Source organism: Leifsonia sp. 10L418, from assembly GCF_056395445.1.
Genome location: NZ_JBFTJN010000002.1, coordinates 801,824 through 965,870 on the forward strand (window position 1 = coordinate 801,824; position 164,047 = coordinate 965,870).

Annotated in this window: 149 protein-coding genes and 1 pseudogene; 96 read left to right on the plus strand and 54 right to left on the minus strand. The window is 64.8% G+C overall.

Annotated features, from left to right (window positions below; all coding sequences use genetic code 11):
• Positions 1 to 2 precede the first annotated feature (2 nt).
• Complete coding sequence (locus AC1DCF_RS07155) at positions 3 to 617, plus strand: phosphoribosylanthranilate isomerase (RefSeq protein ID WP_477210410.1); 615 nt, start codon at positions 3 to 5, stop codon at positions 615 to 617.
• Between the two features lie 213 nt (positions 618 to 830).
• Here AC1DCF_RS07155 and AC1DCF_RS07160 read toward each other — a convergent pair whose 3' ends face one another.
• On the minus strand, positions 831 to 1,751 hold the full coding sequence (locus AC1DCF_RS07160; RefSeq protein ID WP_441792539.1) for a pseudouridine-5'-phosphate glycosidase: 921 nt from the start codon (positions 1,749 to 1,751) through the stop codon (positions 831 to 833).
• Positions 1,752 to 1,845: 94 nt separating this feature from the next.
• Between AC1DCF_RS07160 and AC1DCF_RS07165 the strand changes: the two genes are divergently transcribed.
• Together AC1DCF_RS07165 and AC1DCF_RS07170 are read left to right on the plus strand one after the other, a co-directional pair.
• Positions 1,846 to 2,763, plus strand: coding sequence for a LysR family transcriptional regulator (locus tag AC1DCF_RS07165; protein WP_477210411.1), 918 nt, complete (start codon positions 1,846 to 1,848; stop codon positions 2,761 to 2,763).
• 204 nt (positions 2,764 to 2,967) lie between these two features.
• Positions 2,968 to 4,293, plus strand: coding sequence for an MFS transporter (locus AC1DCF_RS07170; protein ID WP_477210412.1), 1,326 nt, complete (start codon positions 2,968 to 2,970; stop codon positions 4,291 to 4,293).
• 11 nt (positions 4,294 to 4,304) lie between these two features.
• Here AC1DCF_RS07170 and AC1DCF_RS07175 read toward each other — a convergent pair whose 3' ends face one another.
• From AC1DCF_RS07175 to AC1DCF_RS07200, 6 genes are all read right to left on the minus strand, one after another.
• Positions 4,305 to 5,327: a Gfo/Idh/MocA family protein gene (locus tag AC1DCF_RS07175; protein WP_477210413.1), complete on the minus strand. Its 1,023-nt coding sequence runs from the start codon at positions 5,325 to 5,327 to the stop codon at positions 4,305 to 4,307.
• Positions 5,324 to 6,304 carry a LysR family transcriptional regulator gene (locus AC1DCF_RS07180; RefSeq protein WP_477210414.1) on the minus strand — a complete coding sequence of 327 codons (981 nt, stop codon included), beginning with the start codon at positions 6,302 to 6,304 and terminating at the stop codon, positions 5,324 to 5,326. The genes AC1DCF_RS07175 and AC1DCF_RS07180 overlap by 4 nt, the downstream gene beginning before the upstream one ends.
• A complete protein-coding gene (locus AC1DCF_RS07185) occupies positions 6,297 to 7,349 on the minus strand; it encodes a LacI family DNA-binding transcriptional regulator (RefSeq protein WP_477210415.1) in 1,053 nt (350 codons plus the stop codon). The genes AC1DCF_RS07180 and AC1DCF_RS07185 overlap by 8 nt, the downstream gene beginning before the upstream one ends.
• A gap of 30 nt (positions 7,350 to 7,379) precedes the next feature.
• Complete coding sequence (locus AC1DCF_RS07190) at positions 7,380 to 8,279, minus strand: carbohydrate kinase family protein (protein WP_477210416.1); 900 nt, start codon at positions 8,277 to 8,279, stop codon at positions 7,380 to 7,382.
• A gap of 319 nt (positions 8,280 to 8,598) precedes the next feature.
• Positions 8,599 to 9,972, minus strand: a complete 1,374-nt coding sequence (locus AC1DCF_RS07195) for an aminotransferase class III-fold pyridoxal phosphate-dependent enzyme (protein WP_477210417.1) — start codon at positions 9,970 to 9,972, stop codon at positions 8,599 to 8,601.
• A gap of 45 nt (positions 9,973 to 10,017) precedes the next feature.
• Positions 10,018 to 11,502 carry a CoA-acylating methylmalonate-semialdehyde dehydrogenase gene (locus AC1DCF_RS07200; RefSeq protein ID WP_477210418.1) on the minus strand — a complete coding sequence of 495 codons (1,485 nt, stop codon included), beginning with the start codon at positions 11,500 to 11,502 and terminating at the stop codon, positions 10,018 to 10,020.
• A 134-nt stretch (positions 11,503 to 11,636) separates the two neighbouring features.
• Between AC1DCF_RS07200 and AC1DCF_RS07205 the strand changes: the two genes are divergently transcribed.
• Entirely contained in the window at positions 11,637 to 13,370 is a 1,734-nt protein-coding gene (locus tag AC1DCF_RS07205; protein WP_477210419.1) for a PucR family transcriptional regulator, read from the plus strand.
• Between the two features lie 193 nt (positions 13,371 to 13,563).
• On the opposite strand, the gene AC1DCF_RS07210 is transcribed toward AC1DCF_RS07205, so the two are convergent.
• The 4 genes from AC1DCF_RS07210 to AC1DCF_RS07225 all read right to left on the minus strand — a co-directional run bounded on the left by AC1DCF_RS07210 (position 13,564) and on the right by AC1DCF_RS07225 (position 17,504).
• Complete coding sequence (locus tag AC1DCF_RS07210; RefSeq protein WP_477210420.1) at positions 13,564 to 14,712, minus strand: ABC transporter ATP-binding protein; 1,149 nt, start codon at positions 14,710 to 14,712, stop codon at positions 13,564 to 13,566.
• Positions 14,709 to 15,479: an ABC transporter permease gene (locus AC1DCF_RS07215; RefSeq protein WP_477210421.1), complete on the minus strand. Its 771-nt coding sequence runs from the start codon at positions 15,477 to 15,479 to the stop codon at positions 14,709 to 14,711. Before AC1DCF_RS07215 ends, AC1DCF_RS07210 begins: the two co-directional genes overlap by 4 nt.
• A complete protein-coding gene (locus tag AC1DCF_RS07220) occupies positions 15,472 to 16,296 on the minus strand; it encodes an ABC transporter permease (RefSeq protein WP_477210422.1) in 825 nt (274 codons plus the stop codon). Before AC1DCF_RS07220 ends, AC1DCF_RS07215 begins: the two co-directional genes overlap by 8 nt.
• Before the next feature lie 113 nt (positions 16,297 to 16,409).
• Positions 16,410 to 17,504 (minus strand): polyamine ABC transporter substrate-binding protein, encoded by a 1,095-nt coding sequence (locus tag AC1DCF_RS07225; RefSeq protein ID WP_477210423.1) that lies wholly within the window; start codon positions 17,502 to 17,504, stop codon positions 16,410 to 16,412.
• Between the two features lie 259 nt (positions 17,505 to 17,763).
• Between AC1DCF_RS07225 and AC1DCF_RS07230 the strand changes: the two genes are divergently transcribed.
• The 3 genes from AC1DCF_RS07230 (at position 17,764) to AC1DCF_RS07240 (ending at position 21,235) form a co-directional block, all read left to right on the plus strand.
• Positions 17,764 to 19,221: an aldehyde dehydrogenase family protein gene (locus AC1DCF_RS07230; RefSeq protein ID WP_477210424.1), complete on the plus strand. Its 1,458-nt coding sequence runs from the start codon at positions 17,764 to 17,766 to the stop codon at positions 19,219 to 19,221.
• Between the two features lie 72 nt (positions 19,222 to 19,293).
• Complete coding sequence (locus AC1DCF_RS07235; protein ID WP_477210425.1) at positions 19,294 to 20,688, plus strand: NAD(P)/FAD-dependent oxidoreductase; 1,395 nt, start codon at positions 19,294 to 19,296, stop codon at positions 20,686 to 20,688.
• Positions 20,689 to 20,716: 28 nt separating this feature from the next.
• Positions 20,717 to 21,235, plus strand: a complete 519-nt coding sequence (locus tag AC1DCF_RS07240) for an Lrp/AsnC family transcriptional regulator (RefSeq protein ID WP_477210426.1) — start codon at positions 20,717 to 20,719, stop codon at positions 21,233 to 21,235.
• Positions 21,236 to 21,279: 44 nt separating this feature from the next.
• On the opposite strand, the gene AC1DCF_RS07245 is transcribed toward AC1DCF_RS07240, so the two are convergent.
• The 7 genes from AC1DCF_RS07245 to AC1DCF_RS07275 form a co-directional block, all read right to left on the minus strand.
• Entirely contained in the window at positions 21,280 to 21,636 is a 357-nt protein-coding gene (locus tag AC1DCF_RS07245) for a cupin domain-containing protein (RefSeq protein ID WP_441792556.1), read from the minus strand.
• Positions 21,637 to 21,695: 59 nt separating this feature from the next.
• On the minus strand, positions 21,696 to 22,568 hold the full coding sequence (locus tag AC1DCF_RS07250) for an ABC transporter permease (protein WP_441792557.1): 873 nt from the start codon (positions 22,566 to 22,568) through the stop codon (positions 21,696 to 21,698).
• Positions 22,565 to 23,464, minus strand: a complete 900-nt coding sequence (locus AC1DCF_RS07255) for an ABC transporter permease (protein ID WP_477210427.1) — start codon at positions 23,462 to 23,464, stop codon at positions 22,565 to 22,567. Before AC1DCF_RS07255 ends, AC1DCF_RS07250 begins: the two co-directional genes overlap by 4 nt.
• Positions 23,464 to 24,627 carry a polyamine ABC transporter substrate-binding protein gene (locus AC1DCF_RS07260; protein WP_477210428.1) on the minus strand — a complete coding sequence of 388 codons (1,164 nt, stop codon included), beginning with the start codon at positions 24,625 to 24,627 and terminating at the stop codon, positions 23,464 to 23,466. The genes AC1DCF_RS07255 and AC1DCF_RS07260 overlap by 1 nt, the downstream gene beginning before the upstream one ends.
• Position 24,628: 1 nt before the next feature.
• The gene (locus tag AC1DCF_RS07265) at positions 24,629 to 25,753 is read right to left on the minus strand and encodes an ABC transporter ATP-binding protein (RefSeq protein ID WP_477210429.1); all 1,125 of its coding nucleotides are present in this window, start codon (positions 25,751 to 25,753) and stop codon (positions 24,629 to 24,631) included.
• Positions 25,754 to 25,869: 116 nt separating this feature from the next.
• Positions 25,870 to 27,318 carry an NAD(P)/FAD-dependent oxidoreductase gene (locus AC1DCF_RS07270; RefSeq protein ID WP_477210430.1) on the minus strand — a complete coding sequence of 483 codons (1,449 nt, stop codon included), beginning with the start codon at positions 27,316 to 27,318 and terminating at the stop codon, positions 25,870 to 25,872.
• Positions 27,319 to 27,642: 324 nt separating this feature from the next.
• On the minus strand, positions 27,643 to 29,172 hold the full coding sequence (locus AC1DCF_RS07275) for a helix-turn-helix domain-containing protein (protein WP_477210431.1): 1,530 nt from the start codon (positions 29,170 to 29,172) through the stop codon (positions 27,643 to 27,645).
• Between the two features lie 227 nt (positions 29,173 to 29,399).
• Here AC1DCF_RS07275 and aceA point away from each other — a divergent pair, with 227 nt between their 5' ends.
• From aceA to AC1DCF_RS07315, 8 genes and pseudogenes are all read left to right on the plus strand, one after another.
• The gene (aceA, locus tag AC1DCF_RS07280; protein WP_477210432.1) at positions 29,400 to 30,734 is read left to right on the plus strand and encodes an isocitrate lyase; all 1,335 of its coding nucleotides are present in this window, start codon (positions 29,400 to 29,402) and stop codon (positions 30,732 to 30,734) included.
• Between the two features lie 24 nt (positions 30,735 to 30,758).
• Positions 30,759 to 32,459: a malate synthase A gene (gene aceB / locus AC1DCF_RS07285; protein WP_477210433.1), complete on the plus strand. Its 1,701-nt coding sequence runs from the start codon at positions 30,759 to 30,761 to the stop codon at positions 32,457 to 32,459.
• A 176-nt stretch (positions 32,460 to 32,635) separates the two neighbouring features.
• Complete coding sequence (locus AC1DCF_RS07290) at positions 32,636 to 33,166, plus strand: N-acetyltransferase family protein (RefSeq protein ID WP_477210434.1); 531 nt, start codon at positions 32,636 to 32,638, stop codon at positions 33,164 to 33,166.
• A 503-nt stretch (positions 33,167 to 33,669) separates the two neighbouring features.
• Positions 33,670 to 34,254 (plus strand): alternate-type signal peptide domain-containing protein, encoded by a 585-nt coding sequence (locus tag AC1DCF_RS07295; RefSeq protein WP_441792566.1) that lies wholly within the window; start codon positions 33,670 to 33,672, stop codon positions 34,252 to 34,254.
• A gap of 99 nt (positions 34,255 to 34,353) precedes the next feature.
• Positions 34,354 to 34,947, plus strand: a complete 594-nt coding sequence (locus AC1DCF_RS07300) for a TasA family protein (RefSeq protein WP_441792567.1) — start codon at positions 34,354 to 34,356, stop codon at positions 34,945 to 34,947.
• A gap of 3 nt (positions 34,948 to 34,950) precedes the next feature.
• Positions 34,951 to 36,243 carry an RICIN domain-containing protein gene (locus AC1DCF_RS07305; RefSeq protein WP_477210435.1) on the plus strand — a complete coding sequence of 431 codons (1,293 nt, stop codon included), beginning with the start codon at positions 34,951 to 34,953 and terminating at the stop codon, positions 36,241 to 36,243.
• The gene (locus AC1DCF_RS07310; RefSeq protein WP_441792569.1) at positions 36,240 to 37,025 is read left to right on the plus strand and encodes an LPXTG cell wall anchor domain-containing protein; all 786 of its coding nucleotides are present in this window, start codon (positions 36,240 to 36,242) and stop codon (positions 37,023 to 37,025) included. Before AC1DCF_RS07305 ends, AC1DCF_RS07310 begins: the two co-directional genes overlap by 4 nt.
• A 10-nt stretch (positions 37,026 to 37,035) precedes the next feature.
• Positions 37,036 to 37,605 (plus strand): annotated as a pseudogene (locus AC1DCF_RS07315) (signal peptidase I); the annotation flags it as partial.
• Positions 37,606 to 37,758: 153 nt separating this feature from the next.
• On the opposite strand, the gene AC1DCF_RS07320 reads toward AC1DCF_RS07315, so the two are convergent.
• Positions 37,759 to 38,742, minus strand: a complete 984-nt coding sequence (locus tag AC1DCF_RS07320; RefSeq protein ID WP_477210436.1) for an NADP-dependent oxidoreductase — start codon at positions 38,740 to 38,742, stop codon at positions 37,759 to 37,761.
• A gap of 90 nt (positions 38,743 to 38,832) precedes the next feature.
• Here AC1DCF_RS07320 and AC1DCF_RS07325 point away from each other — a divergent pair, with 90 nt between their 5' ends.
• On the plus strand, positions 38,833 to 39,471 hold the full coding sequence (locus AC1DCF_RS07325) for a Pr6Pr family membrane protein (protein WP_477210437.1): 639 nt from the start codon (positions 38,833 to 38,835) through the stop codon (positions 39,469 to 39,471).
• Between the two features lie 7 nt (positions 39,472 to 39,478).
• Here the strand turns inward: AC1DCF_RS07325 and AC1DCF_RS07330 are convergent, their stop codons facing one another.
• Entirely contained in the window at positions 39,479 to 40,165 is a 687-nt protein-coding gene (locus tag AC1DCF_RS07330) for a YqaJ viral recombinase family protein (protein WP_477210438.1), read from the minus strand.
• A 104-nt stretch (positions 40,166 to 40,269) separates the two neighbouring features.
• Entirely contained in the window at positions 40,270 to 40,722 is a 453-nt protein-coding gene (locus AC1DCF_RS07335; protein WP_441792573.1) for an SRPBCC family protein, read from the minus strand.
• Positions 40,723 to 41,020: 298 nt separating this feature from the next.
• Between AC1DCF_RS07335 and AC1DCF_RS07340 the strand changes: the two genes are divergently transcribed.
• Together AC1DCF_RS07340 and AC1DCF_RS07345 are read left to right on the plus strand one after the other, a co-directional pair.
• Complete coding sequence (locus AC1DCF_RS07340; RefSeq protein WP_441792574.1) at positions 41,021 to 41,770, plus strand: response regulator transcription factor; 750 nt, start codon at positions 41,021 to 41,023, stop codon at positions 41,768 to 41,770.
• Positions 41,767 to 43,575, plus strand: coding sequence for a sensor histidine kinase (locus AC1DCF_RS07345; protein WP_477210439.1), 1,809 nt, complete (start codon positions 41,767 to 41,769; stop codon positions 43,573 to 43,575). The genes AC1DCF_RS07340 and AC1DCF_RS07345 overlap by 4 nt, the downstream gene beginning before the upstream one ends.
• 226 nt (positions 43,576 to 43,801) lie before the next feature.
• Here AC1DCF_RS07345 and AC1DCF_RS07350 read toward each other — a convergent pair whose 3' ends face one another.
• A complete protein-coding gene (locus tag AC1DCF_RS07350; RefSeq protein ID WP_477210440.1) occupies positions 43,802 to 44,368 on the minus strand; it encodes a MarR family winged helix-turn-helix transcriptional regulator in 567 nt (188 codons plus the stop codon).
• Positions 44,369 to 44,377: 9 nt separating this feature from the next.
• Positions 44,378 to 46,096: an MDR family MFS transporter gene (locus AC1DCF_RS07355; RefSeq protein WP_477210555.1), complete on the minus strand. Its 1,719-nt coding sequence runs from the start codon at positions 46,094 to 46,096 to the stop codon at positions 44,378 to 44,380.
• A 235-nt stretch (positions 46,097 to 46,331) separates the two neighbouring features.
• Here AC1DCF_RS07355 and AC1DCF_RS07360 point away from each other — a divergent pair, with 235 nt between their 5' ends.
• Positions 46,332 to 47,123 carry a GntR family transcriptional regulator gene (locus AC1DCF_RS07360; RefSeq protein ID WP_477210441.1) on the plus strand — a complete coding sequence of 264 codons (792 nt, stop codon included), beginning with the start codon at positions 46,332 to 46,334 and terminating at the stop codon, positions 47,121 to 47,123.
• Here AC1DCF_RS07360 and AC1DCF_RS07365 read toward each other — a convergent pair.
• Genes AC1DCF_RS07365 through AC1DCF_RS07380 form a run of 4 tightly spaced genes read right to left on the minus strand, consistent with a single transcriptional unit; the run spans position 47,120 to position 51,244 of the window.
• The gene (locus AC1DCF_RS07365; protein WP_477210442.1) at positions 47,120 to 48,358 is read right to left on the minus strand and encodes an MFS transporter; all 1,239 of its coding nucleotides are present in this window, start codon (positions 48,356 to 48,358) and stop codon (positions 47,120 to 47,122) included. The genes AC1DCF_RS07360 and AC1DCF_RS07365 overlap by 4 nt on opposite strands.
• Positions 48,359 to 48,389: 31 nt before the next feature.
• On the minus strand, positions 48,390 to 49,493 hold the full coding sequence (locus AC1DCF_RS07370; protein WP_477210443.1) for a BMP family lipoprotein: 1,104 nt from the start codon (positions 49,491 to 49,493) through the stop codon (positions 48,390 to 48,392).
• Between the two features lie 13 nt (positions 49,494 to 49,506).
• Complete coding sequence (gene add / locus AC1DCF_RS07375) at positions 49,507 to 50,469, minus strand: adenosine deaminase (RefSeq protein WP_477210444.1); 963 nt, start codon at positions 50,467 to 50,469, stop codon at positions 49,507 to 49,509.
• Between the two features lies 1 nt (position 50,470).
• The gene (locus AC1DCF_RS07380) at positions 50,471 to 51,244 is read right to left on the minus strand and encodes a nucleoside phosphorylase (RefSeq protein ID WP_477210445.1); all 774 of its coding nucleotides are present in this window, start codon (positions 51,242 to 51,244) and stop codon (positions 50,471 to 50,473) included.
• A 530-nt stretch (positions 51,245 to 51,774) separates the two neighbouring features.
• Here AC1DCF_RS07380 and rplJ point away from each other — a divergent pair.
• The 8 genes from rplJ (at position 51,775) to AC1DCF_RS07420 (ending at position 59,572) form a co-directional block, all read left to right on the plus strand.
• Positions 51,775 to 52,290: a 50S ribosomal protein L10 gene (gene rplJ, locus AC1DCF_RS07385; protein ID WP_345067047.1), complete on the plus strand. Its 516-nt coding sequence runs from the start codon at positions 51,775 to 51,777 to the stop codon at positions 52,288 to 52,290.
• Positions 52,291 to 52,341: 51 nt separating this feature from the next.
• Positions 52,342 to 52,725, plus strand: a complete 384-nt coding sequence (gene rplL, locus AC1DCF_RS07390) for a 50S ribosomal protein L7/L12 (RefSeq protein WP_345067050.1) — start codon at positions 52,342 to 52,344, stop codon at positions 52,723 to 52,725.
• 132 nt (positions 52,726 to 52,857) lie between these two features.
• Positions 52,858 to 53,988, plus strand: coding sequence for a hypothetical protein (locus tag AC1DCF_RS07395; protein ID WP_477210446.1), 1,131 nt, complete (start codon positions 52,858 to 52,860; stop codon positions 53,986 to 53,988).
• A 125-nt stretch (positions 53,989 to 54,113) separates the two neighbouring features.
• Positions 54,114 to 55,643 (plus strand): ABC transporter substrate-binding protein, encoded by a 1,530-nt coding sequence (locus tag AC1DCF_RS07400; RefSeq protein ID WP_477210447.1) that lies wholly within the window; start codon positions 54,114 to 54,116, stop codon positions 55,641 to 55,643.
• A gap of 78 nt (positions 55,644 to 55,721) precedes the next feature.
• Entirely contained in the window at positions 55,722 to 56,642 is a 921-nt protein-coding gene (locus AC1DCF_RS07405; protein ID WP_477210448.1) for an ABC transporter permease, read from the plus strand.
• On the plus strand, positions 56,639 to 57,541 hold the full coding sequence (locus tag AC1DCF_RS07410; protein ID WP_477210449.1) for an ABC transporter permease: 903 nt from the start codon (positions 56,639 to 56,641) through the stop codon (positions 57,539 to 57,541). Before AC1DCF_RS07405 ends, AC1DCF_RS07410 begins: the two co-directional genes overlap by 4 nt.
• A gap of 1 nt (position 57,542) precedes the next feature.
• Positions 57,543 to 58,601 (plus strand): ABC transporter ATP-binding protein, encoded by a 1,059-nt coding sequence (locus tag AC1DCF_RS07415; protein WP_477210450.1) that lies wholly within the window; start codon positions 57,543 to 57,545, stop codon positions 58,599 to 58,601.
• Positions 58,598 to 59,572 carry an ABC transporter ATP-binding protein gene (locus AC1DCF_RS07420; RefSeq protein WP_477210451.1) on the plus strand — a complete coding sequence of 325 codons (975 nt, stop codon included), beginning with the start codon at positions 58,598 to 58,600 and terminating at the stop codon, positions 59,570 to 59,572. Before AC1DCF_RS07415 ends, AC1DCF_RS07420 begins: the two co-directional genes overlap by 4 nt.
• A gap of 42 nt (positions 59,573 to 59,614) precedes the next feature.
• Here AC1DCF_RS07420 and AC1DCF_RS07425 read toward each other — a convergent pair whose 3' ends face one another.
• Positions 59,615 to 60,280, minus strand: a complete 666-nt coding sequence (locus AC1DCF_RS07425) for a GntR family transcriptional regulator (RefSeq protein WP_477210452.1) — start codon at positions 60,278 to 60,280, stop codon at positions 59,615 to 59,617.
• A gap of 129 nt (positions 60,281 to 60,409) precedes the next feature.
• Here AC1DCF_RS07425 and AC1DCF_RS07430 point away from each other — a divergent pair, with 129 nt between their 5' ends.
• From AC1DCF_RS07430 to AC1DCF_RS07475, 10 genes are all read left to right on the plus strand, one after another.
• The gene (locus AC1DCF_RS07430; protein WP_477210453.1) at positions 60,410 to 61,657 is read left to right on the plus strand and encodes an amidohydrolase family protein; all 1,248 of its coding nucleotides are present in this window, start codon (positions 60,410 to 60,412) and stop codon (positions 61,655 to 61,657) included.
• Positions 61,641 to 62,870 (plus strand): MFS transporter, encoded by a 1,230-nt coding sequence (locus AC1DCF_RS07435; RefSeq protein ID WP_477210454.1) that lies wholly within the window; start codon positions 61,641 to 61,643, stop codon positions 62,868 to 62,870. The genes AC1DCF_RS07430 and AC1DCF_RS07435 overlap by 17 nt, the downstream gene beginning before the upstream one ends.
• Before the next feature lie 68 nt (positions 62,871 to 62,938).
• Positions 62,939 to 63,430 (plus strand): MarR family winged helix-turn-helix transcriptional regulator, encoded by a 492-nt coding sequence (locus AC1DCF_RS07440; RefSeq protein ID WP_477210455.1) that lies wholly within the window; start codon positions 62,939 to 62,941, stop codon positions 63,428 to 63,430.
• On the plus strand, positions 63,427 to 64,680 hold the full coding sequence (locus AC1DCF_RS07445) for an MFS transporter (protein ID WP_477210456.1): 1,254 nt from the start codon (positions 63,427 to 63,429) through the stop codon (positions 64,678 to 64,680). Before AC1DCF_RS07440 ends, AC1DCF_RS07445 begins: the two co-directional genes overlap by 4 nt.
• Before the next feature lie 204 nt (positions 64,681 to 64,884).
• A complete protein-coding gene (locus AC1DCF_RS07450) occupies positions 64,885 to 66,204 on the plus strand; it encodes an ABC transporter substrate-binding protein (protein ID WP_477210457.1) in 1,320 nt (439 codons plus the stop codon).
• A gap of 24 nt (positions 66,205 to 66,228) precedes the next feature.
• Positions 66,229 to 67,593 (plus strand): ABC transporter permease, encoded by a 1,365-nt coding sequence (locus AC1DCF_RS07455; protein ID WP_477210458.1) that lies wholly within the window; start codon positions 66,229 to 66,231, stop codon positions 67,591 to 67,593.
• A complete protein-coding gene (locus tag AC1DCF_RS07460; RefSeq protein WP_477210459.1) occupies positions 67,590 to 68,510 on the plus strand; it encodes a carbohydrate ABC transporter permease in 921 nt (306 codons plus the stop codon). The genes AC1DCF_RS07455 and AC1DCF_RS07460 overlap by 4 nt, the downstream gene beginning before the upstream one ends.
• A 216-nt stretch (positions 68,511 to 68,726) precedes the next feature.
• Positions 68,727 to 70,046 (plus strand): ABC transporter substrate-binding protein, encoded by a 1,320-nt coding sequence (locus tag AC1DCF_RS07465; protein WP_477210460.1) that lies wholly within the window; start codon positions 68,727 to 68,729, stop codon positions 70,044 to 70,046.
• A gap of 144 nt (positions 70,047 to 70,190) precedes the next feature.
• Positions 70,191 to 71,324, plus strand: a complete 1,134-nt coding sequence (locus tag AC1DCF_RS07470; protein WP_477210461.1) for a carbohydrate ABC transporter permease — start codon at positions 70,191 to 70,193, stop codon at positions 71,322 to 71,324.
• Entirely contained in the window at positions 71,321 to 72,295 is a 975-nt protein-coding gene (locus AC1DCF_RS07475) for a carbohydrate ABC transporter permease (RefSeq protein WP_477210462.1), read from the plus strand. Before AC1DCF_RS07470 ends, AC1DCF_RS07475 begins: the two co-directional genes overlap by 4 nt.
• A 451-nt stretch (positions 72,296 to 72,746) precedes the next feature.
• Here AC1DCF_RS07475 and AC1DCF_RS07480 read toward each other — a convergent pair whose 3' ends face one another.
• Positions 72,747 to 73,628 carry a DUF559 domain-containing protein gene (locus AC1DCF_RS07480; RefSeq protein ID WP_477210463.1) on the minus strand — a complete coding sequence of 294 codons (882 nt, stop codon included), beginning with the start codon at positions 73,626 to 73,628 and terminating at the stop codon, positions 72,747 to 72,749.
• Positions 73,629 to 73,903: 275 nt separating this feature from the next.
• On the opposite strand from AC1DCF_RS07480, the gene AC1DCF_RS07485 reads away from it, so the two are divergent.
• Positions 73,904 to 75,820, plus strand: coding sequence for an ABC transporter ATP-binding protein (locus AC1DCF_RS07485; protein ID WP_477210464.1), 1,917 nt, complete (start codon positions 73,904 to 73,906; stop codon positions 75,818 to 75,820).
• A 195-nt stretch (positions 75,821 to 76,015) separates the two neighbouring features.
• On the opposite strand, the gene AC1DCF_RS07490 is transcribed toward AC1DCF_RS07485, so the two are convergent.
• The gene (locus AC1DCF_RS07490; RefSeq protein WP_477210465.1) at positions 76,016 to 76,762 is read right to left on the minus strand and encodes a DUF305 domain-containing protein; all 747 of its coding nucleotides are present in this window, start codon (positions 76,760 to 76,762) and stop codon (positions 76,016 to 76,018) included.
• 9 nt (positions 76,763 to 76,771) lie between these two features.
• Positions 76,772 to 77,464, minus strand: coding sequence for a DUF3105 domain-containing protein (locus tag AC1DCF_RS07495; protein WP_477210466.1), 693 nt, complete (start codon positions 77,462 to 77,464; stop codon positions 76,772 to 76,774).
• 299 nt (positions 77,465 to 77,763) lie between these two features.
• Here AC1DCF_RS07495 and AC1DCF_RS07500 point away from each other — a divergent pair, with 299 nt between their 5' ends.
• The 11 genes from AC1DCF_RS07500 to AC1DCF_RS07550 all read left to right on the plus strand — a co-directional run bounded on the left by AC1DCF_RS07500 (position 77,764) and on the right by AC1DCF_RS07550 (position 93,234).
• On the plus strand, positions 77,764 to 79,128 hold the full coding sequence (locus AC1DCF_RS07500; RefSeq protein ID WP_477210467.1) for a cystathionine beta-synthase: 1,365 nt from the start codon (positions 77,764 to 77,766) through the stop codon (positions 79,126 to 79,128).
• A gap of 75 nt (positions 79,129 to 79,203) precedes the next feature.
• Positions 79,204 to 80,358, plus strand: a complete 1,155-nt coding sequence (locus tag AC1DCF_RS07505) for a cystathionine gamma-synthase (protein ID WP_477210468.1) — start codon at positions 79,204 to 79,206, stop codon at positions 80,356 to 80,358.
• A gap of 216 nt (positions 80,359 to 80,574) precedes the next feature.
• The gene (locus AC1DCF_RS07510) at positions 80,575 to 81,945 is read left to right on the plus strand and encodes an APC family permease (protein WP_477210469.1); all 1,371 of its coding nucleotides are present in this window, start codon (positions 80,575 to 80,577) and stop codon (positions 81,943 to 81,945) included.
• A gap of 94 nt (positions 81,946 to 82,039) precedes the next feature.
• A complete protein-coding gene (locus AC1DCF_RS07515) occupies positions 82,040 to 83,059 on the plus strand; it encodes a LacI family DNA-binding transcriptional regulator (protein WP_477210556.1) in 1,020 nt (339 codons plus the stop codon).
• A gap of 393 nt (positions 83,060 to 83,452) precedes the next feature.
• Positions 83,453 to 85,291, plus strand: coding sequence for a ribulokinase (gene araB, locus AC1DCF_RS07520; RefSeq protein WP_477210470.1), 1,839 nt, complete (start codon positions 83,453 to 83,455; stop codon positions 85,289 to 85,291).
• A complete protein-coding gene (locus AC1DCF_RS07525; protein WP_477210471.1) occupies positions 85,288 to 86,001 on the plus strand; it encodes an L-ribulose-5-phosphate 4-epimerase in 714 nt (237 codons plus the stop codon). The genes araB and AC1DCF_RS07525 overlap by 4 nt, the downstream gene beginning before the upstream one ends.
• Positions 85,998 to 87,554: an L-arabinose isomerase gene (gene araA / locus AC1DCF_RS07530; RefSeq protein WP_441792084.1), complete on the plus strand. Its 1,557-nt coding sequence runs from the start codon at positions 85,998 to 86,000 to the stop codon at positions 87,552 to 87,554. The genes AC1DCF_RS07525 and araA overlap by 4 nt, the downstream gene beginning before the upstream one ends.
• Before the next feature lie 117 nt (positions 87,555 to 87,671).
• Positions 87,672 to 88,757 (plus strand): multiple monosaccharide ABC transporter substrate-binding protein, encoded by a 1,086-nt coding sequence (gene chvE / locus AC1DCF_RS07535; protein ID WP_477210557.1) that lies wholly within the window; start codon positions 87,672 to 87,674, stop codon positions 88,755 to 88,757.
• Positions 88,758 to 88,848: 91 nt separating this feature from the next.
• Positions 88,849 to 90,378, plus strand: a complete 1,530-nt coding sequence (mmsA, locus tag AC1DCF_RS07540; RefSeq protein WP_477210472.1) for a multiple monosaccharide ABC transporter ATP-binding protein — start codon at positions 88,849 to 88,851, stop codon at positions 90,376 to 90,378.
• 31 nt (positions 90,379 to 90,409) lie between these two features.
• On the plus strand, positions 90,410 to 91,651 hold the full coding sequence (gene mmsB / locus AC1DCF_RS07545; protein WP_477210473.1) for a multiple monosaccharide ABC transporter permease: 1,242 nt from the start codon (positions 90,410 to 90,412) through the stop codon (positions 91,649 to 91,651).
• Positions 91,652 to 92,217: 566 nt separating this feature from the next.
• A complete protein-coding gene (locus AC1DCF_RS07550; RefSeq protein ID WP_477210474.1) occupies positions 92,218 to 93,234 on the plus strand; it encodes a hypothetical protein in 1,017 nt (338 codons plus the stop codon).
• Between the two features lie 207 nt (positions 93,235 to 93,441).
• On the opposite strand, the gene soxR is transcribed toward AC1DCF_RS07550, so the two are convergent.
• On the minus strand, positions 93,442 to 93,897 hold the full coding sequence (gene soxR, locus AC1DCF_RS07555) for a redox-sensitive transcriptional activator SoxR (protein WP_477210475.1): 456 nt from the start codon (positions 93,895 to 93,897) through the stop codon (positions 93,442 to 93,444).
• Positions 93,898 to 94,050: 153 nt separating this feature from the next.
• Between soxR and AC1DCF_RS07560 the strand changes: the two genes are divergently transcribed.
• From AC1DCF_RS07560 to nrdF, 5 genes are all read left to right on the plus strand, one after another.
• A complete protein-coding gene (locus AC1DCF_RS07560; protein WP_477210476.1) occupies positions 94,051 to 95,655 on the plus strand; it encodes an MFS transporter in 1,605 nt (534 codons plus the stop codon).
• A 437-nt stretch (positions 95,656 to 96,092) separates the two neighbouring features.
• Positions 96,093 to 96,326 carry a glutaredoxin-like protein NrdH gene (nrdH, locus tag AC1DCF_RS07565; protein WP_345067121.1) on the plus strand — a complete coding sequence of 78 codons (234 nt, stop codon included), beginning with the start codon at positions 96,093 to 96,095 and terminating at the stop codon, positions 96,324 to 96,326.
• A gap of 128 nt (positions 96,327 to 96,454) precedes the next feature.
• A complete protein-coding gene (gene nrdI / locus AC1DCF_RS07570; protein WP_441792090.1) occupies positions 96,455 to 96,859 on the plus strand; it encodes a class Ib ribonucleoside-diphosphate reductase assembly flavoprotein NrdI in 405 nt (134 codons plus the stop codon).
• Positions 96,860 to 96,891: 32 nt separating this feature from the next.
• Entirely contained in the window at positions 96,892 to 98,997 is a 2,106-nt protein-coding gene (gene nrdE, locus AC1DCF_RS07575; protein ID WP_441792149.1) for a class 1b ribonucleoside-diphosphate reductase subunit alpha, read from the plus strand.
• A 107-nt stretch (positions 98,998 to 99,104) separates the two neighbouring features.
• A complete protein-coding gene (nrdF, locus tag AC1DCF_RS07580) occupies positions 99,105 to 100,079 on the plus strand; it encodes a class 1b ribonucleoside-diphosphate reductase subunit beta (protein ID WP_441792091.1) in 975 nt (324 codons plus the stop codon).
• 365 nt (positions 100,080 to 100,444) lie between these two features.
• Here the strand turns inward: nrdF and AC1DCF_RS07585 are convergent, their stop codons facing one another.
• Entirely contained in the window at positions 100,445 to 100,750 is a 306-nt protein-coding gene (locus AC1DCF_RS07585) for an NIPSNAP family protein (protein WP_477210477.1), read from the minus strand.
• Positions 100,751 to 100,900: 150 nt separating this feature from the next.
• Complete coding sequence (locus tag AC1DCF_RS07590) at positions 100,901 to 101,767, minus strand: NmrA family NAD(P)-binding protein (RefSeq protein WP_477210478.1); 867 nt, start codon at positions 101,765 to 101,767, stop codon at positions 100,901 to 100,903.
• A gap of 66 nt (positions 101,768 to 101,833) precedes the next feature.
• On the opposite strand from AC1DCF_RS07590, the gene AC1DCF_RS07595 reads away from it, so the two are divergent.
• The 7 genes from AC1DCF_RS07595 (at position 101,834) to mtnN (ending at position 105,530) form a co-directional block, all read left to right on the plus strand.
• Positions 101,834 to 102,169: a winged helix-turn-helix transcriptional regulator gene (locus AC1DCF_RS07595; RefSeq protein ID WP_477210479.1), complete on the plus strand. Its 336-nt coding sequence runs from the start codon at positions 101,834 to 101,836 to the stop codon at positions 102,167 to 102,169.
• 154 nt (positions 102,170 to 102,323) lie between these two features.
• Positions 102,324 to 102,752, plus strand: coding sequence for an ester cyclase (locus AC1DCF_RS07600; protein WP_477210480.1), 429 nt, complete (start codon positions 102,324 to 102,326; stop codon positions 102,750 to 102,752).
• Positions 102,753 to 102,888: 136 nt separating this feature from the next.
• Positions 102,889 to 103,410 (plus strand): bifunctional nuclease family protein, encoded by a 522-nt coding sequence (locus AC1DCF_RS07605; protein WP_477210481.1) that lies wholly within the window; start codon positions 102,889 to 102,891, stop codon positions 103,408 to 103,410.
• A gap of 71 nt (positions 103,411 to 103,481) precedes the next feature.
• Entirely contained in the window at positions 103,482 to 103,619 is a 138-nt protein-coding gene (locus AC1DCF_RS07610; RefSeq protein WP_477210482.1) for a hypothetical protein, read from the plus strand.
• Positions 103,620 to 103,632: 13 nt separating this feature from the next.
• Positions 103,633 to 104,088, plus strand: coding sequence for a nitroreductase/quinone reductase family protein (locus AC1DCF_RS07615; RefSeq protein WP_477210483.1), 456 nt, complete (start codon positions 103,633 to 103,635; stop codon positions 104,086 to 104,088).
• Positions 104,089 to 104,316: 228 nt separating this feature from the next.
• On the plus strand, positions 104,317 to 104,784 hold the full coding sequence (locus AC1DCF_RS07620) for an S-ribosylhomocysteine lyase (protein WP_477210484.1): 468 nt from the start codon (positions 104,317 to 104,319) through the stop codon (positions 104,782 to 104,784).
• Positions 104,781 to 105,530, plus strand: a complete 750-nt coding sequence (gene mtnN / locus AC1DCF_RS07625) for a 5'-methylthioadenosine/S-adenosylhomocysteine nucleosidase (protein WP_477210485.1) — start codon at positions 104,781 to 104,783, stop codon at positions 105,528 to 105,530. Before AC1DCF_RS07620 ends, mtnN begins: the two co-directional genes overlap by 4 nt.
• A 42-nt stretch (positions 105,531 to 105,572) precedes the next feature.
• On the opposite strand, the gene AC1DCF_RS07630 is transcribed toward mtnN, so the two are convergent.
• The 4 genes from AC1DCF_RS07630 to AC1DCF_RS07645 are packed head-to-tail and all read right to left on the minus strand — an operon-like array spanning position 105,573 to position 109,446.
• A complete protein-coding gene (locus tag AC1DCF_RS07630) occupies positions 105,573 to 106,772 on the minus strand; it encodes a M20 family metallopeptidase (protein WP_477210486.1) in 1,200 nt (399 codons plus the stop codon).
• Entirely contained in the window at positions 106,769 to 108,202 is a 1,434-nt protein-coding gene (locus AC1DCF_RS07635) for a serine hydrolase domain-containing protein (protein WP_477210487.1), read from the minus strand. Before AC1DCF_RS07635 ends, AC1DCF_RS07630 begins: the two co-directional genes overlap by 4 nt.
• 54 nt (positions 108,203 to 108,256) lie before the next feature.
• Positions 108,257 to 108,553, minus strand: coding sequence for a hypothetical protein (locus AC1DCF_RS07640; protein ID WP_441792111.1), 297 nt, complete (start codon positions 108,551 to 108,553; stop codon positions 108,257 to 108,259).
• Between the two features lie 47 nt (positions 108,554 to 108,600).
• Positions 108,601 to 109,446 carry a M55 family metallopeptidase gene (locus tag AC1DCF_RS07645; RefSeq protein WP_477210488.1) on the minus strand — a complete coding sequence of 282 codons (846 nt, stop codon included), beginning with the start codon at positions 109,444 to 109,446 and terminating at the stop codon, positions 108,601 to 108,603.
• A gap of 131 nt (positions 109,447 to 109,577) precedes the next feature.
• Here AC1DCF_RS07645 and AC1DCF_RS07650 point away from each other — a divergent pair, with 131 nt between their 5' ends.
• From AC1DCF_RS07650 to AC1DCF_RS07695, 10 genes are all read left to right on the plus strand, one after another.
• The gene (locus tag AC1DCF_RS07650) at positions 109,578 to 111,197 is read left to right on the plus strand and encodes a PucR family transcriptional regulator (protein WP_477210489.1); all 1,620 of its coding nucleotides are present in this window, start codon (positions 109,578 to 109,580) and stop codon (positions 111,195 to 111,197) included.
• A 55-nt stretch (positions 111,198 to 111,252) separates the two neighbouring features.
• A complete protein-coding gene (locus AC1DCF_RS07655; protein WP_477210490.1) occupies positions 111,253 to 112,950 on the plus strand; it encodes an ABC transporter substrate-binding protein in 1,698 nt (565 codons plus the stop codon).
• A 6-nt stretch (positions 112,951 to 112,956) separates the two neighbouring features.
• Positions 112,957 to 113,979 (plus strand): ABC transporter permease, encoded by a 1,023-nt coding sequence (locus AC1DCF_RS07660; RefSeq protein WP_477210491.1) that lies wholly within the window; start codon positions 112,957 to 112,959, stop codon positions 113,977 to 113,979.
• Positions 113,979 to 115,808, plus strand: a complete 1,830-nt coding sequence (locus tag AC1DCF_RS07665) for a dipeptide/oligopeptide/nickel ABC transporter permease/ATP-binding protein (RefSeq protein WP_477210492.1) — start codon at positions 113,979 to 113,981, stop codon at positions 115,806 to 115,808. Before AC1DCF_RS07660 ends, AC1DCF_RS07665 begins: the two co-directional genes overlap by 1 nt.
• Positions 115,805 to 116,632, plus strand: coding sequence for an ABC transporter ATP-binding protein (locus AC1DCF_RS07670; RefSeq protein WP_477210493.1), 828 nt, complete (start codon positions 115,805 to 115,807; stop codon positions 116,630 to 116,632). Before AC1DCF_RS07665 ends, AC1DCF_RS07670 begins: the two co-directional genes overlap by 4 nt.
• The gene (locus tag AC1DCF_RS07675) at positions 116,629 to 117,462 is read left to right on the plus strand and encodes a hypothetical protein (protein WP_477210494.1); all 834 of its coding nucleotides are present in this window, start codon (positions 116,629 to 116,631) and stop codon (positions 117,460 to 117,462) included. The genes AC1DCF_RS07670 and AC1DCF_RS07675 overlap by 4 nt, the downstream gene beginning before the upstream one ends.
• Positions 117,463 to 117,464: 2 nt before the next feature.
• Complete coding sequence (gene menC, locus AC1DCF_RS07680; protein ID WP_441792118.1) at positions 117,465 to 118,598, plus strand: o-succinylbenzoate synthase; 1,134 nt, start codon at positions 117,465 to 117,467, stop codon at positions 118,596 to 118,598.
• Positions 118,599 to 118,609: 11 nt separating this feature from the next.
• Positions 118,610 to 120,127: a leucyl aminopeptidase gene (locus AC1DCF_RS07685; protein ID WP_477210495.1), complete on the plus strand. Its 1,518-nt coding sequence runs from the start codon at positions 118,610 to 118,612 to the stop codon at positions 120,125 to 120,127.
• A gap of 252 nt (positions 120,128 to 120,379) precedes the next feature.
• Positions 120,380 to 121,552, plus strand: a complete 1,173-nt coding sequence (locus tag AC1DCF_RS07690; protein WP_477210558.1) for a type I glutamate--ammonia ligase — start codon at positions 120,380 to 120,382, stop codon at positions 121,550 to 121,552.
• 71 nt (positions 121,553 to 121,623) lie between these two features.
• On the plus strand, positions 121,624 to 122,754 hold the full coding sequence (locus AC1DCF_RS07695) for an amidohydrolase family protein (protein ID WP_477210496.1): 1,131 nt from the start codon (positions 121,624 to 121,626) through the stop codon (positions 122,752 to 122,754).
• A 43-nt stretch (positions 122,755 to 122,797) separates the two neighbouring features.
• On the opposite strand, the gene AC1DCF_RS07700 is transcribed toward AC1DCF_RS07695, so the two are convergent.
• The gene (locus AC1DCF_RS07700; protein ID WP_477210497.1) at positions 122,798 to 123,490 is read right to left on the minus strand and encodes a YdeI/OmpD-associated family protein; all 693 of its coding nucleotides are present in this window, start codon (positions 123,488 to 123,490) and stop codon (positions 122,798 to 122,800) included.
• A 72-nt stretch (positions 123,491 to 123,562) separates the two neighbouring features.
• Between AC1DCF_RS07700 and AC1DCF_RS07705 the strand changes: the two genes are divergently transcribed.
• The 3 genes from AC1DCF_RS07705 to AC1DCF_RS07715 all read left to right on the plus strand — a co-directional run bounded on the left by AC1DCF_RS07705 (position 123,563) and on the right by AC1DCF_RS07715 (position 127,270).
• A complete protein-coding gene (locus tag AC1DCF_RS07705; protein WP_477210498.1) occupies positions 123,563 to 124,981 on the plus strand; it encodes an FAD-binding oxidoreductase in 1,419 nt (472 codons plus the stop codon).
• Positions 124,978 to 126,339, plus strand: a complete 1,362-nt coding sequence (locus AC1DCF_RS07710; RefSeq protein ID WP_477210499.1) for a class I SAM-dependent methyltransferase — start codon at positions 124,978 to 124,980, stop codon at positions 126,337 to 126,339. Before AC1DCF_RS07705 ends, AC1DCF_RS07710 begins: the two co-directional genes overlap by 4 nt.
• Positions 126,340 to 126,577: 238 nt before the next feature.
• Positions 126,578 to 127,270 (plus strand): alpha/beta fold hydrolase, encoded by a 693-nt coding sequence (locus AC1DCF_RS07715; protein ID WP_477210500.1) that lies wholly within the window; start codon positions 126,578 to 126,580, stop codon positions 127,268 to 127,270.
• A gap of 32 nt (positions 127,271 to 127,302) precedes the next feature.
• On the opposite strand, the gene AC1DCF_RS07720 is transcribed toward AC1DCF_RS07715, so the two are convergent.
• Positions 127,303 to 129,591 carry an arylsulfatase gene (locus tag AC1DCF_RS07720; protein ID WP_477210501.1) on the minus strand — a complete coding sequence of 763 codons (2,289 nt, stop codon included), beginning with the start codon at positions 129,589 to 129,591 and terminating at the stop codon, positions 127,303 to 127,305.
• Positions 129,592 to 129,908: 317 nt separating this feature from the next.
• Between AC1DCF_RS07720 and AC1DCF_RS07725 the strand changes: the two genes are divergently transcribed.
• The 9 genes from AC1DCF_RS07725 to AC1DCF_RS07765 all read left to right on the plus strand — a co-directional run bounded on the left by AC1DCF_RS07725 (position 129,909) and on the right by AC1DCF_RS07765 (position 138,392).
• Positions 129,909 to 131,366 (plus strand): flavin monoamine oxidase family protein, encoded by a 1,458-nt coding sequence (locus AC1DCF_RS07725; protein WP_477210502.1) that lies wholly within the window; start codon positions 129,909 to 129,911, stop codon positions 131,364 to 131,366.
• Positions 131,367 to 131,612: 246 nt separating this feature from the next.
• Complete coding sequence (locus AC1DCF_RS07730; protein WP_477210503.1) at positions 131,613 to 132,389, plus strand: IclR family transcriptional regulator; 777 nt, start codon at positions 131,613 to 131,615, stop codon at positions 132,387 to 132,389.
• 123 nt (positions 132,390 to 132,512) lie between these two features.
• Positions 132,513 to 133,193 (plus strand): 4-carboxy-4-hydroxy-2-oxoadipate aldolase/oxaloacetate decarboxylase, encoded by a 681-nt coding sequence (locus AC1DCF_RS07735; protein WP_477210504.1) that lies wholly within the window; start codon positions 132,513 to 132,515, stop codon positions 133,191 to 133,193.
• Positions 133,190 to 134,290, plus strand: coding sequence for a 4-oxalomesaconate tautomerase (locus tag AC1DCF_RS07740; protein ID WP_477210505.1), 1,101 nt, complete (start codon positions 133,190 to 133,192; stop codon positions 134,288 to 134,290). Before AC1DCF_RS07735 ends, AC1DCF_RS07740 begins: the two co-directional genes overlap by 4 nt.
• Positions 134,287 to 135,306, plus strand: coding sequence for an amidohydrolase family protein (locus tag AC1DCF_RS07745; protein ID WP_477210506.1), 1,020 nt, complete (start codon positions 134,287 to 134,289; stop codon positions 135,304 to 135,306). The genes AC1DCF_RS07740 and AC1DCF_RS07745 overlap by 4 nt, the downstream gene beginning before the upstream one ends.
• The gene (locus AC1DCF_RS07750) at positions 135,303 to 136,196 is read left to right on the plus strand and encodes an amidohydrolase family protein (RefSeq protein ID WP_477210507.1); all 894 of its coding nucleotides are present in this window, start codon (positions 135,303 to 135,305) and stop codon (positions 136,194 to 136,196) included. Before AC1DCF_RS07745 ends, AC1DCF_RS07750 begins: the two co-directional genes overlap by 4 nt.
• Before the next feature lie 2 nt (positions 136,197 to 136,198).
• Entirely contained in the window at positions 136,199 to 136,597 is a 399-nt protein-coding gene (gene ligA, locus AC1DCF_RS07755) for a protocatechuate 4,5-dioxygenase subunit alpha (protein WP_477210508.1), read from the plus strand.
• Positions 136,597 to 137,445, plus strand: coding sequence for a class III extradiol dioxygenase subunit beta (locus AC1DCF_RS07760; protein WP_477210509.1), 849 nt, complete (start codon positions 136,597 to 136,599; stop codon positions 137,443 to 137,445). Before ligA ends, AC1DCF_RS07760 begins: the two co-directional genes overlap by 1 nt.
• A complete protein-coding gene (locus AC1DCF_RS07765) occupies positions 137,442 to 138,392 on the plus strand; it encodes a Gfo/Idh/MocA family oxidoreductase (RefSeq protein ID WP_477210510.1) in 951 nt (316 codons plus the stop codon). The genes AC1DCF_RS07760 and AC1DCF_RS07765 overlap by 4 nt, the downstream gene beginning before the upstream one ends.
• Positions 138,393 to 138,615: 223 nt before the next feature.
• Here AC1DCF_RS07765 and AC1DCF_RS07770 read toward each other — a convergent pair whose 3' ends face one another.
• Positions 138,616 to 139,428 (minus strand): NAD(P)-binding domain-containing protein, encoded by an 813-nt coding sequence (locus tag AC1DCF_RS07770; protein ID WP_477210511.1) that lies wholly within the window; start codon positions 139,426 to 139,428, stop codon positions 138,616 to 138,618.
• Between the two features lie 209 nt (positions 139,429 to 139,637).
• On the opposite strand from AC1DCF_RS07770, the gene AC1DCF_RS07775 reads away from it, so the two are divergent.
• Positions 139,638 to 141,017 carry a flavin-containing monooxygenase gene (locus tag AC1DCF_RS07775; RefSeq protein ID WP_477210512.1) on the plus strand — a complete coding sequence of 460 codons (1,380 nt, stop codon included), beginning with the start codon at positions 139,638 to 139,640 and terminating at the stop codon, positions 141,015 to 141,017.
• 266 nt (positions 141,018 to 141,283) lie between these two features.
• Here the strand turns inward: AC1DCF_RS07775 and AC1DCF_RS07780 are convergent, their stop codons facing one another.
• Together AC1DCF_RS07780 and AC1DCF_RS07785 are read right to left on the minus strand one after the other, a co-directional pair.
• A complete protein-coding gene (locus AC1DCF_RS07780) occupies positions 141,284 to 142,279 on the minus strand; it encodes an NAD(P)H-quinone oxidoreductase (protein ID WP_477210513.1) in 996 nt (331 codons plus the stop codon).
• A gap of 41 nt (positions 142,280 to 142,320) precedes the next feature.
• The gene (locus tag AC1DCF_RS07785; protein WP_477210514.1) at positions 142,321 to 142,899 is read right to left on the minus strand and encodes a hypothetical protein; all 579 of its coding nucleotides are present in this window, start codon (positions 142,897 to 142,899) and stop codon (positions 142,321 to 142,323) included.
• 135 nt (positions 142,900 to 143,034) lie between these two features.
• On the opposite strand from AC1DCF_RS07785, the gene AC1DCF_RS07790 reads away from it, so the two are divergent.
• Positions 143,035 to 143,640 carry an RNA polymerase sigma factor gene (locus AC1DCF_RS07790; protein WP_477210515.1) on the plus strand — a complete coding sequence of 202 codons (606 nt, stop codon included), beginning with the start codon at positions 143,035 to 143,037 and terminating at the stop codon, positions 143,638 to 143,640.
• Positions 143,637 to 144,137: a hypothetical protein gene (locus AC1DCF_RS07795; RefSeq protein WP_441792139.1), complete on the plus strand. Its 501-nt coding sequence runs from the start codon at positions 143,637 to 143,639 to the stop codon at positions 144,135 to 144,137. Before AC1DCF_RS07790 ends, AC1DCF_RS07795 begins: the two co-directional genes overlap by 4 nt.
• A gap of 246 nt (positions 144,138 to 144,383) precedes the next feature.
• Here the strand turns inward: AC1DCF_RS07795 and AC1DCF_RS07800 are convergent, their stop codons facing one another.
• The 3 genes from AC1DCF_RS07800 to AC1DCF_RS07810 all read right to left on the minus strand — a co-directional run bounded on the left by AC1DCF_RS07800 (position 144,384) and on the right by AC1DCF_RS07810 (position 146,511).
• The gene (locus AC1DCF_RS07800; RefSeq protein WP_477210516.1) at positions 144,384 to 145,652 is read right to left on the minus strand and encodes an RNA polymerase sigma factor; all 1,269 of its coding nucleotides are present in this window, start codon (positions 145,650 to 145,652) and stop codon (positions 144,384 to 144,386) included.
• Positions 145,653 to 145,704: 52 nt separating this feature from the next.
• Positions 145,705 to 146,124, minus strand: a complete 420-nt coding sequence (locus AC1DCF_RS07805; protein WP_477210517.1) for a YciI family protein — start codon at positions 146,122 to 146,124, stop codon at positions 145,705 to 145,707.
• 120 nt (positions 146,125 to 146,244) lie between these two features.
• Entirely contained in the window at positions 146,245 to 146,511 is a 267-nt protein-coding gene (locus AC1DCF_RS07810) for a DUF7218 family protein (protein WP_477210518.1), read from the minus strand.
• Positions 146,512 to 146,646: 135 nt separating this feature from the next.
• On the opposite strand from AC1DCF_RS07810, the gene AC1DCF_RS07815 reads away from it, so the two are divergent.
• On the plus strand, positions 146,647 to 146,889 hold the full coding sequence (locus tag AC1DCF_RS07815) for a hypothetical protein (protein ID WP_477210519.1): 243 nt from the start codon (positions 146,647 to 146,649) through the stop codon (positions 146,887 to 146,889).
• Positions 146,890 to 146,903: 14 nt separating this feature from the next.
• Here AC1DCF_RS07815 and AC1DCF_RS07820 read toward each other — a convergent pair whose 3' ends face one another.
• The 7 genes from AC1DCF_RS07820 to AC1DCF_RS07850 all read right to left on the minus strand — a co-directional run bounded on the left by AC1DCF_RS07820 (position 146,904) and on the right by AC1DCF_RS07850 (position 154,306).
• Positions 146,904 to 147,707, minus strand: coding sequence for a CPBP family intramembrane glutamic endopeptidase (locus tag AC1DCF_RS07820; protein ID WP_477210520.1), 804 nt, complete (start codon positions 147,705 to 147,707; stop codon positions 146,904 to 146,906).
• A 189-nt stretch (positions 147,708 to 147,896) separates the two neighbouring features.
• The gene (locus AC1DCF_RS07825) at positions 147,897 to 149,123 is read right to left on the minus strand and encodes a Dyp-type peroxidase (protein ID WP_477210521.1); all 1,227 of its coding nucleotides are present in this window, start codon (positions 149,121 to 149,123) and stop codon (positions 147,897 to 147,899) included.
• On the minus strand, positions 149,123 to 149,719 hold the full coding sequence (locus AC1DCF_RS07830; RefSeq protein WP_477210522.1) for a copper chaperone PCu(A)C: 597 nt from the start codon (positions 149,717 to 149,719) through the stop codon (positions 149,123 to 149,125). The genes AC1DCF_RS07825 and AC1DCF_RS07830 overlap by 1 nt, the downstream gene beginning before the upstream one ends.
• A gap of 45 nt (positions 149,720 to 149,764) precedes the next feature.
• Positions 149,765 to 150,406: a copper resistance CopC family protein gene (locus tag AC1DCF_RS07835; protein WP_477210523.1), complete on the minus strand. Its 642-nt coding sequence runs from the start codon at positions 150,404 to 150,406 to the stop codon at positions 149,765 to 149,767.
• A 148-nt stretch (positions 150,407 to 150,554) separates the two neighbouring features.
• Positions 150,555 to 151,181, minus strand: a complete 627-nt coding sequence (locus AC1DCF_RS07840) for a hypothetical protein (RefSeq protein WP_477210524.1) — start codon at positions 151,179 to 151,181, stop codon at positions 150,555 to 150,557.
• A 363-nt stretch (positions 151,182 to 151,544) separates the two neighbouring features.
• A complete protein-coding gene (locus AC1DCF_RS07845) occupies positions 151,545 to 153,269 on the minus strand; it encodes an amidase (RefSeq protein ID WP_477210525.1) in 1,725 nt (574 codons plus the stop codon).
• 2 nt (positions 153,270 to 153,271) lie between these two features.
• The gene (locus AC1DCF_RS07850; RefSeq protein WP_477210526.1) at positions 153,272 to 154,306 is read right to left on the minus strand and encodes an agmatine deiminase family protein; all 1,035 of its coding nucleotides are present in this window, start codon (positions 154,304 to 154,306) and stop codon (positions 153,272 to 153,274) included.
• A gap of 94 nt (positions 154,307 to 154,400) precedes the next feature.
• On the opposite strand from AC1DCF_RS07850, the gene AC1DCF_RS07855 reads away from it, so the two are divergent.
• On the plus strand, positions 154,401 to 155,081 hold the full coding sequence (locus AC1DCF_RS07855) for a TetR/AcrR family transcriptional regulator (RefSeq protein ID WP_477210527.1): 681 nt from the start codon (positions 154,401 to 154,403) through the stop codon (positions 155,079 to 155,081).
• Positions 155,082 to 155,114: 33 nt separating this feature from the next.
• Complete coding sequence (locus AC1DCF_RS07860) at positions 155,115 to 155,414, plus strand: DUF1905 domain-containing protein (protein WP_477210528.1); 300 nt, start codon at positions 155,115 to 155,117, stop codon at positions 155,412 to 155,414.
• Between the two features lie 265 nt (positions 155,415 to 155,679).
• On the opposite strand, the gene AC1DCF_RS07865 is transcribed toward AC1DCF_RS07860, so the two are convergent.
• A complete protein-coding gene (locus AC1DCF_RS07865) occupies positions 155,680 to 156,048 on the minus strand; it encodes a TFIIB-type zinc ribbon-containing protein (RefSeq protein WP_477210529.1) in 369 nt (122 codons plus the stop codon).
• 164 nt (positions 156,049 to 156,212) lie between these two features.
• Here AC1DCF_RS07865 and AC1DCF_RS07870 point away from each other — a divergent pair, with 164 nt between their 5' ends.
• From AC1DCF_RS07870 to rarD, 7 genes are all read left to right on the plus strand, one after another.
• Positions 156,213 to 158,144: an alkyl/aryl-sulfatase gene (locus tag AC1DCF_RS07870; RefSeq protein WP_477210530.1), complete on the plus strand. Its 1,932-nt coding sequence runs from the start codon at positions 156,213 to 156,215 to the stop codon at positions 158,142 to 158,144.
• 88 nt (positions 158,145 to 158,232) lie between these two features.
• A complete protein-coding gene (locus AC1DCF_RS07875) occupies positions 158,233 to 158,508 on the plus strand; it encodes a hypothetical protein (RefSeq protein WP_441790297.1) in 276 nt (91 codons plus the stop codon).
• A gap of 304 nt (positions 158,509 to 158,812) precedes the next feature.
• The gene (locus AC1DCF_RS07880; protein WP_477210531.1) at positions 158,813 to 160,099 is read left to right on the plus strand and encodes an ATP-binding protein; all 1,287 of its coding nucleotides are present in this window, start codon (positions 158,813 to 158,815) and stop codon (positions 160,097 to 160,099) included.
• 91 nt (positions 160,100 to 160,190) lie between these two features.
• Positions 160,191 to 161,678 (plus strand): SDR family oxidoreductase, encoded by a 1,488-nt coding sequence (locus AC1DCF_RS07885; RefSeq protein ID WP_477210532.1) that lies wholly within the window; start codon positions 160,191 to 160,193, stop codon positions 161,676 to 161,678.
• Between the two features lie 83 nt (positions 161,679 to 161,761).
• The gene (locus AC1DCF_RS07890; RefSeq protein ID WP_477210533.1) at positions 161,762 to 162,370 is read left to right on the plus strand and encodes a hypothetical protein; all 609 of its coding nucleotides are present in this window, start codon (positions 161,762 to 161,764) and stop codon (positions 162,368 to 162,370) included.
• Between the two features lie 82 nt (positions 162,371 to 162,452).
• On the plus strand, positions 162,453 to 162,854 hold the full coding sequence (locus AC1DCF_RS07895) for a DUF6855 family protein (RefSeq protein ID WP_441790293.1): 402 nt from the start codon (positions 162,453 to 162,455) through the stop codon (positions 162,852 to 162,854).
• Between the two features lie 52 nt (positions 162,855 to 162,906).
• Positions 162,907 to 163,845: an EamA family transporter RarD gene (rarD, locus tag AC1DCF_RS07900; RefSeq protein WP_477210534.1), complete on the plus strand. Its 939-nt coding sequence runs from the start codon at positions 162,907 to 162,909 to the stop codon at positions 163,843 to 163,845.
• Positions 163,846 to 164,047: the final 202 nt, after the last annotated feature.

Here is a 164,047-nt window from a genome sequence, read left to right on the forward strand (position 1 = left end):
CCGTGTTCGTGAAGATCTGCGGGCTGCGCGAGCCCGTCACCCTCGACGTCGCGCTCGAAGCCGGGGCGGACGCCGTCGGTTTCGTGTTCGCGCCGGGGAGCCCGCGCACGATCGAGCCATCCGTGGCGCGGCAGCTGGTGCTCGGCGTGCCCGGGTCGGTGCAGACTGTCGGCGTCTTTCGCAAACAGCCGATCGACGAGGTGCTGCGGATGGCGAGCGAGGCCGGTGTGAACACGGTGCAGCTGCATGGCGGCGAAACCCTGGCTGACTTCGAGCGGGTGCAGGAGGCCGGATTCGGCACGATCCGCGCGCTCTCGATTGACGAGTACTTGCGCGAGGTCGAACACGACCCGCTCGGCATCCGCGCTCATCGACTGCTGATCGACGCCCCGATGCCGGGTGCCGGCGAAGTATTCGACACGTCGCAGCTGCAGGCGAACCCGCCGCAGGGCGATTGGTTGCTGGCCGGCGGCCTGAATCCGGGCAACGTGGCGGAGCTGATTCGCGCCGCGCGTCCGGGCGGCGTCGACGTGTCGAGCGGCGTTGAATCGGTGCGCGGGCAGAAAGACGCGGCACTGATTCGCGAGTTCGTGGCTGCGGCGCGTTCCGCCCTCTGATCGGACTAGTGTTCAGCGCTGCCGGGCCGGCCGGCGTGCGTCGGCTGCCGCATTCGTCTGTTCGGGCGTCGATAAGGTTCAGCTGTGGGCACCCGCAGCCCTCCCCGAGCGATGGGTAACGCTAGGGCTGAACATTACCGACGAAACCTTCTGACCCGGCACGACGAAGGCCCCGACGCAGTACGCCGGGGCCTTCGAATGACGAGCTGAGAGTTATGCGCTCGCGCGGGCCGACAGGGCCTTGGCGATCTCGGCGCCGAGTTCCACGTTGCCGCGGTACACGTTGACGTTCACGTTCAGGCTCTCGCCCTTGGTCTCGCGCTGGATGAAGTCGAGCAAGAACGGCGTGGTGTCGTGCCCAATGATTCCGGCGTCAGCGGATGCGGCCCAGGCCTTCTCGAGAACGGCTTCGAGAACAGCGGGGTCGAGCTGCTTGTCCTTCGCAATGGGGTTGGCCACGAGCAGGGTCGAGCTGATCTCGAGTGCGTCGCGGGCCTCAACCATCGCGGCCACCTCGTCGGGGCTGTCGACGGAGTACTCGATGTCGTAGCCGGAGTCGGTGATGTAGAAACCCGGGAAGTCGGTGGTCTTGTAGCCGACGACGGCGAGGTTGAGGGTCTCGAAGCGCTCGAGGGTGAGGGGGATGTCGAGGATCGACTTCACGCCGGCGCTCACGACGACCAGAGGCAGGGTGGCGAGGATCGGCAGGTCGGCCGACTCGTCGAAGGTGGTCTCTGCGCCGCGGTGCACGCCGCCGAGGCCGCCGGTGGAGAAGACGCGGATGCCCGCACGGTGGGCGAGGTAGGCGGTGGCTGCGACGGTGGTTCCACCGTGCAGCTTCTTGCCCATGGCGACGGCGAGGTCGCGCACGGACACCTTGATGACGTGGTCGGCGTTCGAGAGAGTCTCGATCTCGGCGGCGCTGAGGCCGACAGTAGGAACGCCGTCGATGATGCCGATCGTGGCCGGCACGACGCCGAGCTCACGGAGGCGGGCTTCGGCTTCGAGGGCGACCTCGAGGTTGCGCGGACGCGGCAGTCCGTGGGTGAAGATCGTCGACTCGAGGGCGAGAACCGGCTTGCCCTCGGCGATTGCCTGGCGAACCTCGTCGGATACGCGGAATGACTGCGTCATGGAAATGCTCTCAATCTGTCTAGGTGTTTCCACTCTAGGTCGATGCTTTTCACACAACAATCGAAACATTCGCGCCAATTGATAAGATTCATTTATGAGTCTCACCCTGCGTCAAGTGCAGTTTTTCACCACCGTCGCGCGCACTCTGCACTTCGGGCGGGCCGCCGAGGAGCTCTTCGTCTCGCAGCCGGTCGTCAGCCAAGAGATCGCCCGGTTGGAGCGTGTGCTCGGCTTCGAGCTGTTCGACCGGTCAAAACGGCAGATCAGTCTGACCGCCGCCGGCGAAGCGCTGCGGGGGCCCGCGCTCGAACTCACGGATGCCGCGCTGCACTTCGAGCAGTTCGCCGTGCGTTTCTCGAAGGGCCGCGCCGCAACGCTGACGATGGTGGGCACCCCGAGCGCGATGGACTATTTCATTCCGCTCATTCTGCAGGGCGCCGAAGCGAGCATTCCGTGGCTGCAGATCGAAGACGTCGGCGTCGAGACCGGCGAGGTGGCGGCGAGTCTGGAATCCGGGGCCGCCGACCTCGGGCTGGGGCGCTACGTGTCGATCTCCGACCGGTTTCGCTCCGAGATCGTGTTTCGGGAACCCCTGATGGTGGCGCTGAGTGAGAGTCATCCGCTGGCCGGCTCCGAGTCGATCCACCTGGGCGACTTGGCCGATCTGCCCCTGCTGCTCTGGCCGCGGGAGCGCAACCGCGCCTATTACGACCGGCTGATGGACATCTGCTCGGCCGGCGGTCTCGACCCCCTCGTGGTGGTGAGTCGACCGCGGGTCATCGGCACGCGCTCGTACCTGATTGCCGACGGCCGGGCTTTCGGCCTCGTGCCGGCGTCGTCGGCGGCCCAGCTTCCCGCGGGAATCATTGCGCTTCCGCTGGATGCACCCGAAGAGCTCCCGCTGTCGCTCGTCTGGCGAGCGGATGACCAACGGCCGGCGGTCAGCGAACTCGTCGCGCTCATCCGTCAGCTCGGGGCGACGGCGTCGCGGGCGTCGCGACCGGGGTCGTGACAGGGTGCTGACTGCGCTGCCGGTGGTCGAGCTTGTCGAGACCGCGCGAGCCAGTCATGAACGTAGGTTGCGTCTGAGGGTCGGCGTGCGTGATTTCGACAGGCTCAATCAACGAACCGCATCCATTGATAGATCTGCCGGATTCATCTAAGAAAGTGCGGTAATCGCCCCACGGCGTGCTCGGCGATCTGCGTAGCGTCGAAGGTGAGCCTTCATCGGCTCCTTCAGGAGGCACCCATCAGAACCCAGCAGAGCCAAACGTCGCCCGCGACATCCGCCGCGACCTCACCCGCAGCATCCGCCACAGCCCTCAGCTCATTCATTGGCTTGGCTGGGCGGGCCTACTTCCCCATCGCCTTCTTTAGCCGCCTCCCCGCGGCGATGGCGATCGTCGGCGTGCTCATGCTCGTGATGAGCACCCGGGGCTCGATCGCCGAGGCCGGATTGGTCTCCGCTGTGGCTGGAATCGGCACGGCCCTCGCCGCTCCCTTCGTCGGACGCCTCGCCGACCGCCGCGGCCAGCGCTGGGTGCTCGTCGTCTGCGCCGCCGTCAACACGGCGGCCCTGGCCGGATTCGTCGTGCTCGCCTATGCCGACGTCCCGCTCGCCCCGCTGCTGATCGGCGGTCTCGTGATCGGCGCCAGCGCCCCGCAGGCCGCCCCGATGTCCCGCTCTCGTCTCGTGTCCCTGGCCGCAGCCAAGGCCGATCCCGGCCAGCGCACCACTCTCACGAAGATGATCATGAGCTATGAGTCGGTGGCCGACGAGTCGGCATTCGTGCTCGGGCCGGTGCTGGTCGGCGCCCTCGCCTCCACCCTCGGCGCTTGGGCGCCGCTCGTCGCGGCCGGCGCCATCACCCTGATCTTCGTCACCCTGTTCGCCTTCCACCCGACCGCGGTGCTTGCGGATGCGACGTGGGAAGACGAACTGCAGACCGAGCCTCCGGCATCCCCCTTCACCCCTCGCTTGTTCGTGCTCGTCGCCGGAATGTTCACGGTCGGCGCGTTCTTCGGAACCACGCTCACATCACTGACCACGTTCATGTCGGCGCAGGGCAACGAATCGCTCACCGGAATTCTCTATGGCGGGCTGAGCGTCGGCTCGGTGGTGTTCGCCGTGGTGATGGCGATTCTGCCCGCGCGGTTCAGCCTGCGCAGCAGATGGCTGGTGTTCGCCATCGTGGTTCTCGGTGCCGCACTCACCTTCCCGTTCATCACCGGGCTTCCGCTGATGGCCGTGATGCTCATCGTCGCCGGCTGTGGTGTGGGCGCCGTGCTCGTCTCGCTGTTCAGCCTGGCCGCCGCGGGGGCGCCGGCCGGTCGATCGACCACCGTCATGACGATGATGGTCGGCGGACTCGTCGTCGGTCAGGCCCTCTTCACCGCGATCGGCGGCGCCGTCGCCGAGGCCTCCGGTTCACAAGCGGGATTCTTCGTCACGGTGGCGGCCGGAGCGGCACTGCTGCTGCTGGCCCTCGGCAACCTGGCGTTTCGGCGCATGCCCAACGCTGTCGAGCCCGACGCCGTCTAGCCCGACGCCGTCTACTCGGCCAGGCTCGCCCGGGCGCCGGTAGCGAGCAGCTCCCAGAGCTGCATGGTGCGCACATTGTCGCGGGCGCTGCTCGACGGGGCCACTCGAGTGTCGACGGCATCGCGAAACGCCTGAAGTTCGCCGACGAATCCACGCAGATGCAGGTCGCGCTCGACCCCCGACATGGCGCTCTCCGCCGGAGCGCGGGTCGTCGTGACCTCGCTGAGCGCGCGCCAGGATGCAAGGTCGCCGGGTTTCTGCAGATGCGTCGTCAGGCGGGACACCTCGTTGACGACGGCCCAACCCCGATCGCCGGAGACCCGCAGTGTCTCGGTTTCGCTCGAGTACGAGGGCAGCCCGGAGAGCGCCAGGGTGCCGACGACCCCGGCCCTGGTGCGCACGGTGATCGCGAGCGACACATTCGGACCGCGTGAGCTGGACAAAACATGAGCCACTTCGACCTCGCCGAAGAGAAAGCGCACGAGGTCGGCGACGTGGATGGCCGCGAGCAACAGGTACTCGGCATCGTCGGCGCAGAACGGGGTGCTGTCGCAGCCGAAACTCAACTCGAACGAGCGGATCGTGCCCAGCTCGCCCTCGTCGAGCAGCGCCTTCAGCTCTCGGTAGGCCGGGGCATACCGTTTCATGAACCCGACCATCGCGATCACACCGTGGGAGTCGGCTTCCGTCGCAATCTGCTGTGCTTCGGCAACGGTGCAGCCGAGTGGCTTGTCGATGAAAACGTTCTTGCCGGCGCGAATCGCCGCCAGGGCCAGTTGCGTTTGGTCGGCGGGCTGGGCGACGATGACGACATCGCGCACGCCGGCGTCGGCCAGGAGCGCGGTCGCACTGTCGAACGGTCGACCGCTCGAGCCGAAGCGGCGGAGGGCCGCCGCCGAGCGGGCCGTGTCACGCGTCGCGAGCGCCAGAATCGGGATGCCGGCAAGCACGATCGCGGGAAGGATGTTCGACGTCGCGTGGAGCCCGGCCCCAATCATCCCGATGCCCGGCGAGGTGGTGGAGATCTCGGTCACTCGGGGTCCTTCAGATCGGGGATGGCGGATGCCGCACCAGCATGGTGGGCGAGAAGGCGGGCGGCCTGAAATCTGATCACGGCGATCAGCTCGCCGACGAACGGACGCGGATCTTCACTGCGGGAAAGCATCTCCATCGGAAGCAGTCCCGGAATGGAGAGCGGCACGGCACGCAGGTCGTCGGGCAGGTGCGCCCGGGCCGAGCCGGGCACCAACGTGAACGCCCGGTTCTCACCGATCAGATAGGAGCGGGATCCCACGATGCGAGCCGGAGCTTCGACCACTGCCGGGTCGAGTCCGCGGTCGCCGCAGAGGGCAAGGATTGCGTCGTAATAACGGGGGCTCCGTTCCCGCGGCCAGAGCAGGAGCGGCAGCCCGGCCAGGTCGGACAGGGTGAGGGTCGGGTCGGCGGCGTGGGGGTTGCCGCGGCTGAGCACGGCGAACACCTCCTCCTGCGCGAGGGTTTCGACCTGAAACCCGGGGAGCGGGTCGAGAAAGCGACCGAGTCCGATATCGGCGTCCTCGGCCGACAATACGGCGGTGACGGTTCCGGTGTCGGCGGAGATCTCATCGATCACCAGGTCCGGCAATGCCTTCTCGGCCTTGCCGATCACGGCCGGAAGTAAACGGTCGATCACGCTGGGCGACGCCACCACCTTGACGGTGCGGTCGGACATCCGGGCGAACAACCGGGCGGAGTCCTCGAAGGAGACCAGCCGCGCGTGAATCCGGTCGGCCTCAGCGAGGAGCGCCGATCCGGCCTCGCTCAGCAGGGTGGTGCGGGTGGATCGTTCGAAGAGCTCGACACCGAGCGCCTCCTCCAGCTTGCGAATCTCCAGGCTCACCGTCGGTTGTGACAGGTGCAGGGCCTTGGCGGCGTGGGCGAAGTGCAGTTCCCTCGCCATCACGATGAAGACCTCGAGCTGCCGAACGGTGACATGAACCTGACGCATCGCGGCATCGCCCGGCCTAGCCATGGTGGGTCGCACGCAGGGTGTCGGGGCCGGCAGCAGTGGCCGCGGCGTGCGGGGCGGCTGGGCCGGTGGATGCGCGCACAACAAGACGTGAACGCCAGATCACGCTGTCCGCCTTCCCGGTCGACACGCGCTCGCGCAGTGTGCGGCCGGCCGCCTCGCCCAGCGCGCGCGCATTGAAATCCACGGTGGTCAGGGGCGGGTTGGTGAGAGCCGAAAACTGAAGGTCGTTGAATCCGCTCACGCTCAGCTGTCCGGGAACGCTCACCCCGGCCGCGGCGGCACCGAGCAGCACCCCGTAGGCCACGAGGTCGTCGGCGCAGACGACGGCAGTGATGCCGTCGGCCAGCCAGCCGGCGGCGTGCGCCTCGGCGTAGTCGGTCGCGGTGGCGATATCGGCCACCCTGACCCGGTCAACGGTCATCGTTGCTCCGCCGGCGGTCAGCGCGGTGTTGACCACTGTGCGCCGCTGCTGGAATGTTGATTTGGCCCGATCCACGTCGAGGTAGGCCACCCGGCGGTGACCGAGCTTCAACAGGTGCTCGGCGAGCTCCGTCGCTGCGCCACTCACATCGGGATTCACCGTGGGGATTCCATCGAACCGGGCGAGTGAATCGATCAGCACCATCGGAACGGAGGGATGCAGCGAGTCGAGCACGCGCGCCGACGGGCTGGCCAGAATCAGTCCGCTGATCTTATTGGCCTGCACTTGACGCACGGCAGCGGGCCCATAGTCGAAATCCTCGGTGCCGACGACGATGTTGACGACGAAATCGGGCGCGAGCGCGTCGGTCAGGCCATGAAAGAGCTCACCGAAGAACGGATTGCGGATGTCGGGGCAGAGCAACGAGACCTGATTCGGGTGCGACGAGGCGAGCCCTTGAGCCTGCGCGTTCGGCGCATAGTTCAGCGCTTCAACGGCGTCGAGAATGCGCGTGCGCAGCTCCGGGCTGACCCGGCCGGCATCCCGCCCGTTCACGACGAGCGAGACCGCGGTGGTCGAGCAGCCCGCGCGGCGGGCGACATCCTGCGCTGTGGAGATGGCCATCAGATCAGAGTATCCGCACGGCGGATGCCGTCAGTCGGCTTTGACCGCGTGTGGGAGCAGGGTGGCGCCCGGGTTCTGCAGAACCTGGGCGGCGACGGTGGCCCCGGTCTCGACACAGGTGCGGGTGGAGGCGCCGAGGATCGCCTGCGAGAGGTAGCCGGCCGCGAAGCTGTCGCCGGCACCCGTGCTGTCTTTCACATCGGTCACGGGGGTCACCGCCACCTCGAAGTTCTCGACGTCGCTCTGCACGAGCACGGAGGAGGCACCGCGCTTCAGGATGAGCGTGCGCCCGGCCACATGCGGCCAGGAGCCCATCTCAAGGTGGGCGGCCTCGTCGGCGTTGGCGAAGATCACGGCGGGGTTGATCTCGGCGATCAATCGGGGAGCCTCCTCGGTTCCGAGGTGTTCGAGCAGCGACACGGAGGACACGTCGATGCTGACGCTGATCCCGCGCGCATGAGCTGCCGCGGTCAGCGCGAGCAATGCGCGACGGGTCTGGGCGGTTTCGAAGCCGTACATCGGCAGGTGCAGCCAGGTGACGCCGTCGAGCCAGGCCGGATCGATCGCATCCATCTCGGCCGCCGCGGCGCGGTCGGGGTACATGGTGCGCTCGCCGCTCGGATCGACGAGGATCACGACGGTGCCGGTGGAGCCGCCTCGCTGCAGGCGCACATCGACGCCCAGCTCGGTCAGGCCTGCACCGAGGCTGTCGCCCGACGCGTCGTTGCCGACCTTGCCGATGAAGCGCACCGGCATCAGGGCTGCAGCGATGGCCGCCACGTTGGCGGCGCTGCCGCCACGGGTGCGGAAGATGCGGGCGGGATTGTCGGTGGCGTGCTTCTGCACACCGTTGCCCCACACGATGACGTCTTCAAGCAGATCGCCGGCAACGGCCAAAACGGGGGAACTCGACACTGTGCGCCCTTTCACGTAGCCCTCCTCGGAGGGCGTTGAATCGCCGCTTCAACGTCGAGCGGCTTATCCATTGTGCGGAGCAGTGCGCGAGAAAGTCAAGCGCTTGATGTGTTGCAAATGCTGGGAGTTTGTCGTTTTGCTCAGGCTCGCCGGGGGTGGTGCGATTTTCCGTAATGAACTTCAGGGTCATATGAGCCTGAAGTTCATTACGGAAAATGGGCCACCCTCGGTCGACGGGCTGGCCGGGAGCGGCGGGGGTGAGGGAAAACGAAAACGCCGGCGGTGGGAGCGTGTAGCTCCCACCGCCGGCGTTCTGGTGCGGCAGGTGTCTGCGTTAGACGACGTAGCCGTCGGCCACGGTGAGCGCCTCGTCGATGATGGCGAGACCGCGCACCAGCTCCTCCTCGGTGATCACGAGCGGCGGAGCGATGTGCAGGCGGTTGAAGTGCACGAACGGCCAGAGACCGGCAGCCTTGCAGGCGGCGGCAACGGCGTTCATCGGGGCCGCGGCGGCACCCGACGCGTTGAACGGCACGAGCGGCTCGCGGGTCTCCGGGTTGCTCACGAGCTCGAGGGCCCAGAACAGTCCGGTACCGCGCACGTCGCCGAGCGACGGGTGCTTGTCGAGCCAGCCGCGCACGGTGGGCTCGATGATGCGGCTGCCGAGGTCCTTCACGCGCTCCAGGATGCCGTCACGTTCGAACACGTCGAAGGTCGCGACGCCCGGCGCACAGGCCAGCGGGTGCCCGCTGTAGGTGAGCCCACCCGGGAACGGCACGTCATCGAAGAACGACGAGATGGTGTCGGAGATGACGACGCCGCCGAGCGGAACATAACCCGAGTTGACGCCCTTGGCGAAGGTGATCAGGTCGGGCGTGACGTCGAACGCGTTGACCGCGAACCACTCGCCGATGCGGCCGAAGCCGACCATGACCTCGTCGGCGATGTAGACGATGCCGTACTTGTCGCAGAGCGCGCGCACGCCGGGCAGGTAGCCCGCCGGCGGCACCAGAACGCCGTTGGTGCCGACGATCGTCTCGATGATGATCGCGGCGATCGTCTGCGCGCCCTCGAGCACAATGACCTGCTCGAGGTGTTCGAGCGCACGGGCGGACTCTTCAGCCTCGGTGCTCGCGTGGAACGCGGAGCGGTAGAGGTAGGGGCCGAAGAAGTGAGCGACCGAACCGTCACTCGGCTCGTTGGCCCAGCGACGCGGGTCGCCGGTCAGCGAGATGGCGGTCGCCGTCGAGCCGTGGTAGCTGCGGTACATCGAGAGCACCTTGCGCTTGCCGGTGACCCGGCGAGCCATGCGCACGGCGTACTCGTTGGCATCCGTTCCGCCGTTGGTGAAGAACACCTTGTTGAGGTTGCCGGGGGCGACCTCGGTGATACGGCGGGCGAGTTCGCCGCGCACATCGTTGGCCATGGCCGGCTGGATGGTGGCCAGGCGGCCGGCCTGGTTCTGGATGGCCGCGACCAAGTCGGGGTGCTGGTGGCCGAGGTTCAGGTTCACCAGCTGCGAGCTGAAGTCCAGGTAGGAGTTGCCTTCGTAGTCCCAGAAGGTGGAACCCTGGCCGGAGGCCACGGGCAGCGGGTTGATCTGGGCCTGTGCGCTCCAGGAGTGGAACACGTGGCCGCGGTCATTGGCGCGAACTTCGGCCTCGGTGGCGAGGTCGTCGGCCTGGGTGGTGGTGACGTCGATGGTCATCAGCGCTCCTGAGGGGTTGTTATTTCGAAGGTCATCAGAGGGTCCTTAGTGGTTGCTCGGGAAGCCGAGGTTGATCTGCGACTCGGAGGGCTTCGGCCAGCGGGTGGTGATGACCTTGTTGCGGGTGTAGAACTTCACGCTGTCGGGGCCGTAGATGTGGGCGTCGCCGAACAGCGAGTCCTTCCAGCCACCGAACGAGTACACGCCGGCGGGAACGGGGATCGGCACATTGATGCCGACCATGCCGACCTCGATGTCGAACTCGAACTGGCGAGCGGTCGCACCGTCGCGGGTGAAGATGGCCACGCCGTTGCCGAACTGGTTCGAGTTGATCAGCTCGACGGCCTCGTCGTAGTTCTCGACGCGCACGACGGCCAGAACCGGTCCGAAGATCTCGTCCTGGTAGACCTTCATGTCGGTGGTGACGTTGTCGATCAGGCTGACGCCGACGAAGAAGCCGTCGTTGTCGAACTGCTGCTTGGTGCCGTCGACGACGACCGTGGCGCCCTCAGCGGGAGCGTTGATCACATAGGAGGCAACCTTGTCGCGGTGCTCGCGGGTGATCAGCGGGCCCATCTCGCTGGCGGAGTCGGTGCCGTCGCCGATGATGAGGCCGCCCATGCGTGAACGCACGGCTTCGACGAGCTCGTCGGCCACGTCGCCGACGGCGACGAGAACGCTCACGGCCATGCAACGCTCTCCGGCCGAGCCGTACGCGGCGGAGATTGCGGCGTCAGCGGCACCCGGGATGTCGGCATCCGGCATGACGACCATGTGGTTCTTGGCGCCACCGAGAGCCTGCACGCGCTTGCCGTTCTCGGCTGCACGCTTGTAGATCGACTTGGCGATCGGGGTGGAGCCGACGAAGCTGATGGCCGCGACATCGGGGGAGTCGAGGATCGTGTCGACGGCGAGCTTGTCACCGTGAACGACGTTGAGCACGCCGTCGGGCAGGCCGGCCTCCTGGAACAGCTTGGCGAGGAAGAGCGCGGCGGACGGGTCCTTCTCGCTGGGCTTCAGCACAACGGTGTTGCCACAGGCGATGGCCGACGCGATCATCCACAGCGGAACCATGACCGGGAAGTTGAACGGGGTGATGCAGGCGACGACGCCGACGGGCTGCTTGACCGAGTGCACGTCGACACCGGTGGAGACCTGCTCGGAGTGCTCGCCCTTCAGCAGGTGGGTGAGGCCGGACGCGAATTCCACGTTCTCGAGACCGCGCGAGATTTCGCCGGCGGCGTCGGAGAGAACCTTGCCGTGCTCGCTCGTGACGATGGCGGCGAGCTCAGGGGTGCGCTCCTTGAGCAGGTGACGCAGACGGAAGAAGACGTCGGAGCGCTTGACCAGGCTGGTGCGGCGCCACGCCGGCAGGGCTGCCTTGGCAGCGGCGATGGCGGACTCGACATCGGCGACCGAACCGAGCACCAGATCATGCTGGGCCTCGCCGGTTGCCGGGTTGTAAATGACGCCGGTGCGGGTCGGCTCGCCGACCTCCTGGCCGTTGATGAAATGGCGCACAAGTGCCATGGGGTCTCCTCTGATCTGGATTGCGTCTGCCCGCCGCATGAATTGCGCAAGGCGGAGCCGGCTGCCGGACACTCTGCCCGATTGGGCGCGTATCCTTATTCTGCAATGCTTGCAGACTGACTGAGGTGGAATCGATGCCAGACCGTCCCGTATTCGGCCGCGATCAAACAGATCGTCCGGACGCCTCGAACGCTCAGAGGGCCGGTCTGCCGACCGTGCGCGACATTCTTCGTCTGCCCGTGCTTTCCGCGGCCCTTCCTGAGGTTCTGGCCGGCGAGGAATCGCTCGGTGTGCGGGTGCGCTGGGTGCACGTCAGCGACAGTCTGGGAGTCGCCACACTGCTCGACGGTGGGGAGTTGCTGCTCTCGACGGGTGCCGGCTGGTCGGCTGACGACGCCCTGCTCACCCAGTACGTCGAGGACCTCGTTCAGGTCGGCGCCGCCGGTCTGGTGCTGGAGCTGACCCATGGGCTCGAGCGGGCTCCGCGTGCGGTGCAGGATGCCTGCACTCGGCTCGGCTTCCCGCTGATCGTGCTGCACAAGGTGATCAAATTCGTCGCCGTCACCGAGGCCGTGCACAGCCGCATCATCACCGACCAGACCGAGGCGCTGCGGGCGCGCGACGCCCTGCACGACCTGTTCATCGGGCTGAGCCTGCGCGGCAGTCCCGCCGACTACATCGTCTCCCAGCTCGGCCGGGTGCTGAATGCCCCGGTCGTGCTCGAAAACATCAATCACCAGGTTGTCGCCGTGGAGACCCTGGCGGCCGGCGATGAGCTGCTCGCCCAGTGGGAGCTGCGTTCCCGGGCCGCGCGGCGTGAGGTTGCGGCGCGCGCGGCGGGCCGCAGCGCGAGCAGTGAGCTGACCGCGGCTGAGCGATCGGGCCAGGTCGGTTCGTCGGGCGCCCGCACCTCGGCCGGCTGGGACATTGTTCCCGTCGAGGCGCGCGGGGTGCGCTGGGGCTACCTGGTCGCCCTACCGGGCGAGCCGCATCCGGCCGGTCGGCTGCAGGTGATGGAGCAGGCCGCCGTCGCCCTCGCGCTCGGCCGGTTGGCCGACCGTGACGCCGACGAATGGACCAGGCGCGGCCACGAACAGCTGCTCGTCGGCCTGCTCGGCGGACGTTACGTCTCCGAACTCGGTGTGACCCTCCGACTGGAGGCGGCCGGACTGCGCGTGCGCGATCGGATGCTGCTCGGCTTGGTCCTGGCCGTCACCCCCGACGGCGCCGCCGTGGCCGCAGCGCTCGCCGCGGCCGAGGCCAGTGGCGCCGACGCCATCGCCGCCGCGTACCCCAGTTCGAACCCGAACGGCAGGTCGGCCCAGCTGATGGTGGCGCTGTCACTTCCGGCCGAGGCACGGTTTCCGGATGCCGCCGCGTCGGCATTCGCCAAGGATGTCGCCCAGGCGCTGCGTCCGTCGGTCACCGACATCGCAATCGCGGTCGGTGGTGAGGCGCACGACGCGGCAAGTCTGCTCGCCTCACTCGAAGAGGCCGCGGAGCTGCTGCGGCGCAATTCCGCCCTGCCCCGCCGCGGAGTCGCGGTGCACCGGGTCGAGAATCGGCCGCTGCTCCGGCTCGTCACCGCGCTCGGCAGTGATCCGCGATTGCAAGCGCACAGTGAACAGATGCTGCGCCCGCTGATCGATCACGATCTTGAGTTCGGCAGTGGCCTGCTGGCCGTGCTGACCGCTTTCGCGGCGCATCCGGGCAACCGCACGAAGGCCGCGACGGCCAGCCACCTCTCCCGCTCGGTCTTCTACCAGCGCATCGCGCTGATCGAAGACCTGCTCGACGTGGACCTCGACGACGGTGAAACCGTGAGCGCCCTGCACACGGCGTTGCTCGCCAGGGGCTCGGTGCGCTAACTCGGTGGTCGAGCCGATCCGGTGGTCGAGCCGATCCGGTGGTCGAGCTTGTCGAGACCCCCGCCGGCCGTTCCTCAGACGTAACCAGCGTTCAGAGATTGGCTCGCGTGATCTCGACAGGCTCGATCACCGGTCCGGTGGTCGAGCTTGTCGAGACCTCGTTCGCCGTCCTTCGAACGCCCCGTGGCCGCAGCTAGACGAGCGCGGGCGACGCGGCCGACTCCGTCGAGCGCTCCGGTGCCGGTTCCGACGACGGGTTCGCCACCGCGACGGCGCGCGGCAGATCGAAGCTCACGCTGACCCGGTCGCCGCGGCTCGCGACAGTCGCGGCATGCACCGTGCAGCTGATCGGCCGGGTGACCCCGGGCACCTCGACCGAGACGGTCGAGGATCCGCCGAGAAAGAAGGTATCGACCACGGTTCCGACGAGCGCCGGCCCCGTCGGCCTGCCCGCTTCGCCGAGAGGCGCTAGACGCACATCTTCGGGGCGCACCACGAGGGTTGCGTTGCTGCGTGTCGGAAGTGAATGCGCGACCGGAAAGACTCCCAGGCCCGCAATCTCAACGGCATTCTCGAGCGCCACCCCATCGAAGAGGTTCGCCGTGCCGATGAAGCTGGCGACGAATCGACTTGACGGTCGTGAGTAGAGACCGACCGGGGTATCGAGTTGCTCGACGGCGCCGCGATTCAAGATCGCGACCCGGTCTGCCATCGACATGGCCTCCTCTTGGTCATGGGTCACGACGACGAAGGTCATTCCCACTTCGTGCTGCATCCGCTTGAGTTCCTGCTGCATCTCAGCACGCACCTTGCGGTCGAGCGCCGAGAGCGGTTCGTCGAGCAGCAGCAGCCGGGGGCGTTTGATGATGGCGCGCGCCAACGCCACGCGCTGCCGCTGGCCGCCTGAGAGCTTGGCAGGACGTCGCTTCGCGAACTCCTGCAGTCCCACGACGTCCAGCGTCTCGCCGACGCGTCGCCGGATCTCCACACGATCGACACCCTCGGCCTCGAGCCCGTAGGCCACGTTCTTCTCCACGCTCATGTGCGGAAAGAGCGCATACGACTGGAACATCATGTTCACCGGTCGTTTGTGCGCCGGCTGAGCGATCAGGTCTGTGCCATCGAGCAGGATGCTTCCCTCACTCGGCGTCTCGAACCCGGCGATCGAGCGCAACAGGGTGGTCTTTCCACACCCGGACGGCCCGAGCAGAGCGAAGAACTCATTGTCGGCGATCGCGAGATCCACGTTGTTCAGCGCGACGACATCCCCATAGGAATGACGCACTCCGCGGATGTCGAGCAGGGGAGCAGCGGAATCGGTTGTCACGTGTGCGGTGGTCATAGGGCGTCCGTTACTTTGGCGAAGCGTTGCGCGCCGATCACGGCGAACACGCTGACGAAAAGGAGCATGGTGGCGAGGGCGTTGATCTCGGGGGTGACCCCGAATCGCACCATCGAGTAGATCGCGATCGGCAGAGTCGGCGTGGTCGGCGCCGTCGTGAAGAACGCGATCACGAATTCATCGAGCGACAGGGTGAACGACAGGAGTGCGCCGGCAACCATCGCCGGTGCGAGCTGCGGGAGCGTGACACGCAGAAACGTGCGCACGGCGCTGGCACCGAGGTCGCGCGAGGCTTCCTCCAAACTCGGGTCGAGGTTGGCCAACCGGGCCAACACGATGGCCGTGACAAACGCCATCGCGAACGTCGTGTGGGCGATGATGACGGTGTGCAACCCCAGGGTGATCGACATCAGCGAGAACAGGCTGAGCAGCCCGATCGCGAGAAGCAGATCCGGGAGGAGTGCCGGCGCGATGGCGAAGGCCCGAACCAGCCCGCCACGGGTGTAGCGGTGGATGCCGACCGCCAGCAGCGTGCCCAGCACCGTCGCGAGCAGGGTCACTGACGTCGCAACGATGAGGGTATTGCGAAGCCCCACCATCACCGCCTCGTCGGCAAAGACCGCCGGATACCATTCGAGCGAGAATCCCCGCCAGACGAAGAGATTCTTCGACGAGTTGAACGACATGATCACGACCACGAGGATCGGCAGGTAGAGGAAGGCGTAGGTCAGCCACAACGGCAGCTTCATCAGTCGGGAGTTACGCACGGGTAGCCACCTTCTTTGTGCGGGATCCTTCGGTCAATCGCCGCGAGGCGCTCTGCTGGGCAACGAGCAAGGCGATGAGCAGGATCGTCAGCACCAGTGCGAGCGCCGCCCCGAACGGCCAGTCCCTGGCCTTCAAGAACTGGTCGCGAACCAGGTTGCCCACCAAGACGGTCTTGCCGCCGCCGAGCAACTCGGGAATCACGAAGTTGCTCATGGCCGGCACGAACACGAACACGCATCCGGTCAACGCGCCCGGAATCGACAGTGGCAGCGTCACGGTGCGAAACACCCTCCACGGGCCGGACCCGAGATTGGTGGCGGCCTCGGTCAGCTGCGCATCCTGGGAGGCGAGTGACGCGTAGAGCGGAAGGATCATCAAGGGGAGATACATGTAGAGCAGCCCGACAACCACCGCCGGCTGCGTGTAGAGCATCTTGATCGGCTCATCGATGAGTCCGATTGCTTCCAGGCCCTGATTGATCCAGCCTGCGTTGTTGAGCAACAGGATCCAGGCGTAGGTGCGGATCAAGAAGTTAGTCCAGAACGGCAGAAGCACTGCGACCAGCGCGATGGTGCGCCACTTGTCCGGAAGTCGCACGATCGCGAGTGCGGTCGGATAGCCGATCAGAAGGGCGAGAACGGTCACGACCGTGGCGATGCCGACGGATGTCGCGATCACGTTCAGGTAGAGCGGATCGGCGAGGCGAACGAAGTTGTCGAAGCTGAAGGTGAACACGACGCCGCCGAAGCGACCCCGCTTGAAGAACGAGTAGCCCAGGATCAGGAGGAGGGGAACGAGAACGAAGAGGACGAGCATGAGCGTTCCCGGGGCCAGGAACGGCAGCGCTGCCCACCCCCGGCGCGTTCTGCGAGGAACGACGCCGGGGGAGGTTGGAGTAGTCGAAGTCACGAGTCGAATGCCTGAATTCTCTAGCCGGCGGCCATGACTTCGGTGGCGAGCTTGGTGTACTCCGGGCTGAACTCGCCGAGGTCCACGATGACTTCCTGCTTGGTGAGCTCGGCCGGGGTCATCGCCAGGTTCGGGTAGGCCGCGATCACGGCGGGGTCGACCAGCTTCATCGCCGCTTCGTTCGGCACCTTGTAGAGGATGTTGCTGGCCACCCAGCCCTGCACCTCCGGCTCCATGATGTAGTTGATGAAGGCCATCGCCGCTTCTTTGTTCTTCGACGTCTTCAGCACGGTCATCGTGTCGGTCCAGAGGTCGCTGCCTTCAGACGGCACCACGAACTTGATGTTGGGGTCGTCGGTGATGCCGTAGTTGCACCAGCCGTCCCACGCCTCGGTCATTGCTGCTTCGCCGGAAACGAGCTTCGTGTAGAAGGTCGTGTCGTCGAAGGCGAGCAGGGTGTCTTTCGTCGTGAGCAGCTGCTTCTTGGCCTCGGCGAGATCGGCGGGGTCGGTGGAGTTAACCGACTTGCCGTTCGCCTTGAGCGCGGGAAGTGCCATCCACCGCTCCGTCGAGAGCATCGTGGTCTTGCCGACGAGATCGGGTGCCGGGTTGAGCAGATCGTTCCAGGATGTCGGTGCGGCCGGCACGAGGTCTGAGCGGTAGCAGAGGCCCGTGGTGCCCCAGGCGTACGGCTCTGAATACTTGTTGCCCTTGTCGTACGCGAGCTTGGTCGCCTCGGGGTAGAGGTTCTTCTCGTTCGGTACCAGCGTCTTGTCGATCGGTTCGAGCAGTCCCGCCTCGTTGAGGGCCTGGGCATACTGGCCGGAAACAAACGCGACATCGATGCCGGAATCCGCTCCGGTCGTGAGCTTGCCCATCACGTCTTCATTCGTGGCGTGGTTCACGATCGTGACGGGAACGCCGGTCGCCTTCTCGAAAGTCTCGGCCAAGTCTTCGGGGTAGTAGTCGGCCCAGATGCTGACGACAAGCTTCTGCTTGGTGATGTCAGCCTTCGGATCGAGGGTCTGCTCACTCGATGCGCCGCTCGCGCATGAGGTGAGGGCGAGAGTCGCAACAGCCAGAGTTGCAAGGAGCGGAACTGCTTTGTACCGCATGGTGCCTCCTGTGATTGGGGACGCAAAGTCCCTCAGTGGACGTGCCTGCTTGTGTGTGAGTAAGTATGGCCACGCCACGCCGACATATCAACAAGTTTTTCGACTTCTTTTGCGCATTGCGCAAATCTTTCATCATTTGATTGCGTATTCTTGTTGACATTGGGTGTGGAGTCATTAGTGTGAGAATCCGGCAGACGGCACAACAGCGTGTCGGCCGATCGCGAGGCAACGGAGCTTCGCTTTGACAGAGAGGTAGCTCGTGAATTCAACGCCCATTCCACCGAGGCAGCAGCTCTACATCGACGGCCAGTTCACCGATGGCACGTCTGGCACGTCAGTGGATGTGATCAGCCCCGTCACCGGAGAACGCATCGCCACACTTCCCGTGCCCAGCTCTGCCGATCTGGATCGCGCCGTCACGGCGGCCCGCACCGCACAACGCGAATGGCGTCAGGTCGGGGTCTGGCAGCGCGCCGCGGTGTGCCACCGCATCGGAGACGAGCTGCTGAAGCGCGTCGACGAACTTGCTCGCCTGCAGACTCTGGAGCAGGGCAAGCCCCTCGCCGAGTCAATCGCCGACATCAAGGAAGCCGCGCAGCTGTTCCACCTGCACGCCGAAGACGCCGTGCGTCTGCACGGTGAGACGTTCCCCTCGAACGACACCCACAAGCGCATGTTCAGCTTCTACAAGCCGGTTGGTACCTGGGCGATCATCACCCCCTGGAACTTTCCGCTGCTCATGATGGCCGAGTTCGTGGCGCCCGGCCTCGCCACCGGAAACGCTCACGTTCTGAAGCCCCCGACCCACACCTCGTTGACGGTGCTCGCCGCCCTCGAGGCGTTCGACGCGGCCGGCGTCCCGAAGGGGCTCGTCAACGTGCTCCCGGGCGAGGGCGACTTCGGTTCGAAGCTCGTGTCGCACCCCGGCATCGACGCCATCGGCTTCATCGGTTCGTCGGCAACCGGTGAGCGCATCAACGCGATCTCGGGCCTCAAGCGCTCGATCATGGAGCTGTCGGGCAACGGACCCGTCATCGTTCTCGAAGACGCCGACCTCAAGCGTGCCGCGCAGGCCGCCGCCGACGGTGCGTACTTCTGTGCCGGTCAGGTGTGCTGCGCGACCGAGCGTGTGCTCGTGCACGAGAACGTGCACGACGCCTTCATTGAGGAACTGCTGAAGACGGTCCCGGGCGTCACCCTCGGCAACCCGTTCGACCCGGCCGTCAACCTGGGCCCGCTCAACAACGAGGGCGTCGCGGCGAAGATGGACCGTCATATGGCGGACGCCCGCACTCGTGGCTTCGACATCCTTGCCGGTGGCGGCCGTCGTGCCGGTTTCCAGACGAACCTCTATTACGAGTTCACGATCGTCGACGGTGTCTCCGAAGACAGCCTGCTCAGCGTTGAAGAGTCGTTCGGCCCGGTTGTCCCGGTGATCACCGGGAAGTCAGACGACGACTTGCTGCGCATCGCCAACGCCGACGCGCTCGGCCTGCAGTCGGCCGTCTTCACGAACGACATCTCCAAGGCCTACCGCTTCATCGAGGAGATCGAGACCGGCCAGGTCGTCGTGAACGACAGCAACGGCTTCTGGGACGTCAACATGCCGTTCGGCGGTGCCGGCGGCAAGAACACCGGATGGGGTCGCATCGGCGGCAAGCACACTCTGATCGACATGAGCGATCTGCGCACCGGCGTCATCCACCTGAACAACTAGCTCCGAGCGGGGGTCCTCCGTGCGGTGCGCGTGGGGCCCCCGTTGTCTTCTCCCGCAAAAAGAAAGTGAACCATGGCTGCCACCTCCCTTGGCCTCGAACAGGCTCGACCGATCTCCGTGTGGATCGACCACACGCCGGCGCCGGCGCGCCAGCCGCGACTCAGCGGCGGGATCGAGGCCGATCTCCTCATCGTCGGAGGCGGGTACACCGGGCTCTGGACGGCGATCCTGGCCAAAGAAGAGAACCCCGACGCGCGCGTTGTGATCCTCGAAGCCGAGAGCCTCGGCCACGCGGCGAGCGGCCGCAACGGCGGATTCTGTTCGCCGAGCCTGACCCACGGGTTGTCGAACGGCCTCGAACGCTGGCCGAAAGAGATCGACACCCTGGTGCGCCTGGGCCTCGACAACCTGCGCGAGATCGAAGAGACGATAGCCAAGTACAACATCGACGCCGACTTTCGGCTCACCGGAAAGGTCGCCTTCGCCCGCACGGCGTGGGAGGCAGAGGGGCTGAAGCACGCCGCCGAGGCCGCCACCGTACACGGTGACCCGGCCACATTCATCCCGCAGTCCGAGATCGGCAAGTGGACCGCATCATCCGCCTATGTGGCAGGCATGCACTCCGTGAACTACGGTCTCGTCGACCCGTACAAGCTCGTTGTCGGTCTGCGCCGCGTCTGCCTCGAGCTGGGCGTGCAGATCTACGAAGACTCTGCGGTCACCGGCCTCGACACCACAGACAAGGTGAACGTCGTCGCGCGCACTGCGTCCGGGGCCGTTCGCGCTCCCCGCGTTGCCCTCGCGACCAACGCCTTTCAGCCGCTGCTGCGCCGACTCTCCCTGGTCACGATTCCGGTCTACGACTACGCCATCGTCACCGAACCGCTGACCGACGAGCAGTTCGAGAGCATCGGCTGGACCGCGGACTACGGTCTCACCGATGCCGGTAACCAGTTTCACTACTACCGCAAAACCGAGGATGGCCGCATTCTCTGGGGCGGGTACGACGCGATCTACCACTACGCCTCGGCGCGCGGCGAGGACCTCACCCAGCGCCCCGAAACCTTCGACAAGCTCGCCGCCCAGTTCTCCGAGACCTACCCGCAGCTGGCCGGCGTCACCTTCACGCACAAATGGGGAGGCATCGTCGACTCGTCGACGCGATTCTGCCTGACCACCGGCACCGCAGCCGGCGGTCGCATCGCCTATGCCCTCGGTTTCACCGGGCTCGGGGTGACCGCGACCCGCTTCGGTGGCCGGGTGATGCTCGACCTGCTGGCCGGACGGAGTACCGAGCGCACACGCCTCAGCATGATCCGGCGTCGTCCGGTGCCGTTCCCACCCGAGCCCGTTCGCTACATCGGCGTTCAGCTCACTCGGTGGGCGATGGCCAAGCAAGACGAGACCGGGCGTCGAAACCTGTGGCTGCGTCTGATGGACGCCCTGGGACTGGGCTTTGATTCATAAGCCCATCCACGGCGCTAACGTGGGAAGCATGAGCCCCGCACCGACCATGGATGACATCGACCGCCAGATCATCACTGCGTTGCAGTCGGATGGTCGACGGGCATTCACGCAGATCGCCGAGGACCTCGGCATCCCGGCCTCCTCGGTGCGCTACCGCACGAGGAGGCTCGAGGAACTCGGTATCCTGCAGGTCGTCGGCATTGCCAACCCGTTGGCGATCGGCTTCGACCGACTGGCGATGATCGGCATCCGCACGGCGCCGGGCAAGGCACGTGCGGTGTGCAGCGCGCTCGCTCTCCTGCCGGAGACGAGCTACGTGATCTTGACGACCGGCCAGTTCGACGTGATGGCCGAGGTGATCTGCCGCGACATCGAGCACTTCACGAACGTGGTCAACGACCGGATGCATGAGATCGACGGAGTGGTCTCGACCGAATCGTTCTTCGTTCTCGAGGCGCACAAGCTGGCCTACGGCTGGGGGGTCGGCAACGTGCCGGGCCCGGTCGAGGGCGAAAAACCGGTGGTCGAGCCTGTCGAGACCAAGTAACCAGGTCTCGACAAGCTCGACCACCGGTCGTGGTCGAGCAGCTCTCAGGCGAAGTAGACCTTGCGCAGCGTCTGCGTGACGGTCCAGACCGTGCGTTGGCCCTCGCGCAGGCGCATCACGTCGCCGGCCCCGAGCAACACGGTTTCGCCGGTCTCTTCGAATTCGACGGTTCCGGCGCCGAAGAGCACGATGAAGATCTCGTCGGCTTCGACGTCGCTCATGGCACCGGGGGTCATCTCCCAGACGCCGATCTCGCTGCCATTGAACTCGCCGAGTGTGGCGGAGCCGGTGTGCGGCTGGCCGGCCAAACGCTGCTCAGCCGACACGGCTTCGAGTTCGATGCCGAGTTCGGTCGCGGCAATTTTCAGGGTGTTGTCGAAGTTCGCGGTGGTGTCAAGCATGAGCATCCGTTTCTCGAAGGGCGACGAAGCAACGCTGCGGTTGCAGCGATGAGCAAAAACTAGGCGGCGGCCAGCGTCTTGGCGATCTCTTCGGGCGACTGGTCGCTGCGGCGCAGCACCATGGCAACCACGAAGAGCGCGAAGAGGGTCAGCAGGAACATCACCGTCGAGACGGCGGCGATCTCGGGCCGGAGCCCGACCCGCAGCGCGCTGAAGATATAGACCGGCCACGGGGTGGAGCCGGGCACCTGGATGAAGCTGGAGATGATCGTGTTGTCGAGGCTCAGCGTGAATGACATCAATGCACCGGCCCAGATCGCCGGGGCGGCGACGGGCAGCGTGATCTGAGTGAACCGGCGGTACGGCGTCGCATACAGGTCGGCTGCCGCCTCCTCGAGCGAGGCATCCAGGCCCTGCATGCGTGCTCGCACGATGAACGTGACAACCGCCACCGACAAGACGGCGTGGGCGATCACGAGACGCACCATGCCGTTGTTGAGCGGAGCGATGCCGGCGTCGGTGCCGAGGCTCACGAACCAGGGAAGCATCGACACGGCGTCAACGATTTCAGGCGTGAACAGGGTGATGCCGAGCAGACCGGTCGCCAGCAGCACGCTGAGCGAGCCGACGCGCGAGCGGGCCAGAGCGATGCCGCCGAGAGTGCCGAGAAACGTCGACACGATCGCCGCGCCGACCGCCGCGCCGATGGAGGTCATCACCGAGCCGCGAATGATCGGGTTGTCGATCGCCGACAGGTAGGAGTCGAAGCCGAAGCCTTCCCACGACGCGAGCAGGCGGCCCGTGTTGAAGGAGTAGGCGATCATCACGATGATCGGCAGGAACAGGAAGATGAAGACGAGCACGCCCCACACCGCGAGTGCGATGTGCACCGGGTCGCGGCGTTTGCGGTGCTGGGTTACTGCCTGACTCATGCTGCACCTCCTGAGAACACGACGCGGCGTGAGCGCCGCACGAAGTGACCGATGACGAATGCCACGAGGGCGCAGACGCCCACCGCTGCACCGATGAAGAGCATCAACAGCACGGCCATGGCCGAGCCGAGTGCCCAGTTTTGCGCGGTGTTGAACTGGCTTGCCACGAGCTGACCGATCATGTTGCCCTGCGCCCCACCGAGCACCGAGGCGGTGATGTAGTCGCCCATCAGCGGGATGAAGACGAGCAGGCTGCCGGCGGCGATGCCGGGGGCAGCCAGCGGCAGCGTGACCTGAAAGAGCGTGCGAATGCGGTTGGCGCCGAGGTCGGCGCTTGCTTCGCGCAGCGGCCGGCCCGCCCGGTCGATTGCCACGTAGAGCGGCAGAATCATCAGCGGCAGGTAGTTGTAGACGACACCGAGTTGCACGGCCGTCTGCGTGTAGAGGATGTCGAGGCGACCGTCGATGAGACCGACGTTCTGCAGGAAATCCGACAGGAACCCGCGCGGCGACAGGATGATCTGCCAGCCCAGGGTGCGCACGAGAAAGTTGGTCCAGAACGGCACGAGCACGAGCGCGAGCGCGAGCGGGCGCCACTTCGGGTTCAGCTTGACGGCCAGCCAATAGGCGAACGGAATCGCGATGATCAGACAGAGCGCGGTTCCGATGAAACCGATCTTGAGCGTGTTCCAGAACGTGCCGATGAATGTGGCGTCGAGCGCTTCGGCATAGCGATCGAACGACAGGATGTCGTTCGCATGTGCGGTGAACAGGTCAGGCTTGTAGCCGAAGCTGTACCAGAGCACAAGCAGCAGCGGCATGACGAAGAAGAACAGCACGAAGGCCCAGGTGGGAAATCCGAGCATCGAGGCTCGATCGAATTTCTTGCGTCTCATCACGAACCTGCCTTTGCCATCATCCGGTTCATAATCGCGACGAGGCGTTCGGATGCCTCGTTGACGACGGCGGGCGTGAGTCGCCGCACGACCTCCGCCGGGGGGAAGACCAGATCAGGACGCTCGAACTCACGCTCCTTCGCCATCTTCTCGACGCCCGTGACTCCGGTGTTGTAGCCGATGTAGTCGAGTTCGCGGAAGGATACCTCCGGCTCGAGCATGAAATCGATGAACGCATAGGCGGCATCCATATTCTGGGAGCCCATCGCAATCGCCCAGGTGTCCATCCAGATGTTCGCAGTCGGCGTCGGATAGACGAACTTCCACGCTTCGGGAACGTCACTGACGAGAAGACCCTGCCGCACGTCTCCGTTGAATGCCTGCATCAGCACGAAGGTCTCTTCCGGCATGCCGCTTTGCACGGCCGACGAGTTGAAGGCCTTGATGTGCGGCGCAAGCTTGTTCACGAGAAATTCTTCAGCGGCATCGAGGTCGGCCTTCTTCGTGGTGTTCGGGTCGATGCCGTTGGCCGCGAAGTACATGCTCGTCACCTCCCACGGGTCTTCGAGCACCGACAGATTCTTGCTGGCCTCGTTCTGGGCGACCTCCAAGAAGTCGGCCCAGGATGTCAACTCGCGGGTGATCACGCGGCTGTCGTAGACATACCCCGTGGTTCCCCAGTTCTTGCACACCGAATACTTGTTTCCCGGGTCCCAGGACTGGTCGCGGTAGAGCGGGTCGATGTTCTCGAAGTTCGTGAGGTAGGAGTGGTCGAGCTCCTGCAGCAGGCCGTTGGCCGACATCATCGGAATGTAGTTTCCGGTCGGAACCACCACGTCGTAGCCACTGGTGCCGCGGGTGGCGCCGAGTTTGGCGATCAACTCTTCGTTCGAGCCGAAACTGTCGAGCTGCACCGTTGTTCCGGACTTCTGGAACTTCGCGATGTTCGCCGGGTCGCTGTAGTCGCCCCAGCTGTAGACGTTGAGGTGGTCTTCGACTGCGCCGTCTGGCAGCACCGAGGAGGCGAACGCGGTGCTGCGGCTGCACGACGCCAGAGCGCCGGTGGCGCCGAGCACCACGAAGCCGGAGAGCACGGCACGCCGGCTGATTCGGCCGACACTGGCGGCGGGAACGAGGGCGCGCAGCCCTTCGGGGCCGGCCAACTCAGGCCACCGGTTCGGGTTCGAAGACCCGCAGGTCGGCGAGATCCCAGGCGCACCACACCGGCGCGCCGGTGCTGAGCGGCTCGGACTGGGCCGGCGCCGTGCGGGCGATGATCTCCTGGCCCGATGGGGTGATCACGACGTACTGCATCACATCGCCGAGGAACGAGATTCCGGCGAGCGTGCCCACCAGGGCGGGGATGCCGGAGGCCGGCTGCCCACTGGTCACGCGCACTGCTTCGGCGCGCACCGCGGCGCGCACTGCGGTGCCGGGGGCAAGCCCGTCGGGCATCCGGCTGGTGATCAATTCTGCGTCGGCGCTCTGCAGCACACCCGGGCTGACGACGACGGCGTCGATGAAGTTCTGCTTGCCGATGAAGCCGGCGACGAAGGCGTTGGCCGGCTCCGAGTAGACCTGCTCGGTGCTTCCGAGCTGCTGGATGGCCCCGCCCTGCATCACGACGATGCGGTCGCTCATCGAGAGCGCTTCCTGCTGGTCGTGCGTGACGAAGATAAAGGTGATGCCGAGCTGGCGCTGCAACAGCTTCAACTCGATCTGCATCTCTTCGCGCAGCTTGCGGTCGAGTGCGCTCATCGGCTCGTCGAGAAGCAGCACCTTGGGGCGGTTCACGAGTGCGCGGGCGAGGGCGACGCGCTGCTGCTGACCACCGGAGAGCTTCTGCGGGGTGCGGTCGGCGAAAGTCTCCATGCGGGACAGCGAGAGCGACTCGTAAACGCGCTCGGCGATCTCCGCCTTCGGAACCCGCTTCTGGCGCAGGCCGTATGCCACGTTCTCGGCCACGGTCATGTGCGGAAACAGAGCGTAGGACTGGAACACGGTGTTGACCGGGCGCTTGTGCGGCGGGACATCAAGCATTGACTTGCCGGCGACGACGATGTCGCCCGCGTCGGGGTGCTCGAACCCGGCGATCATACGCAGCAGGGTGGTCTTGCCGCAGCCAGAGGGTCCGAGCAGCGAGATGAATTCACCGGACTGAACGTCAAGATCAACCCCCGCGACAGCCGGGGCGTTCCCGTAGCTCTTGGTGACGGAGCGCAATTGCACCGACCCGGTGTCATCGTTCACGACGCTGTTCACGATGGGTTTGACTGACGTGTCACTCACTAGATATCACTCCTTGGGAGTTCGCCGAAGCGGGGTGGGGGCACCGGCCGGAAGGCCGGTGCCCACTGTGTGGATGGAGGTTCTGACGAAGACGCGCGAAGCGCCGGGATCGCCGGTTAGGAATCGAAGCCGAGGCCGAGGGCATCCAGGGTTTTCAGGATGACGTTGCGCTTGCCCTTGTTGTGGTCGGCACGGTTGAGCGACCAGCGGGTCACCTGCACGCCCATGGATGCGATGGGCTCGGGCGGGAAGGGAAGCGGGGTCTCGCGCACCATCGCCAGGCGGGTGCGTTCGGTCTCTTTACCTTCGAGCTTGTCGAGCATCACATCGGCGGCGAAGTGCGTAGCCGCGACGCCGAGACCGGTGAAGCCGGTTGCGTAGGCGATGCGTCCGCCGCGAGCCGTGCCGAAGAAGGCGCAGAACCGGGTGGACGTGTCGATGGCGCCGGCCCAGCGGTGGCTGAACTTCAGGCCTTCGAGCTGCGGGAACGTGGTGAAGAAGTGGTGGCCGAGGGTCTCATAGGTGGCCGGACGGTCTTCATACTCTTCGCGCACACGGCGACCGTAGTGGTAGATCGCGTCGTAGCCGCCGAACAGAATGCGGTTGTCGGCACTCATCCGGTAGTAGTGGAACTGGTTGGCCATATCGCCGAGGCCCTGACGGTTCTTCCAGCCGATGTCGGCGAGCTGAGTCGCATCCAGGGGCTCGGTCATCAGGGCGTAGTCGTAGACCGGCACCGTCGAGAGACGGTTGCGCTTCAGCAGCGACGGAAAGACGTTGGTCGCCAGGGCGGTCTTCTTCGCCAGCACGCGAGCCTTGCTCGTGCGCACCGCGGTGCCCTGCGCGGGGGTCAGCCCGGAGGTGTCCAGGTCGGTGACGGGGGAGTTCTCAAAGATTTCGACACCGAGCTCGGTAGCTGCACGCGCCAGTTCTGAGGCGAACTTGGCGGGATGCACCAGCGCCGACGAGCGCTTGCTCCAGACGGCGGCGAGGTAGGTGGGGGAGTTGACTTCCTTGCGCACCGCGTCGGCGTCGAGGTAGACCTCGTCGGTGTTGCCGTGCTGGGCGGCCTCGGCAGCCATCTCCTTCAACCAGTCGACCTGGTGCTCTTCGACGGCCAGGGAGAGAGCGCCGTTGCGTTCGAAGTCACAGTTGAGACCGAGGTCGGCCACGGCCTGCTCGATCGCGTCGAGGTTCTCCAGGCCCATCTCGTTCAGGCGGTCGATTTCCTTCGGCCAACGAGTCTGGCCGTTCTCCTCACCGTGGGTGAGGCTGGCTTCGACGAATCCGCCGTTGCGACCGGATGCGGCCCAGCCGACGGTCTTCGCTTCGAGCAGCACCACTCGGGAGGAGGGGTTGCGCTGCTTGGCCTTGATGGCCGTCCACAGACCGCAGTAGCCACCGCCGACGACGGCGAGATCGCAGTCGATGTCGGCCGTGAGCGTGGGGTAACGCTGAGCGGGAGCGATGTCGTCAAGCCAGAAGGGTGAGAGCTTGGAGCCGCTCAGGGCGTGATCGACGACGGAGGTCTTCGGGCGAGACCTCTCGAAAACTGTGCTTTCCACGGGGGAATCTCGCTCTCTCTGTCTCAGCTTTGAGACCGTTGGTGGAGCCCGATTTCCGGGCTTCTGCCCATTGTGCCAACACCGGAGAGCCTGTGTCGGCGCAAAACGTCGGGAAACGTTGTGCAATCCGCGCAATCCGTGCGAATCCGTGGCGGGCGTACCGGGAAAGTATCGGAATCGTAACTTCGCTGACACAATCCTGCTCGGTGGTCGAGCCTGTCGAGACCCGGTGCGCGATCTCTGCTCGTGTGTCGCGTCTGGAGGTCGGCCGGCGACGGTCTCGACAAGCTCGACCACCGGTCGGTTCGGCCGCAGGTGTCACTCTCAGCGTGGCGCGTGTGCCTCCAGAAATTGGTAGACCTCGGTGGGGTCGACGCCGGGGAACGTTCCGGTCGGCAGGGCGGCGAGCAGGCTCGTCGGGGTGCGGGCGGCCGGCCACGATTCCCCGGCCCAGCGCTCGGCGAGTTCGTCGGGGGCACGCCGGCAGCACGAGTCGTCGGGGCAACGCGACACCGCCCGGTTCGTGGTCTCGCGGCCGCGGAACCACTTCACGTGCGCGAACGGCACGCCGACGCTCACCGAGTATTCGCCTTCCTTCGCCTTCTCGATGCGGGAGGTGCACCAGAAGGTTCCGGCCGGGGTGTCCGTGTACTGGTACCAGGGGCTGAACCGGTCGGCCACATCGAACACGGTGCGGGCCGTCCAGCTGCGGCACACCGTCGTGCCCTCGACCGCGCCGAGCGCATCGCTCGGGAATCGCACGGCGTCGTTCTCGTAGGCCTTGATGATGGTGCCCGACTCGTGCACCTTCATGAAATGCACCGGGATGCCGAGCCGGGCCGTCGCCAAGTTCGTGAACCGGTGGGCGGCCGTCTCGTAGGAGACCGCGAACGCGTCGCGCAAGTCTTCCATCGAGATGCGCCGCAGGTTCTTCGCCTCGGTGAGCAGCTTCACCGCCGGCTTTTCCGGCAACAGGATGGCGGCGGTCAGGTAGTTGGTCTCGACCCGCTGGCGCAGAAATTCGGCATAATTTCTCGGTTCCTCATGACCGCAGAGATGGCTGGAGAATGCCTGCAGAATCGGCGAACGCGAATCGCGGGACGCGGACTGTTCGGTGGGGAGATAGATGCGATGGTTACGTTTGTCGGTGACCGACCGGGTGGAGTGCGGCAGGTCGCTCACGTAGTGCATCGAGTAGCCCAAGTGGGAGGCCATGTCGGCGACGACCTGGTGCGAGACCGGGCCGCCCGTGTGGCCGACTGCGCTGAGGAGTTCGGCGGCGAGCTGCTCGAGTTCAGGAAAGAAGTTGTCGTGGTCACGCATCTCGGTGCGCAGCGCCGAGTTCGCCCGTCTGGCTTCTTCGGGAGTGGCCGCCCGCTCGCGATTCAGTCGATCGATCTCGTTGTGCAGGGTGAGGATCGTCTGCAGAACGTCGTCGTTCTGGCTTTTGCCGACCCGGATGCGCGGCAGGCCGAGCGCGGTGAAGACCGGTCCGCGTTGCGCTTTCTCGACGGCGATTTCAAGGGCGGCCCGCTCCGACGGCGCATCCGTCTGTAGCAGATCGTCGACGGTTGTGCCGAGCGCCAACGCGATCAGACGCAGCATCGACAGGCGCGGCTCGCGGTTGCCGTTCTCAATCATCGACACCTGTGACGGCGCACGGTCGACGGCCGTCGCGAGCTGCTCGAGGGTCATCCCCCGCTGCGTGCGCAGTTCGCGGATGCGCCGCCCGAGAGTGAGCGCATCGAGCTCGGTCTCGTCGGCCTCACCGTGGGCGTCACTCTCCGGGGCGAGCGCCCGGGCGCGTGAAGGTGCAGAGCGAGTGGCGGAGATGGCTGGATCGGCGGCGACCATGATTCATGCTCACATGGCGGCTCAGGTCGCGCAAACAGAAATTGTGCGATCTTTCTGTCTCGTCCTGACAGAACGCCCGCCGGGCAGCACGATTTCTGCGCGGGAGAAGAATGGCCCTATTTCTGCCCGGCAATCTTCACCAGGCTCTGGCCGGGCGGCGCAGAGTTACCTCACAGACGAAGAAGGCCGGGTCAGGAAGACCCGCCTCGCACATCCTGGAGGCACTGATGAGCACGACCCCGAACCCGAACAACGCCGCATCGACTCGACCGGGACAGCAGACCCAGACCGCGGAAGAGCTCACACTCGAGTGGGCCGCCGACCCGCGTTGGGAAGGCATCCGTCGCGACTACACGGCAGACGACGTGATCGCGCTGCGCGGCACGGTGCGCGAGGAGCGCACGCTGGCCCGCCGTGGTGCGGAGAAGCTGTGGGAGCTCGTCAACCAGAACGGCACCCCCGAGAACCCCGAATGGGTTTCTGCGCTCGGTGCGCTCACCGGCAACCAGGCCGTGCAGCAGGTGCGGGCCGGACTGAAGGCCATCTACCTGTCGGGCTGGCAGGTCGCCGCCGACGCCAACCTGTCGGGACAGACCTACCCTGACCAGTCCCTTTACCCGGCCAACTCGGTGCCGGCCGTCGTGCGCCGCATCAACAACGCGCTGCTGCGCGCCGACCAGATTGAGGCATCGGAGGGCGACACGTCGCGCGACTGGCTGGCTCCGATCGTGGCGGATGCCGAGGCCGGGTTCGGCGGTGCGCTGAACGCCTACGAGCTGATGCAGTCGATGATCGAGGCCGGCGCCGCCGGTGTGCACTGGGAAGACCAGCTCGCCAGCGAGAAGAAGTGCGGCCACATGGGCGGCAAGGTTCTCATCCCCACCGGTCAGCACATCCGCACCCTCAACGCGGCACGCCTCGCCGCGGATGTCGCGGGCGTGCCCTCGATCGTCATCGCCCGCACCGATGCGCTCGCCGCGACGCTGCTCACGAGCGACATCGACCCGCGCGACGCCCCGTTCCTGACCGGCGAACGCACCGCCGAAGGCTTCTACGAGGTGACGAACGGCATCGACACCGTGATCGCGCGCGGACTCGCCTACGCTCCGTACGCCGACCTGATCTGGGTCGAAAGCTCCGAGCCCGACCTCGAACTGGCGCAGCGCTTCGCCGCTCGCATTCACCAAGACTTTCCAGGCAAGAAACTCGCCTACAACTGCTCGCCGTCGTTCAACTGGAAATCCCACCTCAACGACGAGCAGATCGCCGCGTTCCAACGGGAACTCGCGGCCTGTGGCTACACCTTCCAGTTCATCACGCTGGCCGGTTTCCACTCGCTCAACCACTCGATGTTCACGCTTGCCGCCGACTACGCGGAGCGCCAGATGAGTGCATATGTCGACCTGCAGGAAGCCGAGTTCGCATCAGAGAGCGCCGGCTACACCGCAACCCGCCACCAGCGGGAGGTCGGCACCGGCTACTTCGACCGGATTGCCACCGCACTGAACCCGAACAGCGCAACTCTCGCCCTCGTCGGTTCGACCGAGGCCGAGCAGTTTTAGCCCTACTTTCGAAGGAATGACGACATGAATACTGCAACGACCGCGACCCTGGACCGGGCTGCGACAGGCACGACCACCGCGACAGGATCGGCTCGCGGGGTCTCGACAGGCTCGACCACCGGGGGAGCCCACCTGGAGGTGATCGGCGAGTTCGGGGAGCGTTACGCCGAGATCCTCACTCCCTCGGCGCTCGACTTTCTGGCCGAATTGCACGACCGGTTCGCCGGCACCCGGCACGACCTGCTGGCCGCCCGGCTTCAGACGGGAGTGGACGCCGCGAACGGCCGCGACCCTCATTTTCTGAGCGAAACCGAGCACATCCGTGTCGACCGCACCTGGCGGGTGGCCGGCGCCGGGCCCGGCCTCGAAGACCGCCGTGTCGAGATCACCGGACCGACCGACCGCAAGATGGCGATCAACGCGTTGAACTCCGACGCGAAGGTCTGGCTGGCCGACCAGGAAGACGCGACCAGTCCGACCTGGGTGAATGTGATCGAGGGGCAGATCACCCTCTTCGACGCCGTGCGCGGGCAGCTGAGCTTTGACAGCCCGGAGGGCAAAAGCTACCGGGTCACCGGTGGCGCGACGGGTGCGACCCCGACCATCGTGATGCGCCCCCGTGGCTGGCACCTGGCCGAGAAGCACATCATGTTCGTTGATCGGTCGAAGAGACGGATGGCCGCATCCGGCAGTCTCATCGACTTCGGACTGTATTTCTTTCACAACGCACAGGCGCTGATCGACTCCGGCAAGGGGCCGTATTTCTACCTGCCGAAGCTCGAGAGCCACCGCGAAGCCCGACTCTGGAACGAGATCTTCACCTTCGCCGAGGAGCGCGTCGGAATCGCCCACGGCACGATTCGGGCGACGGTGCTGATCGAGACAATCCAGGCCGCCTTCCAGATGCAGGAGATTCTCTACGAGCTGCGCGAGCACTGCGCCGGCTTGAACGCGGGCCGCTGGGACTACATCTTCAGCATCATCAAGACGTTCCGTGCCCGCGGTCGGCGATTCGTTTTTCCCGACCGCAAGCAGATCACCATGGCCGTGCCGTTCATGAGGGACTACACCGAGCTGCTCGTCGCCACCTGCCACCAGCGCGGGGCCTATGCCATTGGCGGCATGAGTGCGTTCATCCCGAACCGGCGTGACCCCGCGGTCACCGAACGCGCCCTCGAGCAGGTCGCTGCCGACAAGCGCCGGGAGGCGATCGACGGCTTCGACGGCACCTGGGTGGCCCACCCCGACCTGATTCCGACCGCGCAGGCCGAGTTCGACCGGGTGCTCGGCGAGCGGCCGAACCAGCTCGAGCGCACTCGCGACTGGGTGCGGGTCACCGCGGAACAGCTGCTGGACGTCGCGGGCATCGGCGGCGAGATCACCGAAACGGGTGTGCGCGACAACGTCGTGATTGCCCTGCGGTACATCGAATCGTGGCTCCGAGGGATCGGCGCGGCGGCGATCGACAATCTGATGGAGGACGCGGCCACCGCCGAGATCTCCCGCTCCCAGATCTGGCAGTGGATTCACGACAACTCGGTCACCGCCGAGGGGCGTCGGATCGACGAAGCCTGGATCGAGACTCTGGTCGCCGAGGTCTTCGCGGGCCTGTCGCGCACGCCGGGGGACCGCTTCGACGACGCGCTCGAGGTGTTTCGGGCATCCGCTCTGGAGCCGGAGTTCCCCGCGTTTCTGACGGTGGGTGCGTACGCCCGGTTCCTGTAGCCGCACCCTCGCCGCACCATCCGCTCGCCCTGTGCCGAAATTAGGAGTGGAGGTGTGTCGCGCGGCAGTCGGCCCCGGAACTTCCCGGGCCGGTCGGGCCGACACGCACTCCACTCCTGATTTTGGTACCCCGCCCGGCTGACGTGAATGCCGACGAATTTAGCTATGCTGGCGCGATGACGGCGATCATCCGGGCCGCCGAACCGGCCGATGTTGCAGAGCTAGCCGAGGTTGCCGCTGCAACCTTCGTGCTGGCCTGCCCGCCGGGAACGCCACCGGCGGCGATCTCCGCGTTCATCGCCGAGCACCTCTCACCGGCCCGCTTCGCCTCCTATCTCACCGACCCTGCCCGCGACATCCGCGTGGCTGTGCGGGGCGGCGACATTGTCGGCTACACCATGCTGGTTTTCGGCGAACCGGGCATCCCCGCCGTGGCCGCCTCGCTCAGGTTTCGGCCGACGGTTGAGCTGAGCAAGGTCTATCTGCTCGGCGACCACCACGGGGCCGGGTTGGCCGCCACTTTGATGAACGCGACTCTGGATGCCGCTCGCGAGCGAGGCGCTTCGGGCGTCTGGCTCGGCGTCAACAATCAGAACATTCGGGCCATCCGTTTCTATGAGAAGAGTGGGTTCGCCATCGTCGGCGCCAAGACGTTTCAGGTCGGCGATCAGACCTACAACGATCACGTGATGGAGCGTTCGCTCTAGCGACGCTTGCGTCTCCCGGCACGTCTCTCCGGCCTGCTTCTTGGGCAAGGCTCTGTCGCTCGCCGTCGGTTCGCCGCCATGCGCTTCGACGTCGTTCCATCGCGCCCGCCGGAAACCCTTCTAGGGGCTCACCACCGGCCCCCGAGGGCCGACCGCGCCACTCTTCAACGTTCTTCGCTTCGCCTGCCTCAGTTGGCGGGTAGAACGTTCCGTCTGTGAAAACGTGCGCGAGCGCAATGAGGGGGCAAAATCTGTGCTTTTCGTCGTGATGCTACGTAGAAACGCGCGAAATCGTGAGATCTCGCTCTCACGATGCCTGAAATCTGAGCCCCGCACTGGGGGTATTGGCGGGACAGACAAATCGGTCTGTCCGCCAATAGAGTCTGAAGGCCGGATCGGAAACTTTCTCACTTTTGCCTCGCATCCGGCTCTCACGCATTTGTCCCTCTGCCCGAACAGCAGGCCACAATCGGCATCTTTTGCGATGCTTCGAAAGGATTCTCATGAACAAGCTCCTCAAAGGTTCAATCGCGGGCGCGGCCGGCATCGCACTCCTCATGGGCGGCGCCGGTACCTTCGCCCTCTGGAACGACACGGCGGCTCTCTCGGGTGGCACCGTATCGGCCGGCACCTTGACGGCCGTTCCGGCAGCGACCGGTTCCTGGTCGGTGACGCACGGCTCATCGACATCCGCCACGACGATTGCCGACATCAACACCTTCAAGATCGTTCCGGGCGACAAGCTGACCTACACGCAGAACGTCGCGATCACCGCAACCGGCGCGAACCTGACGGCCGCCGTGTCCCTTGCTCCCGGATCGATCACTGCCGCAACGGCGCCCGTTGGCACGCCGCAGTTGGCCGCGAATACAGCTCTCGCCGGGTTCCTCAACACCACGGGTGCGCAGGTCAGCGCAGTCATCCAGGGCACGGCCACGCCGCTCCCGACAGCGGTTCCCCAGGGGACGACGAACGCGACAGTCACGGCCGTTCTGACCTTCCCGAGCGGCGCAGTCGGCGCTGAAAACGCGTCAAAGACCGGCATCGTCAACTTGTCCGGACTGGGCCTGACCGTCACCCAGAACTAGTCAGTGACTCGGCGTGCCCGTCGTCTTCGGCGGGCGCGCCGCCGCCCCGTTTTCTCGTTCTGAATAATCCCCCTCTTCTCGCGAAAGGCGGTGTCCCTCATGCTCGGTTCACGTGAAGCTCCCCAGAAGGCCGGCAGTGCACGCACAACTGCTGCGAGACTCACCGCCGCATTCTCCATCCGCTCGATGAGCATCACCGCTCTCTCACTTCTCGCCGCCGTCGGCCTGGCGACTGCCGCCGCGGGTGGCAGCTATGCCTACCTCAATGCAGCTGCGCCGCTCTCCGGAGGCACCGTCATTGCCGGAACAGCCTCACTCACGATCGCCTCGCCCGTTCAGATATCGACGAACAAGCTGTACCCGGGACAATCGGTCTACGGCTCAGTGACTGTGACAAACACCGGCAACGTAGCCCTGGCTCTCGATGCGAAGGTGACGGGAAGCACCCCCCTGTCCCAGGAGCTCACGATCGCGCTGCGGGTGGTTTCATCAGCGTCGGACTGCGCTGCTACTCCGGTCACTCCCGCCTGGTCGGTGGGAACCATCCCGGCGCCGGGATTGCCAGCCATGGGCACGCTCCCCGCTGGCAGTTCGGCATTCCTCTGCGTGTCGGCAGCCCTGCCGCTCGTCACCAACGCAGGGCAGGGGCAGACGACCTCATTCAATGTTCAGCTTGACGGGACACAGGTTTAGACGATGACACAGGCACCGAGCACCAAGCCGCGCACGCGTTTCACGAGGTTCAACGTCTCGGTCGCAGCGGTCGTCTTTCTGACCCTTGCCGGAACCAGCGCGGCCACCGCATCCTGGACCGCGCCAGCAGCGATCACGTCTGCCACGGTGACGACAGGAACTCTCACCGTCTCGCAGGCAACGACACCGTCACTCAACAAGGACTTCAACTCCACCGGAACAGCGACGCAGTTAAGGACTGTCGCCGTCACTGTGACGAATAGCGGTTCAATCCCCGCCCCGTTCACCCTGACTCTCGGTGGTACATCAGCAAACGGACTCGCCGCGGCAATCACCGTGAACTCGTGGCCGGCCACATCCGCCTCACAATGCACCGACGCGGCAACGCTCGGCGGCGCTGCGAAGAATTGGACGACTGCGGCGTCACAGACGGGCACTCTCGCCGCCGGGGTGTCGGCATTCTTCTGCGTTCGCACGGCGTTGACCCCGAGCCAGATCTCGGAAACCGTCATCGGAACGGTGGCAGCCACAGTGACTGTTGCGTCGAATATCGGCAGCTGGACATCGGGCAACTCGACAGCGGTCGTTCAGAAGGCACTCGACACGACAGCCCCGACAGTGCCGGGCAAACCGGTGGCCTCGGCCACCACGGGCTCACAAACGACTCTCACCTGGGCTGCGTCGACCGACAACGTCAAGGTCGTCGCATATGACATTTATCGAAACAACGTCTTGGTCGGGAGTTCGACGACGAACTCGTACACCGACGCGGGGCTCACGGCTTTGACGGCGTACAGCTACACAGTGAAGGCGCGCGATGACGCACCGCTCTCTTCGGCGGCATCCGCAGCGACGAGCGTGACCACGGGGCCCCCGGTGTACACGGTGACGAGCCCGGCCAGCGGCTTCTGCCTCGACGCCGAAGGGGCAGGCACCACTTCGGGCACTCGGGTGATCGCCTTCCCCTGCCATGGCGGGTCCAACCAGAGCTGGACATTCGCTGCCAGCGGCAAAATCTCTGCGCTATACGATCCGTCGTTGTTCATCCGACCCGATTCGAATTCAACCAGTGCGTCAATCGAGGTTGTCGATACTGGCACGACACGGACCGCATGGACGCTTGTTCCCGTCAGCGGCGCAGCAGGCCAATACCAGATCAAAAACAATTCCACTGGTTACTGCCTCGACATGGGGGCGAACCCAACCCAGACCCCGATCACCCCGGTGACGCAAAAGAATTGCACCGGCGCTCCGTCCTCACAACGCTTCACACTGACGGTGGTGAACTCGTCATGATCGGGTCACGAATCATCAACAAGGTCGCAGCGGTGGCTCTCGCCGCTGGAGTTACCTCGGCTCTCGCGGTGGCGGGAGTCGCGGCTCCCGCCTCGGCGGCATCCGATCAGATTCTGGTCAGTGCCGATGGGGTGAGCTGGTCGACGTCGCTGAACGCCGATCTGTTCGCTGGGGCCGGGCTGCTCATTCCGGAGGGGTCCCAGAGCGCATCGCTCTGGGTCAAGAACCCCACTGACCGGCCGGTCGAAGTGCGATTGAGCGCACGCAACGTCAGTTTCTCGTCACCTGACTTTTCGGCGAATCTGTCGCTCGCCTCCTGGAACTCGGTTGACGACGAGACGCTGACAACGCAGGGTGACGCTGTCACGAAATGCGAAATCTTGGTCAATTCGCAGTCTCTGGCCGCAGGCGGCGTGCTCAAAGCCATTGTCACGTTGACGATGGCCGATGTCTTCGATCTAGTCGCTCAGGATGCCGATGCGAACGTCAACGTGATGGTTTCGATGCGCGACGCCGCGGCGGGGGCATTCCCTGCTTCTGCCTGCGACGATGATGGAGTCATCGTGGGTCCAACGACGCCAACGGCCCCGACGCCCGGGCCCACGACGGCGCCTTCCACGCCGACTGGAACGATCACCGGGAGCGGAGCCGTCACCACGAAGCCTTTGGCACAGACGGGTGCGGATGCCGCGACTCCCGCGCTCGTCGTGGCCGGGCTACTGGGCGGAGGCCTCGTGTTCTTCCTGATTGGGCGCCGACGTCGCAAGACCGACGCCTCGTAGCTGAGATGTCATGAACGGTGCAACGAAAGTGAACGAAACCGGCGACGCATTCCACGTCGCGATCGCAGCCGAGGCTGCCCCCTCGGCCTCGGCTGCGATCGCGACGGGAGCGAAGGCAGTGCCGGAGAAGAGTCTGTGGAGTTACATCGGGCTCTCCGTGAGCGCAGTTCTTCTCATTCTCGTTGTTGCACTTGGGGCCGTCGCCATCGTCATCCCGAAGCTCACCGGGGCAGTGCCGATGACCGTCCTGACCAGCTCGATGGAGCCCGGACTGCCGCCGGGCACCCTCATCATTGTGAAGCCAGTGAACCCGGACGACTTGGCCATCGGCGATGTCGCGACCTATCAGATGGAGTCGGGCAAGCCAGGAGTGATCACCCACCGCATTATCGCGATCAACCTGATCGCCTCCGGAGAGCGCACCTTCGAATTCATGGGCGACAACAACGGTGTCGCGGATGCTGAGGCTGTGCGGGAAATTCAGATTCAGGGCAAGCTCTGGTACTCGATTCCGTTGATCGGTTGGGTCAACAACCTCGTCAACGGTGCAAACAAAGTCTGGATCGTGCCGGTCATCGCCGGACTTCTCTTTGCATACGCCGGGTACATGCTCCTCAGCAGCGTGGCCGCGGCCAGCCGTACACGTCGCAAACGTCAGTACAGCGCGAAGGCTGAACGTGCACGCACCGCACCAACGGCTGGTGTCCCGAGGGCTGAGCCGACGCCGGACCCGCTAGGCGGCAGCGACCCGCAGCACGATCTTTCCGCGCGTGTGCCCCTGCTCCAGAACCCGGTGAGCCTCGGCTCCGTCAGCGAGTTCGAACACCTGCCCGACATGCGGACGCACGACTCCTGAGTCGATCAGTGCGGTGATCGTGTCGAGCACCCGCGCGTCGGCCGGCACTTTGTAGCCGGTGGCACGGATGCCTGCAGCCTCAGCTTCGGCCCTCATCGTCGGCCAGCTGCCGGTCGGGGCATTGACCAGGATGCCGCCGGGCCGCAGCACGCCGAGCGACCGGCTTCCGGTGTTGTCGTGAACGTTGCCGATCAGATCGATCACGGCGTCGACATCCGTCACGACGTCGTCGAACCGGGTGGCCGAATAGTCGATGACCTCGTCGGCGCCGAGCTGGCGCAGAAAGTCGAGATTGCGGGCGGAGCCGGTGGCGATGACATGCGCGCCGAGGTGGCGCGCGAACTGCACGGCGAAATGGCCGACGCCGCCGCTGCCGGCGTGGATCAGAACGCGCGTTCCTGGCCCGATTTCGGCCAGTTCGATCATGCCCCAGGCGGTCAGGGCGGCAACCGGAACCGCTGCTGCCTCTTCGTGGCTGAGCGTGGCCGGCTTGCGGGTGACGCTCATGCTGGTCACCGCGACGAACTCGGCGTAGCTGCCGCTCGTGCGCGGAACGCGGCCCATGCCGTAGACGGCATCGCCGGGTCGCAGCCCGAACGCCTCATAGGGGGAGCTGACGACAACGCCGCTGAAATCGAGGCCGAGCACGGCGGGAAAGCCAGTGATTGCGCCGGACGAGCCGCCACCGGCGCGGGTCTTCGCATCGATGGGGTTGATCCCCGCAGCGATCACCCGCACGAGTAGTTCGTCGCCGACGGCAACCGGGATGGGCACCTGCGCCAGGTGCAGTTCGTCCGTCGCTCCCGGGCGGTCGATCACGAGGGCGCGCATGGTTGTCGGCACGTCGTTGGCAGTTTCCATGTGCATCATTCTCCGGCATGGCTAGGCTTCAGATGACACCCGCGGGGTGGGCAGATCGCTGCCAGGCAGTGAAGAGACGGGAGAGCCACCGTGAGAAGAACCTACGGCGCAATTCGGATCGTGGCGGCAGCGGGAATCATCCTGGCGGTGATCGGCCAGCTGGCCTACAGCCTCGGGTTCAACCCGCCCGACGTGTCGAACTTTCTCTGGAACTTTTTCAGCTTCTTCACGATCCTCTCCAATTGCCTGGCCGCGATCGTGCTGCTGATCGGCGCCTGGTACTGCTTCAGGGTCGAGATCGATCCGCCCTGGTTCAACCTGGCCCACACCTCCGTCGCCACCTACATGGTGACCACCGGGATTGTGTACAACCTGCTCCTGCGCGACATCTCGCTCGACCAGGGCACGACGCTCGGCTGGTCGAATGAAATCTTGCATGTCTGGGCACCGCTCTACTTGCTGCTCGACTGGCTGTTCGCCGCCGGGCGCACGCCGTTGCCGTGGAAGCGGCTCTGGGTGGTGGTCGTCTTTCCCGTCGTCTGGCTGATGTACACGATGATCCGCGGCGCACTGCTCGACTGGTACCCGTACCCGTTCTTGAATCCTGACCAGCCGAGCGGATATCGTGGCGTGGTCTTCTACGAGATCCTGATCGCGGTGGTGATCCTGGCGGTGGCCGCCGGGTTCTTCGCGCTCAGCCGAGTACGCAAGTTGCAGCCGCCGGCCTGACCGGCGGCTAGCGCCGTTGGTTCGCCCGCGCCTGGTGGTCGAGAAGATCGATCAGTTGATTGGCGAAACCGACGAGGATGGCGATCTGGTCTTCGTCGCGGTCGATCCACTGGCACTCTGGCACATCACTGATCGGCACGAAGTTGTCGTGTTGCTCCCAGACCAGCAGGGTGCGCTCGGCGCCCAGCACGTATTGCTGCCACCACACCTGACGCAGGTATGAGCGCGGGATGCTGCGCCACGGTTTGCTTGTCGTCTTGATTTCGGCGAGCTCGAGGTCACCGTTCGGGGCGAGCACGACGCCGTCCGGCGTGGCCAGATGACGCGGGTGGCCGGCAGCACGAAACAGGGCGGTGCTCGGTTCGATTCCGTAGTTGCTGCGCACCCACGCCGCGATCTCAGGCTCGCGCGCCCGGCCGTGATCGGTGTAGCTGTTGCCGCTGAAACTCGTGCCGTGCATCTTGTCGTATGCCGCGTTCTGCACCGATTTCACGGTCGCGAGCTTGGCCACATCCGTTGCCGTGATTCCTTGATTGCGCGCGCGCAGCCAGGCCACGCGATCGGTCGAATCGGCGACAATGCGCTGCAGGTGAGAAGCCGGACGCGCTGGCGGAGCGGCATGGGGCACCGCGCTGGGCAGCGATTCCGACGGATGCTTCGCCTCGTCGAAGAGAGGGAGCATGAAGTCGGTCACCCCTCCATTCTCCCTCGCTCGACGCAGGTTGCGTGACGGCTGGCGCGGGTTGGCGCCAGATCGGCAGTGACGGTGCGACGAACCGGTGGCCGTTCTCCGCCTGGTCAACTCTCCGCTTGATCGGCCAGCAACTCGGCCAGGGTCTCCAGATTCGCACGCACGGTGCGTGCTTGCGCGCGGGCGACAAACGGGTCGGCGAGGCGGCCGAACACGCCGCCCAATCCCGATGCGGCGTCGATCCGGTAGGTCAAGTTTGTGCCGCCATCGGTCGGCTCGAGCACGTTGGTCACCGTGAACTCCATGCTCCCGCCGACCGTATGACTGCTGTAGCGCCGGGGCGGGTCGAAGTCGGCGACGGTGACAGACCAGTCAAAGTGCCGGCCCATGATCTTGCTGGTGCCATTCGCCCGCGTGCCGACGCCGATCGGTTCGTCTCCGACCTGGGAAGCAGAGATGATCGACGAATCCCAGACCGGCAGATTTTCCGGCTTGACGACAAAATCGAAAACCTCTTCCGGCGGGCAGGCGATAAATACACTTTCTTCAATGACTGGCATGGCGTCCTCCTCGGGGCTCAGTTTTTCCCAGCCTCGACCCGCCCTCTGCGACTGTCAACGGGCGGAGCGGCAGGCGATTTGGGTCGGCGCTTCGCGGTCCCGGCACCGGTCATCCATCGTGGTGATTCTCGTCAGTCGGCGCACGCTGTTCACTCCCTTATATAGAGGGCGGCGATTGTCGTGTCGAAATCGCGTGCTCGTGCCGTCATTGCACGGGGTTCCGTGGCCTCCAACTCGCCTCAGGAAGCACCCAATCAACTCATAGACTTCTCATAGCTTCGCCAGTGATACTTGCACGATGAGCACACGAGCGTCTGATCGACCGGCCCAGGGTCCGCGGCTGAGTAAAGCCGACGGCAGCGCTATCCGGGTGCTCGTCGTCGACGACGAACCGACCCTCGCTGATCTGCTCGCGATGGCACTCCGCTACGAGGGTTGGGATGTGCGCACCGCCGGCGATGGGCAGAAGGCCCTCACTATCGCGCGCGAGTTTCGCCCCGACGCCATCGTGCTCGACATCATGCTTCCCGACATCGACGGCCTCCAGGTTCTGCAGCGGGTGCGGGCGAGCGGATCGGAAACCCCGGTGCTCTTTCTCACCGCCAAGGATTCCCTCGACGACCGCATCGCCGGCCTGACCGCGGGCGGCGACGACTACGTCACCAAGCCCTTCAGCCTGGAGGAAGTCGTCGCGCGCTTGCGTGGGCTCATCCGTCGGTCGACCCTGTCGGTCGCCGAGGCGAACGACCCCCTGATCAGGATCGGCGACCTCACGCTCGACGAAGACAGCTACGAGGTGTTTCGCGGGGGAGACCAGATCGAGCTGACCGCGACCGAGTTCGAACTGTTGCGCTTTCTGATGCGCAATCCGCGACGGGTGCTGAGCAAGGCACAGATTCTCGATCGGGTCTGGAGCTACGACTTCGGCGGACGTTCCTCAGTCGTGGAGATCTACATCTCCTACCTTCGCAAGAAGATCGATGCCGGGCGCACGCCGATGATCCACACCGTGCGCGGTGCCGGGTACATGCTGAAAACCGCGCAATGACCCAGCCCGATTCTGAGGCGACTGACCCGACTGACGCTCCTGTGTCCACAGAGCCGACTGCTTCGACCGACCCAACGCCTTCGTCGACGCCGGATCCCTCACGTACTGATCCTTCACGTCAACCTGATCCTTCACGTCAAGGAGGAGATCCGGCGACACGCCGCGATGAAGAGGCAGCTGACCTCGGCGAGTCGCAGAATCTCCTCCCGGACGGTGAACCGGACGGTGAACCGAACGGTGAGCCGAACGCCGAGCCGACCGGTGAGCCGGATGCCGCCTCCGACGCGGGGGATGCGCCGCCCGCAAGCACCCCAGACACTCACGCCTCACAGACGCGCGCTCCGTGGACTCTGCGCCGCCGGCTCGTGCTCTCCGTCGTGGGACTGTTGGCGCTCGTCAGCATCATCATCGGACTCGTCAGCGTCACGATTCTACGTGCCTCCCTCGAGGCCCAGCTCGACCAACAGCTGAATTCGGCCGTCGAGCGCTCGCGTTCGGTACTCGAGGGTGGCCCCGACCGCCCCGGAATCCTTGCCTTCACCACGCCGTCGGTCACGGACATCCTGAACGGGCGCGCCCAGCCGCCCGGAACCCTGGCACTCGTCTTCGACGGGGCCACCATCACCGCGGGGTACACCGACGACGTCGGCGACATCCATCAGCTGACGACCCCACAGGTGCAGCAGCTGGTTGACGGGGCCACTCAAACGGCGCCAGTCACCATCGACCTGGGCGGTGAGGTCGGCAGTTACCGCGTTGTCACGGCCACGACCCGCACCGGAATCGCCTACATGATCGGTCTGCCGCTCGCGAGCGTCAACAGCACTGCTGCCACCCTGGGGCTGACGATTGCGCTCGTCTCTCTGGCCGGTGTGCTCGGCGTTGCCGCGCTCGCTGCGTGGATCGTGCAGCTGGCGCTCCGCCCATTGCGGCGAGTCACCGAGACGGCGATGCGTGTCTCAGAGCTTCCACTCGACCATGGAGAAGTCGCGCTGGTCGAACGGGTCCCCGAGAGCGACACCGACCCGCGCACCGAAGTCGGACGCGTCGGCTCGGCCGTCAACCGAATGCTCGACCATGTCGATCTCGCCCTGGAGACCCGCCAGGCCAGTGAGGCCAAGGTGCGCCAGTTCGTCGCGGATGCCAGCCACGAGTTGCGCACGCCCCTCGCGTCGATCCGGGGCTACTCCGAACTCACCCGCCGAAGCGGGCAGGCTCTGCCGCCCGACACCGTGCATGCGCTCTCTCGCATCGAGTCGGAATCGGTGCGGATGACCGCACTCGTCGAGGACCTGCTGCTGCTCGCCCGCCTCGATGAGGGGCGTGAGCTCGATCGCGGGACGGTCGACCTGACCATGCTGCTCGTCGACGCGGTCAGCGACGCCCACGCGGCAGGCGCAGACCACCACTGGGAGCTTGACCTGCCCGACGAGCCGGTCGAGGGTGTTGGCGACGCCCACCGGCTGCACCAGGTCATCGCAAATCTGCTCACCAACGCTCGCGTGCACACCCCGGCCGGAACGATGGTCACCGCGGCGCTCGCCACCGAGGGGGAGAACGCCGTCATCACGGTGACGGATGACGGCCCCGGCATCCCGGAAAGCCTGCAGCCCAAGCTGTTCGAGCGTTTCGCTCGCGGCGACAGCTCACGGTTCCGGGGAACCGGCAGCACCGGCCTCGGCCTGGCGATCGCCCGCGCGGTGGTCACGGCTCATCGCGGCGAGATCACCGTCGACAGCCGTCCCGGGTTCACGCGCTTCACGGTCACGTTGCCGTTGTCGCTAGATCCTGCAGCGACAGCCTAGCCAGCCAGCCAGCCCGTGCTGTTTCGGCGCGGTGTATCCCGCTGGGCGCTCTCTCTACCCCGCGCCCACCGGGATACACCGCGCCGGGACTGTCCACGATGTCTGAGACATCGCACTCGCTCTCGTTGCCCGAGCCGCGACATCCGTTCACTGATGCTCATGAGTTGTCAGAGATGGCCCCTTCAATTCGATTGAAGGGGCCATCTCTGACAACTCGCGGCGCGCGCTACGGCGTCGTCAGCCGCTTGAGGTAGCCGGCGAAGGTCAGCAGGTCTTCCTCCGGCCAGGAGTTCATGTGAGTGAAGATCACCAGTTTGTCGCTCTCGCGCGTGGCGGTCAGCCGGGTGATCGCTTCGTCGGTGGCGGCCACATAGCGGGCGCGACCGTCTTCCGGGTCGGGGCGCGTTTCGGCCAAGCCCAGTTCCTGCAGCTGTTTGACCTGGCGGCTGATGATGCTGCGGTCCACGAACATCCGGTCGGCGAGAACGCTGGAGTGCAGCGGCCCCATTTTCACGAGGATGCGCAGCACCTTGAGCCCGAACGGCTGCAGTGCGGGATCGACCGCGAGGGCCGCCGCCCGCACATTCGCCTGAATGAATCCGAAGAGCACGCTCATCTGCTCTTCGACCTCGGCAATGGCCGCGGCGTTGTCCATCCGCCCGGCACTCGGAGCAGCAGTCGATGCACTCAGCCCGGCACTGGGTGAAGCGCTCAGCCCAGCAGCCGCTGCTGCGTCCGCCGCAGCCGAGGGAATCTCCTCGGCCGCGGCATCCGCCTTGGTGTTGTCAGTCATGGTCACAGGTTATCGACTCGAACCGGGTGTGCTCTCTGAAGCCAGCTCGATGACCTCGATCGACCCGGTCGGGTGGGATTCACCGACGGGCGGCAAGGCAACGGATGCCGCGCTCACCTCGATCAGAGCGTCTTCGGCATTCTCGAGCTCACGCTTCCGCTCGGCGGCCGCGCCCTCTGCCGTCTTGATGGAACCGGTCTTGCGGGCGACCGCATCCTTGAGCTGGATGGCAGTCTTGGTGCCGAGCGACGCGTTGGGCATGAAGATCACCGCGATCAGTGTGACCAGCGCCAGGGGAGCGCTGACCAGGAACACCGTTCCGACACCAGACCCATACGCACTCTCCACGAGTGAGCGGATGGCGTCGGGAAGCAACGACACGTGGGGGATCGTTCCGGTGCCCAGGGTCTTGACCGCGGTCATCTGGTCAGCAGGGCTCAGGTGCGGGATGCCGTCCTTGATCTGCTGGGCGACGATGGTGCCGAGCACCGAACCGAGCACCGAGACGCCGATCGTTCCACCGAGGCTGCGGAAGAAGGTCACCGCGCTGGTTGCGACACCGAGGTTCTTGACCTCGATCGAGTTCTGCACGACGAGCACGAGGTTCTGCATGACCATACCGACGCCGGCGCCGAGAATGAACATGTAGATGCCGACGAGTACGAGGTCGGTGTCGTACTTGAGGGTTCCGAGAAGCACAGAGCCGGCGACGACGAGCACGCTGCCGGAGACCATGATGGCCTTCCACTTGCCGCGACGGCTGACCAGGCTTCCGAAGAAGGTCGACGAGATGAGCAGACCACCCATCATCGGGATGGTGAGCAGGCCCGACTGGGTCGGGGTCGCGCCGCGGGCAAGCTGCATGTACTGGCTGAGGAACACCGAGGTGCCGAACATGGCGACACCCACCGAGATGCTCGCGATCACCGCGAGGGTGAACGTGCGGTTCTTGAACATCGTGAGCGGGATGATCGGCTCGGGCACCTTGAACTCGACGATGACGGCGGCGATCAGCAGCACAGCGGCGCCGCCGACCATGGCAAACGAGGTTCCGGAGGCCCAGTCGAACTCGTGTCCGGCCATGGTCACCCAGATGAGCAGGAGCGAAACGCCACCGGCGATCAGCACGGCGCCCAGGTAGTCGATGTGCACCTTGCGCTTCGGGTGCTTCGGCAGGTGCAGGGTGAGCTGCAGCATGATGATGGCCAGGATGGCGACGGGCAGGGCGATGAAGAAGTTCCAGCGCCAGCCGAAGGCGTCGGTCACGACGCCGCCGAGCAGCGGGCCGCCGACGGTTCCGAGGGCCATCACGCCACCGAACAGGCCGGCGTACTTTCCGCGGTCACGCGGGCTGATGATGTCGGCCATGATGATCTGGCTGAGCGCGGCCAGGCCACCGGCGCCGAGGCCTTGCAGCACACGGAACATGATCAGGGTGCCGGTGTCCTGCGAGAATCCGGCGAGGGCCGAGCCGAGCACGAAGATCACCAGGGCGAGCTGGATGAGCAGCTTGCGGTTGAATAGGTCGGCGAACTTGCCCCAGAGCGGGGTGCTGACGGTGGTCGCGAGCAGCGTCGCGGTGATCACCCAGGTGTAGGCGGACTGGTCGCCCTTGAGGTCGGAGATGATGAGCGGCATCGAGGTGCTGACCACGGTGCCGGCCAGGATCGAGACGAACATGCCGAGAAGGAGTCCGGACAGGGACTCGAGAACCTGGCGCTTCGACATGTTTGCGTCGATGGGGCGGCCGGCGGGTGGAGAGGTGGGGGATGAATCGGTGGTGCTCTGCGTGCGTGACATCGGACTCCTGCTACTAATTGACAACAGTCAACTATATAAATCTAGTGGACCGATGTCAACTACTTATCGCCGGGTACGGAGCGCTTCGGCGGTAACGCGGACCGAAGAACTAAGCTCGGCACATGACATCCGCTCGACACCGTTCTGTAGTTCGGCGGGTTTCGTGACCACGACAGACGCCACGCGCTACCTGGAGCAGCCGCTGCTCACGTCGCCCGGCCAGCCGCTGCGGGTTGCCGTCTACGAACGCATCTCCCAGGGCATCCGCTCTGGCCTCCTCGTCGCCGGTGCGCTGCTACCCCGCGAGACCGAGCTCGGCCTCGCGCTCGGCGTGAGCCGCACGGTGGTCCGGGAAGCGCTGATGCTTCTCGAGGAAGACGGCCTGATCATCACCAAGCGCGGCGTCGGCAGGTTCGTCGCTGATTCGATTCCGCACGAGGGTCCCGATGAGTTTCAGCCGCTTGAGCAACTACTCGCCGAGGCGGGCACCCTGATCGACGTGCGGGTGATCGAGTTCAGCCTGCAGAAAGTCACGGATTTCGTCGTTGAGCATCTGCATCTGGATGCCGGCGCCGAGTTCTGGTTCCGCGAGTGCGTCGTGAGCCGAGACGGCCAGCCGGTCGCGCTCGTGCAGGAATACCTTCCCGATAATGCGCGGCTGGCCACGTTCAACAGCGCAGTTGCGGCGCAGCTGCAGGATGCCGCGGCCGACCCGGCGACGATCCTCCAGGCGCTCACCGATCGGGTTGGTCCGGTCTTTTCTGCCGGGGCCTGCCGGATCGCGGCGACAATTGCGGGGCCGACCCGAGCGAGCCTGCTCGGAATCAAGGCTCCTGACCCGCTGCTCGTGCTGACCCAATCGGCAGAGCTCGACGGTGCACCCGCCTACGTGGCGAAGTACGCGCTGCCGCCCGCCTTCGGGCACCTCGCGGTGCCGCAGTGGAAGCGGGCCTAAGCCTCCTGCGGCAGGGCGATTCGGGCGAATCGCCAGTGATACAGCGCCGCCAGTGCCACCAGCCCGACGGCGAGGCCGGCGGTGATCCCGTAGCCGGCCGTGGCGCCGAACGTCTGCGCGACGAACCCACCGACCGCGGTAGCCAGGGCCTGTCCGACGACGAGGGTGCTCTGCAGCGTCGTGAGCACGGTGGTCGAACGTCCGGCCGGCGCCGCCTCTGTTCCGAGACTGAACAGCACGACGAGCACCGCGCCGATCCCGCATCCGCTGAGAAACAGGGCAACGAGCGTGGCGAGCAGAGTGTCGGCCAGCAGCAGTGCGAACGCCCCGATCAGGCCGAGCGCGGCGAAGGTGAGCCATCGCGCCGGGAGTGAGAACCGCGGGGGCAGGGCGGCGACAGAGACGGCGACCACGATCGCTCCGGCACTCATCGCGCCGTAGGCGATGCCGGTCTGCTCGCCGAGGCCCCGGGCGGTCATGAATGCGGTCAACGCGGTCAGGATGGAGCCGAAGACGCCGCCGACGAGCAACATGCCCGCCGCCAGGGTGAGGATGCGCGGGGAGAACACCGACCCTGCGGCGGTCTTCTCGCTCACGGGGCCCGGGTCACTCGTTCGACCGGAGTGATGCAGCGCGAAGGCGACAACGATGGTGGCGGTGAGGATGGCACCGATGACGAGCGGCGCCCACGGCGCGATGAAGGTGGTCAGAACGCCGACCAGCACCGGGCCGAGAACGAACGACGCCTCGTCCATCACCGATTCGTAGCTCATCACCATCGAGACGGCGCGCCCGCGCTTCACCGTGGATCGCGCCGTCCCGGCGAAGACGACGAGGCGTGAGCGAGAGAACGGTGCGACCTGGGGGGTCGCGCCCCCGGTCACGAAGGCGAGGGCGAGAATCGCGAGGAGCGGGGCTCCGAAGCCGACGAGAACGAGGAACAGCGTGGTGGCGAGGATGCTCACCGTGCTGCAGACGAGCAGCACGGCGCGCTGGCTCACCCGGTCGGCGAGCGAGCCGACCAGCGGCCCGCAGACCGCCGTTCCGATTCCGGCGCAGGCCGCGGCAAGACCCGCCTCCGCGACCGATCCGCGCACCGTGGTGACGAAGGTCAAGATGCCGACGATCATCATCGCGAACGGCAACCGGCCGATGAACGCGATCGGAAAATACTCCCAGCCGGTCAGGCGGGCGAAGGTGGCGATGTCGGTCCGCAGAGGAGCCTGATCGTTCATGGTGTGCTCCCCTGCGGCCGGGTTCTGTCGGTTACTTCGGTGATGACGGCGACGTCACCACGAAGGCGCCGGAAATAATGTCTGCCTGAAGCTGCTTCACTTCATCGAGCAGCTTCGGGTCGAGCTGAGACTCCCAGTCGTGGGTCGGGGCAATGCCGACTCCATCATTCTCCAGAGTGCCGATGTAGGGCGCGTTGTCGAAGTTGCCGCCGGCCGCTGCCGTCGTCACTTCTTCCGCCGCCTTGGTCAGGTTCTTGAGAACCGAAGTCAGGTAGTACTTCTGAAACTCGGGGGTGGGGGTGCTCACGAATGCGTCGGAGTTGACGCCGATGACCGCGCCGGCGGTGCCGCGGTCGATCATCTCTTGAATGGATGCGGTGAAGAGCGTTCCGGCGACGGGCATGATGATGTCGACGCCCTGGTCGAGCAGGCCGGCGGTGAGGGTCTTGGCCTTCACCTGGTCGTCGAAGCTGCCGACGAACTGGCCGTTCTGCGCTGCCTTGTCCCAACCGAGGAGTTTCACCGTTGTGCCGTGCACCGCGTTATAGCGGTCGATGCCGTCGGCGAAGCCGTCCATGAACACGGTGACGGAGGGGAACGGCATGCCGCCGTAGGTTCCGACCGTGCCGGTCTTCGTGGCGCCGGCGGCGAGGTAACCGGCCAGGGCTGCGGCCTGAGCGGTGTCGAAGAGCACCGGCTTCACGTTGTCGAGCACGAGCGGGCTGAAGTCGTCGTTGGCGACGGTGCTGTCGATGAGTGCGAAGTTGACGTCGGTGTTCGCCTTCGCTGCTTCGCGGGTCGCGGCGGCGAGGGCGAAACCGACGGTCACGACGAGGTTGCAGCCCTGGCTGACAAGGGCGTCGATGTTTCCGGCGTACTGGTCTTCCGACGTCGACTCCGACGACTTCGGCGTCACTCCGATTTTCTTTGCGGCGGCCTTCACTCCGTCGAGCGTGAGTTCGTTGAAGTCGTTGTCGTTGAACCCGGTCAGATCAGAAACCGCGCAGGGCAGAAAGTCGCTCGTGGCGGCATCCGTCGAGGTGGGTGTGGCGGGGGCTGACGCACATCCGCTCAGCACGAGAGCGGCGAGCGCTCCCATCGAGAGCAAGGAGGTGACTGTTCTGCTTCGTTGCATTGTTGTCTCCGTTTCAGGTGGCGCTGCGAGGGTGGTGCGTGGAAAAGTCGGTGAATGCGGCGTCGACGCTGTTCTCGTCGATCGCCGCAAGATCGTCGGCGGTGAAGCTGAGGGCCGTGACGAGGATGTCCCGCTCGTCGCGCAGGTCAGTCCCGGTTTGCATCGGGTTGTCGTCGCCCAGCACCAGGCGCACTCCTGCATCCCGAAAGCGGGCAGCAGGGTGATCGGCAACTGAGGCTATCGCCCCGGTGAACCAATTGGAGGTCGGGCAGATCTCGACGACCACACCCGTCTCGGCGCACCAGCGCAGAACATCCGGGTCATCGACGATGTGCGCCCCATGCCCGATCCGGGTGGCGCCGAGCAGTTCGACGGCGTCGCGCGCCGCGCGGGCGGGCCCCGCCTCGGCCGCATGGCAGGTCAGGCCGAGCCCGGCGGCCCGGGCGATGTCGAAGGCCGGCCGGTGGGGCTCGAGCGATGGGAAGAGCAACTCGTCACCGGCCAGATCGAAACCGACCACGCCGGTGCCCGCGAATCGAGCTGCCGCCCGCGCTACCGCCTCGTTGGTCTCGGGGGAGTGGTGGCGCAGGGCGGCGACGACTGCGCCGCTCGGCATGCCGGTTGCGAGGCTTCCCTCCCGCATCCCCTCGGTCACCGCGGCGATGACGTCGGTGAGGCCCCGCTCGTCGTCGGCATGGGTGGCCGGGCCGAATCTCAGCTCGAGATAGTCGAGACCGGATGCCGCGCCATCCTCGACGGCCTCCCGCGCAATGCGGCGGGCGGCGTCCAGTGAGCGAAAGAAGGGGTAGGTGGAGGCCACCTTGGCGAGGTAGACGGTCAGGTCCGCCGGACCGTCGAGGCGGATGGCGTTTACCCAGCCGCCGGCCGGGGTCGGCAGCCCGGCGGACGCCGCCAACTCTGCGGCGGTCGCCGGCCGCACCCGCCCCTCGAGGTGGCTGTGCAGGTTGACGAGCATGTTAGAGCTCCAGACGAACAGCAACCTCGAGCGCCGCTTCGATGCTGAGCATCCAGCCGTCTTTGAGTGCGGTGTCGACTCCGGAGTAGAGGCTGGTTCCGTCGTAGAGGTTGCTTGAGGTCGAGCAAATCATGCCGGCACGCACGCCGCGCAACCGGGAGACGACGTAGAGGGCCGCGCTCTCCATCTCGACGTTGAGCACGCCGAGCCGGTTCAGTTCGGCGATCCACTCGGGGGTTTCGGCGTAGAACGCGTCGTCGCTGGCGTTGATGCCGGTGTGCACCGTGGAGTCGCGGCCGGCGACCAGTTCGCGGGCGACGGAGGCGAGTTCGAGCGTGATCGCGAGGTCGGGCACCGCGGGGAATCCGTGGTGGGCGTAGGCCGCCGTGGTTCCGTCGTTGCGTAGGGCGCCCTCGCTGATCAGGAGGTCGCCCGGCTTGACCCCGGGCTGCAGGCCGGCGGAGGAGCCGACCCGGATGAAGGAGGTGACCCCGACGCGGATGAGCTCCTCGACGGCGATCGCGGTCGACGGGCATCCCATGCCGGTCGACGTCGCCGTGATCTTCCGGCCCTTGTACATGCCGGTCATGGTCAGGTGCTCGCGATTGTGGGCGATGGTCTGCACGTCGGTGAGGAACTCCGCGATGAGCGGCACCCGGAACGGGTCGCCGGGCAGAAGAGCAACGGTGGACACCTCCCCGGGAGCAATTCCGATGTGGAACTGGCGTTCGCCGATGCCTGACGCACTCTTGTCGACCGGTGAGGGGTTGTTCATTGTCTGCTCCGCAACTCTGGGGATGTGATCGGTACGATGTTATACCTCTCGGGTCGAATGCCGCCAGGCCGTGCGCAAATCGTGATCTTTGTGCGGCTATCGCTGCCGTGTGGCCGGGACAAAATCAGGAGCGGAGTGCGTGTCGCGGTGCGGGTGTCCCGCAATTCCGCGGGCTCACCTCGGCCGACACGCCTCCACTCCTGAATTCGGTACCGGGTAGGGTCACCACGCTCCGGATGTCGAGGTGCCGAACGTCGAGGTTGAGCTGGTGTGAGCGGGGGCATCCGTCTCGATTTGCGACGGCGAGGCGCATCACGTAGTGTGGGGCAAAGCCAAAGACCGCCGGTTATTGCTGTGCACATGTAAGTGTGTTTCGCAATCGAAGGTTCATTCACATGAACAGCCCGCGCAGGATTCGAAGTTTAGATTCGGTTTCGTGAGAAACTGCCTCCCAGCTCCGGCCCTTGCGCCGGAGCTTTTTTCATGTCTGCACCAGGGGCTACCGGCACATGAATATTAAGAGGAGCACCATGGCGAACAAGGAAGCATCGGTCGCCGAGCTTACGGAGAAATTCCAGAGCTCGACCGCCGTTCTGCTCACCGAGTACCGCGGTCTCACTGTTGCGAAGCTCAAGGAGCTGCGCACGTCCATCAGTGAGGACGCCACGTACGCCGTGGTAAAGAACACGCTGACCAAGATTGCGGCGAACAACGCCGGCATCACGTCGTTTGACGACGAGCTTGTCGGTCCGTCGGCAATCGCATTCGTGCACGGTGACCCTGTCGCCGTTGCGAAGGCCATGCGTGCCTTTGCCAAGGCAAACCCTCTCCTGGTGGTTAAGGGCGGTTACTTCGACGGTAACCCGCTCACCGCAGCAGAGGTAGGCAAGCTCGCCGACCTCGAGTCCCGCGAAGTTCTGCTCGGCAAGCTTGCCGGCGTCTTCAAGGCCTCGCTGTTCGGAGCCGCATATCTCTTCAACGCACCGCTGTCGAAGGCCGTTCGCACGGTCGACGCGCTGCGTGAGAAGCAGGAGTCCGCGAACTAGGCATCAGCCTGGTATCGCGGTGAGTAATTTAAGAAAACTAAGGAGAAAATCATGGCAAAGCTTTCAACTGAAGAGCTGCTCGAGCAGTTCAAGGGCCTGACCCTCATCGAGCTCAGCGAGTTCGTCAAGGCATTCGAGGAGACCTTCGAGGTCACCGCCGCTGCTCCGGTTGCTGTTGCAGCCGCTGGTGGCCCCGCCGCCGCCGCAGAAGAGGTTGAAGAGAAGTCTGACTTCGACGTCATCCTCGAGTCGGTTGGCGACAAGAAGATCCAGGTCATCAAGGTTGTGCGCGAGCTCACCAGCCTGGGCCTCGGCGAAGCCAAGGCAGTCGTCGACGGTGCACCCAAGGCCGTTCTCGAAGGCGCAAGCAAGGAAGCTGCCGAGAAGGCAAAGGCTGCTCTCGAAGAAGCGGGCGCAACCGTTACCCTCAAGTAACTTCGCGTTTCCTTTTCAAGGCGCCACTCCCTCGGGGGTGGCGCCTTGTTTTTGTTTAAGGGCTGTTTTCTGATCGGCTGAACCCCGAGGCCAGCTGCTGTTGAGGGGTCGTCGCGACTCTCGCTTTCATTTTTGTATACCAAATCTGCTACCGTCGCCGTTGAGGATGCGCGGCATCCGACGACAGTCGATGAGGAAGTGGAGAGCACCGTGGCTCAGAACGCGACGAGTACCGTGGGGCGCGAAGGCGCGCTGCTGGCTGTGACGGAGGGCTGGTCAGACGGACTGGCTTTCGTCGATCCGACCGAAGGCGGCGCCGGAGTCGTCGCCCGGGTCGAAGTGGGAATTGCCCCCTGGGCGGTCGCGGTTCACGAGCCGAGTTCGCGCGCGTATGTGTCAACAGCGGAGGGCCTCGCCGTTGTCGATCTCACGTCACGCCGGCGACTCGCTCTCGTCCCGTATCTTGACCAGGCGGAACGATTCGAATACGGCGAGGAGCGCCCGGGCGGCACCGGCGTCGTCGTGACCCCCGACGGGTCGGCCGTCTACGTGGCGGTGAGTCGTGACGGGGAAACGTCGACGGTCGAGCAGTTCGACGTCGCAAGCGGAACATTCATGCGTTCTCTCGAAGTCGGCCTGCGTCCGTTCGATGTGCAGATCTCGCCGAGTGGTCATGAGGTCTACACGATCGACCACGACTCCTTCACTGTGCACACGATTCGCCTGGCCGACCACGTCGTCGTGCGGGCGGAGGTCGCTCCGTTCGGCACCGACGGCGGCCTGATGTCGCACCAGAAGCCGCACTATGCGGCCGTTTCCGGCGATGGCCTGCTCTACATGCCCTATCAGGGCAAGGGGCTGGTGATCTTCGATCCGGCCGCCCAGACGTTCGAGACGCGGGCGATGACGGGGGACACCCATCAGCACGGCGTGGGGCTGACTCAGGACGGTCAGCTTCTCGTCGTCGGTGTCGGCGCGGTCGGCGGCGCGAGCAAGGGGCCGAGCCTGACGATCCGGCGTCTGGCGAGCGGCGACGAGACGGTTTTGCCACTGGAAAAGGGCCACGAAAACGTCATCGAGTGGCGCAATCCTCTCGACGGGCGCAGTAAGGCAATCATGATGGGCGGCTCGACGAGTCGGGGGCCATGGGACGGCTTGACGATCATCGACATTGAGTCGATGGAGGGCTACGAAGTCGTCGTTCCGGGCCGCCCGCAGATGGGGGTCCTGCTCGCGGAACCGGCACACGCGACTTTCGCTTGACAGACGGCAGGCGATCCTTCAAACTGGCCAGCAGGCACTTTTGGTATACCAAATGAAAGCCGCGATCTCGGAATAGCTCCGAGCGGATTCGGCATCCCAACCACATATTTCCAATGGAGGAAACAATGAAGCTCAAGACCGTGGGCGCTTGCGTAGCTCTGCTGCTCAGCGCCGGCCTGCTGACGGGCTGTATGCCCACCGTCGCTGATGCCGGAGGAAGCGGCACCGAGGCCGTCAGCGGTGGGGACGTCACGCTCGCGATGGCCGCTGAGCCGAGCAACACCGATCCGATCATGACCCGCTCGATCGCGGCCTGGAACATGTACTACGCCATCTACGACGGCCTGACCCGGATCACCGCGACAGGCGAGATCGAGCCCGGCCTGGCCGAGTCATGGACGCACAACGACGACCTCAGCGAGTGGGACTTCACGATCCGCCCGGGGGTGAAGTTCCACAACGGTGCCGAAATGACTCCCGCGGACGTCGTCTACACGTACACGACGATCCTGGCCTCTGACACCTCGACCAACCGCCCGGCGGTATCGATGGTCAAGAGCGTCGAGGAAGTCGAACCGGGGGTGGTCCGGTTCACCCTGAACAACCCGTTCAGCGCGTGGTTGAACCAGGTGGCCACCATCGGCATCGTGCCCGAAGCGGTCTACTCGACCGAGCTCGAAGGGTTTGTCGACAACCCGGTCGGAACCGGTCCGTTCCAATTCGTTTCGTGGAACCACGGAGTCGACTACGTCGTCAAGCGGTTCGACGGCTACTGGGGCGAGCCGGCCTCGGTCGACAAGGTCACCTTCGCCTTCGTCGGCGCAGAGGATGCCCGCGTCACGGGTGTCGAGTCCGGCACCCTGGATGCGGCGATCATCCCGCCCAACCAGGTTCCGGTCCTGGACGGATCGACTCAGGCCTCGGTCATCTCGAACCCGTCGAACCAGGTCATCTTCCTCGGTGTCAACACCACGGCCGGAGCGCTCAGTGATGAGCGTGTCCGTCAGGCGATCACGGTCGCGATCGATCGGGAAGCGCTCATCAAGCAGCTCCTGGGCGGACTCGGCGAGCCGACCGGCCAGCTGGTTGCCGAAGGCGTTGCCGGGCACATCGCCGACTTCCCCGTGCCGAAGTACGACGTGAAGAAAGCGAAGTCATTGCTCACAGAAGCCGGCTACAACGGCGAGGAAATCACGCTCAACTACACGACCGTCGGTGGGCTGTCGATGAGTGTGGAGATCGCCCAGGCCATTGAGGGTTATCTCAAGGCTGCCGGCTTGACGATCAAACTGGTCGGCGCGGAGCAGGCGAGCCAAAGCCTGTCAATCGCCAACCACCAGATGACCGGGCTCTACCTGAGCTTCTGGTCGCCGTCGAGCATGGACGGCGACGTTGTCGTCAACCAGCTGCTGGCCGGTGGGCCGGAGGACTACGCCAAGGACCCCGAGTTCGCGAAGCTCTACCTCGAGCAGCAGGCTGCGCCTGAGGCCGACCGCGACGCTGTCTTCGAGAAGATCTGGCAGGCAAATGCGGAACAGGTTCACCATGTGCCGCTGTTCAGCCCGTCGAACAGCTTCGCGGTCAACCCAGCGCTCGCCTGGAAGCCGGCCGTCGACGGCATCTTCCGGGCAAACGACGTCGCACTCACGAAGTAGGCCGTAGCGGCTCTCCGGCAATCGCCCGGGGAGCCGCCGGCCCCTCGCCACAGTCACTTCAACGAACTGGGAAATCCCATGACCACATTTCTGGTGCGGCGTCTGATCCAGGCGGCCTTGACCGTGTTTTGTGTGCTCACCATCGCCTTCGTGCTCGGACGAGCGAGCGGGAAACCCGCCGCGCTCCTCCTCACCGACGGCGCAACCGAGCAGCAGATCCACGACCTCAACGGAAAGCTCGGCTTCAACCGCCCCGTCTTCGAGCAGTACATCGACTTCGTTTCCGGAGTGATGCGTGGCGACTTCGGGGTCTCCTATCGCAATCCCGGGATGCCGGCGATCACGATGATCGCCGAACGGCTGCCGGCCACGATGACCCTCGCGTTGACCGCCTTTGTCGCCGGCCTTGTTCTCGCCGTGGGGGCGGCACTGGTGATCCACATTCGCGGAAGCAAGCTCCTCCGGTCGATCTTCATCTGGGGCGGCTCCATGCGCCAGTCGATTCCTGACTTCTTCTTCGGCGTGCTGCTCGTGCTCGTTTTCTCGGTCACGCTCGGAGCGTTGCCGAGCCTCGGGTACACCGGCCCCGCATCCTTTGTGCTGCCGGTCGCCACGATCGCCACCGCTCAATTCGTGCTCTACGTGCGGCTGCTCGATTCCTCGCTCAGCGAGCAGGCGGGCCAGGAATACGTGCGCACCGCGTACGCGCGGGGCAAGAGTCACCCCGCCGTCGTGGTGACCGAGATGCTGCCGAACGCCTTTCTGCCCGTGCTCACCGTTGCCGGTCTCAACTTGGCCGGACTGTTGGGTGGCGCCGTCATCGTCGAGCAGGTGTTCGCCTGGCCAGGGTTGGGCGAGGTGCTCATCACGGCGGTGAGCCAGCGTGATTTCGCCGTCGTTCAGGCGGGTCTGCTCGTCGTCGCCATCATTTTCGTCGTCGTCAACATCGCCGTTGACGTGCTCTATTCGGTGATCGATCCCCGAGTGAGGTTGTCATGACCCTGACTGATTCCGTCTCCGACACTGTGTCGATCGCGCTGAAGGCGCCACCCCGCAGGCTGAAGCAGCGGATGCGCCGGCCCACGTCGGTCCTGCCTCTGGTCGGTGCTGTTCTGCTGGCCGGCATGCTGCTCTTTGTCATCGTGGTCCCGCTGCTACCGGGATTCGACCCGTTGGCCCAAGACCTGTCCCGGGCGCGGCTGCTTCCCTTTGCCGACCCGGCACACCCGCTCGGAACGGATGCGATCGGTCGCGACTCCCTGAGCCGTCTGGCCCAGGGCGGACGAACGACCCTGCTCATCGCGTTGGCGGTCGTGTCGATCAACCTCGTCATCGGGGTGACGATGGGCCTCTGTGCCGGCTTTTTCGGCGGTTGGATCGACAACTTCATCACGCTCGTGAGCGAGGTGAACCTGGCGATGCCCGTCGTGCTGCTGCTCATCGCCATCGCTTCGATCGTGGGGCCGAGCGCGCTGCTGATGGTCGTGGTCTTGGGGTTCACGTTTTGGATGGGGTACGCGCGAGTGGCCAGGGCCACCGCGCTCTCGCTGCGTGATCGCGACTTCGTGCTCGCCCCACAGATGCTCGGCGCCGGTCCCGGCTGGACGATTCGCAAACATATCCTTCCTCACGTCGTTCCGCAGATGCTCATCATCGCGGTGACCGACGTTGGCATTGTGATGCTGATCCAGGCGGGCCTCGACTACCTGGGCCTAGGGGTGCAGCCTCCTTCTCCCACCTGGGGCGGTCTCATTCTGGAAGGCCAGAAGACCCTGCGTCTCGACCCCTGGCCGGCCGTGCTTCCCGGCTTGGCGATCTTCCTGGTCGTCGTCGGAATCCAGTTCCTCAGCCAGAAATTCACCGCAGAGGGAACTCTGCCCCTCCGAAAGGTGCGCTGAGATGACGCTCCCTGTGCAACAGACCACCGATGCCGGGTCGACAGTGCTCCTGCGCGTCACGGATCTCGTCATCGTCACCGATACCCCGGGGGGCGAGGTCGTTCTTGTCGACTCGGTGTCCTTCGAGGTTCGCGCCGGGGAGGTGCTCTGCATCGTCGGCGAGTCCGGTTCGGGAAAGAGCCTCACGATGCTGGCCGTGATGGGCCTGCTTCCGCTCGGGCTGCGAATCTCCCGCGGCTCGATCGAATGGCGAGGCCGGGAGATCATCGGGCTCCGGGATCGCGCCATGCGACGCATCAGGGGAAATGAGATCGGAATGATCTTTCAGGACCCGATGACCTCGCTCAACCCGCTTCGCCGGGTCGGCGCCCAGCTCGCCGAGGCGGTGCGCCTGCACGGCTCGCTGAGCAAGCGTCAAGCCGCCGACCGGGTGCACATACTTCTACGCAAGGTCGGGGTTCCGCAACCTGAAACCCGGGCACGCGCCTACCCCCATCAGTGGTCGGGAGGGATGCGGCAGCGCGCGATCATCGCCATGGCGATGGCCAACGACCCGGAACTGCTGATCGCGGACGAGCCGACGACAGCACTCGACGTGACCATCCAGGCGCAGGTGATGCACACCCTCGCCGCGGCGCGTGAAGAACTCGGTTCCGCACTTGTGTTGATCACCCACGACTTGGGCCTGGCCGCCGAAAACGCGTCACGCATGCTCATTATGTACAGCGGCCGGATCGTCGAGTCCGGTCTGGTCACCGAGGTCTTCGAACGGCCCACCCATCCCTATACGCAAGGCCTCCTCGCGAGCTTGCTGCGCGAAGACAGCGAACGGGCGTACGCCATTCCCGGCAACCCGCCCTCTCCGCGCGATCGGCCGAGCGGATGCGCTTTCGCGCCGCGCTGCGCCCTCGCCGCGGGGCGCAACGCCTGCATGGAGGTGCGTCCTGAACTGACCGAGCGGGGAAACGGCGTGCTGTCGGCCTGTCACTTTGCCGGCGAACGGATGCCGATCGAACTCGGCAGACGGCCGGTTCTCGAATCGATTGGGGAGCAGCAGTGAGCGAATCCGTTGTTGAGATCACAGACCTTGCCGTGCATTTCGGACGGGCCAGCCGTTTCCGATCGGGCAAGGTCGTGAAGGCCGTCGACGGGGTCAGCCTGGAGCTGAAGCGCGGTCAGACTCTGGGGCTGGTCGGCGAGTCAGGCTGCGGAAAGTCGACGCTCATCCGTTCGCTCTTCGGCCTGACCCCGATCAATCGTGGGTCAATCAGGGTCTTCGGAACCGAGGTGACCGATCTGGGCCGGGCCGAGCGCAAGAAGCTCGGCACTCAGATGCAGATGGTCTTTCAAGACCCTTACTCGGCACTTGACCCGCGCATGACGGTTCATGAGATTGTCGCGGAGCCGCTGCGCATCGCGGGCCGCTACGACGCCAAAGCCGTCGCCGAGCTTCTCGACCGCGTCGGCGTCAGTGCCGAAATGGCCGAGCGCAAACCGTCGGAGTTCTCGGGGGGTCAGCGGCAGCGCGTCGGCATCGCACGCGCCTTGGCACTCAGACCGGAGGTGCTGGTGCTCGACGAACCGGTGTCCGCGCTCGACGTCTCGATTCAGGCGCAGATCTTAAATCTGCTCGCCGAGCTGCAGGAGGAGCTCCAACTCGCCTACCTCTTCGTTTCCCATGATCTCTCGGTGGTTCGACACATCGCAGACGAGGTTGCGGTGATGTATCTCGGTCGAATCGTCGAACGCGGCTCCAAGCAGGAGATTTTCACGGCTCCGCAGCATCCATACACCCGCTCGCTGCTCGCGTCCGCTCCGGTCGCGCGCCCTGGGGTCGCGCGCACTACCCACGCCCTGGCCGGCGAGCCGCCGGACGCCGCGAACCCGCCGAGCGGGTGTGCGTTTCGAACGCGCTGCCCGATTCCGCAGGAGTTGTGCGCGGCCGAGCGTCCCGCTCTGGAGGTCGGAGCAGCGCACTCTGCGGCCTGCTTCTTCACCGAGATCGCCGTGCGCGACGTCGCCATGGCGTAGGTGGCGGGCTCGGGCGGTACGTGCTCGGGCACTGCCAACGACTCAGTCGACGCGCGTTGCTTCGTCTGCCTGGAGGCGGTGGCTCTCGAATGCGCGACGGCTGGTTTCGAGGTGGGTGATCGCGAGCGCCGCGGCCGCGACCTCGTCGTGAGTCGCGATCGCGGCATACAGGCGGGCGTGCTCCTCATGCATCTCGATCGGGTGATCGTGCTGGCCGAGCAGCCAGCGCATCCGTCCGCTCAGGGTTCGCCAGAGCTCGGCGAGAAGCGAGTTTCCCGAAATCTCGATCACCAGTTCGTGGAACGACGCTGACGCAGCGCGCGAGGCACCGGTCTCGCTGGCGGCTGCCGATTCAGACTCGGCGGAGAGCACAAGCGCGAGGCGGGCGAGTTCAGTCGGGCCGGCCTGGCGGGCGGCCAGGGTGAACGCAAGCGAGTCGAACGCGGCGCGCACCTGAAAGAGCTCTTCGATGTCGTGGTCGGTGAACTGTCGCACTGTCATCCAGCTATGCGGTCGTGGCAGAACGAGGCCCTCCGCCACCAAGACGCGGAGCGCCTCGCGCACGGGAACCCGGCTGACCCCGAGCGAAGTGGCGATCTCTCGTTCGACAAGGCGCGATCCTGGCGCCCGCTCGCCGCCGATGATCTGTTCACGCAGCACCCGGGTGACGCGAGCTGTTTCCCCTTCGTTGTGCAGCGCGATTGTCATCCCGTCATCATACTGAGAGCGTTCACGGGTGCTTTGGTATACCATTTAGTGATCCTATCCGCGGATGCTGCGCGTGCGCGAGTGGGTGAGAGAGTGAGGCGCCCATTGCCTCGCCCGAAAGGACACCACATGCTCGTCACCAACGTTCGCCCCTGGGGCACCGCCGCCGTCGATCTGCTCATCGAGGGCGGACGCATCGCCGCCATCACGCCGCATCTCGTCGACTCCACTGCGCCGGTTCTGCAGGGCATGCCTGGTATTCCGGACGCCGGTCGCGAGGTGGTCGACGGACGGGGGCGTCTCGTCGTGCCCGCGTTCAGCGACGTACACGTGCACCTCGACTCCAGCCGCATCGGCCTGCCGTTTCGGGAGCACACGGGCGCGCCGGGTGTCTGGGGGATGATGCTCAACGATCGCAACAACTGGCGCACGGCCGAGATCGGACTGCCGGAGCGCACCGCCGGAACCCTCGAGCAGATGATTGCGCGGGGCACCACCCGGGTGCGCTCGTACGCCCAGGTCGACGTCGACTGCAAGCTCGAGAAGTTCGATGCGGTGATGGCAGCGAAGCAGAAGTTCTCCGCGCACGCCGACGTGCAGATCATGACGTTTCCGCAGGCCGGCATCCTGCGCGAAGAAGGAACAATCGAGTTGCTCGAAGAGTCACTCAAGCAGGGTGCCGATGTGATGGGCGGCATCGACCCGAGCCAGCTCGACCGCGACCCGGCCAAACACCTCGACATCGTCTTCGGTCTCGCCGAGAAGTACCAGGTTGAGATCGACATACACCTGCACGAACCCGGCGAGCTGGGCGTGTTCAGCACCGAACTCGTGCTCGAACGCACGCGCGCACTCGGGATGCAGGGCAAGGTCACGATGTCGCATGCCTATGAACTCGGGTCGGTCTCCGAGGTCGTGAGCCGCCGTTTGATTGAGCAGTTCGCCGAACTCGACGTGTCGATGGCGACGGTCGCCCCGTCGGCGAGCAACCAACTCTCGTTGGTTGAGCTGACCGAGGCCGGAGTGCGCGTCGGACTCGGCGAAGACGGCCAACGCGACTATTGGAGCCCCTACGGCAACTGCGACATGCTCGACCGCACCTGGCAGCTGGCGTTCACGAACAATTTTCGGCGCGACGAACTCATCGAGCACGCGCTGGCGGTGGCGACGATGGGCGGTGCGAGCATCATGAGTCACGAGGTACCCCGGTTGCGCGGCGTTCTCGACCGGCCGGGTGTGGCCGTCGGAGACCGTGCCGATCTGCTCATCGTCGACGGAGAAACCGTCGCCAGCACGGTCATGGATCGCGGAAGCGACCGCACGGTTCTGCACGACGGCCGGGTCGTCGCCGAGGGGCTCAGTGTTCTCGACTCCTGAGCGGCACGCTGTTCGGCAGCGCTCCGCCCGAGCTCTCGGTCTCACGGCAGCACTTCTCGTCGGCCTCAACCTGCGACCCGCCGTCACGACAGTCGCCGCGACCCTCGAGGGGGCGCGGCTCGCGCTTGAGCTGAGCGCCGTTGAGACGACGGTGCTGGCCACTTTGCCGGTCATCGCCTTCGGCCTCAGCGCTCCGCTCGGGCCCTGGCTGGCCCGTCGGCACGGCGTCGGGGCCGTGCTGCTGTGGTCGATGTGGGCACTCGCCGCCGGCTTGCTGATCAGGGTTCTCTGGCCAGCGCTTCTGCTGCCGGGAACCTTCCTGGTGGGGGCCGCGATCATGGCGGCGGGAACTCTGCTGCCGCAGTTCTTGAAGTCGCTTGACGCGTCGGGGCTGTGGGTGGGGCTCAGCAGCATGAGCTTCGGCGTCGGAGCGGCACTCGGGGCATCCCTCGTCTCTCCGATCTATACGGCATCCGGCCAGCGCATCGATGTCGCCTGGGGGGTGTGGGCGTTGCCCGCCCTCGTCGCCGGCATCCCGCTGCTCGTCGGGGTGCTACGGATGCGCAGCGACGGCGGCGCCCCGCCGCAGCAGCGCCCAGCGCTCGACTTCGCTCCGCGCGCAACGCGCACCATGGCGCTGCTGACGCTCGTGTTCGGGGTGCAGGCGCTGCTCTACTTCGCGATGACCGCCTGGATGCCATTGCTGCTGCTCGAACGCGGGCACGACTCGGCCCAGACCGGCTGGTTGCTCGCCTGGTTCAGCATCGCCGGCTTCGTGCCGACCCTGATCACTCCGATTCTGGCCCGGCGCCGTGCGGTGCTGGTCTGGGTCGGGCCGGGTCTCGGGATCGCCATCGCAATAGGGATGTTGGCGCTGTACTTCTCGTCGAACGAGCAGGTCTTCTGGGTGGTCGGCGGCCTCGGCGCCGTGCAAAGCGCCGCCTTCGGGCTGTCGATCAGTCTGATCGTCACGATGTCGGCGAATCCGAGCACAGCCGGAGTCGTCTCCGCGGTCGGGCAGGGTGTCGGCTACGCCTTCGCGGGCGCCGGCTCGCTGGTGATCGGACTGTTGCATACCGCGACGGGCGGCTGGATGGCGAGCTTCGTGGTGATGGCCATCCTGGGGCTCGTGCTGAGCGTGGTCGTGGCGGTGGCGATCCGTCGGGAGTCGGTCGACCTGGTGGCGGAGCGGGTCACGGTGTTGGCGCCCTGACGATGCTCTGACAACATCCGCCTGGGTTGATGTCGCTTTTAGATAGGTTCCCTATATATAATTGGGGTATGGAATCCGATCTGCATCAGGTACTCGGCGATCTCGTCGTGGTCAACCACCGTCTCACCCGCGTGGCGGCGCGCGCGGCGGGCGGCACGGAATCACCGGCGCTGTGGCGAACGCTCAGTGTGTTGCGTAGCAGCGGGCCGATGCGGCTCGGTGCGCTAGCCGAGAACAGCCGGGTCTCGCAGCCGACGGCCACGAACCTGGTCACCACTCTCGACGAGCGCGGCTGGGTGAGCCGTCGGCCCGATCCGACGGATGCCCGCGCGAGCCTGATCGAGGTCAGTGACGCGGGCTTCGCGGCGCTGATGGCCTGGCGGGACGAACTCACCACCGCACTGATGCCACTCTTCGGCGACCTGGATGCAGACGAAGTCGCGACACTTCGGCGTGCGGTCGAGATCGTGGCGGCTCGTGTTGACGCCGTCGACAAGGCAGGAAACATCGACAAAGCAGCATCCGCAGGAATCTCAGACGACGCGGACGCGCGGTCATGACCGCCGTGTCGACGACGGTCCCGGCGAAGGCGCCCAGCATCCTCCACCAACCGCGGGCGGTCTGGGCGGTCGCCTTCGCCTGCGTGATCGCGTTCATGGGAATCGGCCTCGTCGACCCGATTCTGCCGGCCATCGCCCACGATCTGCAGGCCACCCCCACCGAAACCGAGATGCTCTTCACGAGCTATCTCGTCATCACCGGCATCGCGATGTTCTTCACCAGCTGGCTCTCGACCCGGATCGGCGCCAAGCGCACGCTACTGATCGGCTTGGCGCTCATCGTGGTGTTCGCGCTCGCCGCCGGTTTCTCGCAGGATGTCGAGTCGATCATCGGCTTCCGCGCCGGCTGGGGGCTCGGCAACGCACTGTTCATCTCGACGGCGCTGGCGACCATCGTCGGGGCGGCGTCTGGCGGCACGTCGTCGGCCATCATTCTCTATGAGGCGGCGCTCGGCCTCGGAATCGCGATCGGTCCACTTGTCGGCGGGCTGCTCGGCAGCATCAGCTGGCGTGGCCCGTTCTTCGGCACCGCCACCCTGATGGCAATCGGTTTCATCGCCATCGTCGTTCTCCTGAAGAAAGAAACGGTCGCGCCCACCCCGACTCGGCTGTCGGCGCCGTTCCGCGCGCTCGCCAATCCGGCACTCGGCGTGCTGGCCTCCGCCGCACTCTTCTACAACATCGGCTTCTTCGTGCTGCTCGCCTACACGCCGTTCGCGCTCATCCCGTTGGGCCTGTCGAGCGCCATCACCCTCGGATTCATCTTCTTCGGCTGGGGTCTCTCGCTGGCGATCACCTCGGTCTGGGTGGCGCCGCTGCTCACCAAGCGGATGCCGCGCACCCGGGTGCTCGCCACCGTGCTGCCCCTCCTCGTGCTCGACCTCGTGGCCGCCGCCCTGCTGATCGACTCAGAGGTCGGTCTGATCGGGTGCGTCATCGTCGGCGGCATGCTGCTCGGAATTCTGAACACCGTGCTCACCGAGTGCGTGATGGAGGCGACGGATCTGCCGCGCACTGTGGCGTCGTCGGCCTACTCGGGGGTGCGCTTCCTCGGTGGGGCCATCGCGCCGCCGGCGGCGACGTTGTTGGCCGTCGCGCTCACTCCGGCCGCTCCGTTCTACGCGGCAGCGGCATCCGTGCTCATCGCCGCCCTGATCGTGGTGATCGGGCGGGGCCGGCTCCGTCGCGCCGACGGTTTCGAGGTCGACGCACTCGCCGAAGCCGAAGCGATCGGGGCGGGCGACAGCTAACCGCTCGGCCCGATAACGATTCGGGCGCCAGATCGGTCCAACACCCTTGCCGGGGGCGGCTGGCGCGCCTACATTGGCCGACGAAACGCCTGCCCTCAGGCATCCGATCTTTCTCTGACCCTCTGGGCTGCGCTTTGATCTGCAGCCAGCAGATGGTTGCATGTCGGCCCGAACGGTCGACTCGCTCAGGTTGAGGAGAAGGCAATGAGCTTCATGCGCCAACACCGATTCATCGCTCCGACCGCGATCCTCGCAGTCGCGGCATTCGCGCTCGTCGGCTGCACGTCGGGCGGCACCACGTCGTCGACGACAGAGGGCGCGACGGCCGATCTGTCGGGGGTGACCTTGAATGTGGCTGCCGACTGGTCGGGGTCTGAACAGACCAACTTCGAGAAGGTTCTCGCGCAGTTCGAAAGCGAAACCGGCGCCAAGGTCAACTACACGAGCTACGGCTCCGATGTGGCCACCACGCTGAACACCAAGGTCGAGGGCGGTGACCCGCCAGACGTTGCGGTGATTCCGCAGCCCGGTCTCTTGGACTCCCTCGCCAAGGCGGGAAGCCTCATCCCACTCGATTCGGCGACGCAGTCGATCGTCAAGGCCAACTACTCGCCCGATTGGATCACCCTGGCAACCTCAGGCGGCAAGGACTACGGAGTCTGGTTCAAGGGCGCCAACAAGTCGACCGTCTGGTACAACACCGACGTCTATGACGCCGCAGGAGCGCAAGTGCCCAAGACCTGGGACGACTTCCTCACCCAGTTGGGTCTGGTCTCCACCTCCGGTGTCTACGGGCTCTCCATCGGCGCGGATGCCGGCTGGCCGTTGACCGACTGGTTTGAGAATGTGTACCTGCGCACTGCTGGCGGCGAGATGTACGACAAGCTGGCCGCGCATGAAATTCCGTGGACCGATCCTTCGGTGACCAAGGCACTGACGGTGCTTGCCAACCTCTGGTCGAGCACGGTTCTGGTGCAACCCGGCACTGCACAGCGCACCTTCGGTGATTCGGTCATCGCGGTGTTCGGAACGCCGCCGGCGGCCGGCACCGTCTACGAAGGAGACTTCGTCGCCGGGAACATCACGAGCGACACCAAGTCGGTGGTGGGGGAGACCGCAAAGTTCTACGACTTCCCCTCGATCGACAACTCGCCGTCGTCAGTCGTCGGCGGTGGAAACGTCGCGGTGCAGCTGAAAGACAATAAGGGAGCTGCGGCGTTGATGCAGTACCTGGCCACACCCGAAGCCGCGACGATCTGGGTGAAGGCGGGCGGATTCACCTCGCCGAACAAGAAGGTCGACTTGTCGGCCTACCCCGACGCGACAAGCAAGCAGATCGCCGAAGCATTGGTGAACGCGGATGTCTTCCGCTTCGATATGTCTGACCTGTCACCAAGCGCGTTCGGCGGAACAAAGGGCGCCGGTGAGTGGCAGATCCTGATCGACTTCTTCAACAACCCGTCAGATATTGCCGGCACGCAGCAGAAGCTTGAAGACGCTGCCGCCGCTGCGTATGCACAGTAATCGACCAGCGGGCTAGGAGCGGTCATGACGACCTCGGCCGGTGTGGGAACGGTTGCGGGTGGGGCAGGAGACCACCCGCAACGAAACCACAGTGCCGCCGCAAAGCGGCGACGGATGTGGGCGGCCGGCTTGTTTCTCGCGCCGGCGCTCGTGCTACTCGGGGCGTTGGTGGCCTATCCGGTGATCTACTCGCTCTGGCGGTCGCTCTACGACGCGGCGGGCACCAACTTTCTCGGCCTGGGCAACTATGTCGAAATGTTCACCGATCCGGCGACCTTCACCGCGATTCGGAACAACGTCATCTGGGTCGCGGTGGTTCCCGTCACCGTGACGATCCTCGGCCTGATCTTCGCGGTGCTGATGGAACGCATCAAATGGTCGATCGCATTCAAGCTGATCGTGTTCATGCCGATGGCCATCTCGATGGTCGCCGCCGGGGTCATCTTTCGAACCACATTTCAGGAGAACCCGCAGCTGGGCTCCGTGAACGCCGCGCTCGTCGGCGTGCAGCAGGCTTTCGGCGGTGGGGCCGCCTACCCGAACGCTCGCCCTCGCGAGGACACCGGCACAACGGTCAGGGGCGGCGCCGTCTTCGCCAACGAGGCGGTCAGCGCCGGCTCGATGCAGGACTTCGCCCTGATCGGAGTCGCTCCCGACACCCTTCCGGATTCGGCGACGACCGCCGTCGCGGCACCGACACCCGCCGACGACGCCATCGGCGGAACGGTGTGGCTCGACTTCGTGAAGGGCGGGCTGGGCACCCCCGGTCAGCTCGGTGACGGCAAGAAGGGCATGCCAGGGATCGAGGTCGTCGCTCAAGACGTGTCGGGAAAGGTACTCGGCACCGCTCATACGGCCAATGACGGAACCTATCTGATCACCGGGCTGGCATCGGGTTCGTATTCGATGGTGCTCCCGGCCAGCAACTTCAGCGCTCCCTATCAAGGAGTGTCCTGGCTCGGCCCGACCCTGGTCACGGCGGTCGTGATTCTCAGCTACATCTGGATCTGGGCGGGCTTCGCCATGGTGATGATCGCATCCGGCTTGTCGACGATGGACCGTTCGCTGCAAGATGCGGCGCGCATTGATGGCGCCAATGAATGGCAGGTGTTCCGGCGAATCACTGCGCCGTTGCTCTCACCGGTGCTGGTCGTCGTGTTCATCACCCTGATCGTCAACGTGCTCAAGATCTTTGACTTGGTTTATGTCATCCCTCCGCCGTCATCGCTGCCGGCTGCCACGGTGATCGCAGTTCAAATGTGGACGGTGTCGTTCGGTGGCGGCAATAATCAAGGGCTTGGTAGCGCACTCTCGGTGCTGCTACTGATTCTGGTGCTGCCCTTCATGATCATCAATGTGCGGCGATTCAGGATGGAGCGGGAACGATGACCGTTCCACTCGAGTCAGTTCTCACCACGGATGCCTCCGCCGAAGTCGGGCGACCGGTCACGGGAAAACGCAGCGTCGGTGCCCGGATCGTCGCGTTCTTCGGTCATGCCGTCGTCAACCTGGTTCTCGCGATCATCGCGATCTTCTGGCTGGTGCCGACGGTCGGGCTGTTCATCTCGTCGCTCCGCAACAGCACCGACAACAGCCAGACCGGATGGTGGACAGTGCTCTCCGCGCCGGCTCAGCTCACCTTCAACAACTACTCAGATCTGCTCAGCAACTCTCAGTTCGTCGGTTCGTTCGTCAACACCATCGCCATCACGCTGCCGGCGACGCTGCTGGTGATCACCATCGGGTCGTTGGCCGGCTACGCGTTCGCCTGGATCGACTTTCCGGGCCGTGACTGGCTGCTGATCGCCGTGATCGTGATGCTGGCGGTGCCCGTGCAGATCGCTCTGATTCCGATCGCCAGACTCTATGGGTCCGTCGGATTGTTCGGCTCCATTGCCGGTGTGGTGATCTTTCACGTGGCGTTCGGGTTGCCGTTTGCGATCTTCTTGCTGCGCAACTTCTTCACGCAGGTGCCGGGGGAGTTGATGGAGGCCGCGCGCCTCGACGGCGCGAGCGAGTGGCGCATCTTCACCCGCATCATCCTGCCGCTCGGGATGCCCGCGATCGCGTCGCTCGGCATCTTCCAGTTTCTCTGGGTCTGGAACGACCTACTCGTGGCCCTGATCTTCACCAATGCGTCGTCGCAACCGGTGACCGTGGCGATTCAAGGCCAGCTGCGTCAGTTCGGGGCGAACGTGGATGTGCTGTCGGCTGGCGCGTTTCTCTCGATGATCATTCCGCTGATCGTGTTCTTCGCGTTCCAGCGCTATTTCGTGACGGCGTTGCTCGCTGGTTCCCAGCGCTGACGGGCGCGGGGAGTGCCATTCGAGCGAGGCTGCAGTGCCGGGTGGACTCATCGCCGAGTGCCCGTGACGATGTAACGATTCGGCATCAGAGCATTCAATCGCGGCCCATTGCTTGCCCGCGCTTCTCTTGCCCCCCTAAGTTGGGCCTTGCAAGCGCTTGCCATGGCTTCGGAGCCGTGTGAGAGCGCTTTCAGACACTCAATGAGGAGGAACCGAATGAGCGTGAAACAATTCCGCAGATTCACTATCCCCACCGCCGTCGCGGCCGTCATCGGGCTCGCGCTCACCGGCTGTGGAAACGGACCGGGAGCAGGGACCGACTCGTCGGGCGCAGCGGGTGACGGAGAAGTCACCGTCTATGGCACCATCGCCGACACTGAAGCTGAGCTGCTTGAAGAGTCGTGGGCGCAATGGGAAAAAGACAACAACATCAACATCAAGTACGAGTCGTCGAAAGAGTTCGAGGCTCAGATCGCAATCAGGGCTCAGGGCGGTAACGCTCCCGATCTCGCAATCTTCCCGCAGCCGGGTCTGATGGCCGACCTGGCAACGCGCGGATATCTGAAGCCGGCACCCGCCGAGGTCGAGGCGAACGTCGACTCGGGTTGGTCGCCGGACTGGAAGGCGTACGGCACCGTCGAGGACACCTTCTACGGCGCCCCGCTGATGGCCAGCGTCAAGGGCTTCGTCTGGTACTCACCGAAGAACTTCACCGACTGGGGCGTCGAAGTTCCGACGACCTGGGACGAGCTGCTCGCCGTCACCAAGACCATCCAAGAGAAGACCGGCAAGGCACCCTGGTGCGCCGGCTTCGGTTCGGGCGACGCCACCGGGTGGCCGGGCACCGACTGGGTCGAAGACCTCGTGCTGCGCCAGTCCGGCGCGGAGACCTATGACAAGTGGGTGAAGAACGAGATTCCGTTCACCGATCCGGCAATCGCCAGCGCTTTCGATTCCGTTGGTGAGCTGCTGCTCAACCCGAGCTACGTCAACGCCGGCTTTGGCGATGTCGCCTCGATCAACAGCACCGCGTTCGGCGATGTGGCCACTCCGATCTCAGACGGCACCTGCGCGATGACGCACCAGGCATCCTTCTTCGACGGCTTCATCACGGATGCCGGCGGCACCGTCGGCCCCGACGGCGACGTCTGGGCATTCATCACGCCGGGCCAGGAAGCCGGCGCCTCGGCCGTGACCGGTGGCGGCGAAATCGTCGGTGCATTCGCTGACGACGCCGACACGCAGAAGGTGCAGGCCTACCTCTCGAGTGCAGACTGGGCGAACAGCCGGGTTGCACTCGGCGGTGTGATCAGCGCCAACAAGGGTCTCGACCCGGCGAACGCAAAGAGCCCGATTCTGCAGCAGGCCATCACGATTCTGCAGGACCCGAAAACGACGTTCCGCTTCGACGCGTCAGACCTGATGCCGGGCGCGGTCGGGGCCGGCACGTTCTGGAAGGGAATGGTCAACTGGGTCAACGGCGCACCGACCGGTGAGGTGCTCACCAGCATCGAAGCCGGCTGGCCGTCGAGCTAGTAGTTTCACCGAATTTTCGGAACTCTCAGCCGTGGGCCGGTTTCACTTTGTGAAAACGGCCCACGGTTGTACCCGGTAGACGGAGTCGCTGCCGGCGTTTGACTGCTGATTCGCAGGCGTGAAGTCTGCTCTCGAGAGGTGTCCATGTCAGAATTCTTCGCTTGGCTCGGGCAGATGCCGCCGCTCGTGCAGGTGCCCATCATCATCCTGACGTTCGTGCTCGTCGTCGCGGCGATCCTCTTCTTTGTCGAGATCGCTCCGCGCAGCGGCAAGCTGTACACCGGCATCCGGTTGGCCGTGTGCATCGCCGCACCGGCTCTGATTCTCATCCTGGTCGGCTCCTACGACTGGGCAGTCATCATCGCCGCGGTACTCGGGGGGCTGTTCTTCATCCTCGATTACCGGTCGCGAAAAGGGGCTGGTTATCTCTTCCAGCTGGTGGGTTTTCTCTCGCCGGCCATCCTGCTGTTGACGATCGGTTTGGTGATTCCGACACTTCAAACCACCGTGCAGGCCTTTCAGAATTCGCGGGGCACTGAGTTCATCGGCTTCGACAATTTCGTCTGGGTGTTCACCCAGCCCGAGGCGGTTCGCACCGTGGGAAACACCATTGTCTGGGTTCTGATCGCCCCGCTGGTCTCAACGATCGCCGGTCTGGCCTACGCCATGTTCATCGACAAGAGCCGCGGCGAGAAGTACTTCAAGATCCTGGTGTTCATGCCGATGGCGATCTCGTTCGTCGGCGCATCCATTATTTGGCGCTTCGTCTACACAGCCCGGCCGGCCGACCAGAACCAGATCGGTTTGCTCAACCAGATCGTCGTGTGGCTGGGCGGAACGCCGGTCGACTTCTTGGCGGTGGAACCCTGGAACACGTTGTTCCTGATCGTCGTGCTGATCTGGGTTCAGACCGGGTTTGCCATGGTCGTACTCTCGGCGGCGATCAAGGGCGTCCCGACCGAACAACTCGAGGCGGCGGAGCTGGACGGAACTAGCCCGTGGCAGCGGTTCGTCAACGTGATCGTTCCCGGCATCCGCGGTTCGCTCATCGTGGTGCTGACGACGATCTCGATCGCCTCGCTGAAGGTGTTCGACATTGTGCGCACCATGACGGCCGGCGCCAACGACACCAGTGTCATCGCCAACGAGATGTACACCCAGTTCAAGAACTTCGAGCAGGGCCGTTCGGCGGCCTTCGCCGTCGTGCTGTTTCTGCTGGTGATGCCGATCGTCGTCTACAACGCCAGACAGATTAAGAAGCAGAGGGAGATCCGATGAGCGCGATCCTGCCGATCGAGTTGCCGGTCGAGCCCGAGCTCGAGGAGCAGCTCCGTCGGGGAGAGAGAAAGTCGGAGGGCGGCGCGGCCAAACGCGTGAAGCGGCGCCTGACCAGTCGCGGCGCCACGATTGCGGCGCTCCTGATCGCCGTGTTGTGGACGGTGCCGACCTTTGGCCTCTTCGTCTCCTCATTCCGCCCGGCGCAGGAAGTGCGCACCACCGGCTGGTGGACGATGTTCTCCAACTGGGGTTTCACGCTCGACAACTATTCGGAGGTGCTCGCCGCCGGAAACAGCCAGCTGAACCTGGCCGGGGCGTTCATCAACTCGATCGCGATCACCCTCCCCGCCACCATCCTGCCGCTGATCATTGCGAGCCTGGCGGCCTACGCGTTTGCGTGGATCGATTTTCGTGGCAAGAACATGCTGTTCATCGCGGTGTTCGCGCTGCAGATCGTGCCGCTGCAGATGGCGCTGGTGCCGCTGTTGCAGCTGTTCTCGAAGGGAACGATCTTCGGTTTCCCGGTTGTGTCAGCGCTGAACGCCGGCGGCGGCTATGCGCAGGTGTGGATTGCGCACACCATGTTCGCGCTCCCGCTCGCCATCTTCTTGCTGTACAACTTCGTGTCGGAGATTCCGTCGGAGGTCATCGAAGCGGCGAAGGTGGATGGCGCCGGGCACGGTCAGATCTTCTTCCGGATCATCCTGCCGTTGACGATGCCGGCGTTGGCGTCGTTCGCCATCTTCCAATTTCTGTGGGTCTGGAACGACCTGCTGGTGGCGCTGATCTTCGCCGATGGCGCGGTGGCGCCGATGACGAAGCTGCTGGCGGAGATCACCGGAAGCCGGGGCCAGGATTGGCACCTGCTCACGGCGGGAGCGTTCATCTCGATCCTGGTGCCGCTGCTGGTGTTCTTCGCGCTGCAGCGTTTCTTCGTGCGGGGCTTGCTCGCGGGTTCGACGAAGGGGTAGTGCGCGGCCTGCGGCCTGCGGCCTGCTGTCGGCTGCCTGACGACGGTCGGTACCCAATTCAGGAGCGGAGCGGCGAGCCGCGGCTATACAGGGCGGACTATGGCCCTGACACACCTCCGTTCCTGAATTGGGTACCCACAGGTTCCTGAATTAGGTACCCGGTGTAGCGCTTGCTACCGGGTGGTTGGCGCTCGAGAAGGCCACGCGGGCGGATTGTTGGGCTGTGGGCTGTGGGCTGTGGGCTGTGGGCTGTGGGCTGTTGGCTGTTGGCTGTTGGCCGGCGTGATCGGGGTGGTTGTTGGTACCCAATTCAGGAGCGGAGCGGCGAGCCGCGGGTGTTCAGGGCGAATTGTGGCTGTGACACACCTCCGTTCCTGAATTAGGTACCCACAGGTTGCGGATTCAGGCGCGAGGCGCGGAGTGCGGGGAACCGCGCGCGAGCTGGAGCTGGCTACGGGCGCGCGGGACGACCGCCGGCGAGCGTGGCACGAATCGCCGCGATGACCAAGTACCACTCGTGCATCACCATCGAATAGGTAAAGCGCAGCGTGCGGTAACCCCGTGCTGCGAGCACAGCGTCGCGTCGGCAATCCTCGTCGTGAGCGGGGCCATTGTCGTGGTGTTCGAGACCGTCCCATTCGATGACCAACCAGCCATCGATTACGAGGTCAACCCGACCAACACCCGCAAAGCGCACTTGATGCTCACCACGGATGCCGTCACCCGCGAGCCGGATCCGACCGATGCTTTCGAGAAAACTCTCGCAGAGCGCGCTGCACGATTCGAACTGGTCGAGGATGTGCCGGGGAAGCTCGGCGAGCCAATCGGGGAGTTCGGCGCTGCGGCGCGAGTCGAGGCGAATGAACGAGTCGAGGGCGGCGACGGTGAGCTCCGGGCTTTGACAGGTTGCGAGCTGGAGAACGGTTTCGCGCCGGGTGGTGACCAGCGGCGCTTCAGCGCCGACGGACTGGATGGACGCCCAATGGAGGGTGACGCCCGGGGATCCCTGCGGCGGCATCCGTTGTGCAGGAGCGTCAGGCGAGCGCAGCCGCGACGCGTTGGCCGCGACGCAAACATGAAGACCGAGGCCTTCGCCGACTGCCCAACCGTAGTGGCGGGCGGCGGAGACACACGCGAGTCGTCCGCCGACCCTGACCGCCGCGATCAGATCGGGGTTGACCAACGGGAGGGCGTACCAGCCGCGTCGCACTCGGATGGCGCGGCCGAGATGAATCGCAGCGGCCAATTGTTTGCGACCGACGCCATCCGCCAGAAGCACACTTCGTGGGGCGACTCCGTCATGGGTGCTGAGCACTTTCGTCACTGAAATCATGAATGAACGATGGCGTCCCCTGCATGGCCGTGGCGCGCCAATGCGCAGGTCGTGGATGGTCTCCATTTCGTCCCGCTGTGGAGGACCCAATTCAGGAGCGGAGCGGCGAGCCGCGGGCAAACACCCTCCGAAAACGGATGCGACACACCTCCGCTCCTGAATTGGGTACCGAGACGAGCACAGAGGGGCACGAATCCGACGAGCAACGTGCGCAAAGTGAGCCAGGAGAGCTGGTCAGTGAGGATAGTGCGAGCAACCCGACCTAGGGTGATCGTATGAGCGGAATGCATGGCGGTGGCGGTGGTGGGCGACGAGCAGGCGGCGGCACAGGCGGTGGTGGTGGCGGCCGGATCAGCGGCGGCGACGTCAAGGCACAGCGGGAGGCGAACGCGCAGGCCCCGCGCATCCCGCATCTGCTTGGCCGCATCTCGACCCTCTTCGCCCCGCACAAGGTCGCGCTCGCCGTCACGATCGTGCTCGTGCTGGTCGGCGCCGCACTCTCGGTCGTGCCGCCGCTGCTGACTCAGCGGGCATTCGACGACGGACTTTTTCCGCCGAGCGGCACGCCCAACATGCAGGTTCTCGGCACGCTCGTCGGCATCATGCTCGGCGTCTACATTGTCGGAGCGCTGCTCGGCGTCTGGCAGACCTGGCTGACCGCGACGGTCGGCAACCAGGTGATGGGCGCGCTGCGGGTGCGGCTGTTCACCCACCTCCAGGCGATGGAACTGAGCTTCTTCACGAAGACCAAGACGGGGGTGATCCAGTCCCGGCTGCAGAACGACGTCGGCGGGGTCGCCAGCGTGCTGACCAACACCATCTCCAGCGTGCTCGGCAACACCGTCACCGTGATCGCCGCGTTCGTCGCGATGCTGCTGCTCAACTGGCAGCTCACGATCGTGGCCGTCATCCTGATGCCGATCCTCGTGATCGCGCAGCGCCGCGTCGGGCAGGTGCGCGCTCGCATCGCCACCCAGACGCAGGAATCGCTCTCGGACATGACCGCGATCACGCAGGAGACGCTGAGCGTGTCCGGCATCCTCTTGGCCAAGAGCTTCACCCGCCAGCAGACCGAGATCGGCCGCTACTCCGACGAGAACAACAACCAGATTCACCTGCAGGTGCGCCAGCAGATGAGCGGCCAATGGTTCTTCGCCATGGTCAGCATCTTCTTGTCGAGCATCCCGGCGATCGTCTATCTGGTCTCGGGTCTGCTGATTCAGAACGGGGCAACGGATGTCACCGCCGGCACCATCGTGGCGTTCACGACGGTGCAGGCCCGGCTGATGTTCCCGTTGCTGGGGCTGATGCGCGTCGCGCTCGATCTTCAGACATCCGGTGCACTGTTCGCGCGGATCTTCGAGTACCTCGACCTGAAACCCGCGATCGTCGACGCTCCGGATGCCCACCCGGTTCCGGCGCGGAGCGAGGCGAAGGGCAAGGTCGAGTTCGACGCCGTCACCTTCGCCTACCCCGATGCCGGCCCCGACTCCCGGCCCACGCTCGACGCCGTTTCGTTCAGCATCGAGCCCGGAGAATTCGCGGCGTTCGTCGGCCCGTCGGGCGCCGGCAAGACCACCGTGTCCTACCTGATCCCGCGGTTCTACGAGGCGACGGCCGGCCGGGTGCTGTTCTCCGGCATCGATGTGCGCGAGCTGGAGCAGAAGTCGCTCGTCTCCCACATCGGCATCGTCAGCCAAGAAACCTATCTCTTCCACGCGACCATCGCCGAGAACCTGCGCTACGCCAAGCCGGATGCGAGCGACGCCGAACTCGAGGCGGCGGCACGTGCCGCGAACATCCACGACACGATCGCCTCCTTCCCCGATCGCTATGACACGCTCGTCGGAGAACGCGGCTACCGGCTCTCCGGCGGGGAGAAGCAGCGCATCGCGATCGCGCGGGTGTTGCTCAAAGACCCGGAAGTGCTCATTCTCGATGAGGCGACGAGCGCCCTCGACTCGATCTCCGAGCGCGTCGTGCAGGCCGCGCTCGACACGGCCTCGCGCGGGCGCACGACGATCGCGATTGCGCATCGGCTGTCGACGATTGTGTCGGCCGACGTGATCTTCGTCGTCGACGGCGGAAAGATCGTCGAGCGGGGGCGTCACTCCGAGCTGCTGGCGCAGAACGGCGTGTATGCGCGGCTCTACTCCGAGCAAGGCGCCTCGGTGGTGCCGGCCGTCGATTGAACCGCCCGTGATCGGAGCGGGCATCGATCGGATCGGGCATCGATCGGATCGGGCATCGGTCGGATCTGGCATCGATCGGGTCTGGGATGAGCCGGATCGGGCAGTGCGCGGGTCGAAAGCCGCGGCGCGCGCTGAGTTCAGCCCGCGGGGCGGCGCCCGACCCGCGCGACGACAGGTGCCGCCCGCGCGAGCGAGCTAGGAGCGCTCGGCCAGCATGTCCTGCATCAGCTTGATCTCTGACGCCTGACTGAGCATGACGGAGTTCGCAAAGCCCAGCACCGAGGTGTTGTCGGCCCGATCGAGCACCGCTTCGGCCATCTCGATCGCACCCTGGTGGTGGGCGATCATCAGAGTGAGAAAGATGCGCTCGGCTTCGACACCCGAGGCGGCCTTCAACTCCTTGATCTGAGCATCCGTCGCCAGTCCCGGCATCGGAGCGCCGGGCACGTGGGCTGACGCGTGCTCGTGACCGGTATCGGAACGGCCGGGGCGTGTCATCCAGGTCATCGACGGTTCGCTGCCCAGCTGGGAGAGCTGCCATTCGGTGAGCCAGCCGTAGAGCTGGCCGGACTGCTGGCCCTGGGTCGTGGCGATGTCGTAGGCGAGCAGGCGCACGTCGGGATCGTCGGTGAGATCGCGCACGATCATCGACAATTCGACACCCTGAATGTGGTGGGTCTGCATGTCACGCGCAAAGCCGGCCTCGGCGCTGTTGGCGCTCGGCGTGGGATTGTCGAGCGTGCTCAGACGCCCGACCGCGAAGGCGCCGACGGCGACCACGGCGAGAACAAGCAGAGCTGCGACAAGCACCGCGGCACGACTGAACCGACGTGGCGGCGCGGCGGCCGGCGTTTCGGCGGATGTCTCGGCGGATGTCTCCGCGGCGTCGTCGAACGCGTCGGAGTCGTCTGTGTCAGCGGGAATCGTCTCGGCGGGAGTCACTGCCAACGGCTAGCTGACCTTTCCGGGGGCGTCGAACGCACCGGTGCAGGCCGAACCGGGTTCCGGAACGTTCGGGCTCTTCCAGTACTCCTCGAAGAACTTCGCGATGCGCGGGTCATCGGCCTTGTCGACCGTGAGCTGCGCGTTCCAGGCGCTCAGAACGATGGGGGCGGGGATGTCTTCGAAGGGCGACAGCACGGCATACGTCGTGGGAATCTTGAGCTTCAGGGCAGAGAGTTCCGACTCGCTGATCGACGGGTCGTAGGTGACCCAGACGGCACCGTGCTCCAGGGAGTGCACGGCGTTTTCGTTGGGGACCGGCTCGGTGTAGACGCCACAGTTCAGCCACATCGGGTTGTGTTCGCCGCCGGCCGGGGGAGTCTGCGGATAGGTGACCGCGGTCTCGACGTGACCGGCGCCATTCTCAAATGTCTTCACGCCGTCGATCTTCGCGCCACTGCCGGCGGCGTTGGCGTCGTAGCTCGCCCGCTGCGGCGTCAAAACCACCGAGGCGACAACCAAACCGACCACTGCAACAGAGGCAACGATGGCGATGGAGATTCCGATTTTGCGGTTGCGCGCCGTGCGCTTCTGCTCCTTGCGGAATGCTTCGAGCTTCTTGTCTCGCTGCACCTGACGCTGTTGCTTGACGGTCAAATTCTGGGGATCAAGCTGTGAGCCTGACTGTGGCGCGGGGGTCATTAGAGGCCTCTCGTGATTGTCCTTCAACAATACGAACGTATGGAACCCCTGCAGTGCTTCCCACTCGGCCTGTCTCACAGGTTCTTCACAGTCACCGGTCGTGCGGTCAGAGTTACGTCAAGAGGTGATTCTGAGCAGGTGCGCGCACTAGCATGGAGTCGTGTTCGCCCAGACGTTGTCTCCCTGTTGTCGCTGTCGCTAGCCGACCCCGCACATCCTGCACGACCCATCGTCGCCGTCTCGCCGCTTGCACGCAGAGCCGGGCCGCGTCGAGCGCGACAGTCAACGAAGGACCTTCCATGAAGATTGCCCAGACGATTCTTGATCTGATCGGCGACACTCCGCTGGTCAAACTCAACTCAGTCACCGATGGCATCGCCGCCACGATTCTGGTGAAGCTTGAGTATTTGAACCCCGGCGGTTCGTCGAAAGACCGCATCGCCACCCGCATCATCGACGCCGCCGAGCGCGACGGGCTGCTGTTGCCCGGCGGAACCATCGTCGAACCGACCTCCGGCAACACCGGTGTGGGTCTCGCGCTCGTCGCCCAACAGCGCGGCTACAACTGCGTCTTCGTGCTGCCGGACAAGGTCGGCGAAGACAAACGCAATGTGCTCACCGCGTATGGCGCGCAGATCGTCGTGACCCCGACATCCGTGGCCCCCGACGACCCGGAGTCGTACTACAGCGTCTCCGACCGGCTCGTTCGCGAGATTCCGGGCGCGTTCAAACCCAACCAGTACGCCAACCCGAACGGGCCGCTCAGCCACTACGAGACGACCGGCCCCGAAATCTGGCGCGACACCGACGGCACCGTCACTCATTTCGTGGCCGGCGTCGGCACCGGCGGCACCATCTCCGGAACCGGACGCTACCTGCGCGAGGTGTCCGGCGACACGGTCACCATCATCGGCGCCGATCCGGAAGGCTCGGTCTACTCGGGCGGCACCGGTCGGCCGTACCTCGTCGAAGGCGTCGGCGAAGACTTCTGGCCGGCCGCCTACGACCCCTCGGTCGTGCACGAGATCATCGCCGTCTCCGACGCCGACTCCTTCGCGATGACCCGCAGACTTGCCCTTGAAGAGGGAATCCTGGTCGGCGGTTCCAGCGGGATGGCGGTGGTCGCGGCCCTCCGCGCGGCCGAGAAGCTGACCGCGAGCGACACCGTCGTCGTGCTGCTGCCCGACGGCGGTCGCGGCTACCTCGGCAAGATCTTCAACGACGGCTGGATGCGCAGCTACGGATTCAGCAATGCGCCGAGCGGGCACACGGTCGGCAACCTGCTCTCGGCGAAAACCGGCGCACTGCCGGCGTTCGTCTACGTGCACCCGAGCGACACCGTGCACGACGCGCTCGAGACGATGACGAGCGCGAATGTGTCGCAACTGCTGGTCTTGAACGCCAAACCACCGGTGGTGATGGGAGAAGTCGTTGGGGCGCTCGATGAGCGCGCGTTGATGGACCTCGTCTTTGAGGGCACAGCGAAGCTGGCCGATCGGGTCGGTGATTTCCTCGGCGTCCCCCTGCCGCTGATCGGCGTGAACGAACCCGTCGCGTCGGCGCGGGCCGCATTCGCCAAGCACGACGCGCTGCTGGTGACCGACGGGGGCAAGCCGCTCGGCGTCGTCACCCGGCACGACCTGCTCAACTACCTCAGCGCCTGACTCGCGCTGAGACTTCTCATCGCCGAACACTCGTCACACTCGCAAGACTCGCAAGAACAAAGGAACAGACTCACCATGGCCAGGAAGCAGCACTTCAACACCGTCGCCATTCATGCCGGGCAGGAGTTCGACCCGACCACGGGCGCGGTCATCCCGCCGATCTACCAGACCAGCACCTTCGTGCAGAAGAGCATCGGCGAACTGCGCGGCGGCTACGAATACAGCCGCGGCGGCAACCCGACGCGTGATTCGCTGCAGACCCTGCTCGCCGCGCTCGAGGGCGGCAAGCACGGCCTGTCATTCGCCAGCGGACTGGCTGCCGAAGACACTCTGCTGCGCGCAGCGCTGAGTCCGGGCGATCACATCGTGATGGGCAACGACGTCTACGGAGGAACCCACCGGCTGATCGAGCGCGTGCACGGTCCCTGGGGCATCCGCAACACAGTCGTCGACATGTCTGACCTGCGCGCGGTCGAGAAAGCGATCATTCCCGGCGAGACGAAGATGCTCTGGATCGAGACCCCGAGCAACCCGCTCATGAAGATCAGCGACATCGCCGAGTTGGCCGAGATCGGTCATCGTGCCGGTCTCATCGTGGTCGTCGACAACACCTTTGCGTCGCCGGCGCTGCAGCGGCCGCTGTTGCACGGTGCCGATGTCGTGGTGCATTCGACCACCAAGTATCTGGGCGGGCACTCCGATGTGCTCGGCGGCGCGCTGATCATCAACGACGACGCGCTCGCCGAGAAGGCGCAGTTTCTGCAGTTCGCCGCCGGTCCGGTGTCGGCTCCGCTCGACGCCTGGCTGACGGTTCGCGGCATCAAGACGCTGTCGGTGCGGATGGACCGCCACTGCAGCAACGCCCAGGCCATCGCCGAACACCTGGTGGGGCATCCGGCGCTCGAAGCCGTCTACTACCCCGGGTTGCCCGGGCACCCCGGGCACGCGCTCGCGGCCAAACAGATGAGCGGCTTCGGCGGGATGCTGTCGCTCGCGTTCGTCGGCGGGGCGAAGGCCGCGCGGCGGTTCGCGGAGAAGACCCGACTGTTCCAGCTCGCCGAGTCGCTCGGCGGCGTGGAATCACTCGTGAACTACCCGTCGGAGATGACACACGCCTCGGTGCGCGGCACCACGTTGGAGGTGCCCGACAACATTGTGCGTCTCTCGGTGGGCATCGAGGATGTCGCCGATCTGATTCACGACCTGGACCGGGCGTTGCCGAAGAAGTAGTCGCGCTTCGGGAGCGCCCGACCCTCGCGGAACCGGGCTGGATCGGTGGTCGAGCTTGTCGAGACCTCGTGACGCGCTCTCTGAGCGTGGGTCACGTTTGAGGTTCGGCATGCGGGGTCTCGACAATCTCGACCAGCGGAGGCCATTGGCAGTTTCTTGTCGAAGGGTGTCAGCTCTGCCATTTCCTGTGGGGTGGGCACCCGCCATGATTGACCAGTGACCGTTTCGACCTCCCGCCCCACGCCATCCGTTTCCTCCACGACGGATGTCGAGGCCGGCCATCACGGCAGCCTCGGCCTGCTGCAGGGAACGGCCCTCTATATTGCCGCCGTGCTCGGCACCGGGATTCTGGTGCTGCCGGGCCTCGCCGCCAGCGCGGCGGGACCCGCGTCAATGGTCGCGGTGTTCGCCGTCTTTCTGCTCTCGATCCCGCTCGCCGGAACATTCGCCGCGCTCGCCTCCCGCTATCCCGATGCGGGAGGCGTCGCCAGTTATGTGCGCCGCGCACTCGGGCAGACCTGGGCGCGGATGGCCGGCTACTGGTTCTTCTTCGGCGTCGGGGTGGGCGCGCCAGTGGTGGCGATGCTCGGCGCCGAGTACGTCGTCGCGATCATCGGCGCCGATCGCTCGGCAGTGGTCTGGGTCGCGGCGGCGATTCTGGTTCCGCCATTCGTCGCCAACTACTTCGGCCTGCGGGTCTCCGGCATCGTGCAGCTCGTGCTGACCGGCGCCCTGCTCTTCATCGTGATCGGGGTCGTCGCGGTGGCGCTGCCCGCGGCGGACCCGACCAACTTCGAACCGTTCCTTCCGCACGGCTGGGGCGGGGTCGGCACCGCGATCAGCCTGTTCGTCTGGGCGTTCGCGGGCTGGGAGGTCGGCACCCACATCGCCGGTGAGTTCAAGAACCCGCGCCGGGTGATCCCGATCGCCACGGGGATCGCCCTGGTCGTGGTCGGGGTGTCGTACTTGGCGCTGCAATACGTCACCGTCGCCGTGCTCGGCGAGTCGGCGGCAAGCGGGCCAGTTCCACTTCTTGACCTCGTCGCCACCGGGGCCCCGGGAATCGGTCCGGTCTTCGTGGCGGTCATCGCCGCGATCGTGGCCCTCGGCGTGCTCAACGTCTACCTCAGCGCGTTCGGCAAGCTCGGCGCCTCACTCGGTCGCGACGGGGACCTGCCGCGCTGGATCGCGAGCGGCGTGGAAGCCGGGGGAGTTCCGCGGCGGGCGTTGGCGGTGGTCGCCGCACTCACGACCTGCTATTTCGCCATCATGATCTGGCGCGACCTCGACTTGACCCCGTTCATCCTGATTCACACCAGTGCGATGGTGTCGATCTATGCGCTGGGCATGATCGCCGCGGTACGGCTGCTCGCCCGCTATTCACTGGGGTGGTGGCTGGCCGTGATCTCCGTGGTTCTCACCGGCGGTCTGTTGATTCTCGCGGGCCCGAACCTACTCGTTCCCGCGGTGTTGGCGCTCGCGGCGGTCATCGTCACGGTGATCAAACGGGCCAGGCGATCGCACTATATTCCGCAGCCTGCATGTGACAAAAACACGACTTCTCACGGCAATGTGACAGTCACATAGGCGCATTCCGGTCGGTCTTTTCTGTGCATAATTGACCTGCGTTCACATCTGTGACCGTGCACACCGAAGTGAGGCCGACATCGTGATCTCCGACATGCCCCCGGGCCGTGCGCCCAGCATTCGAGATGTTGCGCGTCTGGCCGGCGTCTCACACCAGACGGTGTCGCGGGTATTGAACAACCACCCGAGCATCAGGGACACCACCAAGGCCCGCGTGCTGCAGGTCATGGAAGAGGTGCACTACCGCCCGAACCGGGCCGCCCGGGCCCTGGGCAACGGCCGGTCCCGCACCATCGGGGTGCTCTCGGCCAGCGGCTCGCACTATGGCCCGGCCAGCAGTATCGCGGCGATTCAAGACGCCGCTCGCGAGGCCGGCTACTTCGTGAACATGGCCAACCTGTCGGCCGTCGACCCGGAATCGATCGAGGCGGCCCTGACCCACTTGATGAGCCAGTCGGTCGAGGGGATCGTGGTCATCGCCCCGCAGGTGCGGGTGTTCGACGCCCTCGAGCACATGGCGATCGACGTGCCGTTCGTGACGATGCAATCCACCGGCCACCTCGACGAGCACACGCTGTCGGTCGACCAGATTGCCGGTGCCCGACTGGCCACCCGGCACCTGATCGAGCTCGGTCACCGCGACATCTACCACCTCGCCGGGCCCCAGGACTGGATCGAAGCCGAGGCGCGCATGCGCGGCTTTCTTGATGAGATGGGGGCAATGGATGTGCCCACCACGGCTCCGATCCTCGGCGACTGGACCGCAGAATTCGGTTACTACGCTGGCCGTGAGATGTTGCGGGTGCGCGACTTCACCGCCATTTTCTCCTCGAACGACCAAATGGCGCTCGGGCTGATTCACGCCATCCGTGATGCCGGACTCGATGTGCCGAACGATGTCAGCATCGTCGGCTTCGACGACATCCCGGAAGCCGCTCATTTCTGGCCGCCACTGACGACAGTGCGCCAAGACTTCGCCGAACTCGGCCGCCGCTGCATGGCGCTTTTGCTGAGCTCGATCAACGACGAGCAGCCGACCGGCTTTCGGGATTCCATTACGCCCGAACTCATCGTGCGGGGCTCGACGGCTCCGCCCGCGCCGTACTTTCGCTAGAGCCTTTCGCTCTCGCGACATCCGGCCCGGCTCTTGTGGCCCCGTGGCCGACCCGTCGACGCGCCCGCACGCAACGGAGGAGAAACGGAAACACGCCGTGCAGAACCGCCGCCCGCGCACGGCGTTTCGCAGAATCTCCTCCGTTGCGTCGCGCGGCCATCCCATGGGTTGAAGCGCTCATCCGTCGCCCGGCCAGCCGCTCCCGCAGCGCCCATCCGTCGTCGGGGTGAGCAGTTCGGAGGCAGTTCGGGAATGAATCGTGAGCGTTCCGAACGCGGTCGTTGCACGACCGTGACCTTTCCGAGTTGACAAAGAATTCATCTTTGCGGCTAGCATGGGCGAAGCAATGTGACCGTTCACATTTGGAACCAAACCAGACGAAGGAGTCGAATCGTGAGTACGACCGCCCCGCAGGCAACACAGCAGGCGTCGGCCGCGATTGACTCGTACGTCATCGGCATCGACTACGGAACCCTGTCCGGTCGCGCCGTCGTCGTGCGCGTCTCCGACGGCGTCGAACTGGGATCGGCCACACTCGACTACCCGCACGGCGTGATGGACACCACACTCGCCGCAACCGGTGCCGCGCTCGCCCCCGACTGGGCGCTGCAGGTTCCGCAGGACTACGTCGACGTGCTGAAGAGCGCCGTTCCCGCCGCGGTCGCCGCCGCCGGAATCGACCCGGCCCGGGTCATCGGCATCGGCACCGACTTCACCGCCTGCACGATGGTTCCCACCCTCGCCGACGGCACCCCGCTGAACGAACTGCCCGAGTACGCCGCTCACCCCCACGCCTACGTGAAACTGTGGAAGCACCACGCCGCTCAGCCGCACGCCGACCGCATCAACGACCTCGCGTTCGAACGCGACGAGAGCTGGCTGCCGCGCTATGGCGGGCTCATCTCCAGCGAGTGGGAATTCGCCAAGGGGCTGCAGCTGCTCGAGGAAGCCCCCGAGCTGTACCACCGCATGGACCACTGGGTCGAGGCCGCCGACTGGATTGTCTGGCAGCTCACCGGCCGCTATGTGCGGAACGCCTGCACCGCCGGCTACAAGGGAATCCTGCAGGACGGCGAGTACCCGAGCCGCGACTTCCTCGCTGCGCTGAACCCCGACTTCGCCGACTTCGCCGAGACCAAGGTGGCCCACGAGATCGGCCAGCTCGGCGCATCCGCCGGCACCCTCTCGAAGCGGGCCGCCGAGTGGACCGGCCTGCCCGAGGGCATCGCCGTGTCCGTCGGCAACGTCGACGCGCACGTCACGGCCCCGGCCGCGCAGGCTGTTGAGCCCGGCCAGATGGTCGCCATCATGGGCACCAGCACGTGCCACGTCATGAACTCCGATGTGCTCGCCGAGGTTCCCGGCATGTGCGGCGTCGTTGACGGCGGCATCGTCTCCGGCCTCTACGGCTACGAGGCCGGCCAGTCCGGCGTCGGCGACATCTTCGCCTGGTACGTCAACACGCAGGTTCCCAAGCGTTACTTCGAAGCAGCGGATGCCGCCGAAAAGTCGATCCACCAGTATCTGACCGATCTCGCCGCGGTTGACCCCGTCGGCGCCCACGGTTTGATCGCCCTCGACTGGCACAGCGGCAACCGCTCGGTGCTGGTCGACCACGAACTGTCGGGTCTCGTCGTCGGCGCCACGCTGACCACGCGCACCGAGGAGATCTACCGGGCGCTGCTCGAGGCAACAGCGTTCGGAGCGCGCACCATCGTTGAGACCTTCAACGAGAGCGGCGTGCCGGTCACCGAATTCATCGTCGCCGGCGGACTGCTCAAGAACGCATTCCTGATGCAGACCTACAGCGACATACTGCGCCTGCCGATCTCGACGATCGCCAGCGAGCAGGGCCCGGCGCTCGGGTCGGCCATCCACGCGGCGGTCGCCGCCGGAGCCTACGCCGACGTGCGTGAGGCCGGCCAGGCGATGGGCAAGCTCAACAAAAACGTCTACACGCCGAACGAGCAGTCCGCTGCGGCCTATGACATTCTCTTCGAGGAATATGCGCTGCTCCACGATTACTTCGGTCGCGGTGCGAACGAGGTCATGCACCGGCTAAAAGCCCTCAAGCGGAGCGTCGTTGCGGCATCCGTCGCGCCTGAAGCGTCAACCGGCGGTACCCAATTCAGGAACGGAGGTGTGTCGACTGCCGAAACCCGCGGGGAAAGGGAGCGGCTCGCCGCTCCGTTCCTGAATTCGGTACCGGCCGACAGCGCGGTGTCCGCATGAGCACCTTCGGCCCGCAGATTGAGGTCGCCATCGCCCGGGTGCGCACCGAGATCGCCCACCTCCACTCGGAGCTGACCGCCAACGACCTCGTCGTCTGGACCGGCGGCAACGTGTCGGGCCGCGTGCCCGGCGCCGACCTGTTCGTGATCAAGCCGAGCGGCGTCGACTACTCCGACCTCGCACCCGAGAACATGATCCTCTGCGACCTCGACGGCGCGGTGATTCCCGACACCCCCGGTTCTGACCGCTCGCCGTCCAGCGACACCGCGGCACATGCATACGTCTACCGGAATATGCCCGAGGTGGGCGGGGTCGTGCACACGCACTCCACCTACGCCACGGCCTGGGCCGCCCGCGCCGAAGCCATCCCGTGCGTGATCACGGCCATGGCCGACGAGTTCGGTGGGGACATCCCGATCGGCCCGTTCGCCATCATCGGCGACGATTCGATCGGTCGCGGCATCGTTGAGACTCTCACCGGTCACCGCTCCCGGGCTGTGTTGATGCAGAACCACGGCCCGTTCACGATCGGCAACAGTGCCCGCGATGCCGTGAAGGCCGCCGTCATGGTTGAGGATGTCGCCCGCACCGTGCAGCTGGCCCGCGCGGGTGGCGAACTGGTACCGATTCCTCAGGAGTCGATCGACGCTCTCTTCAACCGATACCAGAACGTCTACGGACAAGCACCGCAGGGAGCACTTCAGAAATGACCGCATTGTCCGCCACCCTGCCCATCGCAACCACCGCGACCGCGCTGTCGACGACGCTCGACCACTACGAAGTCTGGTTTCTCACCGGAAGCCAGAACCTCTACGGCGAGGAGACCCTCCGCCAGGTTGCCGAGCAGTCCCAGGAAATCGCTCGTGCCCTCGGCGCCGCTCACGACGTGCCGGTCACGGTGGTCTGGAAGAGCGTTCTGACGAACTCCGAGTCGATCCGCCGCGCCGCCCTCGACGCCAACGCCGCCGACAATGTGATCGGCCTGATCGCCTGGATGCACACCTTCTCCCCGGCGAAGATGTGGATCGCCGGCCTCGACGCGCTGACCAAGCCGCTGCTGCACCTGCACACGCAGGCCAACGTCGAGCTGCCCTGGTCCGAGATCGACTTCGACTTCATGAATTTGAACCAGGCCGCGCACGGCGACCGTGAGTTCGGCTACATCCAGACCCGCCTCGGCGTCGCCCGCAAGACCGTCGTCGGCCACGTCTCGAACCCGGCCGTCACCGCGCAGGTCGGCAGCTGGATGCGCGCCGCCGCCGGTTGGGCCGCCTCGCGCAGTCTCAAGCTCGCACGCTTCGGCGACAACATGCGTTACGTCGCGGTCACCGAGGGCGACAAGACCGAGGCAGAGCTGCGCTTCGGCGTGCAGGTGAACACCTGGGGCGTCAACGATCTGGCGGATGCCGTGCACGCGGTCTCCGAGACCGCCATCGACGCACTGGTCGCCGAGTATGACGAGCTCTACACGGTCGCTCCCGAGCTGCGGAAGGGTGGCGAACGCCACGACTCGCTGCGTTACGGTGCCGCGATCGAACTCGGCCTCAAGGGCTTTCTTGAGGAGGGCGGCTTCGGCGCCTTCACCACGAGCTTCGAAGACCTCGGCGCACTCCGCCAGCTGCCCGGTCTGGCCGTGCAGCGCCTCATGGCGCAGGGCTACGGCTTCGGTGCAGAGGGCGACTGGAAGACCGCCATCCTGGTGCGCGTCGCCAACGTCATGGGCTCCGGGCTTCCCGGCGGTGCCAGCCTGATGGAGGACTACACCTACGACCTCACCCCCGGCAACGAACTGATCCTCGGTGCGCACATGCTCGAGGTCAGCCCTGCGCTGACCACCTCGAAGCCGACGCTGGAGATCCACCCGCTCGGCATCGGCGGCAAAGAAGACCCCGTGCGTCTGGTCTTCAACGCCGACCCCGGCCCCGCCGTCGTCGTGGCACTCTCGGACATGCGCGACAGGTTCCGCCTGGTCGCCAACGTGGTCGAGGTCGTCGAGCCCACCGAGGCGCTGCCGAACCTGCCCGTCGGTCGCGCGGTCTGGTCTCCGGAGCCCGACTTCGCGACATCCGCCGCCGCCTGGCTCACCGCCGGCGCCGCCCACCACACCGTCATGTCGACTGCCGTCGGCATTGAGGTGTTCCACGATTTCGCCGAGATCGCTCGCACTGAGCTTCTCGTGATCGATAAAGCCACCACCCTGCGCGATTTCACGCGCGAGGTGCGTTGGAATCAGGCCTACTACCGCTTGGCGCAAGGCCTGTAATCACAGCTGTACACGCATCAACCACCTGACATTCATATCAATGTCGATAGAGAAAGAACGAAAGGGAACACAGTGAAGAAGAAGAACGTATTCTTTGGCCTGATCGCCGCCGGCGCCATGGTTGTCTCGCTTGCTGCTTGCGCAGGAACCGCTGGCGACTCCGCCGGTGGCGACACTGCCGGCAAGGGCGGCCTCGTGGGCGTTGCAATGCCCACCAAGTCGTCTGAGCGTTGGATCAAGGACGGCGACTCGATCAAGAAGCAGCTCGAAGACCAGGGCTTCAAGGTTGACCTGCAGTACGCAGAAGACGACATCCCCACCCAGGTTTCGCAGCTCGAGAACATGATCACCAAGGGCGCCGAAGTTCTCATCGTCGCCTCGATCGACGGCACCACCCTGACCCAGGTGCTGCAGGATGCCGCGGACGCCAAGATCCCGGTGATCGCCTACGACCGCCTCATCCGCGACTCGGAGAACGTCAACTACTACGCGACCTTCGACAACTTCAAGGTCGGGCAGCAGCAGGCATGGTCGCTCTTGAACGGCCTCGGACTGACTGACCTCGAGGGCAAGCCGGTCGACGGCGCCCCCGCCGGCCCGTTCAACATCGAGCTGTTCGCTGGTTCGGCTGACGACAACAACGCCACGTTCTTCTTCAACGGCGCCATGCAGGAACTGCAGCCGCTCATCGACGCCGGAACCCTCGTCGTCAAGAGCAACCAGACCGACTTCAACACCGTCGCAACCCTGCGCTGGGACGGCGAAGTTGCCCAGAAGCGCATGGAAAACATCCTGACGTCGACGTACTCCGACGGCAGCAAGGTCAACGGCGTTCTCTCCCCGTACGACGGCCTGTCGCGCGGCATCATCTCCGCTCTGACCGACGCCGGCTACAGCGTTGGCGCAGAATGGCCGATCATCACGGGTCAGGATGCTGAGATCGACTCGGTCAAGGCAATCAACTCCGGCGAGCAGTTCGCCACCATCTTCAAGGACACCCGCGAGCTCGCCAAGGTTGCCGTTGAGATGACCGTTGCCGTTCTGAACGGCACCGAGCCGACCGTCAACGACACCAAGACGTACGACAACGGCAAGAAGGTCGTTCCGTCGATGCTGCTCAGCCCGACCATCGTCGTCAAGGACAACATCACTTCGGTGCTGGTTGACAGCGGCTACTGGACCCAGGCCGAGATCGACGGCTAGTCCGACTCACTGATTCGCCGGTGGGGCGACTACTGTTACCTGTTGCCCCACCGGCGGTTCACCCGCCAACGACACTCAGAGAGGCACGCGAGTGACCACCAATATTCTCGAAATGCGCGGCATCACCAAGACCTTCCCCGGCGTCAAAGCCCTGCAGGAGGTCACCCTGAATGTTGCGCGCGGCGAAATTCACGCCATCTGCGGTGAAAATGGCGCCGGCAAGTCCACCCTGATGAAGGTGCTCTCTGGCGTGTACGCGCACGGCAGCTACACCGGTGACATCGTCTTCGAAGACGAGGTCGTCGCCTTCCGCGACATCAGCGACAGCGAAGCCAAAGGCATCGTCATCATCCACCAGGAGCTGGCTCTCAGCCCCTACCTCTCTATTGCAGAGAACATCTTCTTGAACAACGAGCTGCGTGGCGCGTTCGGTCTCATCGACTGGAACAAGACGAACCATGAAGCCGCCAAGCTGCTCGCGCGCGTCGGTCTGAACGAGAACCCGACCACGCGCATCCTCGACATCGGTGTCGGAAAGCAGCAGCTGGTCGAAATCGCCAAGGCGCTCTCCAAGCGAGTCAAGCTCCTCATTCTCGACGAGCCGACCGCGGCCTTGAACGACGAAGACTCCGATCACCTGCTCGACCTGATGCGCCACCTCAAGGGTCAGGGCATCACGTCGATCATCATCAGCCACAAACTGAACGAGATCAAGAAGGTCGCCGACGCGGTCACCGTCATCCGTGACGGCAAGGCGATCGAAACGATCGCCCGCGACGATGTGACCGAAGATCGCATCATCAAGGACATGGTCGGTCGCGACCTCGAGCACCGCTATCCGGATCACACGCCGAAGATCGGCGAGGAGATTCTGCGCGTCGAGGACTGGACCGCGCACCACCCGCTGGATGTCACGCGCGTCATGGTCGACAACGTGAACATCAACGTGCGGAAGGGTGAGATCGTCGGCATCGCCGGGCTGATGGGCGCCGGTCGCACCGAGTTCGCGATGAGCCTGTTCGGGCGCAGCTACGGCACCCGCATCTCGGGACGCGTCTTCAAAGAGGGCGTCGAGATCAAGACCCGCACCGTGTCTGAGGCGATCGACAACGGACTGGCCTATGCCACCGAGGATCGCAAGCAGTACGGGCTCAACCTGATCGAGGACATTCAGCGCAACATCTCGATGGCGTCACTCGGCAAGCTGAGTCGCGGCGGCCTGGTCGACAGCAACGAAGAGTTCAAGGTGGCGAACGAATATCGCACCAGCATGAACATCAAGGCGCCGTCGGTGTTGTCGAAGACCGGCAAGCTGTCGGGCGGCAACCAGCAGAAGGTTGTGCTGTCGAAGTGGATCTACTCCAACCCTGACGTGCTCATTCTGGATGAGCCCACTCGCGGTATCGACGTCGGCGCGAAATACGAGATCTACGCGATCATCAACAAGCTCGCGGCGCAGGGCAAGGGCATCATCGTGATTTCGAGCGAGTTGCCCGAATTGCTCGGCATCAGCGACCGCATTTACACCCTCTCCGAGGGGCGCATCACGGGAGAATTCCCGATCAAGGAAGCCACCCCGGAGACCCTCATCAAACACATGACCATGGAAAAGGCCCGCTAGCGTCGGCGCTGGTGGATTAGGAGAAACGTCAATGAGCGATCTTGAGACCAAGCCGACGCCGGGAACGGCAGCGGGCGCGCAAATCAATCCGAGCACATCCAAGGCGGGAGCGTGGCTGACCCACCTGCTGTCTGACCTGGGCAAGAACGGCATCTTCATCGCCCTGCTCGTGGTGGTGTTGCTGTTCACTGTTCTGACCGACGGCATCCTGCTGCGTCCGCAGAACATCTCGAACCTGATCGTGCAGAACGGCTACATTCTCGTTCTCGCCATCGGCATGGTGATGGTGATCATCGCCGGGCACATCGACCTGTCGGTCGGCTCGGTTGCCGCCTTCGTCGGAGCCTGCTCCGGTGTCTTCGCGGTGACCTGGGGTCTGCCGTGGTGGCTGTCGATCATCCTGTCGCTGCTGGTTGGCGCGTTGGTCGGTGTCTGGCAGGGCTTCTGGATCGCCTATGTCGGCATCCCGGCTTTCATCGTGACGCTGGCCGGCATGCTGATCTTCCGCGGCCTGGCGCTGGCGGTGCTCGGCAACGCGAACATCGGTTCGTTCCCGGCTGAATACCGTGCGCTCGGCAACGGCTTCTTGAACAACGTGTTCGGCGAACTCGACCTCGACCCGCTGACGCTCGGCGTCGGAGCGATCGCGATCATCGCGCTCATCGTGCAGCAGGTGCGCACCCGTGCGGGCCGCGCGAAGTACGGCCAGGAAGTCGAACCGATCGTCTGGTTCGTCGCCAAGCTCGTTTTGATCTCCGTGGCAATCGGCCTGTTCGCCTGGGCGCTGGCCTCGTACAAGGGCATCCCGGTCACGCTCATCGTGCTGGCCGTGCTGATCCTCGTCTACGGCGTCATCATGAACCGCAGCGTCTTCGGCCGCCACATCTACGCAATCGGTGGCAATCTGCACGCTGCCGAGCTGTCGGGCATCAAGACCCGCAACGTCACCTTCTGGCTGTTCGTGAACATGGGTGTTCTGGCCGCACTGGCCGGCCTCATCTTCACCGCTCGCCTGAACCTGGCGGGCCCGAAGGCAGGCGACGGCTTCGAGCTTGAGGCCATTTCGGCGGCGTTCATCGGTGGAGCGGCGGTGACAGGCGGCGTCGGAACGATCGGTGGCGCCATCATCGGTGGTTTGATCATCGGCGTGCTGAACAACGGTATGTCGATCATGGGCATCGGCATCGAATGGCAGCAGGCCGTCAAGGGTCTCGTGCTGCTGCTCGCTGTCGCCTTCGACGTGTACAACAAGCGTCGCGCGGGCGGTCGCTAGCGCTCTAGCGCTCGACGTGTGCGCCATGCGCACGCGCCGGGCGTATGCGCCTGCGCTTGGTGCGCGTGCATGTGCTCGGCTGGGGCCCCGGTCATCCGTTCTGCGGATGCCGGGGCCTTTGGCGTGCGGGGGAGTTCGGCGTGCGCGGTGGCGGCAATTGGGTGTGCTGCGGAGGCTCTCGTGCGGGTTGGGCGCGGTGTAACCCGCTGGGCGCGGTGTAGAGCGCGCGCCTGCGGGGATACACCGCGCCGAGATGGCGGGATCGCAATTTTCGACCGGAGTAACCACTGAGACCGCATTTCATTTGCGGGGCCGGTGCCGCTGGATCCGTTGGCGATGCGTCGCTCCTGAGAGCCTTCCGCCAGCCATCATGCAGGTGGCTGCATCGGCTGGGCGCGGTGTATCCCGCTGGGCGCGGTGTAGAGCGCGCGCCTGCGGGGATACACCGCGCCGAGATGGCCACACTGCCCTTATCCACACTTATCCACGACGGATGCCTGCGCTGGGTTCTGCACTGATGTTGCGATTTCGCACAGCGGTTGGGTTCGGTCCCACCACCGTAGGGCATGCGCGAATTTCTGGAGACGGCTGCCGCTGTTCATGACGGACTGATTCCGGCGGCGGCGTTGAGACAACTTGGCGTCTCGTCGCACTCGGTTGAGGCGCTCGTCGAGCGTCGAGAATTGGTGCGGGTTCGGCGTGGAGTGTACGTCGGCGCCGAGCTCTGGGCGACGGCGAAGTATGACGACCGCTATCGACTCTTTGTGCAGGCCACGCACCTCCTTGGGCAGCGGCCGGTAGTCGTGTCGCACGAATCGGCGGCGGTCTTGCATGGGCTCCCGATCATCGGTTCGTGGCCGAAGACGCTTCACGTGATTGATGATTCAGCGACGGGTGGCAGCCACGCGCGATTGACCACGCGGCATCGAGCGACGTCGGCCGCCAATGCCGTGCAGATCGGCGCGATTCTGGCCACCTCGCTAGCGCGAACGCTCGTCGACGTGGCTGTGCAGGCCACCTTTCTGGTGGCTGTCGTAATGATCGACCACGCACTCCGCACCGAAAAGGAAAGGGAGGAGGCCGCGCGAGAGAGCGGCATCCTGGCTCGGCCGAGACTCACAAAAGCCGACCTCTATGCCGAGCTTTCACCGACGCTGTCACGTACGCGCCGCGAGAAGGCTGTGCGGGCCATTGAATTCGGCAGCGAAATGTCGGCGAACCCGGGCGAAACTCTCGGTCGGGTTCGGATGCACGAGCTGGGGTTCGAAGTGCCCGAACTTCAGATCTGGTTTCGGAACGTGGGCGGGCAGGACTACCAAGTGGATTATTACTGGCGGCGTATCCGAAAGATTGGTGAGTTCGACGGCAAGCTCAAGTACACGCGCGGGGTAGAGCTCGACGGCCGAAGCCCTGAGGAGGTCATGATGGCGGAGAAGCACCGCGAGGACGCGCTGCGCCAGGAACCCGGCTGCGACAGCTTCATCCGGTGGGATTGGGCGACTGCGCTCTCTCCGCGTCGGTTCCACACATTCCTCGTGGAGCACGGGGGCCGCTCGCGCGGTAACGCGCTGGCGGTGGAGTAGTAGCAACGGATGCCTCGTGCCGGCGGCGGATGCTTGGGGCCGGTCTCCAACACAGCCTGGCGCGGCCCGCTGCGATGCGGCGGCGAAGCCTCGCATGCAGCCCCGGCGCGGTGTATCCGGGTGGGCGCGGTGTAGAGCCCGCGCCAGAGGGGATAAACCGCGCCCAGATTGCGGCGCAAAGCAGGAGCGAGTCGGGAGCGAGCGGGCTCAGCCCTCCCAGAGGCGCGGGCCGGCCCCGGATGCACCGAGGCGGTCGCCGGGATTCTGCAGCGTGCACCGGGTGAGGCTCAGGCATCCGCAACCGATGCACTCCGTGAGGTCGTTGCGCAGGTGCTGCAAGTCGGCGATACGGGCATCCAGTTCGGACTTCCAGAGGCGCGACAGCCGTGCCCAATCCGCCTTTGTCGGCGTGCGGCTTTCGGGCAGGGAATCGAGGGCGGTGCGGATGTCGGCGAGCGGGATCCCAACGCGCTGCGAGACCCGGATGAATGCAACACGGCGCAGGGCATCACGACGATATCGGCGCTGATTGCCGTCAGTGCGTTCGCTGGAGAGCAATCCTTTGCGCTCATAGAAATGGAGTGCCGAGACCGCGACACCGCTGCGTTCTGCGAGCACGCCGACTGTGAGCGACGTGCGGGTATCGCCGCCGAGTTGTGGCATCTGGACTCCTTTTGACCTCAACCATAGTTGAGGTCATAGGCTCTCCAGCGCACGACCATCTCACCGCCGCCGACGCGGAAGCGGTGCGAAATAGCGGCGCAAGCCACCGTGTTGGCCTGATGACAAACGCAACACAACTGGGAGAATAAGCGCATGGGGAAGAAGACAACCGACGATGAGGCGCGCGCGGCAGTGAATGACGCGCGAGAAGAGTCGGAGGTCGACGTCGGGGATGAGACCGGGACCACTGCCACGACCGAGGCCCTGACGGATGCCGAGCGTACTTCCGCGATCAGGGCCGAGAGCAACGCCGTGACCAGTGCGTCGCCCAGCGCCGCGACCGACGGGGCCGCGACCGACAGCGCCGCGACCGACGGGACCGCGACCAGCGACGCCCGCGCATCCGCCCCTGAAACCCTTTTCAGCCCGCGCTACCGCTGGATCAGCATCGGCATGTTCTCGCTGATTCTTCTCGCCGCATTCGAATCACTCGCCGTGACCACCGTCATGCCGGCGGTCAGCGTCGATCTGAACGGTCAGTCGCTCTACGCGCTGGCATTCGCCGGCCCGCTTGCCGTCAGCGTCGTCGGAATGGTTCTGGCCGGAAACTGGTCTGACCGCCGGGGACCACGCGGCGCGCTCCTCGCCGCTGTGCTGCTGTTCACGATCGGCCTCATCGTTGCCGGCACCGCACAGAGCATGGGAGTGCTCGTCGCTGGCCGCCTGTTGCACGGCCTCGGCGGTGGAGCCATCACCGTCGCCCTCTACGTGATTGTCGCGCGCGTCTACCCTGCGATGCTGCAACCGCGCATCTTTGCCGGCTTTGCCGCCGCCTGGGTGATCCCGTCGCTGATCGGTCCGTTCCTGGCCGGCGTCGTCGCCCAAGCCTTCAGCTGGCATTGGGTCTTTCTCGGCGTCGTCGTGCTCGTCATTCCGGCCCTGGCCCTGGTGCTGCCGGCCGTGCGGGGTCTCAGCGAACGCCCGGGTGCGGATGCCGCCCCCTGGAGTATTTCTCGCATCGCCTGGTCGGCGTTGGCCGCGATCGCAGTGCTCGTGCTCAACCTGTCCGCCGATGCGGTGGGTGTGGCTCGGTGGATTCTGCCCGTGGCCGCCCTCGCGGTGCTCGCCCTCGCTCTGCGGCCGCTGCTGCCGGTCGGAACCCTGCGCGCAGCATCCGGGCTGCCGGGCGTCGTGCTCTTTCGCGGTCTCATCGCCGGCTCGTTTTTCGGTGCAGAGATCTACATTCCCTACTTGCTCACCGACCAATACGGCCTCACGCCGGTGTATGCCGGGCTCGGCCTGACGCTCGGCGGGGTGACCTGGGCGATCGGTTCGCAGGTGCAGGGCCGCTTTGCTGCACGCCTTAGCCACCAGGCCTGTATCCGCATCGGCCTCGCCCTGCTTGGTGTGGGGCTCGCGGCCACCATCGTGATGTCGGTCTACGAGCTCCCGGCGATCCTGCTGATCCTCTGCTGGGGAGTCGGCGGAGCCGGAATGGGGCTGATGTACCCGCGCACCTCGGTGATGGCCCTGCAGTCCGCGGCGCCCTCCGACCACGGCTTCACGAGTTCCGCAATCTCGATCTCCGACGGTATCGGCTCGGCCGTCTCCATCGCGGTGACCGCGATTGTGTTCGTGGCGTTGACGCCCTTCGGCGGGGTCTGGCCGTTTGTCGGATGCTTCGGGCTGGCCGCCGCGATCGGCTTGCTGGCCGCGCTGATCAGCGGTCGTGCCTCGGTCGCAGCGCACGTGGCCTGAGCGCTGCCTCGGGGCTGATTTTCGCCTGTCCCTCGCGTGGGGGACTGCCGCGTGTCGGCGGCACCTGCGAAGCTGGCGGACACGAATGCCTAGTGGGGAAGCCGCGTCCACGGCACAACATCTAGTGGTCAATCCGACACGCCCGGCGACTTTCCACAGGCAAAAATTAAGGTAACGCGGAGCCTGTGGATAACTCCCGCGACTCCCGCGTAATACAGGGCGACTTGGTTTTGCAGCCTGTTGAGAACCGGTGGAATGTCGGTGGATAACTACATAATTGTAATTACCGCATGTAGTGGCCGTTCCTATTTGAAATCACTAGATGTAGTATTGAGGTACCAGTTCAAGCGGGGGCACCATGACTGGTTTCGCACCTTTCACAGGTCCCTCAGCTCGCAATTCTCAACACTTTCAACTGACCAGAAAGGTCCAACGACATGGCAATTACGGTCTACACCAAGCCTTCCTGCGTGCAGTGCACCGCCACCTACCGCGCCCTCGACAGCAAGGGCATCGAGTACGAAGTTCTCGACCTCTCTGTTGACGAGAACGCGCTCGAAGCCGTCAAGGCTCTGGGGTACCTGCAGGCCCCCGTCGTGATCACCGACGAAGACCACTGGTCGGGCTTCCGTCCCGACAAGATCAACGAGCTTGCCGCGCGCATCGCCTGATCTGATTCATCCGTTTGACCTGGCTTGGCCGCCACCCGTATGACGCCACGCGCTCGACGCATGTCCGAATACAAACCAGCAATTCACTTTCCACGTGAGTTGCAACCCGCGAAAGAAAGGGGTGCCTGATGACTGATCTCGTCTATTTTTCGAGTGTGTCGGGAAACACCCACCGCTTCGTGGAGAAGCTCGACCGGCCGGCCGTGCGCATCCCGATCTACGCGCGCGAAGAACCACTGCGCGTTGAAGAACCCTTCGTTCTCTGCCTTCCCACCTATGGCGGGGGCATTGAAGGGGGAGCAGTACCGAAGCAAGTGATCAGATTTCTCAACGATGAGAACAACCGGTCACTGATCCGCGGCGTCATCGGCGCCGGCAACACCAATTTCGGGGAGGCTTTCTGCCTCGCCGGGGACATCATTGCTGCCAAATGCAAGGTTCCCCACCTCTATCGATTTGAAGTATTCGGAACACCGGATGATGTGCGCATCGTTCATGAAGGATTGGATTCGTTTTGGAAGCAACAGCCGTGAAGGTTTCTTCGCTTGACGCCGCAGCGACGGGAATGGATTATCACTCCCTGAACGCCATGCTCAACCTCTATGGTCCGAACGGTGAAATCCAGTTCGACAAAGACCGCGAGGCAGCACGCGAGTACTTCTTGCAGCACGTTAACCAGAACACGGTGTTCTTCCACAGCCTGCGCGAACGCCTCGACTACCTGGTCGAGAAGGAGTACTACGAGCAGGCCGTGCTCGACCAGTACTCGTTCGAGTTCATCACCAAGCTCAACGACCTGGCCTACTCGAAGAAGTTCCGTTTTCAGAGCTTCCTCGGCGCGTTCAAGTACTACACCTCCTACACGCTGAAGACCTTCGACGGAAAGCGTTACCTCGAGCGTTTCGAAGACCGCGTCGTGATGACCGCTCTCGGACTCGCCTCCGGCGACGAGAAGCTGGCCGTCAACCTGGTCGAAGAGATCATCGCCGGCCGCTTCCAGCCGGCCACCCCCACCTTCCTCAACTCGGGCAAGGCCCAGCGCGGCGAGCTCGTCTCCTGCTTCCTGCTGCGCATCGAAGACAACATGGAGTCGATCAGCCGCGGCATCAATTCGTCGCTGCAGCTGTCGAAGCGTGGCGGCGGCGTCGCGTTGCTGCTCTCCAACATTCGTGAAGCCGGTGCTCCGATCAAGCAGATCGAGAACCAGTCCAGCGGCATCATTCCCGTGATGAAGCTTCTCGAAGACTCCTTCAGCTACGCCAACCAGCTCGGTGCCCGTCAGGGTGCCGGTGCGGTGTACCTGCACGCGCACCACCCCGACATCATGCGCTTCCTCGACACCAAGCGCGAGAACGCCGACGAGAAGGTGCGCATCAAGACCCTCTCGCTCGGTGTCGTCATCCCCGACATCACCTTCGAGCTGGCGAAGAAGGGTGAGGACATGTACCTGTTCTCCCCGTACGACGTCGAGCGCGTCTACGGCGTGCCCTTCGCTGACATCTCGGTTTCCGAGAAGTACCAGGAAATGGTCGACGACCCGCGCATCAAGAAGTCGAAGATGAAGGCGCGTGACTTCTTCCAGACGCTCGCCGAGATTCAGTTCGAGTCTGGCTACCCGTACATCATGTTCGAGGACACCGTGAACGCGGCGAACCCGATCAAGGGTCGCATCAACATGTCGAACCTCTGCTCGGAGATCCTGCAGGTCAACACCCCGACCACCTACAACGAGGACCTCTCGTACAAGGAGATCGGCAAGGACATTTCTTGCAACCTCGGCTCGATGAACATCGCCTTGGCGATGGACTCGCCCGACTTCGGCCAGACCGTCGAGACCGCCATCCGCGGCCTCAACTCGGTGTCTGAGCAGAGCCACATCGCCTCCGTTCGTTCGATCGAAGACGGCAATGACCTCTCGCACGCCATCGGCCTCGGCCAGATGAACCTGCACGGCTACCTCTCCCGCGAACGTGTCTACTACGGCAGCGAAGAGGGAATCGACTTCACGAACATCTACTTCTACACGGTGCTGTTCCACGCGCTGCGTGCCTCGAACAAGCTCGCGATCGAGCGCGGCCGTGCGTTCGCCGGCTTCGAAGACTCCACCTACGCAACCGGTGCGTTCTTCGACAAGTACACCGACCAGGCCTGGGTGCCGGCCACGGCTCGCGTCGCTGAGCTGTTCGCAACGTCGAACGTCGCCATCCCGACCCAGGCCGACTGGGCCGAGCTGAAGGCATCCGTCATCGAGCACGGCATCTACAACCAGAACCTGCAGGCCGTGCCGCCGACCGGTTCGATCTCGTACATCAACAACTCGACCTCGTCGATCCACCCGATCGCGTCGAAGATCGAGATCCGCAAGGAAGGCAAGCTGGGCCGCGTGTACTACCCGGCTCCGTTCATGACGAACGACAACCTGGAGTTCTACCAGGATGCCTACGAAATCGGTGCAGAGAAGATCATCGACACCTACGCGGCGGCTACCCAGCACGTCGACCAGGGCCTGTCGCTGACGCTGTTCTTCAAGGACACCGCCACCACGCGCGATATCAACAAGGCTCAGATCTACGCCTGGAAGAAGGGCATCAAGACGATCTACTACATTCGTCTGCGCCAGCTCGCGCTCGAGGGCACCGAAGTGGACGGCTGCGTCAGCTGCATGCTCTAGCATTTCTGGATGCTTAACCGTTGGTCGAGCTTGTCGAGACCACGCAACCGTGTCTCGACAAGCTCGACAACCGGTCGTTCGACCCACGCTCGTAAAAAGGAACTCAAATGATTGACAAGCTCAAGCTCGTCTCCCACGTTGACGCCATCAACTGGAACAAGATCGAAGACGAAAAAGACGTCGAGGTCTGGAACCGCCTGGTCAACAACTTCTGGCTGCCCGAGAAGATTCCGCTGTCGAACGACATCCAGTCGTGGAACACGCTCACCCCGGCCGAGCAGCAGCTCACGATGCGTGTGTTCACCGGTCTGACCCTGCTGGACACCATCCAGGGCACCGTCGGCGCTGTCTCGTTGATTCCGGATGCGATCACCCCGCACGAAGAGGCCGTCTACACGAACATCGCGTTCATGGAGTCGGTGCACGCCAAGAGCTACTCGTCGATCTTCTCGACGCTCTGCTCCACCAAGGAGATCGACGAGGCGTTCCGCTGGTCGACCGAAAATCAGAACCTTCAGAAGAAGGCCTCGATCATCATGGAGTACTACCAGGGTGACGACCCCCTGAAGCGCAAGGTCGCCTCGACGCTGCTCGAGTCGTTCCTGTTCTACTCGGGCTTCTACCTGCCGATGTACTGGTCGTCGCGAGCCAAGCTCACGAACACCGCCGACCTCATCCGTCTGATCATTCGTGATGAGGCTGTGCACGGGTACTACATCGGTTACAAGTTCCAGAAGGGGCTCGAGAACGAGACCCAGGAGCGTCGCGATGAGATGAAGGATTACACCTTCAACCTCATGTACGAGCTCTACGAGAACGAGATCCAGTACACGCAGGACCTCTACGACGAGGTCGGTCTGACCGAAGACGTCAAGAAGTTCTTGCACTACAACGCCAACAAGGCGCTGATGAACCTGGGCTATGAGCCGATGTTCCCGAAGACGGTCACCGACGTGAACCCGGCAATCCTGTCGGCTCTATCGCCGAACGCCGACGAGAACCACGACTTCTTCTCGGGCTCCGGCTCGTCGTACGTCATCGGCAAAGCAGTGAACACCGAGGACGAGGACTGGGACTTCTAGGTCTGGTTTGAATTCTCGAAAGGGCGGATGCTTCGGCATCCGCCCTTTTGCGTTCACGTCAGTCGGTGCTGGTCCTGGGGCGCGGGGTATCCCGCTGGGCGCGGGCTATACACAGCGCCCAGCGGGATACACCGCGCCCAGATGGTTGCGGGTGACCGCAATTGCGTATTGCAGCTCCTTACCTGGCGCGGACCTGCGCCAGCCACTGCCGAAACCGACCGCGGGTGCTGGTCAAACAGTTGCTGGGCGCTGATGCCGGCCGTGATTGTGTTACTTGCTGGGGTCGAGTGCTTGGTGAGGCCTCCGGCCTGCGCCGTGGCCCCAGGTCGGTGGATGCCGCGGCATCCGTCAGCACAACATCCCAGCTACTCGAATACTGGCGAGAGAAAGCGGCGTTCGTAGCGGCGGATGCACTGCGTGCGCGTGGCGAACTCGAATGCGGCGATACACTCCGGATCAGTGGATGCCGCCGTGCGGTACTGCTCGTAGGCAGCGAGTGAGTCGAAGGTGAAGAGCGCGAATGCTTCATCACTGTCACCTTCGCTGGGCAGAAAATACCCGTGATGTGTGCCGCCGAGTCTGTTGACGAGCCGGATCCACTCTTGGCCGTAAGCGCGAAAATCGTCGAGCTTGTCGGCGTCGATCTCATAGCGAAGGTGGATCGTGATCATTGGGCTTTCCGTCTCTGTGGGGGGCGGGCAGTTTCGCGTCGATCTCATGCTCCCACCTTGGAAGTCAGACTTCCCGCAGGTTGGAGGCAGGAAACGGAGAACGCGAAGGCCCCGGGAAGATGCCCCCGGGGCCAGCATGTTGAACCGCTACTACGCGGCGCTGACCTCCGCCAGCCACTCCGAAACCGAGCGCGGGTGCAGGTCGAGTAGCTGCTGGGCGCTGTTGCCGGCGGCGATCGTGTTGCCTTCCTGGGTGCCGAGCGCCTGGTAGAGGCCGACGACCGGCGCCGTGGCATCCGGTCCGAACAGCGGCGTGATGAGCTCGCCGAACTCGGCGGGGGTAACGGCCTCGAAGCGCACGTCGCGGCCCAGGTGGGCGGCGAAACCGGCGGCGAGGTCAGTCCCGGTGAGTGCCGGGTGGTGGCCGACGGCGACGGTTCCCGTGAGGGTGGGGTCGGTGAGCAGGCGCACGATGGTGGCGGCGACATCGAGGTGCGAGCTCCACGAAACGGGGTAATCGGTGCGCAACGGGTAGCGCAGCACGCCTTCTTCGCCGGCCGGCCCGGCCACGACCGGCAGCAGCAGATTCTCAAGGTAGAGACGCGGGGCAACGACCGCGAACGAGACGCCGGTGGCCTCGACGCCGCGAATCAGGGTCATGATCGCGCTGTCATCGGATGCCTGCATCGGCGACTCGGGGGCGTCGACGATCTGGCCACTGGTGGAGATCACGACGCGGGCGGGCCGTGCCTGGCCGACGGCCTCGACGACCGAGCGGGCGAACGCGGCCAACTGGTCGGGAGCGCCCAGCGGGAGGTGAACGAAAACGCCCTCCGCACCGCGATAGGCGTCGGCGAGAGACGCGGTGTCGGTGAAGTTAACCGTCACCGCTCCGGCGCCCGCGGGGAGGCCTGCGGGATTGCGCACTGCGGCGGTTGCCTCCGAGCCGGCGGCGAGCAGTGAGGTGAGAACGGGGGACCCTTGAGCGCCGGTGGCGCCATGCACGATGTAAACCATTCGTCCATTAGTGCATAGGATGCACTGGTTACGTCAAATGCACTAAAGGGAACTCGGAGCAAACTCGTGGAGAAAGATTTCTTGCCGGAATGCGGTGTTGCGCGCTTTCTGACCCTCTTTGACGGAGCGTGGGCCACGCTCATCGTGCGTGAACTCTTGCACGGCCCACACCGATTCACCGAACTCCGCGGGGCGCTTCCGGGAATCAGTGCGCACACCTTGACCAATCGGCTGCGCCTCTTCGAGACCCACGGAATTGTCACGCGCACGGCCTACCCAGAGATCCCGCCCCGCGTGGTCTACGAGCTGACGCCGCTCGGCCATGAGCTACGTGACGTTCTGGAAGCGATGAACGCCTGGGGCACCGCTGCGCCGGACTCCACCTTCGTTTCGGCCGCGTGAGCTGAGCCCAGCGCGGCCGGCCCTCACAACGGTCAGGGAGCGCCGTTGACGCGCTGACGACGTACGAGTAGCGTTCTCGGCGTCCGAGTGACTAAACGGGTTACCCGGTGTAACGGTTGCGGCCGACGTGTCGCACCTGGAGCGAGGCGATCGCATGACTACCGAACAGAACAAGGCGCTGGTGCGCCGGTTCTACGCGGAGATCGATGCCGGCAATATTGATGCCATGGATGAGTTGGTCGCCGAGGATTATGTCGACCACAATCCGGCTCCGTTTCCCAACCTCGCCTCCGGTCGCGAAGGGCTGAAGCAGGCGTTCCGGATCTTCTGGACGGCCACACCCGGGCGGCACGAGATTGAGGATCAGGTCGCCGAGGGGGACAAGGTGGTCACCAGGCTGACGGCGCACGGCCGTCACGAGGGCGACCTTCCCGGGCCACTGCCTGCCACCGGCCGTGAGATTCGCGAGACCGGTGTTGCAATCCACCGCATCGCAAATGGACAGATCGTGGAGCATTGGTCGGATCGCGACGACCTGGGGCTGATGCAACAGCTCGGTGTGATCCCACCGGCCGGAGCCTGATCATTTTTCGTGAGGCCGGCGGGCACCAAGTGCGATTGACGACGTCGCCCCTCGGCAGTCTCACTGTTCTCGGTCCGCGACCGGCGACCGGACGTACTATGGCCGTGTCAAACCCGACGATGAGACGGGAGTCGCCATGGTGCAGGTACGCGTTCTCGGGGTTGCGCTGGACGCCTTGGGCCAGCACATCATCCTTCTGAAACCGATCGGAGAGTCTCCGGCGGAGGGACACGTGCTGCCGATCTGGGTCGGCGAGCAGGAGGCGACATCCACGCTGATCGCCCTCAGTGGCGAGACGCCACCGCGTCCGCAATCGCACGATCTGATGAAGACACTCCTCGATACCGTCGGTGCCCGCGTCGAGCGGGTGGAGGTGACTCGCATCGAGCAGGGAACTTTTTACGCCGAGATCACTCTCATCACCGCAACCGGCGCACTCGTGCTCGACGCCCGGCCCTCAGATTCCGTCGCTCTCGCACTGCGCTCCGCTGCACCGCTCTTCGTCGCCGACGACGTGCTGGAGGAAGTGGGGATTCCCGCCGCGATGGTGGAAGCCGTCGACGAGGAGGAAGACGAGGGTCCGCCCGTCGGGGAGCAAACGCTCGACGAGTTCAAGGATTTCATCGAGCACGTCGACCCGGAGGACTTTCAAGGCTGACGCCATCCGCGCTCGCCCACCGTCGACGGCGTGAATGCACACCGTGCGGTGTCAGGGCCAGCCGCCAACGGATGACGAGGCCGGCCCTCCTGTCGCTGACGGCCGGACAGGAGGACTATGGAATCGTGGCTCGCAGATGGGTGTGTCTCGCGACGCTCGGCCCGATCGGGGTTGCGGCTCTGGCCTTCCTGCAGAACGACGACAAGTAGACGGGACGAGACAATGGCATTCGACACGCCGAATGGAACGCGCGGGGCCCGCCAGCGTGGGCACAATCGGTTCGAGCACTGGGGCAACCAACGGATGGTCGGCCACGTCCGTCGCACCGGCTCCCTCGGGCGCACTCAGGTGCTGGTGCTCGTGACGATCGGGAGAAAAACCGGCGTCGAACGGATGACCCCCGTCGGATGGTTTCCCGGCGGGGGCGACACGAAGCTCATCGTGGCGTCGGCGTCAGGTGCTGCACACAATCCGTCCTGGTATCTCAACCTCGCGGCGCATCCCGACGCGGCTCGTATCGAGTTTGCCGGACAGCGCATTGAGGTGAGTGCCGCGCAACTGCACGGCGCAGAACGCGACGACGCCTGGCGGATGATCACGACACAGTCGCCGAACTACGCCAAGTACGAGACGATCACCGACCGTGAGATCCCGATCATCCGTTTGACGCCGCGCTGACACGGGGTTGATGCTGGGTTGACGTGACGCCGTTCGAGCGTGCAGCCGGCCCCGAGCCGAGCGCGCAGCCGGCCCCGAGCCGAGGCAGCGTATTCTCGTATTCGTCTAGATTTACGACCTCGCGCGACGAAGAGACCTCGCTTCACACGTCTCTTGATGCCGATAAATGTGACCCGGGATGTCGGTCGCACGAGCGAGACTGGTCCGAACTCGAACAGAATGTTGAAAATGAACCCAGAGCGAATGAACGTCGAATCCTTCAATCTCGATCACCGACTCGTTGCGGCGCCCTATGTGCGCGTTGCCGACACGAAGCGCCTTCCGGCCGGTGACGTGATCACGAAGTTCGATGTGCGGTTCACACAGCCGAATGTCGACCACCTCGAGATGAAGGCTGTGCACTCGCTCGAGCACCTTTTCGCCGAGCACTCGCGCAACCACTCCGACAAGGTCATCGACTTCTCGCCGATGGGCTGCCAGACGGGTTTCTATCTGATCATGCAGGGCGCTCCCGAGTTCGACGAAGTTGCCGCGCTCATCGAGGTGACGCTGAACGATATCCTGCAGGCAGATTCGGTGCCCGCTGCAAATGAAATTCAATGCGGTTGGGGTGCCAACCACTCGCTCGAAGATGCGCAGGCTGCGGCCGCGGGCTTCCTGGCCGGTCGCGAAACCTGGAACGTGGTCTTCGCGTGAGCTCTCCCGAAGTTGTCATCCTGGTCGCGATGGACGACGAGCTGGAGCCGTTCCTCGCCCGCGCCGAACAGGTCGGCGAAGCGCGAGCGATCGGAAATTCGGTTCACCGCAACGTCGTGCTGGGCGGTCACCCCGTCGTGCTCGTGCGCACCGGGATCGGCCTTGTCAACGCGGCCGGCGCCGCAACCGCAGCAATCCTCGACGCGCAGGGCGCCGGGGGACAGCACGGCGTGCCGCTGCTCATCAGCGCCGGCAGTGCCGGCGGGTTGGGCGCCGACGTGCGGGTCGGCGATGTCGTCGTCGGCACCGAGTACATCAACGTCGACGCCGACGCTCGCGCATTCGGCTACGTGCTCGGTCAGGTTCCGCGGATGCCGGCAAGCTACTTCGCGCCCGATGAACTGGTCGAAACCATCGGCGCCGCTCACACGCTCAGCGCCGGCACCGTGCACCAGGGTCTGATCGTGTCCAGCTACAGCTTCGTGACGCCTGCCCGAGCGGTGAGCATCACCGGGGATTTCCCCGGAGCACTGGCGACGGACATGGAGTCATCCGCCATCGCTCAGACCTGCCACGTGTTCGGGGTCCCGTTCGTTTCAGTTCGGGGCATCTCCGACTTGTGCGGACCTGCCGCCCAGGACGACTTTCTGGAGCAGGTGGACGACGCGGCGACGCAGTCCGCATCGGTGGTCATCGCCGCGATCGACGCACTCCTGCGTGCGAGCAGCGCCGACACACTGGCCTAGGCCGAGACGCCCCTTCAACAGAGCGGATGCATCGGCATCCGTTCATTCCGCGGGAATCAGCTCGAATAATCGTTCCTGTCGAGCCAGCGGGGATCCACACAATTCCTCGATGAGGGCGGCTACAAGGGCCGTCCTCGGTGGGACCATCTCCGCGAGAGCGTGTTCGCTGCGGGCATGTGCGCCACCGCCGACAGCACCAAGGCCGTCAAGTGTAGGAACGCCGATTCCCGCAGTGAAGTTGCCGTCTGAAGCCCCGCCGACGGCGACGGCGGTGAGATTGCCGAGCCCCTCCCGCATCGCTATCCGTTCCGCCCGATCGAAGAGGCCTACTGCGCTCGCTCGCTCCATGGGGGGCCGGTTCATCCCACCACTGACGGAGAGATTCGCGGCCGGGTTCTTGGGCACGAGGGAACGCATGGCGGCGTCGACACGTTTCTGTTCGACGTGTGTGCGCACCCGGACATCGACGTCGATTGTCGCCTCCGCCGGCACAGTGTTCCGGGTCGTTCCGGCCCTTAGGGTGGTGGGTGTAACGGTGGTTCCTCTGGCAGCGTCGGCGAGAGTTTCGATTGCCAGGATCTGGTGGGCCAGTTCGATGCTGGAGTTCACCCCCTTTTCCGGCTCGAGGCCAGCGTGCGCCGCCCGACCCTGAACTGCGACTCGATAGCTGGAAACGCCTTTGCGCTCAATCTTCAGTGCCCCACCGTCGCCGGCTGCCTCAAGCACGAGGGCCCCTGCGCACCCGTGGGCTTCGGACTCGATCAGGGCGCGGGAGGTGGCAGACCCCGTTTCTTCGTCGCCGGTGACCAGAAGATTCACGCCGTCCAGCGCCTGGCTTCCTCCGCGTTCGAGCACAACCGCGAGTGAGTGGATCGCCTGGACGAGTCCGAGTTTCATGTCAAAACAACCGGGGCCCCTGATGAGGCCGTCCACATTGGAGAAGGGGATATCGGCGAGTGTGCCGCGTGGCCACACCGTGTCGTGGTGCGTGAGGACGATTACTCGAGGCGTTCCGAATCTGAGACGCAGGTGTTGACATCCGCCGATTTCGACCGATTCAGGCCGCCGGCCCAGGCGTTCTTCAACGAGGTCAGCGATCACATTCGCACTCGTTGCGACGGCCTGGAAGTCGTGCGAGGGCGACTCGCAGTTCACCAGGCGCTCCAGGTCTGCGAGCATCAGCGGCAATCGTTCAGTGCACAGTGCCAGCAAAGAAGCGGGATGCTCGTCAATCGTGCTCACTCCGCCGCACCCTGTCGTTGTTCGGTGACCTGCGGGTACGCTCTCAGACCGAAGTGCATCAGTTGTCTTTCTGCGGTGGACTCGAAGCTGATCCGAATCCAATCGGGGCTGTCCGGGCGGAGCGCCCCGAAGTACCTTCCGGCGCTCACGACTGTCAGCTCCGCGCTCATCGCCTCGGGTTCGCTGGTGTCGAAAGCGCATGTTTGATACTCGCCAACTGCGCCGTCCGGTCGAGGCTCGATCACGATTCTCAGGCCGGCTGCCTCATAGGCTCCGGCGAAATCCCTGAGACCATCTCCGGCAACCGCTGCGACGTCCGTCGCAGCGCCCGCTTCCGGGGCAAAGATCGGAGGCATTGTCGCCCCCGCGAACAGGTGTGCCGCCGCGGTGAACAGTTCACGATGGAGGCTGTCTGCATGACCACCATTGGTGGACAGAGCCAAGACGATCCCTTGCTCAGGAAACAATCGAAGGTAGGAGTTCTGACCCAGCGTTGCGCCATCGTGGTTGATGGTCGGTACTCCGCCCCAATCCTGCAGACACCAGCCCAGGGCCCATTCGTCGGCCAACGTGGTGGCATGTGAGACGCCGACTTGACTGCGGAGCATCTCCGACAACTGCTCGGCAGGCATCAACGCTGTCCCTCCGGGGAGGAACGAGCGAGCGTAGGTGAGGGTGTCGCCCGTGGAGGCTGTGATCAACCCGGCGGGCCCGACACTGCGCGGAAAAAGGAATACGTCGGTGACATCGCATGCCGCTCCCACCCCCACATGTCCCACGGCGAAACTGTGAAGCGCCGTCTGTTCTGGCAAGGTGGTCGTTGCCGTGAGCTCCAAGCGCGCCAGAATGTGCGCTGCCAGGGCCGCGTCCCACGTCATCCCTCGTAGCACTTCGACGACGCGTCCTGCAATCACGAACCCGGTGTTGCAATAGGACCAGGTCAGTCCCGGGCTGAAGATCTGCTCGGCCGCGGGCAGGGTCGCCACGTACTTTTCCACGCAGTCGTCGCCGCGGCCGGTGTCCGTGAAGAGATCGCCGTCGATGCCGCTGGAGTGCGTGAGGAGGTGCCGCATCGTGATGGTGGCAGCGGCGGATTCGTCGGCGAGTGTGAAGTCCGGCAGCACATCCCGGATCGGGGCGTCCAGGTCCAAGACCCCCTCAGACACCAACTGCATGACCAGGGTCGTGGTCCAGGTCTTGGTGATCGAACCGAGTTGAAACAAGGTGTCGGGGGTCACTCTGTGGCCGGTGCGGATGTTGGTTTGACCGGCGGCCACAATGCAGCGCTCCTCGTCGCCCGCCCCTGCGGAGTCGGCGCCAGTGCGGAGGATTCCGAAAACGGCGCCTGGCACCTGATACGTGGCAATCAGGGTGTCCAGACGTTGCTGCCAATAATCGCTGTCCAGGTTGACTTCATCTGAGCGTTTCACGGGAGTCCTTACGTCGCGGTGTTGTTGGTCACGGGGCGGTGGAATGGCCCACCTCTACGGCGACGTCAACTTGGCGCCATTGGCGATCGCGAGAATCGTCACGAGTAGAACGATCGTGCCGGCGATGAGGCCGATGACGGCCAGGGTCATGCCGATGATGGCCAGAACGTTTCCCTGTGGCTCCTTCGCGCGTCCCTTGATACTCAGCACAAGCCCGACAACGGAGAAGGCGAGTCCGAGCACCGGGACGAATCCAGTCAGAAATCCGAGCACTCCGGAGACGAGACTCAGAATGCTCAGGAGCGGGGTCGTGGCAGGTGCCCGGTGCTGGGTTGAAATGTAGTCAGTCATTGTGATTGATCTCCTCGATCGATGTGGAACGGTTGGTCGGGGGGGGGCTACCGCCGGTTGATGATCGCCATCTTGTTGCGCATCGCACTGGCGGCGAGTTCGTAATTGACACTGATCAGTCCGAGTACCTCTGACACGTCGTGAGCACGGCGCCGAATTGTTCGATCGCCGGTGCGCTCGACTCCGGGCACCCCGAGGGCCAACTCGGCGGCCAGGGGGGTCGGCATGTCGATCTCGAGCACGAGTTCGGTGGGATGTTCGGGGCGGGGCAGCGACGCTGCGGTGCGGACGGTTTCGGCTGCGGCGGCACGGACAAGTTCCCGTGCGGCGCTCGGCGAGAGCGAATCAGTGGCGGACCAGCCGTGGGCGACCTTGACTTCGACAGTCCTGACGCCGGGGATGACGGCATGCGCGAGTGCGCAGATAACGTCATCCCCGGTGACGAGTCCCACCGGTACACCCAGGGAGGCGGCATACAGCGCATTGACTTCGGCTTCTGAGACGGGGCGTCCGTCGAGACGGACCTCCGTGAAATGGCTCGAAAATGTGTGAGCCAGCAGTCCGGGGGACCCCGCAGGTGCGTGGTAGCCCACAAAAAGGGCAACGTCGCAATCCGCAGTGAGTCCCTCGGCCATGCACTGGGCCTTGGGCGACCCGAAGACGAGGCGAGCGCGAGGGTCGAGCTGCTCATGGATCAAGTTGTCCATGGTGCCGTGGGAGTCATTGACGACAACGGCGGTGGCACCGCCGTCGAACGCGCCCGCGATGGCAGCGTTGGTCTCTGCCGTCATGAGCTCCTGGGCGCGTGGATAGCCGTAACCGCCACGCACAATCTGATCCAGCGTCGCGATCCCGGCGATGCCCTCCATGTCGACGGAAATGTAGACCTTCATTTGTTGTCAGACCTCTCTACGTGGCTGTTGGCACGTGTCCAGTATCACTTTCCGAGAACGCGAATTGTTCGTTCGGACGACCAATCTCATGGCGGTCAGGCTGTACATTTGGGCAAAAGGGAGAGCAGTCGATGTCTAGGGAATCTTCAAACCGTGCGCCAGAGCCGACACTGGGTCGCATCGTCGAACGGCTCGGGTCAACGCTTCTCTCGCTAGAGGCCGGCACCTTTGAGGCAAGTCGGCTCGTGCGATCCGTGGTGCTCTACGATCCGCTTGACCATTCAGCAGTGACAACGGACGCACTAGTGCTGGGCGTGGGAATTTCGGGTTCTGACAACTCCGCCGAGCAGATCCGCATGCTCGCGGCGGAAGGGGCAGTCGCTCTGGTGCTGCGGGAGCCCGTTCCGACGAGTGACGAAGTGACGAGAGCGGTGGAGGAGACCGGGTTGGTGCTCTTCGGTCTGGTGCGGGGAGCATCCTGGATTCAGGTCGCCACGATGTTGACTTCCGCGTTGAGCATCGACCCGTCTGACGATGCAGGCCCCGGGGCCGAAGCGGATATCGGAGCAAACCTCTTTGAGCTCGCCAACGCACTGGCTGCGCTGTTACAGGCGCCCGTGACGATCGAAGATCTCTCCTCGCGTGTCATCGCCTTCTCGGCCGATCAGGCGGGAACGGACGAGCCGCGCCGGCGCACAATCCTGGGACTTCAGGTTCCGGAGGTGCTCCACGACGCGCACCGCAAGAATGGCTCGTTCCGGCGCATCTACAACTCAGAGCGTCCCGTGTTCGTGGAGAAACCGGAACCATCGGCGCTGCCACGCGTTGCGATGCGCGTGAAGGCGGGAGCGGAATTGCTCGGCTCGATCTGGGCCGTGGTTCGCGAGCCGCTCACCGAGCAGCGTGAGCAAGGAATGGTCGAAGCTGCACGCGTTGTCGCTCTGACGATGCTCAGAGCACGCGTCAGCGCGGACTCCTCGGCACGACTTCGGCTGGGCCTCGTCAGCATGTTGCTCGAAGGGGGAACCCGGGCGCGGGAGGGCGCGAATCAGCTCAATTTCTCCAAATCAGCGGCGTGTGTGATCGCGATCGGTGGGCGGAGTGAGCAGGAAGACGCCGCCCGGTCGGAGTCGGAGGCGCTTCGCGTCGCCAGCGCCCTGAACGTATATCTCCAGCCCATCTATCCGAGGGCCGTTGCGTCTTTGTTGGGACGCACCATCTATGCCGTCGTGCCGTTGCGCGCGACGAACCAAAATGCGCAGGACGAGGCGGTGCAGATCGCCCGAACGTTCATCGCCCGAGTCGAGTCACCGAGCACTCTGTTCGCCGGCATCGGTTCGGTGGTATCGGATGTCTCCGATCTGAATCGCTCGCGCACTGAGGCGGATTCCGCGCTCCGTGTGCTGCGGGGCCGAGAGGGGGCGGAGTTGCGCGTCGCGACGATCGCAGATGTCTATGCGTCAGCGCTGATCTTGCGGCTTTCGGATCTTGTCGCGGCAGACAAGGTCTCGATCAGCGGTCCGTTGGAAGCGCTCGGCAGCTACGACGTCGAGCACAATACCGAATTGGTCGCGACTCTCCGCAGCTGGCTGGAGAATTTCGGTGACGTTCGTGCTGCCGCAGACGCAATCCAGGTTCACAAGAACACATTCCGCTACCGGCTTGGCCGGTTGGCAGAAATCGGCGGGATCGATCTGCAGGATCACGAGGTGCGGTTCGGCCTCATGTTGGAGTTACGACTGTTCCATTAGATCGTTGGGTCAACAGTTCAACTTGGAGGCTCAAGCTTGGTCTTTTGAACGATGATTGCTGTGGACGCATGGGCAATTGTTAACCGGAGCACCCGCAATGATGCGGGATAGCTGGCTTGCAATTCTCGACACCCCAAGGTGGACAGCCATGAAAGTTCGTTTGATCTCCGCGATAGCGCTCGCCGCAGGAAGTACGTTCGTCCTTGCCGCGTGCAGCGGACCCACATCATCAGGAAACTCGGAAGCAGACTATGCCAAAGACGGCACGCTGACCGTTGCTTTGAGTCAAGACCCGGGCGATCTCAACCCGGCTGTTTCCGACTTGGTAGCCGCGCAGATCGTGGCTTCCTACACGTATGACACGCTCCTCTTCGCCGATCCTTCCACGGGGGATCTCAAGTCCTATCTGGCCACGAAATGGACGGAATCGCCGTCAAAGGTCGATTTCACCCTGAAGCAAGGGGTGACGTGCTCCGACGGCACCCCATTCACCGCTCAGACTGCCGCCGACAACTTCAACTGGATTGTGGACCCGGCCAACGGTTCGCCCTTGAAGGACTCGGTCATTCCTGGTGACGCGAAGGCGACCGCCGAGGGCGATGTGCTCACGGTCGAGACGCCCGAGGCGTCTCCATTCCTGCTTCAGAACATCGGTAGTACGGCACTTCTCTGTTCGGCGGGGTTGGCGGATCCCAAGAGCGTCGCGTCGGCTAGCGATGGAACCGGACTCTTCGTCATCAAGGAAGTGGTTCCGAACGACCACATCACTTTGGAACGTCGCGCGGGCTACACCTGGGGCCCCGACAGCGCTACCACCTCGGAAACGCTGGGTGTGCCCGAGACGGTGGTCCTCAAGATCGTGACGAACTCGAGCACTGCCGCCAACCTGCTCCTCTCCAAAGGGCTCAACATCGCAGACATCTCCGGGCCCGATGAGCCGCGGGTGAAAGCAGCCGGGCTTGTTTCGAAGCCGACCTCCCGACTCGCGGGACAGATCACGTTCAATCATTTCGACGGGCTTCCAACGTCGGACCCCGAGGTTCGCAAGGCGTTGACGGAAGCCATCGATCTCGATACCTACACGAAGATCATTACTGCCGGAAACGGCACGCGGGCCACATCGCTGATTGCCGTAGAGCCCAAACGATGCATGTACGACAGCATCAAGGGCACGCTGCCGGAATTCGACGTCTCACAGGCGAAATCCACACTCGCCGCGGCCGGATGGACCAAGGACTCGTCAGGCAAATTGGCGAAGAACGGTAAGCCGCTGACGCTCTCGCTTTACTACATCAATGACTCAGACCTCGACAACGCTGCGGCCGAGTACCTGGCCACGCAATGGACATCACTGGGAGTCGACGTCAAGCTTCTCGGCGGTGATCAGAACTACATCATCACGAACAATTTCGCTCCGGAGGATCCAAGCAAGTGGGATGTGACTTCACTCACGCTCAACAGTGATACCCCGAGCATCTTCCCGGCCTACCTGACCGGCCCGGTGCCGCCCAACGGAACCAACTTCGCCTCCGTCACGAACGCCAAATACGAGGAACTGGTCGGGAAAGCCAGTCTAGAAACTGGTGCGGCCGCGTGTGAGTTGTGGAAACAATCCGAGCAGGCGTTGTTCGCGCAGACCGACCTGATCCCGATTTCAGTCGCGACGGACAACGTCTACTTCAACGGCGCCACATCGATCTACGCCACCGGAAATGCGATTGTTCCCGGTTCGGCCTACCGCGTGCTTCGGTAGCTCAGAATGACTGCGCAACACACACTCCCGTCCGAGGGGGTGCTCAGCCCGGCCAACGCACCGGATACGAAGGTGAAGCCGGGTGGTCTGTGGAGAACGTTTCTGCTCCGCCGGATCTCCCGGCTCGCCACCTCGATCGCTGTGCTCGTCACCGTCGCATTCCTCGCCATCCGGGCAATTCCGGGCGATCCGGTGCGAATGGCCCTGGGCATCCATGCCTCCCAGGCCGTGGTCGACGCGCGAAGGGCCTCGCTGGGCCTGGATCTGCCGATCTGGGAGCAGTACATCCGCTTCTGGGAGGGACTGCTGACCGGAAACCTGGGTGACTCGTTCAGCCTGCAGCTACCCGTAACCGAAGTGATCGGCCAGCGACTTCCGGCAACGATCGAGTTGGCTGTCCTTGCACTGATCGTCATGCTGACATTTGCCATTCCCATCGGTCTGGCGGCCGCCGCGTTGACGCGCGGCGGCCGCCGGCGGGGATTGGAACTCGGCTACACGACCGTCAGCGGCTTCGTCGCCGTCATTCCCGAGTTCCTGATCGGAGTCGGACTCATCTACGTGTTCGCGGTGCAGTTTCAAATACTGCCCGTGGCCGGGCGGAGCGGACCGAACTCGTACATTCTGCCTGTGCTCGCGCTCGCCCTTGGCGGGATCGCCGGCATCTCTCGAATCGTGCGGGCAGAAGCCCTCTTCGTGCTCGACCAGGACTACATTCGCACCGCCCGTGCCAAGAGAATGTCGAGCTGGCGGTTGTACATGCGACACGCTCTGCCCAATCTGCTGACCTCTTCCCTCACCATCGGTGGGCTGGTCCTGGGCGGGCTGATTGCGGGGACGGTGCTCGTTGAGACCATCTTCTCGTGGCCAGGGCTGGGCATGACGATTGTTTCCTCGATCATGCACAAGGACTTCCCGCTGGCCCAGGGGATCATCATCGTCTACGGATTGTTCGTCTTACTTGTGACGCTTCTCGTTGACGTTGTGCTGGTTCTCCTTGACCCGCGGTCTGCATTGAAGGAGAACTGATGGCTACCGTTGACATACCCCCGGTGTCGGGCCAGCGCCAGGCGCACCGATTTGCCGCGGTGCTTCGTACGCCACTCGGCATCGCTGCGGTTTTCGGTGTGGGCGTCGTCGTATTCGGCATGGTCTTCGGACCAATAATCTGGGGTGCGCAGGCGACAGCGACCGACTACAGTCAGCTCTCGGCCCCGCCGAGTGCAGAGCACCTCTTCGGCACCGATGCCGGTGGGCGCGATGTCCTGGCACGCGTGCTGACGGCGGCTCGACTGTCGGTCGGCATGGCGCTCGTTGCGACGATTCTTGGTGTGACAGGCGGAGTCCTGATCGGGTTCTTGCCGATCGTGCTGCCGCGCCGGGCGGCCAGACTCGTCGTCAGCGCCACCGGTCTCGCCATCGCGTTCCCCGCCCTTCTACTCATCATGCTGTTTTCCATCGTCGTGGGTACTGGGGTGGAAGGCGCGGTGCTGGCCATCGGCTTCGCCATGATGCCCGCTTTCGGCCGCTTGGCCCAGACGATGAGTTCCTCGATCGCTGGGCGTGACTTTGTACTGGCGGCTCGAGTTCTCGGTGTCCCGAAGACTCGGATCCTGCTGCGGCATGTGCTCCCCAATGTTCGAGAACCACTGATCGTCAACGCGAGTCTCGCGGCCGGAAGTGCACTGGTCGCTTTCGCGGGTCTGTCATTCCTGGGGTTGGGCGTACAGGCTCCGGACTTCGATTGGGGCCGACTCCTCAACGAGGGGCTCAGCAAGATTTATGTCAACCCCGCGACGGCCCTCGCTCCGGCCGCGGCGGTGATCTTCGTCGGGGTGGTCTTCACCCTGCTCGGGGAAACCCTCTCACGCGGATTCGGAATCGAACCCCTCTTGGGCAAAAGGCCACGGGCACTGCCTCGAATTGAGCCCAGTACGTCGGACGTGATCACGGATGCCGATGACACAGACGGTGACACCGTGCTTCGAGTACGTGGCCTACGCGTTGCGGCCCCAGTCGGATCTGATTGGAAGCACCCCGTGAACAACGTGAGCTTCGACATCCGACGCGGCGAAATCGTCGGTCTCGTGGGTGAGTCGGGGTCGGGCAAATCATTGACCTGCCTGGCCGTTGCCGCGCTTTTGGAAGAACCGCTCGACGTCTCCGCGCAGAGCGTGCGTTTCGATGGAGCGGAACTCACCAAAAACGGAAAGGTGCCCAGCCGCATCCGCTCTGTCGCGTTGCGGAGGCACCTGGGCACCCGACTTGCGCTCGTCTTCCAAGACCCATCGACCTCACTCAACCCCGCCTTGCAAGTCGGCGCGCAGATCGCCGAGATCGGCCGCCTTCACGAGGGGTTGAGCGCCAAGGAAGCCAACGCGCTGGCGATAGATCGCCTACGCGAGGTTCGGATCCCCGACCCCGAACGGCGAGCCAAGCAATATCCATTCGAGTATTCAGGCGGAATGCGTCAGCGGGCCATGATCGCAATGGGGTTGATGGGCCGCCCCGCCTTGATCATCGCCGATGAGCCGACGACCGCCCTGGATGTGACGGTGCAGCGCGGAGTTCTCAGCCTCCTGAAAGCAGTAAACACAGAGGAGAACGCGGCGATCCTGCTCGTCAGCCATGACATCGCCGTGGTCACCGGGCTTTGTTCACGTGCATTGGTCATGTACCGGGGGTCGATCGTCGAGGACGTCACGGTTGAAGACCTCGTGGCGGGCCGGGCCAAACACCCGTACACCCGCGCACTGCTCGACGCCGTGCCGAACATGAGCACGAAGAAGGGCGAGCCGTTCGCCACCATTCCTGAGGGAACGGTCTTTCCAACAGTGGTTGCAGAGGAAGTCGCATGAGCACCCTTGAATTCCGTGATCTCTGGGTCCGGTTCGGAACTGGTCGGACCGCGTTCGACGCTGTTCGCGGTATCAACCTGGTCATCCCGTCGGGGAAGATCGTCGGTCTCGTCGGCGAGTCGGGTTCGGGAAAATCGACCATCGCCAGAACCGCTGTCGGCTTGAGCGAACCCCGCCATGGCAGCATCCTGCTTGACGGTGTTGACGTCGCCCATGCGAAAGGAAGTGCCGGCCGGGTGCGGCAACGCATCCAGATGGTCTTCCAAGACCCATATTCCTGTCTCGACCCGAGGATGTCGATCGGTGTTTCGATCAGGGAGGCGCTCGATGTAACCGAGCGGCGGAAGCGCCTTGAGTCGGGCACATACCGGGCGATGAGCCGGCCAGCCCGCGCTGCGCGCGTCGGAGAGCTCCTGACGATGGTGGAACTTGAGCCGTCGCTTGCGTATGCCTATCCGGGCACCCTCTCGGGCGGTCAGCGCCAGCGGGTCGCCCTCGCTCGGGCGCTCGCCGCCGAACCGGATGTCCTGCTTGCGGACGAGATCACCTCGGCGCTCGATGTCTCCGTTCAGGGAACGGTCTTGAATTCACTGCTCGATCTTCAGCGACGCTTGTCGCTGACCGTGCTGTTCATCAGCCACAACCTTGCCGTCGTGAGCCGGGTGTGTGACGAGATCGCTGTGATGAACCACGGCGAGATCGTCGAACGCGGTCAAGCGGCCCAGGTCATCGGTGCGCCACAGGATTCGTACACCAAAGAGTTGGTCAGAGCGGTGCCGCAGATCGGCGTCCCGCTCTTCGCTAGAGAGGAGTCCACACGGTGAACGGCTTGATCGTGATCGAGGCGGATGCCGTGGAGCTCGCCGCTGTCTATGCGAAGGAAAGCAACGTCGAAATCAGGGAGCTGCACGGTTCTGCCGACATGCAGACCGCAGCCCAACTCCTCGCGGACGTGTGGGGGTTGGAGCCGATGCGGATGCAAGTAAAGCCCGACATGCTGATCGCCCTGGCCCACGCGCGAAACTATGTGGTCGGTGCGTTCGACGGCGAGGAAATGGTGGCCGCGTGCATAGCCTTCTTCTACGCCCCCAAAGATTTGGCGCTCCACTCTCACATCACCGGGGTTGCCAAGGATCGCGCCGGGAGCGGAATCGGAAAGGCGCTCAAGTACCACCAGCGCGCTTGGTGCCTGGCTCGAGGCGTCGAAACCATGACCTGGACCTTCGACCCGCTGGTTGCCCGAAACGCCTTCTTCAATTTGGAAAGGCTCGGGGCACGCCCGGCGCAGTACTTGCCCAATTTCTACGGCGAGATGACCGACGAACTCAATCGTGGCCAAGCGAGCGACCGGCTCCTGCTCAACTGGGACCTTCGAAACTCCAGTTCCACGCCATCCGACAGCGAGGGAACCCTGCCTCCGGCGGTCCTGAGCCGCGGCGAGCGCGGACCGGTGCTCGATCTTGCCCTCGCTGAGCATGCACGTGCGTGCCGAGTCGAGATCCCGTCCGACGTGGAATTACTCCGTCGCACCGATCCGGCCGCCGCCGAGCGCTGGAGGCTCGCCCTCAGAGGTACTTTGATCCCGCTACTTGCGGGCGGCTGGCAAATCGTCGGCTTCGACCGAAGCGGTTTCTACCGCATAGAAAGGAATTGAAATTGCGCATTCTCAACGTTGAGTTGATCACCATCCGGCTACCGCTCGTGGCTCCGTTCACGACGTCGTTCTCGACCCAGACCGAGCGCACCCCGATGCTGGTGAAGCTCACCGCCGAGGTCGATGGTTCAGAGGTGGTGGGGTGGGGCGAGTGCGTTTCACTTCGCGACCCGGTGTATTCCGAGGAATACGTGGACGGGGCCCGCGAGGTGCTGCGTCGCTACCTGATCCCGATGCTGTATCGCTGGCAGGAATCGGGCAACGCCCTCACGGCCGAGGTCGTCGGGCACGCGCTTCGGCATATCAAGGGCCACCGGATGGCGAAGGCAGCCCTGGAGATGGCCGTGCTCGACGCTCAGCTGCGGGCAAGCGGCAAGTCATTCGCCAGCTACTTCGGAGCCACGACGACATCCGTCCCTTCCGGCGTCTCGGTCGGCATCGCGGATTCCATCGACAGTCTGCTCGCGACCGTCGGCGACTATCTCGATCAGGGCTACGTGCGCATCAAACTCAAGATCCGACCAGACTGGGACATCGAACCGGTGCGGGCGGTGCGCGAGCGTTTCGGCGACATCCCCCTGCAGGTCGACGCAAACGCCGCATACACGCTGCTGGATGCGCCGTTGCTTCGGCAGCTGGACGACTTCGGTCTCCTGCTGATCGAGCAGCCTCTCGCTGATGATGACCTGCGGCAGCATGCGTTGCTCGCCAAGGCGATGACGACGCCGATGTGCCTCGATGAGTCGATCGTCTCCGCGGCCTCTGCGGCCGATGCGATCGCATTCGGCGCGGCCGCCGTGATCAACATCAAGCCCGGCCGCGTCGGCGGGTATCTCGAGGCCAGGCGTATCCATGACATCGCCTCGGCGAACGGCGTCGCGGTCTGGTGCGGGGGAATGCTCGAGACCGGGCTGGGACGTGCCGCGAACGCCGCTCTGGCCGGAATGCCGGGCTTCACCCTTCCGGGCGATATCTCTGCGTCCGACCGCTTCTACCGGGTCGACATCACCGAACCGTTCGTGCTCGATGCTGGCCGCATCGCCATCCCGACCGGTCCCGGACTCGGCGTAGCTCCACTTCCCGAGGTCCTGGGCGAAGTCACCATCCACTCCGAGACGGTCACGCAAGAGAAATGAGCACGAGTCCCATGGTGAAGATTACAGAAATCAGCCTTGGCGTCATCGCCGACATCCTGGATGCGTCGCCCAGCGACGCGCTCGTGATCGGCATCGGCCAAGGTGCGGATGGGCCGGTGTTGCTCGCGAACCCGCTCAGCGCCACGGATGCCGCAACGATCGCAGCCTCCCTCGGGTCCCTGGGAATCACTGGTGCAGCCGACCAGGTGCACCGTCTGCAGGCAATTCCCGGGACCGGGGCAGAAGTTCTCGTCCTGGCGGGCGTCGGCCAGGTCGCGGACGGCGCTCCCCTGGCTGAGGAGGCTCTGCGTCGGGCCGCAGGGTCAGCCATCCGTCAGCTGGCCGGCCTGACTTCGGTTACCTTGGCGTTCCCGGCGGCGACTCGGAGCGACGTCTCCGCCATCGCGGAAGGCGCAGCGCTGGGCGCTTTTTCCTATACAGAGCACCGCTCCAGCACAGACGGACTCAAGGATCCGGTCAAGAAGGTTCTGATCTACACGGCCGTCGACGACGACATCCAACCTGTCCTCGACCGGGCGTTGCTCGTTGCACGCGCGGTGAACATCACGCGCACCTTGGTCAACCAGCCTCCCAGCCAGCTCTACCCGGAGTCGTTCGCCGATGCGGCGAATGAACTCGCCGAGGGGCACCCGGTCACCGTCACGGTCTGGGACGAGAAGCGGCTCGCGGACGATGGCTTCGGCGGAATCCTGGGCGTCGGACAGGGCTCGGCGCGCCCGCCACGCCTGGTCAAAGTGGTGTACGCGCCCGCCGACGCATCCAAGAAGATCGCGCTGGTCGGGAAAGGCATCACTTTCGACACGGGTGGAATCTCCATCAAACCGGCGGCCGGCATGGGCGATATGAAAAGTGACATGGCGGGGGCCGCCGTCATCCTCACCACGGTGCTCGCTGTTGCCGAACTCGGCCTTCCGATTGCGGTGACGGCCTGGCTGTGCATCGCCGAGAACATGCCTTCAGGGGCCGCGCAGCGACCGTCGGATGTTCTGACGATGTTCGGCGGTAAGACCGTTGAAGTGCTCAATACTGACGCCGAAGGACGAATCGTCATGGCAGACGGCCTGGCAGCGGCCAGCCTCGAACAGCCGGATGTACTCATCGACGTCGCCACCCTGACGGGCTCCCAGCTGATCGCTCTCGGCCTCCGTACCGGAGGGGTCATGGGGTCAGACAGCGTGACAAGTGCGCTCAAGTCGGCAGCCGACCGCGCGGGCGAGCTTCTCTGGCCGATGCCACTTCCCGAGGAACTGCGGGCCACCATCGATTCGCCGGTGGCCGACCTCGCCAACATCGGCGATCGCTACGCCGGCATGATGAGCGCTGGTGTTTTTCTGCGCGAGTTCGTCGGCAAGAACGCCGAGGGTGAGCAGATACCGTGGGCCCACATCGACATTGCCGGCCCGTCCTTCAACAACGGCAGCGCCTATGGCTACACGCATAAGCAGGGCACCGGAATTATGGTCCGCACGCTCCTCGCGTATGTCGACGACATGGTCGCAGCGGGCTGAATGAACCCGGGGTGGGGCTTGATCATGAACCGGCCCCACTCCGTTGACAGTCGTAGCCGGCGCGGTGTGCGTGTGGTGGAAGAACAATGAAGGGAAACGGCTGTGAGCAATAACGGCTCAGTGAAAAGTGTCACGACGGGAGGCGAGGCTGTCCAGGCCTCTCTCCTCGTGGGCACAGTGGTCGACTTCGCCGGTGTGACTCGGGCGAAAGGCGTCCCGCTCCGCCGATTATCGACGTTTGTCGCCTCCGGTATGGGGGCGTCGCAGACGTGGCCTGTGTTCTGCGTCGACAACGGTGTCGCATTCACTTCATCGATCGGAGTCAGCGGAGACCTGCGATTCCGAATCGATCCGGACAAGGTGCGCCCGATCGACGACGGCGTGGCAGGGGGACCGGCCGACTTCTACAACCAGGATGGTTCCCCGTCGGCGTTGTGCCCTCGTGCCAGGCTCGCTGCCGTGGTCGAGCACGCGTCGGCGCGCGGGCTCGTGCCGATGATGGGCACCGAGCTCGAATTCGTGCTCACCACATTGACGGGGGAGCGGCTTCCCAAGGCATCCTGGACCGCCTATGGCATCAAGGCTTTCGTCACTCATCGTGCCTTCCTGGTGGACCTCACGGAAACACTGGAACGGGCAGGCGTCGGCACCGAACAAATCCATGCCGAACATGGCGAGGACCAGTTCGAGGTCTCCTTGGCACCGGCTGCGCCGGTTGACATGGCGGATGGCTGTGTGTTGACCCGCATCCTCATCGGGAGCGTGGCGGAGCGCCACGGCATGGCAGCCTCCTTCTCGCCGATGCCCTGGGTGGGTGGATCCGGCAATGGGGCGCATCTGCATCTGTCGCTGAAGCGACAGGACAGGCCACTGTTCGGGGGTGGAGATGGGCCGCACGGACTCACCGTCGAGGGCGGCTCGGCGATCGCCGGGATCATCGGCGGGCTGAATGAACTGATGGGTATCTACGCGGGGTCGGTCATTTCGGCCCAACGCCTTCAGCCCGGCAGTTGGTCGGGCGCCTCGGCCGGCTGGGGACTGGAGAATCGAGAGGCCGCAGTTCGTTTCCTCGCGGCCACGACCGGCAACCCGCATGGCGCAAATGTGGAACTGAAGATCGTCGATCCCAGTGCCAACATCTACTTGGCCGCCGCGGCCCTGCTGGGCTCCGCGGTCAACGGAATCGACAACAATCTGCCGCTGCCGACTGAATTAGCGACGAATTCCGCAGAGAGCGCCGTCGCACTCAACGCCGAGCAGTTCTCGGTTCTTGCGGCGCTGGAGAACTCGCCCCTCGCCGCACGAATCCTGGGGCCGGACATTGTGGAGGGCGTCGTCGCCGTGCGTCGGCATGAAGCCACGCAGTACGCAGACAAATCCCCAGCCCAGATCGCGGAGGCTGTTCGCTTCGCTTGGTCGGCTTGACCATGTGGGCACGAGAGGGGGAGAGCCTATTGGGCGGTGGGGTGGACGTTCTGTCAGGACTCGACGAGCGGATGCCGACGCGACTGGCGGAGGCCATCCGGTCGATGCCCCTGGTGGATCACCATGTGCATGGCTGCTTCACGCTGCCCATTGCCCGTGCCGGTTTCGAGGAGGCCATCAACGAAGGCTCTCCCGACCCCATCCCGCGCTTCATGACCCAGTTCGACTCCCAACTCGGATTCGCCATTCGGCGCTGGTGCGCACCCCTGCTGGGCCTGGCGGCACATGCCGACGCGGATGCCTACTGGGCCGCTCGCAGCGCGCTGCCGCCGGCCGAGCTCAACCGTCTGTTCCTGCCGCGAGCCGGGGTCGGCCACTGGATCATCGACACGGGCTTCAGCGCCTCGGCCATATCCACGCCGCTGGCTATGTCGGATGACTCCGGAGCGGGCAGCTCGGAAATTCTTCGCCTGGAGTTGCTGGCTGAGTCTGTGGCCGCAGGCGCCGCGTCTGCGGCAGCCTTCGTCTCCGACTTCCGTGAGGCCTTGGCGCAAGCGCTGCCCACCATCGTCGGCTTCAAAACCATCGCCGCCTACCGATGCGGGTTCGACATCGACTGGTCTGTCCCCACCGACTGGCAGGTCGAGCAGGCAGTGGCTCGGTGGAATGCGCAGGCCAAAACAGCATTGCGGCTGGACGACCCGGTGATCATCTCATTCATCGTGCACGCGGCTGTCGACTGTAGACTCCCCATTCAGTTTCACGTGGGCCTCGGCGACCGGGATATGGACCTGCATCGATCCAACCCGATGCTCTTGCTGGGGCTGCTACGGCAGCCCCATGTTCAAGGCTCGCCCATCATGCTGCTGCACTGCTACCCGTACCATCGGGAGTCGGGCTACCTGGCTCAGGCATTCAACAACGTCTACTTCGATGTGGGGCTGAGCCTGAACTATGTCGGGGCCCGGAGCGCCGACATCGTCGCGGAATCCCTGGAACTGGCGCCATTCGCCAAGCAGCTCTACTCATCGGATGCGTTCGGTCTCCCTGAGCTTCATCTGCTGGGAGCGGTGCTGTGGCGGAGGTCGATGGCGCAGGTTCTGGGCCGTTGGGTACGCCAGGGGGATTGGGCTGAGTCGGATGCCATCCGGGTTGCCGAACTGACAGCGTCAGGAAACGCACGCCGTGTTTACGATCTCTGAGATCCCCGGTTGCGGATGCCGAGAGAGTGGCCAAGCGTGCCGCTCATGCCTCGTCTGGTGTCGACGGTGATGAGGACGCCGCGGCTCGCGCCGCCTCGGCGGCACGCTCAACCCATTTCGGCACGACGCCAAAGCGCTGAAAGGGAACCATGCGTCCGGCTGCGCTCTCATCGATGAGCTGAGCCAAGCGTCGTTCGCGGGTGGCCTCTTGCTTCGCGGTGAGCACCCAGTGCGTGACCTGGCGACGATAGCTCGCCGTGGCGACCGCCCAAAACGCGGATGCCGCGGGGTTTGCGGCCAGCCGCGCGGATGCTTCGGGCGGCAGATCCTGCTCGGGGTTCTCGTGTGAGTACACCCCGGATCTGTCCTCACGCCGGCGCTCGAACGCGGCGATGCCGGCCTCGCGCATCCGTCCCTCGGCGGTGAGCTTCTCGACGAGTGCGATGTTGACGCTCGACCAGTTGCTTGAGGCCTTGCGCGGTGACCACCGTTGGCGCCGGGCATCCTCATCGATGCGCTGAGATACGGAATCGATCCAGCCGAAGCACAGGGCTTCGGGAACGGCCTGCTCCCAAGTGAGCCCGACATCGGGCACGTGCTTCTTGTACAGCCCCATCCAGAGTTCCGTCGCGGTGGTGTGGTTCACCTCGAGCCACGCGCGAAATTCCTCGGGCGAAGCGAAGAAGATCGCCGGTCGCTCGGGTGTGCCGCCCGGTGTTCCGATCGTCGTGGTCATGGCACGAGTCTGCCAGAACGCACCGACGGAGCGGGCGTCGCGCCGGAGGAGACGTCGGGCTAACGTGAAAGCGTGCCCGCCCCCGTGCCAGTCGCCTTGCTCGACGCGCAGCGCGCTCACGCCGCCGGCGTGCAGCGCCTTCTGGAGAGCTACCGGGCGGTGCCGGCGACGACCCCGGTGCGGCTGGCCAAACGCACCTCGAATCTGTTCCGCACCCGGGCCAAGACCACCGCGCCGGGACTGGACGTCTCCGGCCTGACCGGCGTCATCGCGATCGACGCGGATGCCCGCACCGCCGACGTCGCCGGCATGTGCACTTACGAAGACCTCGTCGCCGCGACGCTGACGTACGGGTTGGCGCCCCTCGTGGTGCCGCAGCTGAAGACCATCACCCTGGGTGGTGCGGTGACCGGCCTCGGCATCGAGTCGACCTCGTTTCGCAACGGCTTGCCGCACGAGTCGGTGCTGGAGATGGACATCCTGACCGGCACCGGCGAGATCCTCACCGCGTCACCCCACGAGAACACCGACCTATTCCGCGCATTCCCCAACTCCTACGGCACGCTCGGCTATGCGGTGCGCCTTCGTATCGAACTGGAACCCGTCGCACCGTTCGTCGCACTCCGGCACCTGCGGTTCCACTCTCTTACCGAGCTGATCCGAACGATGAACGGCATCCTTCGGGCCGGCAACCACGACGGAATTCCGGTCGACTATCTCGACGGTGTGGTGTTCAGCGCCACCGAAAGCTACCTCTGCCTCGGCGCACAGACGAGTGAACCCGGCCCGGTCAGCGACTACACGGGTCAGCAGATCTTTTATCGCTCGATTCAGCACGCTGACGGTGAGACGGATGACCGGCTCACAATCCATGACTACTTCTGGCGGTGGGACACCGACTGGTTCTGGTGCTCAGAGGCATTCGGTGCACAGGTTCCCTGGATTCGCCGGCTTTGGCCCCGGCGCTATCGGAGCAGCCGTTTCTACGGAAAGCTGATGAAGCTCGAGCAGCGGTTTCAGATCGGCAACCGGCTCGAGAAAGTGAAAGGGCGGCCACCCCGCGAGAGGGTGGTGCAAGACGTCGAGGTGCCGATCGAACGGTGCGCGGAGTTTGTGAACTGGTTTCTTGAGACCGTGCCGATCGAGCCGGTCTGGCTCTGCCCGCTGCGGTTGCGTGACGACGAGGGCCGGGGCTTCGGTTCCCGTGTTCGGGGCTGGCCGCTCTACCCGCTGCAGCCTCTGCAGAGCTATGTGAATGTCGGCTTCTGGTCGACGGTGCCGATCGGATCAGTCGAGGGGGAGACGAACCGGCTGATCGAGCAGAAAGTGGCCGACCTCGACGGGCACAAGTCGCTCTACTCCGACTCCTATTATTCGCGGGACGAGTTCGACGCACTCTACGGCGGCGACGCGTATCGCGCCGTCAAGCAGCGCTACGACCCCGATTCTCGACTCCTCGACCTCTATGCGAAGGCGGTACAACGACGATGACGACGTTCAAGGATCGTGCCACGGACGTGACCAAGAAAACGGATGCGGCGAGGCAAACGGATGCAGCGCACCCGGCAGGCACCAGCACCTATACCCTCGCCGAGGTGCTCGAGATCCTGGCCGGGGGCCGGCTGCCGCTGCGGTTCACAGCCTACGACGGGAGTTCGGCCGGTCCGCCCGATGCGCCGCTCGGGCTGGATCTGAAGTCGCCGCGCGGCACGACCTACCTCGCGACGGGCCGCGGTGATCTCGGCCTGGCCCGCGCCTATATCGCCGGCGATCTCGACATCGACGGCGTGCACCCCGGTGACCCGTATGAGCTGCTCAAAGCGCTCGCCGACAGCCTGGTTTTCACACGCCCGTCTCCGCGGATGATGCTGGACATCATCCGTTCGATCGGCGTCGAACATCTGCGCCCGATCGCGCCGCCGCCCGAAGAAACGCCAGCCCGGTGGCGTCGCGTCGCCGGCGGCCTCCGTCACAGCAAGAGTCGCGACGCCGAGGCGATCCACCACCACTATGACGTCTCGAACACCTTCTATGAGTGGGTGCTCGGGCCGTCGATGACGTACACCTGCGCGTGCTACCCGACGGATGTGGCATCCCTCGATGAAGCGCAAGAGAACAAGTACCGGCTCGTGTTCGAGAAGCTGCGGCTGAAGCCGGGGGACCGGTTGCTCGACGTCGGATGCGGCTGGGGTGGCATGGTGCGTTACGCCGCGCGCCGGGGCGTGCGCGCCATCGGGGTGACGCTGTCGACCGAGCAGACCAGATGGGCGAAGCGAACAATCGAGGAAGAAGGCCTGAGCGGCCTGGCTGAAGTGCGCTACGGCGACTATCGCGACATCCGGGAGAGCGGCTTCGACGCAGTGTCATCGATCGGACTGCTCGAGCACATTGGCGTGCACAACTATCCGTCGTACTTCGAGTTCTTGCAGTCCCGGCTGCGCGCCGGCGGACTGGTGCTCAACCACTGCATCACTCGGCCGGAAAACCGCACCAAAGCCGCGGCCCACGGTTTCATCGACCGTTATGTGTTTCCCGACGGCGAGCTCACCGGTTCGGGCCGCATCATCAGTGAGGCACAGGATGCCGGGCTCGAAGTGCTGCACGAAGAGAACCTGCGGGAGCATTACGCCCTCACTCTGCGCGACTGGTGCGCGAACCTCGTCGAGCACTGGGATGAGGCGGTGGATGAGGTCGGACTTGCCACCGCGAAAGTCTGGGGCTTGTACATGGCCGGTTCGCGGCTCGCGTTCGAGAACAACGGCATTCAGTTGCACCAGGTGCTGATGCAGAAGCCCGCCGCCGGCCACGCCGCGGGTGGCCTTCCGTTGCGGCCGTGGTGGACTCCGTAGTAGCCCATCGGTGGTTGAGGAGCACGCGACGCAGGAGCGCGCATCTCGAAACCTCGTGAGCCAATTCTCGAACGCGAGTTGCGTCCGGAGATCGGCTCACGAGGTTTCGAGACGCTCGCTGGCGCTCGCTCCTCAACCACCGGGTTGTTCGCACCGCGAATTTCTACTCCGTTGACGAATTTTCGGCACCGGCCTACTGTTCCCGTCGTCCACGTCATTCAACTCGAAGGAGAACAGCATGAGTGCACCAACCAAGTCAGTGGTCCTCGTCCACGGCGGGTTTGTCGACGGATCCGGGTGGAAGGGCGTCTACGACATCCTCACCAGGGACGGCTACACCGTCAGCATCGTGCAGCACCCCACTCTGTCCCTCACCGGAGACGATGCCGCGACCCGGCAAATTCTCGATCGGCAGTCGGAGCCAGCCGTGTTGGTTGGGCACTCCTACGGCGGCGCCGTCATCAGCCAGGCAGGCACGCATGAGAACGTCGCCTCACTCGTCTTCGTCGCCGCATTCGCGCCGGACGAGGGCGAGTCCGTGAACGCCCTGATTCAGGGATTCCCCACCGATGGCCCGCAGCCGCCGATCCTGCCGCCCGACGGCGGTCTGCTCTTTCTCGACCGCGACAAGTTCCACGCCTCGTTCGCTGCCGACGTGTCCGCAGAAGATGCGGCGTTCATGGCCGATTCGCAAGTGCCGTGGGGCCTCGAAGCGCTAGGCACTGCGGTGACGGATCCGGCCTGGCGCAGCAAGCCGACCTGGTATCTGATCGCGGCCGATGACCACATGATTCCGCCGTCGGCGCAGGAGACAATGGCGGCCCGGATGAGTGCGACGACGTCTGAATCTCATGGAAGCCACTCCGTCTATGTGTCCCACCCGGAGGTCGTCGCCGACGTGATCAAGAGCGCGGCCGAGGGGAACAGCTGAGTTGACTGCTCTGTCGAACTGGGCGGGAGCGCCTAATCGGCCCTGATCGTCACGTCTTTCAGGATGCCGGTGAACCGGAATGGCGGTTCGTACGCAGCCGACAGCGGCGTGCCCCAGTCCTCGCCGACATCGAAGGTGTCGTCGGTGGAGAAATAGATCGGCACGGTCTTCTCGATCCGGCCTTCGGCGACGGGCTTGCCGTTGATCGACAATGTGCCCGTTCCACCGTTGCCCGGTCCTCCGCCGTCATAGGCGAAGTCGAAATGGATGGTGCTCTCGCCCGTCGGCAAGGTCTCGGAGGAGGTGATGGTGTATTCCTCAAGGGCAACCCAGTTGTACTGAAAAGTGGGTTTGCCGTCCTGCACGAAGAACGCGAACCCGCCGGTTTCTCCACCCATCGTGACCAGCATGCCGGTGGCGTCGCCGGTCGGATTATCGACCTGCGCGATCACGCTGAACGAGCGATTCTTGATGTCGACGACCGCGTCTTCGGGAAGCCGGATCGTTCCAGGAAGGTACGTCGCCTGGTCGCCGCTGATGAGACGTGGCCGCTGCGAGGTGAGCAGCTCGAACGCGTTGTTCACCATGGGGTAGACGTTGTTGGCCCGAGCTTCGCGGTCGAACAACGCCTGCATTTCGGCGAGCTTTTCGGGGTGTGTGGAGGAGAGGTCGTTGGCCAGGCCGAAGTCGTGGCGGAGGTCGTAGAGCTCCCAGACGTCTTCTTCGAACGGCACGATCTGGGCTGTCGCTGCGGAGACACCGTCGAGGCCATGACGGGTTCCGGCCCACCAGCCCTCATGGTAAACGGCTCGACTCCCGGTCAGCTCAAAATACTGGGTCGTGCGTCGATCCGCAGCTGCGGCGTCGTCGAAGGTGTAGGCCATGCTGACCCCGTCCATGGTCTGCTGCTCGATGCCGTTGACGCGGGTCGGTTCGGGCAGACCGGCGCTCTCCAGGATGGTCGGGGCCACGTCGATGAGATGGTGGAATTGTCGACGTATCCCGCCATGGTCGGTGATGCCCGCGGGCCAGCTGACGACCGCTGCCGTGCTGCATCCGCCGCCCGAGGTGACCATCTTGCCGTAGTTGTACGGCGTCGACGTGGCGTACGCCCACGCAGCCGGGTAGCAGCCGTGCGAGCTCGGCCCGCCGAACTCGTCCATATGTTCGGCGACGTCTTCGAGCGACTCTGTGAGGCCATTGAAGTAGCTCAGTTTGTTCATGATGCCGTGCAGCCCGCCCTCGGGCGTCGGCCCATTGTCACCGGCGATGAAGACGATGAGGGTGTTTTCGAGTTCACCGGTCGCCTCGACGGCATCGATGATCCGGCCGACCTGGTGGTCGGTATGCTCGACGGCACCGCAGAAGACCTCCATCCAGCGCGCGCCGACCTTCTTATCCAGGTCGCTCAGTTCGTTCCACGACGGGAGGGCCTCGGGCCAGACCGACAGCTTCGTGTCCTTCGGTACGATCCCCAGCTCCTTCTGGCGGGTGAGGATGCGGTCGCGGAGCGCGTCATAACCGTCGTCGAACTCACCGCGGTACTTCTCGATCCACTCCTTCGGTACACCTACCGGTGGCTTGTGCCCGTTCGGGGCGTAGTAGGCGATCCACGGCGCGTTGGGGTGGATCGACTTCTGGCGTCGTATCCACTCAATGGTCTTGTCCGCCATGTCCGCTTCGAGGTGATAGCCCTCCTCCGGAGTCGTCGGCGCTTCCTTCGGGGTTGTGTTTTCCCAGAGTGGCGGATGCCATTGGCTGACACCGGGTCCGAAGAAGCCGTAGAAGTACTCGGCGCCCATGCCGACTGGCCAACGGTCGAACGGGCCGGCCGGCGTGATCTCGTGCATCGGCGTGAGGTGTGTCTTGCCGACCCAGGCCGTGCCGTACCCGTTTTGCCGCAGAATCTCGAGCACCGTTGCAGCGCTGCGGGGAATCGAGGAGTTGTATCCGGGAAAGCCCGCGGATGCTTCCGGAACGCTGCCCATGCCCACCGCGTGTGAGTTGCGGCCGGTGAGAAGTGCGGCACGCGAAGCCGCGCATACGGGGGTCGTGTGGAAGTTTGTGAAGCTCAAACCGCGTGCGGCCAACCCGTCGAAGACCGGTGTTCGAGCTGGCCCTCCAAACGCTCCCATATGGCCGAACCCGATGTCGTCGCCCATGATCAGCAGCACATTCGGGGCGCCATCGGGTGCGGCGAGCGGCTCGGGAAAGTCAGGCGTCGAGTCCGCGAACGACATTTCGATCTTGCCGTGAAACGACGGGTCCGGCGGGGGAAGGATCGTCCGGTCGGTTGAATCGTGGTTCGTTTCTTCGGGCACAATCCTTCTCCTTTGAGCGACGTGTGAAGCGACAGATGAAGCGACGTGCGGATCCACCGGAGCGTAATTCGCGGTTCGGAAGGTGCCATCACACGATGCGGGTGAAGAGCTCGATGACTGATCGGTGTGTGGAGAGCGGACGAGCAGGAGACCACGTGTCTCGACGCCCGAGCACGTAGCGCAAGCAATCGCTGAAATGATTGCTGATTCATTCACTGAGGTAGTCAGATCGCTTGCATCCAGCAACTTTGGGCGGTAACGTTTCGCGGAATCGCACGACAGTGTCGTCGTGCACGGGGTAGCAACGCAAAGGAGCGATGATGGTCCAACTTGACGAGAAGTCCACGGGTGCGCAGATTCAGGCGTCGATTCCGCCGGGGGTGACCCGACGCACCGTGCTCGGCGTCGGTGCCGCCGCTGCAGCGGGCGTGCTGCTCACAGCAGGCGCGGCGACCGGCCGCGGCCCGAATCCCAAAGACAAGAGCTGGGACACCATCGTCATCGGCGCGGGAGTCTCTGGGCTCGGCGCCGCACGCGCGCTGGCGGATGCCGGCAAATCGGTGCTCGTGTTGGAGGCGCGCGATCGCATCGGCGGTCGACTCTGGACCGACCGGAAGTCTATGTCGATCCCGTTCGAGCGTGGGGCCGAGCTCATTCACGGTGGACCGCGCACCTCAACCTGGCCGCTGGTGACAGGCCAGGGGCTGCAGACCCACATGTGGAGCCAAGAGTTCTCGAAGTTCAGCCCGGGTGACACGAAATGGACCAACCAGAACGACTACGAGTTCTACCACTTTCCGCACGGCGCACCCTCGTTTCCCGACGGCATCCCCGAACCGGCCAACGACGAGGAGACCGCAGAGGCCTGGCTCCTGCGCCTCGGCATCCCGCGCAGCAATTACCCGCTCTCCTTCCTCGTGATCGAGGTCGACACCGAACAGTTCGATGTGCTCCCGGCCATCGACGTCGTCGGCGATCTGGAAGAGGCGCTTGAGTACGTCGCCGAATCCGGGTGGATGGGCGACTACAGCCCCGGCGGGGACTATCGGGTGATTGGTGGCTACAACCAGATTCTTGCGCCGCTCGCGAACGGGATCTCGATCATTCTGAAAAGCCCCGTGCGCACCGTGAAATACAGCGCGGCCGGCGCCGAGGTGGTCGTCAACGGCGGACATGTCTACGCGGCGAAGACCGTTGTTCTGGCCGTACCCGGCGGAGTGCTGAAACATGGCGACATCCAGTTCGACCCGCCGCTGTCAGCCGACCGGGCGGCTGCAATCCAGGAGATCGAGTACCTGCCCGTGTTCAAGGGGATTCTGGAGTTTGCCCACCCCGTTATCGCCACAGACCCCCGGGTGCCGGAGAATTGGGACCTCCTCGAGACCTACTCGCTCAACCCGCCCACCCTCTGGAACGCGTCGACAGGCACCCCCGGCTATGCCGGTCAGCTCGTCGTGACCTGGATGACCGGCGGTGCTGCGCAAGAACTCCTCAACCTCAAGGAGAAGGAGCGCCACGCGTTCGGGCTCGAAAACGTGCGCGCGACGACCGGCGACTCAAGTCTGAAGTTCGTGAATGCCTCGACCTACGACTGGTCGAAAGACGAGTATGCGCGCGGGGCGTACCCGGGTCCGTTCTCACGTCGTAGCGGGTTGAACGCACCGATCCAGGACACGCTGTTCTGGGCCGGCATGACGACGAGCACCGTGCACACCTCTCGGAACTCGGGAACGGCGGCGGCGCTGCCGGTTCTCGCCGCCCTCGCCTGGAAGTAGTCGGGCGCGAGGTTGTTCCCGCCGAAGCGGGACGGTTGACTCGGCGGTCGAGCCTGTTGAGCGATGTACTGAGTTTGTCGCAGTGACCTCCGCCAGCCGACCTCCAGACGTAACCATCGATGGAGGGTCGGCTCGCCCGGTCTCGACCGGCTCGACCACCGAGTTGGTTGCGTGTGGAGGTTGGCGCGTCGGGTCTCGACATGCTCGACTGCCGGGATGGGCAAGATTGATAGAGTCACAAGAACCATGGACAAGCCCCCCGAAACACGCTCGGTCACCGGGCGCGCCTTCGCTGTCTTGGACACCTTCAGCACGAAGTACCGCCGCCAATCGCTCTCGTCGATCGCGCGCCGTGCAGGCCTGCCGTTGACCACCGCACACCGTCTCGTGCATGACCTGGAACGGGAATCCGCCCTCGTCAGAGGCACCGACGGCGACTACGAGATCGGCCGAAAGATCTGGGACCTCGGCATCCTCGCCTCGGTGCACGCCGAACTTCGCGAAGTCGCGCTGCCGTATATGGAGGACATCTACGGGCTCGGCAACGACGCCGTGCAGATCGCCGTGCTCGACGGCTTGCGCTGCCTCATAGTCGAACGCATTGCCGGCTCACGCACGATGTCGGTGCAGAGTCGTCCGGGCGCGCGGCTCCCGCTACATGCCTCTGGCGTCGGAAAAGTGCTGCTCGCCTACGGCAACCATGACCTGCACGACGCCGTGCTCACCTCGCTTGAGCGCTACACCGCACAGACAATCACCGACCCCGCGAAACTGAGCGAGCAGCTCAAAGCGGTCAAGTCGCAGGGCTTCGCGATCACCGACGCCGAACTCGAGGAAGGCGCCAGATCCGTCGCGGTCCCCGTGCGCGGCAAAGGCGGCAAGGTCATCGCGGCGCTCGGAGTCGTCGTGCCGAGCTCACACACAGATGCCCAACGGATGGTCCCGGTGCTGCAAGTGACATCGGCCGCGCTTTCGAGAAAGCTCGTTGAGGCCGGTCTCGGCGTCGCGTCTCGCCTGCACTGACGACATCCTCCTACAGAAGTACCCTTCCGGTATCCGGAATTCGACCTAGGGTTTTCACTCCCTATGAAGTTGTCTGGAGGTGCGCGCTTTGCGCAAGCCTGCACAGGCCTTCAAAGGAGAATCATGGCGCGAGTAGTGACGGGTACACCACGTACCCCCCTGGACATCGTTGACGGCCTCGCCGAGCTGGGCGTTGCGACAGTTCACGAATCGCAGGGACGCACCGGTCTGCTCGACCTGCGCCTTCGCCCCATCTTCCCCGCGAAGATCGCCGGCAACGCCCTGACCTGCGAGGTCGCGCCCGGCGACAACTGGATGATTCACGTGGCGGTCGAGCAGGCCCAGCCCGGCGACATACTGGTGGTCACCCCGACCAGCCCGTGCGACGACGGCTACCTCGGCGACCTGCTGGCCGAAAGTCTGATGGCCCATGGCGTGCGCGGCCTCGTCATCGACGCCGGCGTTCGTGACGTCGCCACCCTCACCGAGATGGGCTTCCCGGTCTGGGCGAAGAGCATCGGCGCCCAGGGGACAGTCAAGGCCACCCCCGCCAACGTGCAGACCCCCATCGTCATCGCCAACCAGGCAATCCGCCCCGGCGACGTCGTCATCGCCGACATCGACGGCGTGGTTGTCGTGCGCCGCGAAGACGCCGCAGCGGTGCTCGAAAAGGGCCGCGAGCGCGAAGCCAACGAGACCGCGAAGCGCGCGCGTCTGGCATCCGGCGAACTCGGCCTCGACATCTACAACATGCGTGAGGCGCTCGCCGCCAAGGGGCTCGTCTACGAGAGCTACACCGAATGACCACTACCCAGGTGGCGGTACCCTGCTCGGTCATGCGCGGTGGAACCTCGAAGGGGCTCTACTTTCTGGCCGACGACCTTCCGGTTGACCGCGCGGCACGCGACCGTTTCTTGCTCGCGGCCTTGGGCTCGCCCGACGCGCGCGAGATCGACGGCATGGGCGGCGGACATCCGCTCACCTCCAAGGTCGCCGTCGTGCGTCGTTCAGAACGAGTCGGCACGGATGTCGATTACCTGTTTTTGCAGGTCTGGCCCGACCGTGCAGAGGTCAGCGATCAGCAGAACTGCGGCAACATCCTCGCCGGAGTCGGCCCGTTCGCGATCGAGCGCGGCCTGGTTGCTGCGCAGGATGGCGTGACCTCGGTCGCCATCTACATGGAGAACACCCAGTCGCAGGCGACCGCCCTCGTGCAGACGCCCGGCGGCCTGGTCGAGTACGCCGGCGACGCCCGAATCGACGGGGTTCCCGGAACCCACGCTCCGATCATCATCAACTTCGAAGATGTCGCGGGCTCCAGCTGCGGCTCGCTGCTCCCGACCGGCAACGTGATCGACATAGTCGACGGTGTGCCGGTGACCTGCATCGACAACGGCATGCCCGTGGTGTGCCTGCGCGCCAGCGACTTTGGCGTGACGGGATACGAGACGCCGGCCGAGCTCGAGGCCAACGGGGAACTCAAGGCACGGGTTGAAGCGATCCGCCTCGCCGTCGGCCCGCTGATGAACCTCGGTGACGTGACCAACAAGACCGTGCCGAAAATGAGCCTGCTCGCCCCCGCGCGAGAGGGTGGTCTGGTCAGCACACGCACGTTCATCCCGCACCGCGTGCACGAGTCGATCGGTGTTCTCGGCGCTGTCTCGGTGGCGACCGCCTGCATGCTCGAGGGCAGCGTTGCGGCCCAGATCGCCGGCCTTGATGAGGTCGGCGACAGCCTCGAAGTATCGGTCGAACACCCGACCGGGTTCTTCACAGTGCAGATGGAGGTCGACAACTCCAGCGGGAGCCCCGTCGTCGTCACGTCCGCCCTGCTCCGCACGGCCCGCATGTTGATGTCGGGCAGCGTCTACGTACTCCGATCGGCTTGGGAGAGCAAATGATCATCGATTGTCACGGCCACTACACAACGGCCCCCGAGCTTCACAACCAGTGGCGGATCGACCAGCTGGCGGCCTTCACCGCGGGTGAGCCCACACCCGCCTACCCCGAGATCTCCGACGACGTCATCCGGGAGAGCATCGTCTCGAACCAGCTGCGTCTGATTGACCAGCGCGGCACCGACCTCACGATCTTCTCGCCCCGGGCATCCGCCATGGGTCACCATGAGGGCGACCAGCGCATCAGCCTCGAGTGGACCGTCGCCTGCAACAACCTGATCAAGCGCGTCGTCGACCTCTTTCCTGAAACCTTCGTGGGCGTGTGCCAGCTGCCGCAGTCGCCCGGCGCCGACCTGACCGAGTCGATCGCCGAGCTCGAGCGGGCGGTCACCGAACTCGGCTTCATCGGCTGCAACCTCAACCCCGACCCGAGCGGCGGCATGTGGAACACCGTTCCGCTGACCGACAAGTACTGGTACCCGCTCTACGAGAAGTTGGTCGAACTCGATGTTCCGGCCATGATTCACGTGTCGGCGTCGTGCAACTCCAACTTCCACGCCACCGGCGCGCACTACATGAATGCCGACACCACTGCGTTCATGCAGCTGATCCAGGGCGACCTGTTCGCCGATTTCCCGACCCTGCGCTTCCTCATCCCGCACGGCGGCGGCGCGGTGCCGTACCACTGGGGTCGCTACCGCGGCTTGGCCGACATGTTGAAGCAGCCGAGCCTCGACAGCCACCTGATGAACAACGTGTTCTTCGACACCTGCGTCTACCACCAGCCCGGCATCGACCTGCTGGTCGACGTGATCGACAACAAGAACATCTTGTTCGGCTCGGAGATGATCGGTGCGGTGCGCGGGATCGACCCGCAGACCGGTCACTACTTCGACGACACCAAGCGTTACATTGACGCGGCGGATGTCTCGGCATCAGAACGCGACGCGATCTTCGCGGGCAACGCTCGAGCCGTGTTCCCGCGGCTGAACGAGAAGCTGGAGGCGCGCGGACTATGAGCACGCAGACCTTCGTGAAGGACGCCGACTGGCTCGACTGGGAGCCGAACCCTAGCAAGCCGAAGTTCGTCGTGCCCGTGGGAGCCGTCGACGCGCACTGCCACGTCTTCGGCCCCGGCAACATCTTTCCGTTCGCACCGGAGCGCAAGTACACCCCCTGCGATGCCAGCCGCGATCAGCTCTTCGCCTTGCGCGACTTTCTCGGTTTCGAGAAGAACGTCGTGGTGCAGGCCACCTGCCACGGATCCGACAACTCGGCACTTCTCGACGTGCTTGAGTACTCGAATGACAAGGCGCGCGGCGTTGTCACGGTGACGCCCGACGTGACCGAGGCCGAGCTGGCCCGGATGCACGAGCTGGGTGTGCGCGGCGTGCGCTTCAACTACGTCAAGCGCCTCGTCGACCCGAAGCCCGACGAGTACTACCGGGCCATTGTCGACAAGATCCGTCCGCTCGGCTGGCATGTCGTGCTCTATTTCGAGCCCTCCGACCTGCGCGAGAAGGGCGATTTCTTTCGCTCGCTCAATGTGCCGATCGCCATCGACCACATGGGGCGTCCCGACGTCAGCAAGACGCTCGACAATCCCGACTTTGAGCTGCTGCAGACATTCATGCGCGACAACGAGAACGTGTGGTGCAAGGTCAGCTGCCCGGATCGGCTCAGCACCAGTGGTGCGCCGCTCTATGCGGATGTCGTTCCGTTCGCGAAGGCGATCGTCAACGAGTTCCCCGACCGAGTGCTCTGGGGTACCGACTGGCCGCATCCCAACATGAAGAAAGACGTGCCTGACGACGGGATCCTCGTCGACTACGTGCCGTCGATCGCGACGACCCCGGCGCTGCAACAGAAGCTGCTCGTCACCAACCCCAACACCCTCTACTGGAGCTGATCATGAAGCCCAACTTTGAACAATTCGACGACATCCCCGGCACCACGATCTTCACGATCGAGAAGGCGCGGGAGGGTTTCGTGCTCAATCAGTTCTGCATGAGTCTGCGCACCGAAGAGAACCGGAAGCGCTTTCTCGCCGACGAGGCAGCGTATCTCGACGAGTGGTCGATGACCCCGGATCAGAAGGATGCCGTGCTCACCCGCGACTTTCAGAAGATGCTCGACACCGGTGGCAACGTCTACTTCCTCTCGAAGATCTTTGCGTCGGAGGGCAAGTCGTACGTGCAGGCCGTCAGCACGATGACCGATATGAACGTGGAACAGTACACAGCGATGATGGTGGCCGGTGGCCGCAACATCGAAGGCTGGCGCTCCAAGAAAGAACGAGGCGAAGCATAATGGCACGCATCACTGCTGGCGTCGCAACCAGCCATGTTCCCGCCGTCGGCGCGGCCATCGACATGGGCCGCACCGAAGAGCCCTATTGGAAGCCCATGTTCGAGGGCTACGAGTTCTCGAAGAACTGGATCAAGACCAACAACCCCGACATGGCGATCATCGTCTACAACGACCACGCCTCGTACTTCGGCATGGAGATCATGCCGACGTTCGCAATCGGGATCGCCGACTCATTCGAGATCTGCGATGAGGGCTACGGTCCGCGCCCGGTTCCCGTCGTGGAGGGCGCCCCCGAGCTGGCGACCCACCTGGCCTCATCGCTCATCCTCGACGACTTCGACATGACCGTGCTCAACGTGCTCGAGGTGGACCACGGGCTCACGGTGCCGCTGTCGCTCATGTATGGTTCGCCCGAAAAGTGGCCGACCAAGGTCATCCCGATCGCCGTCAACGTGGTGATGTACCCGCAGCCGTCGGGTGAGCGCTGCCTCTCGATCGGCAAGGCGATCCGCCGTGCCGTCGAGCAGTTCGATGAAGATCTTGACGTGCAGATCTGGGGAACCGGCGGCATGAGCCACCAGATCCAGGGCGCGCGTGCCGGGCTGATCAACCTGCCCTGGGACAAGCAGTTCATGGACGACCTCATCAACGAGCCCGAAGTGCTGCAGTACAAGTCGCACCTCGAGTACATGGTCGAGGCCGGCTCCGAAGGCGTCGAGCTCATCATGTGGCTGATCATGCGCGGTGCGCTCGGCGACACGGTCGACGAGGTCTACCGTTTCAACCACGTTCCGGCCTCGAACACCTCAGTCGGGCACCTCATCCTCACCCCCCAGGAGAACTCATGACCGTCAACCTCACCGTCGTCGGCCTCGGCGCCTTCGGCCACAAACACCTCGATGCGATTTCTCAGATCGCCGACGCGAAAATTCAGTATGTCGCGCACAGCACACGGGACGTCGCCGAGGAAGTGGCCGCCACCTACGGCGCGAAGGCTGCCTTCACCGACTACGCCGAACTGCTGGCGCAAGACGACCTCGACGGCGTGATTCTGGCGACGCCCACGCAGATGCACCACGCACAGACGATCCAGGCCCTGCGTGCAGGCAAGAACGTGATGGTGGAGATTCCGATGAGCGACTCGCTCGCCGGAGTACAGGAGATCGTTGACCTGCAGCAGGAGACCGGGCTGATCGCGATGGCCGGTCACACCCGCCGGTTCAACCCGTCGCACCAGTACGTGCACAAGAAAATCCAGGCGGGAGAGCTGTCCATCCTGCAGATGGACGTGCAGACCTACTTCTTCCGTCGCACCAACACGAACGCGCTGGGCAAGCCCCGCTCCTGGACCGACCACCTGCTCTGGCACCACGCCGCGCACACGGTCGACCTGTTTCAATACCAGACGGGCGAGAAGGTGGTGCAGGCCAACGCCATCCAGGGCCCGAAGCATCCTGAACTCGGCATCGCCATGGACATGTCGATTCAGCTGAAGACCGAGGGCGGCAAGATCTGCACGCTCTCACTGTCTTTCAACAATGAGGGCCCGTTCGGAAGCTACTTTCGCTACATCGGCGACACAGCAACCTACGTCGCCCGCTATGACGATCTGTTCACCGGTGCGGAGGAACAGATCGACGTGTCGCAGGTGGATGTCTCGATGAACGGCATTGAACTGCAGGACCGCGAGTTCGTCGCGGCGATCAAGGAAGGGCGCGAGCCCAACTCCAGCGTGGCTCAGGTGCTGCCCTGCTACATCGTGCTCGACGCGCTGCAGCAGCAGCTCGACTACTAGACGCTCGGTGGTCGAGCTTGTCGAGACCTCCGCCGGCCAACCTCTGAACGGGGTTGCGTCTGAAGGTCGGCTCACGAGGTCTCGACAGGCTCGACCACCGACCGGTGATTGAGCTTGTCGAAATCACGTGACCCGATCTTGAGACCGGCTTACCGGGTCACTTCGACAAGCTCAGTACATCGCTCGACAGGCTCGACCACCGCCGGCCCGACCACAGTCTCAGCTACTTGCCGGGCCGAGCGAACGGTATTTTCTTCCCGTGCAGGATGCGTGAGTAGTTCGCTTCAACTGAGCTGACCATGTTGCTCTCGTACCCGGTGTCGTTCAGCATCTCGACGACATCCATCATCTCGATCTGACGGCGCTTGATGTGCTGGGCCGTGCCCGAGAGGTAGTCTTTTGCGGTTTCGCTCGTGCTCGAGTCGAACTCGTCGAGGATCTCCTGATAGGCCCACTTCTGCAGGCCCATGCTCTCGGCGGCCCACAGGGTGTCGATCAGAACACCGGCGATGCCCTTGGCGAGGATGCTGCGGAGGAGCGTGCGCGCGGCCGCTTCGCCGGCGACCGCTGACACGTATTCGATGCTCGTTCCGAACGGTTTGAGCAGTTCGATGAAGCGTGCAGCCCCGGTGCCGGCCGCGCACATCGGGGTCTTCTCGGCGAGCCCGGGCACCGGCCGCATAATGGCGACGTCGGCGAATGACCCGTCGGCAAAGAGTTCGGCGAGCTTGCGCTTGAGCGCTGGCGTGCCCGTGTTGAGGTCGGCGAAGACGGCGCCCGGTTCGAGCAGCGGGGCGACCTGCTCGGCCACCTTGCGTGAGGCAGCCGGCGCAGTGATTGAGATGACGAGGGCTGCCCCGGCGACGGCGTCTTCGATGCGCGCGGCGATCGGCACCGCGGCGTTCGGCACGTCGGCGATCTGCGCCCCGGCGAAGCCGAAACCGACTACGTCGAGCCCTGCAGCGGCGAGACCACCCGCGATCAGCGCCCCTTCTTCGCCGAGACCGATGACGGCAACTCTGATCGCTTCGCTCATGTAGCCATTCTGGCAGGCTGACCCTCCGTGATTCGGCGGCGCCTGACGTTCTCCAACGAGCCGTCTCGGCGGCTGCCCACAGTCGAGCGCCGGCAACCAGGCCGCAGCTCGGGGCACAATCTGAGCCGTATGCACACCTGCACACGATTGAACTAACCCGCACGCCGCGTGGTAGGCAGGGGAGTTGGCAACGAAAAGGGGACCATATTTTGAAGCCTAAGGTCGCGATTATTGGTGCAGGTCCGAGTGGTCTGGCTCAGCTGCGGGCGTTTGAAGCCGCCCGCCAATTGGGAACCGGCCTCGTGCCGGACATCGTCTGCTTCGAGAAGCAGAGCGACTGGGGCGGAATGTGGAACTACACCTGGCGCACCGGGCTCGACGAGAACGGTGAGGCCGTCCACGGCAGCATGTACCGGTTTCTCTGGTCGAACGGACCGAAGGAATGCCTCGAGTTCGCCGACTACTCGTTCGAAGAACACTTCGGTCGAGCCATTCCCTCCTACCCGCCGCGCGAGGTCTTGCACGAGTACATCGTCGGCCGAGTCGCGCAGTCTGACGTGCGCCGGCACATCCGTTTCAACACGGCGGTGCGCTGGGTCGACTATTCAGTCGTGACCAAGAAATTCACCGTCACGGTGATGGACCACAACACCGGCGTTCTCGAATCGAACGAGTTCGACTATGTCATCGTCGCGAGTGGGCATTTCAGCACCCCCAACGTGCCCGACTTCGACGGTCTCGACCAATTTCCGGGCCGGGTTCTGCATGCGCACGACTTTCGCGACGCCCGCGAGTTCGAGGGCAAACGCCTGCTTCTGGTCGGCAGCAGCTACTCGGCCGAAGACATCGGCACCCAGTGCTACAAGTACGGCGCGAAGGAGATCACCTTCAGCTACCGGTCGCGTCCGCTCGGGCACGACTGGCCGGAGGGCATCCGCGAGGTGCCGCTGCTCACCGGGCTCGACGGCAACCTGGCCAGTTTCGCCGATGGAAGCAGCGCCGAGATCGACGCGATCGTGCTGTGCACCGGCTACCAGCATCATTTTCCGTTCTTGCCCGATTCTCTGCGGCTCTCCACGAACAACCGTCTGTACCCGCGGGGGATCTACAAGGGCATCTTCTTCAACGAGAACCCGAAGCTGATGTTCCTCGGCATGCAAGACCAGTACTTCACCTTCAACATGTTCGATGCGCAGGCTTGGTATGCCCGCGACGTGATCATGGGTCTGACCGACCTGCCGACAACGGATGCCCGCGGTCGGGACATCGACGAGTGGCGCGGCCGGGAAGAAGAGCTGCAGAGCGCCTACCAGGAGATCGATTTTCAGGCAGCGTACATCCGTGACCTTCTCGACGAGACCGACTACCCGGAGTTCGATGTCGAGAAGCAGGGTGAGTTGTTCAAGGACTGGAAGCAGGACAAGAAGAACGACATCATGGGCTACCGCAACCGGAGTTACGTCTCTACGTTGACCGGCACCCTTGCGCCGCCGCTGCACGAGGACTGGCTGAGCATTCTTGACGATTCGTCGGCGGCGTTCTTGGCCAACGACTACGCGCCTGTGCCGACCCTGGCGGCCCTGCCGTAGGGGAGGACAGGCTTCCAGCCTCGACAAGCTCGACCACGATTCGGTGAATGAGCCTGTTGAGATCCGGCGGCCCGGTCTCGAGGCTGGCTCGCGTGGTCTCGACAAGCTCGACCAACGACAAGGACAGCGGGTGCCGCCGAGGAGGAGCAGCCGTCACCGCTCCATAGTCACCGAGTTGCCCATCTCTGAACGTTGGTTGCGCCCGAGGATTGGCTCGCGTGGTTTCGAGACGCTCGCTGGCGCTCGCTCCTCAACCACCGAGAGAGTCAACGACCGGGAATTTCCAGCACCGTCTTGCCCGATGCGGCTGTGCCGTCGGCGATCTCGCGGTGAGCCTGCTCGATGCTCGTGATCGGCAGCACTGTGCCGATGGCAGGACGCACTACGCCGGATTCGAACCACGGCCAGACATCCGTTCTCACGCGAGCCACGACCTCGGCCTTCGACGCCGCACCGGTGCGCGGGCGTGATCGCAAACTTGTCGCGTGCAGGCTCAGCCGGCGTCGCAGCATCGAAGCGAGGTCAACCGAGGCGATGTGGCCACCCATCAGTCCGAGCACCATGAGACGACCGTCGTCGGCCAGCGCGTCAAGATTGCGGGTGAGGTAGCTGGCACCCACCACGTCGATGATGACGTTCGCGCCACGCCCCTCCGTCAGGTCGGCGACGACCGAGCCGAAGTCTTCGCTGCGATAGTCGATGCCACGTACGGCTCCCCACTGCTCGGTGGCGCGAGCGCGATCCGGCGATCCGGCCGTCGCAATGACGGTGTGACCGAAGCGGGCCGCCAGTTGCACCGCCATCGTGCCGAGTCCGCTGGCGCCGCCATGGATGAGAGCGACCTGTCCTGGCAGCGGAGCGCTGAAGCCCATCGCCAGGTTCGACCAGACCGTGCAGACGGCCTCCGGCAGCGACGCGGCTTCGCTGAACGAGAGACCGGTGGGCACCGGCAGCAGTTGGGTGGCCGGCACCGCCACGCGTTCCGCATAGCCGCCGCCACCGAGCAGCGCGCAGACCCGGTCGCCGACTGCCCAGTCCGTCACCGCGGAGCCGATCTCGCTGATGACTCCCGCGCACTCCAAACCGAGGATCGGAGATTCGCCGGGCGGCGGCGGGTAGATCCCCTGACGCTGTGCAAGGTCGGCGCGATTCACCGCGGTGGCGGCGACCTCGACGATAACTTCGTCGGGAGCCGGCGACGGGTCATCCGTGTCAATCCAGACGAGTCGATGGCCGCTGGGGTCCTCAAGAATTGCTCTCACGAATTCGGACGTTAGCACGTGCCCGGCCAACACCGAGCGGCCTACTTCATGGTCACCGAGTTACCCGCGTCGTTCATCACGCCGAGAGTCGCGGCATTCACCGCATAGCCGTAGCTTGCTCCGGTGTAGTTGCCGCCTTGCCAGAGCTTCGTCGAGCAGCCGGAGAAACTCTTGAAGGAGCTCACTTTGCTTGACCATCCCACGTTCGCCAGGGGTCCGTAGTACCAGGTGGTGCTGCCGTTGCATAGTGCGGAATTCGTGATCTGAAAGGTAGCCCCGCCGTAATTCGCGTCAGCGTAGAGCTGGGCCTGAACATAGGTGACCAGAGCGCCGGCGGGCGCGGCGGCGCGGTCGGCCGAGATGCCGCGTGCACCGAGTGGTGAAACGACGATGAGGTTTTCTTGCTCAAGCACCGCCTTGTTGAGGTCATCGCCCACGGCAACGCAGACGAGCCTGTTGGTGCCGAGGTCAAGAGAGCACGACTTCTCTTCGGCAACCTTGTGCTCCCGAGGAGCGGCGTGCGCTGCCCCGCCCACCGAGACGAGTCCGATCGAGAGCACCGCAATGCCGAGTGCCGACGCGGCCAAACGTCGAGCTTTCGTGCCGGTTGTGATTGCCATTCAGTTCCCCCAGAAATGTGATGTTCCCGGCTTCTGCCGGAAACGCTCATCTTGGCGGCGGAGGCGGAGAAGAGTCAAGCCAAAATACTTTGCTCAAAGTTGAGAGGATTACCGCGGAGGGGACATTACCTAGTTATGAGCAACATCGCTGATGGTTCGGTGGCACCCGCCACCCGCGAGCCATCATGGACCGATGGTGCTCTCCTCGACGAACTGGCCCGCGGAAGCGCCGCTGCCTTCGCTGAAATCTACGATCGACATGGCAGAGTCGTCTTCGCCTACGCGGCATCGAACCTCGAACAGCGTGAAGATGCCGAGGAAGTGAGCCAGGACGTCTTCGTCGTGCTCTGGCGCCGACGCAAGTCGCTCGTCATCGAAGGCGATTCGATGCTGCCGTGGCTGCTGGTCACGTGCAAATTCACCATCCGCAATCGCAAGCGCGCACTCGACAGACACGATCGGCGGCGCAGCTTCAGCCCCACCCACGAGTTCGTGCCGAGCGCTCACACCAGCCCGGAGCAAGCGGCAGAGCAAGCCGAACTTCGCCACTACGTCGACACCGCGGTATCTCTGTTGCCCCCCGCAGACCGCGTGGTGTTCGAACTCTGCGTTCGTGACGGGCGCAGCTACGAAGAGGCTGCCGCAGCGGCCGGGATCAGCTCGGCGGCCCTGCGGAATAGGCTCTCCCGCTTGCGCGCACGGCTCCGCAGCGAACTCGGCACCCTGAGGAGCGAATCATGAATCGCAGCCTCCTGCCTGACACGGCCGAGTTTGAGCGGATGAAGCAGAATCTTCTGACGACGGTCGCTGCACTCGATGTGCAACGAAAGCGCCGTCATCGCATCACGGCGATCAGTGTCGCGGGTGCTCTCGTGCTCGCGACCACGGCCGGCGCGATCATGATCGCCTCGGCGCCCCAGGGCCAGATCAACTATCTGATGGATTGCTACGGCGCCGCCGATATGAACTCCTTGCACGGCTCCTCGGTCTATCTCCCCGGAAATCCCGAGGAGAAGACGCCGACGCCGCTCGCCGAGCGCATTCGATTGGCTGTCGACATGTGCGGCGCCTCCTGGCAGGTCGGAACCTTTGCCGACACCGAGAGTGCCGACGGCGTCTATCCCGTTCCTGCCCTCGTGACCTGTCAGCTTCCCGACAGGCGCCTCGCCGTTTTCCCGTCTCAACGACCGCCAGAGGAGCTGTGTGTGAGCCTCGGCCTTACGACTCCGCACGACTAGTTCGTGCGGTTATGGACGGTGCCCGTCGCTCACCAACTGGGGGATAGCGAGCGACGGGCACCTACCGATTCGCATCATCGGAATCGGGAGTTGCGCAACAAACGACACAACCCCCTTTCGAACAAAGGAGATGCGATGACATCGAACACTGGCATTGACCCGGCGGCAATCGACCTGCCGCCCACCCAGAGCATTGACCTCACGTCGTTCTGTGCCGAACAGTTGGCGCGGTCGGCTGCCCACTGATTAGCGCGCGCCTTCAACTCCATCGCTGAGCGTTTCAAGCTTTCGCTCGAGTTCCGCGCGCTCGGCTGAGTTTTTGCACAGGGCGACGGCGTCGAGGAGTGCGGCCCGGGCTTCGCCGCGTCGGCCGAGACGGATGAGCATCTCGCCACGTACCGCGGGGAGCAGGTGCGAGCCGGCGAGCTCGCCTTGCGCCGCGATCGTGTCGACCAAGGCAAGTCCGTCGGCTGGACCCGAGGCCATCGCCACGGCTACCGCACGGTTGAGGTCGATGATCGGTGATGGCGTCAAGCGGCCGAGCGCTTCATACAGGATGACAATCCGCGCCCAGTCGGTGTCGGCAACGGAGCGCGCAACTGCGTGACACTCGGCGATGGATGCCTGGAGCCCGTAGGCGCCCAGCCCGCGGCCGGCGCTACTTGCGCGTGCCAGAGCAGCGCGCCCGCGCCGAATCGCGGTCTGGTCCCACAATCGTCGATCCTGGTCTTCCAGCAGCACCGGATGTCCCGACGCGTCGAGTCGGGCGGGGAAACGGGCTGCGGTGAGTTCCAGCAGCGCGAGCAGGCCGAACACCTCGGGATCGGGTCGGAGTCGCACCAGCACGCGCGCCAGGCGGCGGGCCTCGCCGGCCAGATCTGTGCGCATCCACGTGTCGCCGCTCGTTGCCGAGGAACCCTCGGTGAAGATCAGGTAGACGACCTGCAGCACGGAACCGAGGCGTTCGGCCAGCTCGTGCGTTTCGGGAACGGCAAACGGCACGCGCGCGGCGGCCAGCGTTTTCTTGGCGCGGGTGATGCGCGCCTGAATGGTGGGCACCGGAACCAGAAATGCTCTGGCGATCTCCTCACTGGTCAGACCTCCGACAACCCGGAGCGTCAGCGCGATCCGTGCCTCGCGTGACAACACCGGGTGGCAGGAGATGAACATCAACGCCAAAACGTCGTCGTCGATGGCATTGGGATCGAACAGGGCGTCGGCCCCTGGTAGTTTCTCGTCGAGGTCACGGGCGAGGACGGCATAGCGTGCGTCGCGAGCGGACCGCCGCCGAAACGCATCGATGGCCCGGCGCCGACCCGTGGTGAGCAGCCATCCGGTCGGTTGGGCCGGGACGCCATCGATCGACCACGACACGAGAGCTTCGGCCAGGGCTTCTTGAGCGAGATCTTCGGCCAGCGAGAAGTCGCCGGTGTAGCGGGCGAGAGCGCCGACGATGCGGGCGGACTCGATCCGCCACACCGCTTCGACGGCGCTCCGCGCCTCTGATTTGCTCACCGTTGGCCTGCTCGCCGTCGGCTTGCCCGCTGTCGGCTTGCCCGCTGTCGGTTCAGAGCTGGCCGGTCTGCTCGCGCCAGGCACGCTCTTTCTGAATCCACTCGTTGTCCTGCGGAAACTCGTCGATCGACGGCACGCGGCGAATCTCGGTCTTGCTGCCCGCTGTGTATGGCGCCCGCTTGGCCCATTCGACGGCTTCCTCTTTCGATGCGACATCGAGAATGTAGTAGCCGTTGAACAGCTCCTTCGTCTCTCCGTAAGGGCCGTCGGTGACGACCGGCGTCTCGCCGGTGAAGTCAACGACGACACCCTCATTCGCGTCGTCGAGGCCCTCGGCGGCCAGCAGCACACCAGCACGAATCAACTCGTCGTTGAACTTGCCCATGGCGTCCAACATCAGTGCGAAGTCGATGTTGGCGAAATTCGCAAACGATTCGTCGGTCGCCCGCATGATCAGCATGTACTTTGGCATTTCGTTCTCCTTTGTTGGGGAAAGTCGCTTGATGACTTTCTCACCTCAAGGTCGAATGGCACCAGGCTCAATCGACACCCGGCGAGAAATTCTTTGGATGCCGGTGCCGTCGATCGAATCTCAGTGGGAGCGAAGCTGCTCGATGAGCTCGCCCTTCCTTTTGCGTGAATAACCGCTCAGGCCGAGTTCTTTGGCGCGTTTCTTCAGGGCAGGTACAGTCCAATCGTCGTAGTCGCCCGATTTGCCGCCGCGACGCCCGATCTCTGAACGGCCCTCTTTCGCCGCAGCGTTCGAGATTCGTGCCGCCTTCTCTTTCGAGGCGCCCTCTTCGCGCAGGGTCTCGTAGAGCTCGGGATCCTTCAGCTGCGGAGTCTTGTTCTGTGGCATCAGCAATCGTCCTCTCTGTGATGAATTCGCCAGCGACGGTACCCCTGTGATCGAATCCGGTACAGGGGCAGCGTCGGTGATCGAGCCGGTCGAGATTCGGGCACGCGCGAGAAACAAGGCTGGCAGAATTGCACCATGAAACCTCGTGGCCCGCGCCGTCCCCTCCTGCTCGTGCTGGGCATCCTGCTGGCCTGGCTCGTGGGCGCGGTGGTGGTGCGCCTGGGGCTCGACTGGTCGGATACCTTCCCCTACAGCGAGGCATCCGAATGGCGCTATCTGGGGGTTGCTGTCGTCGCTCTCACGATTGCCATCGGCGGCTCGATTGCGAGCATTCTGGTGTTTCGTCGTGCCTCAGCGCCACACGATCGTCGGCGCTGAGACTCGAGAGGTAACTAGCTTGCGGCAGCGACGCTCCCGATCACGGCGAAGGTGAGGAACACCCAGTCGTTGATGATGTGCGCGCCGGCGGCGACCCAGAGGTTCTTGGTGCGGATGAAGGCAAGGGTCAGCGCGATGCGGGCGGATCCGATGATGAGGAATGCCTGGGCGAAGTTCCAGTCGTAGGTCGGCAGGTGGGCGGCGCCGAACCAGAGTGAGGAGACAACCCAGGCGAGGATGATCGCGGTCTTGCGCGACAGGCCGGCCTTGGCGAAGAGGAAGTACATCAGCGCGAGGAACGGCAGGATCACGAAGATCTCTTCGCCGACGAGCTGGATGCCGGTTCCGACATACATGGCGATGGTGTCGCCGACGCTGCCACCCCCGGCTCCAGAGATGGTGGCGTTCGGGTTCGCACCGAAGGTCGCGGCAACGAGTGCTCCAACGGCAAAGGTGATGACGATGTTGAGCGCGGCGAAGAAGAACATGTTCAGCACATCAACCCCACGAACCTTGCGGAACAGTGCGGTCCAGTAGCGGCCGGCTACGAGTCCCAGAACCGCGAGGGGGATGGCGACGAAGAGCGCGCGGGGCAGGATCGCGACGAAGTTGTTCGGCTGCGGGATGAAGATGAGCGCGAAGAATCCGACGGCCACGGATGCCCAGACGAGGATCCATTTTCCGACCGAGAGCTCGATGGGCGTCCCGTTATAGAACGGGAAGTCGTGTCCGTCTCGGCGTTCGATCAGGCGGCCGAAGCGGTCCTTCTCGGTGAGCGATCGGATCGGTGTGGCGGACGTTGCGGATTCGGTGCTCATGGGGCCCCCTCATAGTGTTTTCTGAACAATTAATTATTGCAGTCGGTTGCGTCGCTAAAACAGCGTGTCGCGAGCATGCGGTGATCGAGCCTGTCGAGATCCCGTGAGCCGAGCTCCCAACGCGGGTGCGTTCGAGGGGGGGGGTCGGGCTGGGTCTCGACAAGCTCGACCACCGGTTGGGTTTCGCGGCTAAAACAGCGTGTCGCCGATGTAGCCGTCGGGGCCGCAGCCAGGCGGGATGGCGAACACGGCTGAACCGATGGGAGTGGTCCACTGGTTGAGCAGGTCCAGCTCGTCGAGACGCTTCTGGATCGGCACGAACTGGGCGTCGACATCCGTTTGGAAGCACGCGAACAACAAGCCGGAATTCGAGATCGCAGCTCCGGTAGGTGCGCCGTCGTAGTTATATCCCCGACGGAAGATGCGTTGGTTCGGGTCGTCGGAGCGGGCGCGGCGAATATGGGAGTACTCCGGGATGACCGGAAAGCCAAGCGTCGTGGTGGCATCGAAATCCGGTTCGTCAGTCTCGTTCACACCGGTCAGCGGCGCGCCGACGGCCAGCGTGCGGCCGAGTGAGGACTCTCGTCCGCCCCGGTCGAGTTCGTCCCAGGTGTCGAGGTTCATCTCGATCCGGCGCAGTACGAGTCCGGTCCCCCCGGACAGCCACCCGGGGTTGGCCGCTTTCCCCCAGACCAGATTCTCGAGATCGTCGGTACCGGGCACCAGATTCACTGTGCCGTCGACCTGGCCGAACAGATTGCGCATGGTGGTTCCCGGCTTCTCCGAACCCGGAGGGCGGCGGAACCCGGACTGGGTCCACCGCACGGATGCGAACGATCGCGTGTCCTTCAGCAGCATGCGTGTGGCGTGTGCCACGGTCACCGGATCATCCGCCGCGATCTGAAGCAACAGGTCGCCTCCGTTCCAGGCCTCCTCGAGCCGGTCGATGGTGAATGCCGGCAGGGGGCGCAGCCAGCTCGGAGCCGTGCCGGTCGTGCGGGCCACGAGGCCCGGCCCGAACCCGAAGGTGACCGTGAGCCGGGCGGGAACCATGGCGAGTTCCGGTTCGGAGTCGGCCAGCGCGTTGCGCCCCTGGGTGAGGCGGGCGGCATCGCCTGTGAGGATCTGCATCATTCGCCGCAATCCCGCAGCGTCGACCGAGTCGAGAAGATCGAGAGCGACGAAAGTCACCTGGGCCTGGGGCGGCGTCTCGATCCCGGCCTGATGGGAGCCGTGAAAGTCGACGGTCTCGGAGCCGGTGAGGGCTGGTTGCGTCGTCGCCGGTTGCTCAGCTTTCGCGGTGACGGCGGCGGCGATGCCGACGGATGCTGCAGCGCCGATGCCCGCGGCGGCACCCCCGAGGAGGAGGTGCCGCCGGCTGAGCCGGCGATCAGCGTCGTGCTGATCGGCGGTCATTAGTGCTTCATGTCTTGCATGTCGGAGTCGGTCATTTCGGAGTGATCCATGTCGGAGTCCTTCATGTCCATGTCCTTCATGTCCATGCCGCCTTCATAGGATTCGTTGGCACCGGCGTAGTCCTTCACCGGTGCGCTGAACTCATACGTCGAGCCATCCGACAGGGTCAGCGTGAAGGTGGGTTCGTCGCCGGCCTTCAAGGGAGCCGTCAGCCCCATCAGCATGAGGTGGCTTCCGCCCGGCGCGAGTTCGTAGGAACCTCCGGCGGGAATGACAAAGCCGCCTTCTTTGGGCTGCATCATCATCTCCCCGGCGTCGTTCTCCACAGTCTCGTGAAGCTCCGCGGTGGCCGATGCCGCCGTCGCGGCGGAGACAATGGTGATGTCGGCGTCGCTGTCGTTTTCAAGAGTTCCGAAGACGGCAGACATCCCTTCGTCGGCGGCCTTGACCCAGGCATCCTGAATGCTGAGCGACTCGGCCGCACTGGATGTCGCCACTCGCGCGGCAGGCTCGGCGGCCGCACAACCGGTGGCAACGAGCACTGTCGCCGCGGCGAGGATGATCAGTGTGGGCAGAGTGGTGAGTGTTTTCTTCATGTGTTGGTTCTCCTCAGAAATAGTGAAAATTGATGCGCGTGTGGATCAGTCGCGCGTGTTGTCGGCCGCCCGGCGCCGCGGCCGGAGCACGGTGAAAAGTACGAAGACGACGATGCCCAGGAGGGCACCGCCGACCCCGATGAGCAGAAACGGCGGCGCTGCAGGGGCGTTGCGATCGACGGCGGAATCGGCGGAGTCATCCAGGCCGGGTTCCGCACGCTGTGTTGTACCCGCTGCCCCCTTCGTAGCGGAACCCGTCGCATCCTTCGCGGCAGGCGCCGCCGTAGCTGCGGTCACCTCGCCGACGGCGAAGTCGAAGGTGCCAGAAATCGGATGGCCGTCAGCCGAAACAACCCGCCACCGCACCTGATAGCGCCCGTCGGGCATGTCGGCGTCGAGACTCTGGCTCGCCTGTGGACCCTCTACCCGCATGTCCCCTGACACCCAGTTGTCCCCGGCATCGTCGACGACGAGGATCGTCGCGCCGATCTCGAGGATGTTGTCGGTGAACACCATGCTCACTTCCGGCGGTGCGCCAGCCAGGTGCTCTTTCGACGACGGGGTCGTCGAGAGAACCTGGTCGTGCGCGTGCGCCGCGGTGGGCGGCGTCGCCACGATCAGTGCGGAGGCGACGACCACCCCCATTGAGCACACAATCAAGAGACGGCGGATAAACGATCTGGTCACGGATGTCACTCCAGGATGTTCCGGGGTCGACGACGAAGGCCGTCGGTCTATGCGTAGGTCCCACGGGGCAGGCATGACGTCGCCGCCACCGGGGGTTCCCGCGATCAGGCGCGCGACAGAAGGCCGCGATCGCCAGAATTGATGCGGGTCAGAGAGGCAGGAGCGCGAGGAGCGGCGGTCCGCGGTGCGGGCGGCCAGCCAGAATCACACCGAGGTCACGGAGGCCGAGCCTGTCGGCGATCGCCACACGCATCCGCACCGGGTTGACCGGCGCTGAGGGCAGAACACAGGTGCGGGGAATCGAAACGGCGACCCAGATGGTGCGGGCCAGCTCAACGAGGGACCAGAACGCGGTCTCACCGCGACGCAGTGCGACCACCGTGATCACGGCAGCGAGCAGATGCGCCGCCCACATCGTCTGATCGGTGTGCAGGTGCGGCGGGGCCGACGAGACGGCGGCGACTTCGAGAACGACCGCGCCGTGCTGGTGCGCGGTCACGGGGCTGACCAGCGACGTCGTGGGGAGGCCCGAACCCAGGCTGAATAGAAAATGAAAAGCGAACTGACTCAGGGCGACCGAGAGGCCGAGACGGATACGCGACAAAGTGGCGCCGGTCAGGGCTACCGAGGCCAGGCCACCGAACACCAGCGCGAGCACGACACCCAGGAGACCGGGAGGAGCGCCTCCGCCGGCGACATGTGAGAGCGCGGCGATAAAAACAGAGAGACCTGCGGTCAACCAGCCACGGAGTACCCGTGCCCATCTGGTGGCCACAACCCGCTCCCCACGCTTCGATTCAGATGCTTCGTGCACTAACCATATCGTGTCGGCAAGCATGGCCGGTGGCGCCGCGTTTCTCGCGGGCACCATCGTGACCACGGCGGGTACCGAAATCAGGAGTGGAGGTGTGTCGGCCGAGTCCAGGCCGCAGACCAGTGGGCTCGCGTTCTCGCGACACGCACTCCGTTCCTGATTTCGGTTCAGCGCTTCCGGCGGGGGTCTCGACAGGCTCGACCAACGGGTCCCCGGTGATCGAGCCTGTCGAGATCTCGTGAGCCGATTTCCGAACGCAGTGCACGTGTGAGGATCGGCCGGCGGGGGTCTCGACAAGCTCGACCAACGGATTCGACCAACGGGCTATGCGAGCGGCGGAGTGCGCGGCGGCGTCGTGCGCCGCGAGCCGGTCGCCTCGAACGCTGCGGCAAGGGTGAGCAACGCGGTGTCGTCATACGCTCGCCCGGCAAAGGTCAGGCCGACCGGCATCCCGATGTCGGTCATTGTGCCCATCGGCACCGTCACCGTCGGGATGCCGAGGTGACGCGGCACCAGGTTGCCGTTCGCGACCCAGACGCCGTTCCGCCAGCCCAGGTCGGCGGATGCCTCGTTCACGTCCATGTCGGCGGGGCCGACATCCGCCACAGCCGGGAACACGACGGCGTCGAGTCCCAGATCGTCCATCCACCGTTCGAGATCGATCCGGCGGGTCTCCTCCAGACCGCGGAGGCCGTCTTCGAGTTCGGGAATCTCGGTGAAATGCGCGACCGGGTGCTCGCGCACCTGAGCCGGATACTCGGCGATATCGTCGTCGAATCCGTCGTAACGGTCGGGCAGGGACCCCGCCGGGTGCGGAAAGATCGTCGAACCGTCAACGTCGACGAGCGTGTGCAGCGCGGGGTCGCCGTTGGCCTGCAGAAAGTCCTCCCAGGCCCACGCCGAGAGGTCGACGATCTCACGCCGCAGGAACGCGGGGCTCACGAGTCCGCGAGTGAAGATCGTCGGTGCACCCGGCCGGTCGCCCTCGTAATTCGAGACGACGGGAAAGTCGACGAGCACCACCGTGGCACCGGCCGCCTCGAGATCGCGCCGTGCGGCATCCCACAGTTCGATGACCGACGCGCGGGTATCGATGCGCCGGCCGGTCGACCCGCCGATTCCCGGGTTCTCGCCGGTTCCGGCGTCGGGGTCGGAGTTCACGTACATGCGGGGGAGGCCGAAACGCTTGCCGGCGAGCGGCGACGCGGCACCGGCGGCGGATGCCGCGAGCGAGACATACGAATTCGGCCGAACCTCAGAGGCGGCCGGGATCTCCACCCACGGCTGCGCTCGCCAGAAGTCGCCACGCGTTTCCGGATCATCGGCGACGATCACGTCGAGCACCTCGAAGAGGTCATTCATCGTGCGGGTGTGCGGCACGACGACATCCATCGTGGGAACCAGCGACCAATTGCCTCGCACCGAGATCACCCCGCGTGACGGCGTGTAGGCGCAGAGTGCGTTGTTCGACGCGGGGGCCCGGCCGCTTGACCAGGTCTCCTCGCCGAGGCCGAACGCCCCGAAGCTCGCGGCGGTCGCGGTGCCGGAACCGTTTGACGATCCCGAACCGAACGCACTGGTCAAGAACTCGGCGTTGTACGGGCTCTCCGCCCGGCCGTAGACCCCGCGCTGCATGCCGCCGTTGGCCATCGGGGGCATGTTCGTCAGGCCGATCAGCACGGCGCCGGCTGCGCGCAGCCGTTCGATCGTGAACGCGTCGCGTTGCGCGACGAGGTGGGCGAAGGCGGGCGACCCGGCGGCGGCGGTGAGTCCCGTCGCCAGGTAGCTGTCCTTCGCGGTGTAGGGGATGCCGTCGAGCGGGCCGAGCGTTTCGCCGCGGGCCCGGCGCGCGTCGGATGCCCGGGCGTCGGCCGCCGCATCAGGATTCATCACGACGAGCGAGTTCAAGCGGATGCCGCCCCGATCGTAGGCCTCGATGCGCTTGAGGTAGGCGGTGAGCAATTGCTCGCTCGTCAGCCGGCCCGATTCGAGGGCGGCACGGAGCTCGGCGATTGACGCCTCGACGACATCGAATTGGGGCGCGCTCATGGTTAGGCGCCCAGCGCCGGCTGCTGCTGCGTGATGCAGTGGATGCCGCCCCCGCGAGCAAGGATCGGCCGCGCGTCGATCGTGACTACTTTTCGGCCCGGGTAGGCCTCCGCCAAAATCGCGGCAGCCCGGGCATCGGCTTCCGGCTCGCCGTAGCCGCAGGCGATGACACCGCCGTTGACGACGAGGTGATTCACATAGCTCCAGTCGACAAAACCCTCGTCGTCGCGCAGAGTGTCGGGCGCGGGCAGCTCGATGATCTCGAAGGGCCGGCCGGCGGCATCCGTCTGCGTCTCGAGGAAGGCCTTGAGGTCACGGGTCACCTCGAAATCGGGGTGCGAAGGATTCAGTTGCATGTGCAGCAGGAGGCGGCCGGGAGAGGGGATCGTGGCCACCATATCGACGTGGCCGCGGGTGCCGAAGTCCTCATAGTCGCGGGTAAGCCCGCGCGGCAGCCACACCACGTGCGTGGTGCCGAGGGTGCGCGCGAACTCGGTTTCGATGCGGGCCTTGTCGGCGTAAGGGTTGCGTCCCGGGTCGAGCTGAACGGTGTCGGTGGCGAGAACGGTGCCGTCGCCGTCGACGTGGATGGCTCCGCCTTCGTTGACGAGAACGGAGCTGACCAGCTCGGAACCCACGTGGGCCGAGACGAAGCGGGCGATCTCGCGGTCGTGCTCCCAGGTCGACCAGGCCGGAGCGCCCCAGCCGTTGAAGATCCAGTCGACGGCGCCGAGAACACCGGGGCGTTCGTCGTCGAGAACGAAGGTCGGGCCGAAATCCCGCACCCAGAAATCGTCGAGCGGCACCTCGATGCGCGTGATCTGGCTGCCGAGCATGCGCTCGGCGCGTTCACGCTCCGACGGGTCGACGAGCATCGTGACGGGTTCGAACTCGGCGACAGCGTGGGCGACGGCGGTCCAGGCGGCGTAGGCCTCTTCGGCCGAGGCGGCATCCTCGCCGAGCGTCAGACCGGCACGGGGGAATGCCATCCAGGTGCGTTCGTGCGGTGCGGTCTCGGGGGGCATGCGCCAGCTCATGGGATTCCTTTGTGCTGTGCCCCGAGAGGCGGTTGGACAACTTGTTGATCAAATGATCAATAATGTAAGCGAGGTTACTTAGACTGTGGGGATCATGTCAAGACCCCCAGCCCCTCGCGGCACTCGCAAGCCGCCCGCCGAGCGCAGCGCCGAGATTCTCGAGGCCGCGCGCGCGCTCGCTCTCGAGCAGGGGCTGGCCGCCGTGACGCTGCGCGCGGTCGCCGCCCGCGCCGCCGTCACGCCGGCGCTCATCGCTCACTACGAACCGAGCATGGATGCCCTCGTCGCCCGCACCTTCGCGACAATTGTGTCGGCGGAGATCGGTGAGATCGGTGAGCTGGCGGCCGGGCTGGCACCCGAGGAGCAGCTGCGCGTGGTGCTCGACACCCTGCTCGACGGCTCCCGCGCCGACGTCACGGTGATCTGGGTCGAAGCGTGGACGCTTGGACGCCGAAATGAGCCGCTTGCGGCGAGCGTTCGCGAGCAGATGGATGCCTGGCAGGCGGTTCTGCAGGAAATTCTCGAGTCGGGCGTCGCGACGGGTGAGTTCACCGTCGACGATGCCCCGGCGACGGCCTGGCTGCTGCTCGGCCTGATCGACGGGTTCACGGCGCAATCGCTGGTGCGCTGGGGTGGTGCGGGTGGTGCCGATGGCGCCGACGGTTCGGGTGGAGCGGGTGAAGTGGTCGGCACAGGCGGCACGGGCGGAAGCCGCGCGGTGGTCGCGCGGGCCGTCGCATCCTTCGTCGGGTTGCCGCCGACCGCGTTCGGCTGATTGTCTCGATCGCGCAGAAGAGAGGCGGAGAAGATGGAGAGTTTCGATTTCGATGAGGTGCTCTGGGAGCCCGCCGCGGAGAACAACTCGTGGGTTTTCGTCACGGTGCCCGGTCCGATCTCGCAAGAGATCAAGGACCGCCCGCGACCGCCGGCCCCAGGATTTGGCTCAATTCGTGTGCGGGTCACAATCGGACGCTCGACCTGGGCGACGTCGCTCTTTCCGGACGCCACGCGCGGCTGCTATCTCTTGCCGGTGAAGAAGCAGATTCGGGTCGCCGAGTCGATTGCACCGGGGGATCAGGTCGGCGTGCACCTCGAGGTGCTGCAGTAGGCGTCGCATCGTTGGTTTGAGAGCGGCAGGCTTGCGTTTTCCGAAATGAACTTCAGAGTCATTTGAGCCTGAAGTTCATAAGCGAAATTTGGCACCACAAGGTTAAGGCCTCGTTGGTTGAGGAGCGCCCGACGAAGTCGGACGTGTCTCGAAACCACGCGAGCCAATCCTTAAACGCGGGGTGCGTCCTGAGATTGGCTCACGAGGTCTCGACAGGCTCGACCACCGGGGTGGGTGCGTCCTGAGATCGGCCCGCCAGAACGGCCTAGTCGAAGAGCTCGCTCAGCCAGCTGTCCTTCTTCTTGGGGCGGTACCCCGAGCGGTTGTCAGAGCCACGGTTGTCGTAGCCGCGGTTGTCGTAACCCTGCTGCTGCACCGGCGCGCCAAAACGCGGGTCGTACTGCTGCGCGGGCGGGGCCTGCGGGGCGACCGGAGCCGCGGGAGCAACGTACGCGACCGGTGCGACCGGCGCGGCAGCCGGCATCCGCGACGCAAATTCTGCCTCTGCCCGGTCGATGATCTTGTCGAGCTCGCCTCGGTCAAGCCAGACGCCACGGCATTCGGGGCAATAGTCGATCTCGACGCCGCTCCGTTCGCTCATGACGAGGGTTGCTGAGTCGGTGGGACACTTCATGAAATCCTCCAGGGCTGCGGTGACGCTCTCAGCGTATTGAGTGTCTTGTGTGAGGTACCTGGGAGCGATCGGCCATCGAAAGCGCCGCAACAAATTGATTGCGCGCATCTGCGCATCGGTGCAGAGTCGAAGAGTCAGAGTTGACTCTTCGCGAAGGGCACATCATGCAACCCAAGCCAGCGAGCGCGGCGATCGAAGCAGCCCACCGGCACGTGTCGATTGAGCTTCCTCTGGCGGACAGGGCGACTTTCGAGGATGCCGATCGCGGCTTCATCGCAGCCCTCACGCCCGCGGTGATCACCGCGGCCGACGGTCGAGTCGTCTGGGACAACGACAGTTACGCCTTTCTGGAGGGGGAAGCACCGACCACGGTGCACCCCAGCCTGTGGCGGCAATCGCAACTGGTGGCGAAACAGGGCCTCTACGAGGTGGTGCCCGGCATCTATCAGGTGCGCGGCTTCGACCTGTCGAACATCACCTTCGTTGAGGGAGACACCGGGGTCATCGTGATCGACCCGTTGATCTCCACCGAGACGGCCGCTGCCGCGTTGGCGCTCTTCCGTCAGCATCGCGGAGACCTTCCCGTCGTCGCCGTCATCTACACCCACAGCCATATCGACCATTTCGGCGGTGTCTTCGGCGTCGCCTCCCCGGCGGATGTCGACGCCGGACGCATCGAGATCTTCGCCCCGGCAGGCTTCGTCGGGCACGCTGTCGCCGAGAACGTCTACGCCGGAACCGCGATGGGGCGCCGCGCCGGCTACATGTACGGTGCCGCCCTCGCCCGCGGCCCGCGGGGACAGGTCGGCGCGGGGCTTGGCCAAACGACATCCGCCGGGGAGGTCGGACTGATCGTTCCGACACGGGAGATCACCTCGACGGGGGAGACGCACGTGATCGACGGGGTCGAGATCGAGTTTCAGATGGCGCCCGGCACCGAGGCGCCCGCCGAGATGCACTTCTACTTTCCGAAGCTTCGGGCGCTGTGCATGGCCGAGAACGCCACTCACACGCAGCACAATCTGCTCACCTTGCGCGGGGCGCTCGTGCGCGACCCGCACGTGTGGTCGACCTATCTCACCGAAGCGATCGAGACGTTCGGTGCTCGAACGGATGTCGCGTTTGCGTCTCATCATTGGCCGACCTGGGGCACCGAGCACGTGATCAGATTCTTGTCGATCCAGCGAGATCTCTACGCCTACCTGCACGATCAGACCCTGCGCTACCTCAATCAGGGCTACACCGGCAGCGAGATCGCCGAGATGCTCGAGCTACCGCCGGTGTTGGAGCGGGAGTGGAGCACCAAGGGGTACTACGGCTCGGTGAGTCACAACGTCAAAGCCATCTACCAGCGCTACCTGGGCTGGTTCGACGGGAACCCGGCCCGGTTGTGGCCGCATCCGCCGGCCGAGCAGGCGCGTCGCTATGTGGACGCCCTCGGCGGACTCGATCGCGTGGTGGCGCTCGCGCAGACCGCGTTCGACGACGGTGATTTTCGGTGGGCCGCGACCCTGCTCGACCATGCGGTATTCGCCGACGACACGCACACGGCGGCGCGCAGCCTCTACGCCGACACGCTTGAGCAGCTCGGCTACGGCTCGGAAAACGGAACCTGGCGCAACTTCTTTCTGTCGGGCGCCACCGAGTTGCGCGAGGGCAACTTCGGTACGCCGACCGCGCCGGCCGCTCCGGCCATCGTCGCCCAACTCACCCCCGAGCAGCTGTTTGACTCACTCGCCATCTCGGTCAACGGCCCGAAGGCGTGGGACCTCGACCTGTCACTGAATGTCACCTTCACCGACCTCGAGACCACCTATCGGCTGACGTTGCGCAACGGGGTGCTCATCAGCATCCGTCGCGCCGCGGTAACGAATGCCGCGGATATGGATGCGGCGGAAACGGGCGCTGCGGATCCGGACGCTGCGGAAACGGATGCTGCGGCGACGCTCACGCTGACGAAGGAGCGCCTGATCGCCCTCCTCGGCGGCGACTCGACATCGGACGGCATCGAGCTGACCGGCGACGAGACGGTGATGACACAGCTGCTCGGCGTGCTGGACCGGGGCGACCCGTCGTTCAACATTGTGACGCCCTGAGGGGGCGCCGTCAGATCGTCACGCCGTGAGAAGACACGACCCCCCAACCGACCAACCGCAATTTCCAGTGTTCGAGAGAGGAATCCCGATGTTTGACTACGTATTGCCCGACCGAGCCGAGATCGCCCACAAGAACCGCCAGTTCGTTCTGCAGTTGTTGGAGCCGAAACTCTGGCAGATCACCGACGCGGCCGGAGGCGACTACGGCACGATCGTGATGATCACCAAGGAAGGCCCTGACCATGAGGCGGTCTACGGCGGCAAGCTTCCGCACGACGAGGAGGTCGACCTCTGGGGCTCCGACTGGGATGCGATCGCGCGCGGGGTGATCAACCAGGTCGACGCCGACCGGGCGCACCTCTAATCCTCTCGTTGATCGAGGAGCCGCCGACGGAGTCGGCCGCGACTCGAGATCTCGCGAGCCGATCTCTGATCGTGGGTTGCGTCTGAGGACTGGCTCACGAGGTCACTTCGACAGGCTCAGTACATCGCTCGAGACACGGGCTCGCTGCGCTCGCTCGCCCTCGACCAACGAGAGGGTGATGCTCGTCAAGGTGTCCCGTCGTTGAGCCCTCGTCGGTCGGTGCGTCCGGAGATGGGGTGGATGCGCCGCGTTCGGCGGTGCTGCCCGGTTACGATCCCTTGACGGCACCAATGGAGGAGACCCGATGACTGGTTGGCGGCTACGCGACTTTCACCCCGACGATCTCGACGGCATCCTCGCGCTCTGGGAGGAGATCAAGGCGAGCGGAACTGAACCGGTCTACGGCCTCTCCGAGGTGCTTGCCTCGTGCGAAAAAGATGACGCGGTCGTCGCGGTAGTCGGCGAAAAAGTCGTCGGGGCCGTGGTCGGCCGGGCCGCTCACGCGCAGGGCTGGATCGTTTTTCTTGCCACGCTTGGGGAGTGGCAGAGCCAGGGAATCGGCTCGGCCCTGTTGATGGCGCTGGAAGCGAAGATGGCGCCGCACGGATTGTCGAAACTGTCGGCGCTGATGCCCGACACCGAGTCGCGTGTCGACGCGTTTCTCAGCCGCGGCTTCGAGGTCAAACAGAACCTGCGCTACTTCGAACGCCACATCCCGGTGCAACGCGAAGAGTTGCGCCTCCTCGGCGAACTCGGCGGCCGGGTGCTGCCGCGGGACCTCTGGGACAACGTCGGCGGTATGGCCGCCGAGAAGGAACTGCTCGAACGCCGCCTCGTCATGCCGCTGGCGAAGTCGCAGCTGGCCGAACAATTCGGTGTGGCCCCGCCGCGCGCCGTCGTGCTCTTCGGACCACCCGGAACCGGCAAGACCACCTTCGCCAAGGCGATCGCGTCGCGCTTGGAATGGTCGTTCGTCGAGGTGTTTCCGTCGCGCCTGGCCGCCGATCCGCGCGGGCTTGCCGGTGCGCTGCGCGAGACCTTCCTCAAGATCTCAGAACTCGAGCACGCCGTCGTGTTCATCGACGAGGTCGAGGAGATCGCCGCGCATCGCTCCGGCGAGCCGCCCTCGCCGATGCAGGGCGTCACCAATGAGCTGCTCAAGATCATTCCCGCATTCCGGGACCAACCCGACCGGCTTCTCATCTGTGCGACGAACTTCATCCGCGCCCTCGACTCGGCTTTTCTCCGCCACGGCCGGTTCGACTATGTCATCCCGATCGGGTTGCCGGATGCCGCAGCCCGCCGGTCGATCTGGGAACGCTACATCCCGGCCTCCACCCGGAGCGATATCGACCTCGACCAATTGGTCGAATCGAGCGACGGATTCTCACCGGCCGACATCGAATACGCCGCCCGCAAGGCGTCGCAGAACGCGCTTGAGAATGCCGTCTATGCTCCGGGCGGGCGGTCGATTCAGTCAGGTCCGAGCACCGTCGACTACTTCGACGCAATCTCATCGACCCGCACCACGGTCTCGTCGGAAGTCGCCGCCGAGTTCCTCGAGGACATCGACACCCTGGCGCGGCTGTAACGGGTATGCCGTAACTCATTCGGAGGGCGGGCCTGACCCCGCGCCCGCCGCGGGGCTTGTGAGCGGCCGCCCTCTCGAACTACCGTGAGGCATGTCCACACGGATCCTGGTCACGGGGGCGACCGGCTACGTCGGCGGGAGGCTTGTGCCCCTGCTTCTTGAGGCAGGCTACGAGGTACGCGTTTTCGTGCGTTCGCCCGAGAAGCTCCTGGATGTCCCGTGGGCGTCGCGGGTCGAGGTCGCACGCGGCGACTTGCTCGACTCCGCCAGCCTCGACGCCGCCCTCGACGGAGTGACCGCGGCCTACTATCTGGTGCACGCGATGGGGCAGGGCGGCTCGGGCGGTGATGAGTTCGAGCGCCGGGAGGCACAGAGCGCGAGAAACCTGTCGGTTGCGGCTCGCTCGGCTGGCGTCGCCCGCCTCATCTATCTCGGCGGGCTGCACCCCGAGGATGCACCGCTCAGCCGACACCTGCGGTCCCGTGCCGAGGTCGGCGAGATTCTTCTGAACTCAGGCGTCGACACAGCTGTTCTGCAAGCCGGAGTAGTGATCGGCTCCGGGTCGGCGTCGTTCGAGATGATTCGCAGTCTGACCGATGTGCTGCCCTACATGCCGGCGCCTCGCTGGGTGCGCAACCGCATCCAGCCCATCGCGGTGCGCGATGTCCTCTATTACCTCGTCGAGGCGGCGAAGCTGCCGCCCGGAGTGAACCGCGCCTTCGATATTGGCGGCCCCGACGTGCTGCGCTACGGGCAGATGATGAATGGGTATGCCCGAGAAGCAGGTCTGCGGCAACGGCCGATCGCGGCGTTGCCGGTGCTCACGCCGTGGCTTGCCTCGCAATGGGTGAATCTTGTCACGCCGATTCCTCGCCGTCTCGCCGTGCCGATCATTGAGTCGTTGCAGAACGATTGCGTCGTCAAAGAGCACGATATCGACAGGTACATCCCGCCCCCGCCCGATGGCTTGACGAGCTATCGGAAGGCTGTGCGGTTGGCCCTCGCCCGCATGCGAGCCGGGGAGGTGCAGACGAGTTGGGTCGACGGCTCGGTTCTTGACAGCCCGAGCGACCCGCTACCCAGCGACCCTGACTGGGCGGGCTATCTCGTTTACACCGATCTGAAACGACGTGCGACCTCGGCCACCCCCGACCAGCTCTGGACCATCATCGAGGGCATCGGCGGCGCGAACGGGTGGTACTCGTTTCCGCTGGCCTGGGCCATCCGCGGCTGGATTGACAAGCTCGTCGGCGGTGTCGGCCTGCGGCGCGGCCGCCGCAACCCGGCCCGGCTCAATACCGGTGACGCGCTCGATTTCTGGCGGGTCGAAGATCTTCAGCGGGGCAGGTTGCTTCGACTCCGGGCCGAAATGCTTGTGCCGGGTCGGGCCTGGCTGGAGATGACCAGCACGCCGGCCGACGGCGGGTCGGTCTATACCCAGCGAGCGATCTTCTTCCCGTCAGGGTTGGGTGGGCGCCTCTATTGGTGGGCAATCGTGCCGTTTCACGGAGTGATCTTCAACGGCATGGCCAACCGCATCGTCGCCGCCGCCGAGGCGGAGCACGCCGTCCGCGCGTGACACGCCGTTCCCATCGAGTTGAAGCGACGGCAGGCGAGAACAGCAGTCGCTAGGCTTCACGCAACGAAGGGGTGGTTCGAACCATGCGCAAGATTCTGGCTGTGATGATGCTGTCCACGGTGATGCTGGCCGGATGCGCGGCGCAGCCGGCTGAGGCGCCGTCGGCAACACAAGGTGCGGGGTCAACTGCGTCGGAGAAACCCGGGGCTGAGCCGTCGGCGACCGCCCCCGTCGCCACCGAGGATCCGGCGGACGCTGTTGTGGCCGTCGATCCTGCGCTCTATGCGGGATTCACGCCCTACGTTTCCGCATCCGTGGACTTTCGCACCCCGTCATCGAACGAGTCGTGCGGGATCTACGTCACCGACAACCCCGCCGACGTGTTCTGGGGATGCGCGCCGCAGGTATTCGACTACGCACTTCCACAGCGCGGGGGAGCAGACGACACCTGTCCGGAGCAGGTGCACCTCACCGGTGGAATCGAATCCCACAACCAGGATCTCCCGAAATTGAGCTGCCGCAATGACGCCCCGTTCAGCGGGCAGGCCAACCCCGACGTACCGGTGTTGGAAGCCGGAACATCTCTCAGCCTGGCCGGCGTCACCTGCATCTCGGGCGAGGATGCCGTCACGTGCACGGCCGATTCGGGCCGGGGCTTCACCCTCTCGCGGAGTGCATACAGCATCGACTGAAGCGGGCCTGCGCGCGCGTGACCCACGACGCCTACGCTGGGGACAGCGAGAGTATCGCGACCACTGGGCGAAGGAGTTCGAAATGGCGACTGGAACACGCGAAGACCCGTGGGTGCTGACCACCCCGCCCGGGACATCCGAGTACGTCATGTTTGCCGACAAGGAAGCCGACCCGCCCCTGCTGGTCTGCCAGGTCGGATCGACCAAGCTCACCTACCAGCTGCGCGTCATCGAAGACCTCGCCGCCTGGTTGCGCGAGCAGGGCGACTGGGTGGCGCTCGGCTCAGCCGACGAGCAGAAAGCGGCCGCCGAGGGAACCGTCGAAGCGTGGGGTCGCTCCGAGAGCAACCCGGTGGGCGGTTGGTACGGCACGCGCAAGGGCTACCGGGGGCGCGTGGGCATGTACCTGCCGCCGCTGCTCGAAACGCTCGGACTGGCCGAGGTCACCCACGACGCCCGCAACAACCGCATGCGCGCGCTGTAACCAGCGCCGCATCGTCTTCATCCTTTCTCACAGAACCGAGCACGCAACAGCAATGCAGACTGCACTACACCGATCGGCGCCGACCTCGCGCGGAGTGATCGCCTCGATCGGGGCGTCAGCCCTGTTCGCCACGCTTTATGTGCTGCCCGAATACCTGACGGCGCTCAGTCCGACCGAGATCTTTGCCTGGCGGGTGATCGTGACTGTGCCGCTGCTCACCGTGCTGCTGATCGCGATCCGCGAGTGGGGCGCCGTGCGCGAGATTGCGCGGAGGGTGCGCCGCACGCCGATGCTGGCCGGGGTGCTGCTGGTCAACGCCGGGCTGCTCGGGGTGCAGGTGTGGATCTTCGGGTGGGCGCCGACGACCGGGCATGGCCTCGACGTGGCACTCGGCTACTTTCTGATGCCGCTGGTGATGGTGCTCGTCGGTGTGCTGCTGCACCGCGAACGGCTGACCGGATGGCGTCTGGCCGCGGTCGGGGCCGCCGCGATCGGCGTCGCAGCCGCGCTGCTCGGCGGTGGCGGCATCTCGTGGTCAACCGTGGTGGTCGCGCTCGGCTACCCGCTCTATTTTGTGATTCGTCGCCGCGCGGCGCTCGACAGTCCCGGCGCGCTCTGGCTCGAAATGGCCATTCTGATGGTGCCGAGTGTGGTGGTCGCGCTGCAGCCCGACTCGCTGGCGGTTGTCACCGCCCACGCTGAACTCATCCTGCCGTTGCTCCTGCTCGGTCTGATCAGCAGTTTCGCGCTCGTCGCGTATCTCGCCGCGAGCCGGTTGCTGTCGTTCAGCCTGTTCGGGCTGCTCACCTACCTCGAGCCGGTGCTGCTGGTCGTGGTCGCGGTGCTGGTGCTAGGCGAGACAGTTTCACCGACTCAAATGGTCACCTATGGCGCGATCGTGGTGGCGATCCTGTTGCTGTGTGTCGAGGGGATTGTGCATCGGCCGCGAACCCGTTCAGACGCGGTGATTGAGCCTGTCGAAATCAGGTGACGAGACGCGGTGATTGAGCCTGTCGAAATCACGTGACCGAGTCTCGAGACCGGCTCACCGGATCTCTGTAATGGTCACTAGCTGGTCTGGCTATCAGCTGGCAGGTTGGTTCTCATGCGCACGGTGGGGTGTGACTCGCCGGATCTCTGACCGTTCTTTGGAACGTGTCTTGCTGTCGACTTGTCCACCCCGCCGAACGCGT

What these genes read in the sequence shown, in the direction of transcription:
- AC1DCF_RS07430 (WP_477210453.1), top strand. Translation starts at nt 60,410, where the DNA reads ATGCTCGTCACCAACGTTCGCCCCTGGGGCACCGCCGCCGTCGATCTG.
- AC1DCF_RS07450 (WP_477210457.1), top strand. Translation starts at nt 64,885, where the DNA reads ATGAGCTTCATGCGCCAACACCGATTCATCGCTCCGACCGCGATCCTC.
- AC1DCF_RS07830 (WP_477210522.1), bottom strand. Translation starts at nt 149,719, where the DNA reads ATGAAGAAAACACTCACCACTCTGCCCACACTGATCATCCTCGCCGCG.
- ligA (WP_477210508.1), top strand. Translation starts at nt 136,199, where the DNA reads ATGAAGCCCAACTTTGAACAATTCGACGACATCCCCGGCACCACGATC.
- AC1DCF_RS07620 (WP_477210484.1), top strand. Translation starts at nt 104,317, where the DNA reads ATGAACCCAGAGCGAATGAACGTCGAATCCTTCAATCTCGATCACCGA.
- AC1DCF_RS07235 (WP_477210425.1), top strand. Translation starts at nt 19,294, where the DNA reads ATGGCTGCCACCTCCCTTGGCCTCGAACAGGCTCGACCGATCTCCGTG.
- aceB (WP_477210433.1), top strand. Translation starts at nt 30,759, where the DNA reads ATGAATACTGCAACGACCGCGACCCTGGACCGGGCTGCGACAGGCACG.
- AC1DCF_RS07445 (WP_477210456.1), top strand. Translation starts at nt 63,427, where the DNA reads ATGACCGCCGTGTCGACGACGGTCCCGGCGAAGGCGCCCAGCATCCTC.
- AC1DCF_RS07245 (WP_441792556.1), bottom strand. Translation starts at nt 21,636, where the DNA reads ATGCTTGACACCACCGCGAACTTCGACAACACCCTGAAAATTGCCGCG.
- AC1DCF_RS07410 (WP_477210449.1), top strand. Translation starts at nt 56,639, where the DNA reads ATGACCCTGACTGATTCCGTCTCCGACACTGTGTCGATCGCGCTGAAG.
- AC1DCF_RS07300 (WP_441792567.1), top strand. Translation starts at nt 34,354, where the DNA reads ATGCTCGGTTCACGTGAAGCTCCCCAGAAGGCCGGCAGTGCACGCACA.
- mmsB (WP_477210473.1), top strand. Translation starts at nt 90,410, where the DNA reads ATGAGCGATCTTGAGACCAAGCCGACGCCGGGAACGGCAGCGGGCGCG.
- AC1DCF_RS07610 (WP_477210482.1), top strand. Translation starts at nt 103,482, where the DNA reads ATGACGAGGCCGGCCCTCCTGTCGCTGACGGCCGGACAGGAGGACTAT.
- rplJ (WP_345067047.1), top strand. Translation starts at nt 51,775, where the DNA reads ATGGCGAACAAGGAAGCATCGGTCGCCGAGCTTACGGAGAAATTCCAG.
- AC1DCF_RS07715 (WP_477210500.1), top strand. Translation starts at nt 126,578, where the DNA reads ATGAGTGCACCAACCAAGTCAGTGGTCCTCGTCCACGGCGGGTTTGTC.
- AC1DCF_RS07475 (WP_477210462.1), top strand. Translation starts at nt 71,321, where the DNA reads ATGAGCGCGATCCTGCCGATCGAGTTGCCGGTCGAGCCCGAGCTCGAG.
- AC1DCF_RS07740 (WP_477210505.1), top strand. Translation starts at nt 133,190, where the DNA reads ATGACCACTACCCAGGTGGCGGTACCCTGCTCGGTCATGCGCGGTGGA.
- AC1DCF_RS07345 (WP_477210439.1), top strand. Translation starts at nt 41,767, where the DNA reads ATGACCCAGCCCGATTCTGAGGCGACTGACCCGACTGACGCTCCTGTG.
- AC1DCF_RS07690 (WP_477210558.1), top strand. Translation starts at nt 120,380, where the DNA reads ATGGGGGCGTCGCAGACGTGGCCTGTGTTCTGCGTCGACAACGGTGTC.
- AC1DCF_RS07640 (WP_441792111.1), bottom strand. Translation starts at nt 108,553, where the DNA reads ATGACTGACTACATTTCAACCCAGCACCGGGCACCTGCCACGACCCCG.
- AC1DCF_RS07275 (WP_477210431.1), bottom strand. Translation starts at nt 29,172, where the DNA reads ATGGTCGCCGCCGATCCAGCCATCTCCGCCACTCGCTCTGCACCTTCA.
- AC1DCF_RS07815 (WP_477210519.1), top strand. Translation starts at nt 146,647, where the DNA reads ATGAAACCTCGTGGCCCGCGCCGTCCCCTCCTGCTCGTGCTGGGCATC.
- AC1DCF_RS07790 (WP_477210515.1), top strand. Translation starts at nt 143,035, where the DNA reads ATGAGCAACATCGCTGATGGTTCGGTGGCACCCGCCACCCGCGAGCCA.
- AC1DCF_RS07455 (WP_477210458.1), top strand. Translation starts at nt 66,229, where the DNA reads ATGACGACCTCGGCCGGTGTGGGAACGGTTGCGGGTGGGGCAGGAGAC.
- AC1DCF_RS07180 (WP_477210414.1), bottom strand. Translation starts at nt 6,304, where the DNA reads ATGGCTAGGCCGGGCGATGCCGCGATGCGTCAGGTTCATGTCACCGTT.
- AC1DCF_RS07500 (WP_477210467.1), top strand. Translation starts at nt 77,764, where the DNA reads ATGAAGATTGCCCAGACGATTCTTGATCTGATCGGCGACACTCCGCTG.
- AC1DCF_RS07335 (WP_441792573.1), bottom strand. Translation starts at nt 40,722, where the DNA reads ATGCCAGTCATTGAAGAAAGTGTATTTATCGCCTGCCCGCCGGAAGAG.
- AC1DCF_RS07310 (WP_441792569.1), top strand. Translation starts at nt 36,240, where the DNA reads ATGATCGGGTCACGAATCATCAACAAGGTCGCAGCGGTGGCTCTCGCC.
- AC1DCF_RS07890 (WP_477210533.1), top strand. Translation starts at nt 161,762, where the DNA reads ATGCGCAAGATTCTGGCTGTGATGATGCTGTCCACGGTGATGCTGGCC.
- AC1DCF_RS07305 (WP_477210435.1), top strand. Translation starts at nt 34,951, where the DNA reads ATGACACAGGCACCGAGCACCAAGCCGCGCACGCGTTTCACGAGGTTC.
- aceA (WP_477210432.1), top strand. Translation starts at nt 29,400, where the DNA reads ATGAGCACGACCCCGAACCCGAACAACGCCGCATCGACTCGACCGGGA.
- AC1DCF_RS07745 (WP_477210506.1), top strand. Translation starts at nt 134,287, where the DNA reads ATGATCATCGATTGTCACGGCCACTACACAACGGCCCCCGAGCTTCAC.
- AC1DCF_RS07465 (WP_477210460.1), top strand. Translation starts at nt 68,727, where the DNA reads ATGAGCGTGAAACAATTCCGCAGATTCACTATCCCCACCGCCGTCGCG.
- AC1DCF_RS07250 (WP_441792557.1), bottom strand. Translation starts at nt 22,568, where the DNA reads ATGAGTCAGGCAGTAACCCAGCACCGCAAACGCCGCGACCCGGTGCAC.
- AC1DCF_RS07645 (WP_477210488.1), bottom strand. Translation starts at nt 109,446, where the DNA reads ATGAAGGTCTACATTTCCGTCGACATGGAGGGCATCGCCGGGATCGCG.
- AC1DCF_RS07685 (WP_477210495.1), top strand. Translation starts at nt 118,610, where the DNA reads ATGGTGAAGATTACAGAAATCAGCCTTGGCGTCATCGCCGACATCCTG.
- AC1DCF_RS07350 (WP_477210440.1), bottom strand. Translation starts at nt 44,368, where the DNA reads ATGACTGACAACACCAAGGCGGATGCCGCGGCCGAGGAGATTCCCTCG.
- AC1DCF_RS07825 (WP_477210521.1), bottom strand. Translation starts at nt 149,123, where the DNA reads ATGACCGCCGATCAGCACGACGCTGATCGCCGGCTCAGCCGGCGGCAC.
- AC1DCF_RS07710 (WP_477210499.1), top strand. Translation starts at nt 124,978, where the DNA reads ATGACGACGTTCAAGGATCGTGCCACGGACGTGACCAAGAAAACGGAT.
- AC1DCF_RS07370 (WP_477210443.1), bottom strand. Translation starts at nt 49,493, where the DNA reads ATGCAACGAAGCAGAACAGTCACCTCCTTGCTCTCGATGGGAGCGCTC.
- AC1DCF_RS07770 (WP_477210511.1), bottom strand. Translation starts at nt 139,428, where the DNA reads ATGAGCGAAGCGATCAGAGTTGCCGTCATCGGTCTCGGCGAAGAAGGG.
- AC1DCF_RS07660 (WP_477210491.1), top strand. Translation starts at nt 112,957, where the DNA reads ATGACTGCGCAACACACACTCCCGTCCGAGGGGGTGCTCAGCCCGGCC.
- AC1DCF_RS07470 (WP_477210461.1), top strand. Translation starts at nt 70,191, where the DNA reads ATGTCAGAATTCTTCGCTTGGCTCGGGCAGATGCCGCCGCTCGTGCAG.
- araA (WP_441792084.1), top strand. Translation starts at nt 85,998, where the DNA reads ATGACCGCATTGTCCGCCACCCTGCCCATCGCAACCACCGCGACCGCG.
- AC1DCF_RS07765 (WP_477210510.1), top strand. Translation starts at nt 137,442, where the DNA reads ATGACCGTCAACCTCACCGTCGTCGGCCTCGGCGCCTTCGGCCACAAA.
- nrdE (WP_441792149.1), top strand. Translation starts at nt 96,892, where the DNA reads ATGGATTATCACTCCCTGAACGCCATGCTCAACCTCTATGGTCCGAAC.
- AC1DCF_RS07695 (WP_477210496.1), top strand. Translation starts at nt 121,624, where the DNA reads ATGCCGACGCGACTGGCGGAGGCCATCCGGTCGATGCCCCTGGTGGAT.
- AC1DCF_RS07460 (WP_477210459.1), top strand. Translation starts at nt 67,590, where the DNA reads ATGACCGTTCCACTCGAGTCAGTTCTCACCACGGATGCCTCCGCCGAA.
- nrdI (WP_441792090.1), top strand. Translation starts at nt 96,455, where the DNA reads ATGACTGATCTCGTCTATTTTTCGAGTGTGTCGGGAAACACCCACCGC.
- AC1DCF_RS07340 (WP_441792574.1), top strand. Translation starts at nt 41,021, where the DNA reads ATGAGCACACGAGCGTCTGATCGACCGGCCCAGGGTCCGCGGCTGAGT.
- AC1DCF_RS07220 (WP_477210422.1), bottom strand. Translation starts at nt 16,296, where the DNA reads ATGCTCGTCCTCTTCGTTCTCGTTCCCCTCCTCCTGATCCTGGGCTAC.
- soxR (WP_477210475.1), bottom strand. Translation starts at nt 93,897, where the DNA reads ATGCCACAACTCGGCGGCGATACCCGCACGTCGCTCACAGTCGGCGTG.
- AC1DCF_RS07365 (WP_477210442.1), bottom strand. Translation starts at nt 48,358, where the DNA reads ATGAACGATCAGGCTCCTCTGCGGACCGACATCGCCACCTTCGCCCGC.
- AC1DCF_RS07255 (WP_477210427.1), bottom strand. Translation starts at nt 23,464, where the DNA reads ATGAGACGCAAGAAATTCGATCGAGCCTCGATGCTCGGATTTCCCACC.
- AC1DCF_RS07850 (WP_477210526.1), bottom strand. Translation starts at nt 154,306, where the DNA reads ATGAGCTGGCGCATGCCCCCCGAGACCGCACCGCACGAACGCACCTGG.
- rplL (WP_345067050.1), top strand. Translation starts at nt 52,342, where the DNA reads ATGGCAAAGCTTTCAACTGAAGAGCTGCTCGAGCAGTTCAAGGGCCTG.
- AC1DCF_RS07650 (WP_477210489.1), top strand. Translation starts at nt 109,578, where the DNA reads ATGTCTAGGGAATCTTCAAACCGTGCGCCAGAGCCGACACTGGGTCGC.
- rarD (WP_477210534.1), top strand. Translation starts at nt 162,907, where the DNA reads ATGCAGACTGCACTACACCGATCGGCGCCGACCTCGCGCGGAGTGATC.
- AC1DCF_RS07875 (WP_441790297.1), top strand. Translation starts at nt 158,233, where the DNA reads ATGTTTGACTACGTATTGCCCGACCGAGCCGAGATCGCCCACAAGAAC.
- AC1DCF_RS07550 (WP_477210474.1), top strand. Translation starts at nt 92,218, where the DNA reads ATGCGCGAATTTCTGGAGACGGCTGCCGCTGTTCATGACGGACTGATT.
- AC1DCF_RS07425 (WP_477210452.1), bottom strand. Translation starts at nt 60,280, where the DNA reads ATGACAATCGCGCTGCACAACGAAGGGGAAACAGCTCGCGTCACCCGG.
- AC1DCF_RS07735 (WP_477210504.1), top strand. Translation starts at nt 132,513, where the DNA reads ATGGCGCGAGTAGTGACGGGTACACCACGTACCCCCCTGGACATCGTT.
- AC1DCF_RS07810 (WP_477210518.1), bottom strand. Translation starts at nt 146,511, where the DNA reads ATGCCACAGAACAAGACTCCGCAGCTGAAGGATCCCGAGCTCTACGAG.
- AC1DCF_RS07160 (WP_441792539.1), bottom strand. Translation starts at nt 1,751, where the DNA reads ATGACGCAGTCATTCCGCGTATCCGACGAGGTTCGCCAGGCAATCGCC.
- AC1DCF_RS07495 (WP_477210466.1), bottom strand. Translation starts at nt 77,464, where the DNA reads ATGACCCCCGCGCCACAGTCAGGCTCACAGCTTGATCCCCAGAATTTG.
- AC1DCF_RS07185 (WP_477210415.1), bottom strand. Translation starts at nt 7,349, where the DNA reads ATGGCCATCTCCACAGCGCAGGATGTCGCCCGCCGCGCGGGCTGCTCG.
- AC1DCF_RS07820 (WP_477210520.1), bottom strand. Translation starts at nt 147,707, where the DNA reads ATGAGCACCGAATCCGCAACGTCCGCCACACCGATCCGATCGCTCACC.
- AC1DCF_RS07505 (WP_477210468.1), top strand. Translation starts at nt 79,204, where the DNA reads ATGGCCAGGAAGCAGCACTTCAACACCGTCGCCATTCATGCCGGGCAG.
- AC1DCF_RS07205 (WP_477210419.1), top strand. Translation starts at nt 11,637, where the DNA reads ATGCCAGACCGTCCCGTATTCGGCCGCGATCAAACAGATCGTCCGGAC.
- AC1DCF_RS07525 (WP_477210471.1), top strand. Translation starts at nt 85,288, where the DNA reads ATGAGCACCTTCGGCCCGCAGATTGAGGTCGCCATCGCCCGGGTGCGC.
- AC1DCF_RS07515 (WP_477210556.1), top strand. Translation starts at nt 82,040, where the DNA reads ATGCCCCCGGGCCGTGCGCCCAGCATTCGAGATGTTGCGCGTCTGGCC.
- AC1DCF_RS07400 (WP_477210447.1), top strand. Translation starts at nt 54,114, where the DNA reads ATGAAGCTCAAGACCGTGGGCGCTTGCGTAGCTCTGCTGCTCAGCGCC.
- AC1DCF_RS07195 (WP_477210417.1), bottom strand. Translation starts at nt 9,972, where the DNA reads ATGACCATCGACGTCACCACCACCCAGGCCGACGACCTCGCCACCGAG.
- AC1DCF_RS07480 (WP_477210463.1), bottom strand. Translation starts at nt 73,628, where the DNA reads ATGATTTCAGTGACGAAAGTGCTCAGCACCCATGACGGAGTCGCCCCA.
- AC1DCF_RS07290 (WP_477210434.1), top strand. Translation starts at nt 32,636, where the DNA reads ATGACGGCGATCATCCGGGCCGCCGAACCGGCCGATGTTGCAGAGCTA.
- AC1DCF_RS07560 (WP_477210476.1), top strand. Translation starts at nt 94,051, where the DNA reads ATGGGGAAGAAGACAACCGACGATGAGGCGCGCGCGGCAGTGAATGAC.
- AC1DCF_RS07730 (WP_477210503.1), top strand. Translation starts at nt 131,613, where the DNA reads ATGGACAAGCCCCCCGAAACACGCTCGGTCACCGGGCGCGCCTTCGCT.
- AC1DCF_RS07585 (WP_477210477.1), bottom strand. Translation starts at nt 100,750, where the DNA reads ATGATCACGATCCACCTTCGCTATGAGATCGACGCCGACAAGCTCGAC.
- AC1DCF_RS07860 (WP_477210528.1), top strand. Translation starts at nt 155,115, where the DNA reads ATGGAGAGTTTCGATTTCGATGAGGTGCTCTGGGAGCCCGCCGCGGAG.
- chvE (WP_477210557.1), top strand. Translation starts at nt 87,672, where the DNA reads ATGGTTGTCTCGCTTGCTGCTTGCGCAGGAACCGCTGGCGACTCCGCC.
- AC1DCF_RS07440 (WP_477210455.1), top strand. Translation starts at nt 62,939, where the DNA reads ATGGAATCCGATCTGCATCAGGTACTCGGCGATCTCGTCGTGGTCAAC.
- AC1DCF_RS07670 (WP_477210493.1), top strand. Translation starts at nt 115,805, where the DNA reads ATGAGCACCCTTGAATTCCGTGATCTCTGGGTCCGGTTCGGAACTGGT.
- AC1DCF_RS07380 (WP_477210445.1), bottom strand. Translation starts at nt 51,244, where the DNA reads ATGAACAACCCCTCACCGGTCGACAAGAGTGCGTCAGGCATCGGCGAA.
- AC1DCF_RS07795 (WP_441792139.1), top strand. Translation starts at nt 143,637, where the DNA reads ATGAATCGCAGCCTCCTGCCTGACACGGCCGAGTTTGAGCGGATGAAG.
- AC1DCF_RS07760 (WP_477210509.1), top strand. Translation starts at nt 136,597, where the DNA reads ATGGCACGCATCACTGCTGGCGTCGCAACCAGCCATGTTCCCGCCGTC.
- add (WP_477210444.1), bottom strand. Translation starts at nt 50,469, where the DNA reads ATGCTCGTCAACCTGCACAGCCACCTCGAGGGGCGGGTGCGGCCGGCG.
- nrdF (WP_441792091.1), top strand. Translation starts at nt 99,105, where the DNA reads ATGATTGACAAGCTCAAGCTCGTCTCCCACGTTGACGCCATCAACTGG.
- AC1DCF_RS07165 (WP_477210411.1), top strand. Translation starts at nt 1,846, where the DNA reads ATGAGTCTCACCCTGCGTCAAGTGCAGTTTTTCACCACCGTCGCGCGC.
- AC1DCF_RS07415 (WP_477210450.1), top strand. Translation starts at nt 57,543, where the DNA reads ATGACGCTCCCTGTGCAACAGACCACCGATGCCGGGTCGACAGTGCTC.
- AC1DCF_RS07855 (WP_477210527.1), top strand. Translation starts at nt 154,401, where the DNA reads ATGTCAAGACCCCCAGCCCCTCGCGGCACTCGCAAGCCGCCCGCCGAG.
- AC1DCF_RS07700 (WP_477210497.1), bottom strand. Translation starts at nt 123,490, where the DNA reads ATGACCACGACGATCGGAACACCGGGCGGCACACCCGAGCGACCGGCG.
- AC1DCF_RS07295 (WP_441792566.1), top strand. Translation starts at nt 33,670, where the DNA reads ATGAACAAGCTCCTCAAAGGTTCAATCGCGGGCGCGGCCGGCATCGCA.
- AC1DCF_RS07845 (WP_477210525.1), bottom strand. Translation starts at nt 153,269, where the DNA reads ATGAGCGCGCCCCAATTCGATGTCGTCGAGGCGTCAATCGCCGAGCTC.
- AC1DCF_RS07200 (WP_477210418.1), bottom strand. Translation starts at nt 11,502, where the DNA reads ATGGCACTTGTGCGCCATTTCATCAACGGCCAGGAGGTCGGCGAGCCG.
- AC1DCF_RS07485 (WP_477210464.1), top strand. Translation starts at nt 73,904, where the DNA reads ATGAGCGGAATGCATGGCGGTGGCGGTGGTGGGCGACGAGCAGGCGGC.
- AC1DCF_RS07615 (WP_477210483.1), top strand. Translation starts at nt 103,633, where the DNA reads ATGGCATTCGACACGCCGAATGGAACGCGCGGGGCCCGCCAGCGTGGG.
- AC1DCF_RS07590 (WP_477210478.1), bottom strand. Translation starts at nt 101,767, where the DNA reads ATGGTTTACATCGTGCATGGCGCCACCGGCGCTCAAGGGTCCCCCGTT.
- AC1DCF_RS07750 (WP_477210507.1), top strand. Translation starts at nt 135,303, where the DNA reads ATGAGCACGCAGACCTTCGTGAAGGACGCCGACTGGCTCGACTGGGAG.
- AC1DCF_RS07600 (WP_477210480.1), top strand. Translation starts at nt 102,324, where the DNA reads ATGACTACCGAACAGAACAAGGCGCTGGTGCGCCGGTTCTACGCGGAG.
- AC1DCF_RS07870 (WP_477210530.1), top strand. Translation starts at nt 156,213, where the DNA reads ATGCAACCCAAGCCAGCGAGCGCGGCGATCGAAGCAGCCCACCGGCAC.
- AC1DCF_RS07320 (WP_477210436.1), bottom strand. Translation starts at nt 38,742, where the DNA reads ATGGAAACTGCCAACGACGTGCCGACAACCATGCGCGCCCTCGTGATC.
- AC1DCF_RS07865 (WP_477210529.1), bottom strand. Translation starts at nt 156,048, where the DNA reads ATGAAGTGTCCCACCGACTCAGCAACCCTCGTCATGAGCGAACGGAGC.
- AC1DCF_RS07225 (WP_477210423.1), bottom strand. Translation starts at nt 17,504, where the DNA reads ATGCGGTACAAAGCAGTTCCGCTCCTTGCAACTCTGGCTGTTGCGACT.
- AC1DCF_RS07880 (WP_477210531.1), top strand. Translation starts at nt 158,813, where the DNA reads ATGACTGGTTGGCGGCTACGCGACTTTCACCCCGACGATCTCGACGGC.
- AC1DCF_RS07665 (WP_477210492.1), top strand. Translation starts at nt 113,979, where the DNA reads ATGGCTACCGTTGACATACCCCCGGTGTCGGGCCAGCGCCAGGCGCAC.
- AC1DCF_RS07885 (WP_477210532.1), top strand. Translation starts at nt 160,191, where the DNA reads ATGTCCACACGGATCCTGGTCACGGGGGCGACCGGCTACGTCGGCGGG.
- AC1DCF_RS07785 (WP_477210514.1), bottom strand. Translation starts at nt 142,899, where the DNA reads ATGGCAATCACAACCGGCACGAAAGCTCGACGTTTGGCCGCGTCGGCA.
- AC1DCF_RS07805 (WP_477210517.1), bottom strand. Translation starts at nt 146,124, where the DNA reads ATGCCAAAGTACATGCTGATCATGCGGGCGACCGACGAATCGTTTGCG.
- AC1DCF_RS07355 (WP_477210555.1), bottom strand. Translation starts at nt 46,096, where the DNA reads ATGTCGAAGCGCCAGGTTCTCGAGTCCCTGTCCGGACTCCTTCTCGGC.
- nrdH (WP_345067121.1), top strand. Translation starts at nt 96,093, where the DNA reads ATGGCAATTACGGTCTACACCAAGCCTTCCTGCGTGCAGTGCACCGCC.
- AC1DCF_RS07405 (WP_477210448.1), top strand. Translation starts at nt 55,722, where the DNA reads ATGACCACATTTCTGGTGCGGCGTCTGATCCAGGCGGCCTTGACCGTG.
- AC1DCF_RS07240 (WP_477210426.1), top strand. Translation starts at nt 20,717, where the DNA reads ATGAGCCCCGCACCGACCATGGATGACATCGACCGCCAGATCATCACT.
- AC1DCF_RS07210 (WP_477210420.1), bottom strand. Translation starts at nt 14,712, where the DNA reads ATGACCACCGCACACGTGACAACCGATTCCGCTGCTCCCCTGCTCGAC.
- AC1DCF_RS07725 (WP_477210502.1), top strand. Translation starts at nt 129,909, where the DNA reads ATGATGGTCCAACTTGACGAGAAGTCCACGGGTGCGCAGATTCAGGCG.
- AC1DCF_RS07895 (WP_441790293.1), top strand. Translation starts at nt 162,453, where the DNA reads ATGGCGACTGGAACACGCGAAGACCCGTGGGTGCTGACCACCCCGCCC.
- AC1DCF_RS07605 (WP_477210481.1), top strand. Translation starts at nt 102,889, where the DNA reads ATGGTGCAGGTACGCGTTCTCGGGGTTGCGCTGGACGCCTTGGGCCAG.